Source organism: Streptomyces qaidamensis (genome assembly GCF_001611795.1).
Lineage (GTDB): Bacteria > Actinomycetota > Actinomycetes > Streptomycetales > Streptomycetaceae > Streptomyces > Streptomyces qaidamensis.
The window spans coordinates 8492592-8719297 of the sequence record NZ_CP015098.1 but is presented as its reverse complement, the minus strand read 5'-3'; the positions used below and the strand labels follow the sequence as shown (position 1 = coordinate 8719297).

207 protein-coding genes, 4 pseudogenes and 1 riboswitch (2 of these 212 cut by a window edge) are annotated in these 226706 nt (G+C 72.2%); of the genes and pseudogenes, 100 read left to right on the top strand and 111 right to left on the bottom strand.

The genetic code is table 11. The features are described 5' to 3' along the window. Together A4E84_RS38210 and A4E84_RS38205 are read right to left on the bottom strand one after the other, a co-directional pair. A protein-coding gene (locus A4E84_RS38210; RefSeq protein ID WP_062930925.1) for a glycoside hydrolase family 65 protein crosses the window boundary here: on the bottom strand, positions 1 to 1345 show its 5' portion. 1010 nt of this gene lie to the left of the window's left edge; only the first 1345 of its 2355 coding nucleotides appear in the window; the start codon lies at positions 1343 to 1345; the stop codon falls past the left edge of the window. Further along, positions 1342 to 2079: a beta-phosphoglucomutase family hydrolase gene (locus tag A4E84_RS38205; protein WP_062930924.1), complete on the bottom strand. Its 738-nt coding sequence runs from the start codon at positions 2077 to 2079 to the stop codon at positions 1342 to 1344. Before A4E84_RS38205 ends, A4E84_RS38210 begins: the two co-directional genes overlap by 4 nt. 117 nt (positions 2080 to 2196) lie before the next feature. On the opposite strand from A4E84_RS38205, the gene A4E84_RS38200 reads away from it, so the two are divergent. Both A4E84_RS38200 and A4E84_RS38195 read left to right on the top strand, forming a co-directional pair. Continuing rightward, positions 2197 to 2862, top strand: a complete 666-nt coding sequence (locus tag A4E84_RS38200) for a nucleoside/nucleotide kinase family protein (protein WP_062930923.1) — start codon at positions 2197 to 2199, stop codon at positions 2860 to 2862. Continuing rightward, a complete protein-coding gene (locus A4E84_RS38195) occupies positions 2859 to 3368 on the top strand; it encodes a GNAT family N-acetyltransferase (protein ID WP_062930922.1) in 510 nt (169 codons plus the stop codon). The genes A4E84_RS38200 and A4E84_RS38195 overlap by 4 nt, the downstream gene beginning before the upstream one ends. A gap of 117 nt (positions 3369 to 3485) precedes the next feature. Here A4E84_RS38195 and A4E84_RS38190 read toward each other — a convergent pair whose 3' ends face one another. The 5 genes from A4E84_RS38190 to A4E84_RS38170 form a co-directional block, all read right to left on the bottom strand. After that, complete coding sequence (locus A4E84_RS38190; RefSeq protein WP_062930921.1) at positions 3486 to 5204, bottom strand: hypothetical protein; 1719 nt, start codon at positions 5202 to 5204, stop codon at positions 3486 to 3488. A gap of 2 nt (positions 5205 to 5206) precedes the next feature. Continuing rightward, positions 5207 to 6109 (bottom strand): carbohydrate ABC transporter permease, encoded by a 903-nt coding sequence (locus tag A4E84_RS38185; RefSeq protein WP_062930920.1) that lies wholly within the window; start codon positions 6107 to 6109, stop codon positions 5207 to 5209. Continuing rightward, complete coding sequence (locus A4E84_RS38180) at positions 6106 to 7017, bottom strand: carbohydrate ABC transporter permease (RefSeq protein WP_062930919.1); 912 nt, start codon at positions 7015 to 7017, stop codon at positions 6106 to 6108. Before A4E84_RS38180 ends, A4E84_RS38185 begins: the two co-directional genes overlap by 4 nt. A 125-nt stretch (positions 7018 to 7142) precedes the next feature. After that, positions 7143 to 8465, bottom strand: a complete 1323-nt coding sequence (locus A4E84_RS38175; RefSeq protein ID WP_062931812.1) for an ABC transporter substrate-binding protein — start codon at positions 8463 to 8465, stop codon at positions 7143 to 7145. Positions 8466 to 8740: 275 nt separating this feature from the next. Then, a complete protein-coding gene (locus A4E84_RS38170) occupies positions 8741 to 9874 on the bottom strand; it encodes an ROK family protein (protein WP_237305075.1) in 1134 nt (377 codons plus the stop codon). A gap of 291 nt (positions 9875 to 10165) precedes the next feature. Between A4E84_RS38170 and A4E84_RS38165 the strand changes: the two genes are divergently transcribed. The 3 genes from A4E84_RS38165 to A4E84_RS38155 all read left to right on the top strand — a co-directional run bounded on the left by A4E84_RS38165 (position 10166) and on the right by A4E84_RS38155 (position 14820). Continuing rightward, positions 10166 to 11065 (top strand): BadF/BadG/BcrA/BcrD ATPase family protein, encoded by a 900-nt coding sequence (locus tag A4E84_RS38165; RefSeq protein WP_062930918.1) that lies wholly within the window; start codon positions 10166 to 10168, stop codon positions 11063 to 11065. A 139-nt stretch (positions 11066 to 11204) separates the two neighbouring features. Further along, the gene (locus tag A4E84_RS38160) at positions 11205 to 13118 is read left to right on the top strand and encodes a phosphatase PAP2 family protein (RefSeq protein WP_062930917.1); all 1914 of its coding nucleotides are present in this window, start codon (positions 11205 to 11207) and stop codon (positions 13116 to 13118) included. A 37-nt stretch (positions 13119 to 13155) separates the two neighbouring features. After that, entirely contained in the window at positions 13156 to 14820 is a 1665-nt protein-coding gene (locus A4E84_RS38155) for a phospholipid carrier-dependent glycosyltransferase (RefSeq protein WP_079129288.1), read from the top strand. Between the two features lie 34 nt (positions 14821 to 14854). Here A4E84_RS38155 and A4E84_RS38150 read toward each other — a convergent pair whose 3' ends face one another. Both A4E84_RS38150 and A4E84_RS43625 read right to left on the bottom strand, forming a co-directional pair. Continuing rightward, a complete protein-coding gene (locus A4E84_RS38150; RefSeq protein ID WP_062930916.1) occupies positions 14855 to 15256 on the bottom strand; it encodes a DUF3662 domain-containing protein in 402 nt (133 codons plus the stop codon). Between the two features lie 82 nt (positions 15257 to 15338). Beyond that, a complete protein-coding gene (locus tag A4E84_RS43625; protein ID WP_167455430.1) occupies positions 15339 to 15500 on the bottom strand; it encodes a hypothetical protein in 162 nt (53 codons plus the stop codon). A gap of 154 nt (positions 15501 to 15654) precedes the next feature. Between A4E84_RS43625 and A4E84_RS38145 the strand changes: the two genes are divergently transcribed. From A4E84_RS38145 to A4E84_RS38130, 4 genes are all read left to right on the top strand, one after another. Continuing rightward, the gene (locus A4E84_RS38145) at positions 15655 to 16572 is read left to right on the top strand and encodes a MurR/RpiR family transcriptional regulator (RefSeq protein WP_062930915.1); all 918 of its coding nucleotides are present in this window, start codon (positions 15655 to 15657) and stop codon (positions 16570 to 16572) included. A 269-nt stretch (positions 16573 to 16841) separates the two neighbouring features. Continuing rightward, entirely contained in the window at positions 16842 to 17222 is a 381-nt protein-coding gene (locus tag A4E84_RS38140) for a hypothetical protein (protein WP_174569490.1), read from the top strand. Between the two features lie 43 nt (positions 17223 to 17265). Then, the gene (locus A4E84_RS38135) at positions 17266 to 17832 is read left to right on the top strand and encodes an antibiotic biosynthesis monooxygenase (RefSeq protein ID WP_062930914.1); all 567 of its coding nucleotides are present in this window, start codon (positions 17266 to 17268) and stop codon (positions 17830 to 17832) included. An 89-nt stretch (positions 17833 to 17921) separates the two neighbouring features. Beyond that, entirely contained in the window at positions 17922 to 20336 is a 2415-nt protein-coding gene (locus A4E84_RS38130; RefSeq protein ID WP_062930913.1) for a SpoIIE family protein phosphatase, read from the top strand. A gap of 330 nt (positions 20337 to 20666) precedes the next feature. Here A4E84_RS38130 and A4E84_RS38125 read toward each other — a convergent pair whose 3' ends face one another. Further along, complete coding sequence (locus A4E84_RS38125) at positions 20667 to 21155, bottom strand: flavin reductase family protein (protein WP_062931808.1); 489 nt, start codon at positions 21153 to 21155, stop codon at positions 20667 to 20669. Positions 21156 to 21164: 9 nt separating this feature from the next. Beyond that, complete coding sequence (locus tag A4E84_RS38120; RefSeq protein WP_062930912.1) at positions 21165 to 21866, bottom strand: peptidoglycan-binding domain-containing protein; 702 nt, start codon at positions 21864 to 21866, stop codon at positions 21165 to 21167. 221 nt (positions 21867 to 22087) lie between these two features. Here A4E84_RS38120 and A4E84_RS38115 point away from each other — a divergent pair, with 221 nt between their 5' ends. Both A4E84_RS38115 and A4E84_RS38110 read left to right on the top strand, forming a co-directional pair. After that, a complete protein-coding gene (locus A4E84_RS38115; RefSeq protein WP_174569529.1) occupies positions 22088 to 22753 on the top strand; it encodes a TetR family transcriptional regulator in 666 nt (221 codons plus the stop codon). A gap of 151 nt (positions 22754 to 22904) precedes the next feature. Beyond that, positions 22905 to 23315, top strand: a complete 411-nt coding sequence (locus A4E84_RS38110) for a Zn-ribbon domain-containing OB-fold protein (RefSeq protein WP_062930910.1) — start codon at positions 22905 to 22907, stop codon at positions 23313 to 23315. Between the two features lie 7 nt (positions 23316 to 23322). Here the strand turns inward: A4E84_RS38110 and A4E84_RS38105 are convergent, their stop codons facing one another. From A4E84_RS38105 to A4E84_RS38095, 3 genes are all read right to left on the bottom strand, one after another. Then, a complete protein-coding gene (locus A4E84_RS38105; RefSeq protein WP_062930909.1) occupies positions 23323 to 24660 on the bottom strand; it encodes a Gfo/Idh/MocA family protein in 1338 nt (445 codons plus the stop codon). Positions 24661 to 24724: 64 nt separating this feature from the next. Beyond that, a complete protein-coding gene (locus A4E84_RS38100; RefSeq protein ID WP_062930908.1) occupies positions 24725 to 25105 on the bottom strand; it encodes a PPOX class F420-dependent oxidoreductase in 381 nt (126 codons plus the stop codon). 29 nt (positions 25106 to 25134) lie between these two features. Next, entirely contained in the window at positions 25135 to 26313 is a 1179-nt protein-coding gene (locus A4E84_RS38095; protein WP_062930907.1) for a MalY/PatB family protein, read from the bottom strand. A 24-nt stretch (positions 26314 to 26337) separates the two neighbouring features. On the opposite strand from A4E84_RS38095, the gene A4E84_RS38090 reads away from it, so the two are divergent. Together A4E84_RS38090 and A4E84_RS38085 are read left to right on the top strand one after the other, a co-directional pair. Then, positions 26338 to 27327 carry a hypothetical protein gene (locus tag A4E84_RS38090; RefSeq protein WP_062930906.1) on the top strand — a complete coding sequence of 330 codons (990 nt, stop codon included), beginning with the start codon at positions 26338 to 26340 and terminating at the stop codon, positions 27325 to 27327. Positions 27328 to 27449: 122 nt separating this feature from the next. Next, a complete protein-coding gene (locus tag A4E84_RS38085) occupies positions 27450 to 28796 on the top strand; it encodes a S1 family peptidase (RefSeq protein WP_062930905.1) in 1347 nt (448 codons plus the stop codon). 32 nt (positions 28797 to 28828) lie between these two features. Here the strand turns inward: A4E84_RS38085 and A4E84_RS38080 are convergent, their stop codons facing one another. The 3 genes from A4E84_RS38080 to A4E84_RS38075 form a co-directional block, all read right to left on the bottom strand. Beyond that, positions 28829 to 29653: an EamA family transporter gene (locus A4E84_RS38080; protein ID WP_062930904.1), complete on the bottom strand. Its 825-nt coding sequence runs from the start codon at positions 29651 to 29653 to the stop codon at positions 28829 to 28831. Between the two features lie 68 nt (positions 29654 to 29721). After that, positions 29722 to 29880 carry a hypothetical protein gene (locus A4E84_RS42675; RefSeq protein WP_162494364.1) on the bottom strand — a complete coding sequence of 53 codons (159 nt, stop codon included), beginning with the start codon at positions 29878 to 29880 and terminating at the stop codon, positions 29722 to 29724. Positions 29881 to 30043: 163 nt separating this feature from the next. Beyond that, a complete protein-coding gene (locus A4E84_RS38075; protein ID WP_062930903.1) occupies positions 30044 to 31204 on the bottom strand; it encodes an ROK family transcriptional regulator in 1161 nt (386 codons plus the stop codon). Positions 31205 to 31375: 171 nt separating this feature from the next. Here A4E84_RS38075 and A4E84_RS38070 point away from each other — a divergent pair, with 171 nt between their 5' ends. From A4E84_RS38070 to A4E84_RS38055, 4 genes are read left to right on the top strand one after another with little or no spacing between them, the layout of a single operon-like run. Continuing rightward, positions 31376 to 32341, top strand: coding sequence for a carbohydrate ABC transporter permease (locus A4E84_RS38070; RefSeq protein WP_062930902.1), 966 nt, complete (start codon positions 31376 to 31378; stop codon positions 32339 to 32341). Positions 32342 to 32359: 18 nt separating this feature from the next. Next, the gene (locus tag A4E84_RS38065; protein WP_062930901.1) at positions 32360 to 33283 is read left to right on the top strand and encodes a carbohydrate ABC transporter permease; all 924 of its coding nucleotides are present in this window, start codon (positions 32360 to 32362) and stop codon (positions 33281 to 33283) included. Between the two features lie 10 nt (positions 33284 to 33293). Then, positions 33294 to 34643: an ABC transporter substrate-binding protein gene (locus A4E84_RS38060; RefSeq protein WP_062930900.1), complete on the top strand. Its 1350-nt coding sequence runs from the start codon at positions 33294 to 33296 to the stop codon at positions 34641 to 34643. Between the two features lie 14 nt (positions 34644 to 34657). Then, positions 34658 to 35857, top strand: coding sequence for a Gfo/Idh/MocA family protein (locus A4E84_RS38055; protein WP_062930899.1), 1200 nt, complete (start codon positions 34658 to 34660; stop codon positions 35855 to 35857). 40 nt (positions 35858 to 35897) lie between these two features. Here the strand turns inward: A4E84_RS38055 and A4E84_RS38050 are convergent, their stop codons facing one another. The 4 genes from A4E84_RS38050 to A4E84_RS38035 form a co-directional block, all read right to left on the bottom strand. Then, positions 35898 to 36593, bottom strand: coding sequence for a L,D-transpeptidase family protein (locus tag A4E84_RS38050; protein WP_062930898.1), 696 nt, complete (start codon positions 36591 to 36593; stop codon positions 35898 to 35900). Between the two features lie 181 nt (positions 36594 to 36774). Then, positions 36775 to 37689 carry an SDR family oxidoreductase gene (locus A4E84_RS38045; RefSeq protein WP_062930897.1) on the bottom strand — a complete coding sequence of 305 codons (915 nt, stop codon included), beginning with the start codon at positions 37687 to 37689 and terminating at the stop codon, positions 36775 to 36777. Between the two features lie 89 nt (positions 37690 to 37778). Beyond that, complete coding sequence (locus A4E84_RS38040; RefSeq protein WP_062930896.1) at positions 37779 to 38408, bottom strand: MBL fold metallo-hydrolase; 630 nt, start codon at positions 38406 to 38408, stop codon at positions 37779 to 37781. Continuing rightward, on the bottom strand, positions 38408 to 39496 hold the full coding sequence (locus tag A4E84_RS38035) for an S-(hydroxymethyl)mycothiol dehydrogenase (RefSeq protein WP_062930895.1): 1089 nt from the start codon (positions 39494 to 39496) through the stop codon (positions 38408 to 38410). Before A4E84_RS38035 ends, A4E84_RS38040 begins: the two co-directional genes overlap by 1 nt. Positions 39497 to 39667: 171 nt before the next feature. Here A4E84_RS38035 and A4E84_RS38030 point away from each other — a divergent pair, with 171 nt between their 5' ends. Beyond that, positions 39668 to 41422 carry an ABC transporter ATP-binding protein gene (locus tag A4E84_RS38030; RefSeq protein ID WP_062930894.1) on the top strand — a complete coding sequence of 585 codons (1755 nt, stop codon included), beginning with the start codon at positions 39668 to 39670 and terminating at the stop codon, positions 41420 to 41422. 55 nt (positions 41423 to 41477) lie between these two features. Here A4E84_RS38030 and A4E84_RS38025 read toward each other — a convergent pair whose 3' ends face one another. Then, the gene (locus A4E84_RS38025) at positions 41478 to 41765 is read right to left on the bottom strand and encodes a hypothetical protein (protein WP_062930893.1); all 288 of its coding nucleotides are present in this window, start codon (positions 41763 to 41765) and stop codon (positions 41478 to 41480) included. Between the two features lie 173 nt (positions 41766 to 41938). Here A4E84_RS38025 and A4E84_RS38020 point away from each other — a divergent pair, with 173 nt between their 5' ends. Continuing rightward, positions 41939 to 42301 (top strand): nuclear transport factor 2 family protein, encoded by a 363-nt coding sequence (locus tag A4E84_RS38020; protein ID WP_062930892.1) that lies wholly within the window; start codon positions 41939 to 41941, stop codon positions 42299 to 42301. A 29-nt stretch (positions 42302 to 42330) separates the two neighbouring features. After that, positions 42331 to 42415, top strand: a riboswitch (ZMP/ZTP riboswitch). A gap of 104 nt (positions 42416 to 42519) precedes the next feature. Here A4E84_RS38020 and A4E84_RS38015 read toward each other — a convergent pair. Beyond that, positions 42520 to 43581, bottom strand: a complete 1062-nt coding sequence (locus A4E84_RS38015) for a CU044_5270 family protein (RefSeq protein WP_062930891.1) — start codon at positions 43579 to 43581, stop codon at positions 42520 to 42522. After that, complete coding sequence (locus A4E84_RS38010) at positions 43574 to 44134, bottom strand: RNA polymerase sigma factor (RefSeq protein ID WP_062930890.1); 561 nt, start codon at positions 44132 to 44134, stop codon at positions 43574 to 43576. Before A4E84_RS38010 ends, A4E84_RS38015 begins: the two co-directional genes overlap by 8 nt. A gap of 105 nt (positions 44135 to 44239) precedes the next feature. Between A4E84_RS38010 and ctaD the strand changes: the two genes are divergently transcribed. Both ctaD and A4E84_RS38000 read left to right on the top strand, forming a co-directional pair. Then, entirely contained in the window at positions 44240 to 45847 is a 1608-nt protein-coding gene (gene ctaD, locus A4E84_RS38005) for an aa3-type cytochrome oxidase subunit I (RefSeq protein ID WP_107308555.1), read from the top strand. Further along, positions 45844 to 46194: a hypothetical protein gene (locus A4E84_RS38000; RefSeq protein WP_062930889.1), complete on the top strand. Its 351-nt coding sequence runs from the start codon at positions 45844 to 45846 to the stop codon at positions 46192 to 46194. The genes ctaD and A4E84_RS38000 overlap by 4 nt, the downstream gene beginning before the upstream one ends. A gap of 778 nt (positions 46195 to 46972) precedes the next feature. Here A4E84_RS38000 and A4E84_RS37995 read toward each other — a convergent pair. Beyond that, on the bottom strand, positions 46973 to 47632 hold the full coding sequence (locus A4E84_RS37995; RefSeq protein WP_062930888.1) for a TetR/AcrR family transcriptional regulator: 660 nt from the start codon (positions 47630 to 47632) through the stop codon (positions 46973 to 46975). Positions 47633 to 47824: 192 nt separating this feature from the next. On the opposite strand from A4E84_RS37995, the gene A4E84_RS37990 reads away from it, so the two are divergent. Beyond that, complete coding sequence (locus A4E84_RS37990; RefSeq protein ID WP_062930887.1) at positions 47825 to 49081, top strand: YncE family protein; 1257 nt, start codon at positions 47825 to 47827, stop codon at positions 49079 to 49081. Here the strand turns inward: A4E84_RS37990 and A4E84_RS37985 are convergent. Both A4E84_RS37985 and A4E84_RS37980 read right to left on the bottom strand, forming a co-directional pair. After that, positions 49074 to 50933 (bottom strand): cellulase family glycosylhydrolase, encoded by a 1860-nt coding sequence (locus A4E84_RS37985; RefSeq protein ID WP_062931806.1) that lies wholly within the window; start codon positions 50931 to 50933, stop codon positions 49074 to 49076. The two genes, A4E84_RS37990 and A4E84_RS37985, sit on opposite strands and share 8 nt — an antisense overlap. A gap of 81 nt (positions 50934 to 51014) precedes the next feature. Beyond that, the gene (locus tag A4E84_RS37980) at positions 51015 to 52991 is read right to left on the bottom strand and encodes an elongation factor G (RefSeq protein ID WP_062930886.1); all 1977 of its coding nucleotides are present in this window, start codon (positions 52989 to 52991) and stop codon (positions 51015 to 51017) included. A gap of 190 nt (positions 52992 to 53181) precedes the next feature. Here A4E84_RS37980 and A4E84_RS37975 point away from each other — a divergent pair, with 190 nt between their 5' ends. From A4E84_RS37975 to A4E84_RS37950, 6 genes are all read left to right on the top strand, one after another. Further along, positions 53182 to 54288, top strand: a complete 1107-nt coding sequence (locus A4E84_RS37975) for an XdhC family protein (RefSeq protein WP_062930885.1) — start codon at positions 53182 to 53184, stop codon at positions 54286 to 54288. A 54-nt stretch (positions 54289 to 54342) separates the two neighbouring features. After that, the gene (locus A4E84_RS37970) at positions 54343 to 54675 is read left to right on the top strand and encodes a putative quinol monooxygenase (RefSeq protein WP_062930884.1); all 333 of its coding nucleotides are present in this window, start codon (positions 54343 to 54345) and stop codon (positions 54673 to 54675) included. Positions 54676 to 54804: 129 nt separating this feature from the next. Continuing rightward, positions 54805 to 55812, top strand: coding sequence for an NADP-dependent oxidoreductase (locus tag A4E84_RS37965; protein WP_174569489.1), 1008 nt, complete (start codon positions 54805 to 54807; stop codon positions 55810 to 55812). A gap of 25 nt (positions 55813 to 55837) precedes the next feature. Next, entirely contained in the window at positions 55838 to 56890 is a 1053-nt protein-coding gene (locus tag A4E84_RS37960) for an alcohol dehydrogenase catalytic domain-containing protein (RefSeq protein WP_062930883.1), read from the top strand. 69 nt (positions 56891 to 56959) lie between these two features. Next, positions 56960 to 57565 carry a carboxymuconolactone decarboxylase family protein gene (locus tag A4E84_RS37955; RefSeq protein ID WP_062930882.1) on the top strand — a complete coding sequence of 202 codons (606 nt, stop codon included), beginning with the start codon at positions 56960 to 56962 and terminating at the stop codon, positions 57563 to 57565. Between the two features lie 104 nt (positions 57566 to 57669). Beyond that, positions 57670 to 58140, top strand: a complete 471-nt coding sequence (locus tag A4E84_RS37950; protein ID WP_062930881.1) for a cytidine/deoxycytidylate deaminase family protein — start codon at positions 57670 to 57672, stop codon at positions 58138 to 58140. 7 nt (positions 58141 to 58147) lie between these two features. On the opposite strand, the pseudogene A4E84_RS37945 reads toward A4E84_RS37950, so the two are convergent. Continuing rightward, positions 58148 to 58516: pseudogene (locus tag A4E84_RS37945) on the bottom strand (SAM-dependent methyltransferase); the annotation flags it as partial. 5 nt (positions 58517 to 58521) lie between these two features. Next, complete coding sequence (locus A4E84_RS37940) at positions 58522 to 59031, bottom strand: metallophosphoesterase family protein (protein WP_062930880.1); 510 nt, start codon at positions 59029 to 59031, stop codon at positions 58522 to 58524. Between the two features lie 95 nt (positions 59032 to 59126). Here A4E84_RS37940 and A4E84_RS37935 point away from each other — a divergent pair, with 95 nt between their 5' ends. From A4E84_RS37935 to rfbC, 3 genes are all read left to right on the top strand, one after another. Continuing rightward, positions 59127 to 61019 (top strand): TerD family protein, encoded by a 1893-nt coding sequence (locus A4E84_RS37935; RefSeq protein ID WP_062930879.1) that lies wholly within the window; start codon positions 59127 to 59129, stop codon positions 61017 to 61019. A 172-nt stretch (positions 61020 to 61191) separates the two neighbouring features. Further along, positions 61192 to 63135 carry a glycosyltransferase family 2 protein gene (locus A4E84_RS37930; RefSeq protein ID WP_062930878.1) on the top strand — a complete coding sequence of 648 codons (1944 nt, stop codon included), beginning with the start codon at positions 61192 to 61194 and terminating at the stop codon, positions 63133 to 63135. A gap of 4 nt (positions 63136 to 63139) precedes the next feature. Further along, positions 63140 to 63745: a dTDP-4-dehydrorhamnose 3,5-epimerase gene (rfbC, locus tag A4E84_RS37925; protein ID WP_062930877.1), complete on the top strand. Its 606-nt coding sequence runs from the start codon at positions 63140 to 63142 to the stop codon at positions 63743 to 63745. Between the two features lie 327 nt (positions 63746 to 64072). Here the strand turns inward: rfbC and A4E84_RS37920 are convergent, their stop codons facing one another. From A4E84_RS37920 to A4E84_RS37890, 7 genes are all read right to left on the bottom strand, one after another. After that, a complete protein-coding gene (locus A4E84_RS37920; protein ID WP_159029674.1) occupies positions 64073 to 64855 on the bottom strand; it encodes a class I SAM-dependent methyltransferase in 783 nt (260 codons plus the stop codon). A 233-nt stretch (positions 64856 to 65088) separates the two neighbouring features. After that, a complete protein-coding gene (gene rfbD / locus A4E84_RS37915; RefSeq protein ID WP_062930875.1) occupies positions 65089 to 65964 on the bottom strand; it encodes a dTDP-4-dehydrorhamnose reductase in 876 nt (291 codons plus the stop codon). After that, positions 65961 to 66941 carry a dTDP-glucose 4,6-dehydratase gene (gene rfbB, locus A4E84_RS37910; protein WP_062930874.1) on the bottom strand — a complete coding sequence of 327 codons (981 nt, stop codon included), beginning with the start codon at positions 66939 to 66941 and terminating at the stop codon, positions 65961 to 65963. The genes rfbD and rfbB overlap by 4 nt, the downstream gene beginning before the upstream one ends. After that, positions 66938 to 68005 carry a glucose-1-phosphate thymidylyltransferase gene (locus tag A4E84_RS37905; protein WP_062930873.1) on the bottom strand — a complete coding sequence of 356 codons (1068 nt, stop codon included), beginning with the start codon at positions 68003 to 68005 and terminating at the stop codon, positions 66938 to 66940. The genes rfbB and A4E84_RS37905 overlap by 4 nt, the downstream gene beginning before the upstream one ends. 104 nt (positions 68006 to 68109) lie before the next feature. After that, positions 68110 to 68283 carry a hypothetical protein gene (locus A4E84_RS43620; protein WP_167455429.1) on the bottom strand — a complete coding sequence of 58 codons (174 nt, stop codon included), beginning with the start codon at positions 68281 to 68283 and terminating at the stop codon, positions 68110 to 68112. 189 nt (positions 68284 to 68472) lie between these two features. After that, complete coding sequence (locus A4E84_RS37895) at positions 68473 to 68892, bottom strand: CBS domain-containing protein (protein WP_062930871.1); 420 nt, start codon at positions 68890 to 68892, stop codon at positions 68473 to 68475. A gap of 77 nt (positions 68893 to 68969) precedes the next feature. Next, the gene (locus A4E84_RS37890; RefSeq protein WP_079129286.1) at positions 68970 to 69932 is read right to left on the bottom strand and encodes a LysR family transcriptional regulator; all 963 of its coding nucleotides are present in this window, start codon (positions 69930 to 69932) and stop codon (positions 68970 to 68972) included. Between the two features lie 127 nt (positions 69933 to 70059). Here A4E84_RS37890 and A4E84_RS37885 point away from each other — a divergent pair, with 127 nt between their 5' ends. Next, a complete protein-coding gene (locus A4E84_RS37885; RefSeq protein ID WP_062930869.1) occupies positions 70060 to 70755 on the top strand; it encodes a type 1 glutamine amidotransferase domain-containing protein in 696 nt (231 codons plus the stop codon). Between the two features lie 61 nt (positions 70756 to 70816). Here the strand turns inward: A4E84_RS37885 and A4E84_RS37880 are convergent, their stop codons facing one another. Then, a complete protein-coding gene (locus tag A4E84_RS37880) occupies positions 70817 to 73264 on the bottom strand; it encodes a SpoIIE family protein phosphatase (protein ID WP_062930868.1) in 2448 nt (815 codons plus the stop codon). A gap of 186 nt (positions 73265 to 73450) precedes the next feature. Between A4E84_RS37880 and lanKC the strand changes: the two genes are divergently transcribed. From lanKC to A4E84_RS42670, 4 genes are all read left to right on the top strand, one after another. Continuing rightward, positions 73451 to 76045, top strand: coding sequence for a class III lanthionine synthetase LanKC (gene lanKC, locus A4E84_RS37875; protein WP_062930867.1), 2595 nt, complete (start codon positions 73451 to 73453; stop codon positions 76043 to 76045). An 84-nt stretch (positions 76046 to 76129) separates the two neighbouring features. Then, positions 76130 to 76246, top strand: a complete 117-nt coding sequence (locus tag A4E84_RS37870) for a SapB/AmfS family lanthipeptide (protein WP_031113019.1) — start codon at positions 76130 to 76132, stop codon at positions 76244 to 76246. An 82-nt stretch (positions 76247 to 76328) separates the two neighbouring features. Then, positions 76329 to 78170 carry an ABC transporter ATP-binding protein gene (locus A4E84_RS37865; RefSeq protein ID WP_237305074.1) on the top strand — a complete coding sequence of 614 codons (1842 nt, stop codon included), beginning with the start codon at positions 76329 to 76331 and terminating at the stop codon, positions 78168 to 78170. Next, positions 78167 to 80485, top strand: a complete 2319-nt coding sequence (locus A4E84_RS42670) for an ATP-binding cassette domain-containing protein (protein WP_062930866.1) — start codon at positions 78167 to 78169, stop codon at positions 80483 to 80485. Before A4E84_RS37865 ends, A4E84_RS42670 begins: the two co-directional genes overlap by 4 nt. On the opposite strand, the pseudogene A4E84_RS43805 reads toward A4E84_RS42670, so the two are convergent. Continuing rightward, a pseudogene (locus tag A4E84_RS43805) lies at positions 80408 to 80812 on the bottom strand (response regulator transcription factor); the annotation flags it as partial. The gene A4E84_RS42670 and the pseudogene A4E84_RS43805 sit on opposite strands and share 78 nt — an antisense overlap. Positions 80813 to 81248: 436 nt before the next feature. On the opposite strand from A4E84_RS43805, the gene A4E84_RS37855 reads away from it, so the two are divergent. Continuing rightward, a complete protein-coding gene (locus A4E84_RS37855; RefSeq protein ID WP_062931804.1) occupies positions 81249 to 83405 on the top strand; it encodes a PP2C family protein-serine/threonine phosphatase in 2157 nt (718 codons plus the stop codon). Between the two features lie 117 nt (positions 83406 to 83522). Here the strand turns inward: A4E84_RS37855 and A4E84_RS37850 are convergent, their stop codons facing one another. Further along, positions 83523 to 84890, bottom strand: a complete 1368-nt coding sequence (locus A4E84_RS37850) for a S1 family peptidase (RefSeq protein WP_062931803.1) — start codon at positions 84888 to 84890, stop codon at positions 83523 to 83525. Between the two features lie 744 nt (positions 84891 to 85634). On the opposite strand from A4E84_RS37850, the gene A4E84_RS37845 reads away from it, so the two are divergent. The 9 genes from A4E84_RS37845 to A4E84_RS37805 all read left to right on the top strand — a co-directional run bounded on the left by A4E84_RS37845 (position 85635) and on the right by A4E84_RS37805 (position 95098). Beyond that, complete coding sequence (locus tag A4E84_RS37845) at positions 85635 to 85850, top strand: hypothetical protein (protein WP_003994898.1); 216 nt, start codon at positions 85635 to 85637, stop codon at positions 85848 to 85850. A 116-nt stretch (positions 85851 to 85966) separates the two neighbouring features. After that, positions 85967 to 86773, top strand: a complete 807-nt coding sequence (locus A4E84_RS37840) for an HlyD family efflux transporter periplasmic adaptor subunit (protein WP_062930865.1) — start codon at positions 85967 to 85969, stop codon at positions 86771 to 86773. Beyond that, on the top strand, positions 86770 to 88995 hold the full coding sequence (locus A4E84_RS37835) for an NHLP family bacteriocin export ABC transporter peptidase/permease/ATPase subunit (protein WP_062930864.1): 2226 nt from the start codon (positions 86770 to 86772) through the stop codon (positions 88993 to 88995). The genes A4E84_RS37840 and A4E84_RS37835 overlap by 4 nt, the downstream gene beginning before the upstream one ends. 1 nt (position 88996) lies before the next feature. Beyond that, the gene (locus A4E84_RS37830) at positions 88997 to 91822 is read left to right on the top strand and encodes an NHLP bacteriocin export ABC transporter permease/ATPase subunit (protein WP_062930863.1); all 2826 of its coding nucleotides are present in this window, start codon (positions 88997 to 88999) and stop codon (positions 91820 to 91822) included. 75 nt (positions 91823 to 91897) lie between these two features. Next, complete coding sequence (locus A4E84_RS37825) at positions 91898 to 92905, top strand: Ppx/GppA family phosphatase (protein ID WP_062930862.1); 1008 nt, start codon at positions 91898 to 91900, stop codon at positions 92903 to 92905. Between the two features lie 58 nt (positions 92906 to 92963). Beyond that, positions 92964 to 93164, top strand: coding sequence for a hypothetical protein (locus A4E84_RS37820; protein WP_062930861.1), 201 nt, complete (start codon positions 92964 to 92966; stop codon positions 93162 to 93164). 61 nt (positions 93165 to 93225) lie between these two features. Next, the gene (locus A4E84_RS37815) at positions 93226 to 94233 is read left to right on the top strand and encodes an iron-containing redox enzyme family protein (protein ID WP_062930860.1); all 1008 of its coding nucleotides are present in this window, start codon (positions 93226 to 93228) and stop codon (positions 94231 to 94233) included. Between the two features lie 45 nt (positions 94234 to 94278). After that, positions 94279 to 94911, top strand: a complete 633-nt coding sequence (locus tag A4E84_RS37810; protein ID WP_079129439.1) for a HemK2/MTQ2 family protein methyltransferase — start codon at positions 94279 to 94281, stop codon at positions 94909 to 94911. Continuing rightward, on the top strand, positions 94892 to 95098 hold the full coding sequence (locus A4E84_RS37805; protein WP_033308553.1) for a CDGSH iron-sulfur domain-containing protein: 207 nt from the start codon (positions 94892 to 94894) through the stop codon (positions 95096 to 95098). The genes A4E84_RS37810 and A4E84_RS37805 overlap by 20 nt, the downstream gene beginning before the upstream one ends. Positions 95099 to 95261: 163 nt before the next feature. Here the strand turns inward: A4E84_RS37805 and A4E84_RS37800 are convergent, their stop codons facing one another. Then, a complete protein-coding gene (locus A4E84_RS37800; protein WP_062930859.1) occupies positions 95262 to 95696 on the bottom strand; it encodes a protease inhibitor in 435 nt (144 codons plus the stop codon). A 327-nt stretch (positions 95697 to 96023) separates the two neighbouring features. On the opposite strand from A4E84_RS37800, the gene A4E84_RS37795 reads away from it, so the two are divergent. Further along, positions 96024 to 96578, top strand: a complete 555-nt coding sequence (locus A4E84_RS37795; protein ID WP_062930858.1) for a hypothetical protein — start codon at positions 96024 to 96026, stop codon at positions 96576 to 96578. A 129-nt stretch (positions 96579 to 96707) separates the two neighbouring features. Continuing rightward, positions 96708 to 97877: a lactate 2-monooxygenase gene (locus tag A4E84_RS37790; protein WP_062930857.1), complete on the top strand. Its 1170-nt coding sequence runs from the start codon at positions 96708 to 96710 to the stop codon at positions 97875 to 97877. 60 nt (positions 97878 to 97937) lie between these two features. On the opposite strand, the gene A4E84_RS37785 is transcribed toward A4E84_RS37790, so the two are convergent. The 3 genes from A4E84_RS37785 to A4E84_RS37775 form a co-directional block, all read right to left on the bottom strand. After that, positions 97938 to 99563, bottom strand: a complete 1626-nt coding sequence (locus A4E84_RS37785; RefSeq protein ID WP_062930856.1) for an RICIN domain-containing protein — start codon at positions 99561 to 99563, stop codon at positions 97938 to 97940. 328 nt (positions 99564 to 99891) lie between these two features. Continuing rightward, positions 99892 to 100269 carry a hypothetical protein gene (locus A4E84_RS37780; protein ID WP_062930855.1) on the bottom strand — a complete coding sequence of 126 codons (378 nt, stop codon included), beginning with the start codon at positions 100267 to 100269 and terminating at the stop codon, positions 99892 to 99894. Positions 100270 to 100272: 3 nt separating this feature from the next. Then, the gene (locus A4E84_RS37775; protein ID WP_062930854.1) at positions 100273 to 100518 is read right to left on the bottom strand and encodes a hypothetical protein; all 246 of its coding nucleotides are present in this window, start codon (positions 100516 to 100518) and stop codon (positions 100273 to 100275) included. 173 nt (positions 100519 to 100691) lie between these two features. On the opposite strand from A4E84_RS37775, the gene A4E84_RS37770 reads away from it, so the two are divergent. Together A4E84_RS37770 and qcrB are read left to right on the top strand one after the other, a co-directional pair. Further along, entirely contained in the window at positions 100692 to 101621 is a 930-nt protein-coding gene (locus A4E84_RS37770) for a sigma-70 family RNA polymerase sigma factor (protein ID WP_062930853.1), read from the top strand. Next, entirely contained in the window at positions 101618 to 103132 is a 1515-nt protein-coding gene (qcrB, locus tag A4E84_RS37765) for a cytochrome bc1 complex cytochrome b subunit (protein ID WP_062930852.1), read from the top strand. Before A4E84_RS37770 ends, qcrB begins: the two co-directional genes overlap by 4 nt. Here the strand turns inward: qcrB and A4E84_RS37760 are convergent. The 3 genes from A4E84_RS37760 to A4E84_RS37750 all read right to left on the bottom strand — a co-directional run bounded on the left by A4E84_RS37760 (position 103092) and on the right by A4E84_RS37750 (position 109439). Further along, positions 103092 to 103883 (bottom strand): alpha/beta fold hydrolase, encoded by a 792-nt coding sequence (locus A4E84_RS37760; protein WP_062930851.1) that lies wholly within the window; start codon positions 103881 to 103883, stop codon positions 103092 to 103094. The genes qcrB and A4E84_RS37760 overlap by 41 nt on opposite strands. A 76-nt stretch (positions 103884 to 103959) precedes the next feature. After that, complete coding sequence (locus A4E84_RS37755) at positions 103960 to 106203, bottom strand: glycoside hydrolase family 9 protein (protein WP_062930850.1); 2244 nt, start codon at positions 106201 to 106203, stop codon at positions 103960 to 103962. 146 nt (positions 106204 to 106349) lie between these two features. Further along, positions 106350 to 109439, bottom strand: a complete 3090-nt coding sequence (locus A4E84_RS37750; RefSeq protein ID WP_062930849.1) for a glycoside hydrolase family 2 TIM barrel-domain containing protein — start codon at positions 109437 to 109439, stop codon at positions 106350 to 106352. 257 nt (positions 109440 to 109696) lie between these two features. Here A4E84_RS37750 and A4E84_RS37745 point away from each other — a divergent pair, with 257 nt between their 5' ends. Together A4E84_RS37745 and A4E84_RS37740 are read left to right on the top strand one after the other, a co-directional pair. After that, positions 109697 to 112087 (top strand): SpoIIE family protein phosphatase, encoded by a 2391-nt coding sequence (locus A4E84_RS37745; protein WP_062930848.1) that lies wholly within the window; start codon positions 109697 to 109699, stop codon positions 112085 to 112087. 136 nt (positions 112088 to 112223) lie between these two features. Next, positions 112224 to 113483, top strand: a complete 1260-nt coding sequence (locus tag A4E84_RS37740; RefSeq protein WP_062930847.1) for an arsenic transporter — start codon at positions 112224 to 112226, stop codon at positions 113481 to 113483. A 12-nt stretch (positions 113484 to 113495) separates the two neighbouring features. Here the strand turns inward: A4E84_RS37740 and A4E84_RS41680 are convergent, their stop codons facing one another. Next, positions 113496 to 115766 (bottom strand): ricin-type beta-trefoil lectin domain protein, encoded by a 2271-nt coding sequence (locus A4E84_RS41680; protein ID WP_062930846.1) that lies wholly within the window; start codon positions 115764 to 115766, stop codon positions 113496 to 113498. 375 nt (positions 115767 to 116141) lie between these two features. After that, the gene (locus A4E84_RS37730; protein WP_079129283.1) at positions 116142 to 117107 is read right to left on the bottom strand and encodes a helix-turn-helix domain-containing protein; all 966 of its coding nucleotides are present in this window, start codon (positions 117105 to 117107) and stop codon (positions 116142 to 116144) included. 63 nt (positions 117108 to 117170) lie between these two features. On the opposite strand from A4E84_RS37730, the gene A4E84_RS37725 reads away from it, so the two are divergent. After that, positions 117171 to 118013 (top strand): phytanoyl-CoA dioxygenase family protein, encoded by an 843-nt coding sequence (locus A4E84_RS37725; RefSeq protein WP_062930845.1) that lies wholly within the window; start codon positions 117171 to 117173, stop codon positions 118011 to 118013. A 16-nt stretch (positions 118014 to 118029) separates the two neighbouring features. Here A4E84_RS37725 and A4E84_RS37720 read toward each other — a convergent pair whose 3' ends face one another. The 3 genes from A4E84_RS37720 to A4E84_RS37710 form a co-directional block, all read right to left on the bottom strand. Further along, a complete protein-coding gene (locus tag A4E84_RS37720) occupies positions 118030 to 118998 on the bottom strand; it encodes an aldo/keto reductase (protein WP_062930844.1) in 969 nt (322 codons plus the stop codon). Positions 118999 to 119117: 119 nt separating this feature from the next. Then, positions 119118 to 119654 carry a flavoprotein gene (locus A4E84_RS37715; RefSeq protein WP_062930843.1) on the bottom strand — a complete coding sequence of 179 codons (537 nt, stop codon included), beginning with the start codon at positions 119652 to 119654 and terminating at the stop codon, positions 119118 to 119120. Between the two features lie 27 nt (positions 119655 to 119681). Next, positions 119682 to 120140, bottom strand: a complete 459-nt coding sequence (locus A4E84_RS37710; RefSeq protein WP_062930842.1) for a nuclear transport factor 2 family protein — start codon at positions 120138 to 120140, stop codon at positions 119682 to 119684. Between the two features lie 91 nt (positions 120141 to 120231). Between A4E84_RS37710 and A4E84_RS37705 the strand changes: the two genes are divergently transcribed. Continuing rightward, on the top strand, positions 120232 to 120783 hold the full coding sequence (locus A4E84_RS37705; RefSeq protein ID WP_062930841.1) for a TetR/AcrR family transcriptional regulator: 552 nt from the start codon (positions 120232 to 120234) through the stop codon (positions 120781 to 120783). Positions 120784 to 120792: 9 nt separating this feature from the next. Here the strand turns inward: A4E84_RS37705 and A4E84_RS37700 are convergent, their stop codons facing one another. Next, positions 120793 to 120990 (bottom strand): ferredoxin, encoded by a 198-nt coding sequence (locus A4E84_RS37700; protein ID WP_062930840.1) that lies wholly within the window; start codon positions 120988 to 120990, stop codon positions 120793 to 120795. 13 nt (positions 120991 to 121003) lie between these two features. Beyond that, entirely contained in the window at positions 121004 to 122200 is a 1197-nt protein-coding gene (locus A4E84_RS37695) for a cytochrome P450 (protein WP_062930839.1), read from the bottom strand. A 349-nt stretch (positions 122201 to 122549) separates the two neighbouring features. Here A4E84_RS37695 and A4E84_RS37690 point away from each other — a divergent pair, with 349 nt between their 5' ends. Continuing rightward, the gene (locus tag A4E84_RS37690; RefSeq protein WP_062930838.1) at positions 122550 to 123182 is read left to right on the top strand and encodes a LysE/ArgO family amino acid transporter; all 633 of its coding nucleotides are present in this window, start codon (positions 122550 to 122552) and stop codon (positions 123180 to 123182) included. Between the two features lie 107 nt (positions 123183 to 123289). Then, positions 123290 to 123739 (top strand): nitroreductase family deazaflavin-dependent oxidoreductase, encoded by a 450-nt coding sequence (locus A4E84_RS37685; protein WP_062930837.1) that lies wholly within the window; start codon positions 123290 to 123292, stop codon positions 123737 to 123739. Between the two features lie 87 nt (positions 123740 to 123826). Here A4E84_RS37685 and A4E84_RS37680 read toward each other — a convergent pair whose 3' ends face one another. Beyond that, complete coding sequence (locus A4E84_RS37680) at positions 123827 to 124747, bottom strand: cation diffusion facilitator family transporter (RefSeq protein WP_062930836.1); 921 nt, start codon at positions 124745 to 124747, stop codon at positions 123827 to 123829. Between the two features lie 139 nt (positions 124748 to 124886). On the opposite strand from A4E84_RS37680, the gene A4E84_RS37675 reads away from it, so the two are divergent. The 3 genes from A4E84_RS37675 to A4E84_RS42665 all read left to right on the top strand — a co-directional run bounded on the left by A4E84_RS37675 (position 124887) and on the right by A4E84_RS42665 (position 126643). Further along, positions 124887 to 125912, top strand: a complete 1026-nt coding sequence (locus A4E84_RS37675) for a glutathione S-transferase family protein (RefSeq protein WP_062930835.1) — start codon at positions 124887 to 124889, stop codon at positions 125910 to 125912. 35 nt (positions 125913 to 125947) lie between these two features. Then, the gene (locus A4E84_RS37670; RefSeq protein WP_031133599.1) at positions 125948 to 126244 is read left to right on the top strand and encodes a DUF4235 domain-containing protein; all 297 of its coding nucleotides are present in this window, start codon (positions 125948 to 125950) and stop codon (positions 126242 to 126244) included. Between the two features lie 126 nt (positions 126245 to 126370). Further along, positions 126371 to 126643: an AzlC family ABC transporter permease gene (locus A4E84_RS42665; protein WP_062930834.1), complete on the top strand. Its 273-nt coding sequence runs from the start codon at positions 126371 to 126373 to the stop codon at positions 126641 to 126643. A 199-nt stretch (positions 126644 to 126842) separates the two neighbouring features. On the opposite strand, the gene A4E84_RS37660 is transcribed toward A4E84_RS42665, so the two are convergent. Together A4E84_RS37660 and A4E84_RS45030 are read right to left on the bottom strand one after the other, a co-directional pair. Then, positions 126843 to 127235, bottom strand: a complete 393-nt coding sequence (locus A4E84_RS37660) for a VOC family protein (RefSeq protein WP_030845174.1) — start codon at positions 127233 to 127235, stop codon at positions 126843 to 126845. Between the two features lie 79 nt (positions 127236 to 127314). Next, positions 127315 to 127527, bottom strand: a pseudogene (locus A4E84_RS45030) (pyridoxamine 5'-phosphate oxidase family protein); the annotation flags it as partial. A gap of 921 nt (positions 127528 to 128448) precedes the next feature. On the opposite strand from A4E84_RS45030, the gene A4E84_RS37650 reads away from it, so the two are divergent. Further along, positions 128449 to 129864, top strand: coding sequence for a hypothetical protein (locus A4E84_RS37650; RefSeq protein WP_237305073.1), 1416 nt, complete (start codon positions 128449 to 128451; stop codon positions 129862 to 129864). 65 nt (positions 129865 to 129929) lie between these two features. On the opposite strand, the gene A4E84_RS37645 is transcribed toward A4E84_RS37650, so the two are convergent. The 6 genes from A4E84_RS37645 to A4E84_RS37620 form a co-directional block, all read right to left on the bottom strand. After that, positions 129930 to 131180 (bottom strand): cytochrome P450, encoded by a 1251-nt coding sequence (locus A4E84_RS37645; protein WP_062930833.1) that lies wholly within the window; start codon positions 131178 to 131180, stop codon positions 129930 to 129932. After that, a complete protein-coding gene (locus A4E84_RS37640) occupies positions 131177 to 131779 on the bottom strand; it encodes a GTP-binding protein (RefSeq protein WP_062930832.1) in 603 nt (200 codons plus the stop codon). Before A4E84_RS37640 ends, A4E84_RS37645 begins: the two co-directional genes overlap by 4 nt. Continuing rightward, positions 131760 to 132131 (bottom strand): DUF742 domain-containing protein, encoded by a 372-nt coding sequence (locus tag A4E84_RS37635; protein ID WP_033308582.1) that lies wholly within the window; start codon positions 132129 to 132131, stop codon positions 131760 to 131762. The genes A4E84_RS37640 and A4E84_RS37635 overlap by 20 nt, the downstream gene beginning before the upstream one ends. Further along, complete coding sequence (locus A4E84_RS37630) at positions 132128 to 132538, bottom strand: roadblock/LC7 domain-containing protein (protein ID WP_003994857.1); 411 nt, start codon at positions 132536 to 132538, stop codon at positions 132128 to 132130. Before A4E84_RS37630 ends, A4E84_RS37635 begins: the two co-directional genes overlap by 4 nt. 4 nt (positions 132539 to 132542) lie before the next feature. Next, positions 132543 to 134297, bottom strand: a complete 1755-nt coding sequence (locus A4E84_RS37625) for a sensor histidine kinase (protein ID WP_062930831.1) — start codon at positions 134295 to 134297, stop codon at positions 132543 to 132545. 266 nt (positions 134298 to 134563) lie between these two features. Next, on the bottom strand, positions 134564 to 135508 hold the full coding sequence (locus A4E84_RS37620; protein ID WP_062930830.1) for a GlxA family transcriptional regulator: 945 nt from the start codon (positions 135506 to 135508) through the stop codon (positions 134564 to 134566). A 71-nt stretch (positions 135509 to 135579) separates the two neighbouring features. On the opposite strand from A4E84_RS37620, the gene A4E84_RS37615 reads away from it, so the two are divergent. Beyond that, a complete protein-coding gene (locus A4E84_RS37615) occupies positions 135580 to 136530 on the top strand; it encodes an NADP-dependent oxidoreductase (RefSeq protein WP_062930829.1) in 951 nt (316 codons plus the stop codon). 931 nt (positions 136531 to 137461) lie between these two features. On the opposite strand, the gene A4E84_RS37610 is transcribed toward A4E84_RS37615, so the two are convergent. Both A4E84_RS37610 and A4E84_RS37605 read right to left on the bottom strand, forming a co-directional pair. Then, the gene (locus tag A4E84_RS37610; RefSeq protein ID WP_062930828.1) at positions 137462 to 138568 is read right to left on the bottom strand and encodes an NAD(P)-dependent alcohol dehydrogenase; all 1107 of its coding nucleotides are present in this window, start codon (positions 138566 to 138568) and stop codon (positions 137462 to 137464) included. 22 nt (positions 138569 to 138590) lie between these two features. Further along, the gene (locus A4E84_RS37605) at positions 138591 to 140045 is read right to left on the bottom strand and encodes an aldehyde dehydrogenase family protein (RefSeq protein ID WP_062930827.1); all 1455 of its coding nucleotides are present in this window, start codon (positions 140043 to 140045) and stop codon (positions 138591 to 138593) included. Positions 140046 to 140148: 103 nt separating this feature from the next. Between A4E84_RS37605 and A4E84_RS37600 the strand changes: the two genes are divergently transcribed. From A4E84_RS37600 to A4E84_RS37585, 4 genes are all read left to right on the top strand, one after another. Next, on the top strand, positions 140149 to 140586 hold the full coding sequence (locus A4E84_RS37600; protein ID WP_062930826.1) for a MarR family winged helix-turn-helix transcriptional regulator: 438 nt from the start codon (positions 140149 to 140151) through the stop codon (positions 140584 to 140586). 191 nt (positions 140587 to 140777) lie between these two features. Next, positions 140778 to 141155 carry an anti-sigma factor antagonist gene (locus A4E84_RS37595; RefSeq protein WP_174569488.1) on the top strand — a complete coding sequence of 126 codons (378 nt, stop codon included), beginning with the start codon at positions 140778 to 140780 and terminating at the stop codon, positions 141153 to 141155. 105 nt (positions 141156 to 141260) lie between these two features. After that, on the top strand, positions 141261 to 141923 hold the full coding sequence (locus tag A4E84_RS37590) for a DUF4230 domain-containing protein (protein WP_062930824.1): 663 nt from the start codon (positions 141261 to 141263) through the stop codon (positions 141921 to 141923). Positions 141924 to 142122: 199 nt separating this feature from the next. Beyond that, positions 142123 to 142668 carry a VanZ family protein gene (locus tag A4E84_RS37585; RefSeq protein WP_062930823.1) on the top strand — a complete coding sequence of 182 codons (546 nt, stop codon included), beginning with the start codon at positions 142123 to 142125 and terminating at the stop codon, positions 142666 to 142668. A gap of 40 nt (positions 142669 to 142708) precedes the next feature. On the opposite strand, the gene A4E84_RS37580 is transcribed toward A4E84_RS37585, so the two are convergent. Continuing rightward, positions 142709 to 142945 (bottom strand): hypothetical protein, encoded by a 237-nt coding sequence (locus tag A4E84_RS37580; protein ID WP_031110714.1) that lies wholly within the window; start codon positions 142943 to 142945, stop codon positions 142709 to 142711. A 37-nt stretch (positions 142946 to 142982) separates the two neighbouring features. Continuing rightward, the gene (locus tag A4E84_RS37575; protein WP_062930822.1) at positions 142983 to 143792 is read right to left on the bottom strand and encodes an SDR family oxidoreductase; all 810 of its coding nucleotides are present in this window, start codon (positions 143790 to 143792) and stop codon (positions 142983 to 142985) included. 123 nt (positions 143793 to 143915) lie between these two features. On the opposite strand from A4E84_RS37575, the gene A4E84_RS37570 reads away from it, so the two are divergent. From A4E84_RS37570 to A4E84_RS37555, 4 genes are all read left to right on the top strand, one after another. After that, positions 143916 to 144956, top strand: coding sequence for a PHP domain-containing protein (locus tag A4E84_RS37570; RefSeq protein ID WP_107308554.1), 1041 nt, complete (start codon positions 143916 to 143918; stop codon positions 144954 to 144956). Positions 144957 to 144995: 39 nt separating this feature from the next. Next, positions 144996 to 145661, top strand: a complete 666-nt coding sequence (locus A4E84_RS37565) for an HAD family hydrolase (RefSeq protein ID WP_062930820.1) — start codon at positions 144996 to 144998, stop codon at positions 145659 to 145661. Between the two features lie 166 nt (positions 145662 to 145827). Then, entirely contained in the window at positions 145828 to 147015 is a 1188-nt protein-coding gene (locus A4E84_RS37560; RefSeq protein WP_062930819.1) for an FUSC family protein, read from the top strand. An 85-nt stretch (positions 147016 to 147100) separates the two neighbouring features. Further along, positions 147101 to 148129 (top strand): SDR family oxidoreductase, encoded by a 1029-nt coding sequence (locus A4E84_RS37555; protein ID WP_062930818.1) that lies wholly within the window; start codon positions 147101 to 147103, stop codon positions 148127 to 148129. A gap of 88 nt (positions 148130 to 148217) precedes the next feature. Here A4E84_RS37555 and A4E84_RS37550 read toward each other — a convergent pair whose 3' ends face one another. The 4 genes from A4E84_RS37550 to A4E84_RS37535 form a co-directional block, all read right to left on the bottom strand. After that, the gene (locus A4E84_RS37550; RefSeq protein ID WP_062930817.1) at positions 148218 to 148493 is read right to left on the bottom strand and encodes a hypothetical protein; all 276 of its coding nucleotides are present in this window, start codon (positions 148491 to 148493) and stop codon (positions 148218 to 148220) included. A gap of 61 nt (positions 148494 to 148554) precedes the next feature. Beyond that, the gene (locus A4E84_RS37545) at positions 148555 to 149844 is read right to left on the bottom strand and encodes an ROK family transcriptional regulator (RefSeq protein ID WP_062930816.1); all 1290 of its coding nucleotides are present in this window, start codon (positions 149842 to 149844) and stop codon (positions 148555 to 148557) included. A 93-nt stretch (positions 149845 to 149937) separates the two neighbouring features. Continuing rightward, positions 149938 to 150912: a phosphotransferase family protein gene (locus A4E84_RS37540; RefSeq protein WP_062931799.1), complete on the bottom strand. Its 975-nt coding sequence runs from the start codon at positions 150910 to 150912 to the stop codon at positions 149938 to 149940. A gap of 31 nt (positions 150913 to 150943) precedes the next feature. Beyond that, complete coding sequence (locus tag A4E84_RS37535) at positions 150944 to 154126, bottom strand: cytochrome P450 (RefSeq protein WP_062930815.1); 3183 nt, start codon at positions 154124 to 154126, stop codon at positions 150944 to 150946. Positions 154127 to 154278: 152 nt separating this feature from the next. On the opposite strand from A4E84_RS37535, the gene A4E84_RS37530 reads away from it, so the two are divergent. The 5 genes from A4E84_RS37530 to A4E84_RS37510 all read left to right on the top strand — a co-directional run bounded on the left by A4E84_RS37530 (position 154279) and on the right by A4E84_RS37510 (position 159325). Further along, positions 154279 to 154926 (top strand): PAS domain S-box protein, encoded by a 648-nt coding sequence (locus A4E84_RS37530; RefSeq protein WP_062930814.1) that lies wholly within the window; start codon positions 154279 to 154281, stop codon positions 154924 to 154926. Positions 154927 to 155029: 103 nt separating this feature from the next. Further along, entirely contained in the window at positions 155030 to 155524 is a 495-nt protein-coding gene (locus tag A4E84_RS37525) for an FBP domain-containing protein (RefSeq protein ID WP_062930813.1), read from the top strand. Positions 155525 to 155635: 111 nt separating this feature from the next. Further along, positions 155636 to 156889, top strand: a complete 1254-nt coding sequence (locus A4E84_RS37520) for an FUSC family protein (RefSeq protein ID WP_079129282.1) — start codon at positions 155636 to 155638, stop codon at positions 156887 to 156889. A gap of 45 nt (positions 156890 to 156934) precedes the next feature. Continuing rightward, positions 156935 to 158041, top strand: coding sequence for a hypothetical protein (locus A4E84_RS37515; RefSeq protein ID WP_062930811.1), 1107 nt, complete (start codon positions 156935 to 156937; stop codon positions 158039 to 158041). 90 nt (positions 158042 to 158131) lie between these two features. Then, positions 158132 to 159325, top strand: a complete 1194-nt coding sequence (locus tag A4E84_RS37510) for a lactonase family protein (RefSeq protein WP_107308436.1) — start codon at positions 158132 to 158134, stop codon at positions 159323 to 159325. On the opposite strand, the gene A4E84_RS37505 is transcribed toward A4E84_RS37510, so the two are convergent. Then, positions 159293 to 160021 carry a DUF2470 domain-containing protein gene (locus tag A4E84_RS37505; protein ID WP_062930810.1) on the bottom strand — a complete coding sequence of 243 codons (729 nt, stop codon included), beginning with the start codon at positions 160019 to 160021 and terminating at the stop codon, positions 159293 to 159295. The genes A4E84_RS37510 and A4E84_RS37505 overlap by 33 nt on opposite strands. A gap of 85 nt (positions 160022 to 160106) precedes the next feature. After that, positions 160107 to 160715: a TetR/AcrR family transcriptional regulator gene (locus A4E84_RS37500; RefSeq protein WP_062930809.1), complete on the bottom strand. Its 609-nt coding sequence runs from the start codon at positions 160713 to 160715 to the stop codon at positions 160107 to 160109. Positions 160716 to 160824: 109 nt separating this feature from the next. Between A4E84_RS37500 and A4E84_RS37495 the strand changes: the two genes are divergently transcribed. Next, positions 160825 to 162321 carry a cytochrome P450 gene (locus A4E84_RS37495; RefSeq protein ID WP_062930808.1) on the top strand — a complete coding sequence of 499 codons (1497 nt, stop codon included), beginning with the start codon at positions 160825 to 160827 and terminating at the stop codon, positions 162319 to 162321. Here the strand turns inward: A4E84_RS37495 and A4E84_RS37490 are convergent. The 13 genes and pseudogenes from A4E84_RS37490 to A4E84_RS37435 all read right to left on the bottom strand — a co-directional run bounded on the left by A4E84_RS37490 (position 162283) and on the right by A4E84_RS37435 (position 174924). Then, a complete protein-coding gene (locus tag A4E84_RS37490; protein ID WP_062930807.1) occupies positions 162283 to 163113 on the bottom strand; it encodes a pentapeptide repeat-containing protein in 831 nt (276 codons plus the stop codon). The two genes, A4E84_RS37495 and A4E84_RS37490, sit on opposite strands and share 39 nt — an antisense overlap. A gap of 31 nt (positions 163114 to 163144) precedes the next feature. Next, the gene (locus tag A4E84_RS37485) at positions 163145 to 163852 is read right to left on the bottom strand and encodes a hypothetical protein (RefSeq protein ID WP_062930806.1); all 708 of its coding nucleotides are present in this window, start codon (positions 163850 to 163852) and stop codon (positions 163145 to 163147) included. Between the two features lie 70 nt (positions 163853 to 163922). Beyond that, a pseudogene (locus A4E84_RS45935) lies at positions 163923 to 164141 on the bottom strand (trypco2 family protein); the annotation flags it as partial. 107 nt (positions 164142 to 164248) lie between these two features. Next, positions 164249 to 165145, bottom strand: a complete 897-nt coding sequence (gene sigJ, locus A4E84_RS37480; RefSeq protein ID WP_062930805.1) for an RNA polymerase sigma factor SigJ — start codon at positions 165143 to 165145, stop codon at positions 164249 to 164251. 22 nt (positions 165146 to 165167) lie between these two features. Then, a complete protein-coding gene (locus tag A4E84_RS37475; RefSeq protein ID WP_062930804.1) occupies positions 165168 to 165902 on the bottom strand; it encodes a PIG-L deacetylase family protein in 735 nt (244 codons plus the stop codon). A 50-nt stretch (positions 165903 to 165952) separates the two neighbouring features. Further along, positions 165953 to 167254 (bottom strand): alpha/beta fold hydrolase, encoded by a 1302-nt coding sequence (locus tag A4E84_RS37470; protein WP_062930803.1) that lies wholly within the window; start codon positions 167252 to 167254, stop codon positions 165953 to 165955. A gap of 108 nt (positions 167255 to 167362) precedes the next feature. Next, positions 167363 to 168388: a LacI family DNA-binding transcriptional regulator gene (locus tag A4E84_RS37465; RefSeq protein ID WP_062930802.1), complete on the bottom strand. Its 1026-nt coding sequence runs from the start codon at positions 168386 to 168388 to the stop codon at positions 167363 to 167365. 89 nt (positions 168389 to 168477) lie between these two features. Beyond that, on the bottom strand, positions 168478 to 169902 hold the full coding sequence (locus A4E84_RS37460; protein ID WP_062930801.1) for a BNR repeat-containing protein: 1425 nt from the start codon (positions 169900 to 169902) through the stop codon (positions 168478 to 168480). 16 nt (positions 169903 to 169918) lie between these two features. Beyond that, the gene (locus A4E84_RS37455) at positions 169919 to 170239 is read right to left on the bottom strand and encodes an L-rhamnose mutarotase (RefSeq protein ID WP_062930800.1); all 321 of its coding nucleotides are present in this window, start codon (positions 170237 to 170239) and stop codon (positions 169919 to 169921) included. 17 nt (positions 170240 to 170256) lie between these two features. Continuing rightward, positions 170257 to 171339, bottom strand: coding sequence for a rhamnose ABC transporter substrate-binding protein (rhaS, locus tag A4E84_RS37450; RefSeq protein ID WP_062930799.1), 1083 nt, complete (start codon positions 171337 to 171339; stop codon positions 170257 to 170259). A gap of 27 nt (positions 171340 to 171366) precedes the next feature. Further along, on the bottom strand, positions 171367 to 172377 hold the full coding sequence (locus A4E84_RS37445; protein WP_062930798.1) for an ABC transporter permease: 1011 nt from the start codon (positions 172375 to 172377) through the stop codon (positions 171367 to 171369). After that, positions 172370 to 173410 carry an ABC transporter permease gene (locus A4E84_RS37440; protein WP_062930797.1) on the bottom strand — a complete coding sequence of 347 codons (1041 nt, stop codon included), beginning with the start codon at positions 173408 to 173410 and terminating at the stop codon, positions 172370 to 172372. The genes A4E84_RS37445 and A4E84_RS37440 overlap by 8 nt, the downstream gene beginning before the upstream one ends. Then, positions 173407 to 174924: a sugar ABC transporter ATP-binding protein gene (locus tag A4E84_RS37435; RefSeq protein WP_062930796.1), complete on the bottom strand. Its 1518-nt coding sequence runs from the start codon at positions 174922 to 174924 to the stop codon at positions 173407 to 173409. The genes A4E84_RS37440 and A4E84_RS37435 overlap by 4 nt, the downstream gene beginning before the upstream one ends. Before the next feature lie 261 nt (positions 174925 to 175185). Here A4E84_RS37435 and rhaI point away from each other — a divergent pair, with 261 nt between their 5' ends. From rhaI to A4E84_RS37405, 6 genes are all read left to right on the top strand, one after another. Continuing rightward, positions 175186 to 176346 carry an L-rhamnose isomerase gene (rhaI, locus tag A4E84_RS37430; RefSeq protein ID WP_062930795.1) on the top strand — a complete coding sequence of 387 codons (1161 nt, stop codon included), beginning with the start codon at positions 175186 to 175188 and terminating at the stop codon, positions 176344 to 176346. A gap of 105 nt (positions 176347 to 176451) precedes the next feature. Next, positions 176452 to 178491 carry a bifunctional rhamnulose-1-phosphate aldolase/short-chain dehydrogenase gene (locus tag A4E84_RS37425; RefSeq protein WP_062930794.1) on the top strand — a complete coding sequence of 680 codons (2040 nt, stop codon included), beginning with the start codon at positions 176452 to 176454 and terminating at the stop codon, positions 178489 to 178491. Further along, positions 178488 to 179936 (top strand): rhamnulokinase, encoded by a 1449-nt coding sequence (locus tag A4E84_RS37420; protein WP_062930793.1) that lies wholly within the window; start codon positions 178488 to 178490, stop codon positions 179934 to 179936. The genes A4E84_RS37425 and A4E84_RS37420 overlap by 4 nt, the downstream gene beginning before the upstream one ends. 70 nt (positions 179937 to 180006) lie before the next feature. Continuing rightward, the gene (locus A4E84_RS37415) at positions 180007 to 180762 is read left to right on the top strand and encodes a (Fe-S)-binding protein (protein WP_062930792.1); all 756 of its coding nucleotides are present in this window, start codon (positions 180007 to 180009) and stop codon (positions 180760 to 180762) included. Continuing rightward, positions 180759 to 182237 (top strand): LutB/LldF family L-lactate oxidation iron-sulfur protein, encoded by a 1479-nt coding sequence (locus A4E84_RS37410; protein ID WP_062930791.1) that lies wholly within the window; start codon positions 180759 to 180761, stop codon positions 182235 to 182237. The genes A4E84_RS37415 and A4E84_RS37410 overlap by 4 nt, the downstream gene beginning before the upstream one ends. After that, entirely contained in the window at positions 182234 to 182869 is a 636-nt protein-coding gene (locus A4E84_RS37405) for a LutC/YkgG family protein (RefSeq protein ID WP_062930790.1), read from the top strand. Before A4E84_RS37410 ends, A4E84_RS37405 begins: the two co-directional genes overlap by 4 nt. A 1-nt stretch (position 182870) precedes the next feature. On the opposite strand, the gene A4E84_RS37400 is transcribed toward A4E84_RS37405, so the two are convergent. Beyond that, complete coding sequence (locus tag A4E84_RS37400; RefSeq protein WP_062930789.1) at positions 182871 to 183665, bottom strand: SDR family NAD(P)-dependent oxidoreductase; 795 nt, start codon at positions 183663 to 183665, stop codon at positions 182871 to 182873. Between the two features lie 158 nt (positions 183666 to 183823). On the opposite strand from A4E84_RS37400, the gene A4E84_RS37395 reads away from it, so the two are divergent. Continuing rightward, positions 183824 to 184609: an ABC transporter ATP-binding protein gene (locus A4E84_RS37395; protein ID WP_062930788.1), complete on the top strand. Its 786-nt coding sequence runs from the start codon at positions 183824 to 183826 to the stop codon at positions 184607 to 184609. Between the two features lie 4 nt (positions 184610 to 184613). Further along, positions 184614 to 185924, top strand: a complete 1311-nt coding sequence (locus A4E84_RS37390; protein ID WP_062931797.1) for an FtsX-like permease family protein — start codon at positions 184614 to 184616, stop codon at positions 185922 to 185924. 37 nt (positions 185925 to 185961) lie between these two features. Here A4E84_RS37390 and A4E84_RS37385 read toward each other — a convergent pair whose 3' ends face one another. Continuing rightward, positions 185962 to 186516, bottom strand: coding sequence for a TetR/AcrR family transcriptional regulator (locus tag A4E84_RS37385; RefSeq protein WP_062930787.1), 555 nt, complete (start codon positions 186514 to 186516; stop codon positions 185962 to 185964). 144 nt (positions 186517 to 186660) lie between these two features. Between A4E84_RS37385 and A4E84_RS37380 the strand changes: the two genes are divergently transcribed. Together A4E84_RS37380 and A4E84_RS37375 are read left to right on the top strand one after the other, a co-directional pair. Beyond that, entirely contained in the window at positions 186661 to 187518 is an 858-nt protein-coding gene (locus tag A4E84_RS37380) for an AAA family ATPase (RefSeq protein WP_062931796.1), read from the top strand. Continuing rightward, positions 187515 to 188873, top strand: coding sequence for a vWA domain-containing protein (locus A4E84_RS37375; RefSeq protein ID WP_062930786.1), 1359 nt, complete (start codon positions 187515 to 187517; stop codon positions 188871 to 188873). Before A4E84_RS37380 ends, A4E84_RS37375 begins: the two co-directional genes overlap by 4 nt. Here the strand turns inward: A4E84_RS37375 and A4E84_RS37370 are convergent, their stop codons facing one another. The 6 genes from A4E84_RS37370 to A4E84_RS37345 form a co-directional block, all read right to left on the bottom strand. Then, on the bottom strand, positions 188874 to 189578 hold the full coding sequence (locus A4E84_RS37370) for an SDR family oxidoreductase (protein ID WP_062930785.1): 705 nt from the start codon (positions 189576 to 189578) through the stop codon (positions 188874 to 188876). A gap of 99 nt (positions 189579 to 189677) precedes the next feature. After that, positions 189678 to 190283 carry a dihydrofolate reductase family protein gene (locus A4E84_RS37365; RefSeq protein WP_062930784.1) on the bottom strand — a complete coding sequence of 202 codons (606 nt, stop codon included), beginning with the start codon at positions 190281 to 190283 and terminating at the stop codon, positions 189678 to 189680. 85 nt (positions 190284 to 190368) lie between these two features. Next, a complete protein-coding gene (locus tag A4E84_RS45025; RefSeq protein WP_063827543.1) occupies positions 190369 to 191010 on the bottom strand; it encodes a hypothetical protein in 642 nt (213 codons plus the stop codon). 134 nt (positions 191011 to 191144) lie between these two features. After that, positions 191145 to 191504: a cupin domain-containing protein gene (locus A4E84_RS37355; protein ID WP_062930783.1), complete on the bottom strand. Its 360-nt coding sequence runs from the start codon at positions 191502 to 191504 to the stop codon at positions 191145 to 191147. 60 nt (positions 191505 to 191564) lie between these two features. Further along, entirely contained in the window at positions 191565 to 192545 is a 981-nt protein-coding gene (locus A4E84_RS37350; protein WP_062930782.1) for a pyridoxal-phosphate dependent enzyme, read from the bottom strand. Beyond that, positions 192542 to 193222, bottom strand: coding sequence for a helix-turn-helix transcriptional regulator (locus tag A4E84_RS37345; protein WP_062930781.1), 681 nt, complete (start codon positions 193220 to 193222; stop codon positions 192542 to 192544). The genes A4E84_RS37350 and A4E84_RS37345 overlap by 4 nt, the downstream gene beginning before the upstream one ends. A 183-nt stretch (positions 193223 to 193405) precedes the next feature. Here A4E84_RS37345 and A4E84_RS37340 point away from each other — a divergent pair, with 183 nt between their 5' ends. Genes A4E84_RS37340 through A4E84_RS37330 form a run of 3 tightly spaced genes read left to right on the top strand, consistent with a single transcriptional unit; the run spans position 193406 to position 196046 of the window. Further along, positions 193406 to 194326, top strand: a complete 921-nt coding sequence (locus A4E84_RS37340; RefSeq protein WP_062930780.1) for a metal ABC transporter solute-binding protein, Zn/Mn family — start codon at positions 193406 to 193408, stop codon at positions 194324 to 194326. Then, entirely contained in the window at positions 194323 to 195168 is an 846-nt protein-coding gene (locus A4E84_RS37335; protein ID WP_062930779.1) for a metal ABC transporter ATP-binding protein, read from the top strand. The genes A4E84_RS37340 and A4E84_RS37335 overlap by 4 nt, the downstream gene beginning before the upstream one ends. Beyond that, on the top strand, positions 195165 to 196046 hold the full coding sequence (locus tag A4E84_RS37330) for a metal ABC transporter permease (protein WP_062930778.1): 882 nt from the start codon (positions 195165 to 195167) through the stop codon (positions 196044 to 196046). The genes A4E84_RS37335 and A4E84_RS37330 overlap by 4 nt, the downstream gene beginning before the upstream one ends. A 7-nt stretch (positions 196047 to 196053) precedes the next feature. Here the strand turns inward: A4E84_RS37330 and A4E84_RS37325 are convergent, their stop codons facing one another. Genes A4E84_RS37325 through A4E84_RS37310 form a run of 4 tightly spaced genes read right to left on the bottom strand, consistent with a single transcriptional unit; the run spans position 196054 to position 201291 of the window. Then, positions 196054 to 197751, bottom strand: coding sequence for an amidohydrolase (locus A4E84_RS37325; RefSeq protein ID WP_062930777.1), 1698 nt, complete (start codon positions 197749 to 197751; stop codon positions 196054 to 196056). Positions 197752 to 197781: 30 nt separating this feature from the next. Continuing rightward, positions 197782 to 198765, bottom strand: a complete 984-nt coding sequence (locus A4E84_RS37320; protein ID WP_062930776.1) for an ABC transporter permease — start codon at positions 198763 to 198765, stop codon at positions 197782 to 197784. Further along, complete coding sequence (locus A4E84_RS37315; protein ID WP_062930775.1) at positions 198762 to 200270, bottom strand: sugar ABC transporter ATP-binding protein; 1509 nt, start codon at positions 200268 to 200270, stop codon at positions 198762 to 198764. The genes A4E84_RS37320 and A4E84_RS37315 overlap by 4 nt, the downstream gene beginning before the upstream one ends. A gap of 10 nt (positions 200271 to 200280) precedes the next feature. Beyond that, positions 200281 to 201291, bottom strand: a complete 1011-nt coding sequence (locus A4E84_RS37310; protein WP_062930774.1) for a sugar ABC transporter substrate-binding protein — start codon at positions 201289 to 201291, stop codon at positions 200281 to 200283. 206 nt (positions 201292 to 201497) lie between these two features. Between A4E84_RS37310 and A4E84_RS37305 the strand changes: the two genes are divergently transcribed. After that, a complete protein-coding gene (locus A4E84_RS37305) occupies positions 201498 to 202529 on the top strand; it encodes a helix-turn-helix transcriptional regulator (protein ID WP_062930773.1) in 1032 nt (343 codons plus the stop codon). A 15-nt stretch (positions 202530 to 202544) separates the two neighbouring features. Here the strand turns inward: A4E84_RS37305 and A4E84_RS37300 are convergent, their stop codons facing one another. Continuing rightward, entirely contained in the window at positions 202545 to 203486 is a 942-nt protein-coding gene (locus tag A4E84_RS37300) for a TIGR03619 family F420-dependent LLM class oxidoreductase (RefSeq protein ID WP_062930772.1), read from the bottom strand. 105 nt (positions 203487 to 203591) lie between these two features. Here A4E84_RS37300 and A4E84_RS37295 point away from each other — a divergent pair, with 105 nt between their 5' ends. After that, entirely contained in the window at positions 203592 to 204164 is a 573-nt protein-coding gene (locus A4E84_RS37295) for a MarR family winged helix-turn-helix transcriptional regulator (RefSeq protein ID WP_062930771.1), read from the top strand. Positions 204165 to 204178: 14 nt separating this feature from the next. Here A4E84_RS37295 and A4E84_RS37290 read toward each other — a convergent pair whose 3' ends face one another. The 10 genes from A4E84_RS37290 to A4E84_RS37245 form a co-directional block, all read right to left on the bottom strand. Beyond that, entirely contained in the window at positions 204179 to 204874 is a 696-nt protein-coding gene (locus A4E84_RS37290; RefSeq protein WP_062930770.1) for a gamma-glutamyl-gamma-aminobutyrate hydrolase family protein, read from the bottom strand. After that, on the bottom strand, positions 204871 to 206361 hold the full coding sequence (locus A4E84_RS37285) for an aldehyde dehydrogenase (RefSeq protein WP_062930769.1): 1491 nt from the start codon (positions 206359 to 206361) through the stop codon (positions 204871 to 204873). Before A4E84_RS37285 ends, A4E84_RS37290 begins: the two co-directional genes overlap by 4 nt. A 64-nt stretch (positions 206362 to 206425) precedes the next feature. Beyond that, complete coding sequence (locus A4E84_RS37280) at positions 206426 to 207877, bottom strand: APC family permease (RefSeq protein WP_062930768.1); 1452 nt, start codon at positions 207875 to 207877, stop codon at positions 206426 to 206428. Positions 207878 to 208014: 137 nt separating this feature from the next. Beyond that, complete coding sequence (locus A4E84_RS37275; protein ID WP_062931794.1) at positions 208015 to 208617, bottom strand: TetR/AcrR family transcriptional regulator; 603 nt, start codon at positions 208615 to 208617, stop codon at positions 208015 to 208017. Between the two features lie 55 nt (positions 208618 to 208672). Further along, a complete protein-coding gene (locus A4E84_RS37270) occupies positions 208673 to 209518 on the bottom strand; it encodes a fumarylacetoacetate hydrolase family protein (protein WP_062930767.1) in 846 nt (281 codons plus the stop codon). Further along, positions 209511 to 210431: a 3,4-dihydroxyphenylacetate 2,3-dioxygenase gene (locus tag A4E84_RS37265; protein ID WP_062930766.1), complete on the bottom strand. Its 921-nt coding sequence runs from the start codon at positions 210429 to 210431 to the stop codon at positions 209511 to 209513. Before A4E84_RS37265 ends, A4E84_RS37270 begins: the two co-directional genes overlap by 8 nt. Continuing rightward, a complete protein-coding gene (locus A4E84_RS37260; protein WP_062930765.1) occupies positions 210424 to 211887 on the bottom strand; it encodes an aldehyde dehydrogenase in 1464 nt (487 codons plus the stop codon). The genes A4E84_RS37265 and A4E84_RS37260 overlap by 8 nt, the downstream gene beginning before the upstream one ends. A 120-nt stretch (positions 211888 to 212007) precedes the next feature. Then, entirely contained in the window at positions 212008 to 212820 is an 813-nt protein-coding gene (locus A4E84_RS37255) for an acetoacetate decarboxylase family protein (RefSeq protein WP_062930764.1), read from the bottom strand. Next, positions 212817 to 214028: an NAD(P)/FAD-dependent oxidoreductase gene (locus tag A4E84_RS37250; protein WP_062930763.1), complete on the bottom strand. Its 1212-nt coding sequence runs from the start codon at positions 214026 to 214028 to the stop codon at positions 212817 to 212819. Before A4E84_RS37250 ends, A4E84_RS37255 begins: the two co-directional genes overlap by 4 nt. A gap of 1 nt (position 214029) precedes the next feature. After that, a complete protein-coding gene (locus tag A4E84_RS37245) occupies positions 214030 to 214218 on the bottom strand; it encodes a ferredoxin (RefSeq protein ID WP_031108213.1) in 189 nt (62 codons plus the stop codon). Positions 214219 to 214553: 335 nt separating this feature from the next. Between A4E84_RS37245 and A4E84_RS37240 the strand changes: the two genes are divergently transcribed. From A4E84_RS37240 to A4E84_RS37225, 4 genes are all read left to right on the top strand, one after another. Continuing rightward, positions 214554 to 215903, top strand: a complete 1350-nt coding sequence (locus A4E84_RS37240) for a glutamine synthetase family protein (protein WP_062930762.1) — start codon at positions 214554 to 214556, stop codon at positions 215901 to 215903. A gap of 29 nt (positions 215904 to 215932) precedes the next feature. Then, a complete protein-coding gene (locus tag A4E84_RS37235; RefSeq protein ID WP_062930761.1) occupies positions 215933 to 217219 on the top strand; it encodes a cytochrome P450 in 1287 nt (428 codons plus the stop codon). A gap of 655 nt (positions 217220 to 217874) precedes the next feature. Further along, entirely contained in the window at positions 217875 to 219257 is a 1383-nt protein-coding gene (locus tag A4E84_RS37230) for an FAD-binding oxidoreductase (protein WP_062930760.1), read from the top strand. A gap of 5 nt (positions 219258 to 219262) precedes the next feature. Next, positions 219263 to 220096: an alpha/beta fold hydrolase gene (locus tag A4E84_RS37225; protein ID WP_062930759.1), complete on the top strand. Its 834-nt coding sequence runs from the start codon at positions 219263 to 219265 to the stop codon at positions 220094 to 220096. A gap of 75 nt (positions 220097 to 220171) precedes the next feature. On the opposite strand, the gene A4E84_RS37220 is transcribed toward A4E84_RS37225, so the two are convergent. Both A4E84_RS37220 and A4E84_RS37215 read right to left on the bottom strand, forming a co-directional pair. After that, a complete protein-coding gene (locus tag A4E84_RS37220; RefSeq protein WP_062930758.1) occupies positions 220172 to 220783 on the bottom strand; it encodes a sigma-70 family RNA polymerase sigma factor in 612 nt (203 codons plus the stop codon). A 211-nt stretch (positions 220784 to 220994) separates the two neighbouring features. After that, positions 220995 to 221648 carry a hypothetical protein gene (locus tag A4E84_RS37215; RefSeq protein WP_079129280.1) on the bottom strand — a complete coding sequence of 218 codons (654 nt, stop codon included), beginning with the start codon at positions 221646 to 221648 and terminating at the stop codon, positions 220995 to 220997. A 143-nt stretch (positions 221649 to 221791) separates the two neighbouring features. Between A4E84_RS37215 and A4E84_RS37210 the strand changes: the two genes are divergently transcribed. Then, entirely contained in the window at positions 221792 to 222931 is a 1140-nt protein-coding gene (locus A4E84_RS37210) for a winged helix DNA-binding domain-containing protein (RefSeq protein ID WP_062930756.1), read from the top strand. Between the two features lie 22 nt (positions 222932 to 222953). Here the strand turns inward: A4E84_RS37210 and A4E84_RS37205 are convergent, their stop codons facing one another. Beyond that, positions 222954 to 223430, bottom strand: coding sequence for a DUF4396 domain-containing protein (locus A4E84_RS37205; RefSeq protein WP_062930755.1), 477 nt, complete (start codon positions 223428 to 223430; stop codon positions 222954 to 222956). A gap of 69 nt (positions 223431 to 223499) precedes the next feature. Between A4E84_RS37205 and A4E84_RS37200 the strand changes: the two genes are divergently transcribed. From A4E84_RS37200 to A4E84_RS37180, 5 genes are all read left to right on the top strand, one after another. After that, positions 223500 to 224342 (top strand): SDR family NAD(P)-dependent oxidoreductase, encoded by an 843-nt coding sequence (locus A4E84_RS37200; RefSeq protein WP_237305072.1) that lies wholly within the window; start codon positions 223500 to 223502, stop codon positions 224340 to 224342. 111 nt (positions 224343 to 224453) lie between these two features. Continuing rightward, the gene (locus A4E84_RS37195; protein WP_062931792.1) at positions 224454 to 225251 is read left to right on the top strand and encodes a VOC family protein; all 798 of its coding nucleotides are present in this window, start codon (positions 224454 to 224456) and stop codon (positions 225249 to 225251) included. A 44-nt stretch (positions 225252 to 225295) separates the two neighbouring features. Continuing rightward, a complete protein-coding gene (locus A4E84_RS37190) occupies positions 225296 to 225688 on the top strand; it encodes a nuclear transport factor 2 family protein (protein WP_062930754.1) in 393 nt (130 codons plus the stop codon). Positions 225689 to 225719: 31 nt separating this feature from the next. Continuing rightward, the gene (locus tag A4E84_RS37185) at positions 225720 to 226256 is read left to right on the top strand and encodes a GNAT family N-acetyltransferase (protein WP_062930753.1); all 537 of its coding nucleotides are present in this window, start codon (positions 225720 to 225722) and stop codon (positions 226254 to 226256) included. Between the two features lie 23 nt (positions 226257 to 226279). Continuing rightward, a protein-coding gene (locus A4E84_RS37180; RefSeq protein WP_062930752.1) for an ABC transporter substrate-binding protein crosses the window boundary here: on the top strand, positions 226280 to 226706 show its start. The gene runs 1073 nt beyond the window's last position; the window shows 427 of its 1500 coding nt (coding positions 1-427); its start codon is at positions 226280 to 226282; its stop codon lies beyond the right edge, outside the window.

The following is a 226706-nucleotide window of genomic DNA, read 5'->3' as shown; positions in this document are numbered from 1 at the left end:
TCTCGTCGCCGGTGACGGCCACGTACCGTACGACGGCGTCGGCGATGTCGGCGCCCACGTGGAAGGCCGCCGTGCCCGCCGGCCAGTAGGCCGAGCCCTCCGAGCCCTCGATGGTGCGCCAGGGGAACGCGGCGCCGCGCAGGCCGAGCTGGGCGGCGCGTTCCCGGGCGGCGGGCAGGGTGTCGAGGCGCCAGCGCAGGGCCTCGGCGGCGGCCTTCGGCACGGTGTAGGTGAGCAGGGGCAGCACGAACGCCTCGGTGTCCCAGAAGGCGTGGCCGTCGTAGCCGGAGCCGGTGAGGCCCTTGGCGGGGATGGCGCGCTGTTCGGCGCGGGCACCGGCCTGGAGGACGTGGAAGAGGGCGAAGCGGACGGCCTGCTGGATCTCCTCGTCGCCGTCGATCTCGACGTCGGCACGCGCCCAGAAGTCGTCGAGGTAGGCCCGCTGGTCCTCCAGGAGCCCCTGCCAGCCGCTGTGCCCGGCCGCGGCGAGGGCCGCCTCGACCTGGTCGCTCATGGCGGGCCGGGAGCGGACGCCGGACCAGCCGTGCGCGACCAGCTTCTCCACGCGCAGCCGCTCCCCCGGTTCCAGCACGGAGGTGACGGTCAGCCGGGACACGTCCACGTTGGACTCGCTGCTCGTGGTGGTCCGTTCGGGACCGGTGACCGTGTGGTCGGCGGCCACGGCGACCCTCAGGCCGCTGCGGCGGGTGCGGTGCACGAGGCGCAGCCGGCTGCCCGTGGCGAGGTCCTCCTCCGGCTCCAGCGGCGACTTCAGCGCCTTGGCCGCGCGCGGATCGCCGTCCGGCTCGGGCAGGCTCTCGTTGGCCACGAGTTCCGACTGGACGACGACACGGGTGCGGCTGTCGACGGGCTCGACCTCGTACGCCACGGCGGCTATCGCGCGCTGGGTGAGGGACACCAGCCGCGTGGAGCGCACCCGGACGGTGGAGCCGGCCGGGGAGGTCCATTCGCAGACCCGTTCCAGGACGCCCCGCCGCAGGTCGAGGGTCCGCTCGTGGGTGACGAGCCGCCCGTAGCGCAGGTCGAACGGCTCGTCGTCGACGAGCAGCCGCAGCACCTTGCCGTTGGTGACGTTGATGGAGGTCTGGCCGGACTCCGGGTAGCCGTAGCCGGCCTCGGCGTAGGGCAGCGGGTGCAGTTCGTGGACGCCGTTGAGGTAGGAGCCGGGCATGCCGTGCGGCTCGCCCTCGTCGAGGTTGCCGCGCCAGCCGATGTGGCCGTTGGACAGGGCGAAGACGGACTCGCTCTGCGCCAGGACGTCGAGGTTGAGTGCCGTCTCGCGTACGGCCCAGGGCTCGACGCCGTACGCCCGCTGCCTGATCACTGCGGGTCCCCCAGTTCGGCGAGGTCCTGCACCACGACGTCGGCTCCGTGCCGGTACAGCGCGTCGGTCTGCCCGACCCGGTCGACTCCCACGACGTAGCCGAAGCGGCCCGCGCGGCCCGCGTCCATGCCGGCCAGGGCGTCCTCGAAGACGGCCGCCTCGGACGGTTCGACACCGAGGTCCTCGGCGGCGGCGAGGAACGTGTCGGGGTGCGGCTTGCCGGGCAGCTTGCGCTCGGCGGCGACCACGCCGTCGATGCGCACGTCGAAGAAGTGCTCGGCGCCGATCGAGCGGAGCACGTCACGGCAGTTGGCGCTGGAGGAGACGATCGCGGTGCTCAGTCCGTGAGCCCGGACGGCCTCCAGATAGCGCAGCGTTCCTTCGTAGGCCTCGACGCCGTCGGTGCGGATCTTCTTGAGGACCAGCTCGTTCTTGCGGTTGCCCAGTCCGTGCACGGTCTCTGCGCCCGGTGGGTCGTCGGGGGCGCCGTCGGGCAGGTCGATGCCGCGGGAGGCGAGGAAGGTGCGCACCCCGTCGGCGCGTGGTCGCCCGTCGACGTACTCGTCGTAGTCCGCCGCCCCGAACGGCCGGAAGTCCGCGCCGTCGCGCTCGCGCAGGAAGGCGTCGAACATCTCCTTCCAGGCGGCCGCGTGCACGACGGCCGTCTTGGTGACGACGCCGTCGAGGTCGAAGAGACAGGCGTGGATGTCTGCGGGAAGACCGAGCTGCGTCATAAGGGACCGGTTCCCCGTCCGGCGATGTTCCAGCGAGTGGCGCACGCCACATGCCGGGGAGTGCGAGGGGTGCGGGGCTCCCGGCGCCCGGCCCTGACCGGGTGACAGACTCTGCCTGTGCCGCTCACCTTCGACGACCTCGTCCACCGTGCCCGGGCCCTCCCCCAGGGCGGCCGGCGCGCGATCCTCGGTATCGCGGGCAGCCCCGGCGCGGGCAAGTCGACGCTCGCCGAGCGCCTGGTGCGTGAGTTGAACTGCGCCGGTGACCCCTGGGTCGCGCACGTCCCCATGGACGGCTTCCACCTCGCCGACGCCGAACTGGAGCGCCTCGGCCTGCGGGACCGCAAGGGCGCCCCCGACACGTTCGACGCGGCCGGGTACGCGGCCCTGCTGCGGCGGCTGCGCGACGAGCCCGGCGACGTCGTGTACGCCCCGGGCTTCGAGCGCGTCCTGGAGCAGCCGGTCGCGGGCGCGATCCCGGTGCCTCCGACGGCCCGTCTGGTCGTCACCGAGGGCAACTACCTGCTCCTGACCACCGGAGCCTGGCCCCGCGTCCGCCCCCTCCTCGACGAGGTGTGGTTCTGCGAACTGCCCGAGCGGGAGCGCGTCCGCCGACTGGTCTCCCGTCACGAGCAGTTCGGCAAGACGCACGAGGAGGCGGTGGCCTGGGTCGCCCGCTCGGACGAACGCAACGCCGAGCTGGTCGCGGCGACCCGGGGGCGGGCGGACCTCGTGGTGCCGGGCGAACCCGGTGGTGCCGGGCGGGGCATGATCCGCCCATGATCAGATCCGCCACCCCGGACGACATACCCGAGATCGGGGCGATGATCCGGGAACTCGCCGCGTACGAACGGGCCGAGGAGCAGGCCCGGGCCACCGGGGAGCAGCTGCGCGAGGCGCTGTTCGGTGAACACCCGGCCGCTTCGGCGCTGATCGCCGAGGACGACGACACAGGTGAGACCGTTGGCTACGCCCTGTGGTTCCCGCTCTTCTCGACCTGGACGGGCACGCGCGGCATGCACCTGGAGGACCTCTACGTACGTCCGCACGCCCGAGGCGCGGGGCACGGCAAGGCCCTGCTCGCCGACCTCGCCGCGGCCTGCCGGCGCAACGGGTACGACCGCTTCGAGTGGTGGGTCCTCGCCTGGAACACCCCGACGATCGACTTCTACACGTCGCTGGGGGTCGAGCTCCTGGACGAGTGGAAGGTGTGCCGGCTGAGCGGCGAGCCCCTCACAGAACTCGCCGCTCAGGCGCCGGAGGTCGTGGACCCGGCCTGCGACGGGTGAGCCGTCGTCAGGTGGACGGCGTCGGTTCCGGTCCCCCGCCCCCGTCGCCCGCCGGGCCGTAGCGGACCGCTGAGACGTGTACTCCTGCCCGAGCGGCCGTGGCGAGGGCCGTCGGAGTCACACGACAGGTGCGGGCCGGCGGGCGCGCAGTGCGACGGTCAGGGTGTGTGGGCCGTGTCCACCGATGTAGACGCGGTTCCCGGTCGTCGCGTCGGTGCCGCCCACCACGGTGTAATCCTGCCCCGGGTCGTACCGCAGCAGGTCGCTCCGGTCCGGTCCGGCCGGCGGTTCGCCCGCCTCGACGCCGACCTCGACGCGGATCTCGTCGTCACCGACCCGATAGGTCATCGGCCCGGCCGTCAGGCACCAGCGCCCGTCGCCGATCGGTACGGCGCCCTCAAGCACGCCACCCGGCCGGAAGGTCAGTTCGAGGGCCCAGGGCACCCGTGGCCCGCTGATGTCGATCCGCAGGTCGGCACCGTCCTCCCGCAGGTCCACCTCGACGCGGGTGGTGTGCGAGACCTCGTCCCGGGGCCGGTCCGGGAAGGCCATCGCGGCCGAGAAGCGTCCCTCGTCCGCCATACGGTAGGCGCCGTCGTCCCGGCGCCGGTCCGGCGCCAGCGGCTGGTAGTAGGCGGCCGTGAGGGTCTCGGTGAGCCGGTACCGGTTGCCGGCGGGCTGCTGCATCTCGGCGGCACGGAACGGGCCGAGGTCGAAGAATCCCCGAGAGAGGCGCACCGCGTCGAGGACCGCGTCGCCGGCGAACAGGCGCAGGAAGGTGGGATTGCAGGCGAGGCCCGAGCGGATGCGCCGGTGCTCGGGCACGTCGGAGCCGCCGTACACGACCGTGTGCGCGGTGGCCGAGGCGCGTGCGGCGAGGCGCGCGGTGGTGAGGTACCGGTCACGCGGAAGTGTCTCCGCGGCCGGTGCCGGCAGGACGCGGGCCAGGTCCGGAGTGAGGAGGGTCTCGGCGAGCAGGTCGGGGTCGTCGATGCCGCCCGCGGCCGCCAGCCGCGCCGCCCGGCTGAAGTCGCCCCGGCCGGTGCGGATCGCGAGCAGCCGGTAGTGCGGCAGGTAGGGCGCGAGCGGGAACGGGCTGTTCTGGTCCTGCCGGCGCGAGAGGACCGTCTCCACCGTGCCGTCCGGCCGGATGAGGTCCAGGGTCGCGGCGAGATTGCGTTCGACGGCGTCCAGCAGGTCGGCGCGGCCGAGGACTCCGGCCAGCAGCAGCAGCGAAGGGTTGGACACGTGGGCCGCGTAGTTGGCGCTGCGTTCCGAGTACAGGCCCTCCGCGTCGATGTCGACACCCTCGGCGAGCCACTCCCCGACGCGGTCGAGCAGCCGGTCGTCGGGGAACGACCGGTGCAGCCGGGCCAACGCGGCGCACAGCTCCCAGCGGTGGTTGGGGGTGTGCACCCCACCGGCCAGGAGACTGCCGGAGGCGGCGCGGGCGATCTCGGCGAGTGTCGCCGTGACGTCGCGCAGTCCGGGCCCCGCGCCGGCGGCCAGGACGTGCGCGTCGCACACGTCGTTGACGGTGAATCCGGAGTCCGGCGGTGACTGCACGTTGTCGCCGCCGGCGAAGAGGCCGGTGGCCGTCTGCTCGGCGCGCAGGGCGCGGAGGTGGGCCGTCGCGGCGGCGACGGCCTGCCTGCTGCCGTGCAGGGCCGAGTCCGGGGACCGGTACGCGGCGATTAGGGTCTTCACCCGGCGTGCCAGAGCGCGGTGGGGCACACCGGCCGGTTCCTCGTCGGGGCCGGCCGCCAGCGGGGCGGCCAGCCGGTCGGCGGCGCGGGCCGCCGCGCGGACGAACTCGTGGTCGAGCGGGGTGGTCACGGTCAGTCCTTCAGTCCGGCGTTGATGTCGGCGTTCATGACGTAACGCTGGAACACCAGGAAGACGACGATCAGAGGGATCATGGAGATGACCGATCCGCCGAGCACCAGCGACCAGTTGATGTTCTGCGCCCCGACAAGGCTCTGGATGCCGATCTGCACGGTGAACTTCTCGGGGTCGTTGAGCATCAGCAGCGGCCAGATGTAGTCGTTCCACCGCCACTGGAACGACAGGATGGCGAGCGTCAGCATGATGGGCCGGGAGATCGGCACCATGATCCGCAGGAAGATCGACAGTTCGCGGGCGCCGTCGATGCGGGCGGCCTCGATGAGCTCGTCGGGGACCGTCAGGAAGAACTGGCGGAACATGAAGCAACCGGTCGCGGTGAGCACGGCCGGGAGGATGATGCCGGCGAGCGAGTTGTAGAGGCCGAGGTCGCGGACCACCAGGAACTGCGGGGCGAGCATGACCTCCGACGGCAGCATCGTGGTGGCCAGGATGCCGACGAAGAAGACCTTGAGCCACTTGTTGTCGTACTTGGCCAGCGCGTACCCGGTGCAACAGCTGACTCCCACCGTGAGGATCGTCGCGATCACACACACGATGGTGGTGTTGATGAAGTACTGGGAGAAGTTGGCACTGTCCCACGCCGCCTTGTAACCCGAGACGGTGGGGTCTTCCGGGAACAGCGTCAGCGGAAGGGAGAACAGGTCTCCCGCCGGCTTGAAGGAGCTGAGGACGAACCACAGCACCGGCAGCCCGTAGAGGGCCGCCAGGACCCACAGCAGTGTCGTCGCGGGCACCGCGCGCCGAAGCCCGCCGCCGACCGTGCCGCGGGGCCGCTTCCTGGAGACGGCCCGTGCGGAATCGGCGTCGGCCTTGCGCGGCATGTCTGTGGTTGTCATCGGTTCTCCACCCGCCGGTTGACCATCAGCTGGATGATCGCGACGGCCATCAGGATGAGCATGAGCACGAACGACGCGGCGCTCGCGTAGCCGATCTGGCCCGCTTTGAAGCCGGTCTGGTAGATGTACTGGACAAGCAGGTTGTTCGACGTGCCGGGGCCGCCGTTGTTGAGGGAGGCGAACAGCGGGTATTCCTTCATCCCGTGGATCGTGTTGAGCAGGATGACGATGAAGGACGTCGGCGCGATGCTCGGCAGGGTGATGCTGAAGAACTGGCGCCACGGACCGGCGCCGTCCAGCGCGGCCGCCTCGTAGTACGACGTCGGTACGTTCTTGATCGCCGCGATGAACAGCAGCATGGAGAAGCCCGTCCAGGCCCAGGATGCCGCCACCACGACCACGATCAGAGACAGGTCCGCGTTCGACTGCCACGGCACGGCGCTTCCGCCGGCCTTCTCGATGAGGTAGTTGACCAGTCCGAAGTTCTCACCGAACAGCCACCGCCACAGGACACCCACGACGATGGGTGACAGCAGCCAGGGAATGAAGAAGAAGACGCGGGCGACCGAGGCACCCTTGGCGTGCTTGCTCACCAGCACGTTGGCGATGAGCAGCGACAGCACGAAGTTCAGGGGAACGAAGAGCACGGTGTACAGCAGCGTCCGGGTCAGCGCGTCGAAGAAGGTGGAGTCTCCGAACAGCCTGCTGTAGTTGTCCAGTCCGATGAACTGGAACACCCCCACGCCCGTGTAGTTCGTGAAGGAGTAGACGAGCCCGATCACCGCCGGCCAGACGAAGAACAGCGCGAAGAGCACGACGTTGGCCGCGATGAGGACGAGCGGCGCAAGGGTGTACTTACTGCGGCTCCTGGGCGGGCTCGCGGACACGTCCGGGGCGCGTTTGGTCATCTTCCTGACTCCGTGCTGGTGGAATGGGTTCCTGTGGGCTCAGGCCCTGAGCCCGGCATCGCGAGGGTCCCCGAGGCCCGGGCGGCGGTGTCTCGACCCCGCCGCCCGGGCCTGTGGGTCCGCGCTCAGCCGCCGACCTGCTGGTTGTAGCCGGCCACGATGTTGTCCAGCGCCTTGTCGGCCGACTGCTGGCCGTTGATCGCCTTGCCGAGCTCCGTCTTGGTCGGGTCCTCGGTGAGGCTCTTGCCCTTCAGCACCCAGTTCGTCTGCGCGGTGTTGAAGTAGCCGGAGATCGGGGCGTACAGCGGGATCGACTCGTTGTAGAGCTTGAACGCCGCCTGCGCCGCCTCGGACTTGAAGGGGTACTTCGGGTTCAGGCCGGTCTCGACGGGCAGGAACCCGGACGCCTCGCACAGCGCCTGGTAGTGGGCCGGCTCGTACAGCCAGGACAGGAACTTCTCCGCGGCGGCGGCCGCGTCGCCGTTGTTGTTGAAGCCGACCGTCATGCCGCCGCTGTTGACGTCGCTGGCCTGCACCGGCTCGGCGGGAGTCGGGACGCTGGCCCACTCGAACTTCTTGATGCTCTCCGCGAAGGCGGGCACCTGCCACACGCCGGACCAGTAGGCGACCACGTCACCGCTCTGGAACATGGCGGACGGGTCGGCGCCACTGGTCCACACCGACTTCGGCATGGTCTTGTCGTCGTTCATCTCGACGAAGCGCTTCACGGCCTTCCTCGTCGCGCCGTCCACCGAGAACTTGCCGGAGGAGTCCGCGTGGACGTACTTCCCGCCGAGCTCGTACACCATGGCGCGGAGCCGGGAGGGCGACTGGTCGAACGTGAGGGAGTACTTGGCGCCGGTCTTCTCCCGGACCTCGTCCGCCGCCTTGACGAATTCGGTCCAGGTCCAGGTCTTCTGGGGCGAGGCCGGGACGGAGACACCGGCCTTCTCGAACAGCGTCTTGTTGATGAACAGGCCGGACGCGGTGATGTCCGAGGGGATGGACAGCACCTTCCCGGACGAGTCCTTGGCGACGAAGTTGGCGTTGATCTTGTTGCTCTTCTTGTCGGCGATGGGGCTGAGGTCGATCAGCTTGTTCGCCCAGATCGGGTCCAGCTTCGGCACGGCCGCGACGTCGGGCAGGGAGTTCGCCTGCGCGGCGTTGCGGAGCTTCGCGTCGTAACCGTCGTAGGGGATGTTGACGAGGTTGACCTTGACGCCGGTTTCCTTCTTGTACTGCGCCACCATCTTCTTCCAGCCCGCGTCCTGCCCCGGAACCGTGGAGATCCAGAACGTCAGCGACTTGGACGTCCCGCCCGAGTCGCCACCCGACCCGCAGGCGGTCAGCAGAAGGGCACCTGCCGTAGCCACGGCAGCGAGGGGAACCACGCGGCGTATGCCGCCGCGGCCGAGCCGGCGGGAGCGCCGCACACCCACACTGATCATCTTCGATCCCTTTTCGTCGTAGCGGAGGAAGCACGGCGCCAGCCGAGGCGGCACGGGTGCAGTTTTGAAGGAAGTTTCGCTTTCCGGGGGCACGGCCTCGCCCGGCCGCGTCGCCTTGACGGGTGGTGTCCCCGGCCATGACGGCCGGCGTCGCACAAGCTCGCCCTCGTGCGGCTGCCGTACTTCGCGTACGGGCGGGAGGCTCACCCGGAGTCGGCGTCCCGGCCGACTTAGAAAGCGCTTGTCCGGACATTGGCAGATCGAGTCGGAGGCCGTCAATCCTTCGCCCCCGCGGACTCGGTCACGGTTTGGACTCCTCGGGAGACCGCGAGCCGGGCGGCGCCCACGACGGTGCCGAGATCGCCGACCGTGCTGCTGACGACTTCGGTGGGCCAGCTCAGCCGGGCGAGCTCGGCCCGCACACCCTGCAGGAGCTGCGGGTACGCGCCGGTGCTGCCCCCCAGCACGACCAGCCCCGGGTCCAGGACCGCGGTCACTGCGGCGGCCAGCCGGCCCACGTCCACGGCATGGCGGTCGACGACGGCGCGGGCGGCGGCACGGCCCTGCGCGGCGAGGGCGAAGAGCTGCTCGGCGGTATCGGGGCACGGCCCGTCGGTGTCCGGCCAGGCCTCGGCCGCGCGGCGCAGCAGGGAACGCGCGCCGATGTACTCCTCCAGCGCCTCGTGACGGGGTTCGCGGCCGTCGTCCCACGGGTAGGGCAGCCGGGCCAGCTCACCGGCCGCGCCGTTCGCTCCGCTCAGCACCTGGCCGCCGACGACGATGCCGAGGCCTATACCCACGCCGATGCGCAGGTAGCCGAAGGTGTTCCGGCCCCGGGCGGCACCTTCGTGCAGCTCGGCGAGGGCGGCGCAGTTCACGTTGTTCTCGACGTGGACGGGGACACCCGGCGGCAGCGCGACGGCCACGGCGTCGAAGACGGGTCCGGCCTTGGCGGTCGCCGGACGCATACCGGCGCCCTCCTTGCGCGGCGCGGTGACGTCACCGACGGCGACGACGATGGTCCGCAGCGGGGCGTCGGCGGGCAGCGCGTCGAGCGCCTCGCGCACGACGTCGGCGGCGCCCGCCCGGGAGCCGGTTGCCTCGGCGAGCAGCGTGCCGTCCAGGGCGCAGCCGCGGACCCGGGTGAGGGCGGGGCCGAGGTCGACGGCGAGCACGGCCCCCGCGGACGGCCCGAGACGGTAGACCGCGGCGTTGCGTCCGGTGCCGCTGGAGGCCGTGCCGGAGTGGGCGGCGAGCCGGACGCCCTCCAGTTCCGCGACGGCGGCGGACACCGTCGGCTTCGACAGGCCCGCCAGACTCGCGAGCTGCGGCCGGGTCGCCCGGCCGGCCCCGGCCAGTACGGCGAACACCGCGCCCGCGCTCTCGGTCAGGCGGGGGGCTCTTGCCACGTCAGGTTCCAACAGTTCCCCCACACGGGTAACGGGCCGCGCTCCCGGGTCGATCGCCCGGATCGTCTCGGGTCGTCTCGGATGGTCTCGGGTCGTCTCCACGGGACGCGGCGAAGGCATTCCTCTTGACGCACTGTACTTCGTTAGTTAACTTCCTAACGAAGTTCACGGTACTCGCCTGCCGTGCTCCGCCAGAAGCCCGTCCCGGGGCTTCCCTAGTCCTTCAACTGCCCGTCCCTCAGGCACGGTTCGCCCGCCGTCGCAGCACTGCGCAACGACGAAAGAGGTTCCGTGCAGGACATCGCGACCCTCGTGGTCGGTATCGACGTGGGCGGCACCAAGACACATCTGCGCGCGCTCGCGGGGGACGCCGTCGTGGCCGACCACGTACGCGCGAGCGGCGGCTGGCGGCCGCACGACCCCGTGGCAGCCGCCGGGTGGCTGGCCGCGCTGGTCGCCGACGCGCTTCCGGCAGGTGCCCGCCCGACCGCTGTGGCCGTCGGCGGGCACGCCTGTGAGACCCCCCGCCAGTGCGCGCAGATCCGCGCCGCGCTCCAGCTGCACTTCGACGCGCCCGCGCTGGTGGTGGGCGACGCTCAGCTCCTCGTCCCCGCGGCCGGTCTGGACAAGGGTGTCGGCCTGGTCGCCGGCACCGGCTCGGTGGCCGTGGGGCGGCTGCCCGACGGCACCACCGTCCAGGTGGGTGGATGGGGCGCGGTCCTCGGCGACGAGGGCGGCGCCGCCGGGCTCGTCCGGGAGGCGGCACGGGCCGTGTGGGCGGCGCACGACCGCGGGGATCGGCCCGACGCGCTCGCGCTCGGGCTCATCGCCGCGCTCGACGTGCCCGAAGTCCCCGCGCTCGGCGCAGCTTTGGAGAGGGCCACGGACGTCTCCGCCGAGTGGGGCCGGCACGCTCCCGTCGTCTTCGCGGCGGCCGCCGACGGTTCCGCGCTCGCCCGGACCGTGATCGACGAAGCGGGCTGGGCGCTTGCCGCGCTGGTCACCCGGCTCGCCGACCGCGGAGTGGCGGTCGACGACGTGGTCGTGGCGGGCGGCACGGTGCTCTCCCAGCCCGAGCTGTTCGACGCGTTCACCGTCGCCCTGGCCGAGACACTGCCCACAGCCCGCGCCAGACCCCTTCGCGTACCACCGGTCGAGGGCGCGGTGGCACTGGCGCGGTCGCTCCGGTGAGCCGGGCCGCGCGTTCACCCGCGGGCCACGTCCCGGCCGCCGAACCCTTGTCGACGAGACACCACCCGCCCATCGAATCAGGCAGGATCGCACGACTTCACCCGGCCGCACGGCCGCAGAACTGAAGAGAGGCACACCCATGCCGTCATCCGCCGGGCACCACTCCCCCACCCTGAACCGGAGGGGTTTCCTCAGAACCTCCCTGGGCGGCTCGGCCGCACTGGTCGCCGCGCCGACCCTCGTCGGGTGGCTGGGCGCCGCGGACGCCAAGGCCGCCACCGCTCCCGCCGCGTTCGTCGACGACTACAGGACCAACGTCCTGACGAACCTCACGCCCGAGACCAACGCGGTGGTACGGATCCTCGGCGGCATGGCCGAGGCGTGGAAGACCGGCGCCGCCTGGAACACCGGCACACCGCTGCGCCCCGAGGTGCTGCGCGCCAACATGCGCTACTGCGCCCAGGTCACCGGCGCGCGCACCGAGGCGCAGGCGCGGGAGGCGTTCGTCTACGACCGCCAGCACCAGAGCTACGCGATGATCGCCGGGCTGGGCCCGCTGTCCGGCCTGTACAAGGCGGGTGCCAAGGCGGTCACGTCGATCACCAGCGCGCCGGACACGACTCCCCCGACCACCATCAGCGACTCCGTGCCGGCAGACGCGCCCGCCGGCTCCGCCCTGGGCGCCGGTTCGTACACCTCCGACCTCGGCCTCGTCGCCAAGCTGGTCGACACCGTGCGCGGCCCGTTCGCCTCGGGGAACCCCGGCAAATACGCCTTCCAGTACCCGCGTCCATGGCGCATGAACGAGGACAGCGAGGTCGTCGACACCGGCCGCACGGACGAACTCGGCTACCCGGTGTACGACTCGGACGTGGTCGTCGTCAGGCAGCTGCTGCGTCAGCGCAGCACCTCCCCGGTCGACGACGGCGGCTTCCCCAGCGGTCACACCAACGCCTTCCACCTGGCCGGTCTGGCCTTCGCGTACGCGGTGCCCGAGCGGTTCCAGGAACTGGTGACGCGGGCGTTCGAGCTCAGCCACACCCGGATCATGTCGGGCATGCACTCCACCGTCGACGTCATCGGCGGCCGGATCATGGCCACCGCCCTGACCGCCGCGGCCCTGGCCGACCCGGCGAACGCGGAGCTCAAGGCGGCGGCCCGCGCCCAGGCCCTCGCCTACTTCACGCAGCACACCGGCACCACGGCGGACACGCTGTACGACTACGCCCACCCGGGCGCCGGGGACGTCTACGCCGACCGCGACGCCAACGCCCGCTCGGTCGGGCACCGGCTGACGTACGTCCTGCCGCGCCGGGGCCGCAAGGACCCGCTCACCGTGCCGAAGGGCGCGGAGGTACTGCTGGAGACGCGGCTTCCGTACCTGACCGCAGCCCAGCGTCGCGAGGTGCTGCGGACGACCGCGCTGCCCTCCGGCTACGTCCTGCTGGACGGCTTCGAGCAGTGGGGCCGGCTGAACCTGTTCGCCGCCGCGGACGGTTACGGCGCGTTCGAGGGGGACGTCACGGTGAGGCTGGACGCGGCGGCCGGCGGCTTCCACGCGGCCGACTGCTGGCGCAACGACATCGAGGGCGACGGCGGTCTGACCAAGCGCGGCTCGGGCACGCTCACCCTGACGGGCCACAACTGCTATCACGGCGGGACCGTCGTCGAGGACGGCGTGCTGGTCGCCGGGTCGCCGAACGCTCTGGGCGAGGGCGACGTCCGGGTCACCGGCGGCACGCTGCGCGCGGACAAGGTGCTGCGGGTGCGCGGCTCGTACGTCCAGGACGGCGAGTCGACGCTGGAGCTGCTGCTCCGCAGGAACCACGGCCCCGCCCTCACGGTGAGCCGGCGGGCCCTGCTGGGCCGGGGCAGCGTGCTGTCGCTGCGGCTCGACCCCGAGCGGCCGCCGGTCGCGGGGACGACCCTTCCCGTCCTGTCCGCCGCGCAGCTGCGCGGCCGCTTCGACCGGGTCGAGCTGGACTCCGAGACGCTGCTGGCCGTGCCCGTGCACACGGCTGACGGTCTGTCGGTGCGACTCGTGCGGAGGTAGCGCCTTCTACGGCGGGGGCTGATGCAGAGTTGGGTCCATGAGGGCCCTCCGGATCGCTCCCGCCGTTCCCCGGCCGGTGCCGCTCTCGCCCCCGGCGCCGGCGGACGGCGCGCACCGGCCCGGCAGGCGGTGGCCGGTGCCGCTCCTCGTGGCCGTGCTGCTCGCGCAGATGGCCTTCGCGATGGTCACGACCGCCGTGCGGCAGACCCCGACGATCGACGAACCGGTGTACGTGGGCGCGGCCGCCCAGTACGTGCACGAGCACCGGCTGCGGCACAACCCCGAGCATCCGCCGCTCGGCAAACTGGTCATCGGAGTGGGGGTCGCCCTCGCGGATCCGCACCTCGACCCGGCCTTCGCCGGGGACCAGGGTCGCTCGGGGCGGCATCTGCTGTACGAGTCGGGCAACGATCCCTGGCGGCTGATGCTCCTGGCCCGCCTGCCGGTGATCGCGCTGACCCTGTCGTTCGGGCTGGTGGTGTTCGCCTTCGCCCGTGAACTGGCCGGGCCCGTCGCGGGGTCGGCCGCCCTCGCGCTGTACTGCTTCTCCCCCGACGTCATCGCCCACGGCTCGCTCGCCACGCTCGACGTACCGGCCGCCGGGTTCGTGCTGACCTCGGCGTGGCTGGTGTGGCGGGCCCGCCGGAGACCGCGGCTGTACGTGCCGCTCGCGGGAGTGGCGCTGGGCGCCGCGCTGGCCACGAAGATGAGCACGTTGCCCGCTGTGCCGGTGCTGACGGCACTGACCGCGGTGTCCGTGTGGCGGTCGTCCGGCGGCAGTCGGCGCCGGGCCGTGGTGGCGGCCGGTGGGGTGGCCCTGGTCGCGGTCGCCGTCGTGTGGGTCACGTATCTGATGGTCGATCCGCGGCTGCGCTGGGCTGCGGAACAGCATGTGCCGGTGGTGCGCGGGCTGCGGGCGCTGCTGGTGGGGATGATGCCGTTCCCGGAGGCCTACCGGGACGGGATGCGGGTGCAGTTCGGGCTGGAGAACCGGCCGTGGCAGGGCTTTCTGTTCGGGCGGCTGTACGACGGCTCGCTCTGGTACTACCTGCCGGCCGCGCTGCTGGTGAAGACGCCGCTGGGGATGCTCGCGCTGTGGGCCGCAGGTGCAGCGGCCCTTGTCGCGGTCCGGCGGCTGCGGCCTGCCGCGCCCTGTGTGCTGGCCGTTCCGCTGGTGCTGTTGGCGGCGGCCATGCAGGGGGCGCGGGATTTCGGGACGCGGTACGCCGTGTTCCTGCCGCTGTTCCTCGCGGTGGCGGCGGGGTGCGTGCTCGTGGTGCGCCGGCGGTGGGTCTGCGTGGGGCTGGCCGTGCTGGTGGCGTTCGCCGCCGTCAGTTCGGTGCGGGCGTATCCCTACTATCTGCCGTACTCCAACGAGGCGTTCGGGGGGCCGGGCAGGACCAGGGAGTGGCTGCACGACTCGAACGTCGACTGGGGGCAGGACCTCGGGCGGCTGGCGGACCGGCTTCGCGAACGGTATCCGGGCGAGCGGGTGTGGCTCGTGTACAAGGGCAGTGGTGTGCCGTCCTTCTACGGCATCGAGGCCCTCGATCCCCGGCGGGTGCCGGTCCGTGAGGTGCGGGGACTGCTGGCCGTGTCGGACTCGGCGGCCGCGAAGGCCACGGGGCGGCTGGCCGAACTGATCGGCGACAGCCGCCCCGTGGACGACGTCGGCCACTCGATCACGCTGTACCGCCGTTGAGTGCGGTTGCGCGCATACGTCGATGGCTCGCGTATCAGTGGGTCGCGTAGAAGAACCCGTCCGCGCTCACGTGCTCCATGACCCGGCCGGCCACCCGGTAACGGCCGTTGGGCACGTCGGGGCACCTCGCCACATGGACCGCCAGCGGGCCGGCGAATTCGTAGCCGCGGCGTTCCGCGTGGCGGCACAGGCTGTCGGTGAGGGCCTGGCCCACATCGGTGCCGGTGCGGGTCAGATGGTCGTGCACGTCGTCGGACAGTTCCACGTCGTAGGCATTGGGGACCATGACGCGGCCCTCACGGCACACGACGGCGTTGTCGTCGCATGCGCGCCGCAGCGCGTCGAGGACCTCGACGGGTTCCTTGTCGAGGAGCCGCGCCCACAGCGCGTCCCAACGGTTCTCCAGTGTCTGTTCCAGCGCACTCAGCGCGCCCATTGCCGTCTCACCTGCCGCAAGCGTCGTCGATTCGATCGGGGGCCGGGGGGTGCCCACAGGGATTGCCTCAGAGGGACTCCGCCTAGCGGTCTCCGTAGTCGCCGGGGCGCACCTCGGCCTCTTCCAGGGCCTCGCGCATCGTGCGGCCGGTCGCGCCCGGCGGCCGGGAGCGGTTGTCGTCCTGGTGTTCCAGCAGTTCGTCCGTGGTCTCCGTCTTGGGACGGTTCTCCTCGGGGACGGTCATCTCGGCGGCTCCTCTCAGGGGTCGTGTGCGGCGGCGGGTTCCCGCCCTGCGTACGGGTAACCCCCGGCCCGGCGGCTCATGCTGCCGGAGAAGCCCTGGTCACCATGTGCGTGAGCTATGTTGAACGTCCGTGGGAGACGAAGGAGGCGCACCGGTGCCATCGCCGCAGCAGGCACGCGCACAGGCATCCGCGATCACCTCGGGGAAGGCCGCCCCCGAGGCGGAGGTCTCCCCGTCCGCCCAGCTCAGGGCGCTCTTCGACCGGCCCCGGCTGTCCCCGGGGCAGCGGCGTATCGCGCAGTACCTGATCGAGCACATCACCGAGGCGGCGTTCCTTTCGATCACGGATCTGGCGGACCGGGCCGGTGTCAGCCAGCCCTCGGTGACGCGGTTCGCCTCGGCGGTCGGCTTCAGCGGTTACCCGGCGCTGCGGGAGAAGCTCCAGTCGATCGCGCTGGGCACCCTCGCCGTCGGCCCGGCCGAGGAGATGCGCGGCAACGAACTGCAGGCGGCGGTCGACGCCGAGATCGAGAACCTGGAGAATCTGCGGCGCGACCTGGCAGACCCGGACGTGGTCATCGAGGTCGGCCGCAAGCTCTCCTCGTCCGCCCCCCTGACCGTCCTCGGGCTGCGCATCTCCGTCTCCCTCGCCGAGTACTTCGCCTACGCCGCCCGCCGGATCCATCCGGACGTACGGCTCGTGACGCGGGGCGGCAGCGTCGCCTACGACGCGCTGCTGCAGTCGCGTGAGGCGGGTGGTACGTGGGTGCTGGCGTTCTCCCTGCCCCGGCACGCCCAGGAGACCCTGACGGCCGTGCGGGTCGCGCGGGGCGCCGGGCTCAAGGTCGCGCTGATCACCGACCTGGCGCTCGGGCCGCTGGCGGACGAGGCGGACGTCGTCTTCGCCCTCGGGACCGGTTCGAGGCTGGTCTTCGACTCCTACGCGGCGCCGGGAGTGATGTGCTCCGCGCTGCTGCAGGCGATGACGGACGCGGACCCGGAGCGGACGCAGGCGCGGCTGGAGGAGTACGAGCAGCTCGCCGACCAGCACCAGTTCTTCCTCAGGGACTGAGCGGCACCCGGCAACCGCGCGCGGACCACACATGGGGACCATCCACAACAAAGCGCGCATGAATGTTTTCATGCTCCTTGCAAACCGGATGGCATATATAAATACTGCTCACGGATCGCGACCCGGCAGTTCCGGATCCGTTCCGCACCCGTGGAGCCGGGTCCTACCCACTCCGGCGTCCCGGGTGTTCGTGGCGGCCCCGGTCATCCCCTAGGCCGGGGCCGCCCCGACCCGTCGTCCACCCTCACGACGCCGCACACCGGGAAGCGATGATCATGCACCTGACCACCACGCGCATCAGCCCGGACTGGCCCTGCCAGGTCAAGACCCCCGGGAGCTACGACTGGGAGCGTTCGGCGGCCAAGTGGCTGCGCGAGCTGGTGCCCACGCGCTACGCCGGATACCCGGTGTTCATCCGGCACCCCGTCCTCCTGGCCCGGCACGCCCAGATCCAGGTACAGAACGAGATCCGGGTCGCCCGCACCGCCCTGCAGACCGCCCGCGCCGACCTGCCCGGACTCGGCCTGCACGAGGGGGTCATCGAGCACACGATCAAGCTGTACGCGGCCGAGGTCATGCAGCTCCAGCACATCGCGCGCAGCGTCCGGGCCGTGACCCAGGCCCTGGTGGAGGCGAACCGCCAGCCGTGAGCCGCCGGGCATGACCGGCGCCGCGCGTGGCACCCGTGGGGGAATGAGCACCACCACAGCCCGGCGCGGCGAGCCGGTGACGACGGTCCTGACCTGGCAGGTGCGCCCCGGCCGGGAGCAGCGGTTCGAGGAGTGGACGCACGGCATCACCCGCTGCGCCAGACAGTTCCCCGGCAACGAGGGCGTCTCCTGGCTGACGCCCGAGGACGGCCACCGCTACCACGCGGTACTGCGCTGGTCCGATCAGCACCGGCTCGCCGCCTGGCTGGAGTCCGAGGAGCGCGCGCACTGGCACCGGCGGATCGAGGACGTCGCCACCGAGGTCAGCAGCGAGCGCCAGTCGACCACCGGGATGGAGACCTGGTTCAGCCTCCCGGGCACCACGGCGCAGGCCCCGCCGCGGTGGAAGATGGTCCTCACGACCTTCCTCGGCGCCTACCCCTTCACCCTGCTCGTCCAGTGGCTGGTGACGCCCCACACCACCGGCTGGCCGCTGCCCCTGCGGGCGGCCGTCTTCCCGCTGGTGCTGCTGCCCGTGCTGACGTATCTGGTGATGCCGCGGCTGAGCCGGCTCCTGCGGCTGTGGCTGTATCCGCGCGACGGCCGCTGACGGTTGCCCGGCGAGGCCCACGTGACAAATGGGGCGCCTGGGTCGCACGATCAGTTCGTACGCACAGGCCGGTCTTCGAATCGGGCCGGATGTGCCATGCTCAACGCGTGACGAGCGAGCCCGTGACGCCGGCGCAGCCCGGTGCCGCACCGGACCTGGTCGAACTGACCAAGATCGTCGCCCGGCAGCGCGCCGAGCTGGACCGGCTGCGCGACCAGGCGGCCACGGCTGCTGTCGTAGAACGGGCCAAGGGCGCGGTCATGGCGCTGACCGGATGCCCCGCGGACGCCGCGGGCGAACTGCTGCTCCAGCGGGCCAAGGCCGCCCGCCACACCCTGCTGGAGGAGTGCTGGATCACCCTGGGCACCCTCGCGTCCGCCCCGCCGGCCCCGGGCAGGGCGAGCGAGTCCCCCGGCGTCGAGGCCCACGACTCCGGGGCAGCGGCCCTGGAGCAGTCGGACGCGCCGGACGACGTCACCGCCGCCCTGGCCCGCCTCGGCCAGGCCCTCGTTCGGGTGATGACACCGCACGACCTCGCCCGGTGTCTGCTGGAGCATCTCGGCCCCGACATGGGGGCCGACGCGGTCCTGATCTACGCACGCAGGCCCGACGGCGGGCTCGGCTTGATCGGACACGCCGGCGTCGAGGACCAGCTGGCGGCCCAGTGGTGCCAGGTGCCGCCGCTGAGCGGCATGGCGGCGCTGGACGCACTGCGGGCGGGTGAGCCGCGCTGGCTGGAGGACTTCGCCGCTGACGAGCGGCGGTACCTGCTCATCGGCGACCCTCCCCACCGGTGGCGCTCGCGTGCCTGGCTGCCCGTGGTCGCCGCGGGCCCGGCCGCGGTCTGCATCGGCGTGCTGCGCGGCCGGGCGGGGGTGTTCACCCCGCGCGACCGCGCCCATCTGCGCGGCGTCACCAGGCTGTGCGCCGGCCGGCTGCGCGCCTTCGACAACCCGCCCGAGCGCGACGCCGACGCCGCCACGGACGCCGTGCAGGCGCTGTTCGAGGCACTGCCGGTCGCGGCGATGCTGCTCACGCCACTGCCGGACGCGACGGGCGAGACCGAGGACTTCCGGGTGGAGGCCGCGACCGCGCAGGTGGGTGATCTGCTGGGCCGCACCGGTGAGGAACCGGCCGGGCGACGGCTGCTGGAACTGCGGCCGGCCCTGGCGGCCGAGCCGCTGTGGCAGGGCTGTCTGCAGGTGCTGGCCACCGGGCAGGCTTACGAGGGCGAGCCGTTCGCACACGAGGAGGTGGTGGCGGGCGTCGCCGAACTGTCCGTGTACACCGCGCGGGTGGCCCCGCTGGGTGACGCCCTCGTCGTCTCCTGGCTCAGGCACGGCTCCTCCGACCGGCAGGAGCAGCGGCTGGCGGACCTGCAGCGGCTGGGCAATCTCGGCTGGGCGAACTGGAACCTGACCACCCAGGAGGTCTCCTGGTCGACCCAGGTGTTCTCCCTCGTGGGCCGGGACCCGGCGCACGGCCCGGTGAGTCTGCCCGAGGTACCGGAGCTCGCGTTGCCCGAGGACACGCCGGCTCTGACCCGCGCCATCAGTGAACTCGTCCACGGCGGGCGGCCGTTCGACGTACCGTTCCGGATCCGGACGAGCGGCGGCATCCGGCATCTGCGGCTGGTGGCCGAGGCGGTGGCCGACCGGCACGGCACGCCCGTCGAGGTGCACGGCTTCGTGCAGGACATGACCGCCCGGCGGCGGGCGGAGCTGGCCCTGGTCGAGAGCGAGCGCGCGATCCTGACCCAGCACGACGTGCTCCAGGCCGAGCGGACCCTGGCCTCCCGGCTCCAGCACGCGTTGCTGCCGATGTCCAACCGGCCCGTGCACCTGGCCGGGCTGCGCGTCGAGGTCGCCTACCTTCCGGCCCAGTCGGGTGTGCACGTCGGCGGTGACTGGTTCAGTGCCATCGAACTGCCCGACGGGGACGCGCTGCTGGTGGTCGGCGATGTCGCCGGGCACGGGGTCGACGCCGTGGCCACGATGGCCCAGCTCCGGTTCACCGCGAAGGGCATGGTCATCACGGGCTCGTCGCTGACCGGCGCGCTCGCCCGGCTGAACACCCTGCTGCTGCACTCGCGCGACTCCCACGCGACCGCCACGATGGTGCTGGCCCGCTACGAGCCGCGCCGCCGGCGCCTGGTCTGGGCCCAGGCCGGGCATCCGCCGCCGCTGCTGCTGCGGGACGGCGAGGCGCAGTACCTGCGCAGGCCACGCGGCATGCTGCTCGGGGCGACCGCCACACCGGTCTACCAGGAGGCGGAGTGCCGTCTCGACCCGGGCGACCGGCTCATCCTGTACACCGACGGCCTGGTGGAGCACCCCCCGGACAGCATCGACCGGGGTCTGGAGCAGCTCGCCGAGGCGGTGGCGGCTCCGCACGGTGACGGGCCCGCGTCGCTGGGGCCGTTGCTCGCGCGGATGCTGCCGGACGAGCGGCGGGACGACGTGTGCGTGGTGGACGTCCGGGTCCCCGGGGTTCAGGACGGGTAGGCCTGTCGTTCAAATCAGGTCGCAGGGAATCGGCGGATCCGCTCAAGGCCCCGCGTCTGCGTGCTGATCCGCACGACAGGCCCTCGGGGGCGCCGCACTCACGAGTCGCCGCGGTGACGCCAGTACCACCACAGGCCCACGAGCAGGGCCAGCAGGAACAGGGTGGGCAGCACCAGGCCGGGGATGCGGGAGCCGTTCATGGGCGTGGCCTTCGGTTCGCGGCGGTCCGGGCGCCTCGTGCGTCGCCCCGGGCCAGGATGACGCCGGGTGGCCCCGCCGTCGCCCCGCTTTCCCCAGCCCTTGCCCGGCGTTCGATAACCGGGAGCGACGTCAGTCGACCGGGTGCCCCGGGTCGATGGTGAGGGCGTCGGAAAGCCGCAGCAACGGCCCGCCGTGCGCCTCGTGCCCGCCCCACTCGACCGGGTCGAGCACGAAGCCGATGTGGTCGCCGCCGCCCGCACGGGTCAGGATCCGGCCGACGAACCAGGCGGGCGCGTCCTCCAGGACGAGGGCGCCGTCGTAGGCCTCCCGCAGGCGGACGTCCTGGAACTTGTCCGTCCGGTCACCGGTGTGCCCGCCGAACAGTTCGGCGAGGCCGTACTGTTCTCGGCCGAGCAGGTGCACGGCGAGGACGTCCGCGTTCCGGGCCACCCGGAAGGTGTGGTTGAGCTCGGACAGCCACACCACGAACCGCACGGGCCGCAGCGAGCACTGCGAGGCGAACCCGACCAGGCATCCCGCCCGTTCACCGCCCGCGGCGGCCGTGACGACGTACATCTCGGGGTTCAGCCGGTCGACGAACTCGTCCATGCCGGCCATGGTCACACATCAGCTCGCCCCCGCCGGTGTGCGGGACTCCAGTGCGGCGCGGGTGTCGTTGCCGTACACGCCGGTCTCGTCGCCGCGGATGCCGTACCAGAGCTGGAAGCGGGCGACCGCCGCGGTGAGGGTGGGGTCGTAGCGGCCGCTGGTGGAGCCGTCCCGGTAGACGTCCGGGATGCGCAGGAGGCGTTGCTGGAGTTCGGTCACCTCGGGGCCGGTGGCTCCCTCGCGCAGCGTGCCGGCGCCGTCGGGGTCCACGGGTGCCGTGGCGGGCGGGGTGGGTGTCGGGTCGGGGGTGGAGGTTGCGGACCGGGGCGGGCCGGGGGCGGGAGCGGCGGTGTCGTCCGGGTGCTCACCGCGGAGCAGGAGCGCGCCGCCGAAGCCGATCACGGCGGCCGCGAGGACGGCCACCGCGACGGCGGCTCGGCGCAGCCCGGCTCCCGGGGGTACGGCGTCGGCGCGCCGGCGGCTCTCGCGGGTGACGGGCGGGAGTTCCTGCGTCAGCGCCTCGGAGCCGGCCGGCGGTTTCCCCGGCAGCGCGACGGACTCGTAGCCGGCGGGCTCGCGGCCGGCTTGCTCGCGGCCGGTGTCCTGCTGGAACTCCCGCATCAGTTCCGCGAGGGCGTCGGTGCGGCGGGGCCGCAGGACGCGGATGGGTTCGAGGGCCTGGCCGTCGTGCGGCGGCCGGGGCTCGGACGGTGTCGACACGCTGTACTCCTTCGTCCGGGCCGGGGGCGCCCGTCTTCGGGGATCGTCCTGTCGCTAGATACGCGGCCTGCGCGTCCGGGGTTCAGCGACCGGCCGGGCCCGGCCGGCAGGGCACTCAGTACCACCCGAGGTGTGCACTGAGTGCCACGTCTGATCTTCCGGGTGCTACGTTCGCGCCCATGAGCTCGGAGACGGACGAGACCGGCGCCGGAAAGCCACCCATGCGTGACGCCCTGGTGGCGGCGGCCTTCCGGCTGTTCCTGGAGCGGGGGTACGAGCAGACCACCGTCGACGACATCGTGGCGCTCGCCGGTGTCGGACGGCGCTCGTTCTTCCGGTACTTCCCGTCCAAGGAGGACGTCGTCTTCCCGGACCACGAGCGGTGCCTGGCCGACATGACGGCCTTCCTCGCGGGCGGCTCCGACGACGAACCCGTGCGGCGGGTCTGCGACGCGGCACGGCTCGTGCTGCGCATGTACGCCGAGAACCCGACGTTCTCGGTGCAGCGCTACCGCCTCACCAGGCAGGTGCCGGGGCTGCGCGCCTATGAACTGTCCGTCGTGTGGCGCTACGAGCGGGCCCTCGCCGAGTATCTGCGCCGGCGCTTCGCCGCCCGCCGGGAGGGCACCCTGCAGGCCGACGTGATCGCGGCGGCGGTGGTAGCGGCGCACAACAACGCGCTGCGGTCCTGGCTGCGTTCGGACGGGCGGGGCGAGGCCGGCACCGCGGTCGACCACGCACTCGCCTACGTGCAGTCGGCGTTCGGAGGCGTGCCGGTGCCGCCGGTGGCGGAGCAGCCGGAGGACGTGGTGGTCGTCGTGGCGCGGCGCGGGACGCCGCTGTGGCGGGTGGTGCAGGAGATCGAGGCCACGCTGGGGCGTGGCTGAGCGCCCTCACATTGATGGTACGGAGTGCCTTTACTAGTGGCACTGAGTGCCATACTCTGTGCGGCGTGCACGGTGGCACGGCGAACCGCGCACACGTGTGCGCGGGTGATCGCGTGCGCGGATTCCGGCCGAGTGCAGGGAGTTGACCAGCGTGTACCACTCAGGAAGCGTCGCTCAGCAGGCAGCCGGCTCCGCGACGGGTCTGCTCGACCCGAGGGGCCGGCACCAAGAGGCCATCTTCTTCCAGCGCTGCACCTGGTGCGGCACCGCCATGTACCACCGGCTGCTGTGTCCGGTCTGCCGGGGCAGCGAGCTGCGCACGGAGCGCGCAGAGGGCACGGGCACCGTCCGCCACTCCACGGTGGTGCATCGCAACACCCCCGCGGCACGCAACGTGTCGCAGATAGAGATGTCCGAGGGGTTCGTGGTGCGCGGCCGGGTGATGGGCCCGCCGATCGGCATCCACAGCGGGGACCGGGTGCGGCTGTCCACGGCCAAGGACCCGGTACGGGGCGAGCCGGTCTTCCAGCTCCTGGACGAGCCGTACCGGGCCTGGAGCTGACACGCCCTCAGCCCGCGATCAGCTCGTCGGTGCGCACGGGCCGTCCCGTCTCGAAGCTCCGGTTCGCCGCCAGTCCCACCGCAAGGGCGAGCGCCCCGTCGCGTTCGGTCGCCGTGGGACGGGCCCCGGCACCGGCGTCCGCCGGGCGGGTGGGGCCGACGGGCCCGAACAGCGCGTCGAGCATGCGCGGATCACCGCCGCCGTGGGCCTCGTGGGCGACCGCGAGCGGCACGTCCTGCGGGGGCTGCCACAGCGGGCGCAGGGTGAGACGGGCGCCCCCCGCGTGCTCGGCCGCCGTGTCGCCGTGCACCGCGCCCACCGCCGAGGTGACCCGACTCGGCGGCCGCTGCCAGCGGCTCTCCTCCACCTCGAGCTCCAGCCGGCCCGCGCTGCCGTTGAACATCACCCGGTAGCCCTCCCAGGGGGAGTAGGCGGTCAGGTGGTACGTCATCGTCGCGCCGCGCGCGTAGCGCACCAGGACGGACATGTCGTCCTCGATGGTGACCGGCCCGTCGAACACGTTGCGGTCGCGCAGGTAGCCGTCGTCGTGCTCGGCGTCCAGGTAGAGGGCGCGCAGGGCGTCGTCGGCCGCGAGGTCCAGGGCGAAGGGGTCGCCGGCGGCCGGCTCGGCGCCGTGGGCGCGGTCGTAGTCCCGGCGCAGTCCGTGCCGCTCCCCCGCCTCGCGGCCGTAGAAGCCGAGCCGCCCGTAGCCGAAGGCCTCCCGGGGCTCGTCGGCGAGCCACCAGTTCACCAGGTCGAAGTGGTGCGAGGACTTGTGCACCATCAGGCCGCCGCTGTGTCTCTTCTCGCGGTGCCACCGGCGGAAGTAGTCGGCGCCGTGCCGTACGTCGAGCAGCCACTCGAAGTGGACCGACAGCACCTCGCCGATCGCCCCGTCGGCGAGCAGGGCGCGGACCTTCTCGTGCACGGGGTTGAAGCGGTAGTTGAAGGCGACCGTCAGAGAGTTGCCGGTCGCGCGGACGGTGTCGAGGATGCGGGCGCAGCGCTCCGCGTCGACGGTCATCGGTTTCTCGGTGACGACCCGGCAGCCCGCCTTCAGGGCCGGGACGATGTACCGGTCGTGCTCGGCGTCGACGGTGGTGACGACGACCTCGTCGATGCCCTCCTCGGCGAGCAGGGCGGTGAAGCGGTCGGGCTCCCACACGGTGGCGGCCGGTGCGCCCGCCTCGGCCAGCAGCCGGTTGTGGAAGGCCATCCGGGTCGGGCTGGGGTCGCACAGCGCGGCCACGACATGACCGGGGCGTTCGGCGAGGCCGCGGGTGAACAGCTGGGCCCGGTGGCCGGTGCCGACGACGGCTGCGCGCAGGACGGGGGTTCGGCTCATGGCAGGTGCCCTTTCCCATGGACGGGGCTCTCACTCCCCCACGGCCGAAAGCGCTTGCCGGACCTCAGAGGGTGATGCGGATGCCCACCGTGCCGTCCACGCCCCGGCGCAGCCGGCTGCCGAGCAGGGTCAGCCGGCCCGTCAGGCCGTACTTGCGGCCGATGAGCCGGCGGTAGCGGGCGGTGGTGGCCGCGTCGCAGATCTCCGCCGTCGCGGGCACCTGGTCGCCCGTGGGGTTGCCGCGCAGGTCGCAGGGGCCGATCAGCACGTCGGCGCGGTTGCGGATCCGCTTCACCTTCCAGGAGTCGGCGGGCGTCCACACGCCGAGCGCGTCCCCGTCGCGCACCACCCAGACGGGGGTGGCGACCGGCGTGCCGTTCCTGCGGTAGCTGGTGACCAGCAGGTACTTGCCCGCGCCGAGTTCGTCCAGCGTCCTGTCGTCCATGCCGGGAAGTGTACGAGCGTGCCCCGGGTTCAGCGCAGCGCCGCCGCCATCCTGCGCACCGCCTCCGTGAGCACCTCCTGTGAGGCCGCCAGATTGAGGCGGGCATGGCCGGCTCCGCCGGCGCCGAAGGGAAGGCCTGAGCTGAGGGCGACGCGGCCGCGGTGCAGGAAGACGTCGGCCGGGTCGTCGCCGAGCCCGAGGGCACGGCAGTCGAGCCAGGCCAGGTAGGTGGCGTCGCCCGGGCGGTAGCGGACCGCGGGCAGGTGCTCGGCGAGCAGGTCGGCGAGCAGCCGCCGGTTGCCGTCGAGGCCGGTCAGCAGGGCGTCCAGCCAGGTGACGCCGTCGCTCAGGGCGGCGGTGTGGGCGATGACGGCGACGTGGCTCGGGCCGTGCCCCACCTCCTCCGGCATACGGTCCAGGTCGGCCGCGGCCCCGGGCCCGGCGACCGCGAGGGCGGCCTTGAGCCCGGGCAGGTTCCAGCCCTTGGAGGCCGACATCAGGGACAGGCCGCGCTCGGCGCCCGGCACGCTCAGATACGGCACGAAGCCGGCGCCGCCGAGCACGAGCGGGGCGTGGATCTCGTCGGCGACGACGCGCACGCCGTACCGCTCAGCGAGGCGGGCGACGGCGGACAGTTCCTCTTCCGTGTGCACGGTGCCGGTCGGGTTGTGGGGGTTGCACAGCAGATGGGCGGCTCGCCGCCCGCCCACGACGGCCTGCCGGAACGACGACTCCAGGACTCCCAGGTCGATGCGCCCGTCCGCCCCGAGCGGGGCCTCGGCCACCCGCCTGTCCATGTGCTCCACGAACAGGTAGAACGGCGGGTACACGGGCGGGTTCACAACCACCGTGTCGCCCGGGCCGGTGACCAGTTTGAGCATCTCGACGACACCCAGCATGACGTCGGGCACGATCGCGGTGCGCTCCACGGCGAGCCCCTCCCAGCCCCACCGCTTCCCGGCGAAGGCGGCCAGGGCCTCCGCGTAGGCGGTGCCGGCCGGGTAGCCCGTGTCGCCGAGGTGGAGCGCGTCGGTGACGGCACGCACCACGGGCTCGGCGAGCGGCACGTCCATCTCGGCCACCCACAGCGGCAGCACGTCCTCCGGGTAGGTGCGCCACTTCATGCTGGTGCGCTGCCGGAGGTTGTCGAGAGTGAGGGCTTGCAGGGGATTCGGTTCACCGGACGTCTCGTGCGGGATCCTGGTCATGGGCACACGATAGGGGGCTGTGCGGTGAGCGGGAATCGTGCGGACGGCGAGCGGGGCGGGGCGGTGGGCGCGTTGCTGGAGATCGCCTGCGACGAGTCGGGGTCGGACGGTGAGAACCTCACCGGCGGCAACACGGACGTGTTCGCGCACGCCGGCGTCTCACTGTCCATGGCGTCGGCCGCGGCGACGGTCGGGGAGATCCGGGACCGGATCCGGTCACCGGCCGAGGAGTACAAGGCGACCCACCTGCTGCGGGAGAAGCACCGTGCGGTGCTGGAGTGGCTGCTCGCGCCGACGGGCCCGATCGACGGGCAGGCGCGGGTGCACCTCATGGAGAAGACGTACTTCGTGGTGGACCGGACCCTCGGCCTGCTGCTGGACGACGCGGCCGAGGCGGCCGTTCTGTTCCGCGCGGGGCGCGAGGTCTTCGAGGAGGACGGCTGGCGGGCGTTCCTGGAGGCGGCCAACCAGGTGCTGCGGGTCCGCCACGACGGGGACCCGGTGGACGCCTTCTACGGCACCGTCGACACCCTGCGCCGGGCGCATCCGCGGACGGACGCGGCACGGATCCTGGAGCGGCTCGCCGCGACCCGGCCCCGCGCGGTGGCGTACCGGGACGGATTCCTGGCCGGGCCGCCCCTGATCCCGCCGCTCAACCCGCTGCTCCCGGCGATCGTGCGGACGGCCGCGCTCTGGAACGGGAGCGGGCGGCCGGTCCACCTCGTGCACGACCGGCAGAACATGCTGACGCCGGAGCGCATCGCATGGATCGAGGAGACCGCACGGCGGGCCGGGATCGGCCTGGCCGGGCTGCGGCTCGTCGTCGCGCGTGACGACGCGCGGGTGCAGGTGGCGGACTTCCTCGCCGGGATCGCCCGCAAGATCGCCTCCGACGAGCTGAACGGCCGCGGGGACCCGGCGCTCACCGCCCTGTTGCGGCCCTACGTCGATCCGGGTTCGGTGTGGGGCGACGCGCGCAGCGGGGCCCTGCTCGCGGCCCCGGTCACCGGGTGACGCCGAATAGATCACCGGTGCGCTGAACACGGCACGGCTCCGCCCCGTATGGATGAAGGGCACTCAACTCCAGGAGGGCCCTGCGGTGTTCGCACCGTGATGTTCTGGTTCGGGAGCCATGCATGAGGCACGCACGACGACGGGTCGTCCGGCGAGTGACACGGCTGGCGGCCGTCGGCGGACTCCTCCTCGGAGGAGCGATGGTCACCAACGCCGTGGCGAGCGAGCCGTCGGCCCCGGTCATCGGCGTCCCGTTCACCGCGCCGCCGGCGACGGGCGAGGGCACCGACCTGGTGTCCCGGCTCGGGAACGCGCGCACGGCGGGCAGCTGGATCGACTCCGCCGGGCGGCCGGTCGTCGCGGTGACCGACGAGAAGGCGGCCGCCGAGGTGCAGCGGGCCGGTGCGCAGGCCAAGATGGTCCGTCACAGCATGAGCGACCTCAAGTCCGCTGCGACGGCGTTGCGTTCGGCCCCCCGGGTGGCCGGAACGTCGTGGGCCCTGGACTACAAGAGCAACCAGGTGGTGGTACGCGGTGACAGCACCGTCTCCGCCGCCGACTGGTCCCGGATGACCGAGGTGGCCGAGGGCATCGGCTCGTTCGTGCGGATGGAGCGCACCGAGGGCAGGTTCACGACACGGCTCAACGGCGCGCAGCCCATCCTGTCGACCGCCGGGCGCTGTTCGGCGGGGTTCAACGTGACCGACGGCAAGAGCGACTTCATCCTCACGGCGGGGCACTGCGGGCCCGACGGTTCGGTCTGGTTCGCCGACGACCAGGGTCGGCAGCAGGTCGGTACGTCGCTCCGGGGGAGCTTCCCCGGCGACGACTACTCCCTGGTGAAGTACGACGGCGGCCGTGCGGGCAAGGGCGCGGACGTGGTGGCGGTCGGTGACGGCAAGGGCGTGCGGATCACGGGCGTCGCCGATGCGGAGGTCGGGCAGAAGATCTTCCGCAGTGGCAGCACCAGCGGACTGCGCGAGGGAGAGGTGACGGCGCTCAACGCGACGGTCAACTACCCCGAGGGCACGGTCACCGGTCTCATCGAGACGAACGTGTGCGCCGAACCCGGTGACAGCGGAGGCCCGATGTTCGCCGACGGCGTCGCGATCGGCCTGACCTCGGGCGGCAGTGGGGACTGCAAGGCGGGCGGCACGACGTTCTTCCAGCCGGTGACGAAGGCGCTGACCGAGCTCGGCGTCAAGCTGATCGTGGCGAAGTCGTCCGGTGGCACGGGCGCCGCGCCCGCGCCGTCGGCCTCGCCGGGTGCGGCCTCGCCCGGTTCGTCGGCGCCGATCACGGGCACGGACGTGTCGACGGTGCTGAGCCGTCTCACCGACCCGCGCAATGTGGGCCCCGGCATGCTCGTCATAGCGGGCAGCCTCGTGGCCCTGGTGGCGACCCGGTGGATCCGCGCGGAGCAGGACCGCAAGGCGTACCGGCAGTACTACTCGGCCACTTGGGGATGACGCGGGTGGCCGGCGGTCGCGGGACGGGCCCGTCAGCCCAGGGTGAGCAGCACGGTCGCGAGGCCCGCCCCCAGCAGCCCCACCGTCTGACGGCGGCTGATCCGCTCGTGCAGCAGGACGAGGCCCAGCACCACGGGGAGGGCCGGGTACAGGGAGGCCAGCACCACGGCGACGGCCAGCAACTGCCGCTGGGCGGCGAGCAGATACAGCACGAGGCCGAGGGCCGCACCGGCCCCGGTGAGGACGGCCTGAACGCAGCGGACCGGCGGCAGCTTCAGCCGGCGGGCGGGCCGGGCGGCGTCCGGCAGGAGCACGAGGACCGCGGCGACCCGGCCCGCGGCGACGGGCCACAGCCCGCTTCCGGGCCCGGCCTGGCCGAGGGCGAGGTACTGCACGGCGACGCCCAGGCTGGCGACCAGTCCGTCCGCCGTCCCCTTCCCGGCACCGGCCCTGCCGCCGGCTACGCACCACAGCGCGGGCACCGTGACGGCGATGCCCAGCCAGGCGACGGCACCCGGACGGTCGCCGAGGACGAGCACCCCGCACAGCACCGACAGCGCGACACCGGTGACGGCGCTCACCGGCACCACGACGCTCATGTCCCCTCTGCTCAGCCCGCGGTTGAGGAACCACATGGCCGTGCCGCTCCCGACGCCGGACAGCGCTCCCCAGAGCAGGTCGGCAGGGTGGACGGCGTCGGCGGGCAGGAGGAGGGCGCCCGCGCAGGCGAGCAGCAGCCCGCCCAGCTGGCCGAGGAAGGTGACGGCGGTGTGATGCACGCGCCGGGAGAGCAGACCGCCGGCGAAGTCGACGATGCCGTAGACGACGGCCGAGGAAAGTGCGAGAAGGGCACCCATTGGATCAGGGGTGCCCTTCGACGAGGGTCCGATGCGTCAGCGGGCGATGGTGCTCGGGCCTGCGACAGCTACTGCGGGGCCGCGGCGGCCCACTCCAGGACGAGCCGCTGGTACTCCTCGCGCTGCTCGACGCTCAGTGTCCCGCCCGACCGGCGCCACAGCGCACGGATCTCCTCGTTGACCTCGTCAGCCGATCGCTCGGATGAGGTTTCAACAGTGGTGGACATGCTGTGAAGCATACGTCGCCGGACGTGAAGGCGATGTGAGTAATCACGAGCTAATCGGGCATTTCGGACAGTGTTACTGATCACGTCCATCTCCCGGTAAACGTGAGGCTGTTCACATCAGCCGCCTGTGAGTACCTTTCGGCACCGGGAAGTTCGCCGTGGTTCATGCTTCGGCCGATCCCAGCACGAGCACCTTGATGGCCAACACGGCCGCGCCTCGGGCCCAGTCGTGGAAGTCGGACACCTTCGTCTCCAGACCGACCGGGGCGGCCAGCGGGTGACGGTGCTCACGGATCGTCTCCTCGACCGTCTTCCCGGCCACGTCCATCAGCCCGACCCCCTCCCCCGCGAGCAGGATCTTCTGCGGCATCACGAAGTTGGAGATCTGCGCGACCAGCGTACCCAGGGCGCGCGCGGCCTCGTCGACGACCCGGACGGGCATCGGGTCCCCCGCGGCGGCCAGGGCGAGGATCTCGTCGTAGGTGCGGTCGCCGCCGGTGGCGGCCCGGATCTGGTAGCGGATGCTGGGGATGGTCAGCAGCGAAACGGCGCTGCCGCGCCTGCCGTCCGGGGTGAGCGGCCCGTTGGAGTCGACGATCCAGTGCCGGCCGAAGCCACGGTCCTCCTCCGCGAAGGGCACCCGCCTGCCGCCCAGTACGAGCCCGTAACCGAGGCCGGCGCCGATGGTGAGGACGACGAAGCGCTCCAGGCCGCGTCCGGCGCCGAACCAGGTCTCGGCCTCGACCAGGGCGGCGACGTCGTTCTCGACGACCACCGGCAGTCCGGTACGCTGCTCGACCAGGTCGGCCAGGGGGACGTCCCGCCACAGCAGGAAGGGGGATTCGCCGACCACGGCACGGTCCTGGACGAACCCGCCGACCCCGATGCCGATCCCGGCGAGACGGGGGTGGCCCGTGGCCAGTTCGGCGGTCATCCGGGCCAGCACGTCGGCCACTTCGGCGGGGTCGTGGGTGGTGAGCGGGCGGTCGTGGCGGGCGACGATGTGGCTGCGCAGGGTGGTGACGACGCCGTAGACCATGTCCTCGGTGATCTTGAAGCCGAGGAAGAATCCCGAGTCGGCGACGACGTCCAGCGGCTGGGAGGGGCGGCCCTGGCGCGACTCCGCGGGCGCGTCGGCTTCGGGCACCTCGACGAGCAGGCCCGACTCGATCAGCGGCTTGGTCAGCCGGGTGAGACTGCCGGCCGACAGGCCGAGCCTACGGGCGAGTTCCGTGCGCGAGAGCGGGCCGTGGACGAGCACTTCGATCGCCACGGAGCGCTCCCCCGCGCTCAGCGGCAGCCAGCCGGCGGTGCCGTCGGTCATGAAGGTCCGACTCCCCTCACCCATTTTTTTCACACCGAAACCAACATGACCACTCTACGTCGATGTCGGTTCCTGCGAAAAGATGTTTGCAGGGCCCTTGACGCGGCAATTGTTTCGCGCCAAAAGTAAGTCCCGCCAGAGGACGAGCCGCCGCAGCGAGGGAGTCTCCCGATGACCATCGCCTCCAGCAGTCCTCCTTCACGTCTGCCCACGGGCGGCGCGGCGGAGGCCAGCAGCAGGACCGGGACGCGACAGGGGGTGTCCGGCGAGGACCGGGGGGACGGCCGGCTGGCCGCGCTCTTCATCGCGCCGGCCCTGCTCGGCTTCCTGGTCTTCCTGCTCTGGCCGACCCTGCGGGGCATCTACCTGAGCTTCACCCGTTTCAACCTGCTGACCCCGGCGGAGTGGGTGGGCCTGGACAACTACGTCCGCATGGTCAACGACCCCATCTTCTGGGACTCCCTGTGGGTCACCGTCGAGTACGTCGTCATCAACATCGGCGTGCAGACGGTCGCGGCACTCGCCATGGCCGTCCTGCTCCAGCGGCTGACGCAGTCGGCGATGCTGCGCGGGATCGTGCTGACGCCGTATCTGATGTCGAACGTCGTCGCCGGCCTCGTCTGGCTGTGGATCCTCGACACCCAGCTCGGCATCGGCAACGAGATCATCAGCGGCCTCGGGGTGGACCGCATCCCGTTCCTCGCCGACGAGACCTGGGCGATCCCGACGATCGCGCTCATCAACGTGTGGCGGCACGTGGGCTACACCGCCCTGCTGCTGTTCGCCGGCCTCCAGGCCATCCCGAACGACATGTACGAGGCGGCCCGGGTGGACGGCGCGAGTGAGTGGCGGATGTTCTGGCGGATCACCATGCCGTTGCTGCGTCCGGTGCTCGCGGTCGTGCTGATCATGACGGTGATCGGGTCGTTCCAGGTGTTCGACACCGTCGCCGTGACCACCGCGGGCGGTCCAGCCAACGCCACCAACGTGCTGCAGTACTACATCTACGGCTCGGCCTTCGGCCGCTTCCAGTTCGGGTACGCCTCGGCCATGTCCGTCGCCCTGCTGGTCGTGCTGAGCGCGATCACCATCCTCCAGTACCGGCTCACCCGGGCCGGCCGGACCGACCTCGGCTGACGGAAGGGAGACACCGCCATGGCTGCCGTGACGACAACACCGCCGACGACCCTGCGGCCGGTCCGGCGCAGGTTCCCCTTCGGGCGGGCCGCCGCCTGGACCGTGATGGGACTGATCGTCCTCATCACCCTGCTGCCGTTCTACTGGATCCTGCGCACCGCGCTCTCCACCAACGCGGGCCTGAGCGCCGACCCCACCAACCCCCTGCCGGTGGACCTCACCACCAGCGGCTTCGAACGGGCCCTGGGGCTCCAGTCGTCCGAGGAGGCCATCGCGCAGGGCGGGGCGGGCGGCGGGCTGGACTTCTGGCGCTACCTGCTCAACTCGGTACTGGTCTCGACGCTGATCACCGGCTGTCAGATCTTCTTCTCGGCGATGGCCGCGTACGCCTTCTCACGGCTGCACTGGCGGGGCCGGGACAAGGTGTTCGGGCTGTTCCTGGCCGGAATGATGGTGCCGGCCATCTTCACGCTGCTGCCGAACTTCGTGCTCATCAAGCAGCTGCACCTGATCGACACGCTTCTCGGCATCGCGCTGCCCACCATGTTCATGACGCCGTTCGCGGTGTTCTTCCTGCGGCAGTTCTTCATGAACATCCCCAAGGAGGTCGAGGAGGCCGCGCTGCTCGACGGCGCCGGAAAGATCAGGGTCTTCTTCCGGGTGGTCCTGCCGATGGCGTCCACGCCGATCATCACGCTGGGCGTGCTGACGTACATCACCTCCTGGAACGACTACTTCTGGCCGCTGATGGTCTCCTACAGCGACAGCTCGCGCGTGCTGACCGTGGCGCTGGCGGTCTTCCGGGCGCAGACCCCGGCGACCGGCGTCGACTGGTCCGGGCTCATGGCCGCGACGCTGATCGCCGCGCTGCCGATGCTGGTGCTGTTCGCCTGCTTCGCCCGCCGCATCGTCAGCTCCATCGGCTTCACCGGGATCAAGTAAGGGGACTGTGATGCGAATTCGACTTCGTCCGCTCGTCGCGGTGACCGGAGCGCTGGCGCTGTCCCTGGTGAGCGGATGCGCTCAGCAAGGCGCAGCCGGATCGTCCGCGAACACCGTCACGTACTGGCTGTGGGACGCCAACCAGCTGCCCGCCTACCAGGCCTGCGCCAAGGGGTTCGAGAAGGAGAACCCCGGGCTGAAGGTGAAGATCACGCAGTTGGGCTGGAGCGACTACTGGACCAAGCTCACCGCCGGGTTCATCGCGGGCACCCAGCCGGACGTGTTCACCGACCACATCCAGAACTTCGGCCAGTTCGCCGATCTGAAGGTCCTCGAACCGCTCGACGACCTCGGCATCAAGGACTCGGACTACCAGCCGGGCCTCGCCGCCAACTGGATCGGCAAGGACGGCCACCGCTACGGCGCCCCGAAGGACTGGGACACGGTCGCGCTGTTCTACAACTCGAAGATGACCGAGGAGGCAGGACTCGGCGCCGAACAGCTCAACAGCCTGTCCTGGAACCCGAAGGACGGCGGCACCTTCGAGAAGGCCATCGCCCACCTCACCGTCGACAGGAACGGCAAGCGGGGTGACGAACCGGGCTTCGACCGGAACAACGTCAAGGTCTACGGCATGGCCAGCAACGGCGGCGGGTTCGGCGACGGCCAGACCCAGTGGAGCAACTTCGCCGCCTCCGCCGGCTGGAGCTACCTCGACAAGCCGCGCTGGGGCACCGAGTACCAGTACGACAGCAAGACCTTCCAGTCGGTCATCCGGTGGTACTTCGGCCTGGCGAAGAAGGGCTACATGCCACCGCTGTCCGACTACAACGTCCAGTCCAACCAGGCGAACACGCAGGTGGCGGCGGGCAAGGCGGCCACCGCGTTCGACGGGGCCTGGATGATCTCCACCTACGCGGGCTTCAAGGGCAAGGACATCAGGACCGCCCTGACCCCGGTCGGCCCGACCGGCAAGCGCGCCACCATGATGAACGGTCTCGCCGACTCCGTCACGAAGGCCTCCAAGAACAAGGCGGGCGCCAAGAAGTGGGTGGCCTATCTGGCCTCGGACAAGTGCCAGAGCGTCGTCGGCAGGTACGGCGTCGTCTTCCCCGCCACGCCGGCCGGGACCGAGGCCGCTGTCGCCGCGTACCGGAAGAAGGGCATCGACGTCTCGTCGTTCACCGAACCCGTGGCCGACAAGAAGCATGCCCGGACCTTCTCGTACCCGATCGCCAGCTACTCGGCGGACATGACCGCGCTCATGCAGCCCGCGATGGAAGACATCTACGGCAACGGCAAGCCCGTGAGCAGCCTCGATCAGACCAACGACCAGATCAACCTCATCCTCTCCCAGTGAAGGGCACGCGCTCCATGACGTTCTCCATCGGCATCGTCGGCGCCGGACAGTTCTCGGGCCAGTTCGCCACCCTGTTCCAGGCCCACCCCGGCGTCGGCGACGTCTACGTCACCGACCTGCTGCCCGAGAGGGCCGCCCATCTCGCCTCCGCCCAGGGGCTGGCCGGCACCTTCCCGTCCTACCAGGCCATGCTGGAGTCGGAGGACGTCGACGCCGTCGCGATCTTCACCCAGCGCTGGACGCACGGGCCGCTGGTGCTCCAGGGCCTGAACGCCGGCAAGCACGTGTACTCCGCCGTCCCCATGGCGATCAGCACGGAGGAGATCGCGGCGATCATCGACGCGGTCAAGGCCACCGGGCTGACCTACATGATGGGCGAGACCAGCGAGTACAACCCGGCCACGGTCCACGCCCGCAACCAGATCGCCGAGGGCGCCTTCGGGCGGCTCTTCTACGCCGAGGGCGACTACGTCCACGACATGGACCTGGGGTTCTACGAGGCCTACCAGTACAGCGGCGGCGAGAACTGGAAGGCGACCGCCAGCTATCCCCCGCTGCTGTACCCGACGCATGCGGTCGGCGGGGTGCTGGGCGCCTGGAAGACGCACGCGGTGAGCGTGTCGGCGATCGGTGTCGTCGACGACCGGGGCGACGGCGTCTTCGACAAGGACGTCAGCCAGTTCGGCAACGACGTCTCCAACGCCACCGCCCTGTTCGAGGTGGCGGGCGGCGGCTCGTTCCGCACGAACGAGTTCCGCCGGGTCGGCTACCCCTCGCACATACGGGAGTCGCGCTTCCGCTTCTTCGGCACCGAGGCAAGCATGGAGCAGCTCGCCACGGTCGCCCTGTGGCAGGACAAGCAGGGGGTGAAGGACATCAGCGAACTGCTGGAGCCCAAGCCCACCATGGCGCCCGACGACCCCTCGCTCCAGCACATCGCGCCGGAGCTGCGGGCCGCCTTCACCTCCGGCTCGGCGCCGGTGCACGACCGGGCGCGGCTGCCGAGGGAGTTCGACAGCCTGCACAACGGCCACGAGGGCAGCCACCACTTCCTGGTGGACGACTTCGTGACCGCCGTCAACGACCGTACGCTGCCGTCGGTGAACGCCTGGGTGGCCGCCCGCTACACCCTGCCGGGCATCGTCGCGCACGAGTCGGCGCGGCAGGGCGGGGTCAGGCTGGAGATCCCGGACTTCGGGGACGCGCCCCAGTAGGGAACGTCGTGTGCGAGCCGGGTGCCCCGTATCAGGTGCATCAGGTGCCCGGCTTGCGGCCGTACACGAAGACGTCGTCGCCCTTCTTCAGCATGGACCAGTACTTCTTGGCGTCGGTCTTGGTCATGTTGACGCAGCCGCGCGAGCCCGGCGGGTTCCACATGCTGACGTTCGCCTGGTGGAAGGCCTGGCCGCCGTCGAAGAACTGGGCGTAGGGCATCGGCACGTCGTAGATGGACGAGACGTGGTCGATGTTGCGCCAGTAGATCTTCTTCAGGCCGGTGCGGGTCTCGTCGCCGTCACGGCCGGTGCGCACCGGGACGGGACCGTAGACGAGCTTCTTGCCGTCCTGGATCCAGCTCAGCTGGAGCGTCAGGTTCACGCAGGCGATCCGGCCCTTGTTCACCGGGCACTTGCCGTCCTTGTTGGGGTTCGACCCGACGGCCTTCTGCTTCTGCATCAGGTCCATCACGCCCCAGGTGACGGAGCCGGCGTAGCCGATGTTCGGCGAGATGCCGTGCTTGGTCTGGAAGGCCTTGATGGCCTTGCAGTCGGCGGCGGACTGCTTGCCGTCGACCGGACGGCCGAGGAACTTCTCGACCTTCTTCTGGTACGGGCCGGCCTGCGTGGTGCAGCTCGCGGCCTGCGCCGGTGCGGCGCCGAGTGCGAGCGTGAGCGGTACCACCAGACCGGTGATCCCCAGTGCGACGGCACTCCGTCTGCGTACGTCCCCCATGGCTGGTCAGCCCTTTCGCGGAAGTGAGTGTGCGATGTCTGCCAGCTAGACGGCCGGAGAACCGTTCCGGTTGTGCGGTCGGCGGGGCTGCGACGGAACAGTGACATACCCCACCGACATGGAGTGGACATATCTACACAGAGCGGTCGATCGCCGAGATCAGGTTCCCGGGTTGTGCGCGTCAGCGGTAGCCGGTCGTGTCGGCCGGCTTGCCCGCGTCCTGGACCTCGACGAGGTAACGCCAGGCGTCCGGGCGGCTGCCGTCGAGGTCGGTGAAGCCGTACACCTGGGCGAGTCCGCCGCTGGACAACGACTGCCCGTTCCAGCGCGCCACGTCCGCGTCGGCGGCCAGTGCGGCCACGGCGCGGCCCACGTAGTGCGGGGTCTCCGAGATGGCGAAGTGCGGGACGCGTTCCAGTGCCTCGCGCCAGTTCTCCTCGCTCACCTCGAAACCGTCCAGCATGATCTCCGAGCGCAGCCAGCCCGGCGTGAGGGCGACGGCGGTGGCGCCGCGCGGGCCGAGTTCGTGACCGAGGGCGAAGGCCATGCGCAGCACGGAGGCCTTGGCGAGGTCGTAGAAGAAGTTCACGCGGTAGTTCTCGGCGTTGTAGTCGGCGGTGCCGTCGGTGACCTCGACGACCAGGCCGCCGGGGTTGCGCAGCAGCAGGGGCAGGGCGTGGTGGCTGGTGACGGCGTGCGTCTCGACGGCGAGCCTGAGCAGGCGCAGGCCGTTGTCGAGGTCGTGCTCCCAGAGGGGGGTGTCCCACTCGAAGAGCTTCTCGCCGCCCCAGATGTCGTTGACGAGGACGTCGAGGCGGCCCTGCTCGTCCGCGATCCGGTCCACGAGGGCCCGGACCTGCGCCGGGTCGAGGTGGTCGGTGGGGACGGCGACGCCCCGGCCGCCGGCCGCGGTGACCAGGTCGGCGGTGTCCTCGATGGTCTCCGGCCGGTCGTACTCCGAGCGGCGGGCGCGGGTACTGCGGCCGGTGACGTAGACCGTGGCGCCGGCCGCGCCGAGTTCCGCGGCGATTCCCCGTCCGGCGCCCCGGGTCGCACCGGCGACCAGTGCGACCTTGTCCTGCAACGGAGCTGACATGTCCGACCTCCCGTGAGCTGACTGCCTGTCGCCTTCAGCGTGACGGGTAAGCCGGACATCTCCTGTCGCCTTTTACGGGCGACACGCGGTCAGTGGCCCCGGGCGATCCATTCCTCCAGGTGCGGGGCCTCCGCGCCGATGGTCGTGGAGTCGCCGTGGCCGGTGCGGACCGTCGTCTCGGGCGGCAGGGTCAGCAGCCGGTCGCGGATCGAGTCGATGATCGTCGGGAAGTGCGAGAAGGAGCGGCCGGTGGCGCCGGGGCCGCCCTGGAAGAGCGTGTCGCCGGTGAAGACGGTGCCGAGCCCCGGGTCGTGGAGGCAGACCGCGCCGGGCGCGTGCCCGGGGGTGTGCAGGACGCGCAGGTCGGCACCGCCGGCCTCGATCGTCTGGCCGTCGACCAGCCAGGCGTCGGGGTCCCGGTCCGGGTGGGTCTGCTTCCACAGCGGCAGGTCGTCCTGGTGCAGCCAGATGGTGGCGCCGGTGCGCTCGGCGAGGGCGGGGGCGGCGTCGATGTGGTCGTTGTGGGCGTGTGTGCACACGATGGCCGTGAGCCGGCGGTCCCCGACGGCTTCGGCGATGGCGTCGGCGTCATGGGCGGCGTCGATGACGATCGCCTCGTGGTCGTCGCCGACGATCCACACGTTGTTCTCGACGTCCCAGGTGCCGCCGTCGAGGCTGAACTGCCCGGAGGTGACGAGGTGTTCGATGCGGGTCGTCATCACAGCACCACCACCGAGCGCAGCACGTCGCCGTGGTGCATCCGCTCGAACGCCTTCTCCACCTCGTCGAGCTGGATCGTCTCCGTGACGAACGCGCCGAGGTCCAGACGGCCCTGCAGATGCAGGTCGATCAGCATGGGGAAGTCGCGGGAGGGCAGGCAGTCGCCGTACCAGCTCGACTTCAGTGCCCCGCCGCGGCCGAAGACGTCGAGCAGCGGCAGGTCGAGCTTCATCTCGGGTGTCGGGACGCCGACGAGGACGACCGTGCCGGCGAGGTCACGGGCGTAGAAGGCCTGCTTGTACGTCTCCGGGCGGCCGACCGCCTCGATGACGACGTCGGCGCCGAAGCCGCCGGTGAGCTCGCGGATCGCCTCGACCGGGTCGTTCTCGCGCGAGTTGACGGTGTGGGTGGCGCCCATGGAGCGGGCGGTCTCCAGCTTGCGGTCGTCGATGTCGACGGCGATGATCGTCGCCGCTCCGGCCAGGTGCGATCCGGCGATGGCCGCGTCGCCGACTCCGCCGCAGCCGATCACGGCGACCGAGTCGCCCCGGCCGACGTTCCCGGTGTTGATCGCGGCGCCGATGCCGGCCATCACACCGCAGCCCAGCAGACCGGCCACCTGCGGGGCCACCCGTGGGTCGACCTTGGTGCACTGGCCTGCCGCGACCAGCGTCTTCTCGGCGAAGGCGCCGATGCCGAGGGCCGGGGAGAGCTCCTGGCCGGTCGAGGCGAGCATCATCTTCTGCTGCGCGTTGTGGGTGTCGAAGCAGTACCAGGGCCGCCCGCGCAGACAGGCCCGGCACTTCCCGCACACCGCACGCCAGTTGAGGATCACGAAGTCACCGGGTTCGACGTCGGTGACGCCGGCGCCGACCGCCTCGACCACGCCGGCGGCCTCGTGGCCGAGCAGGAACGGGAACTCGTCGTTGATGCCGCCCTGCTTGTAGTGCAGGTCGGTGTGGCACACCCCGCAGGCCTGCACTGTCACCACCGCCTCGCCCGGGCCGGGGTCGGGCACCAGGACCGTCTCGATCCGCACCGGCTCGTCCTTGCCGGGGGCGATCACGCCGCGTACTTCCTGGGCCATGGTGCTGACTCCTTCGTCGGCCGGGGTCCGTTCCTCTCCGACCCTACGCGCGACTGATCGGTAAGGGACGCGGATCGGCCACCCTCCTCGGCCGGGAAAGGGCGGAAAGGGCAGGCCGGGCGGGTCGGCGGCCACGTAGCCTGAACGCTCCGCCGACGCCGAGGGAGCACCGTGAGCATCGCAGAGACCGAGACCGCCACACCCGCGTGGCGGCAGCTCCTCGGGTACGTACGGCCGCACCGCTGGTCCCTGCTGGCCGGGGCGCTGCTGTCGCTGGTCACCGGGGCGACCGGACTGCTGCTGCCGCTGGTGGCGCGGGAGCTGATCGACGACCTCTCGCACGAGCGGGCCATCACCGGCGCCCTGCTGGCGATGTCGGCCCTCGTCGTGGCCAACGCGGCGGTGGGCGCGCTGGGTTCGTACGTGCTGACCCGCACCGCCGAGTCGGTGGTGCTCGGCGCGCGGCGTGCCCTGTCGTCGTATCTGCTGCGGCTGCGGATCACGGCCGTGGACCGCAGCGAGCCCGGGGACCTGATGGCCCGCATCACCTCCGACACCACCCTGCTGCGCGCGGTCACCACCGACTCGCTGGTCGGCCTGGGCACGGGCGGGCTGACTCTCGTCGCCACGGTGGTGATGATGGGCCTGGTGGACGCCGTGCTGCTGGGCGTCACCCTGGCCGTGATCCTGGGCGCCGGGGTGGTTCTCGGCGTGATCGTGCCGCGCATCAACAAGGCGAGCCGGCAGGCGCAGGACGCGGTGGGTGTCATGGGTGCCTCGCTGGAGCGGATCCTCGGCGCCCTGCGCACCGTGAAGGCGTCCGGCGCGGAACACCGCGAGGAGCGGACGCTGCACGAGGCGGCGCAGGAGTCGTGGCGGCAGAGCGTGCGCGCCGCCAAGTGGTCGGCGGCCGCGGGCAACACCGCGGGGCTGTCCATGCAGGTCGCCTTCATCACGGTGCTCGCCGTGGGCGGCGCGCGGGTGGCGACCGGCGCGGTCGACGTGGGCACGCTGGTGGCGTTCCTGCTGTACGTCTTCTACCTGATGTCACCGATACAGCAGGTCGTCGGCGCCATCACCCAGTACCAGACGGGCGCCGCGGCCCTCACCCGTATCGAGGAGGCCCTGCGCCTGCCCGCCGAACCGGCCGCCGAGGCCGCCCCGCTGCCCTCCCCCGGCGCCGAGCCCGCCGCCCTCGTCTTCGACGACGTCCGTTTCCGCTATGCCGACGACCTGCCCTACGTGCACCACGGGGTGACGTTCACGGTGCCCGCGCAGGGCATGACGGCGTTCGTCGGCCCGTCCGGCGCCGGCAAGACCACCGTCTTCTCCCTGATCGAGCGGTTCTACGACCCCGAGTCCGGCGTGATCACGGTGGACGGGCGGGACCTGGGCGACTGGGAGCTGCCCCGGCTGCGCGCCGCGATCGGCTACGTGGAGCAGGACGCGCCGGTCCTGTCGGGCTCCCTGCGGGACAACCTGCTGCTGGGCAATCCGGAGGCGGACGAGGACGCCCTCGCGCGGGTGCTGAAGACGACCCGTCTCGACGGCCTGGTCTCCCGGCTGCCCGGCGGCCTGGACACGCTGGTCGGGCACCGCGGTACCAAGCTGTCCGGCGGTGAGCGCCAGCGCGTCGCCATCGCCCGTGCGCTGCTGCGCAGGCCCCGGCTGCTGCTGCTCGACGAGGCGACCTCGCAGCTGGACGCGGTGAACGAGGCGGCGCTGCGCGACACCGTCGCGGACGTGGCGCGCACGACCACGGTCCTCGTGGTGGCGCACCGGCTGTCGACGGTGACGATGGCCGACCGGATCGTGGTGATGGACGCGGGCCGGGTCCGGGCCGTCGGCACGCACCGGGAACTCGTGACGGCCGATCCGCTCTACGCGGAGCTGGCGGCGACGCAGTTCCTCGCCACCGCGGACTGAGCCCGGACATGCGTGAGGGCCGCCCGGTTCCGGCGGCCCTCGGCGTGCGCCGCGGTCAGCGGACGTTCGGCACGAAACCGAAGACCGGGGAGACCAGACCGACGACCTGGTTCAGCTGGTCGAGGTCGTTGAGGCGGTTGAGTCCGGCCAGCTGCGAGGAGGGCCGCGGGATCTCGTCCTTGTGCGCGGCGGGGATGTCGCTCACGGTCAGCGAGTCGAGCGTGGCCATCGGGCTGAGCGGGCTCTTCGCTTCCGCGTCGGCCGCGTTCGCCAGCGGCGCGGCGAGGCCGGTGACCCCAGCGGCGAGACCAACGGCGGCGACGATACGTCGTGTTGAGATCATGCCTGTCGCAACGCGAACGGGCCCCCGACGGACACGGGCGGGCGGCATCGCTCACCCGTCAGGCCCAGTGTTCCGGTTGCGCTTGCCGAGCGCGCCGGGCGGGAGGACGCTCGACAGAAGAGGCCTTTCGCGGCCCGCGTCCGCCGGGCCGCGGCCCTTCGAAGGAGGTCATCATGGGAACCGCGGCAGACCCCGCCTTCGACCGGGACACCCTGCGCCAAGGCGTGGAAGGGGATCCGGACATCCTGCTCTCCCTGTACGCCGACGATGCGGAGCTGCGCATCGTGGACCGCACGACCCAGCCCAGCCACCCCAAGGTCCTGCACGGCCGGGACGAGATCGGCCGGATGCTGGAGGACGTCTACAGCCGCGACATGTCGCACAAGCTGGAACGGTGCGTCATCCAGGGCGACGAGGCCGCCTACAGCGAGAGCTGCGAGTACGCGGACGGGGTGCGCGTCCTGTCCGAGTCCATGATCGGGCTGCGCGACGGCAAGATCGCCGAGCAGACCCTGGTCCAGGCCTGGGACGAGTAGCGGGAGCCGCGCCGGGCTCCGTCAGGGTGAGGCCGGGCCGTGACCGGCGCTGAGGTGGAGCACCACCGGGGAGCGGCCTCGCGGAAGTCGATGCCGTGCGCCTGGGCGAAGCAGTTCACCAGCCCAGGAGTGGATCATGTCGCAGGCACGGCTCATGGACGGCACCGCACTCGCCCGTGGAGGCCGCCGCCCGGCAGCTCGGTGTCGCTGGCGGGTGATCAGCGCATCCAGGCGCTGTACGACATGACGGCGCCCTTTTCGACGCCGTACTGGGGGTCCGGGTGCTTGAGGGTGCTCTCCAGGCCGAGGACGGCGCCGGTGGCCGGGTCCATGATCAGCATGCGGAGGAGACCGCCGGTGTCGTACACGTAGGCCTGGCCGCGCCGGCCGAGCCGGTCGGTCACCCGGCCGACCGGCCGCAGTCCCTCGGCTCCGGCCAGGAGCCGGGCGAGCGCCGCGCTCTCCCGTGCGCCGAGGGTCCAGTTGTCGAGCAGCGTCGCCATGGCGTCGAGCAGCTCGGGCGTGGTCAGCGGGGTGTCGGTGTACTGAGCCTCCATCAGGTAGGCGCGCAGCCGGGCCGGGTCGCGGGGCGGGGCTGACTTGGGCGGGGCGTCGCTCCAGCTCGGCGGGTAGGTCTGGTCGAGGAGGACGTGTCCGTCGTCGACGAGGTGCGGTTCGCCGCCCTCGTCCGAGAGGACCGGGCGGCCCGGATGCCTCGGGTCCGTGGCCACGACGAGCTCGGTGTGGCTGTCGTCGGCCCGCCAGCGCACGATGCGCTCTTCGGGCAGGGTGATCGGGGGCTTGTCGTCGGACATGCCGAGGCTCCAGGACTGCACGTGCGTGCCCTTGCGCAGGCGGGGCGCGCCGTCGGCCTCGGCCACGGCCGACGCCCGCTCGGCCATGCGGTGCAGGGACACGGGCGTGGAGCCGGTCTCGACCACCAACGGGCGCGGCGCGGCGACCGCGGGCGGGGTGCCCGGTCCGCTCAGGACGAGGGTGAGGGTCAGGGCGGCGACGACGGCGGTGGCGACCAGACCCCAGGCCAGCCGTACCCGGCCGGGTCCCGGCAGCAGCCGGTCCCGCAGGCGGCCGGGGAGCAGACCCCGGTGTCCCCAGGGGTGGCCCGCGAGCAGACCTGGTGCGGGGAGCCGGTTCCCCTGGTCGCGCAGCAGTTGTTCGAGCCGGCGTTCGGCGTTGTGGTCCAGGGGGCCGTCGCCGAAGTGGGGGCCGTCGGGCGGCACGGGGTCGGCGCTGCGCAGCAGTTCGAGTTCGTCAGCCATGGCCGTGTTCCTTCGGGGCGGTCGTGCAGGCGTGCTCGGCGATCGGGGGCTGGGGACGCATGCGGTCGATCTCGGCTCTGAGGCGGCGCCGGGCCCGGTGCAGCCGCATGGACGCGGCCCGGCTGCCGCAGCCGAGGGCGACGGCGACCTCCTCGATGCCGAGTTGCTCCCAGGCCGTCAGGCGCAGCACCTCCTGGTCGGCGGCGGAGAGCCGGGTGAGTGCCTCGTGCACCCAGGCGCCGGGCGTGTCGGCCTCGGGGCCCGCCGCGATGTGCCGGCCGTGCGCGGTGTCGTCGTTGCCGAGCCGGTGGACGAGCCGGCGGCGGCGTCCGTGGCCGCGTACCGCGTTGGCCAGGCAGTTGCGTGCCACGCCGTACAGCCAGGGCAGCGCGGCGGCCGGGAGGTCGGCCCGGCGCCGCCAGGCGACCGTGAACACCTCCGCCACCACTTCCTCCACCTCGCCGGCCCGCCCGTCCAGTCGACGCGCGACATAACGGCTGACCGCCCAGTAGTGCTCGCGGTAGGCAGCGGCGAAGATCTCGTCGTTGCTCATGTCCCGTACGTGTCCGGCATCTTCTCGATCGTCACACCCGGTTTCGTGATGCTCGTCGCGTCGGTGAAGTGTGACGTGCGGGCGGGGCGCGGACACAGGCGGGGCATGAGGCACCTGAAGTGGCTGACGACCACGGACCACAAGACGATCGGCACGCTGTACCTGGCCACGTCGTTCGCGTTCTTCGTCATCGGCGGCGTGATGGCGCTGCTCATGCGCGCCGAGCTCGCCCGGCCTGGTCTGCAGATCATGTCGAACGAGCAGTTCAACCAGGCGTTCACGATGCACGGCACGATCATGCTGCTGATGTTCGCGACGCCGCTGTTCGCCGGCTTCGCGAACTGGATCATGCCGCTGCAGATCGGCGCGCCCGACGTGGCGTTCCCGCGGCTGAACATGTTCGCCTACTGGCTGTACCTGTTCGGCTCGCTCATCGCGGTGGGCGGCTTCCTCACCCCGCAGGGCGCGGCCGACTTCGGCTGGTTCGCCTACAGCCCGCTCTCGGACGCGGTCCGCTCCCCGGGCATCGGCGCCGACATGTGGATCATGGGTCTGGCCTTCTCCGGCTTCGGCACGATCCTCGGCTCGGTCAACTTCATCACCACGATCATCTGCATGCGCGCCCCGGGCATGACGATGTTCCGCATGCCGATCTTCACCTGGAACGTGCTGCTGACCGGTGTCCTGGTCCTGCTCGCCTTCCCGGTCCTGGCCGCGGCCCTGTTCGCCCTGGAGGCGGACCGCAAGTTCGGCGCCCACATCTTCGACTCCGCCAACGGCGGCGCCTTGCTGTGGCAACACCTCTTCTGGTTCTTCGGCCATCCAGAGGTGTACATCATCGCGTTGCCGTTCTTCGGCATCATCTCCGAGGTCATCCCGGTCTTCTCCCGTAAGCCGATGTTCGGTTACACCGGTCTGATCGGCGCGACGATCGCCATCGCGGGTCTGTCCGTGACGGTGTGGGCCCACCACATGTACGTCACCGGCGGTGTGCTGCTGCCGTTCTTCTCCTTCATGACGTTCCTCATCGCCGTCCCCACCGGTGTGAAGTTCTTCAACTGGATCGGCACCATGTGGAAGGGCTCGCTGTCCTTCGAGACACCGATGTTGTGGGCGACGGGCTTCCTGATCACCTTCGTCTTCGGCGGGCTCACCGGTGTACTGCTGGCCTCACCGCCCCTCGACTTCCACGTCTCCGACTCGTACTTCGTGGTGGCCCACTTCCACTACGTGATCTTCGGGACGGTCGTGTTCGCGATGTTCTCCGGCTTCCACTTCTGGTGGCCCAAGTTCACCGGCAAGATGCTGGACGAGCGCCTCGGCAAGATCACCTTCTGGACGCTGTTCATCGGCTTCCACGGCACGTTCCTGGTCCAGCACTGGCTCGGTGCGGAGGGCATGCAGCGGCGGATCCCCGACTATCTGGCAGTGGAGGGCCTGACCACGCTCAACACGGTGTCGAGCGTCTTCTCGTTCCTGCTCGGCATGTCGATGCTGCCGTTCTTCTACAACGTCTGGAAGACGGCCAAGTACGGCAAGCCGGTCGCGGCCGACGACCCGTGGGGTTACGGCCGCTCACTGGAGTGGGCGACCTCCTGCCCGCCGCCGCGGCACAACTTCGTCGCCCTGCCGAAGATCCGCAGCGAGTCCCCGGCGTTCGACCTGCACCACGATGCCATCGCGGCGGCGGAGCGGGAGCTGACGCTCCGATGACGGCCATGGAAGGGCTTCCGGTGGACCTGCGGGCGTTCCACAACGACGTCGAGGGCCACCTGCTGGCGGCCGCCGCGCACGAGGAGGCCCGTACGGCCGCCGCCCGCTTCGCCGCCGGGCTCGACTGGCTGACGGAGCCGCAACGGGCGGAGGTGGAGCGGCAGTTCGCGGTGGAGCATCTCGCCCTCGCCCGGGCCTCGTGGCAGCGCACGGCCCGGCGCGGGGAGGAACTGCGGGGCGAGTACGAGGCGCTGTACCGCGGGCTCCGCGCTCGACTGCTGGCCGGACTGCTGCTGGGGGTGGCGCTGCTGGCGGCGGTGGACCTCGTGGTGCTGGCGTCGGCTTAGCGGGGCATGTCTCGGGGCTTGGGGGCTCATCGGTGTCTCGCGCAGGCGGTGGCATTGAGCGGCTGCGGGCGCGCCGGCGCCAGTCCCACCCGGCAGGCGCCGGGCACAGCCGGGACCGGCCAGGTCCCGGGTGGCGTGCGTGTGCGGCAAGCGGCGCGCGGCAACCCGGGTGCGGGACCAGCGCTCGGCCGCCCGGGTTCGGATGCCCCGCATGCAGCGCCCCGAGCCAGGCGCCCGGCGTCCCCACCCAGCGTGCGACGCCCCGCGCTCCGCGCTCCGCGTCAGGCGTCAGGTGTCAGGCATCAGGCATCAGGCATCAGGCGCCCCGTGCCCGCCCTCAGCCCCCGAATCCGGCATCCCACACGCAGCACCCCGCGCCCGCGTCCGGCGCCCGGCGTCAGGCGCCCGCGCTCGGCACCTCGAATCCGGCGTCCCACGCGCAGCACCCCGCGCCCCGCGTCCGTGTCCGGCGCCCGGTGTCAGGCGTCAGGCGTCAGGCGTCAGGCGCCCGGTGTCCGCCCTCAGCCCCCCGAATCCGGCATCCTCCGCGCAGCACCCCGCGCCCGCGTCCGGCGTCAGGCGCCCGGCGCCCGCGCTCGGCACCTCGAATCCGGCGTCCCACGCGCAGCACCCCGCGCCCCGCGCCCGGCGTCAGGCGTCCGGCGTCCGGCGTCCGGCGCCCGCGCTCGACACCCCGAACCCGGCGTCCCACGCGCAGCGCCCCCCGCCCCGCGTCATACTTCCCCACGCCCCGCGATGGCAGCGGCGGCACCCGCCCTCACCCTTCCGGTTTCCACCCCGGCGGCCACAAGATCCCCAGCAACTGCCGGACCAGTTCGTCGACGACCTCGTCGAGCGTCGCGTCGACCCAGCCGGCGCTCCAGTCGTGCAGCAGGCCGTTGACGCTGCCGATGAAGCCCGTCGCGGCGAGGCGGTAGTGGCGGGGTGCGGCCTCTCCGCGTGCGGCGGCCGCTTCGGCCTCGGCGCAGATGAGGTCGACCCAGCCGGCCCGGCGGGCGAGCCGTTGCTCCTCCAGCCGCGGGCTGACGCCGATGATCTCCACGAAGGTGATGCGGATCCGCCGCGGATCGGCGGCGACGTTCCCGGCGTAGGCGCGGAAGATGGCGGTGACGCGCTCGACGAGCGGCAGGTCCGCGGCGCCCGCTGCCGCCTCCAGCACGGCCGCCTCGGCCCAGCCGTTGACCTGGAGGTGCAGCGCGGCGAGTACGTCCTCAAGGGTGCGGAACTCCTCGTAGAACTGGCGGGTGGAGAGCCCGGCCGTCTCGCTGAGGGCCGCGACCGTGGTGGAGCGGAAGCCAGGGGCGTCGCCGAACAGTTGGAGCGCGGCGTCGAGGAACCGCCGGCGCCGTTCGGCCTGCCGTTCCTCCGCGGTCTTGCCGCCGTAGCGGCCGGTCGGCGCTCTGAGTCTGCCCGCCACCGGCACTCCCTTCGTCGTTCGAACACCGATTTTGTCGTGCACGCGGTCTTGTGGAGAAGGCCGCCCCTTCCTTACTTTGCAGTAAGTTGACTCTGAAAGCACTTGTGTTCAGATCTCGCGCCCCGCTTTGGCATGCCCCACTCACAATGCTCACCCCGCAGCAGAGACCCCCCAGCAGAGAGGGGAGCAGTCATGCCCGTCTTCCGACGCCGGCACCTGTGCTCCGTAGCCGCAGCCCTCGCCCTGACCGTCACCGTTCCCGCGACCGCCGCCACCGCGGCAGCCCCGGGCTCCTCCGCCGCGCTGCGCGAGGTGCTGTTCGTGGGCAACAACTGGGACGGCACCGCCGATGTCATCCGGTCCACCGGTGACTTCGCGAAGATCGGCCGGATCAATGTCATCCCCGACAAGGACGAGCGGATGGCGGCGATCAACGCCGATCCGATCAAGTGGATCTACTTCATGGCGATCCGCAACAGCGTCGGCGAGGGCCACGACCAGTTCGTCGACGACATGTACTCGACGCCGGACGGGACGTCGGTGGTCGTCTCCCGGCCGAGCTTCGCCGACGTCGTGTCGATCGACCTCGCCTCCGGACGACTCAACTGGCGCTTCCCCGTGTCCGGTTACCGCTCCGACCACATGGCGGTCTCCCCTGACGGCAAGCGGGTCGCCGTCTCGGCTTCGACCTCCAACACCGTGCATGTCCTGGACATCGTCTCCGGCAAGGAACTGGGCAAGTTCGGCACCGGCGACAAGCCGCACGAAAACATCTTCACCCAGGACGGCAAGTACATCTACAACATGGCGATCGGCGACGTGAACACGCAGACCGACGCCCCGTGGCTGGACTGGACGAAGGGCGACCGGCGCATCACGGTCGTCGACGCCACGACGTACAAGCAGGTCAAGGTCATCGACATGCGTCCGCAGCTGGACGCGCTCGGCCTGAAGGACCACTCCGACGCCGTCCGCCCTGCCGTCTTCTCGCCGGACGAGTCGAAGCTGTACTTCCAGGTCTCCTTCTTCAACGGCTTCTTCGAGTACGACATCGCCACCGACAAGATCACCCGCACCAAGACCCTGCCGAAGAACCCGGCGACCAGCGACGACCGCACGAGCTTCGTCAACGACTCGCGCCATCACGGCATCTCGATGAGCCCGGACGGAAGCAAGCTGTGCGTCGCGGGCACGATGGACGACTACGCCACCGTCGTCGACCGCGCCACGCTCCAGCAGGGACCGCTCGTCACCGCCTCCAAGCCCTACTGGGCCACGGTCAGCGGTGACGGCAAGTCCTGCGTGGTCTCCGAGAGCGGCACCGACCAGGTCACGGCCATCGACTTCGCCACCGGGAAGAAGGTCGTGTCCGTGCCGGTCGGTGACCACCCGCAGCGCGTCCGGCTCGGCCACGTGGCGGCCGGCTGGACGAGCCCGTCGGCTAGCTGACCTCCTTCGCCGCCCACGCCGCCAGTTCGGAACGGGCCGCGGCGAGCAGGTCCGCCGAGGGAGCCGTCGCCCCGTTGGTCACCAGCGCGTAGTGCAGGACGCCCGAGTTCGGCGCCGTGAGCAGCAGGCGGCGGCTTCCCGTGCCGCCGGGCTCCTGGGCCACGCCGACCGGGGTCGATGCGGTGTACGCCGGCGGGCCATGGACCGTGGCCAGGTCGGAGACGACCGTGGTGGACGCGGCCGGGAAGCTCGCCGGGAGGTGCAGTTCGGTGGGTGCCGGGCCGCCGTCGGAGCGCCACAGCAGCAGCCCGTACTGCCCTGACCCCACCAGCCGCTGCACGTTCGGAAGGGAGCCGGGCACCGGGTTCCAGGTCAGGGTCGTGGAGCCGTCCCGGGAGCGGTCCTCGTAGGTGAAGCCGACGGTCTCACCGGCCGTGGCGCTCGGGTAGAGGCGGTCCAGGAGCCGGGCATCCTGGCGCAGCACCGGTTTGCCCGCGTCGTCGAGGCGTACGGCGGAGAGGTCCTCTTCGTTCCAGGCGTCGCCGGCGGTGAGTACCTTGTCGGGGTTGCCGTTCATCGGCTCGCGGTGGCGGCCGTTGTAGATGTCCCACTGCCACTGGGAGCCGGAGAGCACGGGTCCCGAGGCCGCCGGGTCGGTCCACCAGTCGGCGCCCTTGAGGCGGGAGTCGAGGGCCTGGTACATCGCCTTGAGGACCGTCGGCGCCTTGTCGGAGACGTTGCCGGCCAAGGGGTGCCCGAACTCGCTGACCACGGCGGCCGTCCGCGCGGCGGCGGCCCGGTCGCGGACGGTGCGGAAGTCGCCCGCGTACTGGCCGTCGGCGGCCTTGCCCCACATGAAGACGCCGGAGATGGCCTTCTGGTCGTAGAAGTGCGTGTTGAAGACGTAGCGCGGACCGAGACTGCCGGCGTCGAGCAGGCCGCCCTCCTGCTTCTGGAAGTCCAGGTTGGCGTTCCAGAAGAGGTTCGGCTCCACGAAGGCGGGCTTGTCGCGCCAGCCGGCCGCGTCCATGCGCGTGCGGAACTTCTCGTAGAACGGCCAGAGCACGTCCTTCTCCCAGGCGCGGCTGGTCTGCCCGGAGTCGTAGACGCCCGCGTGCGGCTCGTTGTACGGGTCGAAGCCGGCGATGCCTTTGAACTGGTCGGCGCTCAGGTGCTGTTGCACGTACCGCATGGTCTTCTCGGCGGTGGCTAGGAAGGCGTCCTGCACGCCGTGCGCGTTGTGCCAGAAGTCGTACGTGGCGCGCTTCACGGCCTCGTTCTGGGTGATGTTCTGCCCCCAGAAGAGGCAGATGCCGCAGGACTCGTCGGGATAGTTCCCGGCCTCCACCGCCCACTTGGGGGCGCCGTCGCCGGTGTACCAGCTGTCGGCGTCGAACAGGTGCCGGGAGTAGAGGTCCTGGTGGAAGTCGGGGTAGACGCGGATGCCGGCGTCGAGAAAGGCCTTCATCTGGTCGGTGGCGGCGGCCAGATAGGCCGTGTCCACCTGACCGCGCTCGGGCTCGGCGTAGGCCCAGGAGAGCAGGAAGCGGACGGTGTTGCCGCCGCCGAGGGCGCGCAGCGCGGTCGCCGACTTACGGGCGTCGGCGACCGAGGCGAAGGGCAGGCCCTTGTTCTCCGCGAGCTTGGTCTCGCCGGAGACGTTGTAGCCGCGCAGCACGATCTCGCGGCCGTGGGCGTCGGTGAAGCGGCCGTCCCGCACGGTGACGGACGGGTCGTCGAACCAGAGGGAGCCGGGAGGGGGCGCGGCGGTGGCCGGCGGGACGCCCGCCACCGACACCGAACCGAAGAGGACGACCAGGACCACCAGGAGACGCGCTCGGATAGTCGGCATGTCCACTACAGTCCGGCGATATCAGGACACCGTCAACACCTCTGACTCTGGAGTAAGTTCCGTACGGACAACCCTCACACGTCAGCCACCGACCCTCCGTGTCACGTTCAGCAAGTACTCCTTCCTGTTCAGCGGGTTGTGGTCGGTGCGCGGGCGCTCGGGGATCGTGCCGTGCGTGACAGGCGCGTAGTGGGCGAAGGAGCTCTCCAGCTCGCCCTCGCCCCGGGTGAGTCCCGGCAGCCGCTGTTCGAGGGCGTGCACCCGGGCGGCCGGCACGGTGCCTTCGAGGACGCAGACGTCGTCCCGGTTCCGGGTCGTCTCGGGTACGGCCGCGAGCTGGGCGAGGACCGGCAGCAGGGCGCCCAGGGTGTCGGCGGGCGCCTCGATCCGGAAGCGGTGCATCGGCTCGTGGACCCGCGTCCCGGCCCGCCGCAACGCCTCGACCAGCACCAGCGGGGTCACGCCCCGGAAGTCGGCCCCGGTGCTCGACATGCTCTTGTCGAAGCCCTGGTGGGCGTGGCTCTGGCGGGGCCAGTAGCCGCTGTGCGTCATGGTGACCACGCAGTCGGTGACCTGCCAGCCGTGCAGCCCCTGGTCGAGTGCCTCGCGCACGGTGTCCTCCACGGCCTTGAAGAAGGCGTACGGCATCGCGCCGAGCTCCACCTCCAGCCGGAAGGCCACGCCCGAGCCGACCGGCGCGGGCTCGACGCGCAGACCGACCGTCGCGAGGAACGGGTTGGGGTCCTTCTTGATGAACTCCGCGGCCTGCCCCGTGCCGACGGGCCGTTCGACGCACAAGGGCGTCGTCTCGCGGAAGCCGACGTCGAGGCCGTACTCGTCGGCGAGGGTGGCCTGGATGACCTCCTTCTGCACCTCGCCGTAGAGGGAGACGGAGGTCTCCCGGCGGCGTTCGTCGTGGCGCAGGCCGATCAGCGGGTCCTGCTCGGCGAGCTGGGTGAGGGCGAGGTGGAGCGCTCCCCGGTGCACGTCCGGGCCGGGGACGACGACCGTCTCCAGGGTCGGCGGGGCGAAGACGTGCTCGTACGCCTTGCGGGGTTCGCCGATCGCATCACCGATCCGGATGTCTCCGAGCCCGGTGACGCGGGCGATCCGGCCGGCCCCGACGGAGTCGGCACGGGTGTCCGTGCCGTGCCCGAAGACGCTGATGCCGGTGACCCGGCCCTCGGCGCCACCCGTGCCGAAGGGGACCCGGTCGCGGGTGCGCAGGGTCCCGGAGAACATCCGGGCGTAGGCGACCTTCTCCCCCGCCGGGCCCCGGTCGACTTTGAACACCGTGGCGGAGACCGGCCCGTCCGCATCGCCCTCGGCCGCCGGCAGCAGCGTCTCGATGCCGGACAGGAGCTCCGCCACGCCCGCGCCCGTGGCGGCGGAACCGAAGTACACCGGGTGGACCAGCGCCTCCCGGGTCTGCGCGACGAGGGAGCCGTGCAGCAGGGAGTCCGTGACGGTGTTCTCGACGTACGCGGCCAGCAGGACGTCGTCGTGCGCGGTCAGGACGTCGAGGGCGCCGGCCGCCGGTCCGGGAGAGGGAGCGAAGCGGGCCGCGGGGGTGCCGAGGCCGGTGGCGGTCCCCATCGGGACGATCGCGGGGGTCAGCCGGGCCGCGATCTCCCGCAGCACCCCGTCGTGGCGTGCCCCGCTCCGGTCGATCTTGTTGACGAAGAGCAGGGTCGGGATGCGCAGCCGCTGGAGCGTCCGCATCAGCACACGCGTCTGCGCCTGCACCCCTTCGACGGCGGAGATCACGAGAACGACGCCGTCCAGCACGCCGAGGACGCGCTCCACCTCGGCGATGAAGTCCGGGTGGCCGGGGGTGTCGATGAGGTTGACGGTCACGCCGTCGAGCGGGAACGAGACGACGGCGGACTTGATGGTGATGCCGCGCTGCCGCTCCAGGGCGAGGGTGTCGGTGCGGGTGTTCCCGTCGTCGACGCTGCCGATCTCGTCGATCACCCCGGCCGAATGGAGCAGCCGCTCGGTCAGGCTGGTCTTACCCGCGTCGACATGGGCGAGAATTCCAAGGTTGAGCATGTGCACGAAGCGTCATGTCCTTCGGAGAGAGGTCCGTTCCTGGCTGGGGGGACATGCACGCAGTGCGCATTCGGAACTCCTCCGGACTCGGTGACGTCGCTGACCTGTGCAGTGCACCAGACCGGCACGGGGGGCCACAACGGAATTAACCGCTGCCGGGGTACCCGGCGGGGTGCGCGCCAGAGAGGAGCGGCTCGTGCGTGACGTTCTCCCGGTGCTCGGCCGCTGGTACGCGGCCGGGGTACCGTTCGGCCTCGCGACGGTCGTCGGGGTCAGCCGCAGCGCACCGCGCGACCCGGGCGCGGCGATGGCGGTGGGTCCGGACGAGGAGGTCGTGGGCAGTGTGTCCGGGGGGTGCGTCGAAAGCGCCGTGTTCGAACTGGCGCAGGAGGTCGCCGCGGGCGGCGAGGCCCGTCTGGAGACCTTCGGTTACAGCGACGAGGACGCTTTCGCGGTCGGCCTGACCTGCGGCGGCGAGATCACCGTCCTGGTGCGCGCGGTCACGCCCGGGCGGGACCCCGGTTTCGGCGCGGTCGCGGACTCGGTCGCGGCGGGTGAGCCGGTCACGGTGGCGACCGTGACCGACGGGCCGGCGCCGCGCGGGGCGGCCCTCGCCGTCTGGCCGGACCGGACCCTCGGCACGCTCGGCGCGAGCGGCCTGGACGCGGCCGTGACCGCCGACGCCCGCGGCGAACTCGCGCTCGGCGCCACCGGCCTGAGGCACTACGGGCCCGAGGGGCAGCGCCGCGAGGACTCCGTGAGCGTGTTCCTGCAGTCCTTCGCACCCCCGCCGCGGATGCTGGTCTTCGGCGCGATCGACTACGCGGCGGCCGTGGCCCGCATCGGGGACTTCCTCGGCTACCGGGTCACCGTCTGCGACGCCCGCCCCGCCTTCGCCTCGCCCCGGCGCTTCCCCGAGGGCGTCGAGGTGGTCGCACAGTGGCCGCACCGCTATCTGCGGGGGACCGACACGGATGAGCGCACCGTCGTCTGTGTCCTCACGCACGACCCGAAGTTCGACGTGCCGCTGCTGACGGAGGCGCTGCGCCGCCCAGCCGCCTACATCGGGGCGATGGGCAGCCGCCGCACCCACGCCGAGCGGGCGGAACGGCTCACCGAGGCCGGGCTCACGGAGTCCGAGCTGTCCCGGCTGCGCTCACCGGTCGGCCTCGACCTCGGGGCCCGTACGCCCGAGGAGGTGGCGGTGTCCGTCGCCGCCGAGATCGTGGCGCTGCGCTGGGGCGGCAGCGGTGCGCCGCTGACCGCGACGGAGGGGGCGGTGCATCCGCACCGACCCTCCTGACACAGTGATCACACCAGCGCACCAGCGCACCAGCGCACCAGCGAAGGGAACCCCATGATCTTCATCACCGCGAAGTTCCGCGTGCGTCCCGAGCACGCCGACCGCTGGCCCGAGATCACCGCCGACTTCACCCGGGCCACGCGCGCCGAACCCGGCTGCCTCTGGTTCGACTGGTCGCGCAGCGTGGACGAGCCGTCGGAGTACGTCCTGGTCGAGGCCTTCCGCGACGACCAGGCTGGAGCCGCGCATGTGCAGTCCACGCACTTCAAGGCCGCGCAGCAGACGCTGCCTCCGCATCTGGCCGAGACGCCGCGCATCGTGAACGCGAACGTCCCGCAGGACGAGTGGTCGCTCCTCGGGGAGATGGCGGTGCCGGGACAGGAGTAGCTCCTGCCCGGGACCCGAAACCGGCGGACCGTAAGTCGTAGCGGATCCGCTCTTGCCTCGGCCGGCGGGCACCCGTACGCTCACGGCCGTACCGACTGGACGGTATGCAGCCGAGGAGAGGCGCCGGAGATGAGCACGATCAACCGCCAGATACGCCTGGCCGCACGTCCCGTGGGAGAGCCACGGCCCACCGACTGGCAGCATGCCGAGGAGCCGGCCGGGCAGCCGGGCGACGGCGAGTTCCTGGTCCAGGTGCTCTGCCTGTCGATCGACCCGGCGATGCGCGGCTGGATGAACGCGGGCAGGTCCTACATCCGCCCGGTGGAGATCGGCGAGGTGATGCGCGCCGGCGCGGTGGGCAGGGTGGTCGCCTCCCGGCACTCCGGCTTCGCGGTCGGCGACCATGTGTCGGGCACGTTCGGCGTGCAGGAGTACTGCGTGTCGGACGGGCGCGGCGTGATCAAGGTCGACCCCGCGGCGGCCCCCTTGCCGACCTATCTCGGCACGCTCGGCATGTCCGGCCTGACGGCCTACTTCGGCCTGATCGAGGTCGGGCGTCCCGAGCCGGGGCAGACCGTCGTGGTCTCCGGAGCGGCCGGGGCCGTCGGCAGCGTCGTCGGGCAGATCGCCAAGATCCTCGGCTGCCGGGTCATCGGCATCGCGGGCGGCGAGGCCAAGTGCCGCCTGGTGGTGGACGAGTTCGGGTTCGACGCCGCGATCGACTACCAGAGCGAGGACGTCCGCAAGGCGCTGCGCGAACACGCCCCCGACGGCGTCGACGTGTACTTCGACAACGTCGGAGGCGACGTTCTGGACGCCGTGCTGCTGCGGCTGGCGCGCGGCGCCCGCGTGGTCGTCTGCGGCGCGATCTCCCAGTACAACAGCACCAAGCCGCAAGGCCCCGCAAACTACCTGTCGCTGCTGGTGAACCGCGCCTCCATGACGGGCATCGTGGTGTTCGACTACGCCGATCGGTATGCGGAGGGCATCGCACAGATGGCCACGTGGCGGGCCGAGGGCCGGCTGAAGTCCCTGGAGGACGTGGTGTCCGGCTCGGTCGCGGAGTTCCCCGAGACCCTGATGCGCCTGTTCCGTGGTGACAACCACGGCAAGCTGGTGCTGAAGATCGCGGACTGACCGGCCCGAGGGGAGGAGAGATCCGATGAAGGCACTGACCTACCACGGCCGTCATGACATCCGCTACGGGGAGGTCCCCGACCCGGCCGTCACCAGCCCCGCCGACGCGGTGGTGCGGGTGACCGCGGCCGGGATCTGCGGCAGCGACCTGCACATCTACGGCGGCAACGCGTTCAGCCCGGACCTGGGCTACACACCGGGACACGAGTGCGTCGGGGTGGTCGTCGACACCGGTGGCCAGGTCACCCGGTTCAAGTCCGGCGACCGGGTTCTGGTGCCCGCCTCCGTCGGCTGTGCGCAGTGCCGGCAGTGTGCGGCCGGGTTCACCGCCCGCTGCGAGCGCGCCACGTCGAGCACGGAGCTCTGCTACGGAGTGAGCCCGAAGCTCCCGGGCAGCCAGGCTCAGCTCCTGGCCGTGCCCTGCGCCGACGTCAATCTGGTGCACCTGCCCGAGGACATCTCCGACGAGGCCGCCGTCGTCCTGACGGACAACGCCCCCACGGCCTGGTACGGCTGCCGCCGTGCCCGCATCCAGCCCGGTGAGACCGTCCTGGTCGTCGGCCTCGGCCCGGTCGGCCTCATGGCCGCCCAGTCCGCCTTCGCGATGGGCGCGGCCCGGGTGCTGGGTGTGGACCTGGTCGCGGAGCGCCGCGCCTTCGCCGCAGGCCTGGGCGTCGAGCCGGTCGAGGGTGACGACGCACGGACGGCCATCCGGGACATGACCGCCGGCCGCGGGCCGGACGCCGTGGTGGAGGCGGTGGGGTCCGACGCCACCATCGAACTCGCCCTCAAGGCCGTCCGGCAGGCCGGCCGGGTCAGCGTCATCGGCGTCAGCCAGAACAAGGCGTTCCCATTCCACATGTACCTGGCGCAGGTCAAGGAACTGGAGTTCGCCATCGGGCTGTGCTCGGTGCACTACGAACTCCCTCCTCTGATCGCCCTCACCCGGGCCGGCCGGCTCCAGCCCGACGTCGTGGTCTCCCACCGCTTCGCCCTCTCCGAAGGCCCGGACGCGTACGAACTGTTCGCAAGCCGCTCCGACGGCGTCCGCAAGATCCTTCTCGACCCGGCCGGCTGACCACTCCGGGGCCTTTCACTCGCGGAGCGCGGTCTCCTAGGGTGAGTCCCTCGGAGACTGGAGGCCGTCATGCCACAGCGCCACGAAGCCGCCCGACCGACCCGTCCGCGGCTGATGCCGCTGCCCGAAGCAGAGGGAGACCCGCGGACCCGGGAACTGCTGGCCATCGCTCCCCAGGACCCCGGGGGCGGGGTCCCGAACATCTTCACCACGCTCGTCCGCCATCCCGATCTCTACGAGCAGTTCATGCCGTTCGGCGGCCAGTTGCTCGTCAGCGGCCGACTGCCGGGAGAGGTACGCGAGTTACTGATCCTGCGCACCGCGTGGAACACCGGCTCACGGTACGAGTGGGGGCGGCACCTCCCCCTGGCCAGGGCCGAGGGCGTCACGGACGCGGACATCGACCGCATCGGCGAAGGGCCGGAGGCAGCCGGCTGGACGGACCTCCAGAGGCACTTGATCCGCGCGGCGGACGAGCTGAACCGCGATGCCACGATGTCCGACCCCACCTGGGAGAGTCTGGCCGAGCACTTCGACGACGCCGAACTGATCGAGATCGTCATGCTGGTGGGGCAGTACCACATGGTGGCCTTCTTCCTGAACGCCACCGGTGTGGAACTGGAGCCCGGATTCGACGGCACCGGCTTCGTGGAGGGGGCAAGGGACGACAGGTGAGGGGCGCCCCGGTCCTCGCCGTGGTCGGCCGAAGACCTGATAGTCGCTTGCGCGCCATCGTCACTCGGGCCAACGTCGCCCGACACCACACGAAGGCAGGGAAGATGGCCAGGCAGACCCACGGCGTCGACCACGAACTCATCCGGGCCGCGGCCGATGTCGCGCGCACCCGCTGCCGGGGCGACAACCACACCATGGCGGCCGCGGCCCGCGCCCGGGACGGCCGAATCGTCACCGCCGTGAACGCCTACCACTTCACCGGAGGCCCCTGCGCCGAACTGGTCCTCATCGGCGCGGCGGCCGCCCAGGGCGCCTACGACCTGGACACCATCGTCGCCGTGGGCGACCGCGACCGGGGAGTGGTTCCCCCGTGCGGCCGGTGCCGCCAGGTCCTTCTCGACTACTTCCCGGACATCGACGTCATCGTCGGCACAGGCGATGGCCTCCGAGCCGTTTCCATCGCCCACCTGCTTCCCGAAAGCTACGTCTGGGCCGACCACCAACTCGACACCGAGCAGGCTCACCACTCGGCACGAGCTGACACCTCAGACGGAAGCAGGGCGAACGTGGCCTGATGCGGCGCTAGATGAGTGGCTGCGAGCCGTCGCCGGTCGGTCTGCGGCCCCACGCCGAGATCATCGGCGAAGTGGTGAGGTCCAGGCGTCCCGCCTCGACGGCGGTGAGATGCCCGTCGATCTCCTCGTCCGTGGCGAGGCCCGCGGCGACGAGCCTGTCCCGCACCTGCCGGACGGTGGCCGCCTCCAGAGCGTCGCAGGCGGGCGAGGTGACCGGGAAGCAGGCGTCGGCCTCCACGTCCACCAGACCCGCCTCCCGCAGCAGCCGCGGCAGTCTGCGCCCGTAGGAGAGATCGGCGCCGCGCTGTCGCAGCAGTTCACGGAAACCGCTGCGGAGCCGGTTGGCCCGCTCCTGCTCGGGGCCGTGCCCGTCGGGGCGGTTCAGCGCGGTGCGCGGGGCGGCAGCCGGTGCAGTTCCACGTCGGTGAGCAGCCCGTCGGCGACCGTGGCGGTCATGTACGTGCAGTGCGGCTGGCGGCGGCGGTCCGTCGGGGAGCCCGGGTTCAGCAGGCGCAGGCCGGTGGGGGCCGTGGTGTCCCAGGGGATGTGGCTGTGGCCGAAGACCAGCACGTCCAGGCCGGGGAAGCGGCCGGCGCACCGCTGTTCCCGGCCCTGCTTGGCGCCCGTCTCGTGGATCACGCCGAACCGCACCCCTTCCAGTTCCGCGTACGCCACCTCCGGCAGCCGGGCGCGCAGATCCGGCCCGTCGTTGTTGCCGTACACCCCGACGAGCCGGCGACAGCGGGCCTCCAGCAGATCGAGCGTCTCCGTGTCGACCCAGTCCCCGGCGTGGAACACGACGTCGGCGCGTGGGATCTCGGCGAGCATGGGGTCGGGAAGGACCTTGGCGCGCTTGGGCAGGTGGGTGTCGGACATCAGGAGCAGTCGCACATCATCACCCTAGAGGGTGTCGTTCAATATCCACTTTTACGGATGAATCGACATCCAGGTTGAAGGGCCGGTGAAGATCCCTTCATCCTTCCTCCATGTCTCTCCTCTCCCCTGCCTTCGATGCGTCCGGCCTGCGCGACTACGCCTACGACTGGGCGGTGGTCGACGTGGAGACGTCGGGGCTGGTCGCCCGCCGCGACCGGGTGCTGTCCCTGGCCGTGGTGATCCTGGGCCCGGACGGGGAGCGGACGGACGAGTTCTCGACGTTCCTCGACCCCGGCTGTGATCCGGGGCCGGTCCATGTCCACGGGCTGACGTCCGAGAGGCTGCGCGGTGCGCCGGTCTTCGACCAGGTCGCGCCGCGGATCGCGGCGATGCTGCGGGACCGCGTGCTCGTGGCGCACAACGCCCAGTTCGACTACGACTTCCTCGCCCACGAGTTCGCCCGTGCCGGCGCCGCGCTGCCGGTGGCCCGTCGCCTGTGCACCCTCGCACTGAACCGCCGGGTCGATCCGCCGACGGAGGACCTCAGGCTGAGCACGCTCGCCGCCCACTACGGAGTCCCCCAGGTCAGGGCACACGACGCGCTCGACGACACGCGAGTGCTGGCGGGCGTGCTGCGTGCCTCGCTGCGGGAGGCGGCGCGCCTCGAACTGCCGTTGCCGTTCGTGTCCTGCCCGCCCCGCCAGGACCCCCGGTTCGCTCCCCGGACGCCCAAGACGCCGTGTGCCTACCGCAATCCGGGGCGGCCGGAGCCGGGCGGGCCACTGGTGCAGGGCATGAAGGTCGCGATCACCGGTGAGACGCTGACGCCGCGCGCGGAGCTGGAGCGGCAGGCCGTCGAGGCCGGGCTGAACGTCATGGCATCCGTCAGCCGGCACACCAGCGCACTGGTCACCAACGACGCCTCGTCCGGCTCCGGCAAGGCACGTCGCGCGCTGGCCGAGGGGGTGCCGGTGCTCGACGAGTCCACGTTCGTCAGGCTGCTGGGGGACGTACGGACGGGGACACCGCACGAGCGGACGCGCGGTGCGGAAGCCGCGATCCCCTCGCCCGCGACGTCCCCCGCCCCGACCGGTACCTCCCAGCCGGTCCAGGAGCCCACGCCCCCCGCCGTCGCCCTCCCCGGGCCGGTGTCATCGGCACCGTCCACACCACCGTGTCCGGCGCGCCCGGCCGCCCAGGACCCCCCTCTCTCCGGGCGGCGCGTCCTGGTGCTCGGTGGCACGCACCCCGATGCCGTCGCGGCCCGCGGCCGGATCGTCGAGCTCGGCGGGGCAGCGGCGATCAATCTCTCCTCCAGCGTCACCGACGTCGTACTCCTGGAGGGGGGCGGACGGGACCGCCGGATGAAGCGGATCACCGCCCTCGCCTTCCCGACGCACGAGGCGGCGTGGCTCGACGCCCCGGTCATCACCCCGCTCGACCGGCAGGGCGGCGGGCCGGCGGCACCGCGCGTCCTCCCGCGCGGCGGCGTCATCGACCTGCCGCAGCAGAGCGGATCCGCGGCGGTCCCCTGGACCGTCACCGCGGCCTGGGCGCAGCAGACGTCGTGCGAGATCGACGTGGTCGCCTTCGTCGTCGACGAGGACGAACAGGTCTGCTTCGACGAGGACTTCGTCTTCTACGGCGCACCGGAGAATCCGGGCGGCACGGTGCGGCTGCACAGCGACGGGCCGACCGAGCAGACGATCGGCGTCGATCTCGCCGCACTGCCGCCCTCGGCCCGCAAGGTCGTGGTCGCCGCCGCTATCGACGGCTCGCCCACCTTCGGGGACGTCGGCGCGATCCACATCAGCTCCGGGCCGGGCCCCAGCGCCGCACCCCTGGTCCAGGCCACTCTGGACGCCGCGACCACCGAGCGCACCCTGCTGCTCGCCGAGCTCTACCGCCGCGGCCCGCTGTGGCGCCTGCGGACCGTGGGGCAGGGGTACGACCAGGGTCTGGGCGCTCTGGCCCGGGGCTACGGTGTGGATGTCGCCGGCTGAAGCGCACTTTGACCGCGAACAGACAGACAGCGCAGCTCAGTTGCCCGCGGGCAGAGATGATCACGGCGAGGTCTCGAAAGGTGAGGCGGCCTCGCCGGGCGGGTTAGCATCGGGCAACACGCACGACAACAGGACGTCTACGGCGAGCGACCCGAAGGGGCCCGGAAACCCGATGCCGGTCAAGGTCAGCGTCATCATCCCCGTGTACAACCCGGGGATCTACATCGAGGACTGCATCTCCTCGCTGCAGCGGCAGTCGCTGCCTCCCGACGAGTTCGAGGTGATCTTCGTCGACGACGGCTCGACCGACGAGACGCCGGCCCGGCTCGACGCGCTCGCCGCCGAGGACCCCCGGATGAAGGTCATCCACCAGGAGAACTCCGGCTGGTCGGGCAAGCCCCGCAACGTCGGCATCGAGGCCTCCCGGGGCGAGTTCGTGATGTTCGTCGACAACGACGACTACCTGGGCGACGAGGCCCTGGAGCGGATGTACGACTACGGCGTGGCCCACGGCGCCGACGTGATCGTGGGCAAGATGGCCGGGAAGGGCCGCGGGGTGCCGGTGGAGCTGTTCCGCCGCAACCACCCGCGCGCCACCGTCGAGAACGCCCCGCTCATCGACAGCCTCACCCCGCACAAGATGTTCCGCCGCGCCTTCCTGGACCGCATCGGCCTGCGCTTCCCCGAGGGCAGGCGGCGCCTGGAGGACCACGTCTTCATCGCGGAGGCGTATCTGCGCGCCGAGAACGTCTCCGTGCTCAGCGACTACGTCTGCTACTACCACCTCCGGCGGGAGGACGGCTCCAACGCCGGCTTCGAACGCTTCGATCCGGTCGGCTACTTCAAGAACCTCCGTGAGGCCCTCGACGTCGTCGAGCGGTACACCGAGCCCGGACCGGTGCGGGACAAGCTCTTCCGGCGCTGGCTGCGCGTGGAGATGGTCGAGCGGCTGCGGGCCCGGCGCCTGCTGAAGCTGCCGGACGACTACCGCAGGGAGCTGTTCGCCGAGATCCACGAGGTCGTCGTCGAGCGGTTCGGTCCCGGTGTCGCGGCCGGTCTGCAGCCGACGCAGCAGGTCATCGCCGCGCTGACGGCGGCCGACCGGTACGACGACGTGGTGGCCTTCGCGGAGTGGGAGGCCGGCGTCGCCCCCGGGGCGACCCCCGGGAACATCGCATGGCGCGACGGCTTGCTCCGCATCGACTTCACGGCCGAGTACCTGTCCGGCGGCGAGCCGTTGCTGTTCCCGGCCGGCGCCGAGGCCGCTCCGCTCACCGACGTGCCGAAGGACGTCACCGAGGCCGTGCGGTGGGTGGCCTCGGAGACCGCCGCGCGGTTCGGGCAGGCCACGGCCGATCTGCTGCTGCGGGAGCGCTCCAGCGCCGCGCAGTACTTCCAGCCGGTGGAGTTCACGCGCGAGACCGTGCCGGTCGGGGACGGCGAGGAGGTCCGGCTGGTGCTGCGGGCGACCGCCACGGTCGACCCGGCCGCCCTGCCGCGTGACGGCGCCTGGGACGCGCTCGTCCGGGTGAAGACGGGCGGCTGGACCAAGGAGTGCCGGCTGGGCCCGGCGCCGCGCGAGGACCGGACCACGCCGGAGGTGGGCGTCGTCGGCGACCGCCCGGTGCTGCCGTACTGGACCGAACCGCACGGCAACCTCTCCCTTGAACTCCGCCCGCGCGGCAAGCGGCTCGGGCTGGGCCGCGTGCAGCTGGGGGACGTCACCGTCTCCGACGAGCGGTTCCGGGTCCTGCTCCCGGTGCACGTCACGGGCGACACCGAAGCGCGGCTGAGGTTCGTCTCCTCCCGCCGGGTCCTGGAGGTGCCGGGCACGCTGTCCCCCGAGGCGGACCGGCCGGGCTCGGTGCTGGCGGCGGACCTGCCTGCCGAGGACCTCTCGGGCGACGTCTGGCGGGTGGCCGTGTGCCTGAACCCCGGCTCCGACCGGGCGCGCTTCACCGGTCTGCCGTTCGCGCTGCGGGCCGGGGGCGGGAGCGTGCTGGTGACGCCGGTGCCGGGGCCCGGTGTCGCGCTGCGGCTGGCCCGGCGCGCGCGACGCGTGCTCGGTGCCGCGCGTCGGAAGGTGAACTCCCGTATCAGGACCGGAGGGCGGTGACGGTATGCGACCCCTGGGTATAGAGGGCGCCTGGGTTCTGGAGCCCAAGATCTTCCCGGACGACCGGGGCAGCTTCCACGAGTGGTACCGGGGTGCGGAGTTCCGCGAGGCGACGGGGTACGACCTGCCGCTGGCCCAGGCCAACTGCTCGGTCTCGCGGCGGGGCGTGCTGCGGGGCGTGCACTTCGCCGACGTGCCGCCCAGCCAGGCCAAGTACGTCACCTGTGTGCGCGGCGCCGTCCTGGACGTGGTGATCGACATCCGCGTGGGCTCCCCCACATACGGGCAGTGGGAAGCGGTACGGCTCGACGACGACACGCGGCACGCCGTGTTCCTCGCGGAGGGTCTCGGGCACGCCTTCATGGCCCTCACGGACGACGCGACGGTCGTCTACCTGTGCTCGGAGGGCTACGCCCCGGGACGCGAACACGGCATCCACCCGCTCGACCCGGACCTGGGCATCGAGTGGCCCGAGGGCATCACGCCGGTGCTGTCCGACAAGGACGCCGCGGCGCCATCTCTGGCTGAGGCGGAGCGGTCAGGACTGCTTCCCGCGTACGCGGACTGCGCCGCCCACTACGAGCGGTTGCGGGGGCGGCTCGACAGCTGAGCCAGTACCGGGACTCCGCCTGACCGTGCGACATGGTGTCCGCCATCGCCGACCGAGAACCGGACAGCGAGATCGTCGAATTGGTCACCTCTCCGCTCTTTCCGGCCAGGCACCACACGCTCACCACAGTCACTATGCAGAGCAGCTGATCACCGTGGTCGGCCTGGTCGCGGCCGGAGTGCTCGCGGGTGCGGGCAGAGCCCGGCGGTTGCCGGACTCCGCCCGCTGTCGGCCGGAGTGACGTTGTCGGCCCGACCTCGCTCTTGGAGATGCCGCCGGAACAGCCGGCGAGAAGACCCGGCGGGAGGGTGTTCGCACTCGCCGGGGTCAGGACTTGGCGTAGCGCTGCTTCAGCGCACTCCGCTTGTTGCTGCCTTCGGCGTTCCTGCCCTTTTCGATGATCACCAGGTTGTGGTAGAAGTGCACGCCGACGACGTTGAGGTCCGTATAGGTCGGCTGATAGTTCTCATCCACGAATTCCTCGTAGTTCAGCCCGTCCGTCAACCGCTTCAGCATCGCCATGCTGGTGTGCGGGGCGTCGAGGTCCTCGCTGCCCATCCATTCGGGCCAGTATGACGACTGGGTGTCCTCGACGACGTAGATGCCGCCGTCCTTGAGCCGGGGGAAGAGCGTCTCGAACGTCGTGATCACGTGCGGGCTGCGGTGACTGCCGTCATCGATGATGACGTCGAGTTCGCCGATCTTGTCGGCGACGGCGTTCAGGGACGCGGGGTCGGACTGGTCGCCGATGAACGTCGTGATGCGGTCCTCGTCGACAAAAGACTTGTCGTGAATGTCCATTCCGAAGATCTGCGCCTTCGGGAAGAAGTGCTTCCACATACGCAGCGATGCCCCGCCCTGGCCGGTCCGGCTGTAACCGCCGATTCCGATTTCCAGGAGGTTGAACGATTCGTTCTTCAGGTGCTGGAGATGGCGCTGGTAGTGCTGGGTGTACCGGTGCGTTCCCCACTTGTCCGTCTTGAAATGCACGGCCAGTTTGTTGAGATCGCCGGAGATCGCTGCGAGTCCGGTCGGCTTGGCCGGCTTGGCCGGCTGGCTGGAGAGGCGCTTCTTCAGTCGGCGCAGAACCCGCAGGTTCTTCTCGCCCAAGGCGGACTTCACAATCCTACGCATCGACATCGCGGGGGCGTTTCCTTTCATGGGGCCTACCGGTCGGACACCGGACGGTGGAGCGACTCAGTGTCGGCGGGCTGCGAGGTGGCGCGGCCGACGCCGGGCGGGCGGGAACGCCTCACGCGCGTCGACGTGACGTACGCGTCGCCGCGGCCGGCATTCGGCGTTGCTCGGCACGCCACGCCGCACGGGCGGGAACCCGTGCCGTCTCACTGGGACGTCTCCTTGCGGATACGGGGCAGTGCTTCGTGCAGGGCGGAGCGCCAGTCGCGCGGCAGGGGCAGGCCGATCTCCTGCCACCGTCCGTGGGCGAGGGCGCTGTACGCCGGGCGGGGCGCGGGCCGGGGGAAGGCCGCGCTGCTGGTGGGGCGCACCCGGTCCGGGTCGGCGCCGATGAGGGAGAACACCTCGCGGGCCAGTTCGTACCAGGTGGCCTCGCCCGAGTTGGTGGCGTGAAAGACGCCGTGCGCGTCGGGGCCGAGCCGTACGCCGAGGTCGGCGATCCGTTCGGCGACGTCCGCGCTCCAGCTGGGCTGCCCGCGCTGGTCGTCGACGACGTCGAGCGTGTCGCGGCGGGCTTCGAGTCCGATCATGGTCCGCACGAAGTTGGTGCCGTGGACCCCGTAGAGCCAAGCCGTGCGCATGATCGCGCTCGCCCCGGGCAGTTCCTCCAGCACGGCCCGCTCCCCGGCCAGCTTGGTACGGCCGTAGGCGGTGCGCGGCCCCGTCGGATGATCCTCCGGGTAGGGGGTCGTGCGGGCCTCGCCGGAGAAGACGTAGTCGGTGGAGACGTGGATCATGCGGGCGTCGTGCGCGGCGCAGGCCCGGGCGAGCAGGCGCGGTCCGTCGCCGTTGATTTCCAGGGCGCGGGCCTCGTCGCTCTCGGCGTCGTCCACGGCCGTGTACGCGGCGCAGTTCACGACCACGTCGGGCCGGTGGTCGCGCACAGCCGCGTCGACGGCCGGGGGCGCGGTGATGTCCAGGGCCGCACGGCCCAGCCCCACCACGTCCTCGCCGCGCCGGGTGAGCTCCTCGACCACGTCATGGCCGAGCATTCCGCCCGCCCCGGTGATCAGCCACCTCATGCCCGCTCCTGGGCGACGCGCCGCTTCAGGGGCTCCCACCACGCCCGGTTGTCGCGGTACCAGGCGACGGTCTCGGCGAGGCCGGTGGTGAAGTCGTGGCGGGGGCGGTAGCCCAGCTCGGCGCGGGCCTTGGAGCAGTCGACGGAGTAGCGCAGGTCGTGGCCCTTGCGGTCCTCGACGTACTCCACCCGGTCCCAGTCCGCCCCGCAGGCGTCCAGGAGCAGGCCGGTGAGCTCCTTGTTGGTGAGTTCGGTGCCGCCGCCGATGTTGTAGACCTCGCCGGGCCGGCCCTTCGTGCGGGCGAGGTCGACGCCCTGGCAGTGGTCGTCGACGTGCAGCCAGTCGCGGACGTTGCGGCCCTCGCCGTACAGCGGCACCTTGTGGCCGTCGAGGAGGTTGGTGACGAACAGCGGGATGACCTTCTCGGGGAACTGGTGCGGGCCGTAGTTGTTGGAGCAGCGCGTGACGCGCACGTCCAGGCCGTGGGTGCGGTGGTAGGCCAGGGCGAGCAGGTCGGAGGAGGCCTTGGAGGCGGAGTACGGCGAGTTGGGCTGGAGCGGGTGGTCCTCCGGCCAGGAGCCGGACTCGATGGAGCCGTAGACCTCGTCGGTGGAGACGTGCACGAAGGGGCCCACGTCGTGGCGCAGAGCGGCGTCCAGCAGGGTCTGGGTGCCGAGGACGTTGGTGCGGACGAAGTCGGCGGCGCCGCTGATCGACCGGTCCACATGGGACTCGGCGGCGAAGTGCACGACCTGGTCGGCGCCGGCCGTCAGCTTGTCGACGAGCTCGGCGTCGCAGATGTCGCCCTGCACGAACTCCAGCCGCGGGTGGGTCAGTTCGAGGTTGTCGAGGGTGCCGGCGTAGGTGAGCTTGTCCAGCACGGTGATGCGCGGCGCGTCGGGCGCGTCCGAGGCCAGCAGTGCGCGGACGTAGCGGGAGCCGATGAACCCGGCGGCGCCGGTGACGAGGAGGTTCATGAAGTGATCTGCACCTTGCTGTGATCTCCGAGGACGAGACGGTGGGCGCTGGGGACGCTGGGGGCGGGGGTCACCTCGACGTGCCGGCCGATCAGCGAGGCCTCGATGCGGCCGACGCCCTGGATCGAGGAGTCCCGCAGCACGATGGAGAACTCCAGCTCGCTGTCGGTGATCCGGCAGTTCTCGGCGACGGAGGTGAAGGGGCCGACGTAGGAGTTGCTGACGACGGTGCCCGAGCCGATGACGACGGGCCCGACGACACGGGAGTTGACGATCCGCGCGCCCTCTTCGAGCACGACGCGCCCGATGGTCTCCGACGCGTCGTCCACCTCGCCGTCGATGCGGCGCTCCATCGCTTCGAGGACCGTGCGGTTCACCTCGAGCATGTCGCCGACGTTGCCGGTGTCCTTCCAGTAGCCCTTGATGACCGTGGAGCGCACGTCGGCGCGGGTGTCGATCAGGTGCTGGATGGCGTGGGTGATCTCCAGTTCGCCGCGCCAGGACGGTTCGATGGCGCGGACCGCCTCGTGGATCCGGGGCGTGAACATGTAGACGCCGACCAGCGCGAGATCGCTCTTGGGCTGGTCGGGCTTCTCCTCCAGGCCGATCACCTGGCCGGACGGGTCGAGTTCGGCGACGCCGAAGGCGCGCGGGTCGGCCACGCGGGTGAGCAGGATCTGGGCGTCGGGCCGGTATGCGCGGAACTCCTCGACGAGGCCGGTGATGCCGCCCACGATGAAGTTGTCACCGAGGTACATCACGAAGTCGTCGTCACCGAGGTAGTCCCGGGCGATCAGTACCGCGTGGGCCAGCCCGAGGGGCCGCTCCTGGGGGATGTAGGTGACGTCCAGGCCGAACTTCGACCCGTCCCCCACCGCTCCCTCGATCTCCTCGGCCGTCTCCCCGACGATCATGCCCACGTCGGTGATGCCGGCCTCGGCGATCGACTCCAACCCGTAGAACAGCACGGCCTTGTTGGCCACGGGCACCAATTGCTTGGCCGACGTGTGTGTGATCGGCCTCAGTCTTGTTCCTGCGCCGCCGGACAGCACGAGAGCCTTCATTCGGTTCACCTTAGTCGTGATCCGGCGGATGTGAACATCACTTCTTTCAGTTGTCGACGCGCGGAGTTACCCCGGTCGTCGCCGCGCGGTCCCGCGGAGGGGGATCAGTCCTCACCCCGGACGATGTTCCACTCCGCCCCGGAGCGCACCGCTCCCGGGGTGGCCCGGTCCTCGACGGCGGGGAGGCAGGTCCGCAGCGCAGCCTTTCCGCGCAGGCGGCGCGCCTTCGACCAGCCGGTCTCGTGCTGACGGACGACGGGCTTCTCACTGGTGTCCATGGACTCCACGACTCATCATCTTCCTTCTGCTTCCACTGATGTTCGAGTCCCCAGGGAAAAACCGAACAAACCCGGACCGGGACGCCTGTGCCGTGTGGTCGAACTCCCCCGCCGCCACCCGGTGTTCCGGGACGACGAGGGCCCCGCGCACGCTGAGGTGCGCGGGGCCGTCCACCGGATCGCTGCCGGTCAGGCGTTGGGGCGCGCGGCGCTGATGTCGCCGAGTGCCGACTCCGGGTCGCGCTCCATGGCCAGGTCGCCCAGGGAGACGATGCCCACGGGGTGCCCGTGGTCGACGACCGGGATGCGGCGTACGGAGTGCTCGCGCATCAGCTGCACCGCCTGGACCAGGTCGTCGTCGGGGCTGACGGTGACCAGCTCGTCGCTGCACGCGCCGGCCACGGTGATCCGCTCCGGGTCGCCGCCCTTGCTGACCGACCGGACCACGAGGTCCCGGTCGGTGACCAGCCCTCGCAGCTGGTCGCCGTCCGTCACCAGGACGACTCCGAGGTCCTCGTCGCGCATGATGCGCGCCACCTCGGCGACGGAGGTCTGCGGCTCGACGGTGACCGGGTCGCCGGTCATGATGTCGCGGACATGCTGAGCCATGACGTTCCTCTTCTTCCTTCGGCTCGTGGCGGTTGCTCCGTCCTGCACCGTGCCGGGTACCCGGTCGTCGCGTGGAGTCACCAGGTACGGCCGGCCTCCAGCAGACGGTCGCGGACGAGGGTGACGTGCGGGTTGTCCGAGGTGCCCGGCCGCTGGACGAGGAAGCCGGTGTTGATCGGCGCGTCCTCGGGGGTGTCGAGGAGGACCAGGGCTCCGGACGCCAGGTCCCCGGCGCACAGGTAGCGCGGCAGCACGCTGAAGCCGGCACCGGCCGTGACCAGCGCCAGGACGGCCCTCAGGTCCGGCACCGAGACGGCGGCGCGGCAGTTCAGGCGCCGGCCGAAGACGTGCCGCCAGTAGCGGCGCAGGATGGGCAGGTCCTCGGCGTAGGCGATCAACGGAATCTCGTACAACGCGGCGGGCACGTCGGCGGCCGGGCGCCGCGCGACCCGGTCGGCCCAGGCGGGGGCGGCGACCAGGACGAACTCCTCGTCGGCCAGCGGCACCGCGGACAGGGTGCGGCCGCGGGGCCGGGTGGTGGCGATCACCAGGTCGTGGCGGCCGGCGCGCAGCTCGTCGAGCAGGGGCTCGGTCAGTCCGGTCGTGACGCGCAGCCGTACGCCTTCGGTGACGAGCGGGGCGAGGGCGGGCAGGGCCCGGGTGGACAGCAGCTCGGCGGGCCCGGCCAGATGGACCGGCTCGGCGCGCGATTCCCGGGGGCCATGACCGGTGGCCTCCGCGAGCGCGTCCAGGGGCCCCGCGACCCGGGCCGCGAGTTCGTCGGCGACCGTCGTCGGGGCGACACCCCGTGGCAGCCGTTCGAACAGCTCCCGGCGGGTCTGCCGCTCCAGTGAGCGGATCTGGGTGGTGACGGTCGGCTGGGACAGGCCCAGCAGCTGCGCGGCGGCCGTGAAGGAGCCGGACCGGTAGACGGCCAGGAAGGTGCGCAGCAGGTTCAGGTCGGACTGCGCGGGCGTGCCGGTGGCGCCGAGGGGATCGAGGGGCCTCACACGCACCGACCCTACCGCCCGCCCTGCCATTGGAATCCCTATGACTGCCATTGACCCTGCCATTGGAAAACCCGGGGTAAAGGCGCCTACGGTCGTTCTCGTACGAGTCATCGCCGCGTTGTCCCATCGCGGCCCGTCCCACGGAGATGCCCCCACCATGTCGAAGATCCTCTTCGTCGTCACCGGCGCCGACACCTGGACCCTGGCCGACGGCACCGAGCACCCCACCGGCTTCTGGGCCGAGGAGGCCGTCGCCCCGTACGAGGCGTTCCGGGCCGCCGGCCACGAGGTCGTCGTGGCCACGCCCGGCGGTGTCGAGCCCACCGTCGACCCGGCCTCCCTGGCCCCCGAGGTGAACGGCGGCCAGGAGAACGCCGACCGGATCGCGAAGGCGCTGGAGTCCTTCGCCGAACTGCGGCGTCCCGTCCGGCTGGAGGACGTCCGGCTGGACGACTACGCGGCCGTCTTCTACCCCGGCGGCCACGGCCCGATGGAGGACCTCGCCGTGAACGCCGATTCCGGCCGGCTGCTCGCCCGGGCCCTGGAGTCGGGCAGGCCGCTCGGTGTCGTGTGCCACGGGCCTGCCGCGCTGCTGGCCGCCGTGGGGGCCGACGGCGGGAACGTCTTCGCCGGTTACGAGGTCGCGGCGTTCACCAACGACGAGGAGGTCCAGGGCGGTCTCGCCGACCGCGCGAAGTGGCTGCTCCAGGACCGTCTCACCGAGGCCGGGGTGATCGTGCGGACCGGCGAGCCGTGGGCCCCGCACGTGGTCACCGACCGCAACCTGGTCACGGGCCAGAATCCCGCGTCGTCGGCCCCGCTGGCGGAGGAACTGCTGAAGCGGCTGGGCTGAGCGGGCGCGCGGCCGGTCCGGCCCGCCGGCGGGGCTCCCAGGCCCGGACCGGTGTTGCCGCTCAGCGGCCGAGCACCAGCTCCGCCCACACCTGCTTGCCACCGCTGACCGGCAGGGTGCCCCAGGTGGCGGAGAGGGCCTCGACGAGGAGGATGCCCCGGCCGCCGGTGGCCTCCCAGCCGATGCTGGTCGGTCTGACCGGCGAGCGGGGGGAGGCGTCGGCGATGGCGACGCGCAGCCGGTTGTTCACGAGGGTCAGGTCCATGCGGACCTTGCCGTCGGTGTGGACGAGGGCGTTGGTGACGAGTTCGGAGACGACGAGGAGAACGGCGTCGTACTCGGCGGTGACGCCCCAGGAGCGCAGGGTGCGCCGGGCGAAGCGGCGGGCGTGCCCGACGGCCTGCGGCACCCGCCAGACCGTCCAGCTCTCCCGGAGCGGGCGCAGGTCCATGCCGTCGTAGCGCATCAGGAGCAGGGCGACATCGTCGCTGCGCGGGGCGTTGCCCAGCAGGGCGTCGGCGACGAGCCCGAGGTCGGTGGGGGCGGCGCCGGCCAGCTGTTCGGCGAGGTGATCCATGCCTTCGTCGATGTCGGAGCCGGGGGTCTCGACGAGCCCGTCGGTGACGAGGGCGATCATGGTGCCGGGCGGCAGCCGGAGCGGGCTCATGGGGAAGTCGGCCCGGGTGACCACCCCGAGCGGCGGCCCGCCCTCGGCTTCCGCGATCTCGGTCCGGCCGTCCGGGAAGCGCAGTACCGGGGGCAGGTGCCCGGCGCGCACACACCAGGCGGCGCCCTCCTCCAGGTCGACGTCTACGTAGCAACAGGTCGCGAAGAGGTCGCTCTCCATGTCCACGAGGAGCCGGTTGGCGTGCGCGACCACCACGTCAGGCGGGTGCCCTTCGACGGCGTAGGCGCGCAGCGCGGTGCGCATCTGGCCCATGAGGGTGGCGGCGCCGGCGCTGTGGCCCTGGACGTCGCCGATGACGAGGGCGACGTGGTTGTCGGGGAGCGGGATGACGTCGTACCAGTCGCCGCCGAGTTCGAGCCCGGCCGTGCTCGGCAGGTAGCGGGCCACGGCCACCGCACCGGGCAGCCGGGGCAGGCTGCGCGGCAGCAGCTGGCGCTGGAGCATGCCGACGAGTTCGTGCTCGGCGTCGAAGGCCCGGGCCCGCATCAGGGCCTGCCCGGCGAGACCGGCACAGGCGGTGAGCAGCGCACGTTCGTCGGTGCCGAAGTCGTGCGGGGTGTCCCAGCCGATCAGGCAGGCGCCGGCCATGCGGTTGCCGGCGGGCAGCGGCAGGACGGCGAGACCGCCGGGGCCGACCTCGGCCAGGGCGCGTTCCAGGGGGCTGCCGGCGGGCCAGATGCGGGCCCGGCCCTCGCGCAGCGCGGCGGCGAGGGTGGGCATGGCGCGCACAGGGGCGTCGGGCCACTCGGTGCGCCACTCCGACCGCCACAGCTCGGGCCAGGCCTCGGGTTCGGGCGGGTCGAGGACGGTGACGACGAGCCGCTCGCTCTCCAGCTCGGCGAGTGCGATCCGGTCGGCCCCGAGCGGTCGGCGCAGCGCGGCGACCACGGCCTTGCCGACGTCGCGGACGGTCACGGCGGTGGCCAGCGCGGCGGCCAGGCGCTGGACGCGGGCCACGTCGGTGACGTCGGAGCGCAGCGTGGAGACGTCGACGACCGTGCCCACGAGCCGCGCCGGGCGGCCCTCGCCGCCGGGCAGGAGGCGCCCGCGCAGCCGGAGCCACTTCGGCGGCCCGGTGGGCTGGAGCACCCGGAACTCCAGCTCACGGTCGCCGATGGACATGTGGTCCGCCTCCACGACGGACATCAGGGACGGCAGGTCCTCGGGGACGGTCAGACTGAGCAGCGTCTCGACCCGGCCGTCGAACTCCACCGGGTCCAGGCCGAACAGGTCCAGCAGGTCGTCGCCGACCCGGACGCGGCCGGTGTCCATGGCGAGGCTGAAGGCGCTCGGCGGTAGCTCACCGGCCTCGGCGGGCGCGGCCGGGGCGGTGAAGGCAACCGCTTCGGAGACGAGCTCCAGGCACCTGAGGTCGTCGGCGGTGAAGCCGCCGGGGCGTTCGCTCACGGCCAGCAGGCAGCCGCCGTCCCCTTGCACGGGCAAGGCCGTCAGGAAGAAGTCGCCGTAGGGAACGCGCCGCGCCTGGGCGTCCGCGGCCAGTTCCGCCGGACCCAGCGACACCGGCCGTCCGCCGCGGTAAGCCGCGGCGACCGGGGACCGCCCGGCGCGCGGGTAGCTGTCGCGCAGCCCGTACAGCGTCCTCGGGACCCCGGCCGACTCCATCAGGCACAGCAGCTCGCCGTCCTGGGCGGGCGCATAGACGCCGGCGAAGGCAGCACCGGCGAAGACGAGTGCCTGTTCGAGGACGCGGCGCAGTCGTTCGGGTGACTCCTGATCGACCGCGATCGCCTTGAGGGCACTTTCGGCACGCGTCGTTCGCGTTCCGCGCTCCTGGGCGCCCTGACTGACCACGTTGGCCATTACAGCGCTATCGGGACACCTGCGCAGCCCCTGTGGGCGTTCCGTGGGCCAGCGATGACGCGGGCACTCGAAAGAATCCGAACATGTCTTAACGCATGCGTTCCGCACGGTGTTCTCGTGACAGGTGTGACTGTCCGTGCCCGGCTGGTGGCTGGAAAGCTCGGTGCTCGTCACGGAGGGGGACGCATGGACAAGCGGTACGAGGTGTACGCGCTGGCCGACCGGCATTTCTACGAGACGCCGGACCGGCTGGCGCAGGGCGGGCAGGGGACAGCCCCCCACCTCTACGAGACGGCCCGCCGGCCGCTCCCCGAGGGCTGGGAGTCGGCCCGGATCGGCGACTGGCAGACCATGACACCGCTCGGCCCGGACGGCGAACCGCTGCAGGGCCCGGCCCAGGGGTGGAAGATCCACGCTTCGGCGACCCGGGCGAACGCGGAGGACATCGCCCGGATCGTGTGGGACTACTGCGTCGAGCGGCGCGTCCCCTTCAAGTTCGTGCCGGGCCCGCACCTGCTCCACCTGCGCAACACCAAGTACGCCCCGCGCGACGGCAGCGGCAAGTTCGTCACCGTCTACCCGGCCGACGAGGAGCAGCTCCACCAGGTGCTGCGCGAGCTGGGAGCGCTGCTGGAGGGGTTCGAGGGGCCGTACATCCTCACCGACCTGCGCTGGGGCGAGGGCCCGCTGTACGTACGCTACGGCGCCTTCGCCCGGGCGTTCGTCGTGGACGAGCGGGGCTCGCTGGTGCCGGCGGTGCGGGACGGCGAGGGGCGGCTGGTGCCGGACCGGCGGTCGCCGTCCTTCCAGGTGCCCGAGTGGGTGACGCTCCCGGCGTTCCTCCAGCCGCACCTCGACGCGCGGAACAACACGACGACCGGCGACCTGCCGTACCGCATCGAGAAGGCGCTGCACTTCTCCAACGGCGGCGGTGTGTACGCGGGCACCGACACCCGGGACGGGCGCAAGGTCGTCCTCAAGGAGGGCCGGCCGCACGCGGGTCTCGCCTCGGACGGCGCCGACGCGATCGCCCGGCTGGAGCGGGAGAAGCGGGCGCTGGAGCAGGTCGCGGGCACCGGCGTGGTCCCGGAGGTGCGCGACTGGTTCGAGCTCGGCGGGCATCGCTTCCTGGTGATGGACTTCCTTCCGGGCCGTCCGCTCAACTCCTTCTTCGCCGAGCGGCATCCGCTGCTCACCCAGGACCCCGACGCGCAGGCCGTCGCCTCCTACACGGCCTGGGCGCTGCGCGTCCACCGCAGGGTGGAGGAGGCCGTGGCGGCGGTGCACGCCCGGGGCATCGTCTTCAACGACCTGCACGTCTTCAACATCATGGTCGCCCCGGACGAGGAGACGGTGTTCCTCCTCGACTTCGAGGCCGCGGCCCCCGTCGCGGAGAACGGCCGCCAGGTCGTCGCCCACCCCGGGTTCTTCGCGCCGTCGGACCGCCGGGGCGCCGACATCGACCGCTATGCGCTGGCCTGTCTGCGGCTGGCCCTGTTCCTGCCCGTGACCACGTTGTTCGTGGTCGATCGCGGCAAGGCGGCGCACCTGGCGGAGGTGATCGCGGAGCAGTTCCCGGACGTACCGCGGGAGTTCCTCGACGAAGCGGTCACGGAGATCACCCGGGAGGTGTCCGGCCGTACGGTGGCCGCTCCCTCCTCGCCGGTGAACCCGGGCGACTGGCCGTACAGCCGCGACTCGATGGTCAAGGCCATCCTCGCCTCGGCCACCCCGGAGCGCGCCGACCGGCTCTTCCCCGGCGACGTCGCGCAGTTCTCGGACGGCGGCGGGCTCGGGATCGCGCACGGCGCCGCGGGCGTGCTGTTCGCGCTGGACGCGGCCGGCGCCGAACGGTACGAGGAGGGCGAGCGCTGGCTGCTGGACCGGACGGCACCGGCCCCGGTCGGTACACCGCTCGGCCTGTACGACGGGCTCGCGGGTGTCGCCCTGGTCCTCGACCGGCTCGGGCACCGGCAGCGGGCGCTGGACCTGGTCGATGGCATCCTCGCCGAGCGGTGGCAGAACCTCTCCTCCGACCTGCACGGCGGACTGGCCGGGCTGGGCCTCGTCCTCGGGCAGCTGGCCCGTACGACCGGCGAGGCGGAGCTGGGCGAGCGGGCCCACGAGGCCGCGCGGATCCTCGTCCAGCGGCTCACCGAGCCGGTCCCGGCCTCGTCGCGGCCGCGCGCGGGACTGCTGCGCGGCGCGAGCGGCCCCGCCCTGCTCATGCTGCGGCAGTACGAGTGGACCGGTGAGGAGGCCTGGCTGGAGGCGGCGGCCGTGGCCCTGCGCCGGGACCTGGCGTCCTGCGTGACCCGCGAGAACGGGTCGCTGGAGGTCGACGAAGGCTGGCGGACCCTGCCCTATCTCGGCGACGGCAGCGCGGGCCTCGGCATGGTCCTCGACGACCTCGTCGCCCACTCCCCCGGTCTCGCCGGGGAGTTCGCGCCGGCCCGCTCCGGCGTGCTCACCGCGGCCACCTCACGCTTCTACGCGCAGCCCGGGCTCTTCCAGGGCCGCGCCGGAATGATCCTGCACCTCAGCCGGACGACCACGCCGGGCGCGACCGAGGACCGGCTGGCCGCGCAGATCGCCGGGCTCGGCTGGTTCGCGATGGCCTACCAGGGCCAGCTGGCCTTCCCCGGCCACCAGATGATGCGGCTCTCCATGGACCTCGCCACCGGAACGGCAGGGTGCCTGCTGGCGCTCGGCGCGGCCCTCGACCCGGCGACCGAAGCCCACCTGCCGTTCCTCCCGCCGCCGAACAGGCGGCCCCACTGACGCGGCTGCGCGATCCCGCGGAGTCGTGACCCAACCCCGTCCCCACGGATGACCACGGACGGACACCCAATGGAAGGACACACCATGGCACTTCTCGACCTGCAGACCATCGAGACCGAAGAGCGCACGGACGGCGGCGGCAACAGCACGGTGAGCCTGCTCTCCTGCATCAGCGCCGCGAGCGTTCTGCTCTGTCTCTGACCGACGGTCTGCTCGCTCCGGGCGGCTCCCTCCCTTCGGGGAGGGGCCGCCCGGGGTCCTTCCCGTCCCAGGAAAGGCCCGTATGACCTCGCGCGGCGACGACGACCCGGCGGCCGGACACGCTCGCACGCTGCTGCGCGCGGCCACCCGGTACAGCGGGTCCCGCTGCGCGGCGCTGTGCCTGGTGAGCATCGCCGCGACGGGTGCCGGACTGCTGCTCCCGGCCGCGCTGGGCCGGGCCCTCGATCTTCTGCTGGCGCACGCTCCGGCGACCCGCTGGGTGCTCTGCTGCGCCGGCCTCGTCCTCCTGCTCGGTCTGCTCGACGCGGTCCAGACCGTCCTCACCGGCACCGTGGACGCCCGCACCACCGCGTGGCTGCGCCGCCGGCTGACCGGGCACGTGCTCGGCGTCGGCCCGCGCGCCGCGGACCGCTTCGGCTCCGGTGACCTCGTCGCGCGGCTGGTCGGCAACGCCGCCGAGGCGGGGACCACTCCGGCGGCCCGTGCGGCGCTGGTCGCCGCGCTCGCCGGTCCCGTCGGCGGGGTGGTGGCGCTGGGTCTGATCGACTGGTGGCTCGCGGCCGTGTTCCTCGCCGGAGCGCCCGTGCTCGTCCTTCTCCTGCGCGCCGTCTCCCGGGACACCTCCGAGAGCGCCTCGCGCTACCAGCGGGCCCAGGGCCGGATCGCGGCCGCGCTGGCGGAGGCCGTCGAGGGCGTCCGCACCGTCCGCGCGGCCGGCACGGAGGGCCGGGAGACGGCCCGGGTGCTGCGGCCGCTGCCCGGTCTGTCCCGGGCCGGGCACCGCATGTGGCGGGTGCAGGGGCGGGCCGCGGCCCGGGCGGTCGCCGTGGCGCCGCTGCTGCAACTCGCGGTCGTCGCCGTGGCCGGAGTACTGCTCACCCGGGGCCGGCTCTCGGTGGGCGAGGTGCTCGCGGCCTCCCGGTACGCGATGCTCGCCACGGGCGTCGGTGTCCTGGTCGGCCGGCTCGCGGGACTGGCGCGGGCCCGGGCCGCGGCCCGGCGCCTCGGCGAGATCGAGGCCGAGCCCGCCACCGCGTTCGGCGCCCGCCGGCTGCCCGACGGCCCCGGGCGGCTGGAGCTGCGCGGGGTGACGGCCCGGCGCGGCGGACGCACCGTGCTCGACGGAGTGGACCTCGACATCCCGGGCGGCACGACCCTGGCCGTGGTCGGCCGGTCCGGGGCGGGCAAGTCGCTGCTGGCCGCCCTGGCCGGACGACTGGCCGACCCGGACGCGGGCGAGGTGCTCCTCGACGGTGTGCCGCTGCGCGAGCTGCGCCGCGACGACCTGCGCGGCGCCGTCGGCTACGCCTTCGCCCGTCCCGCCCTCCTCGGCGGCACCGTCGGGCAGGCGATCGGCCTCGGTCTGCCCTCCCCCTCCCCCGGCCGGATCCGCGAGGCGGCCCGCACGGCCCTCGCGCACGACTTCGTCCGCCGCCTCCCGAACGGCTACGACACGGCCGTCGCCGACGCCCCGCGCTCCGGCGGCGAGTCCCAACGGCTGGGCCTCGCCCGGGCGTTCGCGCACGGCGGCCGCCTGCTGATCCTCGACGACGCCCTCTCCAGCCTCGACACGGTGACCGAACGGCACATCACCGACGCCCTGTTCGGCGACGGCCCGGGCACCACCCGGCTGCTGGTCGCCCACCGCGGCGCTACGGCCGCGTGCGCCGATGCCGTGGCGTGGCTGGACGGGGGGCAGGTGCGGGCGGTGGGGCGGCACGAGGAGCTGTGGCGGCTCGCGGAGTACCGGGCGGTGTTCGGGGAGGGGGCCGGGCCCGCGGACCCGGGCGGCAGCGACGTGCCACCGGTTTCGGACACCCAGGACAGGGACGGAGAGGGACATGACGGCATGAGCGGACGGATGCGGCCCGCGGCGGCTGCCGGGGACGGGACGGCTCCGTGACGGCCCGGTCCACCGACGCCCTCCCCGCCCGGGGCCTGCGCTTCCTGCTGGCCCGCCGACGGGTCCTGCTGCGGCTCACCGCCTGGTCCGTCCTGGAGACCGGGCAGACCTTCCTCATCGGGTACGGGCCCGCCCGCGCCCTGGACGACGGCTTCCTGCGCGGGCGGGCTGATGTCGGGCTGCTCTGGCTGGCGGTGACCGGGATCGGTGTCCTGCTCGGCGCGTACGGGACCGCCCGCGTCTACGCCGCCGTCGCCGCACTGGTCGAACCGCTCCGGGACCGGCTCGTGGAGCGCGTGGTCGCGCGCGGGGTGCGGACCGGTGACGCGGGTTGCCTGTCCGGGCTCACCCAGCAGGTGGAGATCGCCCGGGACACCTTCGCCGGACTGGTCATGGTCTCCCGCTCCTTCGTGGTCACCGCCGTCGGTGCCCTGGCGGGCCTGTTCGCCCTCGCCCCGCCGCTCCTGCTGGTCGTGGGACCGCCCCTGGCCGTCGGCGTGGCGCTGTTCGCCGCGACGCTGCGGCCGCTCGCCCGGCGGCAGGAGACCTTCCTGCTCGCCGACGAGGCCCTCGCCGGTGACCTCGGCACCGTCTGCCCGGGCCTGCGGGACATCACCGCGGCGGGCGCGGAGGCACACATCGCCGCCGACACCGGGGAACGGGTCGAGACCGAACTGCGGGCGGCGCGCGCCCTGGCCCACTGGGGCGTGCTGCGCGTGGTGTCCCTGACGATCGGCGGCCAGCTCCCGATCGTCCTGCTGCTCGCCGCCGCCCCCTGGCTCCTGTCCCACGGCGTCACCGCCGGCGCCCTGGTGGGCGCCCTCGCCTACGTCACCCAGTCCCTGCTCCCGGCCCTGCGCAACCTGATCCACGGCCTGGGCACGAGCGGCTCCCGGCTGACGGTGGTACTGCGCAGGCTGACCCGCCCCGACACGGCTGACGCCCACACACCTCGGACGGCCCCGAGCAGCCACCTCGCGAAGTCCGAGGCCGACGGCAACCCACCACGCCCGGCCGCGGCGGCCCACCCCACGGACACCGCCGACGCCGACACACCTCGGACGGCCCCGAGCCCCCGCATCACGAAGTCCCACGCCGCCGACGGCACCACGCCACACGGAGCCGCGAACACGCACCCCACGAACACCGGCGGCGACCCGCCATACGCAAGCGCGAACGCCCGCGCCTCGAACACCACCGGCGTCGACGGCAACCCGCCTCAGCCGAACCCGAGCACCCGCCCCACGAACACCACCGACGACGCCGACGACGCTGTCGGCGCGCCCCGGCCGGCCGACGAGCCCGCCCCTGCCGGCGCCGCCACACGCCGCACCGACGCGCCCCGCCCGGACGGGAGCGGCTCCCCCGCACAGGCCGGCCGCGGCCTCCCCCTCACCCGCCCCGCGCACAACGGACCCGGTGAAGAGACACCCCCCGCCCTCTCCCTCGCCTCCGTCACCTTCGCCTACGGCCCCGCCAGCACCCCCGTCGTCCAGGACCTCGACCTCGCCCTGCCGCACGGCGCGCACCTGGCCGTCGTGGGACCCAGCGGCGCCGGCAAGTCCACGCTCACCGCGCTCGTGGCGGGGCTGCTCACGCCCTCGCGCGGCACCGTCCGGGTGGGCGGGCACCCCGTGCCGGGCCCGGAGGCCGCCGCCGGGCGGGTGCTCATCCCGCAGGAGGCGTACGTGTTCGGCGGCACCCTGGCCGAGAACCTCGCGTACCTGCGCCCGGACCCGGTGCCCGAGGAGGAGCTGCTGGCCGCGGCCGAGGCGGTCGGCCTCGCCCCGCTGGCCGGCCGGCTCGGCGGGCTCGGCGCACGGGTCGATCCGACGGCGCTGTCGGCCGGCGAACGGCAGCTCGTCGCCCTGGCCCGGGCCTGGCTGTCGTACGCCCCGCTCGCCCTGCTGGACGAGGCGACCTGCCATCTGGACCCCGAGACGGAGGAGCGCGCGGAGCGGGCGTTCGCCGCGCGGCCGGGCGGAACCCTGGTCGTCGTCGCCCACCGCATCAGCTCGGCCCGCCGCGCCGGCCGTGTCCTGGTGATGGACGGCCGGAGCACCGCGTACGGCAGCCACGAGGAGCTGATGCGGTCGTGCGCGCTGTACCGGGACCTCGTCGGGAGCTGGGCCCCCGCACCGGCCCGGCGGGGGTCAGAGCCAGCCCTGGCCCTGCGAGATGCGTATCGCGTCGATGCGGTTGCGGGCCCCGGTCTTGCGGGTGATGGCCGCCATGTAGTTGCGCACCGTCCCGTGGGACAGGTGCAGGCTCCCGGCGATCTCCGCGATGGAGGCACCCTCGGCCGCGAGGGATAACACGCTCAGTTCTCTGCGGGTCAGCGGCATCTCGGCCGCCTTGAGGAATCCGAAGCCCAGCGAGTCGTTGACGAAACGTTCCCCCTCGGCGACGCGACGGATCCCGCGCAGCAGATTCTGCGGGGATCCCTCCTTGTCGACGTAGCCGAGCGCCCCCGCCTCGGCCGCCCGCTTCAGCAGGCCCGGCCGGTTCGCGGTGGCGAGCACGAGTAATCGCGGGCGCGCCCGGTCCGGTCCGGGCCGGCACAGCTCGCCCAGCGGAGGGATGCCGTAGGAGTCCGCGCACTCCAGGTCCGCCGCGCACACGTCCGGCCGAACCGACCGCATCGTGCCCGGCGCGCCGCGCCACGACGTGTCGTGCACCGACAGGTCGGCTTCCTGCCGCAGCCACTCCGCCAGCACCGACCTCACCAGACACTCGTCGTGCACCAGAAGCACCCGGATCACTGCCACCCCCTCCGCTCGCCGTACGCCCCCTCGTCGTATTGAGCGCGTGCCCCATTGTTCGCGACCGTGACCCTGCGTGGGCGCGGAGAACCGGCCATCAGGGTGCGCAGGGGCGCACGCCCAGCGCCCGTACGCCCGGCCACGCTTCGACTGCGGGGGCATGGGTCGGGGCGGTCGGGGTAGGCACGCGCTCCCGAGTGGCCGGAGCACAGGTGACCGACGGTAACCCGGCGTGGCTCGGGGCCGCTCGTCGTGCGGGACGGGCCGTGAGGGGGGAGATTTGTTCCTGGACCCGGTCGCGCGGCCGTGCGAGGAGGTGGTCGGCGTGTCCGACGGGCAGTCCTTCGCTCAGGCACCGGCAGCCGCCAGGACGCCGGTCGGCCGGCCCCTGCTCTCCCTGGCGCTGGCCTCGATGATGGACGAGGTGCACGCCCACTCCGGCGCGGTCTACCTGATGGCCCCGGATCAGCCGGTGCTGGAGATGGCGGTGATGGCCGGGCTGCCCCGGGCGTTCGCGGCACCCTGGGAGCGGGTGGGCCTGAGCGCGCCGATCCCGGTCTCCGACGCGGCGCGCGAGCGGCGGCTGGTGTGGGTCGGGGGCGAGGAGCAGATGGCCCGGCACTATCCGCGGATCGCGGTGGTGCTGCCGTACCCCTTCGCTCTGGCAGCGGTGCCGATCGCCACCGAGGCCACCGTCTACGGCGCGGTCTTCGTGACCTGGCCGGGCGCGCACCCGGAGGAGATGTCCGACCACGAGCGCGAGCATCTGACCGCGGCGTGTGATCGGCTGGCGGTCCGGCTGGAGCGGGCCGCCGAGCACAGCATCCCGCCGCAGCCCGAGACCGATCTGCTCGCCGCGCCCCTCGTGGGAGGCATGGCCGGCACGCTCGGCACGGTCGAGGCGGCCCGGATGGTGAGCCGGCTGCCGTACGGGCTGCTCTCGCTGGACCTGCACGGGCGCATCGGCTTCGTGAACGCGGCGGCGGCCGAGCTGCTGAACGTCCCGGTGAGCCGGCTGCTGGGCACCCAGCTGTGGGCGTCGGTGCCCTGGCTCAACGACCCGGTGTACGAGGACCGTTACCGGGCCGCGCTGCTCAGTCAGCAGGTCACGTCGTTCGTGGCGCTGCGCCCGCCCGGCGAGTGGCTGTCGTTCCGGCTGTACCCGAGCACGACGGGTCTGAGCGTGCGCATCACCAGGTCCAGGGCCGTGTCGCGGATGAACCGGACCGCACCGCCGCCCGACGGGGCGCCCTCCCGGCTCGTCACCATCTCGCAGGTGCTGGACCTGGCCGGGGCGCTCACCGAGGCGGTGGGGGTGCAGGACGTGGTGCAGCTGGTCGCTGACGAGATCGCCCCGGCCGTGGGCAGTCAGGCCCTGGTCGTGCTGGGCTCGCGGGCGAACCGGCTGCAGGTGCTCGGGCACCGCGGATACCGGGACCCGCATCTGGTGGAACGGTTCGACGGGATGCCCCTGACCGAGTCGACACCCGGCACGCAGGTGCTGCGGACGGGCGTGCCCGCCTTCTTCGAGTCGCAGGAGCAGCTGGAGCGCCTGTACCCGGCGCGGCTCGCGACCCCCGACGGCTTCGCGGCCTGGGCCTATCTCCCCCTGATCGCCCAGGGCCGCCCGGTCGGGACGTGCGTGCTCTCCTACGCCGAACCGCACCCGTTCCCGACCGAGGAGCGGGCGGTGATGACCAGCATGGCCGGGCTGATCGCCCAGGCGCTGGAGCGGGCGCTGCTCTACGACGCCAAGCACCGGCTCGCGCACGGCCTCCAGGAGGCGCTGCTGCCCCACTCCCTGCCGTCGCTGCCCGGCATCGAGGCGGTCGGCCGCTATGTGCCGGCCACTCAGGGCATGGACATCGGCGGGGACTTCTACGATCTGGTCGGCACCCAGGGGACGGCGGCGGCCGTGATCGGCGACGTCCAGGGCCACAACGTCACGGCGGCCGGACTGATGGGGCAGGTCCGCACCGCGGTGCGCGCGTACACGACCGTGGGGCAGGCGCCCGAGGAGGTCATGCGGAGCACCAACCGGCTGCTGCTCGACCTGGGGTCCGATCTGTTCGCCAGCTGCCTGTACCTGCGGCTCGACCCGGAGCACGGGCGGGCCGTGATGTCCCGGGCGGGCCATCCCCCGCCGCTGCTGAGACGTCCGGACGGCCGGGTGCGCGTGCTCGACCTGGCGGGCGGCCCGCTGCTGGGCATCGACGCCTCGGCGGTGTACCCGACGACGGAGGTCGCGCTGGCTCCCGGTTCGCTCCTCGTCCTCTACACCGACGGGCTGGTCGAATCCCCCGGCACGGACTTCGAGGAGGCGCTCGCGGATCTGGGCCGGCGGCTGGGCGACGCCGGGGACCAGCCGCTGGACGAGCTGGCCGACAGCCTCGTCCATCAGCAGCGGCAGCGCGCGGACGGGGAGGAACGGCCGGACGACATCGCCCTGTTGCTGATCAGGGCCCTCGGGTAGGTCGCGGGGCGCGACGGCGACCCGGGCCGGGAACGCCGGTGGCCGGCCCGGGTCCGCCAGGAAGGGGGCGGAACCGGGCCGGCGGCGTCGGACCGGCTGCCGACGGCTGAGAAGGGGTCAGCGGCTCTCGGTCAGACCGGAGTTGTCCTCGACACCCTGGCCCGCGTCCTGACCGGCACCCGCACCGGCACCGGCCTGGTCGCCTCCGGCCTGTTCACCGGCACCGGCCTCTTGCCCGGCTCCGGCTTCCTCGCCGGCGCCCGCACCGGCCTCTTCACCGGCACCGGCTTCCTGGCCCGCACCGGCCTCTTCGCCCGCACCGGCTTCCTGACCCGCACCGGCCTCGTCACCGGCGCCGGCACCGCCGCCCGCGCCGAGGGTCGCGCCGACCGCTTCCAGGGCGGTGGTCACCGGCTGGAAGAACGTCTCGCCGCCGACCGTGCAGTCGCCGCTGCCACCGGAGGTCAGGCCGATGGCGAGACCGTCCCGGGTGAACAGCGAGCCGCCGCTGTCGCCGGGCTCGGCGCAGACGTTGGTCTGGATGAGGCCGGTGACGGTGCCCTCCGGGTAGTTCACCGTGGCGTCCAGGCCGAGGACCTGGCCGTCGGCGAGCCCGGTGGTGCTGCCCATCCGGAAGACCTCCTGGCCGACGGTCGCCTCCGCGGCCTCGGTGATCGGGACGGTCTGGTCGCCGGTGTTGACCTCGCTGGGCGCCTCGGTCGCCGGGTCGTCGTACTTCACGAGTGCGAAGTCACCGTTGCCCGGGAACGTCGACTGGTCGACGGTGGCGATCGGCTGGCCGCCCTGGGTGTCCGACCACTCGTTGCCGCCGAGGGTGCAGTGACCGGCCGTCAGGAAGGCGGGCGAGCCGTCGCCCGCGGTGACGTTGAAGCCGAGGGAGCAGCGCGAGCCGCCCGCGAAGATGGCGTCGCCTCCGGAGACGAACGGCTTGAAGGTGCCGGAGGACTTCTTGATGGTGGCCATGCCGGAGCCGAGCTCCTGCACGGTGGATTCCAGTCTGTCCCACTTGGCGCCGGTCACGGTGCTGTCCGCCGTCACCAGGAGCTTGTTGGTGCGCGGGTCGATCGACCACGCGGTGCCGGCGATGGTCGCCTCGGACTTCAGCGTCGAGGCGCCGTCCCGAAGCTCCGACCAGCTGTTCTCGACCTCGCGGACTTTCGCGCCGGCCGCCTTCGCCTGCACGATCACGTTGTTGTTGTCGCCCGGTACGACGTTGACGACGAGCTGCTGGCTGTCGCCGTCGTAGTAGGAGCCGCCGAACGCCTCACCGAGGAGCCCGGAGAGCTGCGAGGCGAGATCCGAGGCGTCGCCCGCCTTCAGGGTCTTCGGCGCGGCCGCCGCGTCGTCGGACGAACCGTCCTGCGAGGCGTTGGCGTTGGGAAGCAGGATCGCGGCCGCGCCGAGCGCCACCACGCTGCCCGCCGCTATCGCGGCCTTGCGCTTCGGAATTCGCTTGTGACTCAAACTTCTCTCCTCCTGGGGAACGGAGTAGGTGCCGCCGTCCGGCAGCTTCTGGGGGGCGCCTGGATGGCTGTTGGTACGCACGGGCCGCACGGGGCGTTCAATTCCGATTGCAAGTGATCCCTTCGCATCGCGGAATCAGCCAACTCCCGTCGTCCGCACGGCGACCGCGCGGTCCCCTGCCGCCCTGTTCACACGGGGCCGGTCCGGCAGAGCCGGTCGCGCCGGCCCGGGGAGATCCATGGCCGGATGACGGCCTTTCAGCGACGGGCGCCCGCCGACCGGGCGGAACGCAACACTCCGTATCCGTCCGGAAACGATCCGTCGCGGTCACGGATCCAAATCCCGGCTTCAGCGAATCTGCACATCGAATGCTCAACCCGGTCACCGAAATGAGGGTTATCCACACCCCGGCCGGGTCGGACACGCCTTTGGGGCGGGAGTGCCGGATTCGCCGCCCCGCCGGGCAAGGGCCGGAATGCGCCGATGCGGTGCCGCATGTGAAGGACTCGCCGCCAAGCGGTGCACGGACCTGCACGGATCGGTGCCGCTGGGGCGCAAGTTGCCTGGTGAGGCAGGTGATTGATTGGAAGCGCGGAGCAGCGGCGTGCTTTGATCCATCGCACCGCGGGGGCCGCTCAGGGCACTCGGAAACGGATGCCCGGTGCTCGCGGTCGCGGCCGTCATCTGTCCCCAGAGGGGGCCGCTCCCCCCTTGTGAGATATCCATATGAAGGGAAGTTCCATCATGAACTCCACCCCCCAGGTTGAGACCGTCGAGATCGCTGACGCCCAGCTCGACGCCATCTCCGGCGGCCTGTCCGTGAACGCCGTGAACACCGTCACCGACACCGTTGACGGCATTGCCCCCGTCTCCGGCCTGGTGGACACCGCCGTCGGCACCGTCGAGGGCGTCACCGGCCTCAACACGGCCCCGGTCACCGGCCTGGTCTCCGGCCTCTGATCGAGCCCTTGTGCCGTTGATTCCCGGAACCGCAGCCGGCGGTTCCGGGTTCTTCGGTTTCCGTACAAGCCCCTGCCTCGGCCGTCCGTACCTCTTCCACGGGTGAGGGAAGTTCCTTGCAGTTCCGCCAACAGGCCCTCGCCAAGCTCCAGTCACCGGAGGAACTCGACCTGCCGGTGCGCTTCGCCCGCCCGCAGGGCTGGCTCGTGCTCTCGGTGACGGTGGTCGCGATGGCCGCCGCCTCGGTGTGGGCGGTGACCGGCTCGGTGACCTCCACCGTCAGCGCACCCGCCATCATCACGCACGGGCAGGGCAGTTACGTCCTGCAGAGCCCCGTCGCGGGCCAGGTCACCGCGGTGCTGGCCAAGCAGGGCGAGCAGCTGCCCGCCGACTCCCCCGTGCTCAAGGTCCGTACGGGCAACGGAGAAACGGTCGTCCGCACGCTCGACGCGGGCCGTGTCTCCGCGCTCGCCGCGACCGTCGGGCAGATCATCCGGACCGGCGCGAACGTCGCCGCCGTCGAGAAGGTCGCCCACACCAACGACCCGCTCTACGCGACCGTGTACGTCCCCGCCGAGAACGCCGCCTCGATTCCCGACGACGCGGCCGTGGACCTGACCGTGCAGTCGGTGCCGACTCAGGAGTACGGCGTGCTGCGCGGCCATGTGAAGTCGGTGGACCGCTCGGCGCAGTCCCCGCAGCAGATCGCCGCGTTCCTCGGGGACAGCCAGCTGGGCGAGCAGTTCACCAAGAAGGGCAGACCGGTGGCCGTGACGGTCCGGCTGGACAAGTCCTCCGCCACGAAGAGCGGCTACAAGTGGTCCTCCGCGGACGGACCCCCGTACAAGCTGGCCTCGATGACACCGGCCTCCGGTTCGATCCGGCTGTCCGACCAGCGCCCCGTCGACTGGCTGCTGCCATGAGCGCCACCGCACAGGAGCCCCGGAGCAGGCGACGCGCCGCCCCGCCGAAACGCAAGGTGCCCAAAGCCCGGGCGAAGACCGTCCGCACGCCCACCGTGCTCCAGATGGAGGCCGTCGAGTGCGGCGCCGCCTCCCTGGCGATGGTGCTCGGCCACTACGGCAAGCACGTCCCGCTGGAAGAGCTGCGCATCGCCTGCGGCGTCTCCCGGGACGGCTCGCGCGCGAGCAACCTGCTGAAGGCGGCCCGCTCCTACGGCCTGACGGCCAAGGGCATGCAGATGGACCTGGCAGCCCTCGCCGAGGTGACGTCGCCGGCCATCCTGTTCTGGGAGTTCAACCACTACGTCGTCTACGACGGCATGGGCCGGCGCTTCGGCCGCCGGGGTGTCTACATCAACGACCCCGGCAAGGGCCGCCGGTTCATCCCCATGGAGGACTTCGACGGCAGCTTCACCGGTGTCGTGCTGGTGATGGAGCCCGGTGAGGACTTCGCCCGCGGCGGCCGCAAGCCCGGCGTCCTGGGCGCGATGCCGGCCCGGCTGCGCGGCACGGCGGGCACGATGCCCGCGGCGGTGCTGGCGAGTCTGCTGCTGGTGGCGGTCGGCGCCGCGGTGCCCGCGCTGAGCCGCACCTACATCGACGAGTTCCTGATCGGCAACCAGACCTCGCTGCTCGGCGTGCTGTTCCCGTCGATGGGGGCGTGCGTGCTGCTCACGGTGGTGCTGACCTGGCTCCAGCAGGCCAACCTGCTGCGCGGCCGCATCATCTCCTCCACCCTGTCCAGCGCCCGTTTCCTGCGGCATCTGCTGCGGCTGCCGGTGACGTTCTTCTCCCAGCGCAGCCCGGCCGATCTGGTGCAGCGCCTGCAGTCCAACGACGCGGTGTCCGAGACCCTGTCCCGCGACCTCGCGGCGGCGGGTGTGGACGCGGTCGTGGTCGTCCTGTACGCGGTGCTGTTGTACACCTACGACCCGCAGCTCACGTTCGTGGGCATCGGCGTGGCCCTGCTGAACATCGTGGCCATGCGGGTGGTGATCCGGCTGCGGGCGACGCGCACGGCGAAGCTGCGCGCGGACTCGGCCCGGCTCACCAACACCGCCTACACGGGCCTTCAGCTGATCGAGACGATGAAGGCGACCGGCGGCGAGGACGGCTACTTCCGCAAGTGGGCCGGGCAGCACGCCACCACCCTGGAGGAGCAGCAGCGCCTGGGCGTGCCGAGTGCCTGGCTGGGCGTGGTCGCACCGACGCTGGCCACCGTCAACAGCGCGCTGCTCCTCTGGATCGGCGGTATGCGGGCGGTCGAGGGACACATCTCGGTCGGTCTGCTGGTCGCCTTCCAGGCTCTGGTCGCCCGGTTCACGGCCCCGCTTACCCGGCTGAACGGTGTCGCGGGGCGTATCCAGGACTTCGCGGCGGACGTGGCCCGGCTGAAGGACGTGGAGAACTTCAAGGCCGACCCGCTCTACGGCCGGCCCGGCGGGAGCGAGTCCACGCGCCGCCTCCAGGGCCACGTCGAACTGGAGAACATCACGTTCGGCTACAGCCCGCTCGACAAGCCGCTGCTCACCGGCTTCGACCTGACGGTCGGCCCCGGGCAGCAGGTGGCGCTGGTGGGCGGTTCGGGCAGCGGCAAGTCCACGGTGTCCCGGATGATCTCCGGGCTGTACGCGCCGTGGGAGGGCGTGATCCGCATCGACGGGCAGCGCATCGAGGACATCCCGCGCGGGGCGCTGGCCGCCTCGGTCTCCTTCGTCGACCAGGACGTGTTCCTCTTCGAGGGCACCGTCCGCGACAACGTGGCGCTGTGGGACCCGTCGATCCCGGACGACGCGGTGGAGGACGCGCTGCGCGACGCCGCCCTGTACGACGTGATCACCCGCCGGCCCGGCGGCATCCACAGCAAGGTCGAACAGGACGGCCGCAACTTCTCCGGCGGGCAGCGCCAGCGCCTGGAGATCGCCCGGGCGCTGGTGCGCCGCCCGAGCATCCTGGTGCTCGACGAGGTGACGAGCGCGCTGGACGCGGAGACCGAACAGGTCGTGATGGACAACCTGCGCCGGCGCGGCTGCGCCTGCGTGGTGATCGCGCACCGGCTGAGCACGGTGCGCGACAGCGACGAGATCGTCGTCCTGCAGCACGGCACGGTCGTGGAACGGGGACGGCACGAGGACCTGGTGGCCCGCGGCGGCGCGTACGCGGCACTGGTCAGGGAGCGGTGAGATGACGGCCGTCCACGAAGGGCACGACGGCGACCTCGTGCTGGGTGCCTTCGGGCAGATGGGCTCGCGCATCGACTGCGCCGGGTTCAACCGTCTCGACCTCGAAGGCCCGCAGGTGCTGTGGCTGGTCGCGTCCGGCGCCGTCGACCTGTTCGCGGTCGATGCCGGACAGCAGGGCCACTGGCACCATCTGGGCCGGCTGGAGGCGGGCTCGCTGGTGCTCGGCCCGGTGCCGGGACCGCAGCACACCCTGGTGGCCCGGCCGCTACGGGACTGCGTGGTGCACCGCATCGGCCTGCGCGAGCTGTACCAGCCCGCCCACACGGCGACCTGGTCCTACGACGAGTACGGCAACCCGCAGTACGTGCCGCCGACGACGAGCCCGCTGGAGTACGCGCTCGCCCTCGGGGTCGGCCGCAGCCTGTCCATCCTCTTCCAGGCGCCGATGGCCACCGAGCGGGCCGCGGCGCCCACCGATGACGACGTGTTCTGGATGCAGGTCCCGCCGGGCAGCGTGCAGTACGGCTCGCTGTACGGCGCGGAGGCCGCGGCCGACCTGCTGATGGACCCCGCGCTGTGGCAGTCCGTGGTCGACCAGCAGTACCGGCTGCTGACGACGCTGGACCGCTGGATCGAGCAGCTGGAGCGCACTCACGAGACCCGCACGGCCGAAGGCATCAAGGCCGGTGAGGCGGTGCGCGTCCAGGCCGACCAGACGCTGCTCGCCTCCATCGGCAAACGCTCCTCGAAGCGCACGACCGCGGCCGACGCGGACGCCACGTACGCGGCCTGCAAGCTGGTCGGGCAGGCCGCCGGGATCCGGATCACCGAGCCGACCCGGAAGGGCACCGGCGGCGACCGCCTCGACCCGGTCGAGCAGATCGCCCTGGCCTCCCGCGTGCGGGCCCGGGCCGTACGGCTCGACGGCCGCTGGTGGCGGGACAACGTGGGGCCGCTGGTGGGCCAACGGGCCCTGTCGGGCGCGCCGGTCGCGCTGCTGTGGCGGCGCGGCGGTTACGTCGCGGTGCATCCTTCGACCGGACGTGAGACGCCGGTCGAGAAGGCGAACGCCGACGAGTTCGAGCCGCGCGCGGTGATGTTCTACCGCCCCCTGCCGGAGCAGGGGCTCAGTCCGCTGCGGCTGCTGCGGTTCTGTATGCAGGGCATGCGCGGCGATCTGACGGGCCTGCTGCTCAGCGGTCTGGTGACGGTGGCGATCGGCGCGCTGGTGCCCATCGCGACCGGCAAGGTACTGGGCGAGTTCGTGCCGAAGGCGCAGACGGACCTGATCGTGCAGGTGTGCCTTGCGGTGTTGCTGAGCAGTGTGGTGGCGGCGGCCTTCATGCTGTTGCAGAACCTCACCATCCTGCGGATCGAGGGCCGGATCGAGGCCACGCTCCAGCCGGCGGTGTGGGACCGGCTGCTGAGGCTGCCGACGAGGTTCTTCACCGAGCGCTCCACGGGCGAGCTGGCCAGTGCGGCCATGGGCATCAGCTCGATCCGCCGGCTGCTGGCGGGAGTCGGGCCGACAGTCGCCCAGTCCGTGACGGTCGGCGCGATGAACCTGGGGCTGCTGCTCTGGTACAGCGTGCCGATGGCGATGGCCGCGATCGGCATGCTCGTCGTCATCGCGGCGGTGTTCCTCGGGCTCGGGCTGTGGCAGGTGCGCTGGCAGCGGCGTCTCGTGGTGCTTTCCAACAAGCTGAACAACCAGGCGTTCCAGACCCTGCGGGGCTTGCCCAAGCTGCGGGTGGCCGCCGCCGAGAACTACGCGTACGCCGCGTGGGCGTCGGAGTTCGCGCGCAGCCGGGAGCTCCAGCAGAAGGTCGGCCGCATCAAGAACCTCACGACGGTGCTGGGCTCGGTGTACCTGCCGCTGTGCACCCTGCTGATGTTCATGCTGCTGGCCGGTCCGGCCCGCGGCTCGATGTCGGCGGCGGCGTTCCTCACCTTCAACACCTCGGTGACGATGGTGCTGACCTCCGTCACCCAGCTGACGGGCGCGTTCGTCTCGGCGGTGGCGGCGCTGCCGCTGTTCGAGGAGATCAAGCCGGTGCTGGACGCTACGCCGGAGGTGCGTACGGCGAGCACCCGGCCGGGTCCGCTGACGGGTGCGATCGAGGCCCGGCGGGTGTCCTTCCGCTACGCGGACGACGGCCCGCTGGTCCTGGACGACGTGTCGTTCGAGGTGCGGCCGGGCGAGTTCGTCGCGGTCGTCGGCCCGAGCGGCTGCGGCAAGTCGACCCTGCTGCGGCTGCTGATCGGCTTCGACCGGCCCGCGTCGGGCAGCGTGCTCTACGACGGGCAGGACCTCGCGGCTCTCGACCAGTCGGCGGTGCGCCGTCAGTGCGGTGTGGTGCTCCAGCACGCGCAGCCGTTCACCGGCTCGATCCTGGACGTCATCTGCGGCACCGAGCCCTACACACCGGAGGAGGCGATGGCCGCCGCCGAGATGGCCGGTCTCGCCGAGGACATCAAGCGGATGCCCATGGGCCTGCACACCATCGTGGCGGGCAGCGGCGCCGTCTCCGGGGGGCAGCGCCAGCGGCTGATGATCGCCCAGGCGCTGATCCGGCGGCCGCGCATCCTCTTCTTCGACGAGGCGACCAGCGCGCTCGACAACGAGACGCAGCGCACGGTCATCGAGAGCACCAAAGCCCTCAACGCCACCCGGGTCGTCATCGCGCACCGGCTGTCGACCGTGATGGACGCCGACCGGGTCGTGGTGATGGAGGGCGGCAAGGTCATCCAGCAGGGCCCGCCCGCCCAGCTGCTGGCCGACACGAACGGCCGGCTGCACGAGCTGGTGCGGCGCCAGATGGCGTGAGCGCCGGTGGCGCGTCCTCGCCGGTGCGGCGCGTGCGGCCTGTTGACCCGCCCTGTAAATGGGTACCCACCGCCCATGCGAATCAGCGTGGTGGACGTGGGATCGAACACGGTCAGACTGGTGGTCGCGGACGCGGCGGACGGAGTGCCGCTGCCCGTGCACACCGCCAAGTGGCGACTCAGGCTGTCCGAGCAGGTCACACCGGGGGGACCCGTCCCGGAGCGGGCCGTGGGGCAACTGGTCGACGCGGTGGCCGAGGCGAGCCGGACCGCTACCCGTTGGGGCGCGGCAGATCCGTTGGCGTTCGCCACCGCCGTGGTGCGCAACGCGCCGAACCGGCACGAGGTGCTGCGCACCGTCCGCGCCCGTACGGGCGCGGACCTGTGCACCCTGCCGGGCGAGGTGGAGGCCGAGCTGACGTTTCTCGGTGCCCGGCGCTGGATGGGCTGGCGGTCGGGGCCGCTCGCCCTGCTCGACATCGGCGGCGGCACGCTCGAAGTCGCCTTCGGACGCGGCCGGTTGCCCGACTTCGTGGCGTCCTTGCCGCTGGGCGCACGGCGGCTGACGCACGAGTTCTTCGCGGACGAGGACCCGCCGTCGCCGGAGCGGGTGCGGGCGCTGCGCCGCAAGGTCCGCCATCAGCTGCGGGACGTCGCGGCGCGGATCCGCTGGGAGGGCCCGCGCACGGCGGTCGCCACCTCCCGCACCTTCCAGCAGCTGGGGCGGCTGTGCGGCGCGGCGCCCGGACGCCACGGCCCGTTCGTGGACCGGCAGATGCACCGCTCCGAACTGCGGGCGGCGATCACCCAGCTGGCCGCCCTGCCCGCCGCCGAGCGCGCGCACCTGCCGGGGATCTCCGCACCGCGCGCCGCGCAGAGCCTGGCGGGAGCGGTGGTCGGGCACACCGCGCTGAAGCTGACCGGCATCAAGGCCGTCACGGTCTGCCCCTGGGCGATCCGCGAGGGGGTGCTGCTGCGCCACATCGAGGACGGCCCCTCCTGGTGGGCGGAGGTCGCCCGCCGCAGTGCGGAGACCGCCCCTCCCGACCCGGTGCCGCTGCGCATCGCCGCGGCCTCCGGCTGAATCATCCACAGCCGTGGCGTGACGTACCGAAGACGTACCGAACAGGAAGGAGACCCCCGTGTCCCAGCACAAGGACCACGACCGGGACCAGAACCAGCACGGCAAGCCGCCCGAGACGGCTCTGGAGGAGGTGCTGCGCGAGGTCGAGGACGCCGAGAACCGCACCCGGGACTCGGACGAGCAGCGCCGCCACCGGGGCGAGGCCGGGGAGGCCATCACGCCCAACGCGCGAGCTCAGGAGGAGTCCGAGGGGGACTGACCGGGGCCGGGCGGTGACACACGACGTGTGACCTCGCTCGCCGGGCGGGTACCCGGCGCGCATGGAGCACGAAGGACCACGACTGCCCACCCCGCGCGGCCCGCTGAGCAGGGGCGTCGACGCCTGTCTGCGCGGTGCGGGCCGCCTGCCCCGGCTGGAGGAGGTCGCCCGCGCCGAGGTGTACGGCGACGACCTCCAGCTCGCCCTGTACCTGTGCTACGAGCTGCACTACCGCGGTTTCGCGGGCGTCCCCCCGGAGCGCGAGTGGGACCCCGACCTGCTGCGCGTCCGCGGCGCCATGGAGCAGCGCTTCCTGTCCGCGCTGCGCGCCGACGCGCACGTCCACGACAGCCTGGACGAGGCACTGGCCGGCCTGCTGGTCGAGCCCGTCGAGGGCACCGGCGTCACCCACTTCCTGCGTGACGAGGGCGAGCTGTGGCAGGTGCGCGAGTACGCGGCCCAGCGGTCCCTGTACCACCTCAAGGAGGCGGACCCCCACGCGTGGGTGCTGCCCCGGCTGTGGGGCCGGGCGAAGGCGGCGATGGCGGCGGTCGAGTTCGACGAGTGGGGCGGGGGCCGCGCCGACCGCGTGCACGCCTCCCTGTTCGCCGACCTGATGACGGACCTGGGTCTGGACACCACGTACGGCCGCTATCTCGACGCGGCGACCGCCGAGGCCCTGGTCACCGTGAACATGATGTCCCTCTTCGGGCTGCACCGGGCGCTCAGAGGCGCCCTGGTCGGACACTTCGCGACAGTCGAGATCACCTCGTCACCGGGGTCTCGGCGGCTCGCCGAGGCGATGCGCCGCACCGGCGCCGGGCCGGCGGCCGAACACTTCTACGACGAGCACGTCGAGGCGGACGCGGTCCACGAGCAGGTGGTGCGTCACGACGTCATCGGCGGACTGCTGGAGCACGAGCCGCATCTCGCCCCGGATGTAGCCTTCGGCATCGACGCCACCGAATTCGTCGAGGAACGCTTCGGCACCCGGCTGCTCGCCGACTGGCGTGCATCACGTTCGTCACTGCGTGCACCACTTGCCCGGGAAGCAGCTCATACCTCCTGATTGTCGGGGTACCCGGTGCTCGTGATTGCACTGGTACCCCCGGGCGTGTACGCCCCGCAGGAGGACACCGAGCTGCTGGCCGGTGCCCTGTCCGACGAGCCGCTGCCTCCGGGCGCGAAGGTCCTCGACGTGGGCACCGGCAGCGGCGCCCTGGCCCTGGAAGCAGCACGCCGGGGCAGTCGTGTGACCGCTGTGGACCTGTCCTGGAGCGCCGTGTGGGCCGCGCGGCTGAACGCCCGTGCGGCGGGCCTCCCGGTACGCACCCTGCACGGGAACCTGTTCGAACCCGTGCGCGACGAGATGTTCGATCTGATTCTGGCCAATCCGCCGTACGTGCCCGCGCCGGACGGTCATCGCAGGCCGCCGCGGGGCGCGGCCCGGGCCTGGGACGCGGGCGGCGACGGACGGCTGGTCGTCGACCGGATCTGCCGGCAGGCGCCCGGCCTGCTGCGGCCGGGCGGGGTGCTGCTGCTCGTGCAGTCGGCGCTCAGCGGGCCGGACCTGACCGTCGGGCAGTTGCGCGCGGCCGGCCTGAAGGCCGCCGTGACCCGCCGGCGCCGGATCACGTTCGGGCCGGTGCTGCGCGGCCGGGAACGCTGGCTGCGGGAGCGGGGGCTGCTGTCCGCCGACGATGACAAGGAAGAGCTGGTGGTCGTCCGTGCCGAACTCCCCGTCTGACCGGTCCGCCGCACCTCGCCGCGTCGCCGTCCAACGCAAGGGCCCGCTGCTGATGGAGGGGCCGGTGGAGGTGGAGCTGGAGGACGGCTCCGTCGTCACCTCCGACCGCTTCCGCGTGGCGCTGTGCACCTGCCGCCGCAGCCGCCGCTACCCGTGGTGCGACACGAGCCACCGCGACCGGGCGTGATGCCCGGGGCATAGAAAGCCCAGGGGCCGGCGGGCGGCCCCACTCCGCCCGCCGGCCCCCTTGCGCGAGATCGCGACTCCCCGTGACAACGGCCCGGCTCCCCAGCCACGGCCCGCTGTGCTTCACGGATCCAGCGCGATCCCGGTCTGTGGGCTCAGCCCTCTCAGAACGAGAAGACGCCCGTTCCGTAGGCGTTCTTCATGCAGTCGTTGGAGAAGGTGCGCTCGTAGGAGACGCGCTTGCCCTGCCATACGCCGTCGACGGTGACGACCACCGGGTCGTACTGCTTGGTGCACATCACGCCGTCCCTGGCGGTCAGGGCGTCGAAGTCGCCGCCCACGCCGCGCAGTTCCGCGCAGGCCGGTCCGGCCGCGGGGTGCGTGCCGGCGGGCGTCGGGGCACAGGTCAGGGTGACCGCGCGTTCCGGAGTCGCCGTGATCGCGCTCTCGCCGTGGCCCACCGTGAGGACGAGGGCCGAGGGGGCGTAGAGCGCGGTGGGGGCCTGACCCGGATCGGCGAGCGCGGCCCCGGAGAGGGGTCCGCAGACGGCGGTGGCCGTCAGTCCGATGGTCATGGCCCAGCGCGCGGTGGTCCGCATTGTGTGCATCCTTCCGCATCGATTACAGGGTGTGCCGGCCCGTGCTCGGTCGGTGCACCGGAGCGGCGAGCGCGAGTCTGCCGAGTCCGCCGCGGAAACACACATCGACCCCACGGGTTTCAGTAACATTGCGTGTTGAATCAGTGGCGCGAAGTTACGGAACCCAGGCCGGTGAAGCCCGTAACTGCGCGGTTCCCCAGGTCACGAAGCGGCCAGATGGCTGATATCCGTGCGTTCGTTAATAGGCCTGAAACATTCCGATTCCGCTCTCGGCCGACTGCTTTGTGACCCCTTGTGTTCATGAAGCGGGCGAGTAATCGTCATTACATGATTACGACCGAGCAAAGAGAGAAGCTTCGCGGCTGGTTCGCAGGCCGGCTGCCCGACGACCTCTTCGAGGAACTGACCGAGATCACGGTCGACCGCGAGGAGATCACCGTGATCGGCCGCATCCCCGCACCCCGGCTGGCCGAGGACGCCCCGGCCGCCGAACGGGAGGCGGCCCTGGAGAGCCGGGCGCAGGAGTTCCGGGAGCGCACCCGCGAGGACCGGATGGCCGTGGCCCGCGAGGCCGAGCACCGGTTCCGCCGGAAGGTCTCCTGGGGCGTGGAGTGCGGCGGGCGGCGGACGCTCTTCACACACGTGGCCGCGCCCGTGATGACGCGACTGCGCCAGCCGGAGCGCCAGGTCCTCGACACCCTGATCGCCGGCGGCGTGGCCCGCAGCCGCAGCGACGCGCTGGCCTGGTGCGTGCGCCTGGTCCAGCGTCATACGGACGACTGGCTCACGGAGTTGCGCGACTCCCTGGAGCACGTGCAACGCGTCCGGTCCCAGGGCCCGGACACCGAGCCGGACCCCGCACCGCACGCGGACGAGGAGTGACCGGTTGTCGGACCCTCCGCTCCGTCGCCCGCGTGACCGCACCCACCGCCGGACCCTCAACCCATACCGCTCGGTATCGTCGCCCCACGGCACGGTCTCGACGAGGAGACGACGAGAGGCGGGCGTACGGTGGGCAAGCACTGGGCGGACTTCCAGTACGAGATCTATCTGAACGGGATGTCGGGCGCCGTACCGCGCCTGCCCACCGATCTGACCCGGCTGGAGGAGCTCACCGAGCAGCGGCTCGGACCCGGCCCGGTCGGCTATGTGGCGGGCAGTGCGGGCAACGGCAGTACGGCCCGCGCCAACCGGGCGGCCCTGGAGCGCCGCCGGATCGTGCCGCGCATGCTGCGAGACGTGCACGAGCGGGACCTGTCGGTCGAGGTGCTGGGCCGCGCCCTCCCCGCCCCCCTCGCACTGGCGCCGGTCGGCGTGCTGTCGATCATGCACCCGGACGCCGAGCCCGCCGCGGCCCGGGCCGCCGCCGCGCAGGGCGTGCCGTACATCCTGTCGTCCGCGTCCAGCACCCCCATGGAACAGGTCGCCGAGGCCATGGGGGACGCCGAGCGCTGGTTCCAGCTGTACTGGCCGAAGGACCCGGAGGTGGCGCGCAGCTTCCTGAACCGGGCGAAGACGGCCGGGTTCACCGCGCTGGTCGTCACCCTGGACACACCGCTGCTGTCGTGGCGGCCACGCGATCTCGACCAGGCGTACCTGCCGTTCCTGCACGGGGTCGGGACGGCCAACTACTTCTCGGACCCGGCGTTCCAGGCGGGTCTGGCCAAGCCCGTGCACGAGGATCCGAACGCCGCCGTGATGCACTTCGTCGGGATGTTCTCCGACCCGGCCAAGAGCTGGCCCGACCTCGCGTTCCTGCGGGAGAACTGGGACGGCCCGATCGTCCTCAAGGGCGTCCTGCACCCGGACGACGCGCGACGGGCCGCCGACGCCGGCATGGACGGCGTGATCGTCTCCAACCACGGCGGCCGTCAGGTGGCCGGCTCCGTCGCGGCGGCCGACGCGCTGCCCCGCGTCGCGGAGGCGGCCGGTGACCGGCTCACCGTCCTGTTCGACAGCGGCGTCCGCACCGGTGACGACATCTTCAAGGCCCTCGCCCTCGGTGCCCGCGCGATCCTCGTCGGCCGTCCGTACGTCTACGGCCTCGGCCTCGACGGCCAGGCGGGCGTCGAGCACGTCATCCGCTGCCTGCTGGCCGAACTCGACCTCACCCTCGCCCTCGCGGGGCACGCGACGCCGGGCACGGTCGGCCCGGCCGACCTCGTCGAGGATCCGGCCTGACGGTGTCGGCTGCGCCGCGCGTTCGCGGCGCAGCCCCGCTCGGGGCCCCGGGGGCCGTCGTCAGGCGGTCCGGCCGTCGCTGAGCGTCACCTGGCGGGCCGCCGGGTCGTCCTGCTCCTCGATCGACAGGGAGCCCTCCGTCGTCGGCAGGGGCTCCGGCTGCCAGCGCTGCGCGTCGGAGGAGCGGTCGCGTACCTTGACGACGAGGTCGGCGTCCGGGTCGTCGTCCGCCGGGGCGAGGGCGAGCTGCTCGTCCCAGCGGGGCAGCAACTCCCCCTGCACGGTGAGGTCGTAGCGCACGTCGTCGCCCCGCTCTGCATCCTCGTCGGTGCAGGTGCCGAGGACGACGACACCGGCGTCCTTGTGGGAGTCCAGACACAGCCCGGGATCGGCGACACTGCGCAGCAGCCCGTCCTCCTCGTACGTCCACTGCTGGGTCCACACCGTCGAGCACTCCGCCAGATTCGCGCCCGAGCCCTCCTTCGGCAGGCCCCGGATGTCGAGGCACAGGTCGGCGCCGGCGTTGCGCAGCCGCGTCACACCCGGTGCCGAGGGAAGCCCGGCGGTGCCGGGCGGCGTCACCGACGTGGGGCCCTTGCCGCCGGCGGCGGCGCTGTTGGACCCGGCCGGGTCGGCCTCCCCGCCGTCGTAGGACGACGCGCTGATGATGAGCACCGTCGCCAGCACCCCGGCCGAGACCGCGCCGACGCCCGAGAGCAGCGCACGCGAGGAGCCCAGCGCCTGCGGAACCCGGCGGGCGGGCACGGGAAGCCGGGACAGCAGACCGTGTCCGCCGCCCCGCCGTCCGCCACCGCGCCGGCCGGCGCGAGCGCCCCGGCCGCCGTGCGACGCGCGTCCCGGGCGCGAGTCGAGGTAGCGGCGGGCGCCCCAGCCGAGTACCGCCTCGGCGATCAACGGCCCCAGCGGGCCCTCGAAATGGCTCAGTTGCTCCGCCGCGCTCCGGCAGTAGCGGCACTCGTCGAGATGCTGCTGGACATCCGGCAGGAGTGCGCCGCCCCGGCGGATCGGGACGTCGAGGAGGCGGTTGTAGAAGCGGCAATCCTGGGTGGGCGCGAGTTCGCGATGGGCATGTACACAGCCTTCGCGGAATGTGTCCCGCGCCTGTTCGAGAGCCGCCGCCGCGATCTCGGTGTCCATGCCCAGCAGCCCGGCCGGGACGCTTAAAGGATCGGCCTCGACCTCGACATGCCACAGCAAACAGCGAGTGGCGGCGGGAAGTGCCTGGAATGCCCGCTCCGCGAGGATGCGATTTTCGGGCGTCATGGACGTCGCCGCGCGCAGCCCGCGCCCTCCGGCCGGTTTCTGCAGCGCGGGCAGAACGGCCGATATTCGATCGTCGCCGGACCACTCGCGGATCGTGTCGCGCACGGTCACCAGAAGGGCCGGGCGCAGCGCGACGGCCGACTCGCCGAAGGCGAGGCGGTTGAGGGTCCGGTGGAAGGCGGTTCCGGTCACCATGGCGGCGACCTGCGCCGACGAGGCGAGACAGATCACCGCGTAGTCGTGCACCGGCTGGTAGTGCCGCGCCATCAGCAGCGCGACGGAATGGGCGGCGACCTCGCCCTCCGGGCTGCCTCTCAGCGGAGCGGCGAGTGATTCATCGGATTCCCCCGTATCCCCGCCGGGCGGGGGATACGGAGGACGAGGGGGGTGGGGGGTGGGCACTGAGATGGTTCCTTCCCACGCATGTGACACACACAGGTCATGCCGCCGAAAAAGGAGGCCCGGTTGGTGCGTACCTCTTTTGGCGCGGCGCGGGAGGTGCGAATTCACCGACGGCGAATCGGACGCGGTCCACAAATCACGTGCGACACCCGGCCATTCCCCCCGCACGCGCGTTTCACTCTTCCACAACCCCCACACGGCCAACAAGGCACCCGGACAACATCCCCGCCATTGACAGAAAGTCAGAAACGGGGAACGGATGCACGTGGCTCGCACCCGTTTTCGACATTTCCCTGCGGCCCGCGTGAATCGGGCACCGCATCCGTCCTCAGATCTGCCAGGAACGCAGCCGGTCCGCCGCGCCGTACACGTCGGTGGTGCCGGCCAGCAGGTCGCGGGCGAGGTCGACGAGGGCGCCGTAGGGCGGGTCGATGCCGACGCCGCTGACGAACATGTACGCCACGGCGGTCGCACAGGCGAAGCGGGCGTTGGCCGAGGGCAGCGGCCGGAGCACGGTGATGGTGTGCAGCAGCGCGGCGGCCCGCCAGGCGGGGTCGGAGTTCACCCCGAGGCGGGGCGGGTCGACGCGGTGCCGGGCGACGGCGGCGACCAGCGCGGAGAAGTCGTTGACGGTGGGCTGGTCCGGCAGGACCTCCTCATGGCGCTGAAGCAGCCAGGGCACGTCGATATGGATCACGGGCGCCATGAGTCAGGCGGCCCGCCCTTCGCCCTTGGCGGGCGGTTCGTCGTCGGGGAACGCGGCGGCGAACTCGTCGGCGTGGGTGGAGAAGAACCGGCGGAAAGCCTCCGCGCCTTCCTGCAGGGCCCGGTGGCGGGCTATGTCGGCCGCGGCCGCCTCTCGCACGAGCGCCTTCATGGACGTACCGCGCTCCTTGGCGATCTGCCTGAGGTCCTCAAGTTCGCGGTCGCTGAACTCCACGTTGAGAGCTGGCATGCCTTCACGGTACCGCTCGGGTACTGACTCGTAAATACCCCCAGGTCAGCGCGGTTGCCAAGAGGTACCGGGCCGGGGTGCACCTGAGATGTGGGTCACACCGGGGCGGGCGATGTCACATTCCGGGGCCCTGCCCGGCTCGCAGTGGTGAGCGCGCCAGAGGAGGCCCCCGCATGACCGAGAGCTCCGTACCCGGCACCGACACCCCGCTCGACGCGGCGACCGGGGTGTTCGTCGACCATCGCGAGCTGCTGTTCGGCGTCGTCTACAACATGCTCGGCAGTGTCGCCGACACCGAGGACGTCCTGCAGGAGACCTGGCTCTCCTGGACGGCCCGCGGCGGCGGCGCCCCCCTGGCCGGTGTCGACAACCCGCGCGCCTACCTCGTCCGGGTGGCCGTCAACCACGCGCTGCGCCGCCGGGCCGTGATCAGCCGCCGGCGGGAGACGTACGTCGGCCCGTGGCTGCCCGAGCCCCTGGTCGCCGACGACACAGGAACCGCGGAGGACCCGGCCCTGCGTTCGGAGTCGGTGTCGCTGGCGATGCTGGTGGTCCTGGAGTCGCTGACACCGCTGGAGCGGGCGGTGTTCGTGCTGGGCGAGGTCTTCGCCTACCCGCATGCCGAGATCGCGGAGATCATCGACCGCTCCCCCGCCGCCGTACGGCAGTTGGCGCACCGGGCCCGGGAGCACGTGCACGCGCGGCGGCCGCGGTACGAGGCGCATCCGCGGGTGCGGCGGGAGGCGACCGAGCGGTTCGTGCGCGCGGCGCTCGGCGGGGACATCGCCGAGCTGATGGAGGTCCTCGCGCCGGACGTCACGGCGTGGACGGACGCCGGCGGCAAGCGCCGGCGGGCAAGCCTGCGCCCGGTGCACGGCCGGGACAAGGTGACCCGTCTGCTCACGGCCGGCCGGGGCGGTCCGGACCACCCCGTCTGGCGCTACCGGCGCGTGAACGGCGACGACGCGGCGGTGCTGTTCGACGGCGACGCGCCGTTCGCCGTGCTGGTCCTGGACCTCACACCGGAGGGCGACCGGGTGCGCGGCATCTACGTGGTGGCCAATCCGGACAAGCTCGCCCACCTCTCCGGGACGGCGGCGTGAGCGCCGGGCGCGGCGAGCGCCTCGCCGACTGGTTCGACGGGCGGCTCGGCACCCACACGCTGAGCAGGAAGTACCTGCGCAAGGTGTTCCCCGACCACTGGTCGTTCCTGCTGGGCGAGATCTGCCTGTACAGCTTCGTGGTGCTGGTCCTCACCGGCGTGTACCTGACGCTGTTCTTCCATCCGTCGATGAACGAGGTGACCTACCAGGGGAGTTACGTCCCGCTGAACGGTGTGCGGATGTCCGAGGCGTACGCGTCCACGCTGGACATCAGCTTCGACGTGCGCGGCGGGCTGCTGATCCGGCAGATCCACCACTGGGCGGCACTGGTCTTCGTCGCCGGGATGCTGACGCACATGATGCGGCACTTCTTCACGGGCTCGTTCCGCAAGCCGCGGGAGGTCAACTGGCTGTTCGGCTGGCTGCTGCTCTTCCTCGGTCTCTTCGAGGGGCTGTTCGGTTACTCGCTGCCGGACGACCTGCTGTCGGGCACGGGCCTGAGGTTCGTGCACGGCGCGCTGCTGTCCGTGCCGATCGTGGGGACGTACCTGGCGATGTTCCTGTTCGGCGGCGAGTTCCCCGGCGACGACATCGTGGCCCGCTTCTACGCGCTGCACGTGCTGCTGATCCCGGGGGTCATGGCGGCGCTGATCGTGGTCCACCTGCTGCTGGTCGTGTACCACAAGCACACCCAGTTCGCCGGGCCCGGGCGCACCGAACGCAACGTCGTGGGGGCGCCGTTCATGCCGGTGTACCTGGCGAAGGCGGGCGGCTTCTTCTTCCTGGTGTTCGGGGTGCTCACGCTGATCGCGGCGGTGGCGACGATCAACCCGGTCTGGTCGTACGGCCCGTACCGCGCCGACCAGGTGTCCACGGGTGCCCAGCCCGACTGGTACCTCGGCTTCGCCGAGGGCCTGGTACGGATCATGCCCGGCTGGGAGATCACGCTGTGGGGGCACACGCTGGTGCTGGGTGTACTGATCCCGATCGTGGTGTTCCCGCTGCTGCTGGTCTTCATCGGCGTGTACCCGTTCCTGGAGGCCCGGTCCACCGGCGACCGGCACGAGCACCATCTGCTGGACCGGCCGCGCAACCGCCCGGTGCGCACGGCGATCGGGGCGGCCTGGATCAGCCTCTACCTCGTGCTCCTGGCGGGCGGCGGCAACGACATCGTGGCGACCCGCCTCCACCTGTCGATCAACACGGTGACGTGGGCGGTGCGGATCGCCGTGTTCGTCGTCCCGGCGGTCGTCTTCGTCGTCACCCGGTGGATCTGCCTGGGACTCCAGGTACGCGACAGGGAGCTCGTGGCGCACGGCCGGGCGACCGGCGTGATCAAACGGCTGCCGCACGGCGAGTACGTCGAGGTGCACGAGCCGCTCGACCGGGCCCGGCTGCACACCCTGACCGCTCATGAACGGCCAGGGGAACCAGTCGGGCACGATCCGCACCGGGCCCTGGCCGGGCCGGTCAGGAGTGAGCGCGGCAGAACTCCCGGACGGTCCGGTTGAACGGTTCCGGCGCCTCGATGTTGCTGAGGTGCCCGACACCGGGGAGGACGACCAGTGTGGCCCGCGGGACCGCTTCGAGGAACTGGCGGGCGACGGTCTCCACGGGTGAGCGCGCGTCGAGCTCGCCCCACAGCAGCAGCGTCGGCACCTCGATCTTCGGCAGCAGATCGCGCTGGTCGGCCTCGGCCATGACGGTGAGCTCGGTCCGCATGCTCCGGGCCCGGGTGTCGGCCGACATCACCGACAGCAGGCGTACGGCTTCGGCGGACGGCTGCCCGGCGAAGAGGCCCGGCATGGTCGGTGCGAACACCTCGGCCGGGACCGCGAGCATCCGTTCCGCGCCCTCGACCCGTGCCCGCACGTCCGCCGCGGGCAGCGAGCCCTTCCAGCCCGCGTAGGTGTCGACGAGGAGCAGCGTCCGGACGAGTCCGGCGTGGTGCCGGTAGAGCTCCAGCACGACGGTCCCGCCCCAGGACAGGCCGAGGACATGGGCCGGGCCGAGGTCCACGTCCTCGATGACGGCCGCCAGACAGCGGGCGTAGTCGGCCAGGGTGAAGGAGAGCGGTACGTCGTGGGAGCGGCCGGCGCCCGGTTCGTCCCAGGCGACGACGGTGAACTCGTCGGCCAGGTCCTCGGCCTGGCCGCGGAACAGCCGGGCGTCCGTCGTGGCGCCGTGCGCGAGCACGAGGGGCGGGCCCTGGCCCACCCGGTCGTACGCGACCTCGATGCCGTCGACCCGCACCGCTGGCATGGCACCAGGCTACGCGCGCGTGCCGGGGGCGTCCTGTCGGCGGACTCCCCCGGCACGCGGCACCGCCGTCCGGTCCCTACCCCTGGTCCGCCACGAAGGAGGCCATGCGGGTCAGGGCGGCGTTCCAGTTGATCGTGTGCTCGTTGGTCGACCAGGACTGGATGTCGTCGATGTAGCAGAACTGGCCGACGCACCCCTGGAGTTTGCTCTGTGCGTAGGGGTCCTGGATGCTTGAGTTCGGCCCGCCCGCGAGGGTGCCCTTCGGCGGGCCCGGCTGGCTCGGGTCGAGCTGGCGGGCGTACCAGCGGCTGTGCTGGTTCTGTGCGCTGACCTCGCCGTAGCCGGTGACGTAGGAGATGTTCAGCGCGTTGCGGCCCAGGATGTAGTCCATGCTCTGCAGCGCGCCGTCCCGGTACTTCGAGGCGCCGGTGATGTCGTACGCGGTGGCGAGGACGACCGCGTTGTTGAGCACCTGGTGGCTGGAGCCCCAGTCGTAGGTGTTGCCGTCCGGCGCGTACGGCATGCCGTAGGGGTGCGCCCTGAGGGTGGCCAGGTAGCGGTCGGCGCCCCTGACGACGGACTGGCGTACGGCGTCCCGGCCGGGCAGCCTGCTCGGCACCGTGGCGAGGTCGAGCCGGCCCGCGGCCCCGGTGCGGGCCCAGTCGAAGCCCAGGGGCTTGAACAGGTCGGCCGTGTGGACCGGGGACTTCAGGACGTACTCCTCGAACCGCTTCTCCCCGGTCGAGAGGTACAGCTCGGCCGCCGCCCAGTAGAAGTCGTCGGTGACGTCGCTGTCGGCGTAGGCGCCGCCGCCGATGCCGTCGCTCTCGGAGGCGAGGCGGTCGGGGTGGGCCAGCGCCGCCGCCCAGGCCTTGCGTGCGGCAGCCAGTGCCTTGTCTGCGAACGCCTTGTCGTAGGACCGGTACATCCGGGCGGCCTGCGCCGCCGTGGCGGCCAGGTTGAGGGTGGCGGCGGTGGAGGGCGGGTGCAGCTCACGCTTCTGCGGGTCGTCATGAGGCATCAGCGGCAGGCCGGTCCACTGCTCGTCGTGCATCTTGTGGTGGGCCATGCCGGCCAGCGGCTTGCCGTCGGGCACCTGCATCTTCAGCAGGAACTCCAGCTCCCAGCGGGCCTCGTCGAGGATGTCCGGGACCTTGTTGCCGCTCTCCGGGATGGCGAGCGTGCCGTCCTTGAGCTTGTCCGCCTGCCCGGTGCGGGCGTGCCGGGCGCGTTCGTAGGTGCTCAGCAGCTCCCAGGTGGAGATGCCGCCGTTGACGACGTACTTGCCGTGGTCGCCCGCGTCGTACCAGCCGCCGCTGACGTCGAGGGTGTAGTCGCACACGCCGGGCTGGCAGGGCACCGAGGTGTCGCCCTTGTTGGGTGCCACGCCCACGTGACCGGCCGGGCGGCCGTAGCCGGGCCGCAGGTCGTCGCGGATCGCGAGGCCGCTGCGCTGGGTGTAGTAGTACTTCGCCGAGTCCAGCCGGAGCCGCTCGTAGGCGCTCGTACCGATGGCGAAGGGGCGGCTGGTCTCGCCGTCGGCGACGAGTGTGAAGCCCGCGCCCTTGGTGCGGAACGCGCCGAAGTCGATCGAGTGGACGTTCTGCCCGGAGGAGGCGTCGACCCCGCGCGGCAGGGTCGTTCCCCGGGCGACCACCGTCCCGGCGGAGTTCTTGAGCTGCCAGGGCAGCTTCGCCGTGGCGTCGGTGACCAGGGTGGCGTTCTTCGGGCCGGCCGGCAGGTAGCCGACCTGGTTCACGCGGACCCGGGGCCCGGTGTCGGGCTCGTACGGTTCCGGCGTCACCCCGCCCAGCAGCGAGACGTCGTCCATGCAGAAGCGCCAGGCGTCCGCGCTGCCGCCGAGCTGGAAGCCGACCTGCCCCTGAGCGGTGTCGACGGGCGAGGTGAAGGTGTACGAGTAGGTGTCGCCGGAGACGCTGAGCTGCGGTGTCACCTCGTGGTAGGTGTCGTACGGCGACACCGACAGGCCCACGATCGCCCGCACCACGTGCCCGGCGGGTGTCCCGGTCGCGCTGAACGAGAAGCGGTACGACTCCCCCTTCACGAGGGTGATGTCGTTCTGCCCGACGGCGGCGTCCCAGCGGTTGGCGGTGCCGCCGGGGACATCGGCGCAGAGCCGGCCGTCGGACAGGCCCGCGGTGACGTTGCTGGTCGTCCACCAGGGGTCGGTGGTGGTGTCGAAGCTCCCGTTCCTGACCTGCTCGACTTCTTCGGCCCCGGCCGGCGCGGAGGGCAGCGCGGTGAGGGCGGCCGCCAGCAGGGCCGTCAGGGACAGCAGTGCGGTTCTGCGTCGTTTCACGTCTGGGCTCCTCCGGGAGGTGCGGGTGGCGCTCGGCATGGGAGCGCTCCCAGATGCGGACGCAGGCCATGGTTGTGGCTGATGTGACAGTCCGTCAACGGTCCGGACGGGACCGGCTGTTCACCGCCCGTCCGGACCGGGGTGGTCTAGGCCGTCTCCAGCCGGCTGATGCGTATCGCGCCATGCGCCTCGTCGGGGTGGCGGCTTGTCAGGGTGAGCCGGATCCGGGAGCCGCGCAGGGGCTTGAAGGTGATCGCGGTGGGAGCGTCGGAGGCGGCGGCCCACTCGATACGGGTGTCCCGCGCGGCCTGCCACGCCCGGCCGTCCCATACGGCGACCTCGATCGCCGCGGGCAGGCTGTGCGTGGCATCCACCGTGAAGGAGACGTCCACCCGGTCGAAGCCGCGCGTGCGCCCGTGGTCGACCGAGACCCAGTCCTCGGCCCGCGCGCCGTCGAAGGCCGGCAGCAAGGGCGTGGCCTGCTTGAAGAAGCCGTTGGACCAGCCGGTGGCCGGATCACCGTCGAGCATGGCGGCGGGCAGGGTGTCCGGGCGGCCGGAGTAACTGGCATCCGCGTGCGGGCGGCCCGGGGGAGCCGGATGCTCCGGTCCGAAGGCGGGCGGGGTCGTTTCGGCCCGGTCGCCGGCCGGGGTGGCGCGTACGGTCACCGTGCCGGTGCGCAGCCCCTCGGCGCGGGCGGTCACCTTCACCGCGCCGGCCCTCGTGCCGGACCGGACGATGGCGAGGGCCTTGCCGGCGAAGACGGTCCGGGTGCTCGCCTGGTAGCGCTCGGCGCTCTCCTGGCGGCCGTTGTCGAGCCCGGCGAGGGAGCCGCCCGCCACCTCGAAGGAGAGCAGGTGCTCCGCGTCGGGCACCACCACACCGCGCCGGTCGACGACCTCGGCGGTCACGAAGACCAGGGAGCGGCCGTCCGCGGCGAGGGACGTGCGGTCCGCGGTCAGGCGTATCGCGTGCGGGGCTCCGGCGGTGCGCAGTACGTCGGTGGCGACCACCTTGCCGCCCTGCCGTGCGACGGCCTTCAGCTCGCCCGGCGCGAAGGGCACCCGCCACGTGAGGTGGAGCTTGCCGGCGCTGCCGTTCGGGCTGGTGTAGCTGCCGGGGTAGGGGCCGTCGGTGAAGGTCTTGTCGTCGCCGGTCGCCTCGGTCGTCTCCAGGTAGGTGCGGCCGTCCACGGTCTTCTTGGTGTCGAAGCGCCGTACGCCCAGGGACGTGCCGTTGAGGTACAGCTCGACGGTGTCGACGTTCGCGTACGCCCAGACCTCGACCGTGTCGCCCTCACTGTGGTTCCAGGTCATCGGGAGCAGGTGGACCATCGGCCGCTCGGTCCACTGGCTCCGGAAGAGGTAGTACATGTCCTTCGGGAAGCCCGCGGTGTCGACGGCGCCGAAGAACGACGCCTTGACCGGGAAGACGTCGTACGGCGTGGGCTCGCCGATGTAGTCGATGCCCGACCACAGGAACTGCCCGGCGAACCACTTGCGGTCCCGGTCCTTCTTGTGGCCGTACTCGCCGCTCATCGTCCAGGAGGCGAGGTTGTTGTCGTAGGAGGAGGTCGCCCGTCTGCCCGGTGTGTGATTCTCGCCGGTGTTGAGGTGCTCCGGCTCCTGGTAGGCGCCGCGGGTGGAGGTCTCCGAGGAGGACTCGGACTCGAAGAGGAACAGGTGCGGGTAGGCCGCGTGCAGCTGGTCCACCGACTTGGCGGTGTTGTAGTTGAGGCCGAGGCCGTCCAGCTTGGCCAGCATGAGATCGGCCGCGGAGCCCTTGGCGGGCAGGCGGCGGTACTTGTCGGAGCCGATGACCAGCGGTCGGGTGTCGTCGGCGGCCCTGATCGCGTCGATGATCCGGTCGGCCATGGCGAGGCCTGCCGTGGAGGTGGAGTCGGGGACCTCGTTGCCGATGGACCAGCTCAGTACGGCGGGCGAGTTGCGGGCCGCCAGCACCATCTCGGTGGCGTCCTTCTCGCACCACTCGTCGAAGAAGCGGCCGTAGTCGTACCGGTTCTTGCCGGTGCGCCAGCAGTCGAACGCCTCCACCAGCATGACGACGCCCAGCTCCTCGCAGACCTGGATCACCTCGGGCGCGGGCGGGTTGTGGGAGGTGCGCAGGGCGTTGACGCCCATGGACCGCATGATCTCCAGCTGCCGGCGGACGGCGTCGACGCTGACGGCGGCGCCGAGTGCGCCCAGGTCGTGGTGGAGGTCGACGCCCTTGATCTTGTGGTGGGTTCCGTTGAGGAAGAAGCCCTCGTCCGGGTCGAAGCGGAAGGTCCGGAAGCCGAAGACCGTGCGGTAGGTGTCGGTGGTCCGGCCGCCGACGCGCAGTTCGGTGTGCAGGGTGTAGCGGTGCGGGGCTCCGAAGTCCCACAACTCGGGGCGCCGGACGGTGAGTTCCTGGGTCTCGGTCCGCTCGGCGGAGACGGCCGCGGCGGAGGAGGCACGGGCGACCGTCCGGCCCTTGCGGTCGACGATCCGGGAGACGACCTCGACGTCGGCGTCCGTGCCCGAGGCGTTGACGACGGAGGTGGCGACCCGTACGAGGGCCCGCTCGACGGAGATCTCGGGCGTGGTGACGCGGGTGCCCCAGCGGGCCACGTGGACCGGCTCGGTGATCACCAGGCGGGCCTCGCGGTAGATGCCGCTGCCCGAGTACCAGCGGCTGCTGGGGAGCCGGTTCCGGACCTGGACGGCGATCACGTTCTCGGTGGTGCCGTCGGTGTGCACCAGGACGGTGAGGTCGAGGGCGAAGCCGGTGTAGCCGTAGGGGTGGCGGCCGGCCTCCTTGCCGTTGCAGTAGACGGTGGAGTCCATGTAGACGCCGTCGAACTCGACCGAGATCCGTTTGCCGGCGAGGGCGGGCGGCAGGGTGAAGGCCAGGCGGTACCAGCCGAGGCCCCCGGGCAGGAAGCCGGTGCCGCTGGTGGTGCCGTGCTCGGTGGTGGGGGTCTGCTCGATGCTCCAGTCGTGCGGGACGGCGCTCTCGCGCCATCCGGAGTCGTCGAAGCCGGGCAGGTGCGCTTCGGCGTAGGCGCCGGTCGGATCGGTGATGCCGCCCGGGTTCACCAGCGCGAAGCGCCAGCCGTCGCGCAGTGCGACAGTCCGGCGGCCGGACGCACCGCGCGCCTCCCCGGCGGCCCACGCCTCCGGGGCGCCGAGCAGCGCCCCGGCCGCGGGCGTGGCCGCGGAGGCGAGCAGGACCGATCTGCGCGTGACCGACATGACGGATCTCCCTCATGAGGACTCAGAAGTACTCACAACTGATCGCGAACAAACAGATTCTGTCGACCTGTCACGCATGGCCGTCAAGGGTGCGGGAGCTTCCTTCTGCCCCAGGTCCTACTTCGACCGGATGTGCACCTTGCCTCCGGCCGCGCAGTCGGCACGGGGGTTACCGGTCCACGTCGGGTGCCTACGGACTAGGCTGGAACTCAACTGGCTTCCCTGTTCACTGTGAGTGTCCGCATGGAGTCGCGACGATGAGCCCGGACGAGGTGTTCGACGATGGCATGGCCGCCGCCCGTGCCGTCATCGCCGTCGACGGCACGCTCACCGAGTGGAGCGAGGGCGCCCGCCGGCTGCTGGGACACACCGCCGCCGAGGTCGTGGGCCGCCCGGCCGCAGCGCTGCTGGCCGACGGCGCGGAGCTCCCGTCCGTGCCGGCCGACTCCCGCTGGAGCGGCACCCTCACCCTGCGCCACCGTGACGGCCATCCCGTGTCCGTGTGGGTGCTCGCCCATCGCAGGCCGCCCGACGGGCCGGAGGCGGCCGAGTGGCTCGCGGTGTCCCCGCCGGAGGCCACCGGCTCCGGCCTGCCGGACGACCCGCTGGTGCGCCTGGCCCTGACGCAGTCGCCCTGCGCCACGATGATCTTCGACGAGCGGCTGCGGCTGCGCGGCGTCAACGAGGCCATGGCGGACCTCCTGGGGCTGCCCGCCGGGCGGGTGCTGGGCCTGAAGCCCACCGACATCGGCAGCCGGCCGCAGAACTCCGAGCTCGAGGAGAATCTGCGCCGGGTGCTGGGCACCGGCCGGCGGCAGGACATGCAGACGTACATGAAGGCCACCGGCGAGAACCGGGCCGCGCACGCCTGGCTGGCCAGGATGGCGCCGCTCACCGACGGGACCGGCCGGGTGTGCGGCGTGTGCGTGACGGCCCACGACTTCTCCGACCAGTACCGGTCGCGGGAGCGGCTGCAGCTGGTCAACGAGGCGAGCGTGCGCATCGGCACCACCCTCGACGTCACCCGGACCGCCCAGGAGCTGGCGGACGTGTGCGTCCCCACGCTGGCCGACTTCGTCAGTGTCGACCTGCTGGAGGCGCAGGAGGGCGGCGGCGAGGCTCCCGGTACGCCGGCCCCGCCGGTGCATCTGCGCCGGGCCGCACACCAGTCGGTCAACCGGGGCAGCCCCGAAGCGGTCGTCAAGCCCGGGCAGGTCGACGTCTACCCGGAGAACTCCCCGCAGGCCGCCTCGCTGGTCGCGGGTCGCACCGTCGTGGCCTCGGGCTCCTCCGGCGACCTGGAGCAGTGGCTCGCCTGGGACCCGGTGCGCTTCCAGCGGGTCCACGAGTACGGCATCCACGCCACGATGTCCGTCCCGCTCCAGGCCCGGGGCACGACCCTCGGCGTGGCGGTCTTCACCCGCTTCCGTCGGCCCGAGGCGTTCAACGACGACGACATGCTGCTGGCCGAGGAGGTCACGGCCCGGGCCGCCGTCTGCATCGACAACGCGCGCCGCTACTCCCGCGAGCGCGAGACCACCCTCACCCTGCAGCGCAGTCTGCTGCCCCGCACCCTGCCGCACACCGCCGCGGTGGAGGCGGCCTCCCGCTATCTGCCGGCCATCCGCTCCGGCGTGGGCGGCGACTGGTTCGACGTGATCCCGTTGTCCGGGATGCGGGTCGCCATGGTCGTCGGCGACGTCGTCGGTCACGGCATCCAGGCCTCGGCCACCATGGGCCGGCTGCGCACCGCCGTGCGCACCCTCGCCGACATCGACCTGGCCCCCGACGAACTGCTCACCCACCTCGACGACCTGGTCGTCCGGCTGTCCCAGGAGTCCGGCGGGGACAACGGCACCGGAGAGGTGGGCGCGACCTGCCTCTACGCGGTCTACGACCCGGTGTCGCGGCGCTGCAACCTGGCCCGGGCGGGACATCCGCTGCCCCTGCTCGTGCCGCCGGACGGCCCGGCCCGGCAGCTCGACCTGCCCTCGGGCCCCCCGCTGGGTGTCGGGGGGCTGCCGTTCGAGTCCGCCGAGGTGGAACTGCGGGAGGGCAGCGTCCTGGCGTTCCACACGGACGGGCTGCTGGCGAGCCGCGAGCGGGACCTCGACGCGAGCGGCCGGATGCTCCGCGAGGCCCTGTCGGCGCCCTCCGACTCCCTGGACGAGACCTGCGACCGCGTGCTGCACAGCCTGCTCCCGCCGGGCGGCTCCAGCGACGACGTGGCGCTGCTGCTGGCCCGCACCCGAGGCCTGCCGTCCGCCCAGGTCGCCACCTGGGACATCCCCGCCGACCCGGCACTGGTGGCCCCCATCCGCAAGCAGGTCGTCGACCAGCTCGAACGCTGGGGGCTGACCGAGGCCACGTTCACCGCCGAGCTGGTCGTGAGCGAACTGGTCACCAACGCCATCCGCTACGGCGCCCCGCCCATCCGGCTGCGGCTGATCCACGACGCGGCCACCCTGATCTGCGAGGTGTCCGACACCAACCACACGGCCCCGCACCTGCGCCGGGCCAAGACCTGGGACGAGGGCGGCCGCGGTCTGCTCCTGGTCGCCCAGCTCACCCAGCGATGGGGCAGCAGGCACACCGCCGAGGGCAAGACGATCTGGTCGGAGCTGGCCCTGCTCGGCGACGAGATCTGAGCGCGCTCCGCCGGGCCGGTGCCGGCGGGCGGCCCGTGACCGGCCGCTGGGCGGGACGGCGGGGCCGCCGAGGGGCTCTTACCCCGGCCTGATTTCATGAGCGGGCACGAACGATCGCGTCCCGGAGGACCCCGCCCTGAACACCCCGCTTGCCGAAGTCCTGTCCGTGACGCTGCTGGCCGCCGTGCTGGTCTGGGCCGTCGCCCGCCCGAAGGGCCTGCCCGAGGCCGTGCTGGCGGTGCCGGCCGCAGGGCTCGCCCTCGCCCTCGGAGTGATCTCGCCGGAGCACGCCTGGGAGGAGGTCCAGCGGCTGGGGCCGGTGGTCGGCTTCCTCGCGGCCGTGCTGGTACTCGCCCACTTCTGCGACGTCGAGGGGCTGTTCACGGCGTGCGGGGCATGGATGGCCCGCTGGGCCGCCGGGCGCCCCACCCGGCTGCTCACCGCGGTGTTCGCGCTGGCGTCCGTCATCACGGCCGTGCTCAGCCTGGACGCGACCGTCGTCCTGCTGACTCCGGTGGTGCTCGCCACCGCCACCCGGATGGGCGTCCGAGCCCGGCCGCACCTGTACGCGTGCGCCCATCTGTCGAACACCGCCTCGCTGCTGCTGCCGGTCTCGAACCTGACCAACCTGCTGGCGTTCACGGCGAGCGGGCTGAGCTTCACCCGCTTCGCCGCGCTGATGGCACTGCCCTGGCTGGTCGCGATCGCCGCCGAGTACCTGGTGTTCCGGCGCTTCTTCGACGACGAACTGGCCGCGCCCCTCCCCTCCCCCGACCCCGAGCGGCGTCCCGAGCCGCTGCCGCTGTTCGCCCTCGTCACGGTCGGCTGCACGCTCGCCGGGTTCGTGGTCGCCTCCGCCGTGGGGATCGAGCCGGCCTGGGCCGCGACGGCCGGTGCGCTGGTGCTGGCCGGCCGGGCACTGCTCCGGCGGCGGGCGACGCCGCTGACGGTGGTGCGGTCCGCCTCGCCGGCCTTCCTCGCGTTCGTGCTCGCGCTCGGCGTCGTGGTGCGCGCGGTCGTCGACCACGGGCTCGCCGACGCGCTGCGGCGTGTGCTGCCCGACGGGTCGGGGCTGCTCACGCTGCTGGGCGTGGCCGCGCTGGCCGCCGTCCTGGCGAACCTCGTCAACAACCTGCCCGCGGTGCTGGTGCTGCTGCCCCTGACCGCCGGGGCCGGTCCCGGGGCCGTGCTGGCGGTACTGCTCGGTGTGAACATCGGCCCCAACCTGACCTATGCCGGATCACTGGCGACCCTGCTGTGGCGCCGGATCGTGCAGCAGCACGGGCACCGGGTCGGGCTCGGGGAGTTCACTCGGCTCGGACTGCTCGCCGTACCGGCCGCGCTGGTGCCGGCCGTGGCGGCCCTGTGGCTGTCCCTGACCGTGGTCGGGGCCTGAGCGCACGCCCGGTCAGCGGCGGCCGTCTCCGCCGTAGCCGCCAGAGCCGTAGCCGGGGCCGTATCCATAGCCGGGGTAGCCGTATCCCGGGTTGCCGTACCCGCCGTCCGCGTCGCAGTAGTAGCCGTAGCGGTAGCAGGGCGGTTCGGTGGCCGCCGGGCTGCTCGGCTTCGGCTTCGGGGCCGGGGAGGTCGCGGACGGCGTCGGTGTGGACTCGGGCGTCTTCGACGGGGTGGGAGTGGGGGGGGGGGTGGGGCGCGGGGCCGGAGCGGCCGCGTTCCAGTTGACGGCCTCCATCTGGAGGTCGGCCTTGGAGGTGTCGATCACCCAGCGCTGGGCCTCGTCGTCCGTCCGGGCCTTGAGGACCAGGGCTCCCGAGCCGTTGGTCGCGGCCGGGGCCAGGGCGAGGTCCTGGTCCCAGCGGGGCACGAGGGAGCCCTGGAGGGTGAAGTCGTAGCGGATGTTCTTCGGGTCCGGCCGGGACGCGCCCGCGCAGGGGGCCAGCCGCACCGAGTAGCCCAGCTGCGAGTCCAGGCACAGGTCGGGGGCGGCGCCGTTGCGCAGCAGTCCGTCGGTCTCGTAGGTCCACTGCTGGGCGGCGTCCGCGGAGCAGGTCGTGAGTTCTGCCTCGCCGTCCTCTACGGCCTTCTTGCCGTCGATGCCCACGCACAGGCCCGAGGCGACGTTGTGCAGCCGCCCGCGCAGGGCGCCCTTCGCGGCCTCGTCCGCCCCGGCCCAGGACGGGTCGGTGGTCACCCCGCCCGCCTCGGCGTCGGGTGCTTCACCGGAGGGCCGGTCGGCGCCGGCCGGGGCGCCGTCGCCGCCGTTGCCGGTGGACCACAGGACCAGCGGCAGGACGACGAGGCCGCTGACCGTCAGGATGCCCGCGGTGAGGTTGCGTCGCCGGGCGGCACGGCGGGCCGTCCTGTGGGCGGATCTTCTGGCTGCGGTCCGGGGACCTTCGGGCCGGGGACCCGGGGGTGCGGAGACGGGCGGCGGCACGGAGAGGCCCTCACCGGTCGTGACCGGAGCCTGGGCCCTGTCGAGGGGCGTGCCCGCCCCTGCCGCTGCGGGAGGCAGCGGCACGGCCGCCGGGCCGCCCGGATCGGTGAACGACTCCCCGACGGTGCCGGCGAGGGCGACCGGGTCCGGGAAGGCCCCGCGCCCCTCACCGGCCGGCCCGGGGGAAGGCTCACGCGCTGCCGGGACCGGATCCGGAAAGACCTCACGCCGCTCACGGGCCGGCTCGGGGAAAGGCTCACGCGCCGGCCGAACCGGGTCGGGAATGATCTCGTACGCCATGCCGGCCGGGTCCGGGAAGACCTCGCGCGCCAGGGCCACCGGGTCCGGGAACAGCTCACGTGCCGCGGCGGCCGGGATCTCGGCGGTGGCCGCGCCGGCCGCTCCCCCGGGCCGCCCGCGCTCCGTGGGAGGCCCGCTCCCGGCGCTCTCCCCCGCCTCGTTCGCCCGGCTCTGCGCGTACGCCCGCCCGCCCCAGCCCAGCACCGCCTCCGAGAGGGCGGCGCCGAGGCCGTGGTTGAACTGGTCCAGTTGGTCGGCGGCGGCGTCGCAGTGCCCGCAGCCCTCGATATGCGCGCGTAGATCGGGGTCGAGGGCGAGACCCCCGCGCCGGTACGTCACGTCGAGCAGGCGCAGATAGCGCCGGCACTCCTCGTCGGGGGCGAGTTCGCGGTGCAGTTGGAGGCATTCCTCGCGCAGCCGGTCCCGGGCCCGGTCCAGTTCGACGCGTGCGCCCTCCTCGTCCAGTCCGAGCAGCCCGGCCGGGGAGGTGAGGGGTTCGGCCTCGACCTCGACGTGCCACAGCAGGCAGCGGGCGGACTGGGGCAGCCGCTGGAAGGCCCCGGACAGCAGACGGCGCCGCTGCGAGGGCAGCAGCCGGGAGGCGGGGCGCTCGCCCTCGCCGGTGAGCAGCTCCGGGTGGAGCATGCCGAGTCTGTGGTCACCGGCCCACTCGGCCGCGATGCGCCGCACGGTGACGAGCAGATGGGGACGCCAGGCGGAGGTCGGGCCGTTCTGGCGGAGGGTCTCGCCGAAGAGCCGGGTGAAAGCGGCGGTGGTGAGCATGCCCGCGGAGCGCGGGCCGTCGGTGCACAGCCGGGCGTAGCCGAAGGCCGCCTCCCAGTGCCGGTCCAGCAGTTCGCCGACGGGGTGGAGTGCGGGTGTGGCCCCGGTCCACTTCCTGAGCTCCGCGCTCAGTTGCTCGTCCGTCACGGCGAACCTGCGGGCCGGGGCCGGGGAATTCGACGGGCCTGCGTCTTTCAAGGCTGCATTCCTCTCAAGGACATGCGGGGTAAAGTCCATACCAAGGGGTATGCCGGCTCGTCGGCCTCGCGCATACGAAAGAAAGGCGTGATGTGGGCACGCCGACAGGGCACACCTTTACACAGGTCAACGACAGGGAACAAGAGATCCCGCCGTTTCATGCATTGCGTGCGCCGCCAGCGCCTTTTGACAAGATGTCAATCAGCGGAGCAAAAGGCATTTCCCTCGCGTCTGCCCCCTTTGGCGACGTGCATTTGCTTCGCCACCGGAGGCCGCCCGGAAACCATTGAACCACCGTCTGAACAGCAGCTCACACCGCCGGCCGGCGTCTGGGCGCCTGCCGTTCGCAGCCGGTCCGGGAACCAATGGCGGTGCTCAGGCGGGCGGCTCGCCGCGCCTCGTGCGGTAGGCCCCCGGAGGCGCCCCGTAGCGCTCGCGGAAGGCGCGGTTGAAGTGGAACGGGCTGGCGAACCCCGAGGCCACGGCGACGCGTTCCACCGGCAGGTCGGTACTCTCCAGCAGCCGGGCCGCGTGCCGCAGCCGCGCCTCGCGCAGGGCCCGCATGGGCGACTGCCCGATCTGTCGGCTGAACAGATGGGCGAAGCGGGACGGCGACAGCGCGACACCCCCGGCGAGTGACCGGACGGTGTGCGGGGCACCCGGGTCGGCGTCGATCAGCTCCTGGGCGCTGCGGATCCGTGCGTCGAGGCCGGGCCGGGGCTCCGTGGGCCGGGCGTCGGCGGTGGCGAGGAGGACGATCTCCTCCAGTGCGCACAGGGCCAGTTCGCGGGCCGCGCTGCCGTGCGCCACGGCGACCTGCCCGTCCGGCGGTGACGCGCCGGGCGGCGGCTCGGTGCCGGTCCAACGGGCGTCGGCGTGCATCCGCCGGAACGCCGTCTCGACGCGGCCGTGCACACCGGCCGGAGCGGAGGTGACGACGTACATCCCGTCCCCGGCCTCGTACGGCCGCAGCCACGCGGTCCAGGACGGCCGGGCCTGGCAGTGCGCCCACCAGAACCGCCAGTGCCGGGCGCCCGGCTCGACGGCGTAGCCGTGCGGGACGCCCGGGGCGAGTACGACCAGTACGCCCGCGCCGACGGAGGTCCGCGCACCGCCCTGCCACAGCCGTCCCCGGCCTGCGGTGGTCCAGGTGAAGAGCCAGCTCGCCGAGCCGTACGGCCGGCTGACGCCGTAGCCGGGGCTCTGGTCGAAGTGGCCGAGCACCACCAGCCCTGGCGGCGGGGCGGGATCCCCGGTATCGCCGGTGTCGCCGGTGTCGCCGGTGTCGCCGGTGTTCCGGTGGCCGGCAGCGGTGGGCAATCCGTCAGCACGCACGGGCATCCTCCTGGGCGGCTCCGGGGCCTAGCGTTTCGTACCGATGACACCTGACCGAGGAGTGCGTTCATGACAGTCACGGGCAACAGCGCCACCGGGGCTTCCATCCTGGACCCCGCCCGGCTCCGGCGATACCGGGAGGGCTTCGAGGACGACGGTTTCACGGTGGTGCGCGGGCTCTTCGGGGCCGACGAGATCGAGCGGCTGTGCGCCGAGTTCGCGGCGCTGCGGGCGGCCGGTCCGGTGCCCGGGCACTTCGAGCCGCGCGTCGAGGACGGGCCGGGCGTCGACCCGCTGCACGTCTGGCCGCGGGTGATGCACCCGCACGAGATCAACGGCCTGGCGCGCCAGATCCTGCTGGACGCCCGGCTGCGGACGGTGCTGGAGGCGCTCCTCGGGGAGGAGGTGCTGGCCGCGCAGAGCATGTTCTACTTCAAGCCGCCCGGGGCCCGGGGACAGGCGCTGCACCAGGACAACTTCTACCTGCGGGTGGAGCCGGGCACGTGTGTGGCCGCGTGGATGGCCTGCGATGTGATCGACCGGGAGAACGGCGGGCTGGAGGTCGTGCCGGGCACGCACCGCATGGACCTGTTCTGCCCGGAGCCGGCCGATGCGGACGTGTCCTTCGCCCGGGAGTACGTTCCGCCGCCGCCGGGGCTGGCGCCGGTGCCGGTGGACATGGCACCGGGGGACGTCCTGTTCTTCAACGGGAGCCTGGTGCACGGCTCGCAGCCGAACCGGGCGGCCGAGCGGTTCCGGCGGTCGTTCATCGGGCACTACGTGGGGCGGTCGGCGGAGCGGATCGGGCGGTTCTACCGGACGCTGGCGATGAGCGGGGCGAGGGTGGAGCTGGCGGAGAGCGAGGGGGCGGGCCCCTGCGGCACGGAGTTCGCGCCGCAGGGTCCCCACTGAGCCACGAGCCGCACGCTCAGTGCCCGGCGATGGGACGGGGGCCGTAGGGGCGTTCCAGCTCCTCCCGTTCCTTGTCGCTCAGCTCGATCTCCACGGCGGCCACCGCGTCCTGAAGGTGCCCGGGCCGGGAGGCGCCGACGATCGGGGCGGTGACCGTCGGCTGGTGGAGCAGCCAGGCGAGGGCGACCTGCGCGCGGGAAACGCCCCGCTCCCCGGCGATGCGGGTGACCGTCTCGACGATGGCGCGGTCGCCCTCCTGGTACAGGCTGCTGCCGAAGGTGTCGGTGGCGCTGCGCTCGGTCGTGGTGTCCCAGTCCCGGGTGAGCCGGCCGCGGGCGAGCGGGCTCCAGGGCAGGACGCCCACGCCCTGGTCCGCGCAGAGGGGCAGCATCTCGCGCTCCTCCTCGCGGTAGACCAGGTTGTAGTGGTTCTGCATCGAGACGAAACGCGTCCAGCCGTTCAGCCGCGCGGTGTACTGCATCTTGGAGAACTGCCAGGCGTACATCGAACTGGCCCCGAGGTAGCGGACCTTGCCCGCCTTGACGACGTCGTGCAGGGCCTCCATCGTCTCCTCGACCGGGGTGTGCGGGTCGAAGCGGTGGATCTGGTAGAGGTCGACGTAGTCGGTGCCGAGGCGGGTGAGGCTCCGGTCGAGCTCGGTCATGATCGCCTTGCGGGACAGTCCGCCGCCGTTCGGGCCGGGGCGCATCGGGTAGTACACCTTCGTCGCGACGACGATCTCGTCGCGGCGGGCGAAGTCGCGCAGGGCCCGGCCGACGATCTCCTCGCTGGTGCCGTCGGAGTACATGTTCGCCGTGTCGAAGAAGGTGACGCCCGCTTCGACCGCCTGCCGGATCAACGGGCGCGAGGCCTCCTCGTCGAGGGTCCACTCGTGCGGGCCTCGGTCGGGCAGACCGTAGGTCATGCACCCCAGACTGATCCGCGAGACGTCCAGGCCCGTCGAACCGAGCTTCACGTACTGCATCGATGCTGCTCCTGCCTTCGGAGGGTTTCCCCGGCGAGCGTATGTGTTCGTGTGCACTCCAGGGCCAGGCCGGGCACGGCATCCGACGGGTCGTCACCGTTGCTGCCGGGGTCCGACCGTCAGCCGTGTCCGAGCAGGTCCAGGGCCCGTTCCCACCCGAACTCCGGCCGGTCGCCGTCCTCCCCCGGCTCCCCCGTGTACGGCTCGCCGAACCGCACGCCCATCCCCCGCAGGCGTTCGACGCTGTCCCGGTAGGCGGGGTGGGCGGCCAGTGCGTCGGCCACGCACGGCAGGACGGCGACCGGCACCCCGAGCCCCGCGACCTCGCAGAGGGTGCCCAGGGCGAGGGTGTCGGCTATGCCGGCCGCCCACTTGTTGACGGTGTTGAAGGTGGCGGGAGCGACCACCACGGCGTCGGGTGCCGGAAAGGGGCGCGGTTCGCCGGGGGTTCGCCAGGCGGAGCGGACCGGGCGGCCCGTCCGGGCCTCGACCACGGCGGTGTCGAAGAAGCCGTTCATCGCGACGGGCGTCGCGATGACGCCCACCTCCCAGTCCCGTTCCCGAGCGGCGGTGATCAGCTTGCTGACGTCCGCGGCGATGCCCGCGGCGCAGACGACGACATAGAGGAAGGGCTTGGGGGCGGCCTGTTCGGTCATCCGGAAGACCCTAGCGACTCCCCCAGCTCACCGGACGGGGAACGTGTTCCGGCGTTCCGACTCCGGCCGGGGGCCGTGGATCCGGCGCTCCTTCTCCTCGATCCGCACGTCGTTGATGCTCGCCTCGCGACGGGTCATCAGGCCGTGCTCGTCGAACTCCCACAATTCGTTGCCGTAGGAGCGCCACCACTGTCCGTCGGTGTCGCGGCACTCGTACTGGAAGCGGACGGCGATGCGGTTGCCGTCGAAGGCCCACAGATCCTTGCGCAGCGCGTACTCCCGCTCGCGCTCCCACTTGCGGGTCAGGAACTCGGCGATCTCGGCGCGGCCGGTGACGAAGGCGTCGCGGTTGCGCCAGACGGAGTCCGGCGAGTAGGCGAGGGAGACCTTGTGCGGATCGCGGGTGTTCCAGGCGTCCTCGGCGGCCTGGACCTTCTGTGCGGCGCTCTCGCGGGTGAAGGGCGGCAGCGGCGGTCGATCGGTCATGAATCCTCCCTGACGGCAGGGGAGAACGAGCGTTCTCCGCAAGGCTGCTACCGTAGGAGAACGCTCGTTCTCGCGTCAAGGAGGGTCGTCGATGGACAGCGCAGTGGCCCGGGAGCGGGCGCTGGACGCCGCCGAGGAGCTGTTCTACGGACGGGGTGTGCAGGCCGTCGGCATGGACGACGTCCGCGGCACCTCCGGGGTCTCGCTCAAGCGGCTCTACCAGCTGTTCCCGGCGAAGGAGCAACTGGTGGAGGCGTACCTGGAGCGGCGCGACGCGCGCTGGCGCGGGCAGCTGGCCGCGTACGTCGAGTGCCGCCAGGGTCCGGAGGAGCGGATCCTGGCCGTGTTCGACTGGCTCGGTGCGTGGTTCGGCGAACCGGGTTTCCGTGGCTGCGCGTGGCTCAACGCCTACGGTGAGCTGGGGGCCACCTCGGCGCGCGTGGCCGCCCAAGTACGGGCGCACAAGCGGGCGTTCCGGGAGTACCTGGCTTCGCTCGTGGCTGCGGCCGGGCTGCCCGGAGCGCTGGCCGGGCAGCTGTTCCTGCTGGCGGAGGGTGCCATGGTCACGGCGGGTGTCACCAGGAGCGCCGAGCCCGCTGCCGAGGCGCGCGAGGCGGCCCGGCGGCTCCTGGACACCGGTTGAGCTCCGGGGTCAGCCCACCGTCTCGGACACGGTGATGGCGCTGACCGGGCAGGCGCGGGCCGCCTCCCGCAGCAGCGGGCTGCCACTGCCCTCCCCGCCGGGCAGCAGGGCGCTGTAGCCGTCGTCGTCCTGGGTGAACACGTTTGGGGCGGTCAGGGCGCACTGGCCCGCGCCGATGCAGACGTCCTTGTCGATGTCGATGTGCATGTGCGGGGGCCTCTTACCAGGTCACGGGGAGTTCCAGCATCCCCTGGATCGTGTCGCCGGGTTTGAAGGGGATCTCCTCGGCCGGGGCGGCCAGGCGCAGGGTGGGCAGCCGGGCGAAGAGGCTGTGCAGCGCGATCTCCAGCTCGGCGCGGGCGAGGTTCTGGCCGAGGCACTGGTGGATGCCGAAGCCGAACGCGACGTGGTGACGGGCCGGGCGGTTCCAGTCGAGCGTGTCCGGGCCGGGGTAGACCGTCTCGTCGCGGTTGATGACGGAGGTCGCGAAGACCACCCCCTCGCCCTGCCGGATCGTCGTCCCGGCCACTTCGATGTCCTCGACGGCGAGACGCAGCATGCCGTCCGCGATGGACAGCATCCGCATCAGCTCCTCGACCGCGGCCGGCAGCAGCCCCGGGTCCGCGCGCAGCTCGGCGAGCCGCTCGGGGTGCTGGAGCAGGGTGAAGGTGCCGAGCGAGATCATGTTGGCGGTCGTCTCGTGGCCCGCGACCAGCAGGATGAGGGCCATGGCGATCAGGCCCTCCCGGTCGAGGTCGCCCTCGTGCAGCTGCCGTTGGACCAGGTCGTCCAGCAGGCCGGTGCCGGGGTCCCGCTGTTTGCGGTCGATCAGCTCGCCGAAGTACGTCTCCAGCCGGTCGCGCGCGTCGAGTACGTCGGCGGTCTCCGGGCCGCGCAGCAGCCGTCGCGACTGGGCCTCGAAGAAGTCGTGGTCGGCGTACGGGACGCCGAGCAGGGCGCAGATCACCATGGAGGGGACGGGCAGCGCGAAGGCGCTCACCAGGTCGGCGACGGGGCCCTGGGCGATCATCGCGTCGAGCCGCTCGTCCACGATCTGCTGGATGCGTGGCCGGAGTTCGACGGCGCGCTTGAGGGTGAAGTCCCCGACGACCATCCGCCGCTGGGCGCGGTGCTCGGGGTCATCGACGCCCAGCAGGGCCGTTCTGCGGTTGCGGATCCCGGCGAAGCGCCGGGTGGGGGCGGGGAAGCCGGGCCGGTCGCGGTTGGACGACAGGCGCGGGTCGGCCAGCAGGGTGCGGGCGGTCGCGTGGCCGCTGACCAGCCAGGCCTCGCGGCCGTCGAAGAGGGTGATGCGGGTCAGGGGGCGTTCGGTGCGCAGCGCGTCGTAGGCGGCGGGCGGGTGGTAGGGGCAGGTCCTGCTCTGGGGGAAGGCGACGGGTGCGGTCGTGTCCGTCATGAAGACCTCGCAGACGAGTAGTGCGTCGTGCCGATCTTCATTAGATGCCCCAGGCACCTATGGGGCGACGCGAAGTTCGGCCATGTCGCCGACGGCGCCAAGATGGCCGGGGAAGGCCGTATTCCTGTTCGAGGGGCGGGGACGGGAGACCCTGTCGCGGGGACGGTGCCCTCGCCCGGGCCACAGGTGCGGCGAGGCCGGTTCGAAAACCGGTTGTAGGTCCGGCGGGCAGGCCCCAGGATCCAGCCATGCCTACGTTCACCGTTCTCCCGCCGCTGCCCGTCGCCGCTCCCGCCGGCCGCCGACAGCAGCAGGCCGACCGCCGGGGAGGACCGACGCCGCCGCGGTCATGACCGCCGCGCTCGTCGCGGGGCTGCTCGCCGGGTACGGCATCGCCGTCCCCGTGGGCGCCGTCGGGACCTACCTCGTCTCCCTCACCGCCCGCACCTCCCTGCGCACCGGGGTCTGCGCCGCGCTCGGCGTCGCCACCGCCGACGGGCTCTACGCCCTCGCGGCCACACTCGGAGGGACCGCCCTGGCGTCCGCGCTGCGGCCGGCGCTCGGGCCGCTGCGGTGGGTCTGCGTGCTGGTGCTGCTCGCGCTGGCGGCATGGGGTGCCGTCACCGCCGTGCGCGAGTACCGGGGCCACCGGCTCGCGACCCGCACCGCCCCCGCGCCCCCGAGCCCCACCCGGGCCTTCCTGGGCCTGCTGGGCATCACCCTGCTGAACCCCACCACCGTCATCTACTTCGCGGCCCTCGTGCTCGGTTCCCAGGCCACCGGCCCGGCCGGTCCACTGGAGCAGGGCGTGTTCGTGCTGGCCGCCTTCGCCGCCTCCGCGAGCTGGCAGGTGCTGCTGGCCGGGAGCGGAGCGCTGCTGGGCCGGGCCCTGACCGGCCGGCGAGGGCGGCTGGCGACGGCTCTGGTGGCGAGCGGGGTGATGACGGCCCTGGCCGTGCGGATGGCGCTCGCGCCGGGGTGAGATCCAGCGCTTCCGGCCGGATCCCGCGGGGTGCGGATGATTCACGGGGGCACGGGTGTTGGAGACGGACGGCGATGAGCCGCGGACACGACGATGGGACGGATGCCATGCCTCTGGAAGGCGAGTACGAACCCAGCCCGACGCAGTGGGTGCGCAAGCAGGTGGAGTTGTACGAGAGCTCCGGCGGTACGGAGGGGACGACGCTGCAGGGCTCGAAGATGCCGGTCGTGATCCTGACCTCACGGGGCGCCAGGAGCGGCAAGCTGCGCAAGACGCCGGTGATGCGGGTCGAGCACGAGGGGCGTTACGCCGCGGTGGCCTCCCTCGGCGGGGCACCCAAGCACCCCGTCTGGTACTTCAACATCCTGGCTTACCCGCACGTGGAGCTCCAGGACGGGCCGGTGAAGCAGGACATGACCGCCCGTGAGGTCACGGGCGAGGAGAAGGCCGCTTGGTGGGAGCGGGCCGTCGCGGCGTACCCGGCCTACGCCGACTACCAGAAGAAGACTGACCGGGAGATTCCGGTGTTCGTCCTGGAGCCGGCCGAGGGCGGCTGAGACCGGGGCCGGCTGCCCGCCGCGGGCAGCCGGCGAAAAACCTTCCGCCCCGTGGGTGTGAACCGGCCGCGACGGGGCACGCGAGGTTCAGGCCCCGCCGCGCTCCCCCGTCGCGGCGGGGCTTTCCGCTGCCTCGCGGGCGAGGCGGTCGGTCACGTCGAGGAAGATCTGGTCGGCCTCGGGCACCGTCCGGGCTATGGACCGCTTGATGCGGACGGCGACCTCCTCCACGCGCTCACTGTCCAGACCGGGCACCAGATCGACGCGGGCCGCCACCAGGGCGGTGTCGAGTCCGGTCTTCATCGTGAACAGCGCTTCCACACTGTCGATCTCGGGCTGTGCCCGCAACAGCTCCCGGATCCGCCCGCTCGTCTCAGGATCGGTCGCCTCGCCGATCAGCTGGTCCCGGGCCTCACGGCCCAGCCGGAACGCCACGTAGACCAGCAGCGCGCCGATCGCGAGCGAGGCCGAGGCCTCCCACACCACCTGGCCGGTGATCATGTGCAGCGCCATGCCCACGATGGCCAGGGTGACGCCGAGCACCGCGGTGCCGTCCTCGGCGACGACCGTCCGCAGGGCCGGATCGCGCAGCCCGGCGCCCGCGCCGCCCTGCCGGCGCACCTGGTACAGCGCCCGCAACAGTGAACCGCCCTCCGCCAGGAGGGCGATCCCGAGCACGATCAGGCCGGCCACATAGCCGCCGAGTTCCTCCTCCGCACCGCTCGTCAGGGCTTCGAAGCCCTGGAAGAAGGAGAAGCAGCCGCCCATGACGAAGATCCCGACGGCCGCGAGGAGCGACCAGAAGAACCGCTCCTTGCCGTAGCCGAAGGGATGACGCCGGTCGGCGGGGCGGCGGCTGCGGCGCAGCGCCGCGAGCAGGAACACCTCGTTCAGGCTGTCGGCCACCGAGTGGGCCGCCTCGGACAGCAGGGCGGGGGATCCCGCCGCCAGGCCGCCGATGGCCTTGGCCACCGCGATCACCAGATTGGCCGCGAGCGCCACCAGCACGGTGACGCGTGTCTTGTGATCACTTCCTTCATCAGTCACCCACGCCGATTGCCCCGGTCGGGGGTACTCACACCGTGCCGTCGGCGGAAAACGGGGAACGCGTTCACCAGGGCCCACGTATGGCAAGGAGGTCATTCCCATGAGCCGCGACGACGGCGACGACGGCAACACCGGCTACGGAAGGAGGGCGTTCAAGCGGTCCAAGGCGCATTTCGCGGACCGGGTCACCGCGGACGGCCGGGACGGCTGGCCGGTGGAGGCCGGCCGCTACCGTCTGGTCGTCAGCCGTGCCTGCCCCTGGGCGAGCCGGTCGCTGGTCTCCCGGCGGCTGCTCGGTCTGGAGGACTCCCTGTCCCTGGCCGTGGCCGACCCGATCCAGGACGACCGCAGCTGGCGCTTCACACTGGACGAGGACGGCCGCGACCCGGTCCTCGGCATCCGCTTCCTGAGTGAGGCGTACGACCGCCGGGAGTCGGACTATCCGGGTGGTGTCAGTGTGCCGGCGCTCGTGGACGTGCCCAGCGGCCGGCTGGTGACCAACGACTACCAGCAGCTGACCCTCGACCTCGCGACCGAGTGGACGGCCCTGCACCGGGACGGCGCGCCCGACCTGTACCCGGACGCGCTGCGCGACGAGATCGACGAGGTGATGGCGGACGTCTACGAGGACGTCAACAACGGCGTATACCGCGCGGGGTTCGCCACCGGGCAGGAGGAGTACGAGGCCGCCTGCACGGGTGTGTTCCGGCGACTGGAGCTGCTCGCGGGCCGGCTGGAGCGGCAGCGTTACCTCGTCGGGGGCACGATCACCGAGGCGGACATCCGGCTGTTCACCACGCTGGTGCGTTTCGACGCCGTCTACCACGGTCACTTCAAGTGCAACCGCTGGAAGCTGACGGAGAACCAGGTGCTGTGGGCGTACGCCCGCGACCTGTACCAGACCCCCGGGTTCGGCGACACCGTCGACTTCGACCACATCAAGCGCCACTACTACCAGGTGCACACCGGCATCAACCCGACCCGCGTCGTCCCCCTGGGCCCGGACCTGTCCGGCTGGCTGACCCCGCACCACCGCGAGGAGCTGGGCGGCCGGCCGTTCGGTGACGGCACACCGCCCGGGCCGGTCCGTGCCCAGGAGCGGATACCGGCGGCGCACACCCCCTGACCACCTCACCCACCCTCAGCCATCTAGGAGTTGCCGTGGCAAAGAAGAAGAAGATGTCCCTCGCGTACCAGCCCGTCGGGTTCGTGCTCGGCTGGTCGGGCGGCTGGCTGGCCGGGCTCGCCTTCCGCAAGACGTGGATGGCGATCCGGCACGAGGAGGACGCGCCCGACGCGCTGGACAAGGACCGCAGCTGGGGCGAAGTTCTCCTGGCCGCCGCGATCCAGGGCGCGATCTTCGCTGTGGTGCGCAGCGCCGTGGACCGCGCGGGCGCAAAGGCCATCGAGCGTTCGACCGGCACCTGGCCGGTCGGCGAGAAGGGCGGCCGGGACTGACCGCCGCCGCACGGCTCCGCCCGGCGGCCGCCGGGCGGGGCCGGCCCGCCACCCGCTGGGCCAGGTCCACGTTCGACAGCCGGCCGTCCTGGTGCCGATGGAGCCGCTTTCCGGGACTGTGCCTCGGTGGGCCTGGGGATGGTGCCGCTCGGTCTCGCCTTCGGGGCCCTAGTGGTGCAGTCGGGCCTCGACCGGTGGTGGGCCGGACTGTCCGCGGCACTGATCTGCGGCGGTTCGTTCGAGTGCCTGCTCATCGGCATGGTCACAGCCGCCGCGCCCGTGGCGTCCATCGCCGTGGCCGCCTTCCTGGTGCAGGCGCGGCACGTCTTCTGCGCCCTGTCGTTCCCCTGCACCGCGCAGGGGACAGGCTCGCGAAGACGTACAGCGGCTTCGCGCTGACCGCGACCTGCCCGTCACCCAGCCGCGCGCGGCGGCCCCGTCGGCCGCCCTGGGCTTTCACCGTCGGCCTGCGCCTGCGGCGTCGCAACGCCCTGCTGAGCATGCTCGCCGGCACGGCCGTCCGTGTGACCCTGGCCAGCACCCTCTTCAGGGCCTGACGCGGGTCCGGCCGTTGCCGGCGGTCGGCTGAACCTCTCGCTCAGCCCTGCTTGGGGGCCGTCGGCGCGGTGCGGCGCAGGGTGAAGGAGTGTCCGGCCGGATCGGCGTAGCCGCGCTCCTCCAGGGGGCCCGAGGGCTCCTTGGCCTCCAAGGGGCGGCCGCCGAGGCTGATGACGCGGCGTTCCACCGCGTCGAGGTCGTCCACGACGAACTCCAGATGGGCCTGCAGGGAGTTCTCGGGTCGGGGCCAGCTGGGCGGGGTCGCGTTGACGTCCCGGCGCAGTGCGATCCGGAAGCCGTCGGCGCTCTTGATCTCCACCCGGTTGGCGGTTGCGTCCGACTCCTCCCCCTCCAGCAGTTCCTTGTAGAACACGGCGAGCTTCTCGGGCTCGGCGCAGTCGAGCACGAGGACCCCCGCTTTCACCAGTGCCATGTCTCCTCCGCAGGATTCCGGCCGCGGGGCGGTCGTGCCCCGCGGATCCGTACCTTGCGGATATCCCGGTCCGGCGGATTCAGTCGGCCTTCAACCACCGTCCGTCGCGCATGAGTTCACGGCCGTCGAGTTCGTCGGCCTCCCGCCAGGCCTGCACCCGCCGCGGCACGACGCGGAAGTAGAGGCACGGCGTGGCGAGCCGACGGGGGTCGAACCCGGTCTTGGCGGCGAAGAGTTCGGCGTCCTGCTCGGTCAGCTAGCCGGGCTGGACCGTCTCCACCGCGCCTTCCACCTCATTCTTGCGCTGCTCAGCGCTGCGTGCGGGTGCGGACGTCGTCGTCGGTGCGCCTCCTGGCCGGTCGTCGAACGGACTTTGACCAGTGTGGCGTTCCGCGGCTCCGGAGGCTCGGTGGACGAGCCGGTACCGGGTGAGGGACGAGGGAGTATACGCAGCTCATGCGCTTCGGGCAGTAACGGAGATCACGGCAGGGTCACGGAATGGCTCATTCACGTCGTGGGCAGCCTCGTACCGCTTCTCGGTTCAACTTTCGGACTACGAAGCCCAGTTCGAGTGTGCGGGCGGTCACGACACCGTCCGCCAGCAGGGGTGGGGGGACTCCGCGTTCCGTCTCCCGAAAGGAAACGCATGCCTCAGGACGTCCGGTTCGACCTGCCCTTCGACACCCCGGTCAGCTACCCACACGCCTCGGGCGAGGCAGCGCATCTCGGATCCAGGGGCCGCGCCACGCCTGACGGGCCGCGAGTGCTTCCTGATCAACACAGCTGAGGCGGCGATGCAGGTGTTCGCCTTGCAGCAACAAGATCCCCGGACACGGCCGGTCAACGACCACGGTCGATCGATTCCGTTGCCAGGACCACAGCTCATTGGGAGACCGGTGTGAAATCTCGAGTCGCAGGTGCTGTTCCGAAGGCGTCCGCCGACAGCTCGCTCCCGGCGCAGCCAAGCGCCCAGCTCCACCCCACGGAGGCGGGGGACACCCTGGCCCGCCTCTTGGTGAAACACATCAAGGGGAGCACGGAGCAGTACCGAAGGTCCCGGCACGCCGCTCAGCAGCGGCTGAACGCATTCGGCTCCCCCCACTCCAGTACCACGCTGGATGTGGAGGGAGCCCTCCATCTGGCGCGGCCGGCGTTCCTCCCGCCCGACCAGGAGGGCTCCGCCAGGTTGAGGCACCTCGACACCGGCCTACGCATGATCGAAGCAGCCTTCCCCCAGGTCAGCACCGACGTCGAGGTCTGCAGACTGGCCTGCACGATGCTGGAAGGGGCCTGGAGGAGCCGGGCACTCACCCCGCCGCGCGAGGAGGAGCAGACAAGCGTCTGCACCTGCCCTCTGTGCCGTCGGCTGCCCACGCCCCCCGCACGCACGCTGGACGACTACCGCTGGCGGCAGAGCGCCGGTCGTCCCCTCACCGTCAAGACCTGGCCACACCGCCGGGAACTCGACAGCGTCCTGACGGGTGGATGGTCCTGGACCCGGCAGATGAACGACCTCGAACGAGACCTCGGCCACCGCCACCGCTTCGAGGACGACATCCTCGTCTTCCACGAATACAAACGCGTGATCGACACCATCGACACAACGCGCCTCACCCAACACGTCGAAGGCCGCCTGGCCGAGAATTTCAGCACCAACAGCGCACGGGCCCTGGTGTCCGGACTTTTCGCAGCGCACAAGCGATCCGTCGACGAGTACTGGCTCCAACAGCACGACGCGGGCAGCGTCATACTCCCCCAGACCAACCCGCTCAGCCAGAGCACCTACTCAGCCCTGCAGATGCTGGACTGCCTGTTCTGGCACGTCGCCCCCGACACCGAACTCTGGCAGGAAGAGAACCTCGCCTCCCTGCTGCTGTGCCGCGTCATCGACGACATGGCCGACGTACGAGCCGACGCCCTCACCGGCGAGATCAGCAACTTCTGGCTCGCCGACATGCCCACCCACACCAAGGCGCTCTACGCTGCCTGCGCGATAGCCCTCGTCAAGTACGGCTGCATGCCCGAGGCCCACAGCCCGATGTGGAACACCTGGCTGATGACCACCACCATCGTCTGGATGGGGCTCACGGGCCGCCACGCCCTGTGGTTCGACGGCATCACCCAGGGCCTCCCCCCGGCCGAGGAGTGCCCGCTGTGTGACCTGCAGCCCAACCCGTGCACCGGCATCCTCACCGAGGGCACCACCCTCACCATCGCCCCGCGGCCCACCGCACCGGCGCTGAGCACCCGGGCCGCCGAGCTGTCCGCACGCTGTCGAGCCCAGTACCCCGGGGCATGGCCCCTCTTCGACGCCGAGCTCCATGCCTTCGAAGCACTGCACGGCCCCTGGTACGGCAATACGGACAGCACATGGGAGATCTTGCGCCGCACCTACATCGCCGCCGTGGAGGCGTCCAGCGCCGCACCATCGCCGGACCGCGCCCGTCATGTCCAACAAGACGCCGGCGTAGTCGGATCCGAGAGGTTCCACACCCTGCACGACCCTCGGACCGGGAGGGAAGACACCGCACTGCTCGCCTACATGTTCGGCTGTGCGCACCCGCATTTCCTCTGGAACGCCACGGGATACCGCCCCACGGACGTCGCAGGCGACTGGCTCGACGGCTGACTCAGCCACCCACGCACGGCGTTGCCCGGCCGGAAACCGGCCGGGCAACGGTCTGCCGGCGTGGCCTAGACGGCGAACTCGACCGGCAGGCTGTCCAGCCGGGACTCCCACGTGGAGGCGGTCGAGCTGAGTTCTTCCGGCGGTACGGCCAGGCGCAGATCCGGCAGCCGGTGCAGCAGGACGTCCACGCCGATCTCGATGATGGACTGGCCGATGTTCTGCCCCGGGCACTCGTGCGGTCCGGAGCTGAACGCCAGGTGCGACTGGTTACCCTGCACGGCGACGGCCGAGTCGGGCCGTACATCCGGGTCGAGGTTGCCGGCGGCCAGTCCCAGGATGAGCAGTTCCCCCTCCTGGACGTGATGGCCTCCGAGCTCCAGGTCGGCGGTTGCGAACCGGCCCGGCAGCACGGACAGCGGCGGGGTGTCCCACATGACCTCTTCCACCGCTGAGGAGATGTTCAGCTCCCCGCTGACCAGACCGGACAGCCGGGCGGAGTCGGTGAGGACCCGTTGCAGGACCCGGGCCAGCAGGTTGCTGGTGGTGGTGTGCGCGGCGATCAGCACCAGGCGCAGATGGCTGACGACCTCGTCGTGGTCGAGGCCGGCCGGGTGCTCCAACAGGGCCGTGGCGAAGTCGGAGCCCGGCTCGGCCCGCTTGCGCTCGGCGAGTTCCGCGAGGATCTGCATGATCCGGTCGTTGTGCTCGAGGGCGCCCTCACCGCCCTTGAAGACCTCGGCGCACGACTCGATCAGGCGTAGCCCGTCCGCCGCGGGAAGGCCCAGCATCCTGGTGAGCACGAGCATCGGCAGTTGCTCGGCGTAGTCGGCCACCAGGTCGGCGCGCCCGGCGTCGGCGAACGCGTCGACCTGCTTGTTCGCGAAGTACGTGACGTGCCGCCGGATGCCCCGGGCGGCCGCCGCCTGCAACCCGTCGGTGACGGCGCCGCGCAGCCTGCGGTGCGGTTCGCCGTCCTGGGACACACAGTCGGGGCGCCAGCCGACCATCGGCATGATCGGCGAGGTCTCCTCGATACGGCCCTCCCGCCAGTCCCGCCAGATCCGCGCGTCCCGGCTGAACTGGCGGGGGTTGTCGAGCACCCGCCGGTTGTCGCGGTATCCGAGGACCAGCCAGGCGGGGACGTCCCCTTCGAGCAGGACCGGCGCGACCGAGCCGTGTTCCTTGCGCAGCCGCTCGTAGATGCCCGCCGGGTCGGTCGCGGCGTCCGGGCCGTACAGCCTGGTCAGGTCAGCGCCGTGGTGGGCGACGGGGCAGCCCCGCACGGCCTGGAGTCCGGGTTCGGTCGAGTCGTTCATCGGGGCTCCAGGGCCACGGCCGAGCGTTCCTTCAGATGATGGATCAGTGCGACCAGGACATCCCGGCTGGAGGCCCGGTCGCGGGCGTCGAAGGCCACGACCGGGGTGTTCCCGGGGATGTCCAGGGCGTCCCGGATCTCCTCGACCGGGTAGTTCCGCGAGTCGGGGAAGACGTTCAGCGCGACCACGAAGGGGACCTCCAGCCGCTCCATCTCCTCGATCGCCCGGAAACTGGACTCCAGGCGGCGCGTGTCCACCAGGACGACCGCGCCGAGGGCCCCCTTGAACAGCCCGTTCCACAGGAACCAGAACCGTTCCTGCCCGGGCGTGCCGAACAGGTACAGCACCAGGCTCTCGTTGATGCCGATCTTGCCGAAGTCCAGGCTGACGGTGGTCTGCGTCTTGTCGGCGACGCCGATGAGGTGGTCGACGTCGGCACTGGCCTGGGTGAGGGTCTCCTCGGTGGTGAGCGGCTTGATGTCGCTGACCGACCGGACCATGGTGGTCTTCCCGGTGCCGAACCCCCCGGCGATCATCACCTTCACCGAGCGGGTGTCCCCGGCCGAGCCTCCGGGTTGGTCAAAGCCTTTCAAGTCCACTGAGTACCTCCTCAAGGAGCGCGAGGTCGGGCCCGCGGCCGGCGTCGTGCGCCGGGATGGGGTTACGGGCTTCGACGCGACCTGCGTCCAGCAGGTCCGACAGCAGCACCGCGAGAATGTTGAAGGGGAGCCCGAGGTGAGCGCCGAGCTCGGCGACGGACAGCGGGTCGCGGCAGCGGCGGAGGATCTCCTCGTGCTCGTGCTGCATGCCCGGTAACGGGGCGGCGCGGGAGACGACGAGGGTCGCCACGTCGAGGCTCGACGCCGAACCGCCCGGTCCGCTGCGCCCTCCCGTGAGGACGTAGTAGCGCTCGAGACCGGACGGGTCCGACGGTCTGCGGGGAGCACTCATCCAGAGTGCTCCTCCAGGCGCGGAGTGGTGCCGAGGAGCTCACCCATCCTGCGGGCCAGGTCCCTCATCTGGTGCCCGAGCAGGCCCTGGTCGAGGCCTTCCCTGGCGAGGACACCGAGGTACGTCTCCACACCCGCGCGCACCACGAAGAGGTGCCCGCCGTCCACCTCGATCATCGCCAGGCGCAGCTGCCCGGCGTACTTGGGGAACTGCTCGGCGACCGGCTGGGCCAGGGCCTGGAGACCGGCCACCACGGCCGCGAAGCGGTCGACGTCGTCGGGGTCTTCGGCGCCGTAGGAGGTGATGGCCTTGCCGTCGCTGGAGGCCACGAGGGCGAATCGGATCTCCTGGATGCTCTCGACGAGATCGCGGAGCGCCCAGCTCACATCTGTTCCTTGCTGTGTCATGGGACTAGTCGCTCTCTTCGGTGCGGTGCTCGGTGTACTCGCGGCCGGCGAGGGTGTCGTGGCCGTCGGCCGGCTCGGATGCCTCCGCCGCGTCGCGTCCGGCGGTGGCGAAGGCGGCGAGACCCGAGAAGGACGCGTCCGGTGGAACGGCGGCGACGGTGCCCCGGTCGGTCCGCTCGCCCGGCCTGGGCGCCTCCGTCTCGTTCCGCTTGCTGCGGCGCCGGGGCAGTCCGCCGGGCGTGGTCTCCCCGGTCTCTGCCTGCGCGGCCCGTGGTTCGGGCACGGTGGCCGTCTCGCGGGCCGGGGCCGCGGTGCGTACCTCCGGGGCGGGCGCCGCCGGTGCGGCCGCGGCCGTGGGCAGCGGGCTGAAGTACTTGTGCGGGACCACGACCACCACGGAGGTTCCGAGCCACGGCGAGTCCGCGAAGGTGACGCGGATGCCGTAGCGGCGGGCGAGGGCACCGACGACGCGCAGGCCGATGTTGGCGTCCTCGGTGATGCCGCCGAGGCCCGCGCCGGGCGCGGTGCCCGCGAGGGCGTGTTCGGCCTCGCGCTTCTTCTCCTCGCTCAGGCCCTTGCCGGAGTCCTGGATCTCGATCCCGACGCCGTTGGGCACCTCCTTGCCGGAGATGAGCACCGGCTCGGTGGGCGGCGAGTAGCGGGCCGCGTTGTCCAGGAGGTGGGCCAGGATCAGCGTGAGGTGGTCCACAAGACCGCCGTCGACGCCCAGTTCGGGCAGGTGGCGCACCTGGATCCGGTGGAAGTCCTTGATCCGGCCGATGCCGCCGCGCACCACGCTCAGCAGCCGCTGCGGCTCCTGCCACTGCCGGCCGGGCCGGTCGGAGCCGCCGAGCACACCGATGCTCGCGGCGAGGGAGTCGGCGGGGCCGAGCTCCTGGTCGAGCTCCATCAGGCCCCGGGCGACGGCCGGCAGCCGGCCGTGCTCGCCCTGCATCTCGTGCAGACGGCCGCGGAGCTTGCTCGTCAGCACGTGGATGCGGTTGCCGATGCTGATCACGGCCTGTTCGGCGGAGGTGGAACGGTCGAACTCCGCCTCCAGGCCTATCAAGGAGGTACGCAGCAGCTTGCGCAGCTCGGCCTGGAGGTCCGAACTGACCTTGGCACACTGGTTGACCGTGGGCAGCAGGTCGTCGATGGCGTCGCCGGCGCGCAGCTTCTCCATCGCGTCGGGCAGCTGCTCGTCGGCGAGCCGGGCGACCGCGGCGAGCTGGTGGGTGAGCTGTTCCTGCCAGACCTCGGCCTGGTCGGCGAGCTGGGTCTCGTAGGAGGTGGCCTGCTCGGTCAGCCGTTCCTCATAGGCCCGGGACCGGTCGCTGAGCTGTGTCTCGTACGTGGCCCTCTGGTCGGCGAGCTGCGTCTCGTACGTCGCGCTCTGGTCGGCCAGGCGCCGCTCGTACGCCGAGTTCTGCTCGTTGAGCTGGGATTCCAGGGTGGCGCGTTCGGCGGCGAACTTTCGTTCCAGGGCCGCCACATGCTGCTGCCACTGCTGGTTGTGCTCGGCCTGCGTGGTGCGGAAGGAGCCTTCCGCCCGGTGCAGTTGTGCCCGGGTGCGCAGCAACAGCCGTACGCACACGGCACCGGCCGCCGTCGCCGCGACTCCGGCGACGGCCGCGGTTATTCGATCCGAGCTCATGAACGTGGCGGCAACGGTCCCGCCTCCCAAGCCCAGCGGCATCAACCACCAGCTGTACCAGGCGACAGGGGCCCGCGCCGCCGGTGGCGGAGTGGCGAGTTCCATCTGCATCCTTCGAAGCAACACGATCGAACGGGGGGGTGTGTGAACCGCACTCATGAGTACGCACTGCGAGCCGACTGGACGCGATCGCGTCAACTCGCAGCGCCGATCGGAACCCTATCGGGTTTGGACCCGAAAGGATCAATCTCGCCCCCCTCCGGAGGTGAGGGTTCCATCACGCTCCGAAAGAAGGCAACAGGTCGACAAATGGCTTTGCTGTCAGTGGACTTGGCGCCGCATCAGGTAAAGCGTGCTGCGTGCCTCCGGTGTCAGCGGGCGGTCTGGAAGGTGCGGCGGTAGGCCTGCGGGGAGACACCGATCGCCGCGTTCAGGTGCTGGCGCAGGGAGGCACCGGTCGCGAAGCCCACCCGGCCGGCGATCTGATCGACCGTGAGGTCGCTGGACTCCAGCAGATGCCGGGCCCGCGCCACGCGCTGCTGGATCAGCCAGCGGCCGGGGCTGAGACCCACCTCGTCGTGAAAGCGGCGGGCGAAGGTGCGCTGGCTCATCCGCGCATGGCCGGAAAGGTCGGCCAGGGTGAGGGGTTCGCCGAGGCGCTCCAGAGCCCAGGCGCGGGTGGCCGCCGTGCTCGCGGCGCCCTGCTCGGGGACGGGCTGCTCGATGTACTGGGCCTGGCCGCCGTCCCGGAAGGGCGGGACGACGCAGCGGCGGGCGACGCTGTTGGCCAGGCGGCTGCCGTGGTCCTTGCGGACGAGGTGCAGGCAGATGTCCACGCCGGAGGCGGCCCCTGCGGAGGTGAGGAACGGGTGGTCGTCGACGAAGAGCACGTCCGGGTCGAGGTCGACCCGCGGGAACATGCGCCGGAACTCGTCGGCGACCTGCCAGTGGGTGGTCGCCCGGCGCCCGTCGAGGAGGCCCACGGCGGCGAGCACGAAGGCGCCCGTGCAGATGGAGACGATGCGGGTGCCGGGGCGGATGAGCGCGAGGGCGGCCAGGACGTCGCCGGGCATCTCGCCGGTGAGCCGGTCGGGCGCGACCGGCGCGATCACCACCGTGTCCGCCGTGGCCAGGGCCTCGGGGCCGTGCTCCACGGTGACGCCGAAGTCCGCGTTGGTGCGCACCGGACGGCCGTCGACCGAGCAGGTGAGGACCTCGTACCGGCCGTCGGCGGCTCCGAGGATCCGGCTGGGGATGCCCAGCTCGAAGGGGTACACCCCGTCCAGGGCCAGGACCACCACTCGCTCACGTCGCATGGCACGATCGTATCGAATGTTGGCAATCTTGCCATTGGCGCGAGGTCTGCGGACCGGCACGCTGGTTGACCATGAGCACACAGAAGACGATGCGAGCCATCAGCCAGGACGTCCTCGGCGGTCCCGAGGTCTTGAAGGAAGTGGAGATCGAGCGCCCGGCACCGAAGCCGAACGAGGTGCTGGTCCGCGTGCGGGCCGCCGGGGTCAACCCGACCGACTGGAAGCACCGGGCGACCGGCGGGTTCCTGGGCGAGCCGCCCTTCGTCCTGGGCTGGGACGTCTCCGGCGTGGTGGAGGCGGTCGGCATCGGCGTGGCGGCCTTCGCGCCCGGTGACGAGGTCTTCGGCATGCTGCCGTACCCGTACGGGCACGGCTCGCACGCCGAGTACGTCATCGCCCCGGTCCGCGCCCTCGCCCGAAAGCCGGCCGGTGTCGACCACACCCGGGCGGGCGCGCTTCCGCTGGTCTCGCTCACCGCCTGGCAGGCACTCACCGAGCACGCGGACCTCCGGCCCGGGCAGCGGGTGCTGATCCACGCCGCGGCGGGCGGGGTCGGGCACGTGGCGGTGCAGATCGCCAAGGCGCGCGGCGCGTACGTGATCGGCACCGCGAGCGCGGGCAAGCACGAGTTCCTGCGCGGGATCGGTGTCGACGAGACGATCGACTACCGCGAGACGGACTTCACCGAGGCCGTGAAGGACGCCGACGTCGTCCTGGACACGATCGGCGGCGACAACGCCCTGCGCTCGCTGCGTGTGCTGCGCCCCGGCGGCGTCCTGGTGTCGATCCTCCCGGGCGGCTCGGACGACCTCTACGAGGAGGCCGGGCGGCTCGGTGTGCGGGCGCTGCGGATGCTGGTGGACGCCGACCGCAGCGGCATGGAGGCGATCGCGGAACTGGTGGAGGCGGAGAAGCTGCGCGCCACGATCGCCGGCACGTTCCCGCTGTCCGAGGCCGCCGAGGCACATGCCCTCGGCGACACCGGCCGTACGACGGGGAAGCTGGTGCTGCTGAACGACTGAGCTGCCTTCCGGTACGACGGGCGACCCCGGCCCGGGGGCAGCCGGGGTCACGCCTTCGGCCGCAGGCAGGGCGGCTGGTGGGGCGCCTCATGGTGGAGGGGTTGCGTCGCCTTCAGCCCGCAGGCAGGCCGACCGGCGGCACAGTCGTGGCGGACGAGTTGGCAGACGGCCGGGTGACCATCCCACCGGCCCCCGGCCCCCGGCCCCCGGCCCCCGGCCGACGACCACCCCCGGCCGACGGGCAGCCGGAGTCCCGCCTTCGGCCGCACGCAGGCCGGCCGGCGGCACACGTCGTGGCGGACGAGTTGGCGGACGGCCGGGTGACCATCCCACCGGCCCCCGGCCCCCGGCCGACGACCACCCCCGGCCGACGGGCAGCCGGAGTCCCGCCTTCGGCCGCACGCAGGCCGGCCGGCGGCGCACCTCATGGTGGAGGGTTGCGTCGCCTTCAGCCCGCAGGCAGGCCGACCGGCGGCACACGTCGTGGCGGACGAGTTGGCGGACGGCCGGGTGACCATCCCACCGGCCCCGTTCCGGCGGGCAGCCCCGGCCGACGGGCAGCCCCGGGCTCGCCTTCGGCCGCACGCAGGCCGGCCAATGGCGCACCTCATGGCGGCGGAACGCCGGACCGCTGCGTGACCATCCGGCCAGGCCCCCTCCGGCCGACCAGCCCCGGACAACAGGCAGCCCGAGTCTTGCCGGCGGTCGCACGGAGACCGACCGGCGGCGCACTTCATGGCAGACGGATTGCCGGACCGCCGGCCGGGCCCCATTCCGGCACCGGTCGGCCGGTCCCCTCCCCCGGAGCGGCGGTGGGTCGCGCCCGGGTCGTCCCGGCGGCCGGGCCACCGCCGGGGGGCCTCACGGCGCTCATGCCCCGACCGGTCGCCGACGTCGGCCGCCGCTCACTACCGCCGCCCGGCGGGGTCGGTCAGAACGTCAGGACCGGCTTGATCGTCTTGCCCGACCTCATGTCCTGGACCGCCCGGTCGATGTCCCCGAAGGGGTACGTGCTGATCAGGCGGTGCAGCGGCAGGCGTCCGTCCTTCACCAGGCGGACCAGGGCCGGGATCATGGTCTGGGTCTCGCTGTCGCCGAGGGTGAGGCCGACGATCCGCTTGCCGCCGAGGAGGCCGTTGACGTCCAGGGCGACCTCGGTGCCGAAGGGAGGGGCGCCCACGACGACCAGGGTTCCGCGCGCGGCCAGCGCGTCGACGCCCTGCCGCAGGACGCCGACGTTGCCCGTGGTCTCGACGACCCCGTCCGCGCCCTGACCGCCGGTGATCTCGGCGAGGGCCGGGGCGAGATCCGTCCCGCTCGTGTCGACGGTGTGGGTGGCCCCCAGTTCCTCGGCCAGCGACAGGCGTTCGGCGACCCGGTCGACGGCGACGATCCTGGTGGCCGGGGTGAGGGCCGCCGCCATCACGGCCGACAGGCCGACCGCTCCGGCGCCCAGGACGACGACCGTGCCGCCGGTCTCCGGCTTCAGGACGTGCCACACGGCGCCCACACCGGTCTGTACGCCGCAGCCCAGCGGGGCGATCGACGCCAGCGGCACGTCCGGGTCGACCTTCACGAGGCTGCGCTCGTCGGCCAGGGCCAGTTCGGCGAAGGAGGACTGGCCGAAGAAGTGGCCGCCCAGGGCCTCGCCGCCACGGCTGATGGTGCTCGTGCCGTCGGCCCGGCTACCGCCGATCAGGTTCAGCGGCAGCCAGGTCGCGCAGTACGCGGGGTGGCCGCCACGGCAGTTGCGGCAGGCACCGCAGGAGGTGAAGGACAGCAGGACGTGATCGCCGGGCGCGACGCCGGTGACGGCGGAGCCGACGGCCTCGACGACGCCGGCACCCTCGTGCCCCAGGACGCCGGGCAGCGGGAAGGGCAGTCCGCCGCTCGCCACCCCCAGGTCGGTGTGGCACAGGCCGGCGGCGGCCATGCGGACCAGCGCCTCGTGCGGGCCGGGTGCGTCGAGGACGACGTCGGAGAGGGTGAAAGGCGCGCCGCCGGACTCGACGACCGCGGCACGGGTGGTAGTGGACATCGCGATGACTCCTGGACGGTTCTCAGTCGAGCGAGACGACGACGGACTTGACCTTGGTGTAACCGGCAAGGGCCTCGGGCCCGTACTCGCGGCCGTAGCCGGAGTCCTTCACCCCGCCGAAGGGAACCGCCGGGTCGAGCATCGCCCAGTCGTTGACCCAGACGATGCCGGCCTGGAGGCGGCCGGCGACCCGGTGCGCGCGGGCGAGGTTGCTGGTCTGGACGCCCGAGGCCAGGCCGTAGGGCGTGGAATTGGCGAGGGCGACGGCCTCGTCCTCGTCGTCGAAGGGCTGCACGGTGAGGACCGGGCCGAAGATCTCCTCCTGGACCACGCGGGAGTCGTTCGCCAGGTCGGCGATGACGGTGGGCTTGTAGTAGTAGCCGCCGTCGAGGTCGAGCCGCTCGCCGCCGCAGACGATGCGGCCGCCCTCCATGCGGGCCAGGGCGACGTACTCCTCGACCTTCTTCAGGTGCTTCTCGGCCGCCATCGGGCCGACGACCGTGGCCGGGTCGCGCGGGTCGCCGACCGGCACACCGGGCACGGCCTCGGCGAGGATCCCGAGCAGGGTCGGGTACACCGAGCGGGCCACCAGCAGGCGCGGGCCGCCCATGCAGAACTGGCCGGTGTTGAAGACGAAGCCCTTGATGACCGCCCCGACCGCCTTCTCCAGATCGGCGTCCTCGAAGACGATGTGGGCGGCGTTGCCGCCGAGCTCCATGGTGACGGGCTTGAGCGCCTCCCCCGCGACGCTCGCGACGTGCCGGCCGATCGCGGTGGAACCGGTGAAGGCGACCTTGTCGACACCGCGGTGGCGCAGCAGCGCCTCGCCGGCCACCGGGCCGGTGCCGGTCACGACGTTGACCACGCCGTCGGGGACGCCCGCCTCCTGAAGCAGCCGGGCCATGTACAGGGCGCTGAGCGGGGTCTCGTCGGCGGGCTTGTGGACGACGGTGTTGCCGGCCGCGAGGGCGGGGCCGAGCTTGGAGCCGGCGAGGATCAGCGGGAAGTTGAACGGGGTGATCGCGGCGACCACGCCGAGGGGCTCGCGCCTGGTGTAGGCGAGGGCGTTCAGGGGGGTCTCGCGCAGGGCGCCGTCCTGGCTCTGGGCGAGGTTCGCGAAGTACTCGTAGTCGTTGGCCGCGTTCGTCACGTCGACCGCGCCGCACAGCGTGATCGGCTTGCCGACGTCGAGGCTCTCCAGCGCGGCGAGTTCGTCGGCGTTCTCCCTGATCAGCCGGGCGACGCGGTGCAGCACCCGGCCGCGCTCGCGGCCGCTCAGGCCGGACCAGGCACCGTCGTCGAAGGCCTCTCTGGCGGCGCGTACGGCGGCGTCGACGTCGGCGGGGCCCGCCTCGGCGACGGTGGTGACGGCCGTGCCCCGGGACGGGTCGACCACCTCGGTGCGCGCTCCGTCGGCGGCTTCGCGCCATCGGCCCCCGATGAACAGCTGCCCAGGTGTGCTCTCGAAGGTGGTCATCGCCACTCCTCAGCGTCGTCGCCAAGATTTCAACAAACAGGATTCCTGTCTGTTCGCAGTCTCTTTACGGACAGGTTTCCTGTCAATGGTCTAGCCTGCTCCCATGCTCGACACACAGGTGACCAAGGCGCCCCCTTCCCTGCTCTACATGGTCAAGCAGGTGGAGCTCGTGGTGCGCTCCCATCTGGACGAGCTGGTCAGACCTTCCGGGATCACCGCTCTCCAGTACACCGCGCTGACCGTGCTGGAGCGGCACGACGGACTGTCGGCGGCCCAGCTGGCACGCGACTCCTTCGTCACCGCCCAGTCCATCGCGGACCTGGTCCGCTCCCTGGAGGGGCGCGGCCTGGTGCGCCGGGAGCGCAACCCCGGCAACCGCCGGGAGCTGCTGATCCTGCTCACCGACTCCGGCCGCGAGCTGCTCGCCCGGCACGCCGGACCCGTCCGGGAGCTGGAGGAGCGAATGGTGCGCGACCTCACGGCGCACCAGACGGAGCAGTTCCGCCAGGCGCTCACCAGGGCCTGGCACGCCCTGTCGTAGCCCGGAGCGCGCCCCTGCGGCGCCCCCCGCGTACGCCCCGGCGTGAACCTCGGCCAACTCGGCCGGAATTCAAAGACATATGTCAATCGAACATGCTCAAATTCACTCGTTGGAGGGTAACTTGCAGGGCGGGGAGCGGCGTTGAGCCGTGGCCCCTCCCACGCACGGAGCAGGCTGGAGGCGATCTCGTCGTGCGGCAGGAACCTGCACCGCTCACCCGGCACCTGCGCGTCCGCCAGGAACGTGGGCACACGGTGCTGGAGTTCCGCGGCGAGATCGACCTCGCCGCGGCCACGGAGATGGCACCGCACCTGGACCGGGAGACGGACCGCCCCGCCGCCCGCATCGTGATCGACCTCAGCGGGATCGAGTTCTTCGACTGCTCCGGACTGCGGCTGCTGTACCGGGCCCGCAGCCGGGTGCTGGACCGGCGGGGACATGTGCTCCTCGTCTGCGCGCACCCGCTCACGCTGCGCGTCCTGCGGATCACCGGCCTGTCCCGGATCCTGCCTCCGCAGCCGACGCTGGACGCCGCGCTGGAGCAGCCGGAGGCGACCTCCCGCCCGTGACGGGCATGCGCCCCGCGTACTTCCGCCGGGCCTGTTCACTCTTCAACTCGGCGGTCTGGCGCGGGTTGTGGCGGGCATCCGGACAGTAGGAAGGAGGGCCGTCGCATGACGACTCCCGTCAAACGCCTCCCCAGGCGCATGCCCGGCTGGGCGAAGGTGGTGGCCGCGCTGGTGCTGGTGCTCGTGGTGTTCTTCGCCGGGCTCCGGCTGAGCGTGATCCCGGGCCTGAAGGACCTGTTCGGCACCGAGACGCACGACCGGTCCGGTCCCGCGCTGCTGAAGTCCATCCAGGACATCAGCCGTTACGAGGCCGCTTCCGGCAACTTCCAGGTCGTCGTCGACCTGGAGAAGGACGCCAAGCTGCTGCCCGACGCCATCCGCGGCACCCGCACCCTCTACGTCGGCGCGGGCACCGTCGACGCCTATGTCGACCTGGGCAAGATCGGCGAGAACGACGTGAAGGTCAACGGCGACCGCACGTCCGCCACGCTCCGGCTGCCCCACGCCCGGCTGGGCAAGCCCGCCCTCGACCCCGACCGCTCCTACGCGGTCTCCAAGCAGCGCGGTCTCTTCGACCGCCTCGGCGACCTCTTCTCGGACAACCCCAACGGCGAACAGGCCGTGCAGAAGCTCGCGGTGCGGCACATCGGCGACGCGGCGAAGGAGAGCGAGCTGACCGCACGCGCCGAGTCGAACACCACCGGAATGCTCGAAGGTCTGCTGCGCTCCCTGGGCTTCAAGGAGGTGCGCGTCTCGTACGGGAGCTGACCGGCTTCCGTGCGCGGCGGAACCCCGCCGGGAGTGCTCCGGCCGAACGCGGGAATGGAGGGTGGGAGCGATCCCCGGCGAAGCGGTCCCCGGCAAAACCGCCGGGGGCCGTGGCCGGGAACGAACCCCCCACGGCATCGTCGGCCCGCCCGGGGGTAACCACCCTGTCACGCAGGGAAGTTGAAGACTGGAGGACCGAATGGCCAGTGCAGCCTCACGTCCCCGGACCACCGGGTCCGGGAGCGAGCGACGCCCGCTCCCGCTGCCCGTCCGGCTGCTGGCGATGCTCTGCGCGTTCATGTTCATGGTCGCCTTCGCCGTGGTGCTGGCCCGGCTGACCTTGCAGCCCTCGCCCGCCTCGGAGGCGCTGACCCACAGCAATCTGACGCCGGGCAGCTCCCTGAAGGCCTACCTCGACCAGCCCGAACTGCGCGACGCGCTCAAGCAGATCGGCGGCAACATCGTGCTGGGCATACCCTTCGGCGTCCTCGTGCCGGTGGTCGCCCCGCGCACCCGCGGCATCCTGCGCGTGCTGCTCCTGACCGCGACCGTGATGCTCCTGGTGGAGTTCGCCCAGGGCGCGCTGGTCACCGGCCGCGCCTTCGACATCGACGACGTGATCCTCAACACGACGGGCGCGCTCATCGGTTACCTGCTCCTGGGGCGCCGCCTCAGCAGGGCCGTCCACGCACGCAGGCCCCGCCGGGGCCGGGCGGGAGAGAAGTCGCCGGCCGGCAAGGCGTAGGGCGCGTCACGCGTCACGCCCTACGCCTCACGCCCTGCGCCTAGTGCACGGTCCAGGTGAACTTGTCTCCGCCCACCCACCGGACCACGTCCGGGTCGTCCATGTCGTGCACGGTGATGCCGAACGCGGCGGCGGCCGCCAGCACGTCGGTGACGGCCCGGGCCTCCCCGACCACCTGGCCGTCGATCTGCACGATCCGGAACGGCGGTGTGCCCGGTTGCACCCCGAGCACCAAGATCCGCGGGTGGGAGATGTACGGGCTCGCGCTTTCGGTCATGCATCGAGCGTAGAACGCAACCGGCGGCGGCGCGGGTTCAGGGACGGCGCCAGTCGTCACCGGTGAGGTGCGAACCGGCCTGCGGACCCATCCGGAGCATGCCGCCGTCGACGCTCCAGGACGCGCCGGTGACGTACGAGGCGTCCGGGCCGGCGAGGAAGGCGACGACGGCGGCGACCTCGCGGGCGTCTCCGGGCCGGCCGAGCGGGATGCCCGGGCGGCTCTCGGTGTGCGGGTCGGTGTCCTCCTGCCCGGTCATGGGCGTGGCGATCTCGCCCGGGGCGACGGCGTTGACGGTGATGTGGTGCTCGGCCAGTTCGAGCGCCATGACCTGGGTGAGCAGCCCGAGACCGCCCTTGGCGGCGCAGTAGGGGGCGGCGCCCACCCGCGGCTGGTGCTCGTGCACGGACGTGACGTTGATGATCCGGCCCCCCTCACCGTGGTCGATCATGTGCCGGGCCGCCTTCTGCCCGCACAGGAACGGCCCGACGAGATCGACGTCCAGGACCTCGCGCACGTCGGACAGCTCCAGGTCCAGGTAGGGCGTCATGGTGCCGGTCCCGGCGTTGTTGACCAGCACGTCGATGCGGCCGAGCCGCTCGCACAGGTCGTCGACGGTGTCGGCGGCGTCGGGCAGCCGGGTGAGGTCCATCCGGGCGACCTCGGCCCGCTGCCCGTGCGTACGCACCTCGTCGGCCGTCTCCTCGGCGCCCTTGCGGTCGCTGTGATAGGTGATGCCGACGTCCATCCCCGCCCGCGCCAGGTGTACGGCGGTGGCGCGGCCGATGCCGGAGTCGGCGCCGGTGATCACGGCGACCTTGCTGGGGGACGCGCTGGGGGCGGACATGACGAGCCTCCTCGTCGGCGGGGCCGGGACGAGGCATCGCAGTACCCGGGGGGACACCGGGCAAACCGTCCGCCCGTCGTGCGGCCCGCGAGGCACTGGGGAACCCTTGAGGTGGAGGTGGCGATGGACCCCGTCGAGGCACTGGACCGGATCGCCTTCCTGCTGGAGCGGTCCCTGGCACCGACGTACCGCGTGCGCGCCTTCCGTACGGCGGCCCGGGTGCTGAAGGACCTGGGCGGGGACGAGGTGCGCCGGCGGGCGGCGGACGGCTCGCTGGAGAAGCTCAAGGGGGTCGGCCCGAAGACCGCGCAGGTGGTGCGGGAGGCGCTGGCCGGCCAGGTGCCCGGGTATCTGGCGAAGCTGGAGGGCGAGGCGCACGAGCAGCCGGCCGTGCGGGGCGGGGAGAAGCTGCGGGCGCTGCTGCGCGGTGACTGTCATCTGCACTCCGACTGGTCGGACGGGGGCAGCCCGATCGAGGAGATGGGCCGGGCCGCCGCGGACCTGGGCCACGCGTGGGCGGCGCTGACCGATCACTCACCGCGGCTGACGGTCGCCCGGGGGCTGTCGCCCGAGCGGCTGCGGGAGCAGCTGGACGTGGTGGCGGAGCTGAACGAGACCTGGGCGCCGTTCCGGCTGCTGACCGGCATCGAGTGCGACATCAACGAGGACGGCTCGCTCGACCAGGAGCCGGAGCTGCTGGACCGGCTCGACGTGGTGGTGGTGTCGGTGCACTCCAAGCTGCGTATGGACGCCCGGTCGATGACCCGCCGGATGGTGGCCGCCGTACGCGATCCGCACTCGGACGTGCTCGGGCACTGCACGGGACGGCTGGTGACCGGGCGGGGGCGGCCGGAGTCGGAGTTCGACGCGGACGAGGTGTTCGCGGCGCTCGCCGAGACCGGCACGGCCCTGGAGATCAACAGCAGGCCGGAACGGCTGGACCCGCCCCGGCGGCTGCTGCGCCGGGCGGTGGACGCGGGGGTGCTGTTCGCCGTCGACACCGACGCGCACGCGCCGGGACAGCTGGACTGGCAGATCAACGGGTGCGGGCGGGCCGAGGAGTGCGGGGTGCCGCCCGAGCGGGTGGTGACCACCTGGTCCCTCGACGAACTGTCGGCCTGGACCCGTGAGCGGCGGCTGCCGTCCGGCGTGGCGGGCGGCTGACGTGGTACCCGCGCGGCCGGAGAGGAAGGGACTGCACCTATGGGAAGCTCGGGACGGGCGGCCGTGTTCGACGTCGACGGCACGCTGGTCGACACCAACCATCTGCACGTCGTGGCCTGGTGGGAGGCCTTCCGGCAGGCGGGCCACGAGGTGCCGATGCACGCCATCCACCGGGCCGTGGGCCTGCCGTCGACCGACCTGGTCGCCCATCTGCTGGGCGACGACCGGGACACGGACCAGGACGCCGACATCAGCGCCGGTCACAAGGCGCTGTACGGACAGTACTTCGACCGGCTGCCCCCGCTGCCGGAGGCCGGGGCGCTGCTGCGGCGGCTGCACCGGGACGGCTGGACGGTGGTGCTGGCCACCTCGGCGGGCGGCGCGGAGCTGAGCGCGCTGCGCCGGGCCATCGACGCGGACGAGGCCATCGCCGCCACGGCCTCCGCCGACGACGTCGACGAGGGCAAGCCCGCCCCCGAGCCGGTCGAGCACGCCTTGGAGCTGGCGGGTGTGCCGGCGGAGCGGGCGGTGTTCGTCGGCGACACCGTGTGGGACATGCGGGCGGGTAGCCGGGCCGGGGTGCGCTGCGTGGGCGTCCTGTGCGGCGGCATCCCGCGCGCCGACCTGGAGGAGTCCGGAGCGGACGCGGTCTACGCGGGCCCCGCACACCTCCTGTCCGCCCTCGGCGACGGGGCGCTCGCATGAAGAGACGTGAAACCGCCGGTCAAGCGGATACCCACAGCGCATGACGCGTGTAATGAATGCGGTACGGCGGACGGCGGGAGCCCTCCGCGGGCGGAGGGACAGAGACAGAAGCACGGGCGCGGGCACGGATGACCGCCCCCAGGGAGCACCGTCGGCTCAGGGGCGGATGCGCGGCCTGGAGCGGGGAGTGCGCACCGTACGGCCGGTGGATGCCGTGCGGCGCGACACGCGGGGTGCCTGGAGCGCCGTGCGAGCGGCGTGGCGGGGGCCCGGGCGGGAGCGGGATCTGGTCGTCCAGTCGCTGAAGGCGGCCGGGGCGGCGGTGCTGGCCTGGCTGGTGGGCGGCGTCTGGATGGGCGACCCGCTGGCCCTGATGGCGCCCTGGGTGGCGCTGGTCCTGGTGCAGGCCACCGTGTTCAGCTCCCTGGTGCAGGGCGCGCGGCAGTTCGGGGCGATCTGCGTCGGCACACTGGTGGCCTCGGGGGCGCAGGCGATCACCGACGACACGACCGGCGCGCTCGCCCTGTCGGTACCGGTGCTGATGCTGCTGGCGAACTGGCCGCGCTTCGGCGACCAGGGCATCTACGCGGCGACCACGGCCCTGTTCACCATCTCCTCGGGCATGGTGAGCCTGTCCGCCGTCGGGCACCGGGTGGGGCAGGCCGCGATCGGCGCGGTCATCGGCGTCGCCGTCAACGCCCTCGTCCTGCCGCCGATCCACCTGCGGGACGTACGGGAGAACCTGGCGGCACTCGCCCGGGAGGCGGGAGAGGTGCTGCACACCATCGCCGGCGATCTGCGCGAGGGCGAGTGGGACGCGCAGACCGCCGCCGGCTGGGTCAGTGCCTCGAACCGGCTGGACCACCGCCTGAAGGCACTGCGCTCGGCGCGCCGGTGGAGTCAGGAGAGTTTGCGCCTGACCTACGCCCCGCTGCGCACACTGCACCGTGTGCCGCACGACGGTGTCCTGCCGGCGGTGGACGAGGACGAACGGCTCAGCCGGGTCACCGGGCACGTCGCCACGCTGACCCGGGCGCTCGCGGTGTCCGTGGACGACAAGCGGACACCTGCCCCGCCCGAGGGTCCTGCCCTGCGCTCGTACGCGCGCCTGCTGGAGCTGATCGGGGACGCCCTGTGCGCGGAGGCCGACAGTCTGCTCGAGGGCGGTGTGACCGCCCGGCCGGACGCGGAGACCGAGAAGGCGATGCGGGAGCTGCACGAGGAGTTGCAGGAGAACCTGCGCCGGCACGCCGGGGAGGGGGCCGCCCACACGGCCGTGCTGGGCACGCTGCTGCTCCAGGCGGAGAACCTCTGGGCGGAAACCGTCCCCGGCGACCGCGACCAGGAGGAGTGACGCGGCTTCCGTCCGCCGTAGTGCTTTCGGCGCCCCCGGGGTACTCGGTCACGTCCCGGGGGGCCGCGGCCGAGAGGAGCACGAGGTGAGCAGCGCAACGGGCATGAGGATCGTGGTCACGGGTGCCACCGGCAATGTGGGCACCAGTGTGGTGCGGCTGCTGTCGGAGGACCCGGAGGTCGCCTCCGTGCTGGGCCTGGCCCGGCGGATCCCCGACTGGTCGCCGCCGAAGACGGACTGGGCCGCCGTCGATCTGGCGTCCGAGCGGTCCGATCTGGTGGAGCGGTTCACGGACGCGGACGCGGTGGTCCATCTGGCGTGGGCGTTCCAGCCGACGCACGACCCGGCCGCGACCTGGCGCACCAATGTGCTCGGCAGCATGCGGGTCTTCGAGGCGGTGGCCGCGGCGGGCGTGCCGGCGCTGGTGCACGCCTCGTCGGTCGGCGCGTACTCGCCCGGTCCGAAGGACGAGGCGGTGGACGAGTCGTGGCCGACGCACGGCTGGCCGGACGCCGCGTACTGCCGGGAGAAGGCCTATCTGGAGCGGGCGCTGGACACGTTCGAGCGCGACCACCCCGAGACGCGGGTGGTGCGGATGCGGCCCGCCTTCCTGTTCCAGCGGGAGTCGGCGAGCGAGCAGCGCCGCATCTTCGGCGGCCGCTTCCTGCCCGGCCCGCTGGCCCGCCCCGAGATGCTGCCCTTCCTGCCGGACATCCCGGGGCTGCGGATGCAGGCGCTGCACACGGACGACGCGGCGAACGCGTACCGGCTGGCGCTGCGCTCGGATGTCCGGGGCGCGTTCAACCTGGCGGCCGACCCCCCGGTCGACGCGCGGCTGCTGGGCGAGATGTTCGACGCGCGTCCGGTGCGGCTGCCGCGCGGCGCGGCCCGGTCGGCGATCGCCGCCGCCTGGGGCCTGCATCTGCTGCCCGCCTCCCCGCACCTGTTCGACGCGGTGCTGCGACTGCCTCTGATGGACTGCACGCGGGCGCGAGCGGAGTTCGGCTGGCGGCCGGAGCGTACGGCGCCCGAGGTGCTGGAGGAGTTCCTGCTGGGCCTCCAGCAGGGCGCGGGGGCGCCGACGGAGCCGCTGCGGGGACGCAAGGTGGGCTGATCCGACGAGCTCGCGAGCGGGCCGGGACATGCCCGAGGGCCGCAGCCGACCCCCACAGCCGGCTGCGGCCCTCGGTGGGATGCCCTCCTCAGGCGGAGGGCTCGTCCGGCACCGGGTGCTCGGTCTGAACCGTTCCCGAGCGCGGTGCTCCTTGCCGGCCCGTCCCCGCTTCGTCCGTGTCGGGGACGTCACCGGCGGGCTCGTCGGTCTCGTCGTCGCTCTGCTGCTCGTCGTCCTCCCCGGTGCCCGTGAAGCGCGGGGCGACCTCCCACGGGTCCTCGCCGTCGTCTGCCTGCTGGTCCGGCATGTCCCGCGGGATGGGGTCACCGTTCTCGCCGGGTCCTTCGAGGCGGTGGTCGGTCACGGCGTGCTCCCTTCTGTGGTCCGGGCGCCACGCGAGTACCTCCGCGGTGATCGGCGAAACCTCAGCGCGGGGTCCGCTCCTGAAGCGCCGTCCGCCAGGCGGGGAGCGGATACTCCGGAGCCGGGTCGGGGCGCCGCCCGCCGCGTGCGAAGAAGTCGGCGAGCGGCAGGATCGCGGCACCGACCGTGACCGCGTCGGGCCCCAGCCGCCCCAGGTCGACGGTCACCTTCCCGGCCGGGTGGCGCAGCGCGTACGACATGGCGTGGCGGCGCACGGCGGGCAGGAAGCGTGCGCCGAGCGCCAGGCCGGCCCAGCCGCCGATGAGGATGCGCTCGGGCTGGAAGAGGTTGATCAGGTCGGACAGGCCCGCGCCCAGGTACTCGGCGGTCTCCTCCAGGACGGCCAGCGCGACGGGGTCGGCCGCGACGCCCTCGGGCGGGTGGGCCGCGGCGAGCATCGTGGTGAGGGCGGTTTCCTCATCGGTGCCCTCCGGGGCCCGGCCGCCTTCCTCCCGCCAGCGGGCGAGCAGCGACTCGGCGCCCGCGTAGGCCTCCAGGCAGCCGAGCGCCCCGCACCGGCAGCGGCGGCCCCGGACCCGTACGGTCAGGTGCCCCCATTCGACGGCGCGGCCCTGTTCCACGTCCGGGGTGACGAGGCTCGCGCCGACGCCGGAGCCGAACAGGACGACGACGGCGTTGCGGGCGCCGCGTCCGGCGCCGAACCACATCTCGGCCTGGCCCAGGGTCTTGGCGCCGTTGTCGATGAAGTACGGGACGGTGTCCGGCAGCGGGGACCCGGTGCGGAGCAGGACCTCCAGCGGGACGGCGTCCCAGCCGATGGTCTGCCCGTGCACGAGCGCGCCGCGGTCGGGGGAGCGCTCGACGATGCCGGGGACGCCGATGCCGACGCCGAGGAGCCGCTCGGGCGCGAGACGCGCGGCGTCCAGCACCTCGGCGATGCCCTGGCGGATGTGGCCGACGATGACCTCGACCTCGTACCGCTGCGGCGTGAGCGGGTGCTCCGCGCGGGCGAGTTCGGTGAGGGTGAGGTCGAACAGCTCGACGCGGACCCGGGTCTCGCCGACGTCGACGCCGATCATGTGGCCGCTGCCGGGCGCGACACGCAGCAGGGTGCGGGGGCGGCCGCCGTCGGAGTCGACGCTTCCGGCCTCCTCGACCAGTCCGTCGGCGACCAGGTCGGCGACGACGTTGCTGACGGAGCCGGAGCTCAGGCCGGTCACCGGGCCGAGTTCGAAGCGGCTGAGCGGGCCGTCGAAGTAGAGCCGTTGCAGCACGGCCGTGCGGTTGGCCCGCCTGAGATCGCGTACCGTGCGCCCGTTCCCCGCCGCCATGAGGCTCCCTTCGCATCCCCTGTCCGACCTGCAACATACCGTCGGGTCCGGGCGTGGCGCGACCTTTCCCCACCCCTTATTTCACGATGTGAGCTAACCGGTGGGCCCGGCGGTCTCCGCGATCTCGTCCAGGGCTGCGAGGAGTTCCGGGGCGACCCGCTCCTGCACCCAGCGCTCCTGCTCCCCGGCGACCCGGCGGGGAATCGTCTCGGTCAGCATGATCAGGTACAGGTAGGCGCAGTACAGGGCGAGGCGCAGACGGGCCGGGGTGTCGAAGCGGGCCCGGCCCCCGGCCTCCCGGTACCCGGCCAGGAACTCCTCGTCGCTCCTGATGTCGCCCAGCAGCGCCAGGGAGACGAAGTCGGCCAGGGGGTCGCCCCAGAACATGCGCTCCCCGTCGATGAGGCCCCCGATGCGGGCCTTTCCGTCCGCGCGGTCGACGAGGATGTTGCCCCGCCACAGGTCGAAGTGGACCAGGCACGGGACGGTGACCTCGTCGAGGGCGCCGTACGCGGACGCGGCGGTCCCGGCCACCTCGTCGACGGGGCGGGGCAGCCGGGCGCCGTAGCGCCGGGCGTCGTCGAGGACGGCGTCGATCATCCCCGTGAACGCCGTCCGCCAGTCGGGGGCGAGCGGGCCGAGGGCGCCGGAGGGGTAGCCGAAGCCGGGGCCCGTCACGCGGTGCAGCCGGGCCACCTGGCGGCCCAGTTCCGTCCGCAGGGATGCGTGTTCCGCGTCGGTGAGCGTGCCGTCCCACGGGTCGCCCGGGCAGGCCGTCATCAGCAGGAAGCCGTCGCCCATGGACACCAGCTGCGGTGCGGTGACCTCGACGCGGGCGGCCGAGTGGTAGAACTCGGCCTCCGAGACCAGCAGCTCGCGCTCGTGCCGCAGGCCGGGGACGACCGCGGGGGGCGGGGTCTTCAGCACGTAGCGGCTGCCGTCGGTGAGGCGCAGTTCCTCGACGGTGTTGTACGTGCCGCCGGTCATCGGGGCGAGGCGGGCGAGGCGGCCCGGGTCCAGACCCGCCTCCTGAAGGACGTGCCGGGCCCGTTCCCAGGAGTCCACCACCGTGTGCCCCACCCCTCAACTGCGTCCGCGGTCAGCCGGCGGCGTACACGTCCTCGGTGTAACGCCCGTCCGCGATCAGCCCGTCGAGCCACTGCTCGGCAGCCCTCTCGTCGGCGCCCGGTGTGTGCTTCCGGAACAGCGTACGGAACGCCTCCCGCACCCCGGGCGCCATCCGCGAACCGTCTCCGCAGACGTACACCCGCGCTCCGGCGTCCAGCAGGGCCCAGACCTCCTCGGCCTCGGCGGCGATCCGGTGCTGCACGAACCGCACCTCGCCCTCGGGGGTCTCGCTGAAGGCGGGGCGCAGCAAGACGGCTCCGGCGGTTTCGGCGGCGCGCAGTTCCGCGGCGTGCAGGAAGTCGGCGTCGGGGGCGTCGCAGCCGAAGTAGCACACGGCCGGGGCGAGTTCGGCGCCCGCCGCGACGGCCGCCGTGCGGTCGGCGATGACGCCGCGGAACGGGGCGAGGCCGGTGCCCGCCGCGACCATGACGACCGGTGCCGGGTCGTCGGTGACGTCGATGCGGAAGGCCTCCCGGCACGGCTGCACGCGCGCGTACAGCGTGTCACCGGGTTCCACGGAGGCCAGGTGTCCGGAGCCGGTGCCGCGGTAGAGGCCCCTGCCGGAGCGGGCGGGTGCCTCCAGCAGCGAGACCATCAGGTCCACGTGGCCGGGGTCGACGGCCGGAGAGGAGGAGATGGAGTAGTGGCGCGGGCGCATCGGGGTGAGGAGGTCGAGAAGCTGCGGCCAGTCCAGGGCGCCGCGCAGCGCCGGGTGGTCCTCCAGGATCTCCACGAGGGTGCGCGGGTCGTCGGTGAGGGCGGCCAGGGCCGCGCGCTCCGGCGGGCACGGGTTGGCGGCGGCGAGCGCTGCCAGCTGCCCGGCGCTGGGCCGCTCCTGCAGCTCCACGTGGTGGGTGAGGAGCTGCCGTACCGTCACGGGCCGGTCCACGACGATGCCGTCGCGGCGCGGGCGGGTGGCGCGGATGTCGAGGACGGTGTCGAGGTCGGCGCCGAGCGCGGTGGCGGCGCGGGTGACGAGGTCGGGGTCGCCCGCGGGCAGCACGGTGAGGTGGTCGGCCGTGCGGTAGGTGACGCCGTCGGGCAGCGCCACACGGACGAACCGCTTGCGGCGCGGGTAGCCGGGCGCGGTGAGGTCGCGGGCCTCGGTGACGCGCATGGGGACGAGACCGTGCCGTTCGGCGAGGGCGTCCAGCGGGCCGCCGGTCAGGGTGCGGACCTCGTAGGCGGTCGTGGGCTCGGCGTCCGGCGTTGTGGCGTCCGGGTCGCCGTAGCGCTCCAGCAGGGCGGTGCGCAGGGCGGCCGTGAAGGTGCGGACGGTGCCGGTGAGGTCGCCGGAGGCGTCGGCGGCGGCGCGTTCCAGCAGCCGCCCGGCGCCGGATGCGGCGAGCCGCTCGTCGATGCGGGTGGGGACGTGCTGGTAGGTGGCGGCCCAGTTGCGGTCGCCGACGCCGAGAACGGCGTACGTCACGCCGGACAGGTCGTGGCTCTCGTCCAGCCGGGCGGCGAAGGCGGTGGCGTCGTCGGTGGGGCGGCCGTTGTAGGAGGCGGCGGTGATGACGACGGGCCGGTCGGTGGGCAGGTTGCCCGCGTAGGCGTCGAGGGCTGCCACCTCGGTGGCGCACCCGACGGCGGCGGCCTCGTCGGCGAGTTGTGCCGCGAAGTCGCGGCAGGTGCCGTAGTTGCTGCCGTGCAGGAAGAGGGCGGCGGTGCCGGGGCGGACGCGGGTGGGCAGGCCCTGCGGCTCGGCCGAGCCGGTGTCCTGGGCGGGGGCGGCTCCGGGCAGCGGCGTGTGGACGCGGTCGGCGCAGGTGCGCGGCGCGAGTGCGAGGGTGAAGCCCTCGGGCTTGAGGGTGAGGGTCTCCTTGACCGTGAGCCGGTAGTCGGCGTGGTCGCGCAGCCGGTAGCGGTGGACGAGCATGGCCAGCAGCATGGTCGCCTCGTGCAGCGCGAACTGCCGTCCGATGCAGGCGCGCTCGCCGGTGCCGAACGGCTTGAAGGCGTGCACCGGCCGCTCGGCCTCCGCCTCGGGCGTGAAGCGGGAGGGGTCGAACAGCTCGGGGTTGTCGCCCCACACGGGCTGCCGGTGCAGCATCGGCGCGAGGACCAGGGCGGACTGCCCGGCCCGCAGCGGGATGCGCCCGCCGAGCAGGGTGTCCTCGCGGGCCTGCCGGGAGAAGACGGCGGCCGTGGGCCACAGCCGCAGGGCCTCGTTGAGCACCTGGCGGGTGTAGGTGAGCCTGCCGACCTCGTCGTACGTGGGCTCGGGGTCGGCCTGGTCTCCCCACAGCTCGTCGGCCTCGCGCTGCACCAGCTCCAGGGCGGTGGGGTGCTTGGCGAGGTAGTACAGCGCGAAGGACATAGCGCCGGAGGTGGTCTCGTGGCCGGCGATCAGGAAGGTGATGACCTGGTTGCGGATGTTGGCCGTGTCGAGTGTGGTGCCGTCGGCCGGGTGCTCGGCGGTGAGCATCAGGCCGAGGAGGTCGTCGGCGTCGCTCTGGTCGGTGCCGGTGCGCGCGGCGATGACGTCGTCGACGACCCGGGCGAGGTAGGCGGAGTCGTCGCGGAAGGCCGCGTCCTGCACCGAGTAGTCCTGGCCGGGGACGCGTGCCAGGCGGGTCATGCTCCACTCCAGGCAGCGGACCATCGACTCGACGAAGGGATGCGGCTCGGCCCGCTCGAAGGAGCCGAAGTCGTAGCCGAACCCGGCGAGTCCGATGGTGTCGAGCGTCATGCGGGTCATGTCGTCGGGCACGTTCACCGGCCGTCCGGCGCGGGCGTCGCGGTCCCAGGACGCGATGAGCCGGCGGGCCACCTTCAGCATCACGGGGTGGTAGGTGCGCATCGAGCCCAGTGCGAAGGCGGGCATCAGGATGTCGTGCGCCTTGGCCCAGTTGGGCTCGTCGTTGTAGGCGGTGAACAGGCCGTCGGCGGCGAACTCGCGGACGTTCTCCAGACCGGGCCCGATGTGCTTGGCGAACCGCTGCTCGTCCGCGAGGTCGGTCACGAGATCCAGGTCGCCCACGAACAGGGTGTCCCGCCCGTACAGCCTCCGCACGAACACGGGCCCGTGCTCGCGCATCAGGTCCATGGCCTGCTGGACGGGCGCACCGCCGGGTCCGGTGGCGGAGATGTCGGCGACGGGGACGCCGGGGAGGGTGTCGGCGGTCGGGGGATTCTGTCCGGTGGGGGGCATGACGCGGCAACGGCCTTTCGCGGTACGGAAGTACTGCGCTCCAGCGTGATCCACCGGGCCCGGGGGTCGGCGCCGTGGCACTGCATGATTGTGTAGTGCGAGCAGACGTGCCGCTCTTGCGCGGGGGCGGCCCGGCGTGGCAGGAGAGGCTCGTGGATCTGGCCCGGCAGGAGGCCGTGACGTGGCGCAACCGCGCCCTGCTGCTGTTCGACCGGATCGCGATGCCGGTCGCGGTGTGCGACGTGTACGGGGCGGTGCTGCTGGCCAATCCGGCGATGGCCGCGGAGTGCGGTACGACGCCGGGGCGGCTGCGCGGCCGTGACGTGCTGGAGCTGTTCAGCCCGCGGGAGGCCACACAGGTGGAGCGCATCGCGGAGGCCCTGCGCCTGCGCCACCGCTCGCGCTACCAGGTGTCGGTGCGCTGGCGGGCCCCGGACGGCGTGGAGCGCTACGGCGAACTGACGGCGGATCCGGTCAGCGACACGGTGGAGGACACCCCCGCGCTGCTGGTGATGCTCCGGGTGGACGCCGAACGCGCCCCCTCCCCCGCCGCACCCGCCGAAGGGATGCCGGTCACCCCGATGGAGGCCCGCATCCTGGCGCTTCTGGCCGCCGGCGCCACCACGGCCCGGGCAGCCCGGGAGACGGCCCTCACCACGGACGGGGTGACCTACCATCTGCGCCGCCTGTCGTCCCGCTGGGGCGCCTCCAACCGCACGGAACTGGTGGCCCGGGCGTACGCCCTGGGGGTGCTGACGCCCGGCGTGTGGCCGCCGGGCGTCCCGGACGACGAGGCCTGACGGAAATCCGGTCGCCCTCGGCGGCCGACGCTGTCTACCCTGACCTGGCCCACGAAACCTAGGACCCCTAGGTTTTGCGACGACCACTCCCGAGGAGCCTCCCGTGCAGCCGCTCACCGAGCAGGACATCCGCGCCTCCTTCATCAACTGCTCGAAGGGCGAGGCCAAGCGCCTGGCCGTGCCCCGGGACCTCGACGCACGGCCCTGGGACGATCTCGACTTCCTCGGGTGGCGTGATCCGGGGGCGCCCGACCGGAGCTATCTGGTGACCGAGCGCGCGGGGCGGCTCGTCGGCGTCGCGATGCGGTTCCAGGCCGCGCAGCGCGGGTTCCTGCACCGCAGCATGTGTTCGCTGTGCCTGACGACCCACCCGCGGGGCGGGGTCTCGCTGATGACCGCCCGCAAGGCGGGGGCGGCCGGGCGTGAGGGCAACTCCGTCGGGGCGTACATGTGCACCGACCTCGGCTGTTCCCTGTACGTACGCGGGAAGAAGGCGCTGGAGACCGGAACCCGGTTCGAGGAGAGCCTCACCGTGGAGGAGCAGATCGAGCGGACCACGGGCCATCTGGCCGCCTTCCTCGACAAGGTGTACGCCTGAGCCCCTCGGTCGCCCGAGGTTTGCCCCGGCACTAACGTCCTTCGTGAGCGTCCTTCACGGACGTGTTCGACAGATGCGTTCGATGCGCCGGGGAAGGGGAACAGCCCGAGGATGCGAGAGGTACGTGAGTGGACGGCGCAGGCCGGGCGGATCGTCAGGAAGCGTCGTGATCCCGTGGTCGTCCAGACACTGCGGTCCGCGACCGCGGCGACGATCGCCTACGTCATCGCGCTGCGCCTGAGCCCCGAGGCGGCGCCCCTCACCGCTCCCCTGACGGCCCTGCTGGTCGTCCAGGTGACGCTGTACGCCACGCTCACCAACGGCTTCCGGCGGGTGAACGCCGTGGTGACCGGGGTTCTCCTCGCCATCGCGTTCAGCCTGCTGGTGGGCCTGACCTGGTGGAGCCTGGCGCTGCTCCTGGTGGCCTCGCTGGCCGTGGGGCGGCTGGTCCGGGTGGAGGAGTACGTACCCGAGGTCGCGATCAGCGCGATGCTCGTCCTCGGCGTCACCACCGTCGGGGACACCGCCTGGGCCCGGGTGGTGGAGACGCTGATCGGCGCGGTCGTCGGTCTCGCCTGCAACCTGCTGCTGGCGCCGCCGGTATGGGTGGAGGAGGCGGGCGAGTCGATCGGGGACCTGGCCCGGCGGCTGCGGCAGCTGATGCTGCGCATGGGCGAGGAGGCCGCCGGCGGCACGCCCGTGCACCGCGCGGAGAAGCAGCTGCACGAGGCGCGCCGCCTGGACCACGACATCGTCGAGGTGGACGCGGCCCTCCGGCAGGCCGAGGACAGTCTGCGGCTCAACCCGCGCGTGCAGGACAGCGTGCTGCACCGGGTCGTGCTGCGCACCGGCCTGGACACGCTGGAGATCTGCACGGTCGTCCTGCGGGTCCTCGCCCGCTCCCTCACCGACCTTGCGAAGGAGCGCGAACCCGAGCCACTGTTCGAGGCCGAGACGGGCGCCGCCCTGGAGCAGCTGCTGTCCGAGATCGCCGACGCCGTGGTGAGCTTCGCGGTGCTGGTGACCACCCACCTCAGCACGAGCGCCGAATCGGCGGAGGAGCGTCTCGCCGCGGAACTGCGCACCGCGGCGGGCACCCGCGACAAGCTGGCCCTGCTGCTGCGCGAGGAGGCGGAACGGGTGCCCGGGCACTGGCAGCTTCCCGGAGCCGTCCTGGCGGAGGTCAACCGCATCCTCGACGAACTCGACACCGAGCACCGCACCCGGCGTCTGTTCGAGGAACTGGACCGTGTGTCGCGCGAGCAGCGCGCCCGGATGCCCCGTCTGACACGGCTGCGGGAGCGGCTGGGCGTCACGGAACAGATGTGGCGGAACCGCGCGGGGTTCGGCGCGCGTTCTCGCTGAGGGGAACGCCGGCAGGGGCCGGCACCTGATGTGAGGAGCGGGCCGATGGCCGACACGAGCGTGCGGATCGACGGGAACACACTGCGGCTGCCGGGCGGGGTCGCCGTGCGGTTCATCCGCACGCTGCGCCTGCCGGAGACCGGCACCCATCCGCTGCCGCCGGGACTCGGCGAGTTCCCGGTGCGGCGGGTCGCGGACTACGAGGGCAGGGTTCCCGAGGCGTGGCGAGCGCGCGGCGGTGTGATGCTCCCGGTGTACCTGCGCGAGGCGATGTGGCTGAGCTTCGCGGGCACCTCGGAGCCGGCCGCGCTCCAGGTCGGGGTCGGCAAGGTGTGCGCGGTCTCGGGCCGGCCCTGGAGCGACCGTCTGGCCCGCGGCCCGCAGAACTACGTGGTGCTCCCCCGTCAGCCCTGGCTGGACGGCATCAACTCCGGCACGGGCACGGTCCGGCAGTTCGTGGCCGTCCCGCTCGGCCTGGGCGCCACCGTGGAGGGGCAGGTCACGGGCGAGGAGGTGTGGGGCGGGGTCCAGTTGCAGTCCTTCGCGCTGAACGACCGGGAGCTGGCGCGGTGGCGTGAGGAGGAGCGGGAGCGTGCGGAGCGGCAGCGGTCGATGCCGCCGCCGAGCGGGTACGGCGCCGCGATGCCCATGGCGGCCCCGCCCGTCTCGGCCGGCTTCGGCGCCCCGATGCCCATGGCGGCCCCGCCCGCGCCCGGGTCGGTTCCGGCGCCGGCCGGGGGAGCCGCTCCGGCGGGCCCGCCCCGTGCGGCCGCGGCGATGGGTCTGGGCGTCGGCGGTTCCATGCGGCAGGAGGTCTACCAGGACGACCGGCCGCTCCCGGACTGGTCGGAGCGGCCCGCGGGCCGGGTCTTCGTCCACCTGGTGACACCCCCGGAGTGGCGCCGCATCACCGGCGAGGCCGCACCGCCGTCACCGGTCGACCGGGCCGCGTACACCCGGGCGGGCCTGCCCTGGTTCGACTACTACGACGAGGACGCGCAGGACGTGCCTCCCACCGGCACGCTCCAGTCCGTGAAGCCGGTCGGCGACTGGCTGGGCGACGACCACGAGCCCTGGCAGCCGCCCACGCCGGGGCAGACCCATCAGATCGAGGACGCCCCGGGCAAACCGGTCGCGGACGGGGACTGGTAGGCGGCCGGGGCCTGCCGTTGTTGCACTCGGCGGCGCCGAAACGTCAAGGTGGCTGTCACGACGGGGACGAGTGACGACCTGAGGGGCGACATGGACAGTGGTGGCTGGAGCAGGCGCCGGTTCGTCGGCGCACTGGCGGGCGGGGCCGCCGCGGCGGCGCTGCCGGCCTGTGACAACGCTCCCGAGCCGGCGACGACTCCGGCCCCCGAGCCCGAGGCGGGCACCAGCGCGTCGCGGGAGGCCCGCCGCCCCTCCGGACCCCGCCCGCTGTACCTCGGCACCTACACGTCCGCCGAGGGCGGCGGCAAGGGCATCGGCCTGGCCACGTACGACGCGGCGACGGGCCGGATCACCGGCAGCGGCACCGTCACCGGCGTCGGCGACCCGTCGTATCTCGCGCTCCACCCGGACCGCCGCACGCTGTACGCCGTGGACGAGCGCGACGACGGTGCCGTGACCGCCGTCCGGCTCGCCGACCGGAAGGTCCTGGGCAGCCGGGGGACGGGCGGGGCGGCCCCTTGCCATCTGTCGGTGCATCCGGGCGGGCGCTGGCTGCTCAGCGCGAACTACGGGTCGGGCAGTGTGGCCGTGCATCCCATCGACGCCTCGGGCGCCCTGGGCGAGCGCACCGACCTCGTCCGGCACACCGGTCCGCCGCCCGGCCCCGGCCAGGAGGGCCCGCACGCCCACCAGTTCGTCACGAGTCCGGACGGGGGCCATGTCCTCGCCGTCGATCTGGGGACCGACACCGTCTACACGTACCGGCTGGACGACAGGGCCGGCACGCTCGCCGAAGTCGCGCAGGCGCACACCCGGCCGGGGGCGGGTCCGCGCCACCTCACGTTCCACCCCGGCGGCCGGTACGCGTACCTCGCCAACGAGGTCGACAACACGGTGGCGGTCTGCTCGTACGACGCGGCCTCCGGCCGGGTGGAGGTCGGCGAGGCTCAGGCCACGGGCACGGGTCCGGGCACGAACTACCCGGCGCAGATCCTGGTGACCGCGAACGGCCGGTACGCCTTTCTCGCCAACCGGGGCCACAACAGCCTCACCCGCTACGCCGTCGAGGCGGACGGCGCCCGGCTCAGGCTGCTCGGCACGGTGCCGGTGGGCGGGGACTTTCCGCGGCAGATCGCCTTCTCGCCGGAGGGCACGCTGCTGTTCGCGGCGGATCAGAAGTCCTCCACCGTCACCGTCTTCCACGTGGACGGGGCGAACGGCGAACTGCGGCGCGCCGGCGAAGCGTTCCCCTCACCCGTCGCCGTCTGTGCGCTGCCGCTGTAGGGCCCGTGGGCACGACGCCCCGGTGGCCTGGCTGAGCATGATGTGCATGCGCTCGGTGAGCTGTGCGACGTCGTCGGCGGGCGCGTGGAACGCGAGGCGTACGTCGCCGTGTGCGCGGGCGCGTTCGATGCGGAGTGTCAGCCCGTGCCGGTCGACGGCGAGGGGCTGGACGCGGACCGCGCCGTGCAGGCTGTCGGAGTCGACGAGCCGGGTGAGCCGCTCGACGGCGTCGGCGTGGCAGTCGGCGAGATGGGTCAGCAGCCGGGCCTCGGCCGTGGTGAGCGGGTCGGGCACGGCGGCGGCGAACTCGTCGAGGTCCACGACCACGGAGCCGGACGGCTGCCGCAGCACGACACGCGTGGGCGTGAAGGCGAGCCGCTCGCCCTCGACGGCGAACCAGCCCGCGAGCCACAGCCGGGCGCGGATCCGGTTGCGGACCGGGACGGGCGCGACGTCGGCGAACTCCAGCACGGCGGACGGTTCGCCGCGGGGTGCGCAGATCGCGGCCGCGAGCAGGGCGCTGTCCTCGGGCACGTCCACGTACACGCGGCCGTCCTCACCCGCGGTGTGCGCGCCGACCAGATCCTCCCGCGTGCCCTCCGCGGTCACGGAGCAGGACCACGCGGCGGCGAGCACCGAGCGCGCCCGCTCCGCGGCGGCGGGAGCCGCTGTCCAGCTGTGGCTGTCGTCACCCATCCCAGACCTCCTTAGGTAAGCCTCACCTAACCTACCGAAGATCGGGGTGCACGCCAACCACGTCGCACGGTCTTTGCGAGACCTTTCAGACGGTGAGGACGCCCAGCAGGGCCCGCGCGCACAGCTCACGCACCTGCTCCCGGCTCAACTCCGTGCCGCGCAGCCACTCCAGACAGACGGCCGTGGTGAACGCCAGCCAGCCGCGCACGGCCAGCCGGATCTCCGGCCGCTCCTCGAAGGCCGTGCCGAACTCGGGGTCCGCGGCCAGCGCGGCGAGGATCTGCCGCTCCTGCGCGGCCAGGGCCCGCCGGTAGACCCGCCGCACCGCCTGGTCCCCGGCCGCGTCGGCGCGGTGGAAGGCCCGATAGCCGTGCGCGTGCGCCTGGACGTACTCCAGGAACGTCTCAAGACCTGCCGCGAGTTGCTCACGCACCGGCACGCCCGGCACCGCCGCCGTCATGCGCAGCATGCGCTCGCTCTCGCGTTCCACGACCGCCGCGAAGAAGTCCCGCTTGGTCGGGAAGTAGTGGTACAGCAGCCCGCGCGACACCCCGGCGATCTCGGCGACCTGCTCGATCCACACGTCGTCGTAGGGACTGTCCGAGAACAGCCGCGCCCCGACCGACAGGAGCTGCTCCCGGCGCTCCTCGGTACTGAGCCGGCGGCGTGTGCGCCCGCCCTGGTTCGCGGCCATGCCCGCACTTTACTTGACGTCGGTTCAACAACGGGATCAGACTGAAGCACGCTATTGAACCCACGTACAACACGTGCGAACCCGCCGCCGTATCAAGGGAGATCGCGTCATGGCCCAGGCGCCTGTACGGACCGGGGAGCCCAAGGGGTTCCGCAGCGCCGAGCTGGGATGGCCGGAGCTGGACCGCATTCCGCATCCGCCGCGCAGGGTCCCGCTCCTCGGTGACGTGGTCGGCGTGAACCGGAACACCCCTGTGCAGGAGTCGATGCGCTACGCCCGCCGGCTGGGACCGGTCTTCCGGCGGAAGGCGTTCGGCAAGGAGTTCGTGTTCGTGTGGGGTGCCCGGCAGGCGGCCGACCTCGCGGACGAGTCGCGGTTCGCCAAACACGTGGGGCTCGGTGTGGCCAACCTCCGGCCGGTCGCCGGGGACGGCCTGTTCACCGCGCACAACCACGAGCCCAACTGGCAGCTGGCCCACGATGTGCTCGCGCCGGGGTTCAGCCGCGAGGCCATGGCCGGCTACCACCCGATGATGCTGTCGGTCGCGCAGCGGCTGACGGAGCACTGGGACCGGGCGGCGGCCGCGGGCCGGGCGGTGGACGTACCCGGCGACATGACCAAGCTGACGCTGGAGACGATCGCGCGCACCGGCTTCGGGCACGACTTCGGTTCGTTCGAGCGCTCCCGGCCGCATCCCTTCGTGACGGCGATGGTGGGCACGCTGACCTACGCGCAGCGGCTCAACACCGTGCCCTTCCCGCTGGCCCCGCTGCTGCTGCGGAGCGCGAGCCGGCGCAACGAGGCCGACATCGCCCACCTCAACCACACGGTCGACGCATTGGTCCGGGCCCGGCGCGCCACCGGCGGGGGCGACGGCGATCTGCTCGACCGCATGCTGGAGACGGCCCATCCCGACACCGGGGAGCGGCTGTCGCCGCAGAACGTCCGCCGCCAGGTCATCACGTTCCTCGTCGCCGGACACGAGACGACCTCCGGCGCGCTCTCCTTCGCCCTGTACTACCTCGCCCGCCACCCCGAGATCGCGGCCCGGGCCCGCGCCGAGGTGGACCGGGTGTGGGCAGACGCGGCGGATCCCGCCTACGAGCAGGTGGCCCGGCTGCGCTACGTCCGCCGGGTGCTGGACGAGTCGCTGCGGCTGTGGCCCACCGCGCCCGCGTTCTCCCGGCAGGCCCGGCAGGACACGGTGCTGGCCGGGGAGCATCCCATGCGGCGCGGGGCGTGGGCGCTGGTGCTGACGCCGATGCTGCACCGGGACCCCGACGCGTGGGGCCCGGACGCCGAGCGGTTCGACCCCGACCGCTTCGACGCACAGGCCGTACGGTCCCGGCCGGCGCACAGCTTCAAACCGTTCGGGACGGGCGCCCGGGCATGCATCGGGCGCCAGTTCGCGCTGCACGAAGCCACCTTGGTGCTCGGGCTGCTGCTACGGCGCTACGAGCTGCGGGCCGACCCGGCCTACCGGCTGCGCGTGACGGAACGGCTGACACTGATGCCGGAGGGCCTGCGGCTGCGCCCGGAGCGCCGCGCGTCGGTGCGGCAGCCGGATTCAGACCTGCGCCGTCCAGTGCCCGGGGCGGGTGACTGACCCGGGCAGCCGGGTCCCGGCACTCCCCCGCGCCGCGTTCAGCTGGGGCTGGGTGAGGAAGAACGCGCCGGTCAGATCGGCGTCCGTGAGGTCCGCGTCGCGCAGGTCGGCACCGATCAGGTCGGCGCCCCGCAGGTCCGCGCCGGTGAGGTCGGCAGCGATGAGGTAGGCGCCGCGGAGACTGGCACCGCGCAGGTCTGCGCCGCTGAGCCGGGCGCCCATGAGGTCCGCGCCCCGTCGGTCCTTCTTGCGGCCCTTGGTGCCGGCCCTGGCCAGCTCGCTCGTCCTGAGCAGCAGGACGTTGACCTCCTGGCGGTGCGCCGCCACGTCCAGCCCGGCGAGCTCCTCGGGCGTTCCGGCGGTGAGCTCCCGGGTCTTCCGCAGGGCCTTGCCCAGCTCGGCGCGGACGGGCCGGGCCGCCGGCAGGGCGAGCGCCTCGGTCAGGTACCACAGCAGCTCGTGCAGCTGCCTGACCACCGGGAACACCTCGAACATGCGGCGGGCGTCCTCCCGCGGCCCGGTACGCCAGTCCCGCCCGCCGAAGGTGACCTGCGAGACCTGCTGCCCGGCGCCGAAGCAGTCGTAGACCGTGCAGCCGGTGAATCCCTTCTGCCGGAGCCGGGCGTGGATGCCGCAGCGGTGGTCCTCCTGGAGGTTGCGGCAGGGCGTGCCGGCGGCCTTGTCGACCGCGAAGTCGGCCGAGGCGGCGAAGGGCAGGGCGACGCAGCACAGCCCGAAGCACCGCTCGCAGTCGCCGCGCAGGTCCGGCGGGTCGGACACGTGTTCTCGCATGGGGACCAGGCTACCGATCGGGGCGGCCTCCTCAGGACGGCCAGGCTTCCGGCCGCTCGGCATACGGACCCTGCCGCACCCGGTAGGAGATCCGGCCGCCGTGCAGGAACACCCCCTCGGGCCGGCCGTACGCGATGAGGTGCGACAGGCCGCCCTGCATCTGCCAGGCGGGGACCGCGGCGAGCACCAGCAGCACGTAACCCGGGAGTTCGGGGACCCACGCGACGGCGAGCACCAAGCCGCACAGAGCCGCGGTCCTGCGTCCCAGCCGGACTCCCGAGAAGTTCCGCCAGTGCCGGCCCAGCGCGGGGTGCTGGTAGGTGAAGCCGAACAGCAGCAGAGCGCACCGGGTGAAGAGGATGCCCGAGACGGTGAAGCTCAACGGCTCCCAACCGCCCGTGACCAGGTCACCCAGCATGACCACGCCCCCTGCGAGTCCGAAGAGCCAGCACCGCGTCACGTAGTGCGGCCAGTCCGCGACGCCACGGCGCAGCAGGGCGAGCGAGGCGGGCCCGTCATGCGCACGGCGCAGCACCCGCCATGCGACGAACCATGCGACGCACATCGCCGCCAGCGCGCCGGCGCTCCACGCCGGGGGCGCGAACACGGCCGCCACGGCGGCGGCACAGGCCGGCGCGAACGCGTACCACGTCGTACGCCGGCCGAGCAGGTCCGGCAACGTGTCCCGTACGCCCCAGGCCATCGGCACCAGCCTGAGCACGGCCCAGAGCACGGGCACCAGCAGAACCGTGGCCGCGGCCGCGCTCTGTGAGCCACGGCGGCTCGCCGAGGCACGTCGGCGTGTGGGTGGCGCGGCGGCCCGTCGTCCCGTCGGCTCCCGCCTCGACCACGCCGAAGCGGACCTTTCCCGACAGTCCGCCGCCCCGCGTGACTTCCACGCCGAGCTCCAACTCGACGTCGCCCAAGGCGAAGAGGAGGCCTTTGCCGCCGGTGTCCCGCATCAGCTCGGTGAGTTGTCCGCGGAGGGTCTCCAGGACCTCCGTCAGCGGCAGGCCGCCGTCCCCCATGGTGCCCCCAGCCGCGGTCGCGTGCGCACCCAGTATCGTACTCACTACCGGGAGTTACGGACCACTCGCGCTTCCGGGGCCACGCGCGGCCCTGGGCGACGCCCCTCTCAGCCGGCGAACCCGGGGGCCTCCAGGCGCTCCAGCCGCTCGGGGTCGGCCAGGATGTACAGGCCGGTGATGCGGCCGTCGGCGATGGTGACGCCCATGACCGACTGCACCCGGCCCTCGGGCGCGTGGATGACCCCGACCGAGCCGTTGACCAGCACCAGTTGAGCGGCCTGTGCGTAGCGGGCGAACATGAGCGCCTGCTCCGCCACCGTCTTCGCGCCCTGGACGACCTTGGACGCGGCCGCGCCCCGCACGAACGCCCCCGAGTCGGCCCGCAGCACCACGTCCGGGTGCAGCAGTTCCAGCAACGCCTCGAAATCACCGCCGCGCGAGGCGGCCAGGAACGCGTCGAGCACCCGCTTCTGCCGGCCGAGGTCCGGATCGGCCGATGGGGTGGCGCCCCGCACCCGGCGCCGCGCACGGCTCGCCAGCTGCCGGGTCGCGGCCGGGCTGCGCTCCACGATCGGGGCGATGGCGTCGAACGGCACGGCGAACATGTCGTGCAGCACGAAGGCGAGCCGCTCGTCGGGCGCCAGGTTCTCCAGCACCACGAGCAGGGCCAGACCCACGGAGTCGGCCTGGAGCACCTCCTCCGCCGGATCGACGACCTGCGCCAGGGGTCTGAGTACCGGGTCCGGGACGAAGGCGTCGCCCATCGGTTCCTCGCGGCGTGCGGCGCGCGAGCGCAGCAGGTCCAGGCAGATGCGGCCGGTCACGGTCGTCAGCCAGCCGCCCAGGTTCCCGATGTCGTCCGCTTCGGAGCGGCTCAGCCGCAGCCAGGCCTCCTGGACGGCGTCCTCCGCCTCGGCCAGTGACCCCAGCATGCGGTACGCGACCGCCTTCAGATGGCCGCGGTGCTCCTCGAACCGCCCTGCCAGTTCCTCGCTGCCTGTCATGGTCTCCCCCGTCGTGCGCCGGTCATCTGCCGAACAGTTCGAACGTCACCGCGGGCCTGCCCCCGAACCGCTCCCCCATGGCTTCGGCGTGCCCGGTCAGGAATCGGCGGACGTAGGTCTCCGGGTCCTCATCGGTCAACACCTCGATGTAACTGCGGTGTTCCAGCAGGGAGGCCACCGCGCGCTCCATGCCGGCCGTCGCGTCGACGGCGTGGGTGGGGGTGCTGGAGCCCGCGACCGCGACCCAGCGCACGCCGTCCCAGGGGTCGAGGCCCTGCTCCACGAGCTCGGGGAAGATCCACCGGTTTCCGGCGTCGCCGGCCGCGTCGAGCGTGGCACGGCCGACGGCCACGTGGTCCGGGGTGTTCCAGGCGACGCCGCCCCACGTGTCGCGGTGGTTGAGCGTGATGACCAGCTCGGGCTTGTGCCGGCGGATGGCGGCGGCGATGTCGCGGCGCAGGGCGGTGCCGTACTCGATGACGCCGTCCTCGTGGTCGAGGAACTCCACCTCCGACACGCCGACCACCGCCGCGCTCGCCCGCTGCTCCCGCTCGCGCAGCGGCCCGCACCGCGCGGGCTCGATGGTATCGATGCCCGCCTCGCCCCGGGTCGCGAGGACGTAGGCGACCTCGCGCCCCTCGTCGGTCCAGGCCGCGATCGCCGCCGAGCAGCCGTACTCGAGGTCGTCCGGGTGCGCCACGACCGCGAGGGCACGCCGCCACTCGCCGGGCATGGGCTGCAGTTGAGTGGTCGTCATGTCCGCAGACTAGTCGGCGCCGCCGGCCTCACGGGGCGTACGGCACGGCATCACGCCTCGTCCCGCACGAGGGCCAGCAGCCGGTCGAGGACGCGGGGGCCGCCCGTGCGGATCCCGTCGTGCTCGAACTCGTCCGTGATCCACGTGCGCAGCCCGCGGATCGTGCGGGCGGTGCGCAGGGAGTGGGCCGTGTCGACGTACATGTCGTCGTGGTAGACGGCCGCCACGACCGGTACCTCGTTGGCGGCGAGGCGGGCCGGGTCGTACAGGGGCTTCCAGTCGGTGCGGGCGGCGAGCAGGCCGGCGGTCTCACGCAGCGGGCGCAGGGCCGGGTCGCAGTCGAACATCCAGGGGTGAATCGATTCTCCCGTGAACAGGAGGGGCTCGTCGCCCGCGAGCGCCTTGGCGGCGTCGAACTGCGGGAACTCGGCCCGGACCCGCTCGGCCGACCAGTCGGTGGGCCGGGCGTCCTGGCCGTAGATCGACTCGTGGATCAGGGCGTACAGCGGGTGGCGGGCGTAGGAGAGCATGGCCTGCGCCTGCTCCAGGAACGCGTCGGAGAGCGTGAAGCCCTGCGGGGTCCGGACGAACGCGTTCTCCAGGAGGTAGTGCAGGCGGTGGGTGCCGTCGCCGGTGCCGAGGACGATGCCGAGGGACTGGAAGGCCTCGACGGTGAGCCGGTAGCCGTTGGCCAGGACCACGTCGTGGTGCAGCAGGTGGTCGGCGATGCGGCGGGCGCGTTCGGCGTCCTGCGGGTAGCGGGCGTAGTGGGCGGTGACCTTGCGTTCGATGCGCGGGAAGGCGGCGCGGTAGACGTCGTCGGCGTGGGCGTCCAGGGAGGGCAGCCCGCCGGTGATCACGGCCGTCGCCAGGCCCTCGGGGGCCAGGGAGAGGTAGCTGGTCACGCAGAAGCCGCCGAAGCTCTGACCGAGGACGGTCCAGGGGGTGCCGCCGGTGACCTCGGCGCGGATGGCCTCGCAGTCGCGGACGATCGCGTCGGCGCGGAAATGCGTGAGGTAGCCGGCCTGTTCGGCCGGGCCGCCGCGCAGCGGGAGCGTCTGGCGGTTGGCGGGTGTGCTGTGCCCGGTGCCGCGCTGGTCGAGCAGCAGGACGCGGTACTCCTTCAGGGCCCGGCCGAGCCAGCCCGGACGGCCGACGGAGCGGTCAGCGCCGAAGCCGGGGCCGCCCTGGAGATAGAGCAGCCACGGGAGGTCCTGGTGCGTCTTGTCGCTCGCGACGACCTCGCGGGCGTACAGCTCGATCGTCTCGCCGCCGGGGCGGTCGTGGTCGAGGGGGACGGTGAAGCGGCGGTCGGTGAGGAGGACTCCGGGCTGGCGGTAGCTGTGGGTCAACAGGGCTCCCGGGACGGACGGATTTTCGGGCCGCGTCCCAGTTCATCACAGCGAACGTCCGCTCGTGAGCCCTTCGATCATGAAACCCTGCTGAACGGCGGTTCAGAGTCAGCGGGCGGACAGGCTGGAGCGGCGGACCACCAGCTCGGGCTGGAGGACGACCCTGCGGTGCTCGTGTGCCCGCCCCGCGCCCTCCTCCTCCGTCTCCTCCAGGAGCAGGTCGGCGGCCATGGCACCCATGGTGACGGCGGGCTGCCGCACCGAGGTGAGCGGGACGGCAGCGGCGGCGGCGAACTCGATGTCGTCGTAGCCGACGATGGCGAGGTCGTCGGGGACTCCCACACCGGCCGCGTACATGGCCTGCAGGACGCCGAGGGCGAGCAGGTCGTTGGCGCAGAACACGGCGGTTGGCCGGTCGGCGAGGCCGAGCAGGCGGGCTCCGGCGTCGCGGCCGGCGGCGACGTCCAGCCGTTCGGTGGGCAGCTCGCGCAGCGCGTCGGGCCCGAGCCCGGCCTCGGCGAGCGCTTCGAGGGCGCCGGTGCGCCGGTCGCGGACCTGGTTCAGGCCGGGCGGGCCGCTGACGTAGGCGAGGGAGCGGTGCCCGGCGTCGACGAGGTGGCGTACGGCCAGGGCGCCGCCCGCCACGTCGTCGACGGAGACGGAGCACTCGGTGGTGCCCTCGGCGACCCGGTCGACCAGGACGAACGGGATGCCGTGCCGGCGGAACGCCTCGATGTTGCGGCCGGTCGCGTCGGCGGGCGTGAGCAGCACACCGCGCACCCGCTGCTCGGCGAAGAGCGACAGGTACTCGGCCTCCTCGCCCGGGTCCTGGGCGCTGTTGCAGACCATCACGCCGAGTCCGGCCCGGCGGGCGGCACGCTCGGCGCCGCGCGCCACGTCCACGAAGAAGGGGTTGCCCATGTCGAGGACGAGCAGCCCCATGATGCGGCTGCGGCCGGCGCGCAGCTGGCGGGCCGACTCGCTGCGGACGTAGCCGAGCCGGTCTATCGCGGACAGCACCCGGGCCCGGGTCTCGGTCGCGACCGTGTCCGGGCGGTTGATCACGTTCGAGACCGTGCCGACGGAGACTCCGGCGACGCGGGCGACGTCCTTGATACCCACCGACTGGGCCATCGGGCAGGGACCTCCAGAGGGAGACGACGGGGGGCGGCGGCCGGGGCGGCTTCACACTACCGGCACGCCGCCCCGGGAACCGGTCGCGGTCAGGCGGGCAGGCGGAAGTCGACGACGCGCAGCGCCGAGGGCGTCGTACCGCTGGACTTCTCCTGGTACATGAAGGACAGCACCCCGTCCTGCGCGACCCGTGTCTCGTCGGTGACGACCTCGCCGAAGGCGTTGAGGCCGCTGCCGTCGAAAAGGATCTTCCAGTCGGTGTACCCGGAGGCGGCGGAAGCCGCGGCGATCCGCCCGAACGGGAAGATGGCGTAGGCGTTGTCGTACTTGTCCAGGATCAGCTTGGTGCGCTGGCTGGAGTTGAGCGGGACCGGTATCTCGGTCTTCTGCCACGTGCCGGAGGCGTTCCTGCGGACGTGGAAGGCACGGCCGTTGGCGGTCCGGTTCGCGACGTAGTTCGTGGTGCACTGGCCGAAACGGCCCGGGACGTAGGAGATGATCGCGTGCGGCCGGCCCGCGGAGTCGGTGAACTGGCTCTCCTGGTTCATCAGGGAGTGGTCCGGGTTGAGCGGGTCCACGACCAGGCCGGCGTCGGTCACGGACACCTTGTCGGAGCCGCCGGTGACACCGACGACGGCGCCGGCGTTGTTGCGCCAGGTGCGGCCCCGGTCGTCGGAGTAGACGTAGCCGGTGTCGTGGTTGGTGATGCCGCCCCTGTTGCACATCACGGCGCCGTTCTGCTCGCGCCAGGTGAAGAAGGAGTGCAGCCGGCCGTTCCGGTCGTAGTCGATGCCGTGCAGGTACATGTTGCGGGCCGTCGAGGAGCCGTGCTCGCTGGTGTACGTGCCGGTGGAGGCGGACCATTCGCCGAGGTTGGTCCACCTGGTGCCGTCGTACTCGGCGAGGGCGTTGCGGCCGTTGCCCGAGACGGCGACGCGGTAGCTCAGCTGAAGCCTGCCGTCCGGCGTGGAGACGAACTGCGGGTAGGTGAACTGCGAGGTCAGCGCCAGCCCGTCCAGCGTCGACTGGGGCGCGCCGAAGCGGCTCGCGGTCCAGCTCAGCCCCGCGGGGTTGTCCATGAGCCCGGCGACGGACTTGACGTAGGTGAAGCCGTCGCTGTGGGAGTCCATGTTGAGGTGCAGCCGGCCGTCGACCTTGGAGACGCCCATGGAGATGACGTTGTGGGAGTCGTTGTAGCGAAGGGTGTGCCCGACCTTCACGGTGGACCAGGTGCTCGCGCCGAGGGCGCGGCGGCCGACGACGGCGTTGCGGTCGGCGGTGTACCAGACGGCGTACTGGTAACCCTTGTAGGTCAGCAGGCCGTTCTTCTGGAAAGCGTTGTTGTTGACCAGTCCGTCGTAGGACACGAAGAAGATGGCCTGGTTGTCGAGGGTGGTGGTGCCGGTCCGGGTGACCGAGGGGCCGGGGTCGGCGGCCCGTGCCGTACCGGAGGCGAGGACGGGGGTCACCACTGCTCCCGCGAGAGCGGCGGCCAGCAAGGTACGTCTGTGCATCTCGTGGACTCCATCGTCATGCGAGGTGGAACACTTCGGTGAGCGGTTTCATGGCCTCGTCGGGCCGGGCGCCGTCCAGCGACTCGAAGAACGGCGCCATCTCCGCCTGCCAGCGGGCGTTGACGTCGGTGGCTTCCATGCCGGCCTGGGCGGCCGCGAAGTCCTCGGTCTCGAGGTAGCCGACGAGCAGTCCGTCCTCGCGCAGGAAGAGCGAGTAGTTGTGCCAGCCGGTCTCCGAGAGCGCCTGGAGCATCTCGGGCCATACCGCGGCGTGCCGCTCGCGGTACTCGTCGAGGCGCTCCGCCCGGACCTTCAGCAGGAAACACACGCGCTGCATCAACTACCTCCCAGGGTCTAGAAGTTGAACTGGTCGATGTTCTTCGCGTCGAACACGGTCGGCTTGCCGAGGCTGATCACGCCGTCCTTGCCGATGGTGTACTCGCCCATGGAGCCGGCCTTGAAGGTCTCGCCCTCCTTGCCGGTGATCTGCCCGGAGGACAGGGCGACGGCGGTGCGGGCGGCCAGTTCGCCGAGCTTGGCCGGGTCCCACAGCTCGAACGCCTCGACGGTGCCGTTCTTGACGTACTTGCGCATGTCGTTCGGGGTGCCGAGGCCGGTCAGCTTAACCTTGCCCTTGTACTTGGAGCCCGACAGGTACTGGGCCGCGGCCTTGATGCCGACCGTGGTCGGGGAGATGATCCCCTTCAGGTTCGGGTACTCCTGGAGCAGGCCCTGGGTCTGCTGGAAGGACTGCTGGGCGTCGTCGTTGCCGTATGCGGTCTTCACCAGCTTCATGTTCTTGTACTCGGGCTTCTTCAGCTCGTCCTTCATGAAGTCGATCCAGGTGTTCTGGTTCGTCGCGGTCTGCGCGGCGGACAGGATCGCGATCTCGCCCTTGTAGCCGATCTGCTTGGCGAGCAGCTGCACCTCGGTGCGGCCCAGGTCCTCGGCGGAGGCCTGGGAGACGAAGGCGTTGCGGCAGTCGGGCGTGGTGTCGGAGTCGTAGGTGACGACCTTGATGTCGTTCTTCATGGCCTGCTTGAGGGCGGTGCACAGCGCGCCGGGGTCCTGCGCGGAGACGGCCATGGCGTCGACCTGCTGCTGGGTGAGGGTGTTGACGTAGGAGACCTGCCCGGCGGTGTCGGTCGCGCTGGACGGGCCGACCTCCTTGTAGCTGGAGCCGAGCTCCTTGAGCGCCTTCTCGCCGCCCTTGTCGGCGCTGGTGAAGTACGGGTTGTTGACCTGCTTGGGCAGGAACCCGACGGTGAGCCCCTTCTTCAGCTCGGCGTTGGGGTCGGCCTTGCCGGCGGTGGCGGCGGAGGCGCCCTCGTTCGCGACGTCCTTCTTGGTGGTCCCGCCGCAGGCGGTGAGCGCGAGCGCGAGGGAGGTGGCGGTGGCCAGGGCCGCGCAGCTGCGGCGCAGGGTTGACTTACGCATGGCGTTGGTCCTTTACGAGGAGGCTGGTTACGAGGTGGGAGTCGAGGCGGCTCTGCGGCCCGCCCTCGCTGTGGAGATCTGCCGCAGGACCCGGGGGCCGAGCACGGACAGGACGAGCAGGACGCCGGTGACGACGATCTGGGACTGGGCGGAGACGTCCTGGAGGCTCATCACGTTCTGCAGTGCGCCGAGGAGGAACACTCCGGCGATCGCACCGCCCAACGTGCCCTTGCCGCCGTCGAAGTCGATGCCGCCGAGCAGCACGGCGGCCACGACGGACAGTTCGAGACCGGTGGCGTTGTCGTAGCGGGCGCTGGCGTAGTGCAGCGCCCAGAAGATGCCGGTCAGGGAGGCCATCAGACCGGTCAGGGTGAACAGGATCAGCTTCTGGCGCTTGACCCGGATGCCGGCGAAGCGGGCGGCCTCCTCGCTGGCGCCGATCGCGAACAGCGACCGGCCGAACGGTGTGGCGTGCAGCGCGACCACGGCGATGGCGAGCAGGACGAGGAACGGCAGCAGGGCGTACGGGATGAACGTGTCGCCGATGCGCCCGGCCGCGAAGTCCAGGTACTGCGTCGGGAAGTCGGTCACCGCGTCGGAGCCGAGCACGATCTGGGCGATGCCCCGGTAGGCGGCGAGGGTGCCGATGGTGACGGCGAGGGACGGCAGCCCCAGCCTGGTCACCAGCAGCCCGTTGACCAGTCCGCACACGACGCCGAGCAGCAAGCAGATCGGGATGATCGTCTCGATGGTCATGCCCTGGTTCCACAGGGCGCCCATCACCGCACCGGACAGACCGGCCGTGGAGGCGACCGACAGGTCGATCTCACCGGAGACGACCAGCAGGGTCATCGGCAGGGCGATCAGCGCGATCGGCAGCGTGTTGCCGATCAGGAACGACAGGTTGAGCGCGTTGCCGAATCCGTCGACGAAGCCGAAGGAGAACAGCAGGACCACGACGAGCAGGGCGCCGACGGCGGAATCCCACCTCTTGAGGCCGGACCAGCCGGCCGCTCGGCTCCGGGAGATGTCAGCCATGGCGGGCGTTCCTCTTCTTCAGGGCGGAGGCCACGCGCAGCGCGACGACCCGGTCGACCGCGATCGCGAGGATGAGCAGGATGCCGTTGATCGCGAGCACCCAGACGGAGCTGACGCCGAGGGCGGGCAGCACACTGTTGATGGAGGTCAGCAGCAGCGCGCCGAGAGCCGCGCCGTAGACGCTGCCGGAGCCGCCGGTGAAGACGACACCGCCGACCACGACCGCGCTGACGACGGTCAGTTCGTAGCCGTTGCCGGTGCCGGAGTCGACGTTGCCGAAGCGCGCGAGGTACATCGCGCCGGCGAGTCCGGCGAGGGCGCCGCAGAAGGTGTACGCGGCGAGGATCCGCTTGCGGACGGGGATGCCGGCGAGGCGGGCGGCCTCGGGGTTGGAGCCGAGCGCGTACAGCTCGCGGCCGCTGGCGAAGTGCTTGAGGTAGTAGGCGGTGGCGATCAGCACCGCCAGCGCGATCAGCGCCAGGTACGGCACCGCGGAGATGCCGCCGGAGCCGAAGTCGACGAATCCGCCGGGCAGATCGGCCGCGGTGATCTGGCGGGAGCCGACCCAGATGGAGTCGATGCCGCGGATGATGTAGAGCGTGCCGAGGGTGACGACGAGCGCGGGCACCTGGCCGAGGCTGACGAGCAGCCCGTTGAGCAGTCCGAAGCCGATGCCGAGCAGCACGGCCATCGCGATCGCCACGACCGGGTTGCCGCCGCCCTGGAGATAGACGCCGGCGGCGAACGCGCTGATGCCGAGCGTGGATCCGACGGACAGGTCGACGTTGCGGGTGATGACGACGAGGGACTGGCCGGTGGCGACCAGGACCAGGATGGTCGCGTTCAGCAGCAGGTCCTTGATGCCCTGCTCGGACAGGAACTCGCTGTTGCCGGCCTGGGTGACGGCGATCATCACCAGGAAGACGAGCAGGATGGCGAGTTCGCGCATCTTGAAGACACGGTCGACCAGCCGGGTGCCGCTCGACTTGGGCACGTCGGCGACGGGGGCCTCTTGCGGGGTGACGACCGTCATGCGGCGGCCCTCCCGGTGGCTGCGGCCATCACGGTTTCCTCGGTGGCGTCGGTGCGGGGGATCTCGGCGGTGAGGCGGCCCTCGTGCATCACCAGCACGCGGTCGGCCATGCCGAGGATCTCGGGCAGGTCGGAGGAGATCATCAGGACGGCCACGCCGTCGGCGGCCAGCTGGGACAGCAGCCGGTGCACCTCGGCCTTGGTGCCGACGTCGATGCCGCGGGTGGGCTCGTCGACGATCAGCACCTTCGGGCCGGTGGCCAGCCACTTGGCGAGCACGACCTTCTGCTGGTTGCCGCCGGAGAGCGTGTTGACCGTGTCGGCGATCCGGGCGTACTTCACCTGGAGCCTGACGGCCCAGTCGAGGGAGCGGCTGCGCTCGGCGCCGCGGTCCATGAGCCCGGCCTTCACGGTCGTGCGCAGCCCGGTGAGGCCGATGTTCCGCTCGATGGACATGTCCATCACCAGGCCCTGGGCGCGCCGGTCTTCCGGGACCAGGGCGAGTCCGGCGGACATCGCGGTGGAGGGGGCGCCGTTGACCAGAGCCTTGCCGTCGACGGAGACCTCGCCGGCGTCCCAGCGGTCGATGCCGAACACGGCCCGGGCGACCTCCGTGCGCCCGGCGCCGACGAGTCCGGCCAGACCGACGATCTCGCCGTGCCGGACCTCGAAGGAGACGTCGGTGAAGACGCCCTCGCGGGTCAGCCGGCGCACGCTCAGGGCGACCTCGCCCGGCTCGACGTCCTGCTTGGGGTAGAGCTCGTCGAGGTCGCGGCCGACCATGCGGCGCACGAGGTCGTCCTCGGTCATGCCCTCCAGCGGCTCACTGGCGATCCATGCGCCGTCGCGCAGGGTGGTGACCCGCCGGCAGATCTCGAAGATCTCCTCCAGCCGGTGGGAGATGAACAGCACGGCGGCGCCCTGGTCGCGCAGGGTGCGCACGACGCCGAAGAGGCGGGCGACCTCGCTGCCGGTGAGGGCGGCCGTGGGCTCGTCCATGATCAGGACGCGGGCGTCGAAGGAGAGCGCCTTGGCGATCTCGACGATCTGCTGGTCGGCGATGGACAGACCGCGGGCGGGCCGGTCGGGGTCGAGTTCGACACCGAGGCGCTCCATCAGGGCGGCCGTCGCGTTGTGGGTGGCCTTGTGGTCGATCCGGCCGAGGGCGCGGCGCGGCTGGCGGCCCATGTAGATGTTCTCGGCGATCGACAGGTCGGGGAAGAGCGTGGGCTCCTGGTAGATCACGGCGATGCCGGCGTCGCGGGCGTCGCCGGGGCCGTGGAAGGCGACGGGCGCACCGTCGAGCAGCACCTGGCCGGCGTCCGGGCGGTGTACTCCGGCGAGGGTCTTGATGAGGGTGGACTTGCCGGCACCGTTCTCACCGGCGAGTGCGTGCACCTCCCCGGGGAACAGCTCCAGGGAGACGTCCCGCAGTGCGCGGACCGCGCCGAAGGACTTGGAGACGTCCTTCAGTGCGAGAACCGGGGCCGGACCCGTGGTGGACGGGTGGGTCATGAGGGCTCCTCGACGACGCCGGCGGGTCGGCCCTCTCGACGTCGTGAAAGGTTTCAACTGGGTTGCCGGGACGTTAGGCGGGCCGCGCATGTCACGTCAATGGGTTCCGGTCGAAAAAGTTTCGAGGACAGAAGGTCACGCACGGGTCACGGGAAACCGTCTTGGCCGGAGGGGTTGACACCCCTACAGGGGGCCCATAGCTTCGCGTCCTGAATCGTTTCATTCAGTGGTCGTCACGACCCGATGTCACAGGAGCCTGACGTGACCGAGCTCGCCGCGGCGAAGGCCGCTCTCAAGACACAGGCCGTCGAGACGCCGTCGTGGGCCTACGGGAACTCGGGCACACGGTTCAAGGTGTTCGCGCAGCAGGGTGTGCCGCGCACCCCGTTCGAGAAGCTGGACGACGCGGCGAAGGTGCACGAGTTCACCGGGGTCGCCCCGACCGTGGCCCTGCACATCCCGTGGGACAAGGTCGACGACTACGCGGCGCTGGCCAAGCACGCCGAGCAGCGCGGGGTGAAGCTCGGGGCGATCAACTCCAACACGTTCCAGGACGACGACTACAAGCTCGGGAGCATCTGTCATCCGGAGGCTTCCGTGCGGCGCAAGGCCGTGGACCATCTGCTGGAGTGCGTCGACATCATGGATGCGACGGGCTCGGCGGACCTCAAGCTGTGGTTCGCCGACGGGACGAACTATCCCGGGCAGGACGACATCCGGGGGCGGCAGGACCGGCTGGCCGAGGGGTTGGCCGAGGTCTACGAGCGGCTCGGCGACGGGCAGCGCATGCTGCTGGAGTACAAGTTCTTCGAGCCGGCGTTCTACACGACGGATGTGCCGGACTGGGGTACCGCCTATGCCCACTGTCTGAAGCTCGGGCCGAAGGCGCAGGTCGTCGTCGACACGGGGCATCACGCGCCGGGGACCAACATCGAGTTCATCGTGGCGACGCTGCTGCGTGAGGGGAAGCTCGGTGGGTTCGACTTCAACTCCCGCTTCTACGCGGACGACGACCTCATGGTCGGGGCGGCGGATCCGTTCCAGCTGTTCCGGATCATGTACGAGGTCGTGCGGGGCGGTGGGTTCTCGCCCGAGGTGGCGTTCATGCTCGACCAGTGCCACAACATCGAGGCGAAGATCCCGGCGATCATCCGGTCGGTGATGAACGTGCAGGAGGCCACGGCGAAGGCGCTGCTGGTCGATGGTGACGCGTTGGGGACGGCGCAGCGGGCGGGGGATGTGCTGGAGGCGAATGCCGTGGTGATGGATGCGTACAACACGGATGTGCGGCCGTTGCTGCGGGAGGTGCGGGAGGAGATGGGGCTGGACGCCGACCCCATCGCCGCGTACCGGCGGTCCGGGTGGGCCGAGCAGATCGTGGCCGAGCGGGTTGGCGGGCAGCAGGCCGGCTGGGGGGCGTGAGCGTCTGCCGGGTTCTGTTTGATTTCGGGCTGCGGGCCGGTTGTGGCTGGTCGCGCAGTTCCCCGCGCCCCTGAACTACACACCCTCCGTTGCAAAGGAACTGTCATGGCTACCCATCCCGAAGCTGCCGCTCTGCTGGCCCGGTCGCACCGGCTCGGGGCCGATCCGCGTAACACCAACTACGCCGGCGGCAACGCCTCCGCCAAAGGAACCGAGACCGACCCGGTCACCGGCGGCGATGTCGAGCTGATGTGGGTCAAAGGGTCCGGCGGTGATCTCGGCACGCTCACCGAGGCGGGGCTGGCCGTACTGCGGCTGGACCGGATGCGGGCGCTCGTCGAGGTGTATCCGGGGGTGGAGCGTGAGGACGAGATGGTCGCCGCGTTCGACTACTGCCTGCACGGGAAGGGCGGGGCCGCTCCGTCCATCGACACCGCGATGCACGGGCTGGTAGAGGCCGCGCACGTCGATCATCTGCACCCGGACTCGGGGATCGCGCTCGCCTGCGCCGCCGACGGGGAGAAGCTGACCGCCGAGTGCTTCGGGGACAGTGTGGTGTGGGTGCCGTGGCGGCGGCCCGGGTTCCAGCTCGGGCTGGACATCGCCGCCGTGAAGAAGGCCAACCCGCAGGCCATCGGGTGCGTCCTCGGCGGACACGGGATCACCGCCTGGGGTGACACCTCCGAGGAGTGCGAGCGGAACTCGCTGCACATCATCCGGACCGCCGAGACGTTCCTCGCCGAGCGGGGCAAGCCCGAGCCCTTCGGTCCGGTGATCGAGGGGTACGCCGCGCTGGGCGCCGCAGAGCGGCGGGAGCGGGCCGCCGCGCTCGCCCCGTACGTGCGGGCCGTCGCCTCGCAGGACCGGCCCCAGGTCGGGCACTTCCACGACTCCGAGGCCGTGCTCGACTTCCTCGCGAGTGCGGAACACCCGCGGCTCGCCGCGCTCGGGACCTCCTGCCCGGACCACTTCCTGCGCACCAAGGTCCGGCCGCTGGTGCTGGACCTGCCGCCGAGCGCGCCGCTCGACGAGGCGATCGCCCGGCTGAAGGAGCTGCACGCCGAATACCGCGAGGAGTACGCCGCCTACTACCGGCGGCACGCCGAACCCGACTCCCCCGCCATGCGCGGCGCCGACCCGGCGATCGTGCTGGTGCCGGGCGTGGGCATGTTCTCCTTCGGCAAGGACAAGCAGACAGCCCGGGTCGCGGGCGAGTTCTACGTCAACGCCATCAACGTGATGCGCGGAGCCGAGGCCGTCTCCACCTACGCGCCGATCGAGGAGTCCGAGAAGTTCCGGATCGAGTACTGGGCGCTGGAGGAGGCCAAGCTCCAGCGGATGCCGAAGCCCAAGGCGCTGGCGACCCGGGTGGCGCTGGTGACGGGTGCCGGGAGCGGCATCGGGAAGGCCATCGCGCACCGGCTTGTCGCCGAGGGGGCGTGTGTGGTCGTCGCCGATCTCAACGCGGAGAACGCCGAGGCCGTCGCCGAGGAGCTGGGCGGGTCGGACAAGGCCGTCGCCGTGACGGTGGACGTGACCTCGGAGGAGCAGATCGCCGAGGCGTTCCGGGCGGCGGTGCTGGCCTTCGGCGGGGTGGACCTCGTCGTCAACAACGCGGGCATCTCGATCTCCAAGCCGCTGCTGGAGACCTCCGCCGAGGACTGGGACCTCCAGCACGACATCATGGCGCGCGGGTCCTTCCTCGTGTCGCGGGAAGCGGCCCGGGTGATGACCGCCCAGGAGCTGGGCGGTGACATCGTCTACATCGCCTCGAAGAACGCCGTGTTCGCCGGTCCCAACAACATCGCCTACTCCGCCACCAAGGCCGACCAGGCCCATCAGGTGCGCCTGCTCGCCGCTGAGCTGGGCGAGCACGGCATCCGCGTCAACGGGGTCAACCCGGACGGTGTCGTGCGCGGGTCGGGGATCTTCGCCGGCGGGTGGGGCGCCAAGCGGGCCGCCGTGTACGGGGTGGAGGAGGAGAAGCTGGGTGAGTTCTACGCCCAGCGGACCATCCTCAAGCGCGAGGTGCTCCCCGAGCACGTGGCGAACGCCGTGTTCGCGCTGACCGGTGGGGACCTCACCCACACGACCGGTCTGCACATCCCCGTGGACGCCGGCGTCGCGGCCGCCTTCCTGCGATGAGCGCCGCCGTGAAGTCGTACGCCGCGGTCGACCTCGGCGCGTCCAGCGGGCGCGTCATGGTCGGCCGCGTCGGCCCGGACAGCCTGGAGCTCGCCGAGGCGCACCGTTTTCCCAACCGGCCCGTACGGGTGCCCGAGGGGCTGCGCTGGGACGTGCTCGGGCTGTATGCCGGAGTGCTGGACGGGCTGCGGGCGGCGGGTCAGGTCGACTCCGTCGGCATCGACAGCTGGGCCGTGGACTACGGGCTGCTGGACGCGGACGGGGCGCTGCTCGGCAACCCCGTGCACTACCGGGACCCCCGGACCGAGGGGGTCGCGGAGAAGGTGTGGGCGACCGTGCCCGCCGAGGAGCTGTACGCCGCCACCGGGTTGCAGTACGCCCCGTTCAACACCCTGTACCAGCTCACCGCCGCCCGCTCCACGGCCCAGCTCGGCGAGGCCCGGCGGCTGTTGCTGATGCCGGACCTGCTGACGTACTGGCTGACCGGCGAGCAGGGCACGGAGCTGACCAACGCGTCCACGACCCAGTTGATCGATCCGCGCACCCGCGACTGGGCGTACGACGTCGCCTCCCGGCTCGGTATCGACCTGGGCCTGTTCGCGCCGCTGCGGCAGCCCGGCGATCCGGCGGGGCTGCTGCGCGGCGAGGTGCTGGAGGAGACCGGGCTCGCCGGTCCCGTGCCGGTGACGGCCGTCGGGTCGCACGACACCGCCTCCGCGGTCGCCGCCGTACCGGCCTCGGGCGAGCGGTTCGCCTACATCTGCACCGGCACCTGGTCGCTGGCCGGTCTGGAGCTGGACGCGCCGGTGCTGACCGAGGAGAGCCGGGCGGCCAACTTCACCAACGAGCTGGGGCTGGACGGCACGGTCCGCTACCTGCGGAACATCATGGGGCTGTGGCTGCTCCAGGAGTCCGTGCGGGCCTGGGGCGACCCGGATCTGGGGGCGCTGCTGCTGGAGGCGTCCAAGGCTCCGGCGCTGCGGTCGGTCGTGGACGCGGGGGACGCGGCGTTCCTCGCGCCGGGGCGGATGCCGGAGCGGATCGCCGAGGCGTGCCGGCTCTCGGGGCAGCCCGTGCCCGAGACGCCGGCCGAGGTGACGCGCTGCATCCTCGACTCCCTCGCTCTCGCCCACCGCAAGGCCGTCCAGGACGCCCAGCGGCTGGCCGGACAGGCGGTCGACGTCGTACACGTGGTCGGCGGCGGCACGCGCAACGCCCTGCTGTGCCAGCTGACCGCCGACGCCTGCGGGCTGCCGGTGGTGGCGGGGCCGACCGAGGCCGCCGCGCTCGGGAACGTCCTCGTGCAGGCGCGGTCACACGGGCTGGTCGGCGACATGACCGGGATGCGGCGGCTGCTGGTGAACACGCAGCCGCTCACCCGGTACGAGCCCCGGGGCGGGACCGAGCGGTGGCGCGCCGCGCAGGCCCGGCTCGCCGGGGACTGACGAGGTCTCCCCCGCCTCTTGTCCCCGGACTACGCTTCACTCATCCGATGACCGACCACAAGGAGCCGCGATGCGTGTCGCCCTGTTCCTGACCTGCGTCAACGACACGCTCTATCCGGACACCGGGCGTGCCGTGGTGAAACTGCTGACCAGGCTGGGCGTCGACGTCGACTTCCCGATGGCGCAGACCTGCTGCGGGCAGGCCCACTACAACACCGGATACCGGCACGAGGCCGAGCCGCTCGCCCGGCATTTCTCCGATGTCTTCGGCGAGTACGAGGCGATCGTGACACCGTCCGGGTCGTGCGGGGCGATGGTGCGGGAGCTGTATCCGCGGATGGGTGAGCGGGCCCGGGCCGAGGGGCGGGGCGACACCCTCGCGGCGACGCTGGCGCCGGTGGTGCCCAAGACGTACGAGCTGACCGAGTTCCTGGTCGACGTGCTGGGCGTGACGGACGTCGGGGCGTACTACCCGCACACGGTGACGTACCACCCGACCTGCCACGGGCTGCGCGGACTCGGACTCGGTGAGCGCCCTCGGCGTCTGCTGCAGGCGGTGAGGGGGCTGGAGCTCGTCGAGCTGCCGGGGGCCGACGAGTGCTGCGGGTTCGGCGGCACCTTCGCGCTGAAGAACTCCGACGTCTCGGCGGCGATGGGCGCCGACAAGGTGCGCAACGCCGAGTCGACCGGCGCCGAGGTGCTGTGCGCGGCCGACAACTCCTGTCTGATGCACATCGGCGGGACGATGGCCCGGCTGCGGACCGGCATGCGGCCGGTGCACATCGCGGAGATCCTGGCGAGCACGGAGGAGGAACCGGCCCCATGAGCGGGACATATCTCGGGATGCCGGCGTTTCCGGAGGCCGCGCGGGAGGCCGTGGCGGACACGACCCTGCGCGGCAATCTGCGGCACGCCACGCACACCATCCGCGCCAAGCGGGCGAAGGCCGTCACGGAGGTGTCCGACTGGGCCGAGCTGCGCGAGGCGGGCAAGCGGATCAAGGACCACACGCTGCGCCATCTCGACCGCTACCTCGTGCAGGTGGAGGAGACGGTCACGGCGGCGGGCGGCATCGTGCACTGGGCCGCCGACGCGGGCGAGGCCAACGAGATCGTGACCCGGCTCGTGAAGATGACCGGCGAGACAGAGGTCGTCAAGGTCAAGTCCATGGCCACGCAGGAGATCGGGCTCAACGAGGCGCTGGAGGCCGAGGGCATCCACGCCTACGAGACCGACCTCGCCGAGCTGATCGTGCAGTTGGGCAAGGACCGGCCCTCGCACATCCTCGTCCCCGCAATCCACCGCAACCGGGGCGAGATCCGGGACATCTTCGCCCGTGAGATGAGCGAGTGGGGCCGGCCCGCTCCCGAGGGCCTGACCGACACACCGGCCGAACTCGCCGAGGCCGCCCGCCTGCACCTGCGGGAGAAGTTCCTGCGCGCCAAGGTGGGCATCTCCGGCGCCAACTTCATGGTCGCCGAGACGGGCACGCTCGTGGTCGTGGAGTCCGAGGGCAACGGCCGGATGTGCCTGACCCTGCCCGACACGCTGATCTCGGTGGTCGGCATCGAGAAGATCGTGCCGACATGGCAGGACCTGGAGGTGTTCCTGCAGACCCTCCCCCGCTCCTCCACGGCCGAGCGCATGAACCCCTACACCTCGACGTGGACCGGCACCACGGACGAGGACGGTCCGCAGAACTTCCACCTGGTGCTGCTGGACAACGGCCGCACCGACACCCTCGCCGACGAGGTCGGCCGGCAGGCACTGCGCTGCATCCGCTGCTCGGCGTGCCTGAACGTGTGCCCGGTGTACGAGCGGGCCGGCGGCCACGCCTACGGCTCGGTGTACCCGGGCCCCATCGGCGCGATCCTCAGCCCCCAACTGCGGGGCACCGGCAGCGAGATCGACGCCTCGCTGCCGTACGCGTCCTCGCTGTGCGGGGCGTGCTACGACGTGTGCCCGGTCGCCATCGACATCCCGGAGGTCCTGGTGCATCTGCGGGAGCGGGTCGTCCAGGGCGGGGAGGTCACCCGCGAGGGCAACAAGGTGGTGCTGCGGCCGGCGAAGGGGCACGCCGCCGAGCGGGCGGCGATGCGTGCGGCCCGCTGGGCCTTCACCCACCCGGGCGCGCTCCGCACGGGCCAGCGTGCCGCCTCCAGGTCCCGCCGCTTCCATCCCCGGACGCTGCCGGGCCCGGGCAGGGCCTGGAGCGAGACCCGGGATCTGCCGCCGGTGCCGACCGAGCCGTTCCGGGACTGGTGGCAGCGGACTCGTGGCGGGAAGGACGGGGACAGGTGAACAGCAGGGAACGGATCCTGGGACGGGTGCGGCGCGCGCTGGCGGACGCGTCGGCCGACGAGGCGCCGATCGCGCGGGACTATCTGCGCGAGCACGGGCAGCGGACCGCCGCGCAGACGGTGGAACTGCTGGCCGAGAACCTGGCGGACTACCGGGCGGTCGTGCACCGCACCGACGAGGCCGGCCTGCCCGCACTGATCGCGGGACTGCTGGAGAAGCGCGGTGCGGCGTCGGTGCTGGTGCCGTCCGGGCTGGACGAGGGCTGGCTGGCGGCGACCGGCGTGACGCGGGTGGCGGACCGGGCCGAGAGCACCCCGGACGAACTCGACCGGGTGGACAGCGTCGTGACGGCCTGTGCGGTCGCCGTCGCGGAGACCGGGACGATCGTCCTGGACGGCTCGCCCGACCAGGGGCGGCGCCGCATCACTCTCGTCCCGGACCATCACGTCTGCGTCGTACGGGTGCCGGAGCAGGTCGTGTCGTCCGTGCCGCAGGGGCTCGAACGCCTCGACCCGGCACGCCCGTTGACGTGGATCTCCGGGCCGTCGGCGACCAGTGACATCGAGCTGGACCGGGTGGAGGGGGTGCATGGTCCGCGCACGCTGGAGGTGATCCTGGTGGGCGGCGCATGACTCAGGGCAGGATCGAGTCGACGTAACCGCCGTCGACCCGCAGGGCACCGCCCGTGGTCGCCGAGGCGTGGTCGGAGGCGAGGTAGACGACCATGTTGGCGATCTCCTCCGGCTCGATCAGCCGCTGAAGCAGCGACTGCGGCCGGTGCTGCCGCATGAACGAGCGCTGGGCTTCGTCCCAGGGCAGGTCGCGGTCGACGAGCTGGTGGACGAAGTCCTCGATGCCGCCCGTGTGGGTCGGGCCCGCGATGACCGAGTTCACCGTGACGCCGGTGCCGGCCGCCTGCTTGGCGAAGCCCCGGCCCACCGCGAGCAGGGCGGTCTTGGACATGCCGTAGTGGATCATCTCGGCGGGGACGACGACCGCCGAGTCGCTGGCGATGTACTGGACACGCCCCCAGCCGCGCCCGGTCATGCCGGGCAGGACGAGCCGGGTCAGGCGCACGGCCGACAGGACGTTCACGTCGAAGTAGCGGCGCCACTCCTCGTCGCTGATCTCCAGGGGGTCGGCGGACTCGAAGACGCCGAGGTTGTTGACGAGGACGTCGACCTGCCCCAGCGCGTCCACCGCCTGCCGGGCGCCCTCTTCGGTGGTGACGTCGGCGGCCATGGGCACCGGGGCGGCGCCGGGCACCTCGTCCCGCATCCGGTCCACGGCCTCCTGCACACGGCCGGGCGTGCGGCCGTTGACGCCCACCCGTGCGCCCGACCGGGCCGGCCCCGCGGCGATGGCGGCGCCGATGCCCTGGGTGGAGCCGGTGACCAGAGCGGTGCGGCCCTTCAGATCGATCCGCATGCCGTGTCAGCCCTTTCCGTACGGGAGCGACCGAGTACCCGCGGGGTGTCACTGGGTACACCCCGGAGCACGGGTTCTGCGGCCCGTGTGGCCGGGTCCCCTTCTCCGTAGCGTCGAGGGCGAGACACAGGGCGTGTCGGACGAGGGGGAGGACGACGATGTTCCGCACCGGACCACGACAGGACCAGGACCAGGGGCCGGCGGCCGAGGCGCTGCGGCTGGTGAAGGTGACCAAGACGTACGGGAGCGCCGACAGCGCCGTGACCGCCCTGGACGGGGTGACGCTCGGCCTGGAGCGCGGCACCTTCACCGCGGTGATGGGGCCGTCGGGCTCCGGGAAGTCCACCCTGCTGCAGTGCGCGGCGGGTCTCGACCGGCCCGACAGCGGGATCGTGCGGGTGGACGGCACCGAGCTGACGGGCGGGGGCGAGGCCGAGCTGACGAGGTTCCGGCGCGGCCGGATCGGGTTCGTGTTCCAGCAGTACAACCTGCTGGAGACACTGACCGTCGCGCAGAACACGGTGCTTCCGCTGAAGTTGGCCGGGCGGCGCGTGGACCGGCGGCGGGTCCGGGAGGTGCTGACGTCCGTGGGGCTCGGCGACCGGCTCGGGCACCGGCCCGGGCAGCTCTCCGGCGGGCAGCGCCAGAAAGTGGCGATCGCCCGGGCCCTGCTCACCGAACCGCGGGTGATCTTCGCGGACGAGCCGACGGGCGCGCTGGACACGCGCAGCGCGCGGGGTGTGCTGCGGCTGCTCCAGGACGCGGTGCGGGTGCACGGCCGGACCGTGGTGATGGTGACGCACGATCCGGTCGCCGCGTCCTACGCCGACTCCGTGCTGTTCCTCGCCGACGGCCGGCTGGCCGGGCGGATGGACGCCCCGACACCGGACGCGGTCGCCGAGCGGCTGGCACACCTGGGCGATGACGTGCCGGCGGGGGCGTGAGGTCATGTTCCTGCTGGCGATGCGGTCGATCCGACAGCGGCCCGGGCGGTTCCTCGCGACCCTGCTGTCCGCGTTCCTGGGCGCGGCGATCATCATGACGTTCAACGCGATGCACGACACGGCCGGGCAGCCGGGCGTGGACGCGGTCAGCTCGGAGACGCTCTCCACCGCCGCGGGCGTGGTCGGCGGTTACGGCACTGTGCTGGTGTTCTTCGCGATCGCTTCGACGCTGACGGTGAACGTGCGGCAGCGGGCCGCCGAGATGGAGCTGTTGCGCTGCTCGGGGGCGACTCCGGGGCAGATCAAGCGGATGGTCGTGGGCGAGGCGGTGGCCGTGGCGCTGACCGGCGCGGCGCTGGCCATCGGGCCCGCGATGCTCGGCGGCCGGGCCCTGCTGGAGGTGTTCCAGGACAGCGGTCAGGTCGCGCGGTCGGTCGAGTTCGACTTCGGGCCCGTGGCCTTCCTGACCGGCTTCGACATCACGCTGCTGGCCGCCGCGGGCGCCGCGTTCCTCGCCGTGCGGCGGGCGGGCGGCCGGAGCCGGCGGCGGAGCCGGGCGCGGACGGTGCCGGCTTACGCGGCGCTGGTGGCCGGCGCCGCGGCGGTGACCTCGACGTTCGCCTTCTCGGCGAAGGACGCCGCGCTGATGGCGCCGCCGGCGTACGGGGCGATCCTGCTGTCCGTCGGGTGCGCTCTGAAGGCGCCGCAGCTGCTGGCGGCCGTGCTGGACCGGCTGCCGCTGGGGGGTGCGAGCGGCTGGCTGGCGGTGCGCAATCTGCGGGAGCGGGCCGGGCAGCTCGCCGGGATCCTGATGTCGCTGATCCTGTTCACCTCGGTCGCCACGGCGACGCTGACCATGCAGGCGGTGGAGAGCGACGCCGTCGCGGCCTCGGGGGCGGTGAAGTCGGTCGACGCGAAGAACCTGGAGACGCTCAACTTCACGGTGGTCGGCGTCATCGTGGTCTTCGTCTGCGTCATGCTCGTCAACTCCCTATATGCGGCGACCAGTTATCGCGTGCGGGAGTTCGGGCAGCAGCGACTGGCCGGGGCGACTCCCGGGCAGGTGCTGGGCGTGGTGGGCGCCGAGGGGCTGGTCCTGACGGTCGTCGGTGTCTTCTTCGGCACGCTGGCGGCGCTGGCGGGGATCGTCCCGTTCACCGTGGTCCGTACCGACGCGGTGGTGCCGGAGCAGGCGTTCGGCGTGTGGCTCGCGGTCGTGGCGGTCTGCGCGGCCGTCACGATGGGAACGGGTCTTGCCACGGCCCGGCGGGCGCTGCGCACGCCGGCGGTACGGGCGGTGGCGACGGCCGCGTGAGTGACGAAGGGGGCAGTCGCTTCGGCGGCCGCCCCCTTCACCGCGTGCCGGAGGCGTCCAGCAGCGCGGTGACGGTCGTCGTGGTCAGGCCGTCCAGCGTCTCGATCCCGGCCCCGGCCCGGGCGCTGGCCCCGTCGAACACCAGCATCAGCTGACGGGCGAGCAGCTCCGCATCCCGCGCCCCGCCCTCCTCGGCCCGCGTACGGAAGAAGCCCAGCAGCCACTCCTTCGCCCCGCGGGCGACGACGCTCGCCGGGTGCTCGACCAGCGCGGCGAGACAGGGGCAGCCCCGGTAGGCGGGCTCGGCCGAGGTCTTCTCCAGCCGTTCGAAGACGTACAGGATCCGCTCGCGCGGGCTGCCCGGCTCCTGCGGGCCGGGCGCCAGCCGCTCCTCGTACTCCGGGAGCCGGCGGGCCAGGCTCGCCGCGAGGACCTCGTCCTTGCTCGCGAAGAGCTGGTACATGGACCGCTTCGAGACCCCGGCGCTCCGGCACAGCGTCTCGACACCGAGGGAGACGCCCTCGCGGTAGAACAGCTCGGCCGCCGCGTCGAGGATCCGGTCCCGGGTGGACGCGTTGTCGGTTGTGGCCATACGCGCGCGAGTACCTCGCCCCCACCGCCGGGGAAACCGATCGGTTTTACCGCCTGCCCGCTCGGGAACCCCGTGACAGCATCGGTGAACAAGCGCTTAGATAGCGTCGTGTCCGTCCCCGACGCCGCCGTCCTGGAGGCCCCGTTGTTCACATCCGTCGACGACGTCTCCGCGCGCCTCGCCGAGACCGGCTACCTCGCCTCGCCCGCCGTCGCCACGACCGTCTTCCTCGCCGACCGCCTCGGCAAGCCGCTGCTGGTGGAGGGCCCGGCCGGCGTCGGCAAGACCGAGCTCGCCAAGGCCGTCGCCGAGGTCGCCGGCGCACGGCTGGTCCGCCTCCAGTGCTACGAGGGCGTCGACGAGTCCCGCGCCCTGTACGAGTGGAACCACGCCAAGCAGCTCCTGCGTATCAGCGCGGGCCGCGACGAGACGTGGGACGAGGCCCGTACGGACATCTTCAGCGAGGAGTTCCTGCTCACGCGGCCGCTGCTGACCGCGATCCGGGGCGACGACCCGAAGGTCCTGCTGATCGACGAGACCGACAAGGCGGACGTCGAGGTGGAGGGCCTGCTGCTGGAGGTGCTCAGCGACTTCCAGGTGACCGTCCCGGAGCTCGGCACCATCACGGCGACGCGCCGCCCCTTCGTCGTCCTCACCTCCAACGCCAGCAGGGAGCTGTCCGAGGCGCTGCGCCGTCGCTGCCTCTTCCTGCACATCGGCTTCCCCGACGAGGAGCTGGAGCGCCGGATCGTCCGGCTGAAGGTGCCCGGCCTCGACGAGGCGCTGGCCCGCTCGGTCGTCCGGGTCGTGGGCGCGCTGCGGGCGATGGACCTGCGCAAGGTGCCGTCGGTCGCCGAGACCGTCGACTGGGCGCACACCCTGCTCGCGCTGGGGGCCGTCTCGCTGGACGAGACGGTCGTGCAGGCCACCCTCGGGGTACTGCTCAAGCACCAGGACGACGTCCTCAAGGCCTCGGCCAAACTCGACCTGGACGCCCTGTGACGACGTCGGCGGGCGTCGCCGAGCGGCTGACGTCCCTGGTCGGGGCGTTGCGTGCGCACGGCATGCGGATCGGCACCGGGGAGAGCGTGGACGCGGCCCGGGCGGTCGAGGAACTCGGCTTCGCGGACCGGGAGCTGCTGCGCGAGGGGCTGGCGGCGACGCTGCTGCACGGGCCCGGCCAACGGCAGGTGTTCGACCCGGTCTTCGACCTCTACTTCCCGCGCGGCGTCGGCGGCCCGGAGCAGCGGGCGGCGGGGCGGGAGGACCTGCGGGACCGGCTGGCCGACGCCCTGACCGCCGACGACCAGGCGATGCTGGGCCGGCTGGCGATCGAGGCGGTCGACGGTTTCGGCAGCTACGGTTCCTCGCCGGAGTCGGACGGCTGGTCGTCGTACCAGACGCTCGAACGGCTGCGGCCGCAGACGCTGCTGGCCCGGGTGCGCGACAGCGTCCGGGGCCAGGGCGGGAGCACGGGGTTCGCGGACCGGCTCCTGGAGGACGAGATCCGGCGGCGCATCGACACCTTCCGGGCCATGGTGGCGGCCGAGGCGCGGCGGCGGGTCGCCGAGCGGCGTGGCCGGGACGAGATCGCCCGGCGGGCGGTGGCCCCGACCGCCGACCGGGTCGACTTCCTGTTCGCCGGGCAGGACCGGCTGGCCGAACTGCGCAGGACGGTGCAGCCACTTGCCCGCAAGCTCGCGACCCGGCTGGCGGCCCGGCGCCGTCGTGCCTCCCGGGGCTCGATCGATCTGCGGCGGACCTTGCGCGGTTCGCTGTCGACGGGCGGGGTGCCGATGAAGCCGGTGCTGCGCAGACGGCGTCCCATGCGCCCCGAACTGGTGCTGCTGTGCGATGTGTCGGGGTCGGTCTCCGGCTTCTCCGACTTCACGATGCTGCTGGTGCAGGCGCTGCACGACCAGTTCAGCAAGGTGCGCGTGTTCGCCTTCGTCAACCGGATCGACGAGGTGACGGGGCTGCTGGAGCGCGGCAGGGCCGACCCGGAGGGGCTGAGCAGCCGCATCCAGGTGGAGGCGGCGGTCACGGGCTATCACGGGAGCAGCGACTACGGCATGGCGCTGGGCGAGTTCGCCGAGCGGTACGCGGACGCGGTCGGCTCCCGCACGACCGTGTTCGTCCTCGGTGACGCCCGCACGAACCGGAGCGATCCCAACCTGCCCGCCGTGCGGCAGATCGCCGAGCGCGCCCGCCGCGTCCACTGGCTCAACCCCGAGCAGCGCTCCCGCTGGGGCACGGGCGACTCCGTCGCGCCCGCCTACGCCGAGCTGGTCGAGATGCACGAATGCCGCAACGCCCGGCAGTTGAGCGCACTGGTGGCGCGGCTGCTGCCGGTGTGATCAGGCGGCGGTGAGCTGCGGGTAGAGGGCGGCCGGGTCGGCCGCAAGACCGGCCTTGACCTGCCGCGAGAGCTCGTCGGCCAGGACCTCGTAGGCACCGGACGCGATGCCGTCGAGGGCCTGGGCCGCGACGGAGCCGGCCGTGGACTTGGGGGCGTCGACTCCGACGGTCATGTCCGTGTCGACGTAGCCGACATGGAGGCCGGTGACGTCGATGCCGCGCGGCTTCAGGTCCAGGCGCAGCGAGTTGGTCTGCGACCAGAAGGCGGCCTTGGAGGCGCTGTAGGAGCCGGCGAGGCCGATCCAGGACAGCACGGAGTGGACGTTGAGGATGTGGCCGCCGCCGTTGCGCTCGATGACGGGGACGAAGGCCCGGGTCACCAGGAGCGGCCCGTAGAAGTTGGTCTCGAACTCGCGGCGGACGTCTTCGACGGGCGAGTCGAGGAAGTTCGCGTTCACCGACGCACCCGCGTTGTTGATGAGCAGGGTGACGTCCTGTGCCTGCTCGGCCGCGGCGGCGACGGACCCGGGGTCGGTCACCTCCAGGGCCAGCGGCACGGCGTCGGGGTGCGTGACGGTGCGCGGGTCGCGGGCGGTGGCGTACACCTTGCGCGCGCCCCGCTCGTACAGGGCCTCGACCAGCGCCCGGCCGATGCCGCGGCTGCCGCCGGTGACCAGGGCGACGGAACCTTCGATGGCGGTCATGGGAGTGCTCCTTCGTTCGCGCACAGCTCGGAAACCGATCGGTTTTCCATACCGGGAAGCGTAAACCGATCGGTTTCCGAACGCAAGGGGAACGGGGTCTCAGTAGCTGTCGTAGCCGGGCTTGCCCGCCGGCCGGTAGACGCCGACGACGGTGCCGCTCTTCGTCGTCGCGACACTGACCGGCTCCAGAGCGGTGGGGACCGCCCCGTCGGCGAAGAGCCGCTTGCCGGTGCCGATGATCACCGGGTGGATGGTCAGCCGGTACTCGTCGGCCAGGTCGTGCCGCATGAGCGTCTGAGCGAGGTCGCCGCTGCCGACGACGTTGATGTCACCGCCGTCGGACGCCTTCAGCTCGCGCACGGCGTCGGTGACGTCGCCCTCCAGCAGCGTGGAGTTCTCCCACTCCAGTGACGTCAGGGTCCGGGACGCCACGTACTTGCGCATGCTGTTCATCCGCTCGGTGAACGGGTTGCCGGGATCGGCGGTCGGCCAGTACGCCGCGAAGATGTCGTACGTCTTGCGGCCGAGCAGCATCGCGTCGGAGGACTCGTACCAGCCGGCGATGGCCGCGCCGACCTCGTCGTCGGACACCGGCTTCTGCCAGCCGCCGTGCTCGAAGCCGCTCTCGGCGTCCTCGTCCGGACCACCCGGCGCCTGCATGACGCCGTCGAGCGACAGGAACGTGCAAACGATGATCTTGCGCATGGTGCGCTCCCTTCATGTCGACGGGTGGACTGCGCGACCACCGGGAACTCATCGGGGCCGCGACCACCCCACCGGTCCTGTCACGTCACCGCTTGCGCTGCCCCGGCACGAACGGGCCGGTCGCGGGAGCCACGCACATGTCGACGACCGTCCTGGTGCCGGCCGCGGAGCCGGCCATGCAGAGCCGTCCTCCGCGGTCGCGCAGGTCGAGGGAGAACCGCGTGGTCGTGCCCGACCGCCGGAGGCCGTGGATGCGCTCGTCGATGTAGCCGAGATCGTTCAGAATCGTTCTGACCTCGGTGGGCGTGGGACTCTTCAGGTCCCAGAGGGCTTCGGTCACGCGCTGCTCATGGCGGTGCCCCGCGCACCAGTCACGGGCGTTCAGCTCCACCTCCGGACCGGCCGTGGGGGCGATGGGCACGACCGCGCCGCCCGGCGGTGTCTCCCCCGCACCGGACGGCAAGGTGGTCGCGGGCTCGGAGGTGGACGCACGCGTAGGGCCGTCGGCGGCGCAGGACTCCGCGACCTCGTCCAGCATCTTCGAGAAGGCCGCACGAGGCCGGTCCCCGACGCCGCCTGCGGGACGGTTCAGGTCCGCGTCGGTGCCGGCGCTCTCGGTGCCGCATGCGGCGAGTCCCACGGTGGCGACAACCGCCGTGACGAATGCGATGCGCGAGCGGCGCAGGGTGTGGGCGGCCGTGCCGACCAGCTCGGAAGGTCGTCTCATGTGCCAAGTATTCGAGCGGACGACGCCGGCATGAGTGTGCCTACCTAGGTGAGTGGGGGTAGCCACTCAGCCTCGGTCCGGCCGGTCGGCGGGCGCGAGCACGGGCACCGGTCCACCCGCCGACGAGGCACGCTCTAGTCCTTCTTGGCGTACTCCTTGGCCATGCTGCCCGCGAAGTCGTAGACCACGCACTGCTCGTCGCCGACGACCCAGGCGTCGTGGCCGGGTGCGCAGACGAACACGTCGCCCGGGCCCACCTCGGTCTCGGCGCCGTCGTCCATCCGGATGTGCATACGGCCCGAGACGACATAGCCGTTGTGGTGGATCCGGCAGCTGTCCGTCCCGGCGATGGGGGCCACGGATTCGGACCAGCGCCAGCCCGGTTCGAAGGTGGCCACGGCGAAGTCCAGTCCCGTCATGTGGACGGCTTCCAGGTGACCTCGGGGGTAGTCGCGCCGCTCGTCCGGCTTGTCGAGCGTCTTCACCTCAAGCATGACGCTCCTCCTCGGTGAGGGTGTGCTTCCATCGTCCGTCCGCCCGAGGAGCCGCGCCAATCAGCGCGCGCCGCTGCGGCACAGCTCGGCGAAGCGCCCGGCGTCGATGTTGCCGCCGGAGATGATCACGCCGACCCGGCGCGGCAGTGCGCCCGCCCGGCCGTTGATCAGGGCGGCCAGCGGGGTGGCGCCGCTCGGCTCGACGACGATCTTCAGGCGTTCGAAGGCAAAGCGCATCGCGTCCCGGATCTCGTCGTCGGTGACCAGCACGACGTCATCGAGGAGCCGCCGGTTGACCGAGAAGGTCAGCTCCCCGGGGGTGTGCAGGGCCTGGCCGTCGGCGATGGTGCGCGGGACCGGGATGCTGACGCGCCGGCCCGCCTCCAGCGAGCGCTTCGTGTCGTCCCCGGTCTCCGGCTCGACGCCGACGGCCCGGATGGCGGGGTACAGGCCCTTGGCGGCCGTTGCGCTGCCGGCCATCAGCCCGCCGCCGCCGACCGGCGTCAGCAGCGCACCGAACTCCCCGACCTCTTCGAGCAGTTCGAGAGCGGCCGTGCCCTGTCCGGCCATGACGTGCGGATGCTCGTACGGCGGGATGAGGGCGAGGCCGCGCTCGGCGGCGAGGGCCTCGGCGATGGCGACGCGGTCACCGGTGTAGCGGTCGTACGTGACGATCTCCGCGCCGTAGCCGGCGGTGGCCGCCCGCTTCGACGGCGGGGCGTCCTCCGGCATGACGATGACGGCGGTGGTGCCCAGCTCGCGGGCGGCCAGGGCGACGGCCTGGGCGTGGTTGCCGGAGGAGTAGGCCGCGATGCCCCGGGACAGCTGCTCGGGGGTGAGGCGGGAGGCGGCGTTGTAGGCGCCGCGGAACTTGAAGGCGCCCACGCGCTGGAAGTTCTCGCACTTGAGGAAGATCTCGGCGCCTGCGAGCGCGTCCAGGGTGCGGGAGCGCAGTACGGGCGTGCGGTGGGCGACGCCCTTGAGCCGGGCGGCGGCGTCCCGGACGTCGTCGAGGGTGACCGGTGGGGTGGTGGTCGTCACGCGGTTCCTCCGGGGGAAGTGTCGTGGGCCGCCCGGGCCCGGGACAGGTAGTTGTAGGCGGAGGCACGGGAGATGCCGAGCCGGGCGGCGACCTGCTCGACAGCGCCGCGCACGGCGAAGACACCGCGGGTGTCCAGACCGCCGAACAGCTCCACGCGCTCCTCCCGGCCGAGCTCCGCCCAGCTGCCCCGCTGCCGCGACTGGTGGGCGTCGAAGAGGGCGTCGACCACGGAGTCGATGTCGTTGCCGAAGGTGGTGGTCGGCAGCTCCGCCGGGGCGGCGCCGAGCCCGGCGAGCGCGCCGAGCAGACCGTGGACCTGGGTGACGGCACCGACGTCCACGTTGACGCAGAGGGCGCCGAACACGGCTCCCGTGGAGTCGCGCAGAACGATCGTCGAGGACTTCACCTGCCCCCCGTCACGGGTGCGGGTGACGTAGTTCAGTTCGTCGGCCGCCTCGTCGCCGCGGGCGAGGACGCGCATGCCGATCTCGCTCATCGCGCCGCCGACCGCCCGCCCCGTCACCGAACCGGCCACGGCGACCACCGACTTCTCCGGGTTCCGGTAGTCGTGCAGCACGACCTCGCACACCGGCCCGAAGGTCGCGGCGATGCCCTCCACGACCGGCGTCAGCGCGGCCAGGATCGCGTCCCGCTCGGCGTTCGTCCCGCTGCTCATCCCGTCTCCTCTCACACCCACCACCTTAGACCACAAGTCCAGCACTTGGATAGACAGTCCAATCAATCCCCAACAGTTGGCAATGGTTTTCACATGACTTCGGTCATGATGCGCTTCTGACATTCATTCCCATCTAGCGTGATCCCTGCCGAACCCCCGGTGCCCGCCCGTCCTGGAGGAGCCATGTCCCTGTCCACATCCCGCCGCCTCGCGCTGCTGACCAGCGCGTCACTGGCCCTGCTCGCGGGCTGCGGCAGCTCGACGGACTCCGCCGACGCCAAGAGCGCACCGGCCCGGGTGGCCGTGGTCGCCTCCACGAACGTCTGGGGCGACATCGCCCGGCGCATAGGCGGCGACCGGATCGACGTCACCTCGGTCATCGGCGACCCCGACCAGGACCCTCACTCCTACGAGGCCGACCCCCAGAACCAGCTGGCCCTGTCCAAGGCGAAGGTCGTCGTCGAGAACGGCGGCGGCTACGACGACTTCGTCGACCGCATGCTCAAGAGCGGGCACAACGACTCCGCCGAGGTGATCAACGCCGTCGAGGTGTCCGGCAGGACCGCGCCCGAGGGCGGGGAGCTCAACGAGCACGTCTGGTACGACTTCCCCACCGTCGCCAAGGTCGCCGACCGGATCTCCGCAGCCCTCGCCAAGGCCGACCCGGGCGACGCCGGCGCCTTCGGGAAGAACGCCGCCGCCTTCAAGGCGAAGCTCGTGCCGCTGGAGGCGAAGGAGGCGCGGATCAAGAAGGCGCACGGCGGTGCGGGCGTCGCCATCACCGAACCCGTGCCGCTGTACATGACCGAGGCGAGCGGCCTGGTGAACCGGACGCCCGCACAGTTCAGCGAGGCGATCGAGGAGGGCGACGACGTCTCCCCGCGCGTCCTCCGGGAGAGCCTCGCACTGTTCAGCGGCAAGAGGGTGAAGGTCCTCGTCTACAACGAACAGACCTCCGGCCCGCAGACCGAGAAGGCCGAGGCGGCGGCCAAGGCGGCAGGCATCCCCGTCGTGCCCGTGACGGAGACCCTGCCGAAGGGCAAGGACTACCTCGGCTGGATGACCGGCAACGTCGACGCGCTCGCGAGCGCGCTGTCCCAGTGACGCCGATACCCCGGCAGGACGGCACGCCGGTCGTCGCGCTGCGCGCAGCCGCCCTGTCCTACGGCGAGCGCGAGGTGTGGAGCGGTCTCGACCTGGAGGTACGGCCCGGGGAGTTCCTGGCCGTGCTGGGCCCGAACGGTGCGGGCAAGACCAGCTTCGTCCGGGCCCTGCTGGGCCGTCAGCCGCTGTCCGCGGGCACGCTGACGGTCCTCGGCGGGCCCCCGCGTCAGGCCGCCCGGCACATCGGCTACATACCGCAGCAGGCGGCGCTGTCCGCGCAGGCCATGCTGCGCGCCCGCGACCTCGTACAGTTCGGCATCGACGGCCACCGCTTCGGGCCGCGGCGGCGCACCGGCCCGGTCCGCCGCCGGGTGGACGAGATCCTGGAGTCGGTCGGCGCCTCGGCCTACGCCGACGTCCCGCTCGGCATGCTCTCCGGCGGCGAGCGGCAGCGTGTGCGCATCGGGCAGGCCCTGGCGACCGACCCCAGCCTCCTGCTGTGCGACGAGCCGCTGCTGTCGCTCGACCTGAACCGCCAGCGGGCCGTCACCGAGCTGATCGACGCCCGGCGCCGCTCCCACGGCACGGCGGTGGTGTTCGTGACGCACGAGATCAACCCGGTGCAGGGCCTGGCCGACCGGGTGCTGTACCTGGCCCGCGGCGGTCACCGCGTCGGCACCCCGGACGAGGTGCTGACCTCCGAGTCGCTGTCCCGCCTCTACGGCACCCAGGTCGACGTGGTGCGCGTCCGGGGCCGGGTGGTGGTGGCCGGAGCACCCGACGAGACGGCTGTCCCGCCGCACCACCCCGGACTTCAGGAGAAGGACGGAGTGCGCTCATGACACTCGCCGACGGGATCTGGCACCAGATCTTCGACTTCACCGACTACGGCGAACTCCTCGCCCTGGTCCGCAACTCCCTCGTCGCCGGCGTGGCGCTGGGTCTGGTGGGCGGGCTGGCCGGGGTGTTCGTCCTGATGCGGGACCTGCCGTTCGCGGTGCACGGCATCAGCGAACTGTCCTTCGCGGGCGCGTCGGCGGCACTGCTGCTGGACACGAACATCGTGGCAGGCTCGATCGTCGGCTCGCTCCTCGCGGCCGGCGCCATCGGCGTCCTCGGGACACGGGCCCGGGACCGCAACTCGGTGATCGGCATCATCATGCCGTTCGGCCTGGGACTCGGCGTGCTCTTCCTCGCCCTCTACAAGGGCCGGGCGGCCAACAAGTTCGGGCTGCTCACCGGGCAGATCGTGGCCGTGGACACCCCGCAGATGTCGTGGCTGCTCGGCACCTCCGTCCTGGTGCTGGTGGCCCTGGCGGTCATGTGGCGTCCGCTCGCCTTCGCCAGCACCGATCCGGACGTGGCCGAGGCTCGCGGGGTGCCGGTGCGTGGGCTGTCCTTCGCGTTCATGCTGGTCCTCGGGCTCGCGGTCGCCCTGTCGGTACAGATCGTCGGCGCGCTGCTGGTGCTGTCCCTCGTCGTCACCCCGGCCGCGGCGGCCGCCCGCGTCACCGCCTCGCCCGTGCTGCTGCCCGTGCTGAGCGTGCTGTTCGCCGTGGCCTCGATCGAGGGCGGCATCCTGCTGGCCCTGGGCAGCAGCGTCCCCATCAGCCCCTACGTCACGACGATCTCGTTCACGCTCTACGCGGTGTGCCGGGTGGCCGGCCGGTACCGGAACCGGCGGTGGGGGGCGCGGCGGACGGCGGTGCGAACGGCCTGAGCAGGGCTCACCGTTCGAAGACGACCTGCCCGTCGAACACCGTGAGATCCACCTGCACCTGCGTGATCTCGTGCGGGTCGAGATCGAGCAGCGGCCGGTCCAGGACGCACAGGTCGGCGGCCCGGCCCGGTTCCAGAGTGCCCTTCCAGCCGTCGGCGAAGTCCTGCCAGGCGGCGGTGGACGTGTAGGCCCGCAGGGCGTCGGCGAGCGGTACGCACTGCTCGGGGCCGCTCGGGCGGCCGCTGGCCTTGGACTCGCGCAGCATCATCGAGGCCACCCCCTGACGCCAGTCGGGCTCGGTGATCGGCGCGTCGGAGCTGGCGCAGACCCGTACCCCGGCGTCGAGCGCGGAGCGCACCGGCCACTGGTAGGCGGAGCGTTCGGGGCCGACGACCTCGTCCATCAGGTCGGAGATCGTCCACTTGATGGCGGGGTTCATGTTGACGCCGTAGCCGTGCGCGGCGAGCTTGGCGAGGCTGCCGGAGCTGATGAAGTCGCCGTGGATCACGTAGTGGCGGGCGTCGGGGCGGGGTGCGGCCGTGTTCGCGGCGAGGAATGCGTCCACCACGAGGTCGATGGCCCGGTCGCCGGTGACGTGCACGCCGAGCTGGAAGCCGGCCTCGTGGCCGAGCCTGATCATCTCGCGCAGTTCGTGCACCTGGAGTGCGGGCGTGTCACCGTGCACGCACAGGGCACCGTGACCGCCCTCCGGGTACGGCTCGCTCATCCAGGCCGTGCGGTTGGGCGGCACCCCGTCGGCGAAGATCTTGACCCCGATGGCCCGCAGCAGCCGGGGGTCGGCCGACTCGGGGCGGCGCAGTTCGGCCAGCCCCTTGCGGACGTCGTCGGCGGAGCCGCCCATGGGGGCGGGCAGCAGCAGGACGCTGACGCGGGCCTGGAGTTCTCCGCTCGCGGCGAGGTCGGCGTAGGCGGTCCAGTTGTCGGTGCTGAGGCCGCCGAAGAGGGAGCCGGCGCCGCCCGGGCCGAGGCCGGGCTCGGTGTAGCTGGTGATGCCGCGGGAGTGCAGCTCGCGGATCACGCCCTGGACGGCCCGGCGGCGCTGGGCCTGGGTCGGGGTGGGCAGTTCGGCCTGGACGAGCCGTCCGGCGGCTTCCCGCAGGATGCCGGTGGGACGGCCGTCGGGGTCGTGGTCGATGACACCGCCGGGCGGGGCCGGGGTGCCGGCGCCGAGGCCGCAGCGGCGCAGCGCCTCGGAGTTGACCCACACCATGTGCGAGGAGAAGTCGGTCAGGCAGACCGGGTGGCCGGGGGCCACCGCGTCCAGGTCCCGCCGGTGCGGGAAGCGGCCCGGGTCGGCGAGGCACTCGGCGAGGTAGCCGGGGTCCCAGCCCAGGCCGATGATCCAGTCGCCCTCCGGGGTCTCGTGTGCCGCTCGGCGGACGACCGCCGCGATGTCGGCGATGGAACCGACCGACGGGTGGCCGACGTCGAGGGCGAACGGCGGTTTCGTCATGCCGTAGGCGGCTCCGTGCAGATGCGAGTCGTTGATGCCGGGCAGCACGGTCCGGCCACCCAGTTCGACGATCCGGGTGCCTGGACCGGCCAGGGCGCGCATCTCCGCGTCGCTGCCGACGGCGAGGATGTCCCGGCCGCGCACGGCCACGCCCTCGGCGACGGAGAACCCGGCGTCGACGGTGAGGACCTGACCGCCGGTCAGAACGAGCGTGGGAGCGGTGTCGCTCACGGATGACCTCATTTCAGTGGGGTGGGTGGGTCAGCGCCCGGTGCGGGGTGCGAAGTACGCCAGGGCCGCGCCGGCCACCAGCGCGGTGCCCTGGGCCATCTGCTGCCAGAACGTCGGCACGTTCAGCAGGGTCAGGCCGTTCTGCAGGCCACCGAGGAAGAGCACGCCGAGCAGGACGCCGAGGATGGATCCGGAGCCGCCGGTGAGGGCGACGCCGCCGAGCAGCACCGCGGTGAGCACGGTCAGTTCGAACCCGGCGCCGGAGGTGCCGGCGACCACGCTGTCGAGCACCGACGCCTTGATGGCCCCGGCCAGGGCGGCGGCGACACCGGTGGCGACGAACAGCGCGAACGGGGTGCGGCGGATGTGGATGCCGGAGAGGTGGGCGGCCTCACGGTTGACGCCGATGGCGAAGACGTGCCGGCCGGCCGGGGTGATGGCGAGGAACAGGGCGCCCGCGGCCAGCACGAGCGCCGCGATGACGACCGGCGCGGCGATCCCGGCGACGCGGGCCCCGCCGATCCAGGCGAAGCCGGAGCCGAAGCCGCTGAGCGGCAGCGGGAACAGCTGCTGTGCCAGGCCGCGCACGGCGGTCAGCATGCCCAGGGTGACGATGAACGCGGACAGCCCGAAGTAGCAGCACAGGACGCCGTTCACCGCGCCGACCAGTGCCCCGGCCGCGAGAGCCCCGAGCAGGGCGACGGCGGGCGACTGGTGGTGCTGCCCGGCGAGCCAGCCCCCGACCAGCCCGCCGAGGGCGAGCGTGGAACCGACCGACAGGTCGAGGTAGCCGCTGATGACGAGCAGGGCCAGGGGGACGGCGACGATGGCGAGGGTCGCGGCGTCGGTGGCGATGCCGCTCAGGTTGGCCGGGTCGAGGAAGCTGCCCGTGGTCAGCTGGAAGACCAGCACCATCGCGACGAGCACGACGAGGAGCGGGTTGCGGCGTACGGCGGCGAGCCCGCCGGTGGTGATCGGGCGGGGCCGCGGGAGGGCCGGGTCGGCGGTGGTCATGCTGCTCCTTCGGCGGTCAGGGGGTCGTGAACGGCCGACAGCAGGGCCTGTTCGGTGAGTTCGGCGCCGGAGAGTTCGCCCACGATCCGGCCCCGGGCGACGATCAGGCAGCGGTCGGCGAGCGCCACGATCTCCTCGGGGTCGCTGGAGGCGAACAGCACGGCGGTGCCGCGTTCCTCGGCGTGTGCGGAGACGACCCGGTAGATCTCCTGCCGTGCCCCCACGTCGACACCCTGGGTCGGCTCGTCCAGCAGCAGCACGTCCACGTGCCGGGCCTCGTTGATCCACCGGCCGAGGACGAGCTTCTGCTGGTTGCCGCCGGAGAACGCGCCCGCCGGCAGCCGGGGCCGGGCCGGGCGCAGTCCGACGGCCGTGGCCAGCGCGCCGAACACCCGCCGCTCGGAGCGCAACGCCCGCAGCCCGTGGCGGGACAGGGGCTGGACGGAGGGCAGCAGCGCGTTGTCCTGCGCGGTCATCGAGGGGAACAGGCCCTGGGCCCGCCGGTCCGCGGGGACGAGCGCGATCCCGGCGGCGAGCGCGTCGGCGGGTCGCGCGGGGGTGACGGTGCGGTCGCCGACGCGGATCGTGCCGCCGGTGGCGCGGCGCCTGCCGTAGAGGGTCTCCAGGACGCGGGTGCGGCCCGAGCCGATGAGCCCGAACAGGCCGACGCGCTCGCCTGCGGCGACGGTGAGGTCGACGGGGCCGAAGCCGGGTCCCTGCAGCCCTTCGGCGACGAGCCGGGGCGGGGTGGGAGGTCGTCGCGACTTCCCCACGGTCTCCGTCGGCCGTCCCGCGATCGCCTCCACCAGGTCGCGCCTCTTCTGCCCCGCAACCGTCGCGTGGTGGGCCACCCGGCCGTCCCGCAGCACGGTCACGGCGTCCGCGAGCCGTTCCACCTCCCCCAGGAGGTGGGTGACGTAGACGATGGCCAGGCCCTGGGCGCGCAGGTCCTCGACGCGTTCCGCCAGGGCGTCGGTCTCCGCGCCGGACAGGGCGGCGGTCGGTTCGTCGAGGACGAGGACGGCGGCGCTGCGGCTGAGGGCCTTGGCGATCTCCACCAACTGGCGCTGTCCCATGGGCAGATCACCCACCCGGTCGCGCGGGGAGCACTTCGCGGCCACCCGCTCCAGCAGCCCGGCGGCGACCTCCTCCTGGGCGCGCCGGTCGATGCGGCCGTGCCGGGTCCACTCCTGGCCGAGGAAGATGTTCTCCGCCACGGTCAGAGCGTCGACCACGCTGAGCGTCTGGAAGATGATCGCCACGCCGGACGCGATGGACTCGCGTGGGGTGAGCCGGGTGTACGACGTCCCGCCGACCTCGATGGTGCCGGCGTCGGGCGGGTAGGCGCCGCCCAGGCACTTGATGAGGGTGGACTTGCCGGCGCCGTTGTGGCCGAGCAGGGCGTGCACCTGCCCGGCGGGGACGGTGAGGTCGACACCGTCGAGGGCCCTGACGCCGCCGAAGGACTTCGTCAGGCCGCTGATGCGGAGGTTCGTGGTCGTCATGGCGCCCGCCCTAGGCGTTCTGGGCGAGCAGGGCGTCGATCCGGGCGGTGTCGGCGCGCTGGACGAGCGTGATCGGCACCTGGGCGCTGGGGTTCGCCTTTCCGGCGGCGACCGCGCGCGGCACGTCGACGATGGCGGCGGCGATGTCCTTCGGCGCGAGGGCGGCGGAGGCCCGGTAGAACGTGCCCTGCTTGACGGCGAGGAGGGAGGGCGCGGAGCCGTCCTGGCCGCCGACGAAGGTCTTCGCGTCGTCCTTGGCCCGGCCTGCCTGCTGGAGGGCCTTGAAGCCGCCGTACGCGGCGGCGTCGGTGACGCCGAGGACGAGGTTGAGGTCGGGGTGCTTGGCGAGGATCGCCTTCGTCTTCGACAGGCCCGTGTCCGGGTCGATGGACTGCTCCCGCGCCACCACGTCGACGCCGGGTGCCGCTTCGGTGAAGGCGTCGATCATGCCCTGGGTGCGTTCGCGGCCCAGTTCGATGGTGCTGTCCGTGAGGAAGGCGATCTTGCCCTTGCCGCCGAGGTGTTCCTGGGCCCACTTCGCCGCCGCCGCGCCGAGCAGGGTGCCGCCCTCGCGGAAGCTGAAGCGGATGTCGGCGCTCTGGTGCTCCAGGGAGCCGCCGTAGGTGACCCAGATCAGGCCCGCGTCGAGGGCTGCCTTCGCGATGGGCTCGGCGGCCTCGAAGACCATGGGGAAGGACACGATCGCGGGGACCTTGCGGGCGACCCAGGTGTTGAGGTTGGTGGCCTGGGTGTCGGCACTGGCGTTGTCGCTCGTCGTCAGCAGGGAGATGCCGTGCCGCTTCGCCTGGGCGGTGGAGAGCTTCACCAGCGTGGAGTAGAGCGGGAGCTGGGTGAAGGGGTAGTCGAAACCGATCTTCGTCAGACGGGTGCCGCCGGACCGTGAGGGCTTGGCGGAGGCGGCCGTGTTCTCCGGTGCCGAGCATCCGGCGGCGGCCAGCGCGGTGGCTGCGGACAGGGCGAGGAAGTGTCTGCGCGAGGCGGTGTACGGGGCTGGGGTCATGGCGTGGGCTCTCCGAGGGGCGGGCCCGACTGGAGCGGGCGTCCGGCTGTGCCGAACAGGAAAGACCCGCCCGGTCCTCCGCACCATCCGTACAAATACCGACCGCGAGTTCGGCCGGCCTCCGGTGGACACCTTGTGCGACCCGGGCGGGCATCCTATCGTTAGACCCCAAACGACATCGCTGTCCGAGCCGCCCGGAGGCTCGCATGACCAGCCACCACCAGATCGCGGCAGCCGCCCGCATCGGCATGCTCACCCGCGAGCGCGACACCGCCTCGGCCTCCGCCCAGGCCCTTCGCGAACTCGCCCGCGCGCTGCCGCTGGACGCGGCGACCCTGCTCACGATCGACCCGCTGACCGGCTCCCACGTCCAGATCGCGAGCATCGGCTACACCGCCGAGGCCTCACAGGCCCTAGCCGGGGAGTTCGTCGCCACCCCGTGGTACCGCAACGTCGTACAGCGGGAGCTGCCGCCGTCCATCTCGGAGGACGCGGAGGACTCCGAGGACGCCGGTCCGCGCTTCCGGCACGGCTGGTTCTACGCCGAGCGGGTCCGCCCGGCCGGTTTCCGCGACGGCGTCACGGGGGCGCTGCGGCACCGGGGTCGGCTGGTGGGGCTGGTCCATCTGTCCACCGAGACCGCGGACGCCTACGACACCGACGCGCGACGGCTGCTCGCCTCCGTGATCCCCGCCCTGGCCGCCTTCGCCGACCCGCTGGCGCACGCCGGTGATCTGCACGGCCTGGCGGACACGGACGCGGCGAGCCTCGTCACCGGCGACGGCCGGGTCGTCGACCTGCCCGGGCGCGACCGGCCCCGGGTGCTGCGCGAGGAGGGCGGGTTCGGTGCGCTGCTGCACGCCTTCACCGGCACGGGCGGGCAGCGGCTGCGGCTGCTGTGGCCGGCCGGCGGAGGCTGGCGGCGGGTCGTGCTGCACCGGCATCCCGCCGGGCCGGGCCTGGCGGCGGACGCCGTGCTGGTGCGCGAGACGCCCACGGAACTGCCGTACGGGCTGAGCCCCCGGGAGCTGGAGGTGCTCACCCGGGCGGCCACGGGACAGACCAATCAGGCCATCGCGCAGGCGTTGTTCCTGTCGCCGCGGACCGTGCACAGCCATGTCGAGCACCTGCTGCGCAAGACCGGCTGCGCCTCCCGGGCCGAGGCCACGGCGCTCGCGGTGCGGGACGGGCTGTTGCGGCCGGACCCGGACCACCTGGCGCGGTTCGTCGAGCGGTGATCCGGGCCGGGGCGGTCAGGACGTCAGCGCCTCGACGCGCCGCATGACGTCGTGGCAGAACTCCCCCACGCCGCCCGGGTCGTCGATGAACTGGTTCGGCTTGACGCAGAAGGTCGTGAAGCCCTGCTCCAGCTGTTCCGGGATCACGGACAGGGCCACGCCGAGGTCCGCCGGGGAGCGGTCGTCGGGGAAGACGGCCTGCGTACCGCCGATCATCTCCAGGTCGGCGGCGTCCCGCCCGGCCGCGGACATCGCCTCCTTGAGCCCTTGCAGGTCCTCGGGCGTGGGCCGGCCGAGCGGGTGGAAGCCGTGGCCGTACCGGACGAGGCGGCGCAGGACCGGGCCGTGCAGGCGCTGGCCGCCGAACCAGAGCCGGGGGCCGTCGGGCCGGTGGGCCTTGGGTTCGAAGTACACGTCCCGGAAGGGGTAGTGCGGCCCGTCGTGGGAGATCGGGGACGGCCCCCAGGCCTTCGCCCAGATCTCCAGGTGCTCGTCGAGGAGCCGCCCGCGCCGGGTGAAGGGCACCCCGAGGGCGTCGTACTCGTCCTTGCTCCAGCTGACCGTCGGCTGCACGACGAGGCGGCCCTCGCTGATCAGGTCGAGCGTGCCGAGTTCACGGGCGAGCAGCAGGGGGTGACGCAGCGGGGCGAGGACGGCCGCGGCGGCCAGGCGCAGCCGGGAGGTGACGGAGGCGATGGCGGCGAGCAGCAGCAGGGAGTTCGGCCAGGGGGTGTGGGGGTCCTGGTTGCCGGGGAGGGCGTAGTCGCGGGGGTTTCCCATGATGCCCGCGGCCGCCGCGTCGGGGCCGAGGACGATGTGCTCGCTGACCATGACCGCGTCGAAGCCGGCGTCCTCGGCCTCGCGGGCCCAGCGGACGGCGGCGGGCAGATCGGCCCGGCCGCCGGTGAGGGTCCAGTTCTCGCTGAGGACGAGGAGCATGCGGGGAGGGCTGGGCATGACGGGTTTTCCTTTCGACTTCGTACAATTTGAGTCCGAACGACCGGACGGCCCGGGACGAGCCGCCCGTGCGTGAGACGCCGTGACCAGACGAAGGAGCCGCCCGTGCCGGGGCACCGATCCATCACCGAAGCCGAGAAGCTCGCCGCGGCGAAGCTCGGTGGCATCGCGATCCGCCGGGAGCAGATGGCGGCGGTGGCGAACATCTACCGGGCCGCGTCCGCGGTGCGGCAGCACCTGGAGAACTCGGTGCTGCGGGGTTCCGACCTGACCTGGACGGCCTTCGTGGTGCTGTGGGTGGTCTGGGTGTGGGGCGAGTCGGAGACCCGGCACGTGGCCGAGGAGGCGGGGATCTCCAAGGGCACGCTGACGGGTGTGGTGCGCACGCTGGAGTCCCGGGGCCTGCTGCGGCGGGACGGGCATCCGAGCGACGGGCGCCTGGTGCTGCTGCGCCTCACCGGCGAGGGCGAGGAGTTCATGGCGCGGGTGTTCCCGGCGTTCAACGAGGAGGAGGCCTTCGTCACCGCCGGGCTCAGCGACGCCGAGTGCCGCCGTCTCGCCGAAGGGCTGCGCAGTGTGGTGCTCCAGGTGGAGGAGCACGGCGAGGAGCGGCGGCAGTCCCTGCTCGGCGGCGCCGAGCCCGCCCCGCGGCGCAGCGGGCGGCGGCCCCGGGCCTGAGGCGCGCCGCGGCCTCACCGGGTTGCGGCCCGCACGAGCGCGTCGAACAGGCCCTGCTGGGCGGGGTCCTCGTGGGCGGTGTCCTCCGGGTGCCACTGCACGGCCGTGAACCAGCCGTCGGCGCCCGGGAGTTCGAGGGCCTCGATCGTGCCGTCGGCCGCCCGGGCCGTGACCCGCAGGTCCCTGCCCAGCCGGTCGACACGCTGGTGGTGGTAGCAGGACGCGTCGGTCTTCTCGGCACCCGCGGCCCGGGCGACGAGCGAGCCCGGTTCCAGGCCGACGGGATGCACCAGGTGCCGGTGTTCACGCTCGGGGCCGCCCATGTCCTGCTGCAGCGTGCCGCCGAGGGCGACGTTGACGACCTGGAGCCCGCGGCACACGGCGAGCAGCGGCAGCCCCGACTCCAGGGCGTGCCGGGCGACGTCGAGGTCGAAGGTGTCCTGGAGGGTGTCGACGTCGTAGACGGTGTCGTGGGTGTCGGTGGCGCCGTAGCGGGAGGGGGCGAGGTCGCCGCCGCCGGGGAGCAGGACGCCGTCGAAGCGGGCCAGCCGGGCGGCCGTGCCGGTGTCCGCCGGGTGAATGCCGGCCGGTTCGCCGCCGGCCCGCCAGACGGCCTCGACCAGGGCGCGGGCGTTGACCTCGGCGGCGTACCGGAGCGCGGAGGTCGTGGCCGAGAACCGGGCGGGGATCGCTATCAGGGGGCGGGTCACAGCTGGATCCAGGTGGTCTTGAGCTCGGTGTACTTCTCCAGGGCGTGGGCGGACTTGTCGCGGCCGTTGCCCGACTGCTTCATCCCTCCGAAGGGCACGGTCAGGTCGCCCTCCTCGTAGCAGTTGACCCAGACCGTTCCGGCCTTCAGGGCGCGCGACACCCGGTGGGCGGTGGACAGGTCGGAGGTCCACAGACCGGCGGCGAGGCCGTACTCGGTGGCGTTGGCCAGGCGGACCGCCTCGTCGAGGTCGTCGAAGGCGAGCACCGACAGGACGGGGCCGAAGATCTCCTCCCGCGCCAGTCGCGAGCCGGGGTCCACCCGGTCGAAGACGGTCGGCGCCAGGTACGTCCCACCCGTCTCGGCGAGGACGCGGTCGCCGCCGGTACGCAGCCGGGCGCCCTCGTCGACGCCGTGGCGGATGTGGTCGCGTACGCGGTCCAGGTGCGTCCGGCCGACGAGGGCGCCCATCTCCGTCTCCGGGTCGAGCGGGTCGCCCACCCGCAGTTCACGGGCCCGCCGGACCACGGCCTCGGTGACCCGCTCGGCGATCGAGGAGTGCACCAGGAGCCGGGAGGGGGCCGTGCACATCTCGCCCTGGTTGAAGAAGATGCCCCAGGCGGCGGTGGCGGCGGCCCGGTCGAGGTCGGGGGCGTCGGGCAGGACGATGTTGGGCGACTTGCCGCCGAGTTCCAGCCAGACGCGCTTGAGGTTGGAGTCGGCGGCGTAGCGCAGGAAGTGGCGGCCGACGGCGGTGGAGCCGGTGAACGCCAGGACGTCGACGTCCGGGTGAAGGCCGAGGGCGCGGCCCGCTGTGGGGCCGTCGCCGGTGACCACGTTGAGGACGCCGGGCGGAATGCCGGACTCGGTGGCGAGGCGGGCGAGCAGCAGGGCGGAGAGGGGGGAGTTCTCCGAGGGCTTGAGGACGACCGTGCAGCCGGCCGCCAGGGCCGGGGCGACCTTCCAGCCGGCCAGGGTCAGCGGGAAGTTCCAGGGGACCACCGCCCCGACCACCCCGGCGGGTTCCCGGGTGACCAGGGCGAGGGCGTCCGGGGCGGTGTGCGGGGACTCGTCGGTGAGCTTGTCCGCGAGCTGGCCGTACCAGCGGAAGGTGGTGATGGCGGCGCGCAGTTCGATGCCGTACGCGTCCGAGATCGGTTTGCCCATCTCCAGGCTGACCGTGAGGGCGAGTTCCTCGCGCCGCTCTTCGAGCAGATCGGCGAGGCGGAGCAGGGCCCGGCCGCGCTCGGCGGGCGCCAGGCGCGGCCACGGGCCGGTGTCGAAGGCACGCCGGGCGGCGGCGACGGCCGCGTCGACCTCGGCGGCGCCGCCGTCCGCGACATCGGCGACGACCCGGCCGTCCCGTGGGGACACGACCGGGAACACCGCCCCGCCGCCGGCCTCCTCGGCGCCGTCGATGTGATGGGCACCCGAGAGCTGGAACGCCTTGGCGCGGCGCAGCCACTCGTCGTGGGGGACGGCCGGCATGAGGGATCCTCCTTTGGTCTCAAACGACAGGGGCGGGGCTGTCCGTGGACGACCGCGCTCGTGGTCAGCCGTCGGTGGCCCTGCCCCGCACCCGTGCGGCGACGAGGCCCAGCGCCATGACGACCGGGACGGACAGCGTGAGCCACAGGGCGGTGGTGCGTTCGCCGCCGATGAGGGTGGTGAAGTTGGCCAGGATGAGCCAGATCGCGCCCGCGATGCCGAGCGCGCCCAGGGCGGGCGCGATCAGCGTGTTCCACGGGCGGGTGTCGAGACGGGCCCGGCGGAAGAAGACGACGACCGACACCGAGGTCAGCAGGTACAGCAGCATCATCGCCAGGACGGCGACGCCGCTGAACCAGGAGAACAGCGTCAGCACCGGGTCCTTGCCGGCCAGCGCGAAGGGCACCACCAGGAGCACGGCCAGGACCGTCTGGACGCACCCGGCGGTCCAGGGCGCGTGCCGGCGTTTGAGCCGGCACAGCCGCAGCGGCAGCAGCCGGTCACGGCCGAGGGAGAACAGGTAGCGGTTGGCCGAGTTGTGGAAGGTGAGGATGCCGGCGAAGAGGGAGGTGGCGAGCAGCACGGGCAGTACGTCGCCCACCCAGCCGCCGAAGTCGGCCGCGATGGGCGCGAAGACGAACCCGGCGCCGTCGCCGCCCTCCAGGGCCTCGCCCGCGGCCGCGGTGGCCTTGGAGGCGCCGTAGGAGGAGATGAGCATCCAGGAGACCAGCGCGAAGAAGCCGGTGACGACGACGACCGCGAGGTACGTGGCCCGCGGCACGGTCTTCTTGGGCTCGCGGGCCTCCTCGCCGTAGATGGCGGTGGCCTCGAAGCCGAACATGGAGGCCACGGCGAACATCACGGCCACGCCCGGGGCGCCGTCCAGGGCCGCGGACGGGGAGAAGCTGTCGGCGAGGCCGAGCCCCTCGGGTCCGCCGCCCTTGAAGAGGGTGACCAGGGCGAAGACCGACAGGATGCTGAACTCCGCGAGGACGAAGACGGCGAGGACCTTGGCGCCCATCTCGACACCGGCCGCCCCGAGCGCCTGGACGACGGCCATGGTGGCCAGCGTCCAGACCCACCACGGCAGATCGAGGCCGGTGTGCGTCGCGACCAGGCCGCTCACGATGGCGCCGTACAGGCCGTACATGGCGGCCTGGATGGTGCAGTAGGCGAAGAGCGCGAGACCGGCGCTGCCGGTGCCGGTGGTGCGGCCGAGGCCCTTGCCGATGTACGTGTAGAAGGCGCCCGCGTCCACCACGTGGCGGCCCATGGCGACGAAGCCCACCGAGAACAGCAGGATCACCAGGCCCGCCACCAGGTAGGCGGCGGGCACGCCGGGGCCGTTGCCGAGGGCCACGGCGATGGGGGCCGCGCCGGCGATGCCGGTCAGCGGGGCCTGGGCGGACAGGACGAAGAAGAGGATGCCCAGGACGCCGAGGGCGTTGGGCTTGAGCGTGCCTGCGGTGGGCGCGTCCGGTTTCGCCGCGTGCCGGGAGACCGTCTGACTGTCCACTCGGATCACCTGCCAGAGGGGAGGAGGATCGTTTCAGGCCAAACGAGTTGCCTCATCGTGGGGCGGAACTATCCGTTTGGCAAGGGGTGAGGGACGAGGAATTCCACCGCGGCGGAGCCGAAGGGGACCGGAGGAGGTCAGGCCTCGTCGCCGCGCCGCTCGGCGAGCAGGCGCAGCACCGAGCGCAGCTCGTCCAGGGCCTCGTCGATGATCTCGCGCTCGCCGAATACGAGCTGGTGCAGGACCAGTCCTTCCAGGGTGGCGAAGACCATCCGGGACAGGCCCTGGTCGACCGGGCCGGGCAGCATCTGGGTGAGTTCGCGCCGGGTCGCGTCAAAGTACTCGTCGTACAGCGACCGCAGGTGGGCCAGGAGCTCGGGGCGGCGCCGGGCCTCCAGCAGCAGCTCGTACTGGAACGCCTGGAGGTCCGGACCGGCCTCCACCATGTCCGTCAGCCCCACCGAGAAGTCGGCGGCCTCGCCCGTGCCCGGTTCGAGCGCGCTGCTGCTCAGGGAGGAGCGGATGGCGTGGGCCACGGCCTCCTCGATCAGCGCGTCGCGCGAGCCGAAGTGGTGCACGACCAGGCCGTGGGTGACGCCGGCCTCCTCCGCGACGGCCCGGTAGGTGAGCCTGCGCAGCCCGCCCCGGGCCACGACACGCACGGCGGCCTCCAGCAGGGCCTCACGTCCCGTGCCGTAGTTCACGCGCTTGCGGGGGCGCCGCCCGGCGGGCTCGGTCATGCCCGTGACCCTACCGGGGCGCTCGCGCCCGGCGACGGGCCGGCCGGGGCCCGCGTCAGCGGCGCGGGGGCCGGACGCCACGGAACTCCCAGTCGCCGCCGAGCGCGGTCGACAGGACTTCCTCCGACTCCGTGGGCTGGGCGCCCACGTCCGTGCGGACGGCGGTCGGGCCGGTCACGATGTGGTTGGTGAGCCGCCCCAGTCCCTCGACCTCCACCTCCACCACGTCGCCCGGCCGGACGGGCCGGGAGTTGGCGGGGGTGCCGGACAGGAGGACGTCCCCGGGGTACAGGGTGATGGTGCGGGCGATGTCGGCGACGAGGTAGTGCATGTCCCAGGTCATCTCGTCCGTGGAACCGTCCTGCACCACCTCTCCGTTGACGTACGTCCGCAGCCGCTTGCCGTGGAAGTCCCAGTCGGTGACCAGTCCGGGGCCGAGCGGGCAGAGGGTGTCGGAGCCCTTCACGCGGAGCATGGACCCGGCGTCTGTGTCGCGGAAGTCGTGCAGGCCGTAGTCGTTGGCGACGGTGTACCCGGCGATGTACTCCCCCGCCTCGGCCGGCGAGATGTTCCGCGCGGTCTTCCCGATGACGATGGCCACCTCGCCCTCGTAGTTGAGCCACTTGCAGCCCTCGGGGCGGACGATCGCGCCCTGGTGGGCGTTGAGGGCCGAGGTCGGCTTGTGGAAGTAGGTGGGGGTGTCGGGGAGCCCGATCCGGAACTCGTCGACCCTGCTGCGGTGGTTGAGGTGAACGGCGATGACCTTGGACGGCACGACCGGCGGCAGGTGCTGTGCCGTCTCGGTCTTGACGCGGCGGCCGTCCCCGGCGACGAGTTCGTCACCGTCGACGGTGACCTGGACGGCGGCGCCGTCGAGGAGGATGCGGCGGTACTCAGGCATGGGCGGACTCCTGCGCGGGGGTGTGGTCGCCGGTCCAGCCGCCGGCGGGGCGGTCGAACCAGAGGTGGGCCTGGCCGGTGCCGACGGAGTTCTCGTAGGCGCCGTACTGACGGGCCCGGGCGGCGCAGTGCCGCTCACCGAGGGCGCCGGCCATCATCAGGTAGTGGAAGAACTTCGCCTCGGGCTTGACCTTCCAGAACTCGTCCATCGTGTCGAGGACCTTGTCGTGGCGACCCTCCTTGAACCAGGCGATGCGCTCGTAGTCCGCCTCGCGGGCCTCGGAGGTGCGGATGTGCACCGGGTCGCTGGCCTCGTGGTCGCGCAGTTCGCGCAGCGGCCAGAAGGTGTGCGACAGGGCGCCGGAGGCGATGAGCAGCACCCGGCGGCCGGGCGTCGCGGCGATCCCGTCGGCGAGGGCCCGCCCGAGCCGCAGGTGGTCCTCCATGTCGCCGGTCTGGCAGACGCCGATGGTGACCCACCGCTTGTCGGGCAGTCCCTCCCCCAGGTACTTCCAGAGGTTGAGGGTGGCGTAGTAGATCGGCAGGTACTCGTCGTCGATCGGGGTGATCCAGGTGCCGTGCTCGTCGGCGAACGCGGCCACGTTGTGGGCGAGTTCGGGATCGCCGGGGAAGTCGTACGGCATCCTGCACATGCCGCGCGGGAGTTCCTCGGAGGTGAAGAGTCCGGCCCTGCGCGCCTGCGCGGTCACGACGAACTCGACGGTGGTCGCCCAGTGCGAGTCCAGGACGACGACGGTGTCGTAGTCGTCCCGCTCGAAGACGTCCCTGCGCAGCTCCCGCAGCCCGGTGACGAGGGTGATCTCCTTGCCCTCGTTGAGCTCCAGCCGGTCGGCCTCGGGCAGCACGATGGTGGGCACGTGGGCGAGCAGCCCGGCCCCGACGATCTCACCCATGATCCTTGTCCCATCCCTTCGGGGCGGTGACGGTGTTCTTCAGGTCGCAGTAGAAGTCGAAGCTCCAGGTCCCGCCTTCGCGGCCGACCCCGGACTGCCGGGAGCCGCCGAAGGGTGCCTGGAGGTCACGCACGAAGAAGCAGTTGACCCAGACGGTGCCGGCGACGAGCCGGGCGGTCACCCGCTCCGCCCGTTCCCGGTCACCGGTCGCGACGGTGGCGGCCAGACCGAACCGGGTGTCGTTGGCGAGCCGTACGGCCTCGTCCTCACCGGCGAAGGTCTGGAGGGTCAGAACGGGCCCGAAGACCTCCTCCTGCACGATCTCCGCGTCCTGCCCGACATCGGTGAGCAGTGTCGGCGCGTAGTACTGCCCGTCCCTCCGCTGCCCGCCGATGACCGCCCGCGCCCCGGCCGCGAGGGCCCGCTGCACGAAGCCTTCGATCTTCTCCAGCTGGCGCGGGTGGATGTTGGGCCCGATGTCGGTGCCCTCGTCACGCGGGTCGCCCTGCCGCAGGGCCGAGGCCTTCGCCACGAACCGGCGGGTGAACTCCTCGGCCACCGGCTCCTCGACGAGCAGCCGGGTCGCCGCCAGGCAGACCTGCCCGGCGTTGTCGTACTGCTCCACGGCGAGGTCGACGGCCAGGTCGAGGTCGGCGTCGGCGAAGACCAACAGGGGTGACTTGCCGCCGAGTTCGAGACTCAGAGGCGTGAGGTTCGCGGCGGCGGACGCCGCGATCCGCTTGGCCGTCGGCACCGACCCGGTGAAGCTGATGCGGCGCACGTCGGGGTGGGAGGTGAGCGCGTCGCCGATCTCGGAGCCGTACCCCTGGACGACGTTGAGGACACCGGCGGGCAGTCCGGCCTCCGCGGCGATGTCGGCCAGCAGGGAGGCGGTCAGCGGCGACCACTCGGCGGGCTTGAGGACGACGGTGTCGCCGGCGGCGAGGGCGGGGGCGACCTTCCACGTGGCGAGCATCAGGGGCGCGTTCCACGGCGTGATCAGCACGCAGGGACCGGCCGGGTCCCAGCTGACGTGGTTGGTGTGGCCGCGCGTCTCGAAGTCCTCGTGGCCGAGGCGGAGCAGCCAGTCGGCGAAGAACCGGAAGTTGTGGGCGACGCGGGGCATGACGCCCCGCCGGTGGGAACGGAGCAGAGCGCCGTTGTCCCTGGTCTCGACGATCGCCAGCTCTTCGATCCGCTTCTCGACGCCGTCGGCGATCGCGTGCAGGATGCGGGCGCGTTCGGCGCGCGAGGTGGCGGCCCAGTCGGGAAACGCGTCCCGGGCGGCGGCGACAGCGGCTTCGGCTTCGTCGGGCCCGCCCCGGGCGATCTCGCCGAGGGCGCTGCCGTCGATCGGAGAGTGATCGGTGAAGGTCCCGGCGGAGGCGACGCGACGCCCCCCGATCCAGTGCCGGGTGTCAACGGAAACGCCGGCGACGGTGATGGTGTCAGACATAGGAAGAGTTCCCTTCAACGCGGGGAATTGCTCGCACCCAGGGGTGCGGGGCTGTATCGATATGCGGCTCCGCCGCGTGGGCGCGAACAGCCACGACGAATCCGCACCCGACCACCGGCACTACGCGGCACCCACTCCGGACCTACCGCTCTCCAGCAGCCGCCCCCCATCCCAAACCACCCCGACCTGCCGGTAATACGCGGCGATCGGCTCCCGCACCTCCAGCCGAGCCAGCTCCTCCGTAGGCGCCTCGAAAAGCTCCAACTCCGCATCGCCCAACCAGGGTTGACCACCTTCGAAGGACGCGGCCCCGGACTCGATCAGCTCGTCGAGAGCGAGCCCCTTGCCCTTCTCGATCGACGGCAGCCACCGGTGATGGGCCATGGGGTGCGCGTTGACGAACCCGCCGCTCCCGGACGGCTCCCGCAGCGTCACCACGGCCTGCGCGAGCCGCCGGTCCGCAGCCGCCAGCGTCGCCCCGAACCGGGCCCCGGCCTCGATCCGCGGAGCGGGCCCGTAGGGATGCGGCCGCGTCTGGTGGATGGAGCCGAGCTTCTTCGGATACCCCTGGTGCAGCCCCCGCGCGATCGCGAAGTCCTTGTCCACCCAGATGTAGACGCACCGCGAGTACGTCTGCCCCCGGAACCGGCACCGCACCACCGCGAACGCCTCCTTGTACTGCGCCCGCACGGGGTCCAGCAGCTCCTCCCCCGACGCCGAGCAGGACTGCCAGTCGGCCCAGATCAGGGCGACCGCGCCCGGGTCCTCATCCGCCAACTCCAGTGGTTCGGGGAGCAGTTCACGTACGCGTGCGGGATCCGTCCGGTACTCGACGGTGAGCAGGTCACCGGAGTACCGCCAGGGCGGAGAGGGGACCAGCGACGACGCACCCGTCGCCGTCTTGGGATGGAAGTAACCACGAAGACCGGTCACGAGAGGGCTCCTTGCGGGGTGAGTGCGGGCTGCTTCAGCAGCTCGGCGCGGTACCGGGCGGCGGCCCGGGCCGCTGAGGGTCCGCCGAGCGCTACGACACCGACCAGCAGACCGTCGCGGTGGTAACCGACCAGCACGTCCCCCGCGGGGTCGCCGTCGAGCACCCGGACATCGCCGAGCCCCAGACCGGGCGCCCCGAAGGACTGCAACCGGAAGTCGTGCTGGTCGCTCCAGAAGGTGGGCAGCGGCGCGAAGGGCGGCAGACCGGTGTCGCCGCCGACGAGGACCTTCGCCGCGTGCTTGGCCGAGTCGGTCGGCACCGACCAGTGCTCGACCCGTCGCGGCACACCGTCGTAGCGGGCGTTCGGGAAGCGGGCGACATCGCCCACCGCGACGACCTCGGGCCGGCCGCCGGCGCGCAGGTGTCCGTCGGTGAGCACGCCGTCGCTCAGGTCGAGGCCGTTGCCGTCGAGCCACTCGGTGTTGGCGACCGAGCCCACGGCCTCCACCACCACGTCGGCGGGCAGCACGGACCCGTCGCTCAGCACGACGCCGGTGACACGGTCGCCGCCCCCGAACCCGGCCACGCCCGCACCGAGCACGAAGCGGACCCCGCGTTTCTCGTGCCGCGCGCGCAGTTCCCGCGCGAGCAGCTCCCCGAGCGGCCCGACCATGGGCAGGGGCAGCGGATCGACCACGGTCACCTCGGCGGCCCCGAGCCCGACGGCCGTGGCGGCGACCTCGCAGCCGATGAACCCGGCGCCGACCACGACGACCCGTACGCCGGGCCGGGTCAGCCCGTCGCGCAGCACCTGGGCGTCGTCGATGGTCCGGACCGTGTGGCGGCCTGCGACCGGCCCGGGGCAGCCCAGCCGGCGGGGCCGCATGCCGGTGGCGACGACCAGAGCGTCGTAGGGGAGCACCGCCCCGTCGTCGAGTTCGACGGTCCGGTCGGCGAGCCGGGCGGCGACGATCCTCGTGCCGAGCCGCCACTCCACGTCCGTCGCGGACGCCTTCGGCGTGAAGGCCAGCGAGGCGAAGGCCGCCTTGCCCGCGAGGACCTCCTTGGACAGCGGGGGCCGGTTGTACGGCGGGTGCGGCTCGTCGCCGATCACCGTGATCGAGCCGGTCCAGCCCGCGGCGCGCAGCTGCTCGGCGGCCCGCAGACCGCCGAGCGAGGCGCCGGCGACGACGATGCGCCCGCTCATGTCAGTCCTCGATCCGGATGGCCTGCAGCGGGCAGACGTCCGCGGCCTCCTCGACCTCGTCGCGCAGGGCGTCGTCGGGGTCGGGGACGTAGGCGAGACGGCCGTCGTCGTCCATCCGGAAGACGTCGGGTGCCGAGAAGACGCACTGGCCGTGGTCCTGGCACTTGTTCATGTCGACGACGACCTTCATGGCCGGTCCTCCTGAATGTGAGGGCGTCGAAGCGGTGGGAAACGGGGCCCGGCCGGAAGGGGCCGGGCCCCGGCCAACGGGGTGCGTGGAAAGCACCCCGAACTCGTTTGGCTTCAAACAAGGTAGGCAGGGGCAGAGGTCCGGTCAAGAGCTATCCGGATGGATAAATTCTTTCCCCGGGCCTCTTGCGGGGCCCCTCGCCCCCGCTTACCGTTTGGCGTCAAACAGCCCTGGGCGGTCATGGCTCCGCCGCGCCCGGACGCTCGCTCCCACGCCACCCGCCTCCCCGGCCCCGTGTCCCGGAGGTGTCCCGACGTCCGCCCGAGGAGACAACGGTGAGCGCTCACGATTCCGAAGAAGTCCGCCGCCACATGGACCGGCTCGCCGCCGACGGCATCGACGTGGTCCGGGTGACCTATCCCGACCTGATCGGCACCGACCGGGCGCGTGACGTGCTGCTCGAAGAGCTGCCCCGGGCCTGTGAGCACGGCCTGGCGTTCTGCCGGGCCGTCTACCACACCAGCCCGCAGGGGGACGTGGTCCCGGTCAGCGGCGGGCTGGACGCGGGGCTGCCGGACATCTGCGTCCGGCCGGACCTCGACACGCTGGTGCCGCTGCCCTGGGAACCGGGGGTGGCCGCCTGTCTCGGCGAGGTCGTCGACCCGGCGACCGGCGCGCCCGCCCCCGAGTCACCCCGCGATCTGCTGCGGTCCGTCCTCGCCCGGTGCGCCGAGCACGGACTGCGGCCGGTGGTCGGACCCGAGCTGGAGTACTTCCTGTGCGAGCCGGACGGGTCCGGCGGCTGGCGTCGCTACGCGCCCGACCCCGGGGTCGTCTACACCGCCGGTCTGCGCGCCGACCCGGACAACCACCTGCTGCGCACCCTGCGCCATGTGCGTGATCTGAAGGTCGGGGCGATCAGCGGCAACCACGAGTTCGACGGCGGCCAGATCGAGATCAACCTGGCCCACTCGGAGGCCGTGTCGGCCGCCGACCGCTCCTTCCGCTTCAAGGCCGCGATCAAGGAACTGGCCCGCAAGGAGGGCCGGCTCGCCACCTTCATGGCCAAACCCTTCAACGACGCGGGCGGCTCCGGCTTCCACCTCCATCTGTCCTGCGACGACGAGGAGGGCCGCAACTCCTTCGACGACCCGTCGGGCGCGTACGGCTTGTCCGCCACCGCCCGGCACGCCGTCGCCGGTGTCCTCGCGCACGCGCCCGCCCTCGCCGCGCTGCTCAACCCCACGGTCAACTCGTACAAACGCTTCGGCCCGGACACCCTCGCGCCCTGGCTGATCGACTGGGGGCTGGACAACCGCAGCGCCATGGTGCGCATCCCGCCCGAGCGGGGCAGCGGGGCCCGGCTCGAACTACGGCTGGGCGACGCGAGCGCCAACCCCTATCTGGCGATCGCCGGTACGGCCGCCGCCGCGCTGCTGGGCGTGCTGGCCGGCGAGGAGCCGCCCGCCCCGCTGGAGGGCTACGGCTACGACACCGCCCGCTCCGCCGTCCTGCCGCAGACCCTGTCCGCCGCGCTGGACGCGCTGGAGGCGGACACCGCCCTGACCGGACTGCTCGGCAAGGGCTTCACCACGTCCTTCCTCTCCTACAAGCGCGACGAGGTCGAACGCTTCCACCGGCACGTCACGGACTGGGAGTTCACCGAGTACGCCTACCACCTGTGACGCCCCCTGTGACGCCGAGGAGCACGCCGATGACGACCGAGACCCCGACCGACGCCGTGCGCGAGCCGCTGCCCCTGGCCGACGTGGACCTCGCCGACCTGGACCGCTTCACCGACGGGGTGACGCCCTGGCGGATGTTCCACACCCTGCGCCATGAGGACCCGGTGCACTGGCAGCCCGAGGAGGCCCCCAACTCCGGCTTCTGGGCGGTGACCCGGCACGAGGACATCATCCGCGTGGACCGCGACTCCGAGACGTTCACGTCGACGAGGTTCGTCAACCTGGAGGAGGTCGACGACGACCAGATCAAGAAGCGCGCCTCGATCCTCGAACTGGACGGGGTGCGGCACCGGGCGCTGCGCAGCGTCATCCAGCGGCAGTTCGGCGCGAACGTGATCAGCGGGTACACGGACTTCCTGCGCGGGCTGACCGCGAGGACCCTCGACGCCGCCCTCGCCAAGGGCCGCTTCGACTTCGTCGAGGACGTCTCGGCGGACTTCCCCATCAACGTGCTCGCGCGGCTGCTGGACGTGCCGCCGGAGGACAACCGGAAGCTCATCGACTGGGGCAACCGCATCATCGGGCACACCGACCCCGACTACGCGGACGTCCTGCTGCACAGCGAGGAGAGCGAGCGGTACCGCGATCTGCCCTTCCGCTCCCCCGCCTCGCTGGAGGTCTTCGAGTACGGCCGCGAGCTGGCCCGGCAGCGCCGCGGCGGCGACGGCACGGACCTGGTCTCCCGGCTGGTCAACACCACGCCCCGGGACGGAGTGCCGCTCTCCCCGCAGGACTTCGACAACTACTTCCTGCTGCTGGTCGTCGCCGGCAACGAGACGACCCGGCACACCATCTCCCACTCGATGCTGGCCCTCCTGCAGCACCCCCGTCAGCTGGCCCGCCTCCAGGAGGACCCGTCGCTGATCCCGGTCGCGGTCGAGGAGTTCCTGCGCTGGGCCTCCCCCGTCTACCACTTCCGCCGCACCGCCACGCGTGATGTCGAGCTGGGCGGCAAGCGGGTGAAGGAGGGCGACAAGGTGGTGATGTGGTTCGCCTCCGGCAACCGCGACGAGGAGGTCTTCGGCAACCCCTACGACTTCGACGTCGCGCGCCGCGACAACGACCACGTCACCTTCGGCAAGGGCAGCCCGCACCTGTGCCTGGGCAACCTGCTCGCCCGCACCGAGATCCGCATCATGTTCGAGGAACTGATCCCGCGCCTGGCGGACATCCGCCTGACCGGCGACGTGCCGCGCGTGCGCTCCAACTTCGTCAACGGCATCAAGAAGCTGCCGGTGGAGGTCACCCCGGCCTGACGCCCGCGATCACCACCCGAGTTGCGGCTCGCCCAGGACCTCGCCGCCGATGGACGCGGCGAGTTTCCGGGCGCGGGGCAGGTCGCCGAACGTGGTCACGTGCACGAAGACAGTGTGCTCCCCGGTCCAGCGGCCCCGCCGGGTCCGGTCGCCGTGGCAGACGACCTGGACACCGTCGTACGGAGGTGATCCACAGTGGCCCGCCGTCGGCTCGTCCGGCCATCTGCCGTGCCATTCGACGGCGGCCGCCCCGGCCGAGGGCGGTCGGGGCGGCCGCGCCCCGGCCGAGGGCGGTCGCGAAGCGCGCCACGACGCTCCCCGGCGGGACCTCCTCGATGATGTCGAGCGGCAGGTGCGCCTCCAGAGCCGCGTCGTCCGCCCTCGTCACGTCGAGGTCGCCCCCGGCACACCGGCCGGTCACCGGATCGGTGCACGTTTCGGCGTGCTCGGATTTGCCCATGGACCGTACCGTCACGCGCCCGAGTGCCGGACGCCACTAGGTTTCCGGCACCACCCGGCCCGGCGGCCCGCGTGCGGTGCCTCACCGCTCGGTCGCGGGCGCCCGGGAGACGGCAGAGGCTGCGGACATGCATCGTTGCGCGGTCGGCGGGAGGCTGGTGGTGTCGGCACGGTCACGCGGCCCGAGGAGATCGTCATGGACACAGCCACCCTGGAAGACATGCGGACCACGCTGCGGGGGCCGGTGATCGGCCCGCGGGACGCCGGATACGACCAGGCGCGCAAGATCTACAACGCGATGATCGACAAACGGCCCGCCGCCCTCGTGCCCTGCGCGGACGCCGCCGACGTGATGGCCGCTGTCACCTATGTCCGCGACCACGGTCTGGAACTCGCCGTGCGGGGCGGCGGGCACAGCGGTCCCGGCCTGTGCCTGGTGGACGACGGTGTGACGGTCGACCTCTCGCCGATGCGCTGGGTGCGGGTGGACCCGGAGGCGCGCACCGCCGAGGTCGGCGGCGGCAGCCACCTCGGCGACCTCGACCACGCCACGCAGGCCTTCGGTCTGGCCACCCCCACGGGCATCATCTCCATGACGGGCGTCGGAGGCCTGACCCTCGGCGGCGGCCACGGCTACCTCACCCGCAAGTACGGGCTGACCGTGGACAACCTGATCTCCGCGGACGTGGTGCTGGCCGACGGCGGCTTCGTCACCGCGAGCGAGACCGAGCACCCGGACCTGTTCTGGGCCCTGCGGGGCGGCGGCGGCAACTTCGGCATCGCGACCTCCCTCACCTACCGGCTGCACCCGGTGGGCACGGTCGGCGTCGGGGTGACCGTCTGGCCGGTCGACAGCACGCGCGAAGTCCTGGCGTGGTACCGCGAGTTCCTCCCCCAGGCACCCGAGGACGTCTACGGCTTCTTCGCCGTCCTCGTCGTCCCGCCCGGCCCGCCCTTCCCGGAGGAACTGCACGGCAAGAAGGTGTGCGGCATCGTGTGGTGCTGCACGGGCGACCTGGACGGGGTCGACGACACCCTCTCGGTGGTGAACGACGCGGGCCGGCCGGCCTTCCACTTCACGACGCCGATGCCGTACGACGCGCTGCAGGGCATGTTCGACGATCTGATCCCGACGGGCTACCAGTGGTACTGGCGGGGCGACTTCTTCGACAGCATCCCCGACGCCGCCCTGGACGTGCACCTCGCATACGGGCGGAACAACCCCACGCCGCTCTCGCTGATGCACCTCTACCCGATCGACGGCGCCGCCCACCGGGTCGGCCCGGACGACACCGCGTGGAGCTACCGCGACGCCCTCTGGTCCGGTGTCTTCGCCGGCGTCGACCCCGACCCGGCCAACGCCGAGACGATCAGGCGGTGGTGCGTGGGCTACCAGGAGGAGCTGCACCCGTTCTCGATGGGCGGCTCGTACGTGAACTTCATGGGCGCGGGCGAGGGCCAGGAGCGGGTCCGGGCGACGTACCGCGGCAACTACGACCGGCTCGCCCGGGTCAAGCGGACCTACGACCCGGACAACCTCTTCCACGCCAACCAGAACATCGAACCGGCGCGAGGGTGACGGCTATGGGTCGGACGGTCGACGCCGACGGCGTGGAACTCTGGGTGGAGCAGCGGGGCGAGGGACCCGACGTCCTGCTCGTCGCGGGGCTCGGGGACCCCGCCGAGGCATGGCTGCCACAGCTCGACGGGTTCGCGGACCGCTACCGGCTCACCGCGTTCGACAACCGCGGCGCGGGCCGCAGCCCGCTGCCCGACGGCCCGCCCTCCGTAGCGGGGATGGCCCACGACGCGGCGGCGCTGCTGCGTGCTCTCCGGGTTCCGACGGCGCACGTCGCGGGCTTCTCGGGCGGCAGTTTCATCGCCCAGGAACTGGCCCTGCGCCACCCCGGCCCGGTACGCAGCCTCGTCCTCATGAGCACGATGGCCCGCCCGGATCCCTACTTCCGGACCATGACGCGCTTCTGGAACTGGATGGTCGAACGCGCCCCGGACGAACGGGCCATGCTGGAAGCGTTCTACCTGTGGGTCTACACCCCGCGCGCCCACGCCGACGGCCTGGTCGACCGCCTCGTCGACGAGGCGCTGGCCTTCGAGCATCCGCAATCGGTCGAGGCTTTCCAGCGCCAGCTCGCGGCGTTCGCCGGCCACGACACCCTCGACCGCCTCGGCGGCATCCGCGCCCCGACCCTGGTGCTCGCCGGTGAACTCGACCTCGCCACACCACCGCGCCTCGGCCGCGCGGTCGCGGACAGCATCCCGGGGGCCGTGTTCGAGGTGCTGCCCGGGGAGGCGCATCAGCCCTTCCAGGAAGTACCGGAGGTGTTCAACGCGCGGGTCGGCGCCTTCTGGAGGGAGGTGGAGGCGCGCGACGGGAGGACAGCAGCCCGGCATGGCTGAGCATGTTGGGCGGCTGTTCACCGGCCGGTGCCCGCCGGGCAGAGGCGGCGGGCACCGTACGGTTCTCGATGGGTGTCAGGCCGCGGCGAGGGCGGGGTCCGGTTCCTCGGCCGCGGCGAGCAGGGCCAGCAGTGTCGCCCGGGCGCGGGCGACGCGGGACCGGACCGTGCCGACCGGGCAGTTGCTCAGCGCGGCGGCCTCCGCATAGGGCAGGCCGAGCAGCTGTGTGAGGACGAACGCCTCGCGGCGTTCGTCCGGCAGCCCGGCCAGCAGCTCCAGCAGCGCCACGCCGTCGTCGAAGCCGGGCAGGCCGCGCGGCTGGGCGAGTTCGGCCACCGGCTCCCAGTCCGGCAGGTCGGCCGGGCGGGGGCGTACGGCGGTGTGCCGGATGCTGTCGGCCACCGCGCGCCGGGCGATCGCCAGCAGCCAGGTCCGCGCCGAGGAGCGGCCTTCGAACCGGTGCAGGCTGCCGAGCGCCCGCAGGAACGTGTCCTGCGCCAGATCGTCCACCGCCTGCGGGTCGGCGCACAGATGGGCGACGTACCGGATGACGTCACGGTGCAGGGCGCGCACGAAGTGGTCGACGGCCGCGGAGTCGCCGCCGCGGGCGGCGAGCGCCCAGGCGGTTATCGACGCGTCGGCCGACGCCGATCTCTCGTGCGGAAGGGGCAGGGCAGGAGTGATCACCTGATGTCCTTGTCGGGTTCCGGGACCGCGAGGACGCGAGCGGGCAGGCCGTGAGGTCAGAGGTGCGCGCGTGGGTGCGCGGTCCGGTGAGCGGGGGCGCGGGCGTGGCCGTACCGCGCGTCGGGAGGAGTGACCTCTCGCGATGCGCAGCCACGGGGGTACGACCGCTGCCGGGGCGCGCAGGGGCAGCCCCGGTCGGCACCGGCTGCCGTCAGGCGGCAGCGGACCCCGCGGGTGGTCCCCGGGTGGTGATCGCGTGGACGAGAAGGAGGCGGCGCGGCGAGCGGTTCGTCGGCCGTCGCCGCCGGCGCGCGGGCGGGGGCGGCGGCACGGGCAGGGCGAACAGCAGCCGCAGTGGCGCGGCGAGCCGGCTGCCCACGGCACGCAGCAGCCGGAAGACGGCCCGTTCCCCATGGCCCAGCCACAGGCCGCACAGCAGCGCGGCCAGGAGGTGGGCGGCGAGCATGCCGAGGGACGAGTCACCGCCGGGGGCGTGCCCGGCGTGCGGGGACATGGCCTCCATGGCGCCCGCACTCATGTCGTGGCTCATGGAGCCCATGCCGTGGCTCATGGACGGCATGTCCGTGGAGTGGGCCCCGGGTGCGGAAGGTGCCGGCGGACCGAGGGAGAACGCCGAGTGCAGCGCCGTCTGGACGGCCACGGCGCCGCCGACGACCCTGCGCAGTCCGCGCTCGCGGCCCGCGAGGCACCAGCCCGCCGCGCCCGTCACGGCCCAGCCGGCCAGCAGTGTCGACAGGGGTACGTAGTCGCCGGACATCATGACGTGACCCAGGGCGGCGAGCACGACACAGACGGCCGCGAACACCGCGGCCCGTATCGCGCGAGCACACCACCCCACTGTCATGGCGTCTCATCCTCGCATCCGGCCCCGTTCCGCCACCCAGGAGTACGGACATCGGCCCGGCCGGGCACTCAATCCGAGCCATGTGATCCAGGCCACTGCCGTGGAGCCGGTGGCTCCGGTGGGGCCGCGGCAGAATCCACGGCGTGGACATCACCGCGCAGGAGCTCAATCGGGCCACTCTCGGGCGCCAGTTGCTGCTGGGGCGAGAGGTGCTGGAGGCCGGGGAGGCGGTGCGGCGTGTGGTGGCGCTGCAGGCGCAGCACGCCGCTTCGCCGTACGTGGCGCTGTGGAACCGGCTGGCCGGGTTCGCGCCGACCGAGCTGGACGCCGCGTTCACGGAGCGCGCGGTGGTCAAGGCGACCCTGATGCGGATCACGCTGCACGCCGTCCACGCGGACGACCACCAGGTGTTCCGTGAGGCGATGCAGCAGACGCTGTACGCCTCACGGCTCGGGTACCGCTTCGCCGCCGCGGGGCTCACGCCGGCCGACGGCGAGGCGCTCGTCCCCGAATTGCTGGACTTCGCGGACCGGCCCCGGACGGCCGCCGAGGTGCAGGCCTGGCTGGCGGAGCGGGTCGGCGAGGAGAAGGCGGCAGGGGCGTGGTGGGGGCTCAAGGCGTACGCGCCGCTGCTCCACGTCCCGACCGGCGGGCCGTGGTCGTTCGGCGCGCGGTCGTCGTTCGTCGCGGCGCGGACCGGCCCGGTCCCCGTAGGGCGCGAGACGATGACGGAGGCGCTGCGCCACCTCGTCGTGCGTTATCTGGCGGGCTTCGGACCCGCCTCGGTGGCGGACGTCGCGCAGTTCGCCATGGTGCCGCGGGCCCCTGTGCGCCGTGCGCTGCTCGCCCTGGACGACATGGTGGAGCGGCTCCGGGGGCCCGACGGGACCGTCCTGTACGACGTACCGGGCGCGCCGCGCCCGTCGGCGGACACACCGGCGCCGCCCCGGCTCATGGCCATGTGGGACAGCGTTCTGCTGGCCCATGCCGACCGCAGCCGCGTGATTCCCCCGGCGTATCGCCGTCTGGTGATCCGGGTGAACGGCGACGTACTGCCCACGCTGCTGGTGGACGGCCGGGTCGCCGGCGTGTGGCGCGCGGTCGACGGCGGTGTCGAGGCCACGGCGTTCCACGATCTGCCGGGCGCCGTGTGGGACGGGCTGGCCGCGGAGGCCGCGTCGCTGACGGCGCTGCTGGCCGGCCACGACCCCGAGGTCTACCGCCGCTACCACCACTGGTGGACGAAACTCCCCGACGGCCGGGTGCGCCTGCTCAAGGGCTGAGGCCCCGGAGAGTGACAGCGCGTCAGTGGTGGGCGTGCACCACGGCGTGCCCCCTGCCGCGGCCGATCATCCATTTGTTGACCGGGGTCGTGACCAGGAAGGCGACCGCGAAACCGCCCAGGAGCGCGGACCAGAAGAGGCCGTCCGACAGATGGGCGTCCATCGCGCCCGGGGTGAGCGCGATGATCGCGTTGTCCACGAGTTCCATCACGGCGATCGAGACCGTGTCCGCGGCGAGGGCGATCCTGATCGCGGCTTTGAGGCCGATGCCGGACCGCAGGACGGCGAACAGGGTGAACGAGTAGCCGAAGAGGAACGCGAGCCCGATCGCCAGGACCATGGTGGGCACGTTGGCCCAGCCCAGCGACGTGCCGATCACCATGCCGAGGATCTCGCCGATCGCACATCCGGTCAGGCAGTGCAGGGTCGCCTTCACGGCGGTTCCCCAGGACGCCGTCCCGTGCGCATGCTTCTCGTGTTCATGAGCGGTGTGGTCCATGACACTCGATTATATACCCCTAGGGGGTATGGGCGCGAGGAGTGTGGACGCGACCTAGAGTTGATCACCATGACGACACAGCCCGTTCCACGGACAGAACCGACTCCGCCGACCGGGGCGACTCCGCCCTCCCCGGCCGCACAGGCCTACCTTTCCGAGCTGTTCTCCCTGGAGGGCCGGGTCGCGGTGGTCACGGGCGGCAGTTCCGGCATCGGGCGCGCCATCACCGGCGCCCTCGCGCGTGCCGGGGCGAGCGTGGTGGTCGTGGCCCGCGGCGAGGCCGGTCTGACGGCGACGGTCGGGGAACTGACGGCCGAGGGCTGCCGTGCCGCGTGGGTGAGCGCGGACCTCAGCACCCGCGAGGGCGTGCGGACGGCCGCGGAGCGGGCGGTCGAGGCCTTCGGCGAGCCCGGCATCCTCGTCAACAGCGCCGGGATCAACCTGCGTCCGCCGATGGACGAGCTGGGCGAGGACGTCTGGGACGCAACGATGGCCGTCAACCTGGAGGCGCCGTTCCTGCTGGGGCAGCGCTTCGGCCCCGGCATGGCGGAGCGCGGGTACGGGCGGATCATCCACATCAGCTCGCAGCAGGCGCATCGCGCGTTCGTCCAGAGCGGCGCCTACGGCGCCTCCAAGGGCGCCCTGGAGGCACTGGCGCGCTCCCAGGCCGAGGCGTGGTCGCCGCGTGGCGTCACCTGCAACGTCCTCGTGCCGGGCTTCGTGATGACTCCGCTCAACGCGCGGCTGTCGTCGGACCCGGAGAAGGTGGCCGCCCTCGCCGCCCGCACGATGATCGGGCGCAACGGTCTCGCCGAGGACTTCGCGGGCGCGGCGGTCTTCCTGGCGAGCGCGGCGTCCGCCTACGTCACCGGGCAGTCGCTCTTCGTCGACGGCGGACTGTCCGTCCACTGAGGCCGCCCGGCATCCGCGCGGTGGTCCCCCGAACGGACAGCGGCCGACGGGCGATGACCGGTGCTCGGTGTCACGCTGGGCACACAGGACCCGCCGAAGGGAAGCATCGCCATGATCACGACGGAGTACGTCCCCGGTTCCCCCTGCTGGCTCGACCTGGGCGCTCCGGACGTCCCCGCAGCCGCCGCCTTCTACGCTGCCGTCCTCGGGTGGGACTACGAGTCCATGGCCGAGAGCGAGGACTTCGAGGGCGGGATGTTCAAGAAGGACGGCAAGATCGTCGCCGGGCTCGGCAGGCTCACCGAGGAAGGCGCGCGATCGGCCTGGATGCTCTACTACTGCGTCTCCGACGCGGACGCCACGACGCAGGCCGTGCAAGAGGCGGGCGGCACCGTGCGGGTCGCACCGATGGACCTCGACGACTGGGGCCGGATGGCGCAGTACAGCGACCCGCTCGGCGGTCAGTTCGCCGTCTGGCAGCCCGGCACGAACAAGGGCCTGGAGCTGGTCGACCAGCCGGGCTCCCTGTCGTGGACCGAGCTGTACACGAGCGACGCCGCGGGTGCGCGGGAGTTCTACGGCATCCTCTTCGGCTGGCAGTTCAGCGACATGCCGCTGCCGGGTGACGCCGGCACGTACACCCTGATCACCCCCTCCGGGCTCCCCGAGGACCGGATGCACGGCGGGCTGATGGAGCTCCGCAAGGAGGACCTGGCCCTGACGGGCGGGCGGCCGTACTGGCACCCGGTCTTCGCCGTCGAGGACTGCGACGCCGCGGTGGCCGAGGTCGCCGGGAACGGCGGCACGGTGCAGATGGGCCCGGAGGACATGGAGGGCGTCGGCCGCCTCGCCGTCTGCCTCGACCCGGCCGGCGCCGACTTCGTGGTGCTCACCCCGTCCGTGAGCTGAACCGGGCACCCCGCAGCACCGGCCGGCCCGACCACGGTCGCGACATGAACCGGAAGCCCGATCCCGAAGACACCCGTCAGCTCGCCCGTCTGGTGAGGGGCTGGGCCGAGGCGATCGTGTCCAACGACCCCGCGCGGATCGCCGGCTTCATGGCGGACGAGTGGGTCATCGTCTCCGATTCGGGGATCGACCCCAAGGACGAGTTCCTCTCCCTCGTCGAGTCCGGCGCGCTCACCCATGCGGCGATGGACCTCACGACGGATCCGCGGATCCGCGTCTACGGCGACACCGCCGTGGTGACGGGGCGGGTGACGAACACGGCCCACTACCAGGGCGAGCGCCACGACGCCGACGAGTGGACGACGGACGTGTTCGTGCGGCGGCAGGGCCGCTGGGTGTGCGTACTGAGCCACATCACACCGGCGGCCCCCGGCTGAACCGCGGAGTCCTCTTGCATATGATGTGCAAATGCGCGAGTACTGCATCAGGGAAGCCGCGGCGGCCGACATCGACGGGGCCCGGGCGGTGATGCTCGACGCCGTCTACCGCGACTTCGGCACGGGTTACGTGCCGCGCTGGCACGCCGACATCATCGACCCGGTGCCGTTCTATGTCACGCCGCCCCGGCACACCCTCCTGGTCGCCGTGGACGAACGGGACGGGACGGTGGCGGCGACCGCAGCCCTGGACGCGCGCGGCCCGGCGCACCCGCCGAACCCCCGCCGGCTGGCCGAGCGGTTCCCCTCGGGCGAGACGGCGCAGCTGCGGCGGGTGTACGTGCGCCCCGAGCACCGGCGGCGCGGCCTGGCCCGGCAACTCGTCGACGGCCTGCTGGAGTTCGCCCGGGCCGACGGCGGATACCGGTCCGTGTACCTGCACACGTACCCGCACTCCCCCGGCGCACTGGGCCTGTGGAAGGCGCTGGGCAAGGCGGTGTGCGACGAGCGGGAGGAAGTGCCCGGCGGGGGCAACGGGGTGGTGCACTTCGAGATACCGCTCTCTTGATGAAAATGGTATTCATATGCACTATGAGAACCTCTCGCCGGCTCATAGCCGGGCTGTTCGTGCTCCCCTTGCTCTCCGGTTGTTTCGCCTCTTCCGGTGACGACTCGTCCGCCTCCGCCGGCGCCGCCGGCGGTGCACGCCTGCGTGTGGCCCTGCCCTTCGCCCCCACGGAGAACTACTCGCCGTACGGCCAGGACGCGATGCTCCTGTCCCGGCTCGGTGTCAGCGAGGGGCTGACGAGGCTGGACGCCAACGGCACGGCGGTACCGGCACTGGCCGAGTCGTGGAGCAGGGAGAACGACGGCAGGAGCTGGGTGTTCTCACTGCGGGACGCGAAGTTCCAGGACGGCGGGGCGGTCACCGCCGAGGCCGTCGCCGCCGCCCTCACGGCCGCCGGGAAGGCCGACCCGGCACCGTCCGCGCTCTCCGGCGTGAAGCTGACCGCCACGG

Coding starts and splice junctions, on each gene's coding strand:
- A4E84_RS37455 (WP_062930800.1), bottom strand. CDS start 170,239: ATGCAGCGCGTGTGTTTCCTGCTGAAGGTCCGGGCGGAGCGCCTCGAC.
- A4E84_RS38025 (WP_062930893.1), bottom strand. CDS start 41,765: ATGATCTCAACACGACGTATCGTCGCCGCCGTTGGTCTCGCCGCTGGG.
- A4E84_RS37465 (WP_062930802.1), bottom strand. CDS start 168,388: ATGGCCCAGTCGGTGGGTATCAAGGACGTCGCCCGCGTCGCCGGAGTC.
- A4E84_RS38185 (WP_062930920.1), bottom strand. CDS start 6,109: ATGACAACCACAGACATGCCGCGCAAGGCCGACGCCGATTCCGCACGG.
- A4E84_RS37885 (WP_062930869.1), top strand. CDS start 70,060: ATGTCGAAGATCCTCTTCGTCGTCACCGGCGCCGACACCTGGACCCTG.
- ctaD (WP_107308555.1), top strand. CDS start 44,240: ATGAGGCACCTGAAGTGGCTGACGACCACGGACCACAAGACGATCGGC.
- A4E84_RS37500 (WP_062930809.1), bottom strand. CDS start 160,715: ATGGCCGCGAACCAGGGCGGGCGCACACGCCGCCGGCTCAGTACCGAG.
- A4E84_RS37300 (WP_062930772.1), bottom strand. CDS start 203,486: ATGCCCAGCCCTCCCCGCATGCTCCTCGTCCTCAGCGAGAACTGGACC.
- A4E84_RS38035 (WP_062930895.1), bottom strand. CDS start 39,496: ATGGCCCAGGAAGTACGCGGCGTGATCGCCCCCGGCAAGGACGAGCCG.
- A4E84_RS37985 (WP_062931806.1), bottom strand. CDS start 50,933: ATGCCGACTATCCGAGCGCGTCTCCTGGTGGTCCTGGTCGTCCTCTTC.
- A4E84_RS37345 (WP_062930781.1), bottom strand. CDS start 193,222: ATGAGCAGCGGGACGAACGCCGAGCGGGACGCGATCCTGGCCGCGCTG.
- A4E84_RS37340 (WP_062930780.1), top strand. CDS start 193,406: ATGTCCCTGTCCACATCCCGCCGCCTCGCGCTGCTGACCAGCGCGTCA.
- A4E84_RS37710 (WP_062930842.1), bottom strand. CDS start 120,140: ATGACCGATCGACCGCCGCTGCCGCCCTTCACCCGCGAGAGCGCCGCA.
- A4E84_RS38150 (WP_062930916.1), bottom strand. CDS start 15,256: ATGGGCGCGCTGAGTGCGCTGGAACAGACACTGGAGAACCGTTGGGAC.
- A4E84_RS37720 (WP_062930844.1), bottom strand. CDS start 118,998: ATGCAGTACGTGAAGCTCGGTTCGACGGGCCTGGACGTCTCGCGGATC.
- rfbB (WP_062930874.1), bottom strand. CDS start 66,941: ATGAACCTCCTCGTCACCGGCGCCGCCGGGTTCATCGGCTCCCGCTAC.
- A4E84_RS37535 (WP_062930815.1), bottom strand. CDS start 154,126: ATGCCCCCCACCGGACAGAATCCCCCGACCGCCGACACCCTCCCCGGC.
- A4E84_RS37930 (WP_062930878.1), top strand. CDS start 61,192: ATGCCGGTCAAGGTCAGCGTCATCATCCCCGTGTACAACCCGGGGATC.
- A4E84_RS37275 (WP_062931794.1), bottom strand. CDS start 208,617: ATGACCGAGCCCGCCGGGCGGCGCCCCCGCAAGCGCGTGAACTACGGC.
- A4E84_RS37495 (WP_062930808.1), top strand. CDS start 160,825: ATGGCCCAGGCGCCTGTACGGACCGGGGAGCCCAAGGGGTTCCGCAGC.
- A4E84_RS37475 (WP_062930804.1), bottom strand. CDS start 165,902: ATGACGACCACTCAACTGCAGCCCATGCCCGGCGAGTGGCGGCGTGCC.
- A4E84_RS37580 (WP_031110714.1), bottom strand. CDS start 142,945: ATGACCGAAAGCGCGAGCCCGTACATCTCCCACCCGCGGATCTTGGTG.
- A4E84_RS37605 (WP_062930827.1), bottom strand. CDS start 140,045: ATGACCACCTTCGAGAGCACACCTGGGCAGCTGTTCATCGGGGGCCGA.
- A4E84_RS38050 (WP_062930898.1), bottom strand. CDS start 36,593: ATGGGGGACGTACGCAGACGGAGTGCCGTCGCACTGGGGATCACCGGT.
- A4E84_RS37385 (WP_062930787.1), bottom strand. CDS start 186,516: ATGGCCACAACCGACAACGCGTCCACCCGGGACCGGATCCTCGACGCG.
- A4E84_RS37575 (WP_062930822.1), bottom strand. CDS start 143,792: ATGTCCGCCCCCAGCGCGTCCCCCAGCAAGGTCGCCGTGATCACCGGC.
- A4E84_RS37460 (WP_062930801.1), bottom strand. CDS start 169,902: ATGCACAGACGTACCTTGCTGGCCGCCGCTCTCGCGGGAGCAGTGGTG.
- rhaS (WP_062930799.1), bottom strand. CDS start 171,339: ATGCGTAAGTCAACCCTGCGCCGCAGCTGCGCGGCCCTGGCCACCGCC.
- A4E84_RS37490 (WP_062930807.1), bottom strand. CDS start 163,113: ATGCGAGAACACGTGTCCGACCCGCCGGACCTGCGCGGCGACTGCGAG.
- A4E84_RS37830 (WP_062930863.1), top strand. CDS start 88,997: ATGACGGCCGTCCACGAAGGGCACGACGGCGACCTCGTGCTGGGTGCC.
- A4E84_RS38010 (WP_062930890.1), bottom strand. CDS start 44,134: ATGAGCAACGACGAGATCTTCGCCGCTGCCTACCGCGAGCACTACTGG.
- A4E84_RS37905 (WP_062930873.1), bottom strand. CDS start 68,005: ATGAAGGCTCTCGTGCTGTCCGGCGGCGCAGGAACAAGACTGAGGCCG.
- A4E84_RS38045 (WP_062930897.1), bottom strand. CDS start 37,689: ATGTCAGCTCCGTTGCAGGACAAGGTCGCACTGGTCGCCGGTGCGACC.
- A4E84_RS38055 (WP_062930899.1), top strand. CDS start 34,658: ATGACGTTCTCCATCGGCATCGTCGGCGCCGGACAGTTCTCGGGCCAG.
- A4E84_RS37560 (WP_062930819.1), top strand. CDS start 145,828: ATGCGCGGCCTGGAGCGGGGAGTGCGCACCGTACGGCCGGTGGATGCC.
- A4E84_RS37645 (WP_062930833.1), bottom strand. CDS start 131,180: ATGAACGACTCGACCGAACCCGGACTCCAGGCCGTGCGGGGCTGCCCC.
- A4E84_RS38160 (WP_062930917.1), top strand. CDS start 11,205: ATGCCGTCATCCGCCGGGCACCACTCCCCCACCCTGAACCGGAGGGGT.
- A4E84_RS37675 (WP_062930835.1), top strand. CDS start 124,887: ATGAGCCGCGACGACGGCGACGACGGCAACACCGGCTACGGAAGGAGG.
- A4E84_RS37935 (WP_062930879.1), top strand. CDS start 59,127: ATGTCTCTCCTCTCCCCTGCCTTCGATGCGTCCGGCCTGCGCGACTAC.
- A4E84_RS37395 (WP_062930788.1), top strand. CDS start 183,824: ATGTTCCGCACCGGACCACGACAGGACCAGGACCAGGGGCCGGCGGCC.
- A4E84_RS37615 (WP_062930829.1), top strand. CDS start 135,580: ATGAGCACACAGAAGACGATGCGAGCCATCAGCCAGGACGTCCTCGGC.
- A4E84_RS37515 (WP_062930811.1), top strand. CDS start 156,935: ATGGCCGACACGAGCGTGCGGATCGACGGGAACACACTGCGGCTGCCG.
- A4E84_RS37865 (WP_237305074.1), top strand. CDS start 76,329: ATGACCTCGCGCGGCGACGACGACCCGGCGGCCGGACACGCTCGCACG.
- A4E84_RS37190 (WP_062930754.1), top strand. CDS start 225,296: ATGAACCGGAAGCCCGATCCCGAAGACACCCGTCAGCTCGCCCGTCTG.
- A4E84_RS37235 (WP_062930761.1), top strand. CDS start 215,933: ATGACGACCGAGACCCCGACCGACGCCGTGCGCGAGCCGCTGCCCCTG.
- A4E84_RS45025 (WP_063827543.1), bottom strand. CDS start 191,010: ATGAGACGACCTTCCGAGCTGGTCGGCACGGCCGCCCACACCCTGCGC.
- A4E84_RS37760 (WP_062930851.1), bottom strand. CDS start 103,883: ATGCCAGCGGTGCGGGTCGACGGCATCGAGGTCGCGTACGACCGGGTG.
- A4E84_RS37770 (WP_062930853.1), top strand. CDS start 100,692: ATGACCGAGAGCTCCGTACCCGGCACCGACACCCCGCTCGACGCGGCG.
- A4E84_RS37750 (WP_062930849.1), bottom strand. CDS start 109,439: ATGTCGGTCACGCGCAGATCGGTCCTGCTCGCCTCCGCGGCCACGCCC.
- A4E84_RS38080 (WP_062930904.1), bottom strand. CDS start 29,653: ATGGGTGCCCTTCTCGCACTTTCCTCGGCCGTCGTCTACGGCATCGTC.
- A4E84_RS38065 (WP_062930901.1), top strand. CDS start 32,360: ATGGCTGCCGTGACGACAACACCGCCGACGACCCTGCGGCCGGTCCGG.
- A4E84_RS37400 (WP_062930789.1), bottom strand. CDS start 183,665: ATGCGGATCGATCTGAAGGGCCGCACCGCTCTGGTCACCGGCTCCACC.
- A4E84_RS37635 (WP_033308582.1), bottom strand. CDS start 132,131: ATGAGTGCTCCCCGCAGACCGTCGGACCCGTCCGGTCTCGAGCGCTAC.
- A4E84_RS37950 (WP_062930881.1), top strand. CDS start 57,670: ATGGCCAGGCAGACCCACGGCGTCGACCACGAACTCATCCGGGCCGCG.
- A4E84_RS37660 (WP_030845174.1), bottom strand. CDS start 127,235: ATGGCACTGGTGAAAGCGGGGGTCCTCGTGCTCGACTGCGCCGAGCCC.
- A4E84_RS38085 (WP_062930905.1), top strand. CDS start 27,450: ATGAGGCACGCACGACGACGGGTCGTCCGGCGAGTGACACGGCTGGCG.
- A4E84_RS43620 (WP_167455429.1), bottom strand. CDS start 68,283: ATGGACACCAGTGAGAAGCCCGTCGTCCGTCAGCACGAGACCGGCTGG.
- A4E84_RS37245 (WP_031108213.1), bottom strand. CDS start 214,218: ATGAAGGTCGTCGTCGACATGAACAAGTGCCAGGACCACGGCCAGTGC.
- A4E84_RS37775 (WP_062930854.1), bottom strand. CDS start 100,518: ATGCCAGCTCTCAACGTGGAGTTCAGCGACCGCGAACTTGAGGACCTC.
- A4E84_RS37260 (WP_062930765.1), bottom strand. CDS start 211,887: ATGTCTGACACCATCACCGTCGCCGGCGTTTCCGTTGACACCCGGCAC.
- A4E84_RS37570 (WP_107308554.1), top strand. CDS start 143,916: ATGGACCCCGTCGAGGCACTGGACCGGATCGCCTTCCTGCTGGAGCGG.
- A4E84_RS37895 (WP_062930871.1), bottom strand. CDS start 68,892: ATGGCTCAGCATGTCCGCGACATCATGACCGGCGACCCGGTCACCGTC.
- A4E84_RS37440 (WP_062930797.1), bottom strand. CDS start 173,410: ATGACGGTCGTCACCCCGCAAGAGGCCCCCGTCGCCGACGTGCCCAAG.
- A4E84_RS37390 (WP_062931797.1), top strand. CDS start 184,614: ATGTTCCTGCTGGCGATGCGGTCGATCCGACAGCGGCCCGGGCGGTTC.
- A4E84_RS43625 (WP_167455430.1), bottom strand. CDS start 15,500: ATGACCGTCCCCGAGGAGAACCGTCCCAAGACGGAGACCACGGACGAA.
- A4E84_RS42675 (WP_162494364.1), bottom strand. CDS start 29,880: ATGTCCACCACTGTTGAAACCTCATCCGAGCGATCGGCTGACGAGGTC.
- A4E84_RS37265 (WP_062930766.1), bottom strand. CDS start 210,431: ATGGGTGAGATCGTCGGGGCCGGGCTGCTCGCCCACGTGCCCACCATC.
- A4E84_RS37250 (WP_062930763.1), bottom strand. CDS start 214,028: ATGAGCGGGCGCATCGTCGTCGCCGGCGCCTCGCTCGGCGGTCTGCGG.
- A4E84_RS37225 (WP_062930759.1), top strand. CDS start 219,263: ATGGGTCGGACGGTCGACGCCGACGGCGTGGAACTCTGGGTGGAGCAG.
- A4E84_RS37545 (WP_062930816.1), bottom strand. CDS start 149,844: ATGGCGGCGGGGAACGGGCGCACGGTACGCGATCTCAGGCGGGCCAAC.
- A4E84_RS37435 (WP_062930796.1), bottom strand. CDS start 174,924: ATGACCCACCCGTCCACCACGGGTCCGGCCCCGGTTCTCGCACTGAAG.
- A4E84_RS37410 (WP_062930791.1), top strand. CDS start 180,759: ATGAGCGGGACATATCTCGGGATGCCGGCGTTTCCGGAGGCCGCGCGG.
- A4E84_RS37880 (WP_062930868.1), bottom strand. CDS start 73,264: ATGGCCAACGTGGTCAGTCAGGGCGCCCAGGAGCGCGGAACGCGAACG.
- A4E84_RS38115 (WP_174569529.1), top strand. CDS start 22,088: ATGCGTGACGCCCTGGTGGCGGCGGCCTTCCGGCTGTTCCTGGAGCGG.
- A4E84_RS37685 (WP_062930837.1), top strand. CDS start 123,290: ATGCCTCTGGAAGGCGAGTACGAACCCAGCCCGACGCAGTGGGTGCGC.
- A4E84_RS37205 (WP_062930755.1), bottom strand. CDS start 223,430: ATGGACCACACCGCTCATGAACACGAGAAGCATGCGCACGGGACGGCG.
- A4E84_RS37320 (WP_062930776.1), bottom strand. CDS start 198,765: ATGACCACCGCCGACCCGGCCCTCCCGCGGCCCCGCCCGATCACCACC.
- A4E84_RS37520 (WP_079129282.1), top strand. CDS start 155,636: ATGCGAGAGGTACGTGAGTGGACGGCGCAGGCCGGGCGGATCGTCAGG.
- A4E84_RS38060 (WP_062930900.1), top strand. CDS start 33,294: ATGCGAATTCGACTTCGTCCGCTCGTCGCGGTGACCGGAGCGCTGGCG.
- A4E84_RS38015 (WP_062930891.1), bottom strand. CDS start 43,581: ATGGCTGACGAACTCGAACTGCTGCGCAGCGCCGACCCCGTGCCGCCC.
- A4E84_RS38205 (WP_062930924.1), bottom strand. CDS start 2,079: ATGACGCAGCTCGGTCTTCCCGCAGACATCCACGCCTGTCTCTTCGAC.
- A4E84_RS37700 (WP_062930840.1), bottom strand. CDS start 120,990: ATGCACATCGACATCGACAAGGACGTCTGCATCGGCGCGGGCCAGTGC.
- A4E84_RS37815 (WP_062930860.1), top strand. CDS start 93,226: ATGGAGCACGAAGGACCACGACTGCCCACCCCGCGCGGCCCGCTGAGC.
- A4E84_RS37705 (WP_062930841.1), top strand. CDS start 120,232: ATGGACAGCGCAGTGGCCCGGGAGCGGGCGCTGGACGCCGCCGAGGAG.
- A4E84_RS38095 (WP_062930907.1), bottom strand. CDS start 26,313: ATGACCAGGATCCCGCACGAGACGTCCGGTGAACCGAATCCCCTGCAA.
- A4E84_RS37355 (WP_062930783.1), bottom strand. CDS start 191,504: ATGCTTGAGGTGAAGACGCTCGACAAGCCGGACGAGCGGCGCGACTAC.
- A4E84_RS37365 (WP_062930784.1), bottom strand. CDS start 190,283: ATGCGCAAGATCATCGTTTGCACGTTCCTGTCGCTCGACGGCGTCATG.
- A4E84_RS37965 (WP_174569489.1), top strand. CDS start 54,805: ATGAGCACGATCAACCGCCAGATACGCCTGGCCGCACGTCCCGTGGGA.
- A4E84_RS38130 (WP_062930913.1), top strand. CDS start 17,922: ATGTGCCATGCTCAACGCGTGACGAGCGAGCCCGTGACGCCGGCGCAG.
- A4E84_RS38000 (WP_062930889.1), top strand. CDS start 45,844: ATGACGGCCATGGAAGGGCTTCCGGTGGACCTGCGGGCGTTCCACAAC.
- A4E84_RS37195 (WP_062931792.1), top strand. CDS start 224,454: ATGATCACGACGGAGTACGTCCCCGGTTCCCCCTGCTGGCTCGACCTG.
- A4E84_RS37315 (WP_062930775.1), bottom strand. CDS start 200,270: ATGACGACCACGAACCTCCGCATCAGCGGCCTGACGAAGTCCTTCGGC.
- A4E84_RS37620 (WP_062930830.1), bottom strand. CDS start 135,508: ATGCGACGTGAGCGAGTGGTGGTCCTGGCCCTGGACGGGGTGTACCCC.
- A4E84_RS37890 (WP_079129286.1), bottom strand. CDS start 69,932: ATGGCAGGGCGGGCGGTAGGGTCGGTGCGTGTGAGGCCCCTCGATCCC.
- A4E84_RS37835 (WP_062930864.1), top strand. CDS start 86,770: ATGAGCGCCACCGCACAGGAGCCCCGGAGCAGGCGACGCGCCGCCCCG.
- A4E84_RS37445 (WP_062930798.1), bottom strand. CDS start 172,377: ATGGCTGACATCTCCCGGAGCCGAGCGGCCGGCTGGTCCGGCCTCAAG.
- A4E84_RS37970 (WP_062930884.1), top strand. CDS start 54,343: ATGATCTTCATCACCGCGAAGTTCCGCGTGCGTCCCGAGCACGCCGAC.
- A4E84_RS37780 (WP_062930855.1), bottom strand. CDS start 100,269: ATGGCGCCCGTGATCCATATCGACGTGCCCTGGCTGCTTCAGCGCCAT.
- A4E84_RS37370 (WP_062930785.1), bottom strand. CDS start 189,578: ATGACCGCCATCGAAGGTTCCGTCGCCCTGGTCACCGGCGGCAGCCGC.
- A4E84_RS38040 (WP_062930896.1), bottom strand. CDS start 38,408: ATGACGACCCGCATCGAACACCTCGTCACCTCCGGGCAGTTCAGCCTC.
- A4E84_RS37955 (WP_062930882.1), top strand. CDS start 56,960: ATGCCACAGCGCCACGAAGCCGCCCGACCGACCCGTCCGCGGCTGATG.
- A4E84_RS37425 (WP_062930794.1), top strand. CDS start 176,452: ATGGCTACCCATCCCGAAGCTGCCGCTCTGCTGGCCCGGTCGCACCGG.
- A4E84_RS37715 (WP_062930843.1), bottom strand. CDS start 119,654: ATGACCGAACAGGCCGCCCCCAAGCCCTTCCTCTATGTCGTCGTCTGC.
- A4E84_RS37695 (WP_062930839.1), bottom strand. CDS start 122,200: ATGACGGACACGACCGCACCCGTCGCCTTCCCCCAGAGCAGGACCTGC.
- A4E84_RS37795 (WP_062930858.1), top strand. CDS start 96,024: ATGATTACGACCGAGCAAAGAGAGAAGCTTCGCGGCTGGTTCGCAGGC.
- A4E84_RS37600 (WP_062930826.1), top strand. CDS start 140,149: ATGCTCGACACACAGGTGACCAAGGCGCCCCCTTCCCTGCTCTACATG.
- A4E84_RS38075 (WP_062930903.1), bottom strand. CDS start 31,204: ATGACCGACGGCACCGCCGGCTGGCTGCCGCTGAGCGCGGGGGAGCGC.
- A4E84_RS37305 (WP_062930773.1), top strand. CDS start 201,498: ATGACCAGCCACCACCAGATCGCGGCAGCCGCCCGCATCGGCATGCTC.
- A4E84_RS38155 (WP_079129288.1), top strand. CDS start 13,156: ATGAGGGCCCTCCGGATCGCTCCCGCCGTTCCCCGGCCGGTGCCGCTC.
- A4E84_RS37960 (WP_062930883.1), top strand. CDS start 55,838: ATGAAGGCACTGACCTACCACGGCCGTCATGACATCCGCTACGGGGAG.
- A4E84_RS38100 (WP_062930908.1), bottom strand. CDS start 25,105: ATGGACGACAGGACGCTGGACGAACTCGGCGCGGGCAAGTACCTGCTG.
- A4E84_RS37870 (WP_031113019.1), top strand. CDS start 76,130: ATGGCACTTCTCGACCTGCAGACCATCGAGACCGAAGAGCGCACGGAC.
- A4E84_RS37310 (WP_062930774.1), bottom strand. CDS start 201,291: ATGACCCCAGCCCCGTACACCGCCTCGCGCAGACACTTCCTCGCCCTG.
- A4E84_RS37725 (WP_062930845.1), top strand. CDS start 117,171: ATGACAGTCACGGGCAACAGCGCCACCGGGGCTTCCATCCTGGACCCC.
- A4E84_RS37415 (WP_062930792.1), top strand. CDS start 180,007: ATGCGTGTCGCCCTGTTCCTGACCTGCGTCAACGACACGCTCTATCCG.
- A4E84_RS37185 (WP_062930753.1), top strand. CDS start 225,720: ATGCGCGAGTACTGCATCAGGGAAGCCGCGGCGGCCGACATCGACGGG.
- A4E84_RS38140 (WP_174569490.1), top strand. CDS start 16,842: ATGATCATGCACCTGACCACCACGCGCATCAGCCCGGACTGGCCCTGC.
- A4E84_RS37510 (WP_107308436.1), top strand. CDS start 158,132: ATGGACAGTGGTGGCTGGAGCAGGCGCCGGTTCGTCGGCGCACTGGCG.
- A4E84_RS37270 (WP_062930767.1), bottom strand. CDS start 209,518: ATGCCTGAGTACCGCCGCATCCTCCTCGACGGCGCCGCCGTCCAGGTC.
- A4E84_RS37690 (WP_062930838.1), top strand. CDS start 122,550: ATGACCGCCGCGCTCGTCGCGGGGCTGCTCGCCGGGTACGGCATCGCC.
- A4E84_RS37215 (WP_079129280.1), bottom strand. CDS start 221,648: ATGACAGTGGGGTGGTGTGCTCGCGCGATACGGGCCGCGGTGTTCGCG.
- A4E84_RS38180 (WP_062930919.1), bottom strand. CDS start 7,017: ATGACCAAACGCGCCCCGGACGTGTCCGCGAGCCCGCCCAGGAGCCGC.
- A4E84_RS37990 (WP_062930887.1), top strand. CDS start 47,825: ATGCCCGTCTTCCGACGCCGGCACCTGTGCTCCGTAGCCGCAGCCCTC.
- A4E84_RS38195 (WP_062930922.1), top strand. CDS start 2,859: ATGATCAGATCCGCCACCCCGGACGACATACCCGAGATCGGGGCGATG.
- A4E84_RS38020 (WP_062930892.1), top strand. CDS start 41,939: ATGGGAACCGCGGCAGACCCCGCCTTCGACCGGGACACCCTGCGCCAA.
- A4E84_RS37505 (WP_062930810.1), bottom strand. CDS start 160,021: ATGGGTGACGACAGCCACAGCTGGACAGCGGCTCCCGCCGCCGCGGAG.
- A4E84_RS37745 (WP_062930848.1), top strand. CDS start 109,697: ATGAGCCCGGACGAGGTGTTCGACGATGGCATGGCCGCCGCCCGTGCC.
- A4E84_RS37330 (WP_062930778.1), top strand. CDS start 195,165: ATGACACTCGCCGACGGGATCTGGCACCAGATCTTCGACTTCACCGAC.
- A4E84_RS37845 (WP_003994898.1), top strand. CDS start 85,635: ATGAACTCCACCCCCCAGGTTGAGACCGTCGAGATCGCTGACGCCCAG.
- A4E84_RS38070 (WP_062930902.1), top strand. CDS start 31,376: ATGACCATCGCCTCCAGCAGTCCTCCTTCACGTCTGCCCACGGGCGGC.
- sigJ (WP_062930805.1), bottom strand. CDS start 165,145: ATGACAGGCAGCGAGGAACTGGCAGGGCGGTTCGAGGAGCACCGCGGC.
- A4E84_RS37650 (WP_237305073.1), top strand. CDS start 128,449: ATGATCGAAGCAGCCTTCCCCCAGGTCAGCACCGACGTCGAGGTCTGC.
- rfbC (WP_062930877.1), top strand. CDS start 63,140: ATGCGACCCCTGGGTATAGAGGGCGCCTGGGTTCTGGAGCCCAAGATC.
- A4E84_RS37420 (WP_062930793.1), top strand. CDS start 178,488: ATGAGCGCCGCCGTGAAGTCGTACGCCGCGGTCGACCTCGGCGCGTCC.
- A4E84_RS37630 (WP_003994857.1), bottom strand. CDS start 132,538: ATGACACAGCAAGGAACAGATGTGAGCTGGGCGCTCCGCGATCTCGTC.
- A4E84_RS37800 (WP_062930859.1), bottom strand. CDS start 95,696: ATGCGGACCACCGCGCGCTGGGCCATGACCATCGGACTGACGGCCACC.
- A4E84_RS38125 (WP_062931808.1), bottom strand. CDS start 21,155: ATGGCCGGCATGGACGAGTTCGTCGACCGGCTGAACCCCGAGATGTAC.
- A4E84_RS37565 (WP_062930820.1), top strand. CDS start 144,996: ATGGGAAGCTCGGGACGGGCGGCCGTGTTCGACGTCGACGGCACGCTG.
- A4E84_RS38105 (WP_062930909.1), bottom strand. CDS start 24,660: ATGAGCCGAACCCCCGTCCTGCGCGCAGCCGTCGTCGGCACCGGCCAC.
- A4E84_RS37200 (WP_237305072.1), top strand. CDS start 223,500: ATGACGACACAGCCCGTTCCACGGACAGAACCGACTCCGCCGACCGGG.
- A4E84_RS37590 (WP_062930824.1), top strand. CDS start 141,261: ATGACGACTCCCGTCAAACGCCTCCCCAGGCGCATGCCCGGCTGGGCG.
- A4E84_RS38135 (WP_062930914.1), top strand. CDS start 17,266: ATGAGCACCACCACAGCCCGGCGCGGCGAGCCGGTGACGACGGTCCTG.
- A4E84_RS37230 (WP_062930760.1), top strand. CDS start 217,875: ATGGACACAGCCACCCTGGAAGACATGCGGACCACGCTGCGGGGGCCG.
- A4E84_RS37625 (WP_062930831.1), bottom strand. CDS start 134,297: ATGGAACTCGCCACTCCGCCACCGGCGGCGCGGGCCCCTGTCGCCTGG.
- rfbD (WP_062930875.1), bottom strand. CDS start 65,964: ATGAGGTGGCTGATCACCGGGGCGGGCGGAATGCTCGGCCATGACGTG.
- lanKC (WP_062930867.1), top strand. CDS start 73,451: ATGGACAAGCGGTACGAGGTGTACGCGCTGGCCGACCGGCATTTCTAC.
- A4E84_RS37585 (WP_062930823.1), top strand. CDS start 142,123: ATGGCCAGTGCAGCCTCACGTCCCCGGACCACCGGGTCCGGGAGCGAG.
- A4E84_RS37825 (WP_062930862.1), top strand. CDS start 91,898: ATGCGAATCAGCGTGGTGGACGTGGGATCGAACACGGTCAGACTGGTG.
- A4E84_RS38175 (WP_062931812.1), bottom strand. CDS start 8,465: ATGATCAGTGTGGGTGTGCGGCGCTCCCGCCGGCTCGGCCGCGGCGGC.
- A4E84_RS37285 (WP_062930769.1), bottom strand. CDS start 206,361: ATGCCGGCCGTCCCCCACGACGAGTGGCTGCGCCGCGCCAAGGCGTTC.
- A4E84_RS37730 (WP_079129283.1), bottom strand. CDS start 117,107: ATGCCCGTGCGTGCTGACGGATTGCCCACCGCTGCCGGCCACCGGAAC.
- A4E84_RS37610 (WP_062930828.1), bottom strand. CDS start 138,568: ATGTCCACTACCACCCGTGCCGCGGTCGTCGAGTCCGGCGGCGCGCCT.